At 74.1% G+C, this 228,414-nt stretch carries 202 protein-coding genes and 4 pseudogenes (1 of these 206 only partly in view); 116 read left to right on the plus strand and 90 right to left on the minus strand.

Translation table 11 applies throughout. The features are described 5' to 3' along the window. The 3 genes from IE316_RS09485 to IE316_RS09495 all read left to right on the plus strand — a co-directional run. Nucleotides 1-1,108, plus strand: a 1,108-nt coding sequence (locus IE316_RS09485) for a polymorphic toxin-type HINT domain-containing protein (RefSeq protein WP_229910301.1), incomplete at its 5' end; no start/stop codon positions are given. 62 nt (nt 1,109-1,170) lie between these two features. Continuing rightward, on the plus strand, nt 1,171-1,749 hold the full coding sequence (locus IE316_RS09490) for a hypothetical protein (RefSeq protein ID WP_190203762.1): 579 nt from the start codon (nt 1,171-1,173) through the stop codon (nt 1,747-1,749). Between the two features lie 85 nt (nt 1,750-1,834). After that, nucleotides 1,835-2,812 (plus strand): TIGR03557 family F420-dependent LLM class oxidoreductase, encoded by a 978-nt coding sequence (locus tag IE316_RS09495; protein ID WP_190203763.1) that lies wholly within the window; start codon nt 1,835-1,837, stop codon nt 2,810-2,812. Between the two features lie 10 nt (nt 2,813-2,822). Here IE316_RS09495 and IE316_RS09500 read toward each other — a convergent pair whose 3' ends face one another. After that, complete coding sequence (locus IE316_RS09500) at nt 2,823-4,028, minus strand: YncE family protein (RefSeq protein WP_190203764.1); 1,206 nt, start codon at nt 4,026-4,028, stop codon at nt 2,823-2,825. 129 nt (nt 4,029-4,157) lie between these two features. On the opposite strand from IE316_RS09500, the gene IE316_RS09505 reads away from it, so the two are divergent. The 13 genes from IE316_RS09505 (at nt 4,158) to IE316_RS09560 (ending at nt 20,833) form a co-directional block, all read left to right on the plus strand. Beyond that, nucleotides 4,158-5,132 carry an ABC transporter substrate-binding protein gene (locus IE316_RS09505; protein WP_190203765.1) on the plus strand — a complete coding sequence of 325 codons (975 nt, stop codon included), beginning with the start codon at nt 4,158-4,160 and terminating at the stop codon, nt 5,130-5,132. Nucleotides 5,133-5,215: 83 nt separating this feature from the next. Continuing rightward, complete coding sequence (locus IE316_RS09510) at nt 5,216-6,310, plus strand: FecCD family ABC transporter permease (protein ID WP_190204176.1); 1,095 nt, start codon at nt 5,216-5,218, stop codon at nt 6,308-6,310. Continuing rightward, the gene (locus tag IE316_RS09515; RefSeq protein WP_190203766.1) at nt 6,307-7,314 is read left to right on the plus strand and encodes a FecCD family ABC transporter permease; all 1,008 of its coding nucleotides are present in this window, start codon (nt 6,307-6,309) and stop codon (nt 7,312-7,314) included. Before IE316_RS09510 ends, IE316_RS09515 begins: the two co-directional genes overlap by 4 nt. A gap of 19 nt (nt 7,315-7,333) precedes the next feature. Beyond that, the gene (locus IE316_RS09520) at nt 7,334-8,158 is read left to right on the plus strand and encodes an ABC transporter ATP-binding protein (protein WP_190203767.1); all 825 of its coding nucleotides are present in this window, start codon (nt 7,334-7,336) and stop codon (nt 8,156-8,158) included. Between the two features lie 74 nt (nt 8,159-8,232). Then, nucleotides 8,233-8,346, plus strand: coding sequence for a streptamidine family RiPP (gene amiA, locus IE316_RS35925; RefSeq protein ID WP_268257637.1), 114 nt, complete (start codon nt 8,233-8,235; stop codon nt 8,344-8,346). Between the two features lie 100 nt (nt 8,347-8,446). Then, complete coding sequence (locus IE316_RS09525) at nt 8,447-9,286, plus strand: hypothetical protein (protein WP_190203768.1); 840 nt, start codon at nt 8,447-8,449, stop codon at nt 9,284-9,286. Next, nucleotides 9,283-10,761, plus strand: a complete 1,479-nt coding sequence (locus IE316_RS09530) for a CocE/NonD family hydrolase (RefSeq protein ID WP_190203769.1) — start codon at nt 9,283-9,285, stop codon at nt 10,759-10,761. Before IE316_RS09525 ends, IE316_RS09530 begins: the two co-directional genes overlap by 4 nt. Then, nucleotides 10,758-12,137, plus strand: a complete 1,380-nt coding sequence (locus IE316_RS09535) for a YcaO-like family protein (protein WP_190203770.1) — start codon at nt 10,758-10,760, stop codon at nt 12,135-12,137. The genes IE316_RS09530 and IE316_RS09535 overlap by 4 nt, the downstream gene beginning before the upstream one ends. A 17-nt stretch (nt 12,138-12,154) precedes the next feature. Next, the gene (locus IE316_RS09540) at nt 12,155-13,426 is read left to right on the plus strand and encodes a nitroreductase family protein (RefSeq protein WP_190203771.1); all 1,272 of its coding nucleotides are present in this window, start codon (nt 12,155-12,157) and stop codon (nt 13,424-13,426) included. A 99-nt stretch (nt 13,427-13,525) separates the two neighbouring features. Further along, on the plus strand, nt 13,526-15,265 hold the full coding sequence (locus IE316_RS09545; RefSeq protein ID WP_190203772.1) for an ABC transporter ATP-binding protein/permease: 1,740 nt from the start codon (nt 13,526-13,528) through the stop codon (nt 15,263-15,265). Continuing rightward, nucleotides 15,262-17,004, plus strand: coding sequence for an ABC transporter ATP-binding protein (locus tag IE316_RS09550; RefSeq protein ID WP_229910302.1), 1,743 nt, complete (start codon nt 15,262-15,264; stop codon nt 17,002-17,004). Before IE316_RS09545 ends, IE316_RS09550 begins: the two co-directional genes overlap by 4 nt. A gap of 174 nt (nt 17,005-17,178) precedes the next feature. Continuing rightward, the gene (locus IE316_RS09555; RefSeq protein ID WP_190203773.1) at nt 17,179-18,189 is read left to right on the plus strand and encodes an ion transporter; all 1,011 of its coding nucleotides are present in this window, start codon (nt 17,179-17,181) and stop codon (nt 18,187-18,189) included. 4 nt (nt 18,190-18,193) lie between these two features. Then, nucleotides 18,194-20,833, plus strand: coding sequence for a SpoIIE family protein phosphatase (locus tag IE316_RS09560; protein WP_190203774.1), 2,640 nt, complete (start codon nt 18,194-18,196; stop codon nt 20,831-20,833). A gap of 30 nt (nt 20,834-20,863) precedes the next feature. On the opposite strand, the gene IE316_RS09565 is transcribed toward IE316_RS09560, so the two are convergent. Beyond that, nucleotides 20,864-22,024 (minus strand): FAD-dependent monooxygenase, encoded by a 1,161-nt coding sequence (locus IE316_RS09565; RefSeq protein ID WP_190203775.1) that lies wholly within the window; start codon nt 22,022-22,024, stop codon nt 20,864-20,866. A 72-nt stretch (nt 22,025-22,096) separates the two neighbouring features. On the opposite strand from IE316_RS09565, the gene IE316_RS09570 reads away from it, so the two are divergent. Next, nucleotides 22,097-22,657 (plus strand): TetR/AcrR family transcriptional regulator, encoded by a 561-nt coding sequence (locus IE316_RS09570; protein WP_190203776.1) that lies wholly within the window; start codon nt 22,097-22,099, stop codon nt 22,655-22,657. 92 nt (nt 22,658-22,749) lie between these two features. Here the strand turns inward: IE316_RS09570 and IE316_RS09575 are convergent. Both IE316_RS09575 and IE316_RS09580 read right to left on the minus strand, forming a co-directional pair. After that, nucleotides 22,750-23,178: pseudogene (locus tag IE316_RS09575) on the minus strand (metal-dependent transcriptional regulator); the annotation flags it as partial. Nucleotides 23,179-23,186: 8 nt separating this feature from the next. Beyond that, on the minus strand, nt 23,187-23,720 hold the full coding sequence (locus IE316_RS09580; RefSeq protein ID WP_190203778.1) for a YbhB/YbcL family Raf kinase inhibitor-like protein: 534 nt from the start codon (nt 23,718-23,720) through the stop codon (nt 23,187-23,189). 151 nt (nt 23,721-23,871) lie between these two features. On the opposite strand from IE316_RS09580, the gene IE316_RS09585 reads away from it, so the two are divergent. Beyond that, complete coding sequence (locus IE316_RS09585; RefSeq protein WP_190203779.1) at nt 23,872-24,573, plus strand: GntR family transcriptional regulator; 702 nt, start codon at nt 23,872-23,874, stop codon at nt 24,571-24,573. A gap of 10 nt (nt 24,574-24,583) precedes the next feature. Here IE316_RS09585 and IE316_RS09590 read toward each other — a convergent pair whose 3' ends face one another. Beyond that, nucleotides 24,584-25,039 (minus strand): DUF6194 family protein, encoded by a 456-nt coding sequence (locus IE316_RS09590; protein WP_190204178.1) that lies wholly within the window; start codon nt 25,037-25,039, stop codon nt 24,584-24,586. A 47-nt stretch (nt 25,040-25,086) separates the two neighbouring features. On the opposite strand from IE316_RS09590, the gene IE316_RS09595 reads away from it, so the two are divergent. Beyond that, entirely contained in the window at nt 25,087-25,815 is a 729-nt protein-coding gene (locus IE316_RS09595) for a MerR family transcriptional regulator (protein ID WP_190203780.1), read from the plus strand. Here IE316_RS09595 and metX read toward each other — a convergent pair. The 8 genes from metX to IE316_RS09635 all read right to left on the minus strand — a co-directional run bounded on the left by metX (nt 25,812) and on the right by IE316_RS09635 (nt 36,594). Beyond that, nucleotides 25,812-26,957: a homoserine O-acetyltransferase MetX gene (gene metX / locus IE316_RS09600; RefSeq protein WP_190204179.1), complete on the minus strand. Its 1,146-nt coding sequence runs from the start codon at nt 26,955-26,957 to the stop codon at nt 25,812-25,814. The genes IE316_RS09595 and metX overlap by 4 nt on opposite strands. Next, nucleotides 26,954-28,315 (minus strand): bifunctional o-acetylhomoserine/o-acetylserine sulfhydrylase, encoded by a 1,362-nt coding sequence (locus IE316_RS09605; RefSeq protein WP_190203781.1) that lies wholly within the window; start codon nt 28,313-28,315, stop codon nt 26,954-26,956. Before IE316_RS09605 ends, metX begins: the two co-directional genes overlap by 4 nt. A 347-nt stretch (nt 28,316-28,662) precedes the next feature. Further along, nucleotides 28,663-29,682 carry an LLM class flavin-dependent oxidoreductase gene (locus IE316_RS09610; protein ID WP_190203782.1) on the minus strand — a complete coding sequence of 340 codons (1,020 nt, stop codon included), beginning with the start codon at nt 29,680-29,682 and terminating at the stop codon, nt 28,663-28,665. Between the two features lie 175 nt (nt 29,683-29,857). Continuing rightward, nucleotides 29,858-32,872, minus strand: coding sequence for a 3-keto-alpha-glucoside-1,2-lyase-like domain-containing protein (locus tag IE316_RS09615; RefSeq protein WP_190203783.1), 3,015 nt, complete (start codon nt 32,870-32,872; stop codon nt 29,858-29,860). Between the two features lie 146 nt (nt 32,873-33,018). After that, a complete protein-coding gene (locus IE316_RS09620; protein ID WP_190203784.1) occupies nt 33,019-33,930 on the minus strand; it encodes an NAD-dependent protein deacetylase in 912 nt (303 codons plus the stop codon). 39 nt (nt 33,931-33,969) lie between these two features. Then, nucleotides 33,970-35,133: an oxygenase MpaB family protein gene (locus IE316_RS09625; RefSeq protein WP_190203785.1), complete on the minus strand. Its 1,164-nt coding sequence runs from the start codon at nt 35,131-35,133 to the stop codon at nt 33,970-33,972. 131 nt (nt 35,134-35,264) lie between these two features. Then, on the minus strand, nt 35,265-36,317 hold the full coding sequence (locus IE316_RS09630; RefSeq protein ID WP_190203786.1) for a polyprenyl synthetase family protein: 1,053 nt from the start codon (nt 36,315-36,317) through the stop codon (nt 35,265-35,267). Continuing rightward, nucleotides 36,310-36,594 (minus strand): polyprenyl synthetase, encoded by a 285-nt coding sequence (locus tag IE316_RS09635; protein ID WP_373311128.1) that lies wholly within the window; start codon nt 36,592-36,594, stop codon nt 36,310-36,312. The genes IE316_RS09630 and IE316_RS09635 overlap by 8 nt, the downstream gene beginning before the upstream one ends. 238 nt (nt 36,595-36,832) lie before the next feature. Between IE316_RS09635 and IE316_RS09640 the strand changes: the two genes are divergently transcribed. Together IE316_RS09640 and IE316_RS09645 are read left to right on the plus strand one after the other, a co-directional pair. Then, nucleotides 36,833-37,918, plus strand: a complete 1,086-nt coding sequence (locus tag IE316_RS09640; RefSeq protein WP_190203788.1) for a class I mannose-6-phosphate isomerase — start codon at nt 36,833-36,835, stop codon at nt 37,916-37,918. A gap of 219 nt (nt 37,919-38,137) precedes the next feature. Beyond that, a complete protein-coding gene (locus IE316_RS09645) occupies nt 38,138-38,803 on the plus strand; it encodes a DUF4232 domain-containing protein (protein ID WP_190203789.1) in 666 nt (221 codons plus the stop codon). Here the strand turns inward: IE316_RS09645 and IE316_RS09650 are convergent. Next, nucleotides 38,793-39,998, minus strand: a complete 1,206-nt coding sequence (locus IE316_RS09650; RefSeq protein WP_190203790.1) for an acyltransferase family protein — start codon at nt 39,996-39,998, stop codon at nt 38,793-38,795. The genes IE316_RS09645 and IE316_RS09650 overlap by 11 nt on opposite strands. Nucleotides 39,999-40,102: 104 nt before the next feature. Here IE316_RS09650 and IE316_RS09655 point away from each other — a divergent pair. Both IE316_RS09655 and IE316_RS09660 read left to right on the plus strand, forming a co-directional pair. Further along, nucleotides 40,103-40,237, plus strand: a pseudogene (locus IE316_RS09655) (TerD family protein); the annotation flags it as partial. 87 nt (nt 40,238-40,324) lie between these two features. Then, nucleotides 40,325-40,654 carry a hypothetical protein gene (locus IE316_RS09660; protein ID WP_190204180.1) on the plus strand — a complete coding sequence of 110 codons (330 nt, stop codon included), beginning with the start codon at nt 40,325-40,327 and terminating at the stop codon, nt 40,652-40,654. On the opposite strand, the gene IE316_RS09665 is transcribed toward IE316_RS09660, so the two are convergent. From IE316_RS09665 to IE316_RS09690, 6 genes are all read right to left on the minus strand, one after another. Continuing rightward, nucleotides 40,651-41,181, minus strand: coding sequence for a GNAT family N-acetyltransferase (locus tag IE316_RS09665; protein ID WP_190203791.1), 531 nt, complete (start codon nt 41,179-41,181; stop codon nt 40,651-40,653). The genes IE316_RS09660 and IE316_RS09665 overlap by 4 nt on opposite strands. Nucleotides 41,182-41,243: 62 nt before the next feature. Next, nucleotides 41,244-42,860 carry a dipeptide ABC transporter ATP-binding protein gene (locus tag IE316_RS09670; protein ID WP_190203792.1) on the minus strand — a complete coding sequence of 539 codons (1,617 nt, stop codon included), beginning with the start codon at nt 42,858-42,860 and terminating at the stop codon, nt 41,244-41,246. Beyond that, nucleotides 42,857-43,771 (minus strand): ABC transporter permease, encoded by a 915-nt coding sequence (locus IE316_RS09675; RefSeq protein WP_190203793.1) that lies wholly within the window; start codon nt 43,769-43,771, stop codon nt 42,857-42,859. Before IE316_RS09675 ends, IE316_RS09670 begins: the two co-directional genes overlap by 4 nt. Next, the gene (locus tag IE316_RS09680) at nt 43,768-44,721 is read right to left on the minus strand and encodes an ABC transporter permease (RefSeq protein ID WP_190204181.1); all 954 of its coding nucleotides are present in this window, start codon (nt 44,719-44,721) and stop codon (nt 43,768-43,770) included. The genes IE316_RS09675 and IE316_RS09680 overlap by 4 nt, the downstream gene beginning before the upstream one ends. A gap of 33 nt (nt 44,722-44,754) precedes the next feature. Continuing rightward, nucleotides 44,755-46,380, minus strand: coding sequence for an ABC transporter substrate-binding protein (locus IE316_RS09685; RefSeq protein ID WP_373311130.1), 1,626 nt, complete (start codon nt 46,378-46,380; stop codon nt 44,755-44,757). Between the two features lie 155 nt (nt 46,381-46,535). Then, the gene (locus IE316_RS09690) at nt 46,536-46,679 is read right to left on the minus strand and encodes a putative leader peptide (RefSeq protein WP_190203794.1); all 144 of its coding nucleotides are present in this window, start codon (nt 46,677-46,679) and stop codon (nt 46,536-46,538) included. 161 nt (nt 46,680-46,840) lie between these two features. Between IE316_RS09690 and IE316_RS09695 the strand changes: the two genes are divergently transcribed. From IE316_RS09695 to IE316_RS09795, 21 genes are all read left to right on the plus strand, one after another. Next, nucleotides 46,841-47,326, plus strand: coding sequence for a nuclear transport factor 2 family protein (locus IE316_RS09695; RefSeq protein WP_190203795.1), 486 nt, complete (start codon nt 46,841-46,843; stop codon nt 47,324-47,326). 606 nt (nt 47,327-47,932) lie between these two features. Beyond that, nucleotides 47,933-49,207 (plus strand): helix-turn-helix transcriptional regulator, encoded by a 1,275-nt coding sequence (locus IE316_RS09700; protein WP_190203796.1) that lies wholly within the window; start codon nt 47,933-47,935, stop codon nt 49,205-49,207. A gap of 212 nt (nt 49,208-49,419) precedes the next feature. Continuing rightward, complete coding sequence (locus IE316_RS09705; RefSeq protein ID WP_190203797.1) at nt 49,420-49,932, plus strand: nuclear transport factor 2 family protein; 513 nt, start codon at nt 49,420-49,422, stop codon at nt 49,930-49,932. An 11-nt stretch (nt 49,933-49,943) separates the two neighbouring features. Continuing rightward, on the plus strand, nt 49,944-50,369 hold the full coding sequence (locus IE316_RS09710) for a winged helix DNA-binding protein (protein ID WP_190203798.1): 426 nt from the start codon (nt 49,944-49,946) through the stop codon (nt 50,367-50,369). Nucleotides 50,370-50,419: 50 nt separating this feature from the next. Next, nucleotides 50,420-51,604, plus strand: a complete 1,185-nt coding sequence (locus IE316_RS09715) for an acyl-CoA dehydrogenase family protein (protein WP_190203799.1) — start codon at nt 50,420-50,422, stop codon at nt 51,602-51,604. Between the two features lie 23 nt (nt 51,605-51,627). Beyond that, complete coding sequence (locus IE316_RS09720; protein ID WP_190203800.1) at nt 51,628-53,091, plus strand: FAD-dependent monooxygenase; 1,464 nt, start codon at nt 51,628-51,630, stop codon at nt 53,089-53,091. Between the two features lie 30 nt (nt 53,092-53,121). Then, nucleotides 53,122-53,448 (plus strand): TcmI family type II polyketide cyclase, encoded by a 327-nt coding sequence (locus IE316_RS09725; protein ID WP_190203801.1) that lies wholly within the window; start codon nt 53,122-53,124, stop codon nt 53,446-53,448. Beyond that, nucleotides 53,445-54,725: a beta-ketoacyl-[acyl-carrier-protein] synthase family protein gene (locus IE316_RS09730; protein ID WP_190203802.1), complete on the plus strand. Its 1,281-nt coding sequence runs from the start codon at nt 53,445-53,447 to the stop codon at nt 54,723-54,725. Before IE316_RS09725 ends, IE316_RS09730 begins: the two co-directional genes overlap by 4 nt. Continuing rightward, nucleotides 54,722-55,945, plus strand: coding sequence for a ketosynthase chain-length factor (locus IE316_RS09735; RefSeq protein WP_190203803.1), 1,224 nt, complete (start codon nt 54,722-54,724; stop codon nt 55,943-55,945). Before IE316_RS09730 ends, IE316_RS09735 begins: the two co-directional genes overlap by 4 nt. A gap of 14 nt (nt 55,946-55,959) precedes the next feature. Beyond that, a complete protein-coding gene (locus IE316_RS09740) occupies nt 55,960-56,235 on the plus strand; it encodes an acyl carrier protein (RefSeq protein WP_190203804.1) in 276 nt (91 codons plus the stop codon). Between the two features lie 29 nt (nt 56,236-56,264). Further along, entirely contained in the window at nt 56,265-57,047 is a 783-nt protein-coding gene (gene fabG, locus IE316_RS09745; protein ID WP_190203805.1) for a 3-oxoacyl-ACP reductase FabG, read from the plus strand. A 35-nt stretch (nt 57,048-57,082) separates the two neighbouring features. Further along, on the plus strand, nt 57,083-58,021 hold the full coding sequence (locus tag IE316_RS09750; protein ID WP_190203806.1) for an aromatase/cyclase: 939 nt from the start codon (nt 57,083-57,085) through the stop codon (nt 58,019-58,021). Continuing rightward, on the plus strand, nt 58,018-59,970 hold the full coding sequence (locus IE316_RS09755) for an SDR family oxidoreductase (RefSeq protein ID WP_190203807.1): 1,953 nt from the start codon (nt 58,018-58,020) through the stop codon (nt 59,968-59,970). The genes IE316_RS09750 and IE316_RS09755 overlap by 4 nt, the downstream gene beginning before the upstream one ends. Nucleotides 59,971-60,006: 36 nt before the next feature. Then, nucleotides 60,007-60,168 (plus strand): hypothetical protein, encoded by a 162-nt coding sequence (locus tag IE316_RS09760; RefSeq protein ID WP_190203808.1) that lies wholly within the window; start codon nt 60,007-60,009, stop codon nt 60,166-60,168. Nucleotides 60,169-60,170: 2 nt separating this feature from the next. Continuing rightward, entirely contained in the window at nt 60,171-61,187 is a 1,017-nt protein-coding gene (locus IE316_RS09765) for an LLM class flavin-dependent oxidoreductase (protein WP_190203809.1), read from the plus strand. Then, entirely contained in the window at nt 61,180-62,385 is a 1,206-nt protein-coding gene (locus IE316_RS09770; protein ID WP_229910303.1) for an MFS transporter, read from the plus strand. The genes IE316_RS09765 and IE316_RS09770 overlap by 8 nt, the downstream gene beginning before the upstream one ends. Then, nucleotides 62,385-62,996, plus strand: a complete 612-nt coding sequence (locus tag IE316_RS09775; protein WP_190203810.1) for an NADPH-dependent FMN reductase — start codon at nt 62,385-62,387, stop codon at nt 62,994-62,996. The genes IE316_RS09770 and IE316_RS09775 overlap by 1 nt, the downstream gene beginning before the upstream one ends. Before the next feature lie 35 nt (nt 62,997-63,031). Continuing rightward, on the plus strand, nt 63,032-63,913 hold the full coding sequence (locus IE316_RS09780; protein ID WP_190203811.1) for a TIGR03621 family F420-dependent LLM class oxidoreductase: 882 nt from the start codon (nt 63,032-63,034) through the stop codon (nt 63,911-63,913). Between the two features lie 23 nt (nt 63,914-63,936). Then, entirely contained in the window at nt 63,937-64,140 is a 204-nt protein-coding gene (locus IE316_RS09785) for a ferredoxin (RefSeq protein WP_190204184.1), read from the plus strand. After that, entirely contained in the window at nt 64,137-65,363 is a 1,227-nt protein-coding gene (locus IE316_RS09790; RefSeq protein ID WP_190203812.1) for an NAD(P)/FAD-dependent oxidoreductase, read from the plus strand. Before IE316_RS09785 ends, IE316_RS09790 begins: the two co-directional genes overlap by 4 nt. Beyond that, a complete protein-coding gene (locus IE316_RS09795) occupies nt 65,360-66,556 on the plus strand; it encodes a cytochrome P450 (RefSeq protein WP_190203813.1) in 1,197 nt (398 codons plus the stop codon). The genes IE316_RS09790 and IE316_RS09795 overlap by 4 nt, the downstream gene beginning before the upstream one ends. A 57-nt stretch (nt 66,557-66,613) precedes the next feature. On the opposite strand, the gene IE316_RS09800 is transcribed toward IE316_RS09795, so the two are convergent. Together IE316_RS09800 and IE316_RS09805 are read right to left on the minus strand one after the other, a co-directional pair. After that, entirely contained in the window at nt 66,614-67,009 is a 396-nt protein-coding gene (locus IE316_RS09800) for a helix-turn-helix domain-containing protein (RefSeq protein ID WP_190203814.1), read from the minus strand. Nucleotides 67,010-67,043: 34 nt separating this feature from the next. Continuing rightward, nucleotides 67,044-68,525, minus strand: a complete 1,482-nt coding sequence (locus IE316_RS09805) for a DHA2 family efflux MFS transporter permease subunit (RefSeq protein ID WP_190203815.1) — start codon at nt 68,523-68,525, stop codon at nt 67,044-67,046. Nucleotides 68,526-68,677: 152 nt separating this feature from the next. Between IE316_RS09805 and IE316_RS09810 the strand changes: the two genes are divergently transcribed. Both IE316_RS09810 and IE316_RS09815 read left to right on the plus strand, forming a co-directional pair. Next, entirely contained in the window at nt 68,678-69,325 is a 648-nt protein-coding gene (locus IE316_RS09810; protein ID WP_190203816.1) for a TetR/AcrR family transcriptional regulator, read from the plus strand. Between the two features lie 124 nt (nt 69,326-69,449). Next, nucleotides 69,450-70,778, plus strand: a complete 1,329-nt coding sequence (locus tag IE316_RS09815) for a DEAD/DEAH box helicase (RefSeq protein ID WP_190203817.1) — start codon at nt 69,450-69,452, stop codon at nt 70,776-70,778. 73 nt (nt 70,779-70,851) lie between these two features. Here IE316_RS09815 and IE316_RS09820 read toward each other — a convergent pair whose 3' ends face one another. Next, entirely contained in the window at nt 70,852-72,096 is a 1,245-nt protein-coding gene (locus IE316_RS09820; RefSeq protein WP_190203818.1) for an MFS transporter, read from the minus strand. Nucleotides 72,097-72,221: 125 nt separating this feature from the next. Between IE316_RS09820 and IE316_RS09825 the strand changes: the two genes are divergently transcribed. Beyond that, nucleotides 72,222-73,157: a LysR family transcriptional regulator gene (locus tag IE316_RS09825; RefSeq protein WP_190203819.1), complete on the plus strand. Its 936-nt coding sequence runs from the start codon at nt 72,222-72,224 to the stop codon at nt 73,155-73,157. A gap of 48 nt (nt 73,158-73,205) precedes the next feature. Here IE316_RS09825 and IE316_RS09830 read toward each other — a convergent pair whose 3' ends face one another. The 6 genes from IE316_RS09830 to IE316_RS09855 all read right to left on the minus strand — a co-directional run bounded on the left by IE316_RS09830 (nt 73,206) and on the right by IE316_RS09855 (nt 82,006). Next, on the minus strand, nt 73,206-74,153 hold the full coding sequence (locus IE316_RS09830) for an AraC family transcriptional regulator (RefSeq protein WP_190203820.1): 948 nt from the start codon (nt 74,151-74,153) through the stop codon (nt 73,206-73,208). A 106-nt stretch (nt 74,154-74,259) separates the two neighbouring features. Beyond that, a complete protein-coding gene (locus IE316_RS09835) occupies nt 74,260-76,791 on the minus strand; it encodes a helix-turn-helix transcriptional regulator (RefSeq protein ID WP_190203821.1) in 2,532 nt (843 codons plus the stop codon). Nucleotides 76,792-76,969: 178 nt separating this feature from the next. Then, a complete protein-coding gene (locus tag IE316_RS09840) occupies nt 76,970-78,847 on the minus strand; it encodes an anthranilate synthase family protein (RefSeq protein WP_190203822.1) in 1,878 nt (625 codons plus the stop codon). Next, nucleotides 78,844-79,530, minus strand: a complete 687-nt coding sequence (locus tag IE316_RS09845) for an isochorismatase family protein (protein ID WP_190203823.1) — start codon at nt 79,528-79,530, stop codon at nt 78,844-78,846. Before IE316_RS09845 ends, IE316_RS09840 begins: the two co-directional genes overlap by 4 nt. Nucleotides 79,531-79,568: 38 nt before the next feature. Then, nucleotides 79,569-80,741: a 3-deoxy-7-phosphoheptulonate synthase gene (locus IE316_RS09850; protein WP_190203824.1), complete on the minus strand. Its 1,173-nt coding sequence runs from the start codon at nt 80,739-80,741 to the stop codon at nt 79,569-79,571. 59 nt (nt 80,742-80,800) lie between these two features. Then, nucleotides 80,801-82,006: an NAD(P)-dependent malic enzyme gene (locus tag IE316_RS09855; protein ID WP_190203825.1), complete on the minus strand. Its 1,206-nt coding sequence runs from the start codon at nt 82,004-82,006 to the stop codon at nt 80,801-80,803. Nucleotides 82,007-82,281: 275 nt separating this feature from the next. On the opposite strand from IE316_RS09855, the gene IE316_RS09860 reads away from it, so the two are divergent. The 12 genes from IE316_RS09860 to IE316_RS09915 all read left to right on the plus strand — a co-directional run bounded on the left by IE316_RS09860 (nt 82,282) and on the right by IE316_RS09915 (nt 95,754). Further along, nucleotides 82,282-83,625, plus strand: coding sequence for a preATP grasp domain-containing protein (locus IE316_RS09860; RefSeq protein ID WP_190203826.1), 1,344 nt, complete (start codon nt 82,282-82,284; stop codon nt 83,623-83,625). 38 nt (nt 83,626-83,663) lie between these two features. Beyond that, nucleotides 83,664-84,854, plus strand: coding sequence for an MFS transporter (locus IE316_RS09865; RefSeq protein ID WP_190203827.1), 1,191 nt, complete (start codon nt 83,664-83,666; stop codon nt 84,852-84,854). A gap of 241 nt (nt 84,855-85,095) precedes the next feature. Then, the gene (locus tag IE316_RS09870) at nt 85,096-86,322 is read left to right on the plus strand and encodes a sensor histidine kinase (protein ID WP_190203828.1); all 1,227 of its coding nucleotides are present in this window, start codon (nt 85,096-85,098) and stop codon (nt 86,320-86,322) included. Then, complete coding sequence (locus IE316_RS09875; RefSeq protein WP_190203829.1) at nt 86,319-86,993, plus strand: response regulator; 675 nt, start codon at nt 86,319-86,321, stop codon at nt 86,991-86,993. Before IE316_RS09870 ends, IE316_RS09875 begins: the two co-directional genes overlap by 4 nt. A gap of 123 nt (nt 86,994-87,116) precedes the next feature. Further along, nucleotides 87,117-87,944 (plus strand): ABC transporter ATP-binding protein, encoded by an 828-nt coding sequence (locus tag IE316_RS09880; RefSeq protein WP_190203830.1) that lies wholly within the window; start codon nt 87,117-87,119, stop codon nt 87,942-87,944. Further along, nucleotides 87,941-90,469, plus strand: coding sequence for an ABC transporter permease (locus IE316_RS09885; RefSeq protein ID WP_190203831.1), 2,529 nt, complete (start codon nt 87,941-87,943; stop codon nt 90,467-90,469). Before IE316_RS09880 ends, IE316_RS09885 begins: the two co-directional genes overlap by 4 nt. Before the next feature lie 68 nt (nt 90,470-90,537). After that, on the plus strand, nt 90,538-91,935 hold the full coding sequence (locus tag IE316_RS09890; RefSeq protein WP_190203832.1) for an MFS transporter: 1,398 nt from the start codon (nt 90,538-90,540) through the stop codon (nt 91,933-91,935). Then, a complete protein-coding gene (locus tag IE316_RS09895) occupies nt 91,932-93,119 on the plus strand; it encodes an FAD-dependent monooxygenase (RefSeq protein ID WP_190203833.1) in 1,188 nt (395 codons plus the stop codon). Before IE316_RS09890 ends, IE316_RS09895 begins: the two co-directional genes overlap by 4 nt. 43 nt (nt 93,120-93,162) lie before the next feature. Continuing rightward, nucleotides 93,163-93,651 (plus strand): hypothetical protein, encoded by a 489-nt coding sequence (locus tag IE316_RS09900; protein ID WP_190203834.1) that lies wholly within the window; start codon nt 93,163-93,165, stop codon nt 93,649-93,651. After that, nucleotides 93,648-93,998, plus strand: a complete 351-nt coding sequence (locus IE316_RS09905; protein ID WP_190203835.1) for a transcriptional regulator — start codon at nt 93,648-93,650, stop codon at nt 93,996-93,998. Before IE316_RS09900 ends, IE316_RS09905 begins: the two co-directional genes overlap by 4 nt. Beyond that, nucleotides 93,995-94,885: an ABC transporter ATP-binding protein gene (locus IE316_RS09910; RefSeq protein ID WP_190203836.1), complete on the plus strand. Its 891-nt coding sequence runs from the start codon at nt 93,995-93,997 to the stop codon at nt 94,883-94,885. The genes IE316_RS09905 and IE316_RS09910 overlap by 4 nt, the downstream gene beginning before the upstream one ends. Before the next feature lie 11 nt (nt 94,886-94,896). Continuing rightward, nucleotides 94,897-95,754: an ABC transporter permease gene (locus IE316_RS09915; RefSeq protein ID WP_190203837.1), complete on the plus strand. Its 858-nt coding sequence runs from the start codon at nt 94,897-94,899 to the stop codon at nt 95,752-95,754. A 23-nt stretch (nt 95,755-95,777) separates the two neighbouring features. Here the strand turns inward: IE316_RS09915 and IE316_RS09920 are convergent, their stop codons facing one another. Together IE316_RS09920 and IE316_RS09925 are read right to left on the minus strand one after the other, a co-directional pair. Next, nucleotides 95,778-96,956, minus strand: a complete 1,179-nt coding sequence (locus IE316_RS09920) for a right-handed parallel beta-helix repeat-containing protein (RefSeq protein ID WP_190203838.1) — start codon at nt 96,954-96,956, stop codon at nt 95,778-95,780. Between the two features lie 144 nt (nt 96,957-97,100). Then, complete coding sequence (locus IE316_RS09925) at nt 97,101-97,910, minus strand: LysR family transcriptional regulator (protein ID WP_190203839.1); 810 nt, start codon at nt 97,908-97,910, stop codon at nt 97,101-97,103. A gap of 68 nt (nt 97,911-97,978) precedes the next feature. Here IE316_RS09925 and IE316_RS09930 point away from each other — a divergent pair, with 68 nt between their 5' ends. Beyond that, entirely contained in the window at nt 97,979-98,875 is an 897-nt protein-coding gene (locus IE316_RS09930) for an NAD(P)H-binding protein (RefSeq protein ID WP_190203840.1), read from the plus strand. Nucleotides 98,876-98,957: 82 nt separating this feature from the next. On the opposite strand, the gene IE316_RS09935 is transcribed toward IE316_RS09930, so the two are convergent. After that, nucleotides 98,958-99,683, minus strand: a complete 726-nt coding sequence (locus tag IE316_RS09935) for an SDR family NAD(P)-dependent oxidoreductase (protein ID WP_190203841.1) — start codon at nt 99,681-99,683, stop codon at nt 98,958-98,960. A 250-nt stretch (nt 99,684-99,933) separates the two neighbouring features. Between IE316_RS09935 and IE316_RS09940 the strand changes: the two genes are divergently transcribed. Continuing rightward, a complete protein-coding gene (locus IE316_RS09940; RefSeq protein WP_190203842.1) occupies nt 99,934-100,251 on the plus strand; it encodes a hypothetical protein in 318 nt (105 codons plus the stop codon). A 29-nt stretch (nt 100,252-100,280) separates the two neighbouring features. On the opposite strand, the gene IE316_RS09945 is transcribed toward IE316_RS09940, so the two are convergent. Continuing rightward, nucleotides 100,281-100,616 carry an EthD domain-containing protein gene (locus tag IE316_RS09945; RefSeq protein ID WP_190203843.1) on the minus strand — a complete coding sequence of 112 codons (336 nt, stop codon included), beginning with the start codon at nt 100,614-100,616 and terminating at the stop codon, nt 100,281-100,283. Nucleotides 100,617-100,758: 142 nt separating this feature from the next. Here IE316_RS09945 and IE316_RS09950 point away from each other — a divergent pair, with 142 nt between their 5' ends. Then, nucleotides 100,759-101,130 carry a MerR family transcriptional regulator gene (locus IE316_RS09950; RefSeq protein ID WP_190203844.1) on the plus strand — a complete coding sequence of 124 codons (372 nt, stop codon included), beginning with the start codon at nt 100,759-100,761 and terminating at the stop codon, nt 101,128-101,130. A gap of 191 nt (nt 101,131-101,321) precedes the next feature. On the opposite strand, the gene IE316_RS09955 is transcribed toward IE316_RS09950, so the two are convergent. The 8 genes and pseudogenes from IE316_RS09955 to IE316_RS09990 form a co-directional block, all read right to left on the minus strand. Beyond that, nucleotides 101,322-101,978 carry a histidine phosphatase family protein gene (locus tag IE316_RS09955; protein ID WP_190203845.1) on the minus strand — a complete coding sequence of 219 codons (657 nt, stop codon included), beginning with the start codon at nt 101,976-101,978 and terminating at the stop codon, nt 101,322-101,324. A gap of 65 nt (nt 101,979-102,043) precedes the next feature. Beyond that, nucleotides 102,044-102,841 (minus strand): aminoglycoside adenylyltransferase family protein, encoded by a 798-nt coding sequence (locus IE316_RS09960; protein WP_190204185.1) that lies wholly within the window; start codon nt 102,839-102,841, stop codon nt 102,044-102,046. Between the two features lie 35 nt (nt 102,842-102,876). Beyond that, nucleotides 102,877-103,443: pseudogene (locus IE316_RS09965) on the minus strand (sigma factor-like helix-turn-helix DNA-binding protein); the annotation flags it as partial. A gap of 39 nt (nt 103,444-103,482) precedes the next feature. After that, nucleotides 103,483-103,640, minus strand: a pseudogene (locus IE316_RS09970) (FAD-dependent oxidoreductase); the annotation flags it as partial. 158 nt (nt 103,641-103,798) lie between these two features. Next, complete coding sequence (locus tag IE316_RS09975; protein ID WP_229910304.1) at nt 103,799-104,938, minus strand: FAD-dependent oxidoreductase; 1,140 nt, start codon at nt 104,936-104,938, stop codon at nt 103,799-103,801. Nucleotides 104,939-104,949: 11 nt separating this feature from the next. After that, nucleotides 104,950-108,192 (minus strand): glycosyl hydrolase 115 family protein, encoded by a 3,243-nt coding sequence (locus IE316_RS09980; protein ID WP_190203846.1) that lies wholly within the window; start codon nt 108,190-108,192, stop codon nt 104,950-104,952. Between the two features lie 122 nt (nt 108,193-108,314). Then, entirely contained in the window at nt 108,315-109,553 is a 1,239-nt protein-coding gene (locus IE316_RS09985) for an SGNH/GDSL hydrolase family protein (RefSeq protein ID WP_190204187.1), read from the minus strand. Nucleotides 109,554-110,056: 503 nt separating this feature from the next. Beyond that, nucleotides 110,057-110,935 (minus strand): cyclase family protein, encoded by an 879-nt coding sequence (locus IE316_RS09990; protein ID WP_190203847.1) that lies wholly within the window; start codon nt 110,933-110,935, stop codon nt 110,057-110,059. A 258-nt stretch (nt 110,936-111,193) separates the two neighbouring features. Between IE316_RS09990 and IE316_RS09995 the strand changes: the two genes are divergently transcribed. Continuing rightward, nucleotides 111,194-111,934 (plus strand): formylglycine-generating enzyme family protein, encoded by a 741-nt coding sequence (locus IE316_RS09995; protein ID WP_190203848.1) that lies wholly within the window; start codon nt 111,194-111,196, stop codon nt 111,932-111,934. 27 nt (nt 111,935-111,961) lie between these two features. Here IE316_RS09995 and IE316_RS10000 read toward each other — a convergent pair whose 3' ends face one another. Continuing rightward, on the minus strand, nt 111,962-112,399 hold the full coding sequence (locus IE316_RS10000; protein WP_190203849.1) for a winged helix-turn-helix transcriptional regulator: 438 nt from the start codon (nt 112,397-112,399) through the stop codon (nt 111,962-111,964). Nucleotides 112,400-112,535: 136 nt separating this feature from the next. On the opposite strand from IE316_RS10000, the gene IE316_RS10005 reads away from it, so the two are divergent. Further along, the gene (locus tag IE316_RS10005) at nt 112,536-113,411 is read left to right on the plus strand and encodes an aldo/keto reductase family oxidoreductase (RefSeq protein WP_308438910.1); all 876 of its coding nucleotides are present in this window, start codon (nt 112,536-112,538) and stop codon (nt 113,409-113,411) included. A gap of 28 nt (nt 113,412-113,439) precedes the next feature. Here the strand turns inward: IE316_RS10005 and IE316_RS10010 are convergent, their stop codons facing one another. Then, nucleotides 113,440-114,015 carry a helix-turn-helix domain-containing protein gene (locus tag IE316_RS10010; protein WP_190203850.1) on the minus strand — a complete coding sequence of 192 codons (576 nt, stop codon included), beginning with the start codon at nt 114,013-114,015 and terminating at the stop codon, nt 113,440-113,442. A 166-nt stretch (nt 114,016-114,181) separates the two neighbouring features. Here IE316_RS10010 and IE316_RS10015 point away from each other — a divergent pair, with 166 nt between their 5' ends. Next, nucleotides 114,182-115,018: an EamA family transporter gene (locus tag IE316_RS10015; protein WP_190203851.1), complete on the plus strand. Its 837-nt coding sequence runs from the start codon at nt 114,182-114,184 to the stop codon at nt 115,016-115,018. Nucleotides 115,019-115,144: 126 nt separating this feature from the next. Continuing rightward, the gene (locus IE316_RS10020; RefSeq protein ID WP_229910305.1) at nt 115,145-116,326 is read left to right on the plus strand and encodes a vanadium-dependent haloperoxidase; all 1,182 of its coding nucleotides are present in this window, start codon (nt 115,145-115,147) and stop codon (nt 116,324-116,326) included. Nucleotides 116,327-116,410: 84 nt separating this feature from the next. Here the strand turns inward: IE316_RS10020 and IE316_RS10025 are convergent, their stop codons facing one another. Further along, entirely contained in the window at nt 116,411-117,286 is an 876-nt protein-coding gene (locus tag IE316_RS10025; RefSeq protein ID WP_190203852.1) for a class I SAM-dependent methyltransferase, read from the minus strand. A 113-nt stretch (nt 117,287-117,399) separates the two neighbouring features. Then, nucleotides 117,400-117,993: a helix-turn-helix transcriptional regulator gene (locus tag IE316_RS10030; protein WP_229910306.1), complete on the minus strand. Its 594-nt coding sequence runs from the start codon at nt 117,991-117,993 to the stop codon at nt 117,400-117,402. Nucleotides 117,994-118,161: 168 nt separating this feature from the next. On the opposite strand from IE316_RS10030, the gene IE316_RS10035 reads away from it, so the two are divergent. Further along, nucleotides 118,162-119,748: an MFS transporter gene (locus IE316_RS10035; RefSeq protein ID WP_190203854.1), complete on the plus strand. Its 1,587-nt coding sequence runs from the start codon at nt 118,162-118,164 to the stop codon at nt 119,746-119,748. Here IE316_RS10035 and IE316_RS10040 read toward each other — a convergent pair. Continuing rightward, complete coding sequence (locus IE316_RS10040; RefSeq protein ID WP_190203855.1) at nt 119,745-120,923, minus strand: MFS transporter; 1,179 nt, start codon at nt 120,921-120,923, stop codon at nt 119,745-119,747. The two genes, IE316_RS10035 and IE316_RS10040, sit on opposite strands and share 4 nt — an antisense overlap. Nucleotides 120,924-120,977: 54 nt before the next feature. Between IE316_RS10040 and IE316_RS10045 the strand changes: the two genes are divergently transcribed. After that, nucleotides 120,978-121,742: an AraC family transcriptional regulator gene (locus tag IE316_RS10045; protein WP_190203856.1), complete on the plus strand. Its 765-nt coding sequence runs from the start codon at nt 120,978-120,980 to the stop codon at nt 121,740-121,742. A gap of 74 nt (nt 121,743-121,816) precedes the next feature. Here the strand turns inward: IE316_RS10045 and IE316_RS10050 are convergent, their stop codons facing one another. Both IE316_RS10050 and IE316_RS10055 read right to left on the minus strand, forming a co-directional pair. Continuing rightward, nucleotides 121,817-123,325, minus strand: coding sequence for a carboxylesterase/lipase family protein (locus tag IE316_RS10050; RefSeq protein ID WP_190203857.1), 1,509 nt, complete (start codon nt 123,323-123,325; stop codon nt 121,817-121,819). Between the two features lie 22 nt (nt 123,326-123,347). Next, nucleotides 123,348-124,262, minus strand: a complete 915-nt coding sequence (locus tag IE316_RS10055; RefSeq protein ID WP_190203858.1) for an MBL fold metallo-hydrolase — start codon at nt 124,260-124,262, stop codon at nt 123,348-123,350. 181 nt (nt 124,263-124,443) lie between these two features. Here IE316_RS10055 and IE316_RS35425 point away from each other — a divergent pair, with 181 nt between their 5' ends. After that, complete coding sequence (locus IE316_RS35425) at nt 124,444-127,554, plus strand: helix-turn-helix transcriptional regulator (RefSeq protein WP_229910307.1); 3,111 nt, start codon at nt 124,444-124,446, stop codon at nt 127,552-127,554. Nucleotides 127,555-127,578: 24 nt separating this feature from the next. Here IE316_RS35425 and IE316_RS10070 read toward each other — a convergent pair whose 3' ends face one another. Beyond that, the gene (locus IE316_RS10070; protein ID WP_190203859.1) at nt 127,579-127,956 is read right to left on the minus strand and encodes a nuclear transport factor 2 family protein; all 378 of its coding nucleotides are present in this window, start codon (nt 127,954-127,956) and stop codon (nt 127,579-127,581) included. Between the two features lie 192 nt (nt 127,957-128,148). Between IE316_RS10070 and IE316_RS10075 the strand changes: the two genes are divergently transcribed. Further along, entirely contained in the window at nt 128,149-128,589 is a 441-nt protein-coding gene (locus tag IE316_RS10075; protein ID WP_190203860.1) for a nuclear transport factor 2 family protein, read from the plus strand. Between the two features lie 122 nt (nt 128,590-128,711). On the opposite strand, the gene IE316_RS10080 is transcribed toward IE316_RS10075, so the two are convergent. Next, complete coding sequence (locus tag IE316_RS10080) at nt 128,712-129,290, minus strand: hypothetical protein (RefSeq protein WP_190203861.1); 579 nt, start codon at nt 129,288-129,290, stop codon at nt 128,712-128,714. Nucleotides 129,291-129,540: 250 nt separating this feature from the next. Further along, on the minus strand, nt 129,541-130,554 hold the full coding sequence (locus IE316_RS10085; protein ID WP_190203862.1) for a LacI family DNA-binding transcriptional regulator: 1,014 nt from the start codon (nt 130,552-130,554) through the stop codon (nt 129,541-129,543). A gap of 298 nt (nt 130,555-130,852) precedes the next feature. Here IE316_RS10085 and IE316_RS10090 point away from each other — a divergent pair, with 298 nt between their 5' ends. The 5 genes from IE316_RS10090 (at nt 130,853) to IE316_RS10110 (ending at nt 136,369) form a co-directional block, all read left to right on the plus strand. After that, a complete protein-coding gene (locus tag IE316_RS10090; RefSeq protein ID WP_190203863.1) occupies nt 130,853-132,157 on the plus strand; it encodes an ABC transporter substrate-binding protein in 1,305 nt (434 codons plus the stop codon). A gap of 88 nt (nt 132,158-132,245) precedes the next feature. Beyond that, on the plus strand, nt 132,246-133,244 hold the full coding sequence (locus IE316_RS10095) for a carbohydrate ABC transporter permease (RefSeq protein WP_190203864.1): 999 nt from the start codon (nt 132,246-132,248) through the stop codon (nt 133,242-133,244). Between the two features lie 12 nt (nt 133,245-133,256). After that, complete coding sequence (locus tag IE316_RS10100; RefSeq protein ID WP_190203865.1) at nt 133,257-134,183, plus strand: carbohydrate ABC transporter permease; 927 nt, start codon at nt 133,257-133,259, stop codon at nt 134,181-134,183. A gap of 94 nt (nt 134,184-134,277) precedes the next feature. After that, complete coding sequence (locus IE316_RS10105) at nt 134,278-135,717, plus strand: GH1 family beta-glucosidase (protein ID WP_190203866.1); 1,440 nt, start codon at nt 134,278-134,280, stop codon at nt 135,715-135,717. 163 nt (nt 135,718-135,880) lie between these two features. Continuing rightward, nucleotides 135,881-136,369, plus strand: coding sequence for a GNAT family N-acetyltransferase (locus IE316_RS10110; RefSeq protein WP_190203867.1), 489 nt, complete (start codon nt 135,881-135,883; stop codon nt 136,367-136,369). 78 nt (nt 136,370-136,447) lie between these two features. On the opposite strand, the gene IE316_RS10115 is transcribed toward IE316_RS10110, so the two are convergent. The 4 genes from IE316_RS10115 to IE316_RS10130 are packed head-to-tail and all read right to left on the minus strand — an operon-like array spanning nt 136,448 to nt 140,877. Beyond that, the gene (locus IE316_RS10115) at nt 136,448-137,332 is read right to left on the minus strand and encodes an inositol monophosphatase family protein (protein ID WP_190203868.1); all 885 of its coding nucleotides are present in this window, start codon (nt 137,330-137,332) and stop codon (nt 136,448-136,450) included. Then, nucleotides 137,329-138,660: a hypothetical protein gene (locus IE316_RS35930; protein ID WP_190203869.1), complete on the minus strand. Its 1,332-nt coding sequence runs from the start codon at nt 138,658-138,660 to the stop codon at nt 137,329-137,331. Before IE316_RS35930 ends, IE316_RS10115 begins: the two co-directional genes overlap by 4 nt. Beyond that, nucleotides 138,657-139,406: an HAD family hydrolase gene (locus tag IE316_RS10125; protein ID WP_190203870.1), complete on the minus strand. Its 750-nt coding sequence runs from the start codon at nt 139,404-139,406 to the stop codon at nt 138,657-138,659. The genes IE316_RS35930 and IE316_RS10125 overlap by 4 nt, the downstream gene beginning before the upstream one ends. Further along, nucleotides 139,393-140,877 (minus strand): mannitol dehydrogenase family protein, encoded by a 1,485-nt coding sequence (locus IE316_RS10130; RefSeq protein ID WP_190203871.1) that lies wholly within the window; start codon nt 140,875-140,877, stop codon nt 139,393-139,395. The genes IE316_RS10125 and IE316_RS10130 overlap by 14 nt, the downstream gene beginning before the upstream one ends. A 372-nt stretch (nt 140,878-141,249) precedes the next feature. Between IE316_RS10130 and IE316_RS10135 the strand changes: the two genes are divergently transcribed. After that, nucleotides 141,250-142,710, plus strand: a complete 1,461-nt coding sequence (locus tag IE316_RS10135; RefSeq protein ID WP_190203872.1) for an aminotransferase class I/II-fold pyridoxal phosphate-dependent enzyme — start codon at nt 141,250-141,252, stop codon at nt 142,708-142,710. 52 nt (nt 142,711-142,762) lie between these two features. On the opposite strand, the gene IE316_RS10140 is transcribed toward IE316_RS10135, so the two are convergent. Then, nucleotides 142,763-143,269 carry a fibroblast growth factor gene (locus IE316_RS10140; protein WP_190203873.1) on the minus strand — a complete coding sequence of 169 codons (507 nt, stop codon included), beginning with the start codon at nt 143,267-143,269 and terminating at the stop codon, nt 142,763-142,765. 580 nt (nt 143,270-143,849) lie between these two features. Here IE316_RS10140 and IE316_RS10145 point away from each other — a divergent pair. Next, nucleotides 143,850-145,256 (plus strand): NAD(P)/FAD-dependent oxidoreductase, encoded by a 1,407-nt coding sequence (locus IE316_RS10145; protein WP_190203874.1) that lies wholly within the window; start codon nt 143,850-143,852, stop codon nt 145,254-145,256. Between the two features lie 66 nt (nt 145,257-145,322). Here IE316_RS10145 and IE316_RS10150 read toward each other — a convergent pair whose 3' ends face one another. Continuing rightward, a complete protein-coding gene (locus IE316_RS10150; RefSeq protein ID WP_190203875.1) occupies nt 145,323-145,637 on the minus strand; it encodes a hypothetical protein in 315 nt (104 codons plus the stop codon). Between the two features lie 429 nt (nt 145,638-146,066). Then, the gene (locus IE316_RS10155; protein ID WP_373311156.1) at nt 146,067-147,116 is read right to left on the minus strand and encodes a sensor histidine kinase; all 1,050 of its coding nucleotides are present in this window, start codon (nt 147,114-147,116) and stop codon (nt 146,067-146,069) included. Between the two features lie 158 nt (nt 147,117-147,274). Here IE316_RS10155 and IE316_RS10160 point away from each other — a divergent pair, with 158 nt between their 5' ends. The 3 genes from IE316_RS10160 (at nt 147,275) to IE316_RS10170 (ending at nt 150,441) form a co-directional block, all read left to right on the plus strand. Then, nucleotides 147,275-148,429 carry a lipid II:glycine glycyltransferase FemX gene (locus IE316_RS10160; protein ID WP_190203876.1) on the plus strand — a complete coding sequence of 385 codons (1,155 nt, stop codon included), beginning with the start codon at nt 147,275-147,277 and terminating at the stop codon, nt 148,427-148,429. A 206-nt stretch (nt 148,430-148,635) separates the two neighbouring features. Then, a complete protein-coding gene (locus tag IE316_RS10165) occupies nt 148,636-149,634 on the plus strand; it encodes a dihydroxyacetone kinase subunit DhaK (RefSeq protein WP_190203877.1) in 999 nt (332 codons plus the stop codon). Nucleotides 149,635-149,739: 105 nt separating this feature from the next. After that, on the plus strand, nt 149,740-150,441 hold the full coding sequence (locus tag IE316_RS10170; RefSeq protein WP_190204191.1) for a DAK2 domain-containing protein: 702 nt from the start codon (nt 149,740-149,742) through the stop codon (nt 150,439-150,441). Nucleotides 150,442-150,475: 34 nt separating this feature from the next. Here IE316_RS10170 and IE316_RS10175 read toward each other — a convergent pair whose 3' ends face one another. Next, nucleotides 150,476-151,243, minus strand: coding sequence for an HAD family hydrolase (locus tag IE316_RS10175; protein ID WP_190203878.1), 768 nt, complete (start codon nt 151,241-151,243; stop codon nt 150,476-150,478). A gap of 643 nt (nt 151,244-151,886) precedes the next feature. Between IE316_RS10175 and IE316_RS10180 the strand changes: the two genes are divergently transcribed. The 9 genes from IE316_RS10180 (at nt 151,887) to IE316_RS10220 (ending at nt 162,613) form a co-directional block, all read left to right on the plus strand. After that, a complete protein-coding gene (locus tag IE316_RS10180) occupies nt 151,887-152,876 on the plus strand; it encodes a D-isomer specific 2-hydroxyacid dehydrogenase family protein (protein WP_190203879.1) in 990 nt (329 codons plus the stop codon). Further along, entirely contained in the window at nt 152,869-153,909 is a 1,041-nt protein-coding gene (gene vanA / locus IE316_RS10185; RefSeq protein ID WP_190203880.1) for a D-alanine--(R)-lactate ligase, read from the plus strand. The genes IE316_RS10180 and vanA overlap by 8 nt, the downstream gene beginning before the upstream one ends. Beyond that, on the plus strand, nt 153,906-154,532 hold the full coding sequence (vanX, locus tag IE316_RS10190; protein WP_190203881.1) for a D-Ala-D-Ala dipeptidase VanX: 627 nt from the start codon (nt 153,906-153,908) through the stop codon (nt 154,530-154,532). Before vanA ends, vanX begins: the two co-directional genes overlap by 4 nt. Nucleotides 154,533-154,732: 200 nt before the next feature. Then, on the plus strand, nt 154,733-156,802 hold the full coding sequence (locus IE316_RS10195) for an MMPL family transporter (protein ID WP_190203882.1): 2,070 nt from the start codon (nt 154,733-154,735) through the stop codon (nt 156,800-156,802). A 27-nt stretch (nt 156,803-156,829) separates the two neighbouring features. Then, the gene (locus IE316_RS10200) at nt 156,830-157,276 is read left to right on the plus strand and encodes a DUF4383 domain-containing protein (protein ID WP_190203883.1); all 447 of its coding nucleotides are present in this window, start codon (nt 156,830-156,832) and stop codon (nt 157,274-157,276) included. A 535-nt stretch (nt 157,277-157,811) separates the two neighbouring features. Further along, nucleotides 157,812-158,570 carry a thioesterase II family protein gene (locus tag IE316_RS10205; protein WP_190203884.1) on the plus strand — a complete coding sequence of 253 codons (759 nt, stop codon included), beginning with the start codon at nt 157,812-157,814 and terminating at the stop codon, nt 158,568-158,570. A gap of 221 nt (nt 158,571-158,791) precedes the next feature. Continuing rightward, nucleotides 158,792-159,487, plus strand: a complete 696-nt coding sequence (locus IE316_RS10210; protein WP_190203885.1) for a L,D-transpeptidase family protein — start codon at nt 158,792-158,794, stop codon at nt 159,485-159,487. A gap of 134 nt (nt 159,488-159,621) precedes the next feature. Further along, entirely contained in the window at nt 159,622-161,166 is a 1,545-nt protein-coding gene (locus IE316_RS10215; protein WP_190203886.1) for an NAD(P)-binding domain-containing protein, read from the plus strand. Further along, entirely contained in the window at nt 161,159-162,613 is a 1,455-nt protein-coding gene (locus IE316_RS10220) for a class I adenylate-forming enzyme family protein (RefSeq protein ID WP_190203887.1), read from the plus strand. The genes IE316_RS10215 and IE316_RS10220 overlap by 8 nt, the downstream gene beginning before the upstream one ends. Before the next feature lie 39 nt (nt 162,614-162,652). Here IE316_RS10220 and IE316_RS10225 read toward each other — a convergent pair whose 3' ends face one another. The 4 genes from IE316_RS10225 to IE316_RS10240 are packed head-to-tail and all read right to left on the minus strand — an operon-like array spanning nt 162,653 to nt 167,929. Beyond that, complete coding sequence (locus IE316_RS10225) at nt 162,653-163,930, minus strand: cation:proton antiporter (protein WP_190203888.1); 1,278 nt, start codon at nt 163,928-163,930, stop codon at nt 162,653-162,655. Beyond that, on the minus strand, nt 163,927-165,294 hold the full coding sequence (locus IE316_RS10230) for a cytochrome P450 (RefSeq protein ID WP_190203889.1): 1,368 nt from the start codon (nt 165,292-165,294) through the stop codon (nt 163,927-163,929). The genes IE316_RS10225 and IE316_RS10230 overlap by 4 nt, the downstream gene beginning before the upstream one ends. Next, a complete protein-coding gene (locus IE316_RS10235; protein ID WP_190203890.1) occupies nt 165,288-166,358 on the minus strand; it encodes an alpha-hydroxy acid oxidase in 1,071 nt (356 codons plus the stop codon). Before IE316_RS10235 ends, IE316_RS10230 begins: the two co-directional genes overlap by 7 nt. Then, on the minus strand, nt 166,355-167,929 hold the full coding sequence (locus IE316_RS10240) for an NAD(P)-binding domain-containing protein (RefSeq protein ID WP_190203891.1): 1,575 nt from the start codon (nt 167,927-167,929) through the stop codon (nt 166,355-166,357). The genes IE316_RS10235 and IE316_RS10240 overlap by 4 nt, the downstream gene beginning before the upstream one ends. A gap of 62 nt (nt 167,930-167,991) precedes the next feature. Here IE316_RS10240 and IE316_RS10245 point away from each other — a divergent pair, with 62 nt between their 5' ends. Further along, nucleotides 167,992-169,497 (plus strand): HAL/PAL/TAL family ammonia-lyase, encoded by a 1,506-nt coding sequence (locus tag IE316_RS10245; RefSeq protein ID WP_190203892.1) that lies wholly within the window; start codon nt 167,992-167,994, stop codon nt 169,495-169,497. Here the strand turns inward: IE316_RS10245 and IE316_RS10250 are convergent. After that, a complete protein-coding gene (locus IE316_RS10250; RefSeq protein ID WP_229910309.1) occupies nt 169,478-170,734 on the minus strand; it encodes a sensor histidine kinase in 1,257 nt (418 codons plus the stop codon). The genes IE316_RS10245 and IE316_RS10250 overlap by 20 nt on opposite strands. Continuing rightward, nucleotides 170,731-171,411, minus strand: a complete 681-nt coding sequence (locus IE316_RS10255; protein WP_268257638.1) for a response regulator transcription factor — start codon at nt 171,409-171,411, stop codon at nt 170,731-170,733. Before IE316_RS10255 ends, IE316_RS10250 begins: the two co-directional genes overlap by 4 nt. Nucleotides 171,412-171,712: 301 nt before the next feature. On the opposite strand from IE316_RS10255, the gene IE316_RS10260 reads away from it, so the two are divergent. Next, nucleotides 171,713-172,600, plus strand: a complete 888-nt coding sequence (locus IE316_RS10260) for a septum formation family protein (protein ID WP_190203893.1) — start codon at nt 171,713-171,715, stop codon at nt 172,598-172,600. Nucleotides 172,601-172,646: 46 nt separating this feature from the next. On the opposite strand, the gene IE316_RS10265 is transcribed toward IE316_RS10260, so the two are convergent. Then, nucleotides 172,647-173,381 (minus strand): GAF and ANTAR domain-containing protein, encoded by a 735-nt coding sequence (locus IE316_RS10265; protein WP_190203894.1) that lies wholly within the window; start codon nt 173,379-173,381, stop codon nt 172,647-172,649. A gap of 296 nt (nt 173,382-173,677) precedes the next feature. Here IE316_RS10265 and IE316_RS10270 point away from each other — a divergent pair, with 296 nt between their 5' ends. Further along, a complete protein-coding gene (locus IE316_RS10270; RefSeq protein ID WP_229910310.1) occupies nt 173,678-174,337 on the plus strand; it encodes a DUF4232 domain-containing protein in 660 nt (219 codons plus the stop codon). A 45-nt stretch (nt 174,338-174,382) separates the two neighbouring features. On the opposite strand, the gene rph is transcribed toward IE316_RS10270, so the two are convergent. The 3 genes from rph to IE316_RS10285 all read right to left on the minus strand — a co-directional run bounded on the left by rph (nt 174,383) and on the right by IE316_RS10285 (nt 177,980). Further along, nucleotides 174,383-177,007: a rifamycin-inactivating phosphotransferase gene (gene rph, locus IE316_RS10275; RefSeq protein WP_190203895.1), complete on the minus strand. Its 2,625-nt coding sequence runs from the start codon at nt 177,005-177,007 to the stop codon at nt 174,383-174,385. 323 nt (nt 177,008-177,330) lie between these two features. Further along, the gene (locus IE316_RS10280) at nt 177,331-177,510 is read right to left on the minus strand and encodes a hypothetical protein (RefSeq protein ID WP_190203896.1); all 180 of its coding nucleotides are present in this window, start codon (nt 177,508-177,510) and stop codon (nt 177,331-177,333) included. Nucleotides 177,511-177,566: 56 nt separating this feature from the next. Then, nucleotides 177,567-177,980, minus strand: coding sequence for an Hsp20/alpha crystallin family protein (locus IE316_RS10285; RefSeq protein ID WP_190203897.1), 414 nt, complete (start codon nt 177,978-177,980; stop codon nt 177,567-177,569). A 204-nt stretch (nt 177,981-178,184) separates the two neighbouring features. Between IE316_RS10285 and IE316_RS10290 the strand changes: the two genes are divergently transcribed. Next, nucleotides 178,185-178,613 carry a VOC family protein gene (locus tag IE316_RS10290; protein ID WP_190203898.1) on the plus strand — a complete coding sequence of 143 codons (429 nt, stop codon included), beginning with the start codon at nt 178,185-178,187 and terminating at the stop codon, nt 178,611-178,613. An 82-nt stretch (nt 178,614-178,695) separates the two neighbouring features. Here the strand turns inward: IE316_RS10290 and IE316_RS10295 are convergent, their stop codons facing one another. The 4 genes from IE316_RS10295 to IE316_RS10310 all read right to left on the minus strand — a co-directional run bounded on the left by IE316_RS10295 (nt 178,696) and on the right by IE316_RS10310 (nt 182,861). Beyond that, nucleotides 178,696-179,517, minus strand: coding sequence for a MerR family transcriptional regulator (locus tag IE316_RS10295; RefSeq protein WP_190203899.1), 822 nt, complete (start codon nt 179,515-179,517; stop codon nt 178,696-178,698). A 78-nt stretch (nt 179,518-179,595) separates the two neighbouring features. Next, the gene (locus tag IE316_RS10300) at nt 179,596-180,900 is read right to left on the minus strand and encodes an NHL repeat-containing protein (RefSeq protein ID WP_190203900.1); all 1,305 of its coding nucleotides are present in this window, start codon (nt 180,898-180,900) and stop codon (nt 179,596-179,598) included. 33 nt (nt 180,901-180,933) lie between these two features. Next, complete coding sequence (locus IE316_RS10305; protein WP_229910311.1) at nt 180,934-182,112, minus strand: gluconolaconase; 1,179 nt, start codon at nt 182,110-182,112, stop codon at nt 180,934-180,936. Nucleotides 182,113-182,333: 221 nt separating this feature from the next. Beyond that, nucleotides 182,334-182,861: a DUF3291 domain-containing protein gene (locus tag IE316_RS10310; RefSeq protein WP_190203901.1), complete on the minus strand. Its 528-nt coding sequence runs from the start codon at nt 182,859-182,861 to the stop codon at nt 182,334-182,336. A gap of 291 nt (nt 182,862-183,152) precedes the next feature. Between IE316_RS10310 and IE316_RS10315 the strand changes: the two genes are divergently transcribed. Continuing rightward, complete coding sequence (locus IE316_RS10315) at nt 183,153-183,947, plus strand: nucleotidyltransferase domain-containing protein (protein WP_190203902.1); 795 nt, start codon at nt 183,153-183,155, stop codon at nt 183,945-183,947. A 12-nt stretch (nt 183,948-183,959) separates the two neighbouring features. Here the strand turns inward: IE316_RS10315 and IE316_RS10320 are convergent, their stop codons facing one another. Continuing rightward, nucleotides 183,960-185,492: an alpha/beta hydrolase domain-containing protein gene (locus IE316_RS10320; protein WP_190203903.1), complete on the minus strand. Its 1,533-nt coding sequence runs from the start codon at nt 185,490-185,492 to the stop codon at nt 183,960-183,962. Nucleotides 185,493-185,737: 245 nt separating this feature from the next. Here IE316_RS10320 and IE316_RS10325 point away from each other — a divergent pair, with 245 nt between their 5' ends. Next, on the plus strand, nt 185,738-188,128 hold the full coding sequence (locus IE316_RS10325) for an Orn/Lys/Arg family decarboxylase (protein ID WP_190203904.1): 2,391 nt from the start codon (nt 185,738-185,740) through the stop codon (nt 188,126-188,128). Nucleotides 188,129-188,144: 16 nt separating this feature from the next. Here the strand turns inward: IE316_RS10325 and IE316_RS10330 are convergent, their stop codons facing one another. Next, nucleotides 188,145-188,555 carry an STAS domain-containing protein gene (locus IE316_RS10330; protein WP_229910312.1) on the minus strand — a complete coding sequence of 137 codons (411 nt, stop codon included), beginning with the start codon at nt 188,553-188,555 and terminating at the stop codon, nt 188,145-188,147. Between the two features lie 136 nt (nt 188,556-188,691). On the opposite strand from IE316_RS10330, the gene IE316_RS10335 reads away from it, so the two are divergent. From IE316_RS10335 to IE316_RS10350, 4 genes are all read left to right on the plus strand, one after another. Next, nucleotides 188,692-189,024 (plus strand): helix-turn-helix transcriptional regulator, encoded by a 333-nt coding sequence (locus IE316_RS10335; RefSeq protein WP_190203905.1) that lies wholly within the window; start codon nt 188,692-188,694, stop codon nt 189,022-189,024. Nucleotides 189,025-189,392: 368 nt separating this feature from the next. Beyond that, nucleotides 189,393-190,079: an ANTAR domain-containing protein gene (locus IE316_RS10340; RefSeq protein WP_190203906.1), complete on the plus strand. Its 687-nt coding sequence runs from the start codon at nt 189,393-189,395 to the stop codon at nt 190,077-190,079. A 56-nt stretch (nt 190,080-190,135) separates the two neighbouring features. Continuing rightward, nucleotides 190,136-190,861, plus strand: coding sequence for an ANTAR domain-containing protein (locus IE316_RS10345; protein ID WP_190203907.1), 726 nt, complete (start codon nt 190,136-190,138; stop codon nt 190,859-190,861). Nucleotides 190,862-191,003: 142 nt separating this feature from the next. Continuing rightward, a complete protein-coding gene (locus tag IE316_RS10350) occupies nt 191,004-192,203 on the plus strand; it encodes a phospholipase D-like domain-containing protein (RefSeq protein WP_229910313.1) in 1,200 nt (399 codons plus the stop codon). A 23-nt stretch (nt 192,204-192,226) separates the two neighbouring features. On the opposite strand, the gene IE316_RS10355 is transcribed toward IE316_RS10350, so the two are convergent. The 4 genes from IE316_RS10355 to IE316_RS10370 all read right to left on the minus strand — a co-directional run bounded on the left by IE316_RS10355 (nt 192,227) and on the right by IE316_RS10370 (nt 194,523). Beyond that, nucleotides 192,227-192,649 carry a GvpU-like protein gene (locus IE316_RS10355; RefSeq protein WP_190203908.1) on the minus strand — a complete coding sequence of 141 codons (423 nt, stop codon included), beginning with the start codon at nt 192,647-192,649 and terminating at the stop codon, nt 192,227-192,229. Then, nucleotides 192,646-193,617: a polyphosphate kinase 2 gene (ppk2, locus tag IE316_RS10360; protein ID WP_190203909.1), complete on the minus strand. Its 972-nt coding sequence runs from the start codon at nt 193,615-193,617 to the stop codon at nt 192,646-192,648. Before ppk2 ends, IE316_RS10355 begins: the two co-directional genes overlap by 4 nt. 30 nt (nt 193,618-193,647) lie before the next feature. Next, complete coding sequence (locus tag IE316_RS10365; protein ID WP_373311142.1) at nt 193,648-193,887, minus strand: DUF6411 family protein; 240 nt, start codon at nt 193,885-193,887, stop codon at nt 193,648-193,650. Nucleotides 193,888-194,031: 144 nt separating this feature from the next. Beyond that, nucleotides 194,032-194,523 (minus strand): winged helix-turn-helix transcriptional regulator, encoded by a 492-nt coding sequence (locus tag IE316_RS10370; RefSeq protein ID WP_190203911.1) that lies wholly within the window; start codon nt 194,521-194,523, stop codon nt 194,032-194,034. A gap of 86 nt (nt 194,524-194,609) precedes the next feature. On the opposite strand from IE316_RS10370, the gene IE316_RS10375 reads away from it, so the two are divergent. Next, on the plus strand, nt 194,610-195,770 hold the full coding sequence (locus tag IE316_RS10375; RefSeq protein ID WP_190203912.1) for an MFS transporter: 1,161 nt from the start codon (nt 194,610-194,612) through the stop codon (nt 195,768-195,770). A gap of 67 nt (nt 195,771-195,837) precedes the next feature. On the opposite strand, the gene IE316_RS10380 is transcribed toward IE316_RS10375, so the two are convergent. Beyond that, a complete protein-coding gene (locus tag IE316_RS10380; protein WP_190203913.1) occupies nt 195,838-196,866 on the minus strand; it encodes a LacI family DNA-binding transcriptional regulator in 1,029 nt (342 codons plus the stop codon). A gap of 294 nt (nt 196,867-197,160) precedes the next feature. Here IE316_RS10380 and IE316_RS10385 point away from each other — a divergent pair, with 294 nt between their 5' ends. The 4 genes from IE316_RS10385 to IE316_RS10400 all read left to right on the plus strand — a co-directional run bounded on the left by IE316_RS10385 (nt 197,161) and on the right by IE316_RS10400 (nt 202,723). Continuing rightward, a complete protein-coding gene (locus tag IE316_RS10385; protein WP_190203914.1) occupies nt 197,161-198,471 on the plus strand; it encodes an extracellular solute-binding protein in 1,311 nt (436 codons plus the stop codon). Further along, complete coding sequence (locus IE316_RS10390) at nt 198,468-199,370, plus strand: carbohydrate ABC transporter permease (protein ID WP_190203915.1); 903 nt, start codon at nt 198,468-198,470, stop codon at nt 199,368-199,370. The genes IE316_RS10385 and IE316_RS10390 overlap by 4 nt, the downstream gene beginning before the upstream one ends. A 1-nt stretch (nt 199,371) precedes the next feature. Beyond that, complete coding sequence (locus tag IE316_RS10395) at nt 199,372-200,268, plus strand: carbohydrate ABC transporter permease (RefSeq protein ID WP_190203916.1); 897 nt, start codon at nt 199,372-199,374, stop codon at nt 200,266-200,268. 73 nt (nt 200,269-200,341) lie between these two features. Continuing rightward, on the plus strand, nt 200,342-202,723 hold the full coding sequence (locus tag IE316_RS10400) for a beta-xylosidase/alpha-l-arabinosidase (RefSeq protein WP_190203917.1): 2,382 nt from the start codon (nt 200,342-200,344) through the stop codon (nt 202,721-202,723). A gap of 54 nt (nt 202,724-202,777) precedes the next feature. Here IE316_RS10400 and IE316_RS10405 read toward each other — a convergent pair whose 3' ends face one another. Both IE316_RS10405 and IE316_RS10410 read right to left on the minus strand, forming a co-directional pair. Beyond that, nucleotides 202,778-203,965, minus strand: coding sequence for a fumarylacetoacetate hydrolase family protein (locus tag IE316_RS10405; protein ID WP_190203918.1), 1,188 nt, complete (start codon nt 203,963-203,965; stop codon nt 202,778-202,780). Nucleotides 203,966-204,014: 49 nt separating this feature from the next. Continuing rightward, nucleotides 204,015-205,751, minus strand: a complete 1,737-nt coding sequence (locus IE316_RS10410) for an IlvD/Edd family dehydratase (protein WP_190203919.1) — start codon at nt 205,749-205,751, stop codon at nt 204,015-204,017. Between the two features lie 103 nt (nt 205,752-205,854). Between IE316_RS10410 and IE316_RS10415 the strand changes: the two genes are divergently transcribed. Further along, complete coding sequence (locus IE316_RS10415) at nt 205,855-206,598, plus strand: FadR/GntR family transcriptional regulator (protein ID WP_190203920.1); 744 nt, start codon at nt 205,855-205,857, stop codon at nt 206,596-206,598. Between the two features lie 42 nt (nt 206,599-206,640). On the opposite strand, the gene IE316_RS10420 is transcribed toward IE316_RS10415, so the two are convergent. After that, nucleotides 206,641-207,321, minus strand: coding sequence for an NAD(P)H oxidoreductase (locus IE316_RS10420; RefSeq protein ID WP_190203921.1), 681 nt, complete (start codon nt 207,319-207,321; stop codon nt 206,641-206,643). Between the two features lie 114 nt (nt 207,322-207,435). Here IE316_RS10420 and IE316_RS10425 point away from each other — a divergent pair, with 114 nt between their 5' ends. Further along, complete coding sequence (locus IE316_RS10425; protein WP_190203922.1) at nt 207,436-208,416, plus strand: AraC family transcriptional regulator; 981 nt, start codon at nt 207,436-207,438, stop codon at nt 208,414-208,416. A 199-nt stretch (nt 208,417-208,615) separates the two neighbouring features. Here the strand turns inward: IE316_RS10425 and IE316_RS10430 are convergent, their stop codons facing one another. Continuing rightward, on the minus strand, nt 208,616-209,806 hold the full coding sequence (locus IE316_RS10430) for a cellulose-binding domain-containing protein (RefSeq protein WP_190203923.1): 1,191 nt from the start codon (nt 209,804-209,806) through the stop codon (nt 208,616-208,618). Nucleotides 209,807-210,154: 348 nt separating this feature from the next. On the opposite strand from IE316_RS10430, the gene IE316_RS10435 reads away from it, so the two are divergent. Further along, the gene (locus tag IE316_RS10435; protein ID WP_190203924.1) at nt 210,155-210,400 is read left to right on the plus strand and encodes a DUF5133 domain-containing protein; all 246 of its coding nucleotides are present in this window, start codon (nt 210,155-210,157) and stop codon (nt 210,398-210,400) included. 24 nt (nt 210,401-210,424) lie between these two features. Here IE316_RS10435 and IE316_RS10440 read toward each other — a convergent pair whose 3' ends face one another. Both IE316_RS10440 and IE316_RS10445 read right to left on the minus strand, forming a co-directional pair. Beyond that, entirely contained in the window at nt 210,425-212,155 is a 1,731-nt protein-coding gene (locus IE316_RS10440; protein ID WP_190204198.1) for a SpoIIE family protein phosphatase, read from the minus strand. Between the two features lie 453 nt (nt 212,156-212,608). Further along, nucleotides 212,609-213,868, minus strand: coding sequence for an ROK family protein (locus IE316_RS10445; protein ID WP_229910315.1), 1,260 nt, complete (start codon nt 213,866-213,868; stop codon nt 212,609-212,611). Nucleotides 213,869-214,067: 199 nt separating this feature from the next. On the opposite strand from IE316_RS10445, the gene IE316_RS10450 reads away from it, so the two are divergent. Then, nucleotides 214,068-214,721, plus strand: a complete 654-nt coding sequence (locus tag IE316_RS10450) for a ThuA domain-containing protein (protein WP_373311157.1) — start codon at nt 214,068-214,070, stop codon at nt 214,719-214,721. Further along, nucleotides 214,706-215,866 (plus strand): Gfo/Idh/MocA family protein, encoded by a 1,161-nt coding sequence (locus tag IE316_RS10455; RefSeq protein ID WP_190203926.1) that lies wholly within the window; start codon nt 214,706-214,708, stop codon nt 215,864-215,866. Before IE316_RS10450 ends, IE316_RS10455 begins: the two co-directional genes overlap by 16 nt. Before the next feature lie 30 nt (nt 215,867-215,896). Here the strand turns inward: IE316_RS10455 and IE316_RS10460 are convergent, their stop codons facing one another. The 3 genes from IE316_RS10460 to IE316_RS10470 form a co-directional block, all read right to left on the minus strand. Continuing rightward, complete coding sequence (locus IE316_RS10460) at nt 215,897-216,859, minus strand: YihY/virulence factor BrkB family protein (RefSeq protein WP_190203927.1); 963 nt, start codon at nt 216,857-216,859, stop codon at nt 215,897-215,899. A gap of 226 nt (nt 216,860-217,085) precedes the next feature. After that, nucleotides 217,086-217,364 (minus strand): GlsB/YeaQ/YmgE family stress response membrane protein, encoded by a 279-nt coding sequence (locus tag IE316_RS10465; RefSeq protein WP_190203928.1) that lies wholly within the window; start codon nt 217,362-217,364, stop codon nt 217,086-217,088. A gap of 138 nt (nt 217,365-217,502) precedes the next feature. Beyond that, nucleotides 217,503-218,780: a PP2C family protein-serine/threonine phosphatase gene (locus IE316_RS10470; RefSeq protein WP_190204200.1), complete on the minus strand. Its 1,278-nt coding sequence runs from the start codon at nt 218,778-218,780 to the stop codon at nt 217,503-217,505. Nucleotides 218,781-219,081: 301 nt separating this feature from the next. On the opposite strand from IE316_RS10470, the gene IE316_RS10475 reads away from it, so the two are divergent. Next, on the plus strand, nt 219,082-221,508 hold the full coding sequence (locus IE316_RS10475; RefSeq protein ID WP_190203929.1) for an ATP-binding SpoIIE family protein phosphatase: 2,427 nt from the start codon (nt 219,082-219,084) through the stop codon (nt 221,506-221,508). 82 nt (nt 221,509-221,590) lie between these two features. Beyond that, the gene (locus IE316_RS10480) at nt 221,591-222,019 is read left to right on the plus strand and encodes an STAS domain-containing protein (protein WP_190203930.1); all 429 of its coding nucleotides are present in this window, start codon (nt 221,591-221,593) and stop codon (nt 222,017-222,019) included. Between the two features lie 105 nt (nt 222,020-222,124). Here the strand turns inward: IE316_RS10480 and IE316_RS10485 are convergent, their stop codons facing one another. Beyond that, nucleotides 222,125-222,964 (minus strand): RNA polymerase sigma factor SigF, encoded by an 840-nt coding sequence (locus IE316_RS10485; protein ID WP_190203931.1) that lies wholly within the window; start codon nt 222,962-222,964, stop codon nt 222,125-222,127. Between the two features lie 173 nt (nt 222,965-223,137). On the opposite strand from IE316_RS10485, the gene larE reads away from it, so the two are divergent. The 5 genes from larE to IE316_RS10510 all read left to right on the plus strand — a co-directional run. Continuing rightward, complete coding sequence (larE, locus tag IE316_RS10490; RefSeq protein WP_190203932.1) at nt 223,138-223,986, plus strand: ATP-dependent sacrificial sulfur transferase LarE; 849 nt, start codon at nt 223,138-223,140, stop codon at nt 223,984-223,986. After that, entirely contained in the window at nt 223,983-224,684 is a 702-nt protein-coding gene (larB, locus tag IE316_RS10495) for a nickel pincer cofactor biosynthesis protein LarB (RefSeq protein WP_190203933.1), read from the plus strand. Before larE ends, larB begins: the two co-directional genes overlap by 4 nt. Beyond that, nucleotides 224,681-225,820 (plus strand): nickel pincer cofactor biosynthesis protein LarC, encoded by a 1,140-nt coding sequence (gene larC, locus IE316_RS10500; RefSeq protein ID WP_190203934.1) that lies wholly within the window; start codon nt 224,681-224,683, stop codon nt 225,818-225,820. The genes larB and larC overlap by 4 nt, the downstream gene beginning before the upstream one ends. 228 nt (nt 225,821-226,048) lie before the next feature. Continuing rightward, nucleotides 226,049-227,209: an acyl-CoA dehydrogenase family protein gene (locus tag IE316_RS10505; RefSeq protein ID WP_190203935.1), complete on the plus strand. Its 1,161-nt coding sequence runs from the start codon at nt 226,049-226,051 to the stop codon at nt 227,207-227,209. A gap of 1 nt (nt 227,210) precedes the next feature. After that, nucleotides 227,211-228,414, plus strand: the 5' portion of a protein-coding gene (locus IE316_RS10510; protein WP_190203936.1) for a GAF domain-containing SpoIIE family protein phosphatase. It continues 830 nt past the right edge of the window; the window shows 1,204 of its 2,034 coding nt (coding positions 1-1,204); its start codon is at nt 227,211-227,213; its stop codon lies off the right edge, out of view.

Genomic DNA, 228,414 nt, shown 5'->3' on the forward strand with positions numbered 1-228,414 from the left:
GGGCGTCCAGGTCCCGGTCGGCCAGGTACCGGGCGGCGGCGAGCTGGTTGACGGTCGGGCGCGGGCCCGCGCGGCGCGGGCCGCGGCGAAGAAGGCGGCGGCCCGCCGGGCGGCGGCCCGGAAGGCGGCGGCCCGGCCCAAGCCGCGGGCCAAGCCCCGCTCCCAGCCGAGGCCGCGGCCCAAGCCGCGGCAGGTGCAGCGGGCGGTGAAGAAGGTCGCCAAGGAGGTCCGGGAGGAGGCCAAGGAGAGCGCCAAGGAGGAGGTGCAGACCCAGATCCAGGGCGAGAGCTGCGAGTTCAACAGCTTCCGGCCCGGAACGCTGGTGCTGATGGCCGACGGCTCCACCAAGCCGATCGAGAAGGTCAGGGCCGGCGACAAGGTGGTGGCCACCGACCCGAGGACGGGGAAGACCACCGTCCAGACGGCCGCGGCGACCATCACCGGCAAGGGCCGCAAGGACCTGGTCCGCATCACCCTCAAGGTCCATGACGGCTCCTCCGCCGCCAAGACCTCGACCACCACGGTCACCGCCACGGCCGGCCACCCGTTCTGGGTGCCGACCCTGCGGGAGTGGGTCGACGCGGGTGACCTCGAGCCCGGCCAGTGGGTCCGGACGTCCTCCGGCACCTGGATCCAGATCGCCACGGTCGAGGCGTGGACGGCGCCCGTGGCGACGGTCCACAACCTCACGGTCACCGACGTCCACACGTACTACGTGCTGGCGGGGCCGGTCCCGGTCCTGGTGCACAACGCCAAGTGCAAGACCGTCGCGGAGAACGACGCGGGCCGGTTCGGGGACCTCAACCCCGGTCAGCCCGGTGACGGCCTGGAGGCCCACCACATGCCGCAGGACGGTCTCGGCTTCCTCGCCCGCAACGAGGGCGGCGCCATCGTGATGAAGGCGTCCGACCACGCGCTGACGAGGACGTACAAGAGCCGGGGCCGGCGCACCAAGCGGCTGGAGGCGGGTCTTCCGTTCCGTACGGTGCTGGCGCGCGACATCTGGGACATGCGCCGGATCGGGCAGATCCAGTACGGCGATCCCGGTTACTTCAACACCGGAATCCGGCGGCTGCTCGCCTATTACCGCAGAATAGGCATGATCTAGCCCCGGCGGACGCCCGTGGCACGGAATATTCCGTGCCACGGGCGCTCTGCTATCGTGGCCGCATGTCCCGGTCCGCTGAATTGCTGCGACGTATACGCGAGGACGAGAATCTCACCGAACTCCTCGCCCACCACTTCGAATTCGACATCCGGCGCACCGCATACACGGACGCCCCGCGGCTCGCGTCCGGCGCGCCGCTGGAAATGATTGCCGGGGATTTCGCGGGCGGCGCATTCTATGAGAGCGGCGACGGAGCCGACCGGCCGGTGTGGTATGCCGGAAGTGAAGGCGAGGCGGGCATTATCGCCCCGGATCTCCGCGAAGCGCTCGTCCTTCTGATCGGCCTGCCGTACTGGCGGGACTGCCTGAAATTCTCGGACGACGGCGACCTGGACGCCATGCGGACCGCCGCCTCCTTCCTCCAGCGCGACCTGCTCGCCGGCGACCCGGAGCTGCCGTCCGCGCAGCGGCGGGCCGCCGAGGCGCTCGGGCTGGCCGTCGAGCCCGTACCGGTCCTGGTGGAGCGCCTGCACGCGACCGTGCGCGACACCGGTTCCGCCGACCTCTTCCTCGACGACACCGGGGAGTACGACGGACTGTTCGGCCCGTTCCCGCCGAGCCGCAACCCCCGCTGGCGGTGACCGCGCCCGCCGTTCGGATGGCGGCGGGAGGGCGGCACGGTGCCGTCGGCCCGGGTCCGGCCCCGCCGGGTGCCAGGGTCGGACCATGGACATCGGGTACAAACTGGCCTCCGAGGCGTTCGGACCGGAGGAACTCATCCGCCAGGCGGTGCGCGCCGAGGCGGCCGGCTTCGACTTCGTCGAGATGAGCGACCACTTCCACCCCTGGCTGGACGTGCAGGGACACTCCTCCTTCACCTGGACCGTGCTGGGCGCCATCGCGGCCAGGACCGAACGCATCGGCCTGGTGACCGGCGTGACCTGTCCCACCGTCCGCTACCACCCCGCGGTCGTCGCGCAGGCCGCGGCGACCCTCGCACTGGTCTCCGGCGGCCGGTTCGTCCTCGGCGTCGGCTCCGGCGAACGCCTCAACGAGCACGTCGTCGGCCCCGGCTTCCCCGAGACCGTCCGCGGCCGGCACGAGCTGCTGCGCGAGGCCCTGGAGATCATCCGCCTGCTGTGGCGCGGCGGCTACCACTCCTACGAGGGCAAGCACCTGCGCCTGGCGGACGCCCGGGTCTTCGACCTGCCCGAGCAACTCCCCCTGATCGCCGTGGCGGCCAGCGGCCCGAAGTCGGCGGGCATCGCCGCCGAACTCGGGGACGGCCTGTTCGCCACCGAGGACAAGGCGTCGATCGTCCGGCACTACCGGACCGCCGGCGGCTCCGGACCCGGCTACGCGGAGGTGCCGATGGCCTGGGCCCCGGACGAACGGTCCGCCGCCGAGGAGGCCCTGCGCACCTCCCGGTGGGCGCTGACGGGGTGGAAGGTGATGAGCGAACTGCCCAACCCCGCCAACTTCGAGGCCGCCACCACCACGGTCCGCGTCGAGGACATCCTGGGCAAGTTCGCCTGCGGCCCCGACCCGGACCGCTACCTGGCGGCCGCCCAGCGGTACGTCGACGCGGGCTTCGACCGGCTGGTGCTGCAGAACGCGGGCCCCGACCCCGACGGTTTCATCGACTTCTACCAGCGCGAACTCGCCGAGCCGCTGCGTGCGTTGCGCCCGTCCGGCGCCGCCTAGGCGGGCCGTCTCACCGGCCCACGGGATCGCCCTCGCCGCCGTCGCCCGGGGCGCGCAGGACCGCGTGACCGCCGTGATCGAGCGGCGTCCCCAGATGCAGGCGGGACGCCTCCCGGCCCGTCGCCGCGTCGACCAGGTGGACCTCGCCGTGGCCGCCCCGGGTGACGGCGACCCAGTCGGACCCCGGCGAAGCGGCCACCGCCCGGCGCTGGACGCCCTCCCAGGGGGTGCCGCCGCGCCGGGGGGCACCGGCCATCGCGGGCAGGGGGACGCGGCGGGCGGTGTGAGCGGCGTCCAGGAGGATCAGTTCGTCGCCGTCGGGATGGATACGGGTGAAGGCGGTGTGGTGCCGGGCCAGGGCCAGGCGGAACACCAGGCCGGGGCCGAGTTCGGTGCGTACCGTGCGGCCCGTGCCGAGGTCGTGGCACCACGCCTCGTTGGTCCACTCCGGCCACCGCAGCGGGTCCCCGGGGCCGCCGCGCAGCGTGGACCACAGGGCCCGTCGCCGGGGGTCGAGGCGCAGGTACCAGCCCCGCCCGGACGACCCCCACGGGAGCACCGCCTCCGCAACGAGCGTGTCACCTTCCCGGCGGGCCCGGTGCACCCCCTCGCCCGTCGCCGCGAACACCCGCCCGGCCTCCGGGTCCTGGGCGTCCCCGTGCCCGTCGTCCGGCAGCGGCAGCCGGTGGTGCGGCTCGGCCACGGGGCAGCCGGGCGGGGCCGCCAGCAGATCGGCGAAGCTGTGCGCGGCCAGCGCGCCGGGCTCCCGGTGCCGCAGCACGACCAGCGGATCGCCGCCACCCAGCACCGTGACGCCCGGCTCGCCCGTGCGGGTACGGACCCTCGCCACCTCTCCGGTCGCCCGGTCGACCACCGTCACCAGGTCCGACCAGGGCGTGCCGTTCGCGCCCAGACCGGTGGTGACGGCCAGCCGGCGGCCGGCCGGGTCGCCGGCCAGGTGCTCGGCGGGCACGGCCACCGGGACGGCGGATTCCACCAGCCGCTCGCCGTGGGGATCGAGCACCAGCAGCTCGCCCCTGCGGTCGTCGACACAGGCCACCCGCCCGCCCGGCAGCGCCAGGAACCCGGCGTGCTCGGAGAGGTGACGCCCGGTCAGACGCCCGATCCGCTCCCCGTCCGGCACGGTCAGCACATGGACGGACCCCGCCCGGTGATCGGCGACGAACAGCACGGCGGGCGGGACGGCGGTGGTCATGGGGCCTCCAGGGGCACATAGCGGCGGACAGCGGCGGGCACGAAGCGGCGGACACACGGCGGCTTTGTGAAAACGATTATCATGTATCTTCGTGGCGTTCCGGCTCCCCGAGAAGAAGCGAGGGCTTCGATGCTGCGCTCACCGTCCCGATGTGTCCGAGGCTGGATCGCCGCGGTGGCACTGATCCCGCTCCTGGCCAACTGCGGCACCTCCGCCGGACCCGCGGGCGCGGACGGCACCCCCGCCCCGAGGACCGAGGTCACGGTCGAACCCATCGAGGCGACCACCCGGCTGACCGACACCGCGGGCGTCGACGTCTCCCTGGAGGAGCGGCCCGAGCGGATCGTCTGCCTCTTCGCGCTCTGCGACGACATCCTCACCGAACTGGGCATCGTCCCCGTCGCCACCAACAGCGCGCTGCTCGCCCACCCCGGCTTCCTCGGCGAGCGGAAGGCGAAGGGCGTCGACGTCATACCCGGCGGGTTCATCGCCCCCGAGGTGGAGGCGATCCTCTCCCACAAGCCCGACCTCGTGATCGGCCTGGGCGACACGCACGGCAAGCTGGCCCCGGCGCTCAAGGACGCCACCACGTTCTGGGCGATGCAGCCCGAGTCCTGGCAGGACAGCGTGGGTTACCTGCGCGATGTCGCCGCGCTCACCGGCCGCACCGCCGAGGGCGAGAAGGCGGAGCGGGCCTTCCGCGCCAAGCTCGCCGCGGCCGAGAAGTCCCCGAGCGAGAAGACCGCCCTGGTCATCTACGGCAGCGACGAGAACTTCGGCGTCGCCACCCCCGACACGGACGTGACCGCCAGCCTGTTCCCCAAGCTCGCCGACTACCCCTGGAAGTCCCGTGGCGTGGAGGGCAGTTACAGCCTGGAGGAGATCCTCGCCGCCGACGTCGACGTGCTGTTCGTCGAGACGATGAGCTTCGGCGACACCGACGGCACCCTCTCGGAGAAGCTGGCCGACAACCCCCTGTGGGGCAGGATCCCCGCGGTGCGCGAGGGCCGGGTCCACGAGGTCGACTCCGAGGTGTGGGCCAAGGGCCGCGGCACCCGCTCCCTGGGCATCGTCCTCGACGAGGCCACGGCCGCGCTGCGATGAGGACACCCGAGCCGGACGCGAGCACGCCACCGTCCGCGCGCCGACGCGTCGTCTCCGCTCAACTCCTCCTGCTCGTCGTGCTGTTGGCCGCGTCGTCCATCTGCGCCCTGAGCCTCGGCACCCCCCGGGTCCCGCCGCATCTGCTGCCCGGCGCGCTGCTGGACGGGGACACCACCCTCGCCGGCCTCGTCGTCGGCGAACTGCGCGTCCCCCGGCTGGTGCTCGCCCTGATCGCCGGCACCTGCCTGGGCGCGGCGGGGCTCGTCCTCCAGGAGGCGCTGCGCAACCCCCTGGCCGTACCGGAGATGCTGGGCGTGTCGTCGGGGGCGGCGCTCGGGGTGGCCGCGCCGCTCGTGCTGTCCCTGTCGCTGCCCGCCGTCGTCCAGCCCCTGCTGGCCATCGGCGGGGCCGCGCTCGGCGGCGGGCTCACCCTGCTCGCCGCCGGGCTGGGCCGGGGCCCGTCCGCCGTCCTGCTGACCGGCGCCGCGGTCGCCGCCGCGCTCCAGGCCGCGCTGCTGGTGCTGATGGTCATGGCCGACCAGCTCGACCTCCAGCTCATCTACCGCTACTTGCTCGGCTCCCTCTCCGCCCGCACCTGGGACGACGTCACCGGACTGTGGCCGTGGCTGCTGCTGTCGGTCCCCGCGCTGGTGCTGTGCGCGCCGGTGCTCTCGGTGCTCAGGCTGGGCGACGAGGACGCGCGGGCGCTGGGCGTGCGCGCCCGGCGGGCCCGGCTGGCGGCCCTGGCCATCGCCGTCGTGCTGATCGCGCCGGTGACGGCGGTGTGCGGGCCGGTGGCCTGGGTCGGGTTCCTCGCGCCGCACCTGGCGCGACGGTTCGCCCCGGCGGCGGGTGCCGTGCGCTGGCTGCCCTGGTCCGCGGCCTGGGGCGCCGCCGTGGTGGCCGTCGCCGACGTACCGGCCCGGCTGGCCCTGGCCCCCGTGGAGACCCCGGCCGGCGCCTGGACCGCCCTGCTCGGCGTACCGGCGGGGGTGGCCCTGCTGCGGTCGGGACGACGCGGATCGGGCGGCGGGCGTGCGGGAGGTGGGCCGGCGGTCGGAAGACGTGCGGTCGGTGGGCGTGCGGCTGGTGGACCCGCGGGTGCGCCGTCCGTGTCCGCCGTCCGCCCCGGCGGGACACCGGCGCCCGGCCCCCGGAGCACGGAGGGGGCGCGATGAGCCGCCGTCTCGCGCTGCTCGCGGTGCTGGCCGTGCTCTGCGCCGGAGCCGAGCTGGTGGCCGGGCGCGGTATGGCTCCGGGCGCCGTCTGGGACGTACTGGCCGGGGGCGGTGACGCGACGGAGCGGCACATCCTGCTCCAGCTCCGGGTGCCCCGGCTGCTGGTGTCGCTGGGCGCGGGCGCGTGTCTCGCGGTGGCCGGGCTGGTCCTGCAGTCGGCCCTGCGCAACCCCCTCGCCGGGCCCGAGGTGACGGGCGTGACACCGGGCGCGGTGCTCGGAGCGGTCACCGCGACGGGGCTCGGGCTGGCCGGGTGGGACTCGCCCCTGGCCGTGGTCGTCGCCGCCTGCGCGGGCGGCTGCACCGGGGCGGCGCTGCTCTGGCTGCTGGCCGGGCGCGGCGGCGGCGACCCGGCGAGCACCGCCGTGCACGGGGTGCTGGTGTCGGCGGTGCTCGGCGGGCTCACCGCCATGGTGCTGCTGGTGGCGCCCGGCGAACTCGGCAGCGTCGTCCAGTGGCTGATCGGCACCACCGAGGGCCGGGTGTGGCAGCACTGGCACCTGCTGTGGCCGTGGGCGCTGGCCTGGGGCACCGCCGCCTGGCTGCTGGCCGGCCCGCTGACCCTGCTGCGCTGCGGCGACGACACCGCCCTGGCCGCCGGGCTGTCCGTCCGGCGGGCCCGCACCCTCGCCCTGCTGTGCGCGGTGGCGCTGACGGCGGGCGCGGTGGCCGCCGTCGGCGCCCTGGGCTTCGTCGGGCTGCTCGCCCCGCACCTCGCGGTGGCCGTCCTCGGCGCCGACCTGCGGGTGACCCTGCCCGGCGCGGCCCTGGTGGGCGCGGTCGTGGTGGGCGGGGCGGACGCGGCGGCGCAGCTCTTCTCACGCCTGCCGGTGCCCGCCCTGGACTCCGGGCGGCTCGTCCTGCCGGTCGGGGCGCTCACCGCCTGCCTCGGGGCCGTGCTGCTGCTGATCGTCGTACGCCGCACCCCGGACCGGACGTTCTGATGTCGACGGAGGACAGACCATGACCGAACCCGTGGGGATCCGCCTGGAGGGCATCCACTTCGGCTACCCCGCCCGGCCCGTGCTCCAGGGCGTCGACCTGACGGTCCGGCCGGGCGAACTGACCGCGCTCACCGGCCTGAACGGCTGCGGCAAGTCGACCCTGCTGCGGCTCGCCGCCGGACTGCTGCGGCCGCACCGGGGACGCGTCCTGCTCGGCGGGGAGGACCTCGCCCGGCTCTCCCGGCGCGCCACGGCCCGCCGGGTGGCCCTGCTGCACCAGACCGCCCCCGCCGTGCCGGGCATGACGGTACGTCACCTGGTGCGCCAGGGGCGGTACGCGGCCCGGGGCCCGCTCGGCATGCTGCGCGAGGGCGACGATCCCGTCGTCCTCCGGGCGCTGCGCGACGTCGGGGTGGAGCAGTGGGCCGACCGGGAGGTCGACGCCCTCTCCGGGGGTGAACGGCAGCGGGTGCGGCTGGCGATGGCGCTCGCCCAGGACACCCGGGTGCTGCTGCTGGACGAGCCGACCACGTACCTCGATCTGCACCATCAGCTCGATGTGCTGCGGACGGTGGTCCGGCTGCGCGCGGAACGCGGCCTGACGGTGGTGATGGTGCTGCACGACCTGGGCCACGCCGCCCGGTTCGCCGAGCGGATCGTCGCGCTGCGCGAGGGCCGGGTGGTGGCCGACGGGACACCGGAGGAGGTCGTCACACCGGAGCTGCTGGCCGATGTGCTGCGGGTGGCCGGCCGGGTGGGCCGGGACCCCGAGGGGGGCTGGCCGGTGTGTTACCCGGATCACCCGCTGCCCGATCATCCGGTGCCCCAGAACACTAGAATATGAAAATCATATTCACTAGAGTGTTGTTCGCGGCGCTCGACCGGGTGCCGCAACCGCCTTCCTCACAAGGAGAGTTCATGGACAACGAGCAGGTCTTCACGCCGATCGCCGACCCCGGTCAGCTCGCCCACGACTCCGCCTCCCACTCCAACGCCCTCGTCGAGAACCCCTTCGACGACACCGAGGAGTGAGTGCGAGCTGATTCCTGACCGTGGGCCCGCCCGTCGCCTTGCGGGCGGGCCCACGCCCATTCCGCAGCCAGACCCCCCTTCTCCCAGGAGGACCACCGACGTGTCCCGCAGTCAGCTCGCCCCCGGTGTCGAGGTCGTCGCCGTGCCCGGAAGGGGGCTCGCCGTCCGCACGGCCGACGGGGAGTTCCTCGGCGTCCGGACGGCGGACGCCGACGAGGACGCCCTGCTCGCCCGGCTCTCCGGCGCCGCCCAGGACCCGCCGGACGGGAAACTCGACCGGCTGGTGCGGGCGTTCGACGAGGCCGGGTACCTGGCCGGGGAGGCGCGGAGCCCCGGATGGCCGGCGGCCCGCCGGGACGTCCGGCTGCTGGGCGCCCCGGCGCTGACCGGACCGCTCGCCGCCCACCTGCGCGCCCTGGGCGCCGCCCCGCGCGCGGCGGAACCCGGCCGCTCGCCGGTCACCCTGGACGAGCTGCTCGACGGGGACCCCGCCGCCGTCGTCTGGTGCCTCGACGGACCCGTGCCCGACGGGCTGTGGGCGGCCGCCGACCGGCTGCCCGAGCGGGGCGTGGCCTGGCTGCGCTGCCACCGCGAGGGCTGGCAGGCGTACGTCGAACCGCTCGCCGCCGGCCCCGGGGACGTCACCTCGGCCCAGGTGCGGGCCCGCCGGCTCGCCGCCACCCCCGCGCACCGGGAACTGGCCGCCTACTGGAGCGGCCCGCGCACCCGCGGCCTGCCCGTGCCGCTCGGTGTCCCCGCGGCCGGGCTCCTCGCCGCGCTGCTCGCCGACGACCTCACCCGCTGGGCCACCGCCACCGACCCCGGCGCCCTGCCCGCCCGGCGGCGGCTGCGGCGCGTGGACCTGCGCACCCTGACCGTCACCGAACACCCCGTGCTGCCCGTCCCCGCCGTCGCCCCGACACCGGGGACGGCCGGATGACACCCACCACCGCGGCCGTCGCGGGGCTCGCCACCGACGTGCACCTGCCCGACGGCGACGGCCCCTTCCCGGCGGTCCTGGTCCGCACCCCGTACGACCGGCGCCGGCACCGGGCCGAGCTGCGGGGCTGGGCGCGCCGCGGGTTCGCCGCGCTGGCACAGGACGTACGGGGCCGGCACGCCTCGCCGGGGGAGTGGCACCCGTACCGCGACGAGGCCGCCGACGGGGTGGCGACCGTCCGCTGGATCAGACGGCAGCCGTGGTCCGACGGGCGGGTGGTGGCCGCCGGCGGCTCCTACGCCGCCCACTGCGCCCTCGTCCTCGGCACGGGCGCGGACCCGGAGGCCCGGGCGGACGCCGTGGTCGCCGCGGTGCCCGCGCTGGGCGCCGCCGAGACGGCCCGGGAACCCTCCGGCCCCGAACGGCTGCTGGCGCGCGCCGCCTGGTGGGCCGCCCACGGGGACCGGCCGGACTCCGACGAGGCCGCCCTGGAGCGGGCCCTCGCCGCGGACCCCGCACTCCTCACCCACCTGCCGCTGACCGGCCTGCCCGAGCGGCTCGGACGGGACCTGCCGTCCTGGCCGGGCCTGTGGCGGCGCGGACGCGGACGCCTCCTGGCGGACGCCGAGCGTGCCGGGGTGCCGCTGCTGGCGGTGGGCGGGCACCACGACCACTTCACCGAGGACACCGTCGCCCTGTGGCGGCGCTGGGGCGGCCCCTCGGCACGGCTGCTGCTCGGCCCCTGGGGCCACGCCCTCGGCTCCGCGCCGGGCGCCGACGCCGACCCGGCACACCGGGTGAACCTCGGCGACCTGTACGCGCGCTGGGCCCGCCGCGCCCTCGACGGCGACCTCGCCCCCGGCCGCCACGGCGCGGTCGCGCTCGGCGGCAGTCCCCGGTGGCTGCCGGCGGACACGGAGGGCGTACCGCGTACCCAGGACCTGCAACTGCTGCGCGGCGCCCGCTTCACCGCCGATCCCGCCCGGCCGGTGCGGTCCGGGGACCTGACCGTCCCCGCCGACGGACCCCCCGACCGCTGCCTGCTGGTCACCCCGCCGCTGCCGCGCCCGCTGGACGTGGTCGGACCGGTACGGGTGCGCCTGCGGGCCGCCGCCGACACCCCGTCCGCCGACTGGGCCGCCCGGCTCGTCGCCCTCACCCCCGAGGGCAGGGCCGAGCGGCTCGCCGTCGGGGTCGTCCGCCGGGACCGGCCGGTGGGGGAGCGGGCCGGGTTCACCGTGGAACTCGGGCGGCTCTCCCGCCGACTGGCCGCGGGCGTCCGGCTCCGGCTGGAGATCGCTGGACACCACTTCCCGGCCCACGCCCGCAACCCGCACACCGGCGACGACCCGGTCACCGCCGTCCGGCTGCTCGCCTCCCGCCGGGAGGTCGACCCGGCCGCGGTGGCCCTGCGCCTGCCCGTCCTCACCGCCCTTCCCGCCCCCACCGACCCCGCCAAGGAGATCCTGCGATGACCGCGCTGCCGCCGGAAGCACTCGTCGACCCCGTGTGCGGCATCGTCCGCAAGGTCAAGCCCGTCGAACACCCCGTGGGTGCCCCGCCCCGCTACACCGCGCTCACCGCGGAGATATCGGACGCCCGCAGACTTGGCCTGTGGCCCGCCGACCGGGTGTCCCTCGGCACCACCTTCGGCGACCCCGGAGCCGCGCGGATCGCCGCGATAGCCGAGGGCGTCGAGCGGTACTGCGGCAACCGGGTGCCACCGCCCGGCCACCCCGACGCCCCGCTGCGTGCCACGGCCGCCGAACTCACCGACAAGGGCCTGCGGCTGTACGGGCCCGGCGACCTGCCCGCCTACGCCGACTGGCAGTACGCCCAGGAGGGCTTCCCGTACCGCCCCTTCACCGCCGACACCCCGGCGCTGTGGACCCGGGGCACCGAACCGCTGCCCGGCGGGGGGACCGCCGAGGTGTGGGCGCCCGTCGCGCTCACCCACCTCAACTGGCGCCAGGGCGAGCTGCGCGCGCTGCCCCGCACGCACCACCTCAACTACGCGGGCATAGCCACCGGACAGGGCCTCGACGACGCGGTCGAACGCGCACTGCTGGAGATCGTCGAACGCGACGCCCTGGAACTGTGGTGGCACCTCGACGGACCGGCCCGCGGCATCGACCCGGCCAGCGTCCCCGGTCTCGCCGACGACCTCGCCGGATCGGCCCTCGACGTGCACCTGGTGGAGATGGCCTCCGAGTTCGCGCCCTGCGTGGCGGCACTCGTCCACGACCCCCGGCTCGGCCTGTACGCCGCCGGGTTCGCCTGCCGGTACGACCCCGCCGAGGCCGCCCGCAAGGCGGTCCTGGAAGCCGTCCACACCTGGGTCTTCACCCAGGGCCTCACCGACCCCGACGGGTGGGTCTTCCAGGCCGTGGAGGCCGGACTGCTCGCCCGGGGCCTGTACCTGGACCACCGCGCGGACCGCCGCTACCTCGACGCCTGCGGGGAACGGTTCGAGCGGGTCCGGGACCTGGGCGCACACGTCCAGGTGTGGCTGGACGAGCGGATGGCGGCCGAGGCCCGCCGGTTCACCGACCCGGCGCACGGCACCGTCCCCGTCGACGCGGTGGCACCCGGCGACCGGACCCGGCTCGACCGCGCCCTCGCCCGCGGCGGCCACCGCGTGATGACGTTCGACCTCACCACCGAGGACGTGGCCGAGACGTCCCTGCGGGTCGCCCGCGTCCTCGTCTCCGGGCTGCTGCCCAACGCCCCCGCCGCCTTCGGCTACTTCGGCTGCCCGCGCCTCGCCGACGCCGCCCTCGCCCGGGGCTGGCGCACCCAGGCACCGACCGGCCCGGAGGACTTCACCCTGGCTCCTCCGCCGCACATGTGACGGGCGGTACGGAACCGATGAGCGGCCCACCGCCTCTCCAGGGACCCGACGAGGCCGGCCTCGTCGCCGCCCTCGCCCGCGCCCGTTCCGCGGAACCCCCCGGTCCGGACACCGCCGCCGGGCCCGCCGTACGGGCCTGGCCGGGACCGGCGTACCCGGTGCCCGAGGCCGGACCCGGGGAACTCGACCTGCGGGCGCTGCTGCGGCACTCCCTCGCGGCCGCCGACCGCACCGGACGGCTGCGGCCGGCCCCCTCCGCGGGCGCGCTGCACCCGGTCGACGCCGAACTCGTCACGGGCGGCGGCTGCCCCCTGCCGCCCGGCCGCTACGGCTACGACCCGCTGCGCGACCGCGTCCACCACCTCGGCCCGCCGCCCGACGGCACCCCGCCCGGCGTGACCGTCGAACTCTCCGTCACCCCCCGGCGTACCGTCTCCCACTACGGCCACCGCGCCTGGCCGCTGCTGCTGCTGGACACCGGGCACGCCCTGGCGGCGGTGTGCCTGGCGGCCGGTGCGCTGGGCCCCTGCCGGGCCGTGCCCCGGATGGACGGCCGCGCGGCCGGCCCCCTCGCGGCGGTGCACCTCACCGTCCCCGGCCCGGCCGACCGCGACCGGCCGCCGGAACCGGGCGGGCTGCCAGCACCGGGCGGGCCCCCGGAACAGGGCGGGCCGCCAGCACCGGGCGGGCGCCCGGAACCGGACGGGCCCCCGGAACCGGACGGGCCGCCAGCACCGGGCGGGCCCCCGGAACCGGACGGGCCGCCGGAACCGAGCGGGCCGCCGGCCCGGCGCAGTGCGCCCCCCGAGGCGCTGCGCGGCACCCCGCCGCCGGAGGCGCTCGGCGCGGTCCTCGCCACCGCCGTGCGGGCGTCCGCCGGGGAACTGGGCTGGAGCGCCGCCGTCGGGGAACCCCGGCCCGGACTGGTCCGCCCCCACCCCGACGGCCGGTCACCGCGCCGGTACGCCACCGGCGACGCCAGGCCGACGCTGGCCGTGTGGGCCGCGGGCCAGGCGTGGCTCGCGGGCGCGGGCGCGGTGCTGCTCGCCCACGGCTGCCCGTCCGACGCCGACGCGGCCCGCATCCGCCGCACCCATCTGCGCGCCGGTTACGCCGTCCACCTCGCCGACGCCACCGCCCGCCGGCACGGCCTGGCCACCCGGCCCGTCGGCTCCTGGCAGTGCGCCGACCTCGGCGCCGCGCTCGGCGGCCCACCGGGCCGGGACTGGATCGTCCACGCCCTGGCCCTGGGCACCGGCCGCCGCGCCGGCGAGCGGGGGACGCCGTGATCAGCGCGGGCCTCGCACGTCACGCCGGCGAGGGGGACACCCCGTGACCGTGCGCGCACCGGCCCTCGCCACCCGTCCCGCCGACGAGAAGAGAACCCCGTGATCGTCCACCCCGAACTCCGCCGCGCCGCACGCCGTGCGCGCGGCCCGCTGCGCGCGGCCACCCTGCTCCAGGGCGCCGTCACCCTCACCCACCTGGCCCAGGCCGTCCTGCTGGCCGTCGCCCTGGCGGGCCTCGCCCGCGGGGACACCGACCGGCTGCCGCCGCTGCTCGGCGCGGTCCTCGCCGTCGTCGCGGCCCGTGCCGCGCTCGCCCACGCGCAGCGCCGCACCGCCACCCGCGCCGGAGCCGAGGTCAGGGTCGCGCTGCGGGACGACCTCCTCGCCCACCTCGGCCGGCTCGGCCCCGCCCACCTGACCACCGCCCGCGCCGGAGCCGTACGCACCACCCTCGTCGACGGCGTGGAGGGCGTCGACGCCTACGTCTCCCGCTACCTGCCCCAGCTCCTGGTCACCGTGACCGTGCCGCCCCTGGTGCTCGCCGCCCTCGCGGCCGTCCGGCCCGCCGCGCTCCTCGTCCTCGTCCCCGCGCTGCTGCTCGCCCTGGCCGGGCCGCGCGCCTGGGACCGCCTGCTGGCCGAGCGCGGCAAGGACCACTGGGACACCTACGAGGGACTCGGCGCCGACTACCTCGAAGCGCTCCAGGGCATGCCCGCGCTGCGGGCCGCCGGCGCGGTCGGACGCACCCGGGAGCGCCTGGAGCGGCGTTCGGCGGCGCTGCACCGGGCGACCGTCGCCAAGCTGCGGGTGTCCCTGGTGGACACCGGCATCACCGACCTGGCCGTGCAGGGCGGCACCGCCGCCGCAGCGCTCCTGGCCTGCTGGTCGGCGGTCACCGGCGCCACCGCGGCGACCGGCACCTACCTGATGCTGCTGCTGGCCTCCGAGTGCTTCCGGCCGGTCCGGGACCTGGCCCGCGAGTGGCACGCCGGATACCTGGGCGCCTCCGCCGCGGACGGCATCGCGGCCCTGCGCACCGCCCCGCCCGCCGTCCCCGACGAGGGCACGGCCCCCGCGCGGTGGCCCGGCCCGCCCGACGTACGGTTCGAAGACGTCGACTTCACCTACGACGGCGCCGACGCGCCCGCGCTGCGCGGGGTCACCTTCACCGCCGAGGCGGGACGGACCACCGCGATCGTCGGACCGTCCGGCGCCGGCAAGAGCACCCTGCTCGCCCTGCTGCTGCGCCACCACGACCCGCGGGGCGGCCGGGTCCTCCTCGGCGGGCGGTGCGCGAGCGAGTACCCGCTGGACGCGCTGCGCCGGAACATCGCCGTCGTCTCCCAGGAGACGTACCTCTTCCACGCCACCGTCGCCGAGAACCTGCGGCTGGCCCGGCCGGACGCGACGGACGAGGAGCTGACCCGGGCGGCCCGCGCCGCCGGGGTGCACGACGAGATCGCCGCTTTGCCCGACGGTTACGGGACCGTCCTCGGCGAACGCGGCGCCACCCTGTCCGGCGGCCAGCGCCAGCGGCTCGCCCTCGCCCGGGCGCTGCTGGCCGACGCCCCGGTGCTGGTCCTGGACGAGGCCACCAGCGCCGTCGACGAACGCCGCGAGGCGGACATCGTCCGGGCGCTGCCGGACGCCGCGGGCGGCCGGACCGTCCTGGTCGTCGCCCACCGCCTGGCGGCCGTCCGGCACGCCGACCGCATCGTCGTCCTCGACGGCGGCCGGGTCGACGCGATCGGCGACCACACCGCCCTGGCCGGCGCCGGCGGCGTCTACGCCCACCTCGTCGAGGCCGGGCACGCCCACCGGGAAGGAGTGCCCGCGTGAGCACCGCCGTCCCCGACCCGGGCACGCCCGCGGGCGGCTCCCTGCGCGCCCTGCTGCCCGCCCTCGCCGCGCACCGCGCCATGACGGTCCGCACCTGCCTGGCCGCCCTCCTCGAACAGGGCTCCCTGGTCGCGCTGCTGACCCTCGCCGCGCACACCGTGGGCACCGCCGTCATCGAGCACCGCGCCCCCTCGCCCGGCACCGTCACCGCGCTCGCCGCCCTCGTCCTCGTCCGCGCCCTGGCGACCTGGCGCGAGATGGACCTCTCGCACGACCTGGCCTACCGGGTGCTGGCCGCCCTGCGCGTCCGCGTCTTCGACGGACTGGCCCGCAGCGCCCCCGCCCGGATCGCCGGCCGGCGCAGCGGGGACCTCGCCGCCACCGCCATGGCGGACGTCGAGGCACTGGAGTTCTTCTACGCGCACACCACCGCCCAGCTCCTCGCCGCGGGCGCGGTGTTCACCGGGGGAACCGTTCTGCTGGCGGCGACCGAGCCGTGGCTGGCGGCGGCGGTGCTGCCGGTCGCCGCGCTGCTCGCCGCCGCGCCCTTCGCGGACGCGCGCGGCCTTAGGGCGCGGGGCGACCGCACCCGTACGGCCGCCGCGAGGCTGTCGGCCGACACCGTGGAGACCGTCGACGGGCTGCCCGAACTGCTCGCCGCCGGCCGACTGGCCGACCGCCGCCACCGGCTCGCCGAGCGCGGCCGGCAGCTCGGTGCCGCCCAGCGCGCCGAGGCCACCCGGGAGGCCACCGCCGCCGCCGTCCGCGATCTGCTGACCGTGCTCGCGGTCCTCGGCGTGGTCGCCGCCGCGGCCCGGTCCGTCACCGCCGGCCACCTGCACGGCGCGTGGGCACCGGCGGCCATGGCACTGGCCCTCGCGGTCCTGGGCCCCGTCGCCGAGTCGGCCAGGGCGCTGAGCCGGGCCGTGGCCCTGCGCGCCGCCGCCGCCCGGGTCGACGCCGCGGTACGGGCCCCCGCGCTCGCCCCGCCGCCCGCCGCCCCCCGCCCGCTGCCCGACGGCCCGCTCGGCGTCCGGCTGCACCGGGTGGGCTTCGACTACGGCGCCGGACCCGTCCTGCGCGGCCTGGACCTGACGGTGCCCGCCGGACGGACCCTCGCCCTGGTCGGCGCCTCGGGGGCCGGGAAGTCGACCTGCGCCCATCTGCTGGCCCGGTTCTGGGACCCCACCGAGGGCGCGGTCCATCTGATCCCCGGCGACGGCGACCCCGTCGACCTGCGGGACGTCGACGACGCCGAACTGCGCCGCGCGGTCGCCGTGGTCGGCCAGGACACCCCCCTCTTCCACGGCACCCTCGCCGACAACCTGCGGCTCGCCGCGCCCGACGCGGACGACGACCGCCTCGCCGAGGTGGCCCGGCTCTGCGGCGTCGACCGGATCGCCCCCCTGGACACCCTGGTCGGCGAGCGCGGCGCCACCCTCTCCGGCGGCCAGCGGGCCCGGATCGCGCTGGCCCGCGCCCTGCTCACCGGGCCCCGGGTCCTGGTCCTGGACGAGTCCACCGCCCACCTGGACAACGCCGGGGACGCCGAGCTGTCCGCCGCGCTGCGCTCGGCCGGCCGCACCACCGTGGTCATCGCCCACCGCCGCGCCACCGTCCGCCGGGCCGACCGCGTCGCCGTCCTGGAAGGCGGCCGCATCGCCGAGGAAGGCACCTGGGAGGAGCTCACCGCCCGCCCGGACAGCGCCCTCAACCGGATCCTCGCCGGCACCACGTGACCGGCACACGCGGCGGCACCGGTGGCCAAGTCCGGTCGGGGGCCCGTCACTTCATGATCTACAACGCTGTAGAGTTCACCCGTCCGGCGGTGTCATGGCGCCGGGCCGGGAGCGGAACGGGCGTCGGCGGGCGACGGGGCAGGCGGCGGCCCGGTGAGGGAGTGGGGCACCCCGATGACACAGGAGACGACGGCCGGCGCCCGCCGGAGGCTGGCGGAGCGCTGCCGTGCCGTGACGGAGGCGCGCGGGTTCGCCGTCGCGGTCTTCGCGCTCATCCTCGGCAACGCGCTGCTGCTCGGGGTGGAGACGTACAGCGGAGCCGTCGAGCGCTGGCACGGTGGGCTGAAGCTCGTCGAGCACGGCTTCCTGGCCGCCTTCACCGCCGAAATCCTGCTGCGCCTCGGCGCCCACGCCGACCGCCCGAAGGAGTTCGTCCGCGACCCGTGGAACGTCTTCGACGTCCTGGTGGTGCTGTGCGCCTTCGTCCCGGTCGTCCGCGAGAACGCCACGGTCCTGCGGCTGCTGCGGCTCGCCCGCGTGCTGCGCGCCGCCCGGTTCCTGCCCCAACTGCGCGTCGTCATGGTCGCGATGGCCCGCAGCCTGCCCGGCACGGTGAGCTTCCTGCTGGTCGGCGCCCTGCTGCTGTACGTGTACGCCATGGTCGGCTGGGTCTTCTTCGCCCCCGACGACCCCGAGCACTACGGCTCCCTCGGCCGCGCGGTGCTGACCCTGTTCCTGCTGATGACCCTGGACGGACTCGGGGACGCCGTCCGCACGGGCCTGGAGATCTCCCGCTGGAGCATCCTGTACCACGCCTCCTACGTCCTGCTCGCCTCGTTCGTCCTGGTCAACGTCCTGATCGGGGTCGTGCTCAACTCGCTGGACGAAGCCCGGGACATGGAACGGGACGCGGACGAGCGCACCCCGCCCGCACCGCCCGCCACCACCCCCGTGCCCGGCGATCCGCACCGCCTGGTGCGCGAGCGCATCGCCAGGGCACGCCGCGCCCTGGACGAACTGGAAGAGAGCCTCGGACCGCTCGCCCCGCCCCGCGCGGCGCGGGAGGACCCGAGCGAGCGCCGCACGCCCCCGTGCCGCGGAGCCCGCCCGGTACCCGCCCGTCATCCGTTCGGCCCGCCCGGGGCGGGCGGGGCCGCCGGGGGCGGTGCTCCTGGGGCACACTGAGGACATGGGCGACCTCAGTGCCCCGGGAACCCCGGCGCGGCGGCTGCCCGGGCGCCCGGAGAGTGTGGCGGAGGCCCGGCACTACGTGCGGGCCGCCCTCCACGACCTCGCACCGGACCTCGTGGACACCGCCCAGCTCCTGGTCAGCGAGCTGGTGACCAACGCCGTCCTGCACGCCCGCACGGAGGTCGAGGTCTCGGCCCGGGTCACCGGCGACACCGTCCGGGTGCGGGTGGCCGACCGGCGGCCGGACCGCGTCCTGGTGCCGCACGACTGCCCCTCCTACGCCGGTACCGGGCAGGGGCTCGCCCTGGTCGGGCTGCTGGCGCACCGGCACGGCGTGGTCACGGACGACCGGTCCAAGACCGTCTGGTTCGAACTGCGCCCCGGCACCCCGGCGCCGGCCACCGCCGGATGGGACGTGCCCGTGCCGCCCGCCGGCGCCGAGACGACCGTGACGCTGGTCGACGTGCCCGGCGCGCTCTACGCCGCCTCGCAGCAGCACCGGCACACCCTGCTGCGCGAGGCCGGGCTGGCCCTGGCCGCCGGCGACGACATCGGCGTACCACCGGACGACCTGCGCACCGCGCAGGACATGAACAACGCGGTCACCGCCGGGGTCACCGGGGCGCTGCGCCGGCAGCCCGCCGGGGCGGAGATCCGCTCCCTGCCGCTGGCGCTGCCGCCGGACGCCGCGCCGGCGGTGCGCACCCTGTGCGACGTGCTGGAGGCGGCCGAGGACGCGGCCCGTGAACAGCGGCTCCTGACCCTCCCGGCGCTGCCGCGCAGCCGGGTCTTCCACCACTGGCTGTTCGACCAGATCACCGGGCAGCTCGCCGGCGCTCCGCCCACCGCCTGGACGGTGGTCCCCAGGGAGCCGGGGGCCAGCCCCTCCGAACTGGTGCCGTGGGACCCCGGGCAGGTGCGGGGCAGCCGGGTCCCCACCATCGTCGCCGACGAGCGCAACGTGATCATCGCCGTCAACGGACCCGCGGGCGACCTGCTCGGCCACGGCCCGGACGACCTCGTCGGGCAGCCCCTCACCGTGCTCATGCCGGAACACCTCCGGAAACGCCATGTCACGGCGTTCTCCGCGCTGCTGCTCAGCGGGCAGCCCCGCATCCTCGGCCGGTCGGTGCCGCTGCCCGCGCTGCACCGCGACGGGCATCTGGTGCCCGTCCGGCTGTTCATCCAGACCCAGGAGACCGCCGACGGCCGGACCGTGTTCATCGGCCAGCTCACCCCCCGGGCGACCACCCCCGAGTCCCCGGCGGACCGCTCCGGCCGGGTACGGAACGCCACTCCGCACGCGCCGACCGGGCCGCCGCCCGAGGCCATGCGCGGGACCGGCTCCGGCCCGGGGCACGGCCGGGGCAGCATGACGGCGGTGGAGCGGCTGTCACTGCTGGCCGAGACCGGGGCCGCGCTCAGCAACGCCTCCGACCTGGAGGAGGGCCTGCGGCACGTGGGCCGGATCCTCACCGCGCGGCTGGCCGACTGGTGCGCGGTCGACCTGTTCACCGAGGACGCCGAGCTGGACCGGGTCTGCCTGGTGCGCCGCGGCCCCCGGGGACCGTGGTCGGGGGAGTACGAGGGCCGGCTCCCGCCGGTGACCGAGAGCGCCCGCGGACCGCTGGCCCGGGCCCTGCGCGGCGCGGGCCCCCTGCTGCTCGCCGGGGAGCCGCCGCCGGACCAGGTGGCCGGCCCGCTCGACACCCACTACCGGGAGCTGTTCCGGGCGCTGGGGACGAACAGTGCCGTGGTGGCGCCGCTCAGGGTGCGGCGCGAGGTGATCGGCGCCCTCACCGTCGCCCGGGACGGGCAGGGCCGGCCGCTCACCGAGGAGGACCTGCCGCTCGTCGACGACCTGGTGCGCAGCCTCGCCCTGGGCGTGGACAACGCCCGCCTGTACCAGGCGACCCGGAACATCGCCCAGCGCCTCCAGCACTCCCTGCTGCCCGTCCTGCCCGAGGTCCCGCACCTGGAGCTGGCCGCCCGCTACGCGGCCTCGTCCACCACCGCGCAGGTCGGTGGGGACTGGTACGACAGTTTCGTGGTGCCCAGCGGTGACACGGCGGTGGTCATCGGCGACGTGACCGGGCACAACCTGGACGCCGCCATCGCCATGAGCCAGTTGCGCAGCATGCTGCGCGGCATCGCCGTGGACCGCCAGGAGCCGCCCGGCATGGTGCTGCGCCGCCTGGACCTGGCCAACCACACCCTGCACCGGGAGGCGACGGCCACCTGCGTCTACGGCCTGGTCAAGGGGCCGGAGCAGGGACCCTGGGAGCTGGTGCACTCCTCGGCCGGGCACGTACCGCCGCTGCTGATCACCGCGGAGGGCCGCACCCATTACCTGGAGGACGGCTCCGGGCTGCTGCTCGGCATGGACACCGGCATGCCCCGCCCCCAGGCCCGCGACGCGCTGCCCGCCCACTCCACGCTGCTGCTCTACACCGACGGCCTCATCGAGCGCCGCGGCGAGTCCCTGGACCGGGCCATGGACCGGCTCCGCCGGCACACCTCCGCCCTGGTCCACGAGCCCCTCGACGTCTTCTGCGACGAACTCCTGATCGGGCTGGGCGCCGACAACGACGACGACATCGCCCTCCTGGCCGTCCGCCCCGCCCCGCCGCCGCCCTGACCGCGTGCCTCCACGGGCGGGGGCGGTGTCTCACCCGCCGAGCCGGGGCGGGACCCAGGCGTGGTGGCGCAGGATCATGCGGATCGCGGTGCGGGAGGGCGTCAGCCGCATCGCCGTGTCGCGCAGGGCGCCGGCCAGCGGGTGGGAGAGCTGGTGGCCCATCCGTCCGGCCTGCCGGGCGGCCCGCGCGACGGCCTGGCTGCGGGGGCGGCGCTCGGCGTCGTAGCGGGCGAGCGCGGCCTCGACGGTGGGCGCGGCGGCCAGCGCGGCGGCCAGCGTGACCGCGTCCTCCAGCGCCTGGCAGGCACCCTGGCCCAGGTTGGGGGTCATCGCGTGCGCCGCGTCGCCGAGCAGCGCGATCCGGCCGGCCGTGAACGACGGGAGCGGAGTGCGCAGCTCGGTGACGTCGTGGTGCAGCACGTCGGAAGGGCGGGTGGCGTCCAGCAGGGCCGGGATCGGGTCGTGCCAGTTGCGGAACCGCCGGCGCAGCTCCGCCAGCGGGTCGGCGAACCGGGTCCGGGCGGGCAGGGTCAGCACGGCGTGCCACTCGGCCCGCCCGTCCGTGAAGGCGATGTGCCCGAACTCGGCGCCGCGGCCCCAGGTCAGCTCGAAGTCGGTGCGCGGGTCGACCGGCCGCTCGGTGACCGCGCGCAGCACGGTCGAGCCGCTGTAGACCGGGCCGGGGTGGTCCGGGAAGAGGCGGCCGCGGACCTGGCTGGCGACTCCGTCGGCCGCCACGACCAGATCGGCGTCCAGCACCGTCCCGCCGCAGTCGACCCGCACCGTCCCCGGGCCGGTCTGCCGCACCGCCGCCGCCTCGGCGCCGATCAGGAGCGCCTCGCCGGGCAGGGCCTCGCGCAGCAGCTTGTGCAGGGTGGCGCGGGGGATGCCCATGATCGGCGTACCCACCGCCCGCTCCAGCGCCGCCCCGTCCATCCGGGCCAGCCAGCCTCCCCCCGGCGTGCGGGTGCCGCCGCTGTACTGGCCCCGCGCGGCGTGCCGGACGGCCTCGCCGACGCCCAGTTCGTCCAGTGCCCGCAGCCCGTTGGCGGCCAGCGAGATGCCCGCTCCCGCGTCGCCGAGCACGGGCGCGCGCTCCACGACCGTCACGTCCCAGCCGATGCGGCGCAGACCGATCGCGGCGGCCAGCCCGCCGATGCCCCCTCCGACGACCACTGCTGTGTTGCCCATGGCGCACCCTCATTCTTCTACACCTGTAGAAACGGAGGCTACCCGAGGCTCTACAGGTGTAGAAAGGGGGGTATGGCTTCGGAACGGCGCACCCTCCTCGCGGACGCGGCCCTCGACGTGCTCGCCGACGAGGGCATCCGCGGCCTGACCCACCGGGCGGTCGACCGGCGGGCCGCGCTGCCCCCCGGCACCACCTCGGCCTACTTCCGCACCCGCGCGGCACTGCTGACCGCTCTGGTCACCCGCCTGGTCCGGCTCGACCAGGCGGAACTGCACACGGCCGCCGGGGAACTCGGGCCCCTGCGCACCGCCGCGGACCTGGTGGACGGCCTGGCTCTGCTCACCCGGCGGCGGCTCACCGGCGAGGGCCGCCGCCGCTCGCTGGCCCGCTACGCCTGCGCCGTGGAGAGCGTGCGCGACCCCGAACTGCGCGAGATCCTCGTGCCCCGCGAGAACGCCGGCCGCGAGGCGGTCCGGCAGTTCCTCGCCGGACACGGCGTGCCCGACCCGGACGACCGCACGCACACCTTGCTGACCTGCGTCGACGGCCTGGTCTTCGACCGCCTGGTGAGCGACGGCGGCGAGGTGCCGCGCACCGCCCTGGAGGGCCTGGTCGCCGCCGCCCTGCGTTAACGCCACCGCCCCCCGTGTCCGGGCCGGGCCAGGGCACGGGCGCGACGGCGCGGGTGCGGGTCCCGGGGGCCGGCCGCCGGGTCCCGGGCGGTGCCGTCGGCGCCGCCGAGTTCCGCCAGGCCCGGGATCGGACGGCCGTAGGGGGAGCGGGCCGGGCGGTCCAGCAGCTCGTAGACGCGCCGCTCGGCGGCCTCGCCCAGCACGTGCTCCCAGCGGCACGCCTCGGCGTGCGCCTCCTCCCGCGCCAGCCCGATCACGTCGATCAGGAGGCACTCCGCCAGCCGGTGCTTGCGCAGCACGCGCGTGGCGAGCCGCCGGCCCTCCGGGGTCAGCTCCAGGCGCCGGTCGCCGGCGACCCGCAGCAGGCCGTCGCGGGCCATGCGGGCCACGGTCTGGCTGACCGTGGGCCCGCTCCGGCCCAGGCGCTCGGCGATCCGGGCGCGCAGCGGGACCACGCCCTCCTCCTCCAGCTCCAGGACGGTACGGAGATACCGCTCCGTGGGATCGATGAGGCGGGACATGCCGCTGGTCAGGCGGGCGTCTCGGCGGTGGCGGTGAGCACTGCCCGGCCGAGGGTGTGACCGGACATGGTGAAGCCGAGCAGCGCCGGTGTGGTGTCGGCCGGGACGCCGAGGGAGGCGACGTCCAGGGCGTGCACCACGACGAAGTAGCGGTGCGGGCCGTGCCCGGCCGGCGGGGCGGCGCCGAGGTACCGGGCCGCGCGGGCGTCGTTCGGCAACTGGAAGGCGCCCTCGGGCAGCCCCGAGCCGGTGTCGTCCCCGGCGCCCTCGGGCAGCGCGGTGACGGTGGCGGGGATGTCGGCGACCGCCCAGTGCCAGAACCCGGACCCGGTGGGGGCGTCGGGGTCGTAGACGGTGACGGCGTAGCTCCTGGTGCCCTCGGGCGCGCCGCTCCAGGACAACTGCGGGGAGACGTCCTTGCCGCCGGGGACGCCGGAGGAGAGTTGGGCGGCCGGCCACGGGGCGCCGTCGGTGACGGTGGTGCTGGTGACGGTGAAGGACGCCGCCTCGGGGAGGCGGGCGAAGGGGTCGTTGGCGCGCATCGGCGTCGTTCCTTCCGGATGGGGCGGGCTGGGCTGGGGTGCGGTGGACCGGCGGCGCACGCTCGCGCCGCCGGTCTCGGCTCGGTGCCGACCGCTGAATCGACAGTAACACGGATAATCGATTATCCAAGGGATCGTCTACAGTGGGGGCATGACTAAGACGGCCCCCAGCTCCGCCCCGACCGGGAAGCGGATGCTCTCCGAGCAGGTCTACGCACACCTGCGGGACGCGATCATGCGCGGCGACTACGCCCCGGGCGACGCCCTCAAACCGCAGGACCTCGCCAAGCAGCAGGGGGTGAGCCTGGCCGTCGTACGGGAGGCGCTCGTCCGGGTGGTCGGCGAGGGGCTCGCCGACCGGCTGCCCAACCGCGGGTTCGCCGTACCGGCCTTCTCCGACCGCCGCTGGCAGGAGATCGCGGAGGCCCGCCGGACCATCGAGCCGGTCGTGCTGCGCCTGGCCGTCGAGCGCGGCGACGTCGACTGGGAGGCCCGGGTGCGGGCCGCCCACCACCGCCTGGCCCGCACCCCGCCCTATGTGCCGGGCGAGGGCGAGCACTACAGCGCCGCGTGGGCGGAGGCCCACCGGGTCTTCCACCGCACCCTGCTGGAGGGGTGCGGCAACCCCGTCCTGCTGGAGACGTTCGACCGGCTGTGGACCGCGAGCGAGCTGGCCCGCCGCTGGGCGGCGCAGCGCACCCCCGGCCGGGACGGCGCCGACGAGCACCGCAGGCTGGAGGAGGCGGCGCTGGCCCGCGACGCCGACACCGCGGCCGAGGTGCTCACCCAGCACCTCACCCGGACCGCGGCGGCCCTCGACCCTGCCGGACCCGCCGCACAGCGGACCCCGTAGGCGGGCCGGCCTACCGGGAACGCCGCGCCGCCCGGTCACGGGCGGCGTCGTGGGCCTCCCGCAGCAGCCGCAGCACCGTGTCCCCGGTCCGCTCACCGGGCACGACCACGCAGACCCAGCCGAGCGCCCCGTACACCGGGTGCGGCAGCACGGTGTCGGCCACCGCGTAGTCGGGACGGGACCCGGCGGCGCCGGGGGTCCGCCCGGTGAGCCGCCGGAACCCGGCCCGGCCGACCTGGACGTTCACCCGCCAGCGCCCCGGCGGGTCGAGGTCGGAGGCGGTGTCGTCGGGGTAGTCCTTGGTGACGATGGTGCCGTACGGCTGCCCGTGCCGCGGCACCCGCCCGTCGGGGGCGTAGTAGAAGAAGGCGTCCCCCCACGCCAGTTCCGGGAAGCCGCTCCCCGGCCCGGGGGTCAGGACGAGCGCGCCGTCGAAGCCGCGCACGGCCGCGATGATCTGTTCCATACTCATGGTTCGAGCATGACCTTCAAGTGCTGGTGGGGGGTTGGCCGATGACCGGGCCGGTACCGCTCCGGACGACGGACGTCGCCAGGGCGTCCGGATACTCGCCGCAACAGGTCCGCGACCTGGAGCGGCTCGGCGTCATCCCCCCGGCCGCCCGCTCGGACAACGGCTACCGGGCCTACACCCCCACGCACGTACGGGCCCTGCGCGCCTACCGGGGCCTGGCGGACGCCGTCGGACCGGTCGCCGCCCGGCAGACGCTCGCCCGGCTGCGCACCGCCACCCTCGCGGAGGCCGCCGCGGCCGTCACCGACCTCCATGTACGGCTCGCACGCGAACGCGACGAGGCCCTGCGCGCCCAGCGGGCCCTGGACGCCATCCGCCACGAGACCGGCCCCGCGCCCGAGCCGGCGGGCGACACCATGACCATCACCGAACTCGCCGGCGCGCTCGGCGTGCGCCCCTCCACCCTGCGGTTCTGGGAACAGGAGGGGCTCGTCCGCCCCGAGCGGGTGACCTCCCTGCGGGCCCGCCGGTACGGCCCGTCGGCGATCGGGGCCGCCCGGATCGTCACGGCACTGCGCGCCGCGGGCCACGGCGTCCCCGCGGTGCGCGAGATCATGGACTCCCTGCACCGGCTCGACGGCCCCGGCCGGGCCCGCGACATCCTGCGGCGCCGCCTGGACCGGATCGCCGGACGCACCGTCGCCCTGCTGCGCGCGGGCACCGACCTGGCGGCCGTCATCACCTCCGCCGGCGAACCGCCGGACCCCTAACCGATCAGCTCGCGCACGAGCGCCGCGACCTGTTCCGTCTCGATGAGGAAGCCGTCGTGGCCGTACGGTGACTCGATCAGCCGGAGCCGGTCGGCCGTGCCGATGCCCGCCGCCAGCTCCGCCTGCTGGCCCGGCGGATACAGACGGTCGGAGTCGACCCCGGCGACCAGCGCCGGGGCGGTCACCCGGCGCAGCGCGGACCGCACACCGCCGCGGCCCCGGCCCACGTCATGGCTGTTCATGGCCTCGGTGAGCACCACATAGCTGCCCGCGTCGAAGCGGCGCGCCAGCTTGGCCGCGTGGTGGTCGAGGTACGACTCGACCCGGTACCTGCCCCCGGACCACGGGTCCTCCCCGTCCTGCGCCGCGCGGCCGAAGCGGTCCTGGAGCTCCGGCTCGCTGCGGTACGTGACATGCGCGATCCGCCGGGCCAGCCCCAGCCCGGCCCACGGTCCCCGCCCGGTGCCGTGGTAGTGGCCGCCGTGCCAGTGCGGGTCCGCGCGGATGGCGTGCAGTTGCGCCGACGCCCAGGCGATCTGCTCGGCGCCGGCCGCCGCCGTGGTGGCGAGCAGCAGCAGCGCGCCCGTCCGCTCCGGGTAGGACACCGCCCACTCCAGCGCCCGCATGCCGCCCATCGACCCGCCGACCACCAGGGCCCAGCGGTCGATGCCCAGCGCGTCCGCCCAGCCCGCCTCGGCCGCCACCTGGTCGCGCTGGGTCAGGAACGGGAAGTCCCCGCCCCAGCGGCGCCCGGGCCGCCGCTCGGTGGACGGCCCGGTGCTGCCCTGGCAGCCGCCCAGCACATTGGGGGCGGCGACGAACCAGCGGTCCGTGTCCAGCGCCAGCCCCGGACCGACCAGCCCCTCCCACCAGCCGGCGGTGGGATGGCCCGGCCCGGCCGGCCCGGCGACATGACTGTCCCCGGTGAGGGCGTGCAGCACCAGCACGGCGTTCGACCGGTCCGGCGCCAACCGCCCCCAGGTCTCGAACGCCAGGCGCAGACCCGGCAGTTCACCGCCCGCCTCCAGCGCCAGCGGCCGCTCGCGCACGTACCACCGCCGGTGCCCGGGAGGGTCCCCCTCCTGCCAGCCGCCCGAGGCCGGCGGGAGGGGGACCTGCGAAGGTGTCAGTACGGTGTTCAGGACGCGCCCTTCGCCGCCCGGAACCCGGCCTCCAGGTCCGCCTTGAGGTCGGCCAGGTTCTCGATGCCGACCGACAGCCGCACCAGGCCCGGCGCGGCACCGGTGGCCGCCAACTGCTCCTCGTCGAGCTGGCTGTGGGTGGTGGACGCCGGGTGGATGATCAGGCTGCGCACATCGCCGATGTTGGCGAGGTGGCTGAACAGCTCCACCGCGTCCACGAACCGCTTGCCCGCCTCCACGCCGTCCCGCAGCTCGAAGGAGACCACGGCACCGGCACCGCGCGGCAGATACCGCTGCCCGGCCTCGTACCACTTGCTGGAGGGCAGCCCCGGGTAGTGCACGGCGGCGACCTCGTCGCGCTGCTCCAGCCACTCGGCCAGCGCCAGCGCGTTCGCGGAGTGCCGCTCGATCCGCAGGCTGAGCGTCTCCACGCCCTGGAGCAGCAGGAACGCCGAGTGCGGGGAGAGGGCGGGCCCGAGGTCGCGCAGCAACTGCACGCGCAGCTTGACGGCGAACGCGCCCGGGCCGAGGGCCGGCCAGTACCGCAGGCCGTGGTAACTGGGGTCGGGCTCGGTGAAGTCGGGGAACCGGTCGGGGTGCGCGCCGAAGTCGAAGGTGCCGCCGTCGACCACCACACCGGCGATCGCGGTGCCGTGCCCGCCGAGGAACTTGGTGGCCGAGTGCACCACGATGTCCGCGCCGTGCTCGATCGGCCGCAGCAGATAGGGCGTCGGCACGGTGTTGTCCACGATCAGCGGTACGCCCGCCTCGTGGGCGACGTCCGCGACCGCCCGTACGTCGAGGACGTTGCCGCGCGGATTGCCCAGCGTCTCCGCGAACAGCGCCTTGGTGTTCGGCCGGACGGCCGCCCGCCAGGCCGCGAGGTCGTCCGGGTCCTCGACGAAGGACACCTCGACGCCCAGCCTGGGCAGCGTGTGCCGGAACAGGTTGTAGGTGCCGCCGTACAGCGAGGCGCTGGAGACGACGTGGTCGCCGGCGCGCGCCAGGGTGAGCAGGGCGAGGGTCTCCGCCGCCTGCCCGGAGGAGAGCGCCACCGCCGCGACCCCGCCCTCCAGGGCGGCGATGCGCTGCTCGAACACGTCCTGGGTGGGGTTGTGGATGCGGGTGTAGATGTTGCCGGGCTCGGCGAGCGAGAACAGGTCGGCGGCGTGCTGGGTGTCCCGGAACACGAACGACGTCGTCTGGTAGATGGGGGTGGCGCGGGCGCCGGTCGTGGGATCGGCCACCGCACCGGCGTGGACCTGCTTGGTCTCGAAGGACCAGGCGGAGCCGTCGGGCCCGGCGGGGCCCTCGTCGGGGGTGTGACCGGCGGTGACGGAGTCGATCGGCTGGGACATGGTTCTCCGTAGGGGATCGGGCGGCCACGGAACGGGCCGGGGTGGGGCGCGGGGACCGCTGCCGCCGCCCCGGCCGGGAGGCGGGGCGGGGACGCGGGGAGGCACGGACGGCACCAGGGCCGCCGGGGAGGCGCCGAGGACTCGGCCTCGGGGCGGAGAGGAGCGCGTCAGGAAGCGCGCGTCAACAACACGAACCCGGGCGCCGGCACAGGTCGATGACCAGGCGTCGCACGAGGGGTTCGGACATCATGGGCTCTTTGTACCGCACGGCCCGGCCGCCCACCAAGAGGTGTCCCACTTCCTGGACGCGCCCCGTACCCCCCCGCGCCCCGGCCCGGTGTGCCGGATCAGGCCGCCGGCTTCCAGCCCAGCGCGGGACCGAGCAGGCGGGCCGTGTCGGTGAGGATCTGCTCGTAGTCCTCCTCGTCGAAGGTGAACGGCAGCGCGAAGGCCACCTCGTCCACCTCCCGGAACGCCGCGTGGGCGGCGAGGCGTTCGGCGATCTGTTCGGCCGGGCCGACCAGATCGGGGGCGAACAGCATCCGGGCCGGGCCCTGCGGCCGCCGGGTGCGGGGCAGCCGCTGGGCCGCGTACTCCTCGTACTTGGCCCGCTGGACGGCACTGGCGGAGTCGGTGGGGATCACCACCAGGCCCTGGGAGACCCGGGCGGCGTCCCCGTCGGGGTGGGCCGCCCGGAAGGCCCGGATGTGGGAGAGCTGGACGGTGGCGAAGTCCTCGGACTCCTCGGCCCGGACCACGCTGCTGGTGAGCAGGTTCATGGCGTTCTCCCCGGCCCAGCGGGCCGAGCGCAGGCTGCCGCCGCCGTACCACATACGGGCGCGCAGACCGGGGGAGTGCGGCTGCACACGGTCGGAGTAGCTCTCGATGCCCTCCGTGCCGCGGAAGTCCGTCACCGGCTTGCCGGAGATGTGGTCCAGCAGCCGCCGCACCCGCGCGTACCCGAACTCCTCGCTGCCGGCGGTGTCCGGGTACAGGGCGTCCCTGACCCGCTCGTAGTGCATGGGCGGGCCGCTGCTCACCCCCGGGTTGAGGCGTCCGCCGGACAGGATGTCGACGGTCGCCAGGTCCTCCGCGAGCCGCAGCGGGTTCTCCCAGCCCAGCGGGGTGACCGCGGTGCCCAGCTCGATCCGGCGGGTGCGCTGGGTGGCCGCCGCCAGGACCGCCACCGGCGAGGCGATGCCGTACTGGAGATGGCGGTGGCGCACCCACGCGCTGTCGTAGCCGAGTCGTTCCCCCGCCTCCAGCAGCCGCAGGGTCGACTCGTGGCCCCGGCCGGGGTCGTCCTCGTCGAACAGTCCGATCGTGAGGAACCCCAGCCTCCGCAGCGGTCTGCCACCCATGGTCATCCGAATCCCACCCTCCGCTTTCCGGGACATCGAGGTCATTGTCACCGAGCGGGGAGGGCCGCGCCCGGCCGCGGCGGGCGGGACGGCGGCCGGGCCGTGGTTGTTCATGAGACCGCAACACCCGGTCTCACCCTGCGGAACGCGTCCGCCCCGGCGGACGCGTTCCGCCCACGGGTCAGTCCAGCGGCCGGATCGTGATGTCGCGGAAGCGGACCGTGTTGCCGTGGTCCTGGAGCCGGATCGCCCCGGCGGCCGGGGACTCGGCCCGTCCGGCGGCGGTGGGGCCGTCGAGGGCCACGTCGTCGTGGACCTTCTTGCCGTTCCACACCACGCTCACCCGGGCGTCGGCGGTCTTGCGCCCGGTGTCGTCGAAGCGGGCCGCCCGGAAGACGATGTCGTACGTCTGCCAGGTCCCCGGCGCGGTGGCCGCGTTGAGGTCGGGTGCCTTCTTCTGGTAGAGCGCCCCGGCCTCGTCGGTGGCCGGTGTGGTGTCACCGTAGGAGTCGAGGATCTGGAGTTCGTAGCGGTCCTGGAGGTAGATGCCGCTGTTGCCGCGGTCCTGCCCGGTCACCTCCGGTGGCAGCGCCGGTACCCGGAACTCCACGTGCAGCGCGAAGTCCTGGTACGCCTCCTTGGTGCGCAGGTCGCCGCAGCACACCTCCATCGACCGCTCCGCGGCCAGCGGCCAGGCGGTGGCCCGCCCGTCGGTGTGCTGCCACTGCGCCTGGGAGGCGGCGGTGCCGTCGAAGAGGGCGACCGGGGAGCCGTGCGGGCGCACGGTGATCAGGTCGAGGTTGACGTGCCCGGTGTCCCCGGGGTCGTACCGGTAGGAGAGGGAGTGGTGACCGGCCCGCAGGCGCAGCCGTTCGGTCCGGGTGGACCAGGTGTCCCAGTCGCCGGTGGAGGGCAGCGAGGTCTGCCGCACCTTCTTGCCGTCGGCGTACAGCGAGAGGGACTTGGTGCCCTCGAACGGGTTCGGGCCGTTGGAGTAGCGCAGGCCGATGTCGTACGTGCCGGTCTTCGGGACCGTCACGTCGAAGGTGGTGGCCACCTTGCCCTCGGTGGCGTAGCGGTCGACGAAGCCGCTGCCGGAGTAGCCGGTGTGGTCGGTGTTGATTCCGGCGGTGCCGGTCAGGGCGGCCTCCTCGGCCTCGTACAGGGTCGCGGGGGCGGGCTGCCTGCCGGGCATCTCGTTGAGCGTGTACCAGGCTTCGGTGCTCCACAGCGACTCGCCGGACGCCGAGGTGAAGGGGCGCGGCGAGCGCACGTGCACCACCCGGTCCGGCTTGAGCCCGTCCAGCAGCAGCCGGACGGTGCGGCCGTCCTTCGACAGGGTCGCGGAGCGCACCGGAAGCCGTTCCTCGGCGATCTTCGGGCCGCCGTAGTCGGCGGTCGGGGTGTAGCGCCACTGCTCGGCCCGGTACCGCTCGGCCAGCTCCGCCGCGGTCCCCTCCGACACCGGCTGGGTGTACGTCAGGTCGAAGCCGCCCGGTACCGCGCGCATCGACTTGATGTCGAAGGTGTTGCCGCCGTTGGGGGTCAGCTTCTGCAGCCCGAACTTGAGCTTGCCCTCCTGGCCCCAGTTGCCGTCGGCGCCCAGGCCGCCGGTGTAGATCGCCCCGTCGGGGCCGAGGACGGTCCGGTTGACGCCGGCCTCCAGGCCCTGGGTGTAGCGGAAGACGGCGCCCTGGTACTGGCCCTTGACCTTCTCCAGGTAGGCCCGCTGGAGGCCGCCGTAGGTGACGTCGCCGACCAGCATCTGGCCCGCGAACCGGCCCTTCGTCAGATACAGCGGGGTGGAGGGGGAGTTGCCGATCTCGTTCTGCGGGAACCACAGCACCGGCCGGGTGACCGGGTGGTCGTCGAAGGGGCCGGCGGGCTCGGTGTAGTGGTTGAAGAAGCGGTCCTGCTCGATCTGCACCAGCTTCGACGCGGGCAGCCAGCCGCCCTGGTTGTCGGTGGCGAACAGCTTGCCGCCGGGCCCCCAGCCCAGGCCGTTGGGCGTGCGCAGCCCGCCCGCGACCGGGCTGATCTTCCCGGTCCGCTTGCTCACCTTGTACGTGACCCCGCGGTTCGGCGCGGGCTGCGGGACGGTGGTGGCGCCGCCGTAGTTGATGGCCACCGAGAGGTTCACGTAGAAGTAGCCGTCGCGGTAGAGCAGGCCGAACGCGAACTCGTGGAAGTTCCCGCCGTACGGCCAGGTCGCCACCGTGCGGTACTCGTCGGCGACCTCGTCGCCGTCGTCGTCCACCAGTTGGGTCAGCTCGTGCTTCTGCGAGACGTACAGGGCGCCGTCGACGTACTTGATGCCCATGGGTTCGCGCAGCCCGCTCGCCACCTTCTTCACGGTGACCTGGTCCCGGCTGGTCCTCCCGGTGACGTTGTCCAGCAGGTACACCTCGCCGGCGGTCTGCTCGCTGCCGCCCCAGGTGCTGATGGCCAGGCGTCCGTCGGGCAGCCAGTCCATGCCGCTGACCTGCGGTTCGAAGCCCTCGGGGCGCAGGTCGGTGAGGGTCAGGTCGGGGCGTACGGAGGTCAGGGGCAGGCCGTCGCCGGGGGTGTCGCCGCCGGCCTCGCACTCCTTGCGGCCCGGCGCGGTCACCCGGACCACACCGGCGTCGGTGGTCAGCGCCTCGGTGGGCACGACGCTGAAGCCGTCCGCGCCCGGCGGCCGCCAGGACAGCCGCAGTTCCTGTCCGCCGTCGCGTTCGAAGTGGTCGATGCGCAGCGGGTGCGCCCCGGCGGTGAGCTGGACCGTGCCGTCCTTCGGCTCGGCGCCGTGCAGGCCGTCGTGGTCGACGACCGTGCTGCCGTCGATGGTGAGCCGGGAGCCGTCGTCGCTGGTGAGCCGGAAGACGTAGGTGCCGTCGCTGGGGGCGACCAGGTAACCGGTCGCCTGCGTCACGAAGTGGTCCGCGAAGCCGCCGAAGTCGGCCTCCGTGGACCAGTCGACCGTCGGCATCAGCTTGTCGTGGTTGGGGGTCTGACCGGGCTTGAGGGTGCAGAGCTTGCTCAGCGGGGTCTGCACGTCGAACACGCGCAGGGTGATGCCGGGTTCCTGGGGCGGGATGTCCGAGGGGGCGGCGAGGGCGGCCGGGGCGGCGGACAGGCCGCCGGCCAGGATGCCCGATGTCAGCAGCAGGACGACACGTCTGCGCAGGCGCGGCAGCAGACGGTGGCGTTGGCGCATTGGTCCTCCGTGGGGTGGGGACCGGACCGTGCCGGAAATCGCTCCGGTCATGAGCGGGCGGGCTGCAGTTCCGCCGTCAAGGTAGGAGACTTCTGCTTGACATGTCCATACTTTGTCATCGCCGTGTTGAAAGTCCGGCGCCGCCGCTACCGCCCGGCGGTCGCGTCCGGTGCGCCGTCGACCGCGATGCCCAGTTGGCCGGCCACGCCGGTCAGGGCCGCTCCCAGCGGCAGCGCGACCCGGGTGACGGCGTGCCGGTCGCCGCGGGTCGGGTCCCGGTTGACGATCAGTACCGGCTTCCCGGCGTCGGCGGCCTGCCGGACGAACCGCAGCCCCGACATCACCGTCAGCGAGGACCCCAGGACCAGCAGCGAGGCCGCGGCGCGGACCAGGGCACGGCAGTACTCGACCCGGGCCGGCGGAACGTTCTCGCCGAAGAACACCACGTCCGGCTTGAGGACGCCGCCGCACAGCGCGCAGTCCACCACCCGGAAGTCCCCGACCTGCTCGTCGTCGAGGTCGGCGTCACCGTCCGGGTTGATCCCGGCGGCCACCGGCGCGAAGTCCGGGTTGGCCGCCGTCAGGCGCCGGGCGAGTTCCCGGCGCGGGCTCAGGGTGCCGCAGGAGAGGCAGATCACGCGGTCCAAGCTGCCGTGCAGCTCGACCACGCCCTCGCTGCCGGCCGCCTGGTGCAGCCCGTCGACGTTCTGGGTGATCACCCCCGTGAGCAGGCCGTGCCGCCCGAACGCGGCCACGGCCCGGTGCCCGGCGTTGGGCAGGGCCCGGCCGAAGGTGCGCCAGCCGAGGTGGCTGCGCGCCCAGTACCGGCGCCGCGCCTGGAGACTGCCGGTGAAGTCCTGGAAGGTCATCGGCGTGTGCCGGCTCAGGCTCCCGCCCTCGCCCCGGTAGTCGGGGATGCCCGACTCGGTGGACAGGCCCGCCCCGCTGAGCACCAGCACCCGGCCACCGCTCAGCGCGTCGGCGACCGGCGCCGGGTCGGTGCTGCCCGGCGGCAGGTCGTCGGTGGGGGTCCAGCTCAGAGTGGGGCGCATCCGCATGCCGCCAGGGTACGGAATCCGGACGGACCGGCGCCGGGGTCAGGGGGTGACCGTCGGTGCGGGGGGAGTCCAGCGCCGGGTGCGGGGCACGCCGGCGGACACCCCGAAGTCCTTCTTCAACTGCTCGGGCACGGCGTAGTGCATCACCCGGCCGCGGGTGAGGGAGGACAGCTCCAGGACCGAGGTGAGGTGGCCGAGCCGGTCCAGGGCCCAGGCGCCCAGCGGCGAGCGGTCCTCGATCGTCTCCAGCACCCCGAGCAGGTGCGGGACGACCCTGGCCACGCCGTCCCACGCGGTGCGGGGCACCTCCAGCCAGTCGGCGCAGGTGTCGCCGACCAGGTGGCGGATCAGGGCGGAGACGACCGGGTCGAAGAAGGTGCCGGGGACGACCTCCTCGTAGAGGTCGATGAGCTGCCGGGTCAGACGGGCGCCCTCCTCGGAGGGGCCCATGTGCCGGATCATGTACAGGTCGAGGAATGCGCGGGCCTCCTGCAGCGTCTTCGGTACGGCGTCCTGGTCGACGCCGAGCATGGCGCCGACCACGCGCCAGGCGTAGAAGTACGCCTCGGCGCCCTCCGTGGACATGTGGATGCCCAGCCGGTGCAGGCTGTCCAGGACCAGCAGGGAGAAGAACATCTGCCCGCCGATCATGTCCTCCTGGCAGATCGGCGTCCCGAGGGCCTCCGTGTCCCAGCGGCCCTCGCGCCTGAGGTGGTGGCGGATGGCGGCGTGCAGCAGGCGGACCTTCTGCGCGGCCGGGAGGAAGCGGCTGCCCGCCTCGAAGGCGTCCGGCCGCATCAGGTACACGGTGAACTGGCCGGTCTCCGCCATCCGCTTGGACGGGTAGTTGAGCCCGTGGGTGGTGGCCAGCAACTTCGCCACGTGCGGCACGAGGTAGCAGGCGGGCATGGCGGCGAAGGACAGCGCGGTGGAGATGTGCACGTCGTTGTCGATGAAGAACAGCCGGGCCCGCTCCATCTCCTCCCAGTCCACCCAGTCCGGCGGGACGGCGGTGGCCCGCAGGTACTCGCGGGCGACCTCGGGCAGTCCGTCGGGCAGCGGTGAGCCGGCGGTGGAGACATGGCGCATCAGCGTGTTGAACCGGCCCACCTCCCCCCGCTCGAACAGCGTGGCCACCACGGCGTCGGCGAGTTCGTCGCCGTCGTGGCGCAGGGCGTCCAGCGCGCTCTCGGTGCAGGTCATGGCAGCGGCCCTTCTCGGTGGTCCGCGCGGTTCGGCGGGGGGCCGGGCGCGGGGTGGTCGGTGGTGGGGCGGGTCCGTGAAGACCGGTCCGTGGCTGAGCCGGTCAGTGAAGCGACCGGTAGCGGAGCGGCTCAGTGCACGCGGTCGGTGGCGGAGCGGGCGAGGGTGGTGAGGGCCTGCCGGGCCGGGTGCGGCAGGACGGCCCCGGCCAGGTGGCCGAGGGCGGCCCGGACCCGTGTGTCGATCATGTCCTCGACCCGCTGCGGCGCCTTCAGCGCGGTCATCAGCGCGCGTACGTCCCCGAGGTGCTCGTCGGTGAGGTCCCGGCGGCCCAGCAGCCCGGCGAGGCGCTCGCGCTGGGCGGGCCGGGCGGCCTGCCAGGCGCAGGCCAGCAGGGCGGTCGGCCGGTGGCCGCGCAGGTCGTCCAGGCCGGCCTTGCCCGTGCGCCGGGGGTCGCCGAACAGGCCCAGCAGGTCGTCGCGGAGCTGGAACGCCTCGCCCAGCGGCAGCCCGTACCCGGACAGCGCGTCCCGCAGCCCCGGGCCGGCGCCGGCCAGCAGGGCGCCGATGAGCAGGGGCTGCTCCACGGTGTACTTGGCGGTCTTGTACCGGATCACCTTCACCGACACCTCCGGGTCGGGGTCGGTGCCGGTGCTGAGGATCTCCAGGCACTCGCCCGCGATCAGGTCCCGCGCCAGCTCGGCCCAGAGCGGGCGGGCCCGGGCCAGATAGGCGGCGGGCAGACCGCAGGCCGCGAACATCTGGCCCGCCAGCGCCATCAGGTGGTCCCCGACCAGCATGGCCAGCGACCGGGCGGCGGCCCGCGCCCGGGGCCGCCCGGTGACCGCGGACCGCAGGGCGATGTGCGCGGTGGGCAGGTGGTGGCGGAGCGGGCTGTCGTCGATCAGGTCGTCGTGCACGACCGCCGCGGCGTGGACCAGTTCCAGGGAGGCGGCGGCCCGCACCAGGGCGTCGCTGTCGGGCTGCCCGGCCGCCCGCCAGCCCCAGTAGCAGAAGGCCGCCCGCAGCCGCTTGCCGTGCCGGGCCGCCGCCCGCAGTTGCCCGGCGACCGGTGCCAGGCCCGCGTCGATGGCCAGCAGGTGCCCGGCCTCCTCCGCCAGGAACCCGGCCAGCAGGGCGTCGACGCGGTCCTTGAAGGCGGCGGCGTCCCAGGGCTCAGACATCGTCGCCGGACGCCGCCCGCCGGGCGACGACGTGCTGGGCCAGCACCTCCAGGTGGGCGGGCGGCACGGAGGCGTACCGGTCCAGCGCGATCCGGCCGCGGGCCATCAGGTCGCGCCGCGCCTCCCGGGCCAGCTCCGGCCCGTCGGAGCGGCGCAGCAGCCCGCGCAGCGTGCCCACGGCCGAGCCGACGGTGCTCACCGCGAGATCCGCCAGCCCCGCCACGAGCTGCACGGCCTGCTCGGCCGGGTCACGGTCGCCGGACGGCGTCGATGTCATCCCCATCCCCCTGGTCCCTGGATCGTCGGTCGGGTGCGGCGGCTTCCGGATCACCGGGTCGCCGGTCACAGCATGGCCGCGGGGTCAGCACACGCGACCCGCATTACCCCATCGAGTGACACCCGAGGTTCGTGTTCGTATCGCCTGTTCGGGGTAGGACCGGCAGAGGAAGGGAACCGGCCGGACCCGGCTGCCCGGCCCGCGTCGACACCAGGAGAGCCGAGGGAAGGAGCCGGACGTGGACTGGTACCCCCTGCGGCTGACCACGCCCGTCAAGCAGCACGTCTTCGGCGGCCGGGCCATCGCCGACCGCCTGGGCCGCTCCGGGCTGCCCGGGGGACGGATCGCCGAGACCTGGGAGGTCAGCGACGTCGAGGGGGAGGGCGCGACGGTACGGGAGGGCCCGCTGGCCGGCACCCCGCTGCGGAGACTGACCCTGGACCACCCCGACGACCTGGTCGGACGGGGCTGGCGGGGGCCGCACTTCCCGCTGCTCACCAAGTTCATCGACGCCGCCTCGCCGCTGCCGGTGCACCTGCACGCCGACGACGCCGCCGCCCGTGCCCAGGGCGAACCCAACGGCAAGACCGAGGCGTGGCACATCCTCGACGCCCGGCCCGGCGCCACCGCCCTGGTGGGCGTGCGGCCGGGGGTGCGGCGCGAACGCCTGCGCCGGGCGCTGCTCGAACAGGACTACGACGCCGTACTGCGCCGGCTGCCGGTACGCGCCGGACAGACCCTGTACGTCCCGGCCGGCACCCTGCACAGCTTCGGGCCGGGCACCCTCGTCCACGAGATCGAGCAGACCTCCGACCTCCAGGAACACGCCATGCCGCACCGCATGGAGGACGGCGCCGCCCTCGACGACGACCAGTGGCACGCCAACATCGACGCGCTGCTGGAGCAGTGGAAGCCCGAGCCGCGCCCGCAGTTCGTGCCGGGCCTGAGGCTGCCGGTCCACGAGGACGCCCAGCGGGTGGTCCTCTGCGCCGGCCCCTACTTCGCCCTGGAGCGCTGGCAGGTGGCGGCCGGCGCCGTCCTGGAGCACCCGTTCGGCACCGCCCTGCTGGTGAGCAACGCGGGGGCGCCCGTCTCCCTCACCTGCGACCCGCACACCCTGACCCTGGGCCGGGCGGAGACCCTGCTGCTGCCCGCCGCGCTCGGCGGCGTACGGCTGCGCGGCCCCGCCGACGTCCTGGTGGGCTACCTCCCCGACCTTGAGGAGGACATCCGCCGCCCCTTGCGCGCGGCCGGGTACGGCGAGGCCGCCGTCGCCGCGCTCGGTGAGGGCCTCACGCCGCCGGGGACACCCGGTACAGGCTGACCGGCACGGTCGGCGCGGTCGGCGCCCAGCGGTGCGCGGGCACCCGGCGCGACGGCGGGAGGACGGCGTCGATTTCCTGTGTCACGGCGCTGTGACGGCGGCGTCCGGATCGGGTGACCTCATCGAACCCTCCGGCGTACCCGTCCGTCGTGCAGGTCGAGAACGCGGAGACGACGGCACCCGCCGCGCACCGCTCACCGACCGAGAGGACCACCTGTCATGAACCGCCGCCTGCGCACCGCCCTCACCGTCTCCGCCGCCCTGACCGCCGGAGTGCTCATGAGCGCCTGCGAGATCGGCGGCAGCGACGCCGTGGACGAGCCCGCCACGACCACCGCCGCCGGGACCGCCACCCCCGGGACCACCGGCTCGTCGAGCCCCGCCGCCGCGAACGAGGGCGACACCACGGACGAGTCGAGCGGCGGCACCGGCACCCGGGCGGACAGCGGGTCCGCCTCCGCCGCGGCCGACACCTCCCAAGTCGGCCAGCTCTGCGGCAGCAACGACCTGTCCTGGTCCGCCCAGCCCATGACCCAGGCCGGCGGCTACTACCGGATCAGCGTCCGGGCCAAGTCCGGCATCACCTGCGTCCTGCCCGGCGGGCTGCCCGTCATCGCCTTCGGCTCCGGCGGCATCGAGGCCGGCCCCGCCGAGCAGGCGGCGGGGGAGGAGATCACCCTCAGCGGTGCCAAGACGGCGTACGCGGGCGTCAGCCCGAAGAGCACCGGCGGCGACACCGGCGTGGAGTACACCAGCGTCATCGTCTCCGTCAGCGGGGACGACCCCCACCCCGTCTCCCTGAAGGTCCCGGCCGTCGTGGTCGACAAGCCGATCGTCACCAACTGGCACACCGACCCGGCCGACGCCGTCCCGTTCACTTCCTGAGGACCCCGCCGCCGGCCGGGGCGGTCCGCACGGTGGCCGGAGCGCCCGGCCGGGGGGCGGGCCGGCCGCGGCGCAGCAGAGGAGCCTCGACGACGGCGTACGAGAGCAGGGCCAGGACGGTGGTCAGAACCACCGTGGCGGACAGCCGTCCGTCCGCCACGCCGAGGGAGGCCAGCAGTCGCACGACCGGGTAGTGCCACAGGTACATGCCGTAGCTGAGGTTGCGGCCCACCCAGGCCAGCGGGGACAGGGACAGCAGCCGGGACAGGAGGGCGTCCGGGCGCAGTTCGATCCCGGCGACGAGGGTGGCGGACAGCGCCGCGACCGCCAGGAACCCGACGGTGTACCAGACGCCGGTCCACCCGCCCAGGCCGGCGGTGACCGGTACCTGCCAGGCGGTCAGGACCAGCAGGGCGAGGGCCGGCCAGGCCAGCCGGCCGGCCCACCGGCGCAGCGCCTCCAGTCGGGGATCGCCGGCCCGGAGCCGGGCCAGGACGACGGCCACCAGGGCACCGGCGAGCAACTGGTCGGCGCGGGTGTCCGTGCCGTTGTAGAGGCGGTGCGCCGCGCCGGGGTGCCACAGCGCGTACCGCCACAGCACCGGCAGCGCGCACAGCACCGCCGTGCAGAGCAGCACCGTACGCGCCCGCCACCGCCGCAGGAGGAACAGCAGGACCGGCGGCCACAGCAGGTAGAACTGCTCCTCCACGCCGAGCGACCAACTGTGCGCGAGCGGCGCGGTCAGGTCGGAGTACGGACCGGCCTCCCCGGCGCGTACGACGTTCACCACGAACAGCGCGGCGAGGCCCGCGGCCGCCCAGGCGCCGTCGAAGGCCCACAGCGAGGTGAGGGACAGCGCCGCGCACACCGCGCAGACGGCCAGCAGCGCGGGGACGAGCCGCAGCCAGCGCCGCCGGTAGAAGCCGCGCAGGTGGATGCGGCCGGTGCGCGCGTACTCGGCGAGCAGCAGCCGGGTGATGACGAAGCCGCTGATGGTGAAGAAGACGTCCACCGCGACCGATCCGCCCGGCAGCAGGTCGGGCCGTACGTGGTAGACGAGGACCAGGGCTACCGCCAGGGTGCGCAGTCCGTCAAGGCCGTTCACCCGGCCGGCGCGGGCCGCCGCGGACGGGAAACCCCGGTCGGGGAGCGGCCGTTCACCGGCCGTCGCCGGCGCGCTCTGTGCCCTGTCCATGAAGAGAACCGCTTCCCACCCGCCGATTCCGCCGCTGGAGAGACTTCTGCTACCCGGCAACCGGTAGGTCACACGGGCCCCTTCGGGCCTGGCGGCGTCACTACGACCTCGCCGCCGTGCCCGTGGAGGTGGACCGGATCGTCTTTCCGGTCTCCATCCACGACGCCGAGAACCGCGGGCAGAGCTTCGGCCAGGTCCGCGACGCCTTCGTCCGCGTGGTCGACCAGACCGGCGGCGCCGGCCGGCCCGTTGTGGTGCCGGGATCATGGCCGTAGAGTCCGGGCATGTCCCTACGTGTCCGTCTCCGCCAGGCCCTGCCCGAAGCGATGCGCGCCCGCGACAAGGCCGCGGTCAGCGCCCTGCGGTCCACGCTCGCCGCGCTGGACAACGCGGAGGCGGCACCCGTGACCGAGGCGGACCTGCGGGGCGTGGCCCTGGAGCAGTCACCGGTCGGGGCCGGCGCCACCGAGGCCGCGCGGCAGGAGCTGACCGAGCGCGGCGTGGCGGAGATCGTACGGGCCGAGGCCGGCGAACGGCTGGCGGCCGCGGCCGGTCTGACCTCCCCCGCGCACGCCGACCGCGCCGCCCGGCTCCGGGCGGAGGCCGCGGTCCTGCTCCGCTTCCTCGACGACCAGGACACCCCCGGGAACGCTTAGCCGCGGGCCACGCGGAACAGCACCCCGGCCCGCAGCGGCCCCGGGGGCGCTGCGGGGTCCTCGAAGTCGTCCGCCGGGTCCCGGGTCATGCCGATGCGGCGCATCACCGCCTGGGACCGCAGATTGGCGGCCGTCGTCACCGCGAGGACCTCGGCCAGCCCCAGGGTGCCGAAGCCGTGGTCCAGGACCGCGCGCGCCGCCTCGGTGGCGTAGCCGTGGCCCCAGGCCGGCCGGGCCAGCCGCCAGCCGATCTCGACCCCGGTGAACGGCAGGCCGTCGTCCACCCGGTCCAGCCCCGCGAAGCCGATGAACCCGCCCGTGGACCGCACCTCGACGGCCCACCAGCCGTACCCCCGGCGCGCGATGTCGCGCCGGAACCGCGCCACCGACGCGTCGCTCTCCGCACGGCTGAGCAACGGCCCCAGGTGCTCCCGCACTTCGGGGTCGGCGTTGATCGCCGCCCACGGGGCGAGGTCGGAGTCCCGCCACGCACGCAGTACGAGACGCTCGGTACGCAGTTCGGTCATGGCGCTCAGCCAACGCGAGCCCGCCGGGCGCCGCAAACCCTTTTCGTCCCGGCGGACCGCGGTCAGGCGTCGGCCCCCCGGCCCGGCACCGCCGCCAGCAGTTCGCGTGTGTAGGGGTGGGCCGGGGCGCTGAACAGGGTGTCGGCCGGGGCCTGTTCGACGACCCGGCCCGCGCGCAGCACGACCACGCGGTGGGCGATGCGGCGGACGACGGCCATGTCGTGCGAGACGAACAGGTACGACACGCCGGTGTCGGCCTGCAGGTCGACCAGGAGCCGGAGGATCTGCGCCTGGACGGAGACGTCCAGGGCCGAGACCGGCTCGTCGCAGACGACCAGGTCGGGGGAGAGGGCCAGCGCGCGGGCGATCGCGACGCGCTGCCGCTGGCCGCCGGAGAGTTCGGCGGGCCTGCGGTCCCGTACCGACGCGGGCAGCGCCACCCGGTCCAGCAGCGCGGCGACCCGGGCCGCGCGGCCCGCCCGGTCGGTGACGCGGAAGGCGCGCAGCGGCTCGGCGACGATGTCGCCCACGCTCTGGCGCGGGTCCAGGGAGCTGTACGGGTTCTGGTACACCAGTTGGGCGCGGCGGCGCAGCGCGCGCAACCGGGCGCCGCGGGCGTCGGTGAGGTCCTCGCCGTCGAAGACGATCCGGCCGGCCGTCGGCGCGGTCAGGCGCAGGACCAGGCGGGCCGTGGTGGACTTCCCGGAGCCCGACTCGCCGACCAGGGCGACGGTCTCGCCGCGGTGGACGGTCACGGAGACGTCGTCGACCGCGCGCAGGGTGCGGGGGCCGCCGGCGGTGCGGGGCAGCGGGAAGTTCTTGGTGAGGTGCTCGGCCACCAGCAGCGGGACGGGGGCGGAAGGCTGCGGCGGGGCGATCGGGGCGGCGTCCAGGCGGGGCACGCTGTGCAGGAGCCGCCGGGTGTAGGGGGCGGTGGGGGAGCCGAGGACGCGGGCGGTGGGGCCCTGTTCGACGATCTCGCCGTCGGACATGACGGCGATCCGGTCCGCCCGGTCGGCGGCGACCCCGAGGTCGTGGGTGACGAGCAGGATCGCGGTGCCGGACTCGCGGGCCAGGCCCTGGAGGTGGTCCAGGACGGACTTCTGCACGGTGACGTCCAGCGCGCTGGTCGGCTCGTCGGCGATCACCAGCCGTGGCGCACCGGCCAGCGCGATGGCGATCAGGGCCCGTTGGCGCATGCCGCCGGAGAGTTCGTGCGGGTAGCGGCGGGCCTGGGTGGGCGGGTCGGGCAGCCCGGCGCGGGCCAGGAGGTCCAGGGCCCGCCGGGCCGCCGTACGCCGGTCGGCCAGCCGGTGCACCCGCAGCACCTCGGCGACCTGCGGGCCGATCCGCTGCACGGGGTTGAGGGAGACGGCCGGGTCCTGCGGGACCAGGCCGATCCGGGCGCCGCGCACGGCCCGCAGCGCCTTCTCGGACAGGGCGGTCAGGTCCTGCCCGGCGAACAGGATCCGCCCGGCGTCGACCCGGCCGCCGGGCGGCAGCAGGCCGGTGACCGCGTGCGCGGTGGTGCTCTTGCCGGAGCCGGACTCGCCGACCAGGGCGACGATCTCGCCCGGCGCCACATCGAGGTCGACACCGCGTACGGCCGGGACCGGGCCGCCCCGGGTGGTGTAGGAGACGCGCAGTCCGCGCACGGACAGCAGGGAGGTGGAGGTCATCGCCGGCCGGTCCCTTCCCCGTCGAGCGCGCGGGAGACGCGGTGCACGGCGAGGACCAGCACCGCCACGGTCAGGCCGGTGAGCGTCGACACCCACCAGGCGTCGGCCAGGTAGTCGCGGCCGCCCGCGATCAGCGCGCCCCACTCGGGGGCGGGCGGCGGCGCGCCGAAGCCGAGGAAGCTCAGCGACGACACCGCCAGCACGGCCGTGCCCAGGTCGAGGGTGGCCAGCACGAGGACGGGACCCAGCGCGTTCGGCAGGACGTGCCGGCCGAGGACGGCGTACCAGCGGGCGCCGGACAGCCGGGCGGCCTCCACGTACGCGGTGTGCCGGACCCGCAGCACCTCGGCCCGCATCACCCGGGCGAACCCGGCGACCCCGGCGACGCCCACCGCGAGCGCCACCTGCACCGTGCCCCGGCCGAGCGCCGTGACCACGGCCAGCGACAGGAACAGCCCGGGGACGGCGAGGAGCACGTCGACCAGCCGCATCAGCACGGTCTCCACCCACCCCCCGGCGAACCCCGCCACCAGCCCCAGCCCGCTGCCCATCAGGAACGCCACGGCGACCGCGAGCACGGTGGCCTTCAGGGAGAGCGCGGCGCCGTGCACCACCCGCGCGTACAGGTCGCGGCCGAGTTCGTCGGTGCCGAACCAGTGCCGCGCGCCGGGCGGCCGGAGGATCTCGGCGGGCGCCCCCCGCAGCGGGTCCCGGTCGGTGAACAGACCGGGCCAGAACGCGGCGAGCAGCACCGCGGCCAGCACCAGCAGGGCGAGCACCAGCCCCGGGCGGCGCAGCCAGAAGCGCAGCAGGCGCCGTCCGTCGCGCCGGGGCGCGGCCCGCCCGGCGGGCTCCCCGGGGCGCCGCAGGCCCGCCCCGGCCGAGGGGTCGGTGGTCAGTGCCTCGGTCACGCGGGGCTCCTTCGGACGGAGGTGACGATACGGCGGTCGAGCAGCGGGTACGCCAGGTCGACCAGGAGGTTGATGAGGACGAACACCAGCGCGCCGAACACCACCACGCCCTGCACCACCGGGATGTCCTGCACGGTCACCGCGTCGGTGGTGATCCGGCCGAGGCCGTTGCGGGAGAAGACGTTCTCCACCACCACGGCGTTGGCGGTCAGTTGGCCCGCCAGGACGCCGACCACGGTGAGCGCGGGCAGCGAGGCGTTGCGCAGCGCGTGCCGGAACCACACCCGGGCCCGGCCCGCCCCCTTGGCCCGCGCGGTCCCCACGTACGGCTCGTCCAGCACCTCCAGCAGGCTCCGGGACAGCACCTGCGCCACCAGCACCGCGGCCGGCACCGCCAGGGTCACCGCGGGCAGCACCAGCCCGGCCGCGGTGTCGTTGCCGAACGCCGGGAAGAGCGGCACCCGGAACGAGAGCACCTGGATGAGCATCAGGCCGACCCAGAAGGCGGGCAGGGAGATGCCGACCGAGGGCAGCGACAGCAGCAGGTTGCGCAGTTTGCGGTGCCGGGTGAAGGTCGCCGCCAGGGCCAGCGCCCCGCCCCCCAGGACCGCCAGCGGCAGGGCGACGGCGGTCAGTTGCAAGGTGGGCGGCAGGGCGTCGGCGAGGGTGTCGGCGACCGGCCGGCCGGTGGCGACCGAGGTGCCGAAGTCACCGCGCAGCGCGTCCCCGAGCGAGGCCGCGTACCGCACCGGCAGGGGCCGGTCGAAGCCGTACTCGGCGCGCAGCTCGGCCAGCCGCTCGGGGGTGACCTGGGTGGAGTTCAGCCCCGCCCCGGCCATCGCCGCCACCGGGTCGCCCGGCAGCAGGTCGAGCAGCAGGAAGGCCAGGGTGTACGCGGCCCAGAGCACGCCGGCCGCCTGCGCGAGCCGCCACAGCAGGTAGCGTCGCATGGTCGTCACTCACTCACTTCCGTAGCGGAGCGCTCAGCGCTTCCAGGTGTCGTGCAGCCGTATCCCGCCCGAGGCGCCCGGGGTCAGGCCGTGGACGTGCCGGGAGACACCGATGAGTGCCTCCTGGTCGACGATCGGGACCACGTACGCCTGGCGGACGATCAGCCGCTGGGCGCGGGCGACCAGCTCGTCCCGCTCGGCGGTGTCGGTGGTGGCGGCCTGCCGGTCGAGCAGGGTGTCGAGCTCGCCGCCGGGCAGCCGGTAGGAGTTGACCTGGTGGGTGGAGTACAGGGTGCGCAGCGCGTCGGGGTCGGCGCGGGTCAGGTCGCCGCCCCACAGGGCGTCGTAGTCGCCGGTCTTGATGGTCTCCGGGAACTGGGTGACCTGGAGCTGCTTGATCACCAGCTCGATACCGACGTCCTTGAGCTGCTGCTGGACGAGTTCGAGCGCCGACCCGTAGGCGCCGGCGTTGCTGAAGGACACCACCGTCAGGCTCAGCTTGCGGCCGTCCTTGCGGCGGATGCCGTCGCCGCCCTCGGTCCAGCCGGCCTCGGTGAGCAGGGAGGCGGCCCGGGCGGGGTCGTGGGCGAGGCCGGCGGACAGGTCGGTGTAGCCGGGGGTGGTGCGGGACAGGACGCTGGTCGCGGCCCGGGTGCCGGTCGGGAAGACCGCCGCGGCGATCTCCGCGCGGTCGACCGCGGCCTGCGCCGCCTGCCGCACCCGGGCGTCCCGGGTGAGCGGACGCCCGTTGTTGAAGCCCAGGTTGAACACCACGCCGGGGTTGGCGCGGCGCACGACCCGGGCGTTGCCGCGGCGCAGCACCCCCTCGTCCTGCCGGCGCACCCCGCCGATCGCGTCGACCTGTCCGGAGCCGAGGCTGCCGGCCCGTACGCCGGACTCGGCGACCACGGTGAACTTCACCCCGTCGAGGTAGGCCGCGCCCTTCTTCTTCCAGGCGGCGGAGCCCCAGGAGTACCCGGCGCGCCGCTCGAGCGTGAGGGACTGGTTCTGCCGGTACCCGGAGACGGTGAACGGGCCCGAGCCGTGCACGCCGTCGGCGCACCGCTCCTCGGGGGACTTCGCCACGTCGGCGGGGGAGACCAGGCCCAGCCCCGGGGTGGACGTGGCCTGGAGGAACTGGGCGTTGGGCCGGTCGAAGACGACCTCGGCGGTCAGCTCGTCGACGACCCGGGTGCCGCGGTAGCCGTCGAGGTAGCCCTGCGCGAGGATGGCCAGGCCGCCCAGGTCGGGGATGGCGTCGAAGTTCTTCTTCACCGCCGCGGCGTCGACGGGTGTGCCGTCGCTGAAGGTCGCCCCCGGGCGCAGGTGGAAGGTGAAGGACCGGGCGTCGTCGCCGACCTCCCAACTGCGGGCCAGCCAGGGCACGATGCGGCCGGTGGCGGGGTCCTGGTCGGTGAGCGAGTCGACGGTCTGGCGCAGCGCGTACAGGGTGTCGCTGCTGCCGACCTGCTGCGGGTCGAGGCACCCGGCGTCGGTGGCGACGGCGAAGGACAGTGTGCCGCCGGACACGGGCGGGCCGCTGCCGGCGTCCGCACCGCCGGAGGCGGCGCCCCCACAGGCGCTCGACGTGGTGACGAGGGCGAGCATCAGGGCGAGGGACGAAGCCGAGCGGCCGGGGCTCGGACGATCCTTTGTCACGGGTGGTGTCTCCTGCGGACGAGTGACGTAAAGCCGGGAAGGGCGGGGCGGAGGCACGCGGCGACGGATGCCGGGGGGCCGTGTGGGGGAGCGGCCCGCCGGGAAAGACCGTGGAGCCGGCGCGCCGGAGGATCGCGGCCGGCGGCCGCGGGGGGTCAGGCGGTGCGGCGGGCGGCGGGACACCCCGCGCTGTTCACGCGCCGCAGATCGATGTGGCGGCGCGACGACAACAGGGTGCGGGCCGGTGCGGGCACGGCCTCGAACACGGTACGGCGAACGGGGAAAGGCGCGCTGCGCATGGCTGCTTTCCTTCCCCGTGAACGGCCCGGCCGTGCTGAAACCCGATAACGGGCGTACCGTAACCAGGCGCGGGAGGGGCCGTCAATGGCCTGTTTCAGTGGGTGGGAATTTCCGTGGCATCATGAGCGGAAAGCCGAGCAGCGTCCCGGAAAGGAACGACATGGCCTTGCCCAACGACGATCTCCTGACCACCATCCAGGCGGAGCGAGAGATCTACCGGACCTTCTACAAGTTCTTCCGGGTGGTGGACACGGGACGGTACGAGGAACTCGTGGACTGCTTCACCAAGGACGCGCTCATCGAGTACGACGTCATGCCCGGGCCCACCCAGCGCTTCCACGGGCGCGACGAGTTCACCGCCTTCATGTCCGCCGGCCGGTCCTACCGGCGTGAGCCCACGGTCGCCCATGTGCTGGGCCAGACCCTGATCGAGTGGACCGACGGCCGCCCTCACCTGCAGGCTTACGCCACGGTCTGGCACTGGAGCGCCACCCGCACGGTCGACGGGCGGCACCGTCCCGCGGACTGGACGGTGGTGGGTCTGGTCGAGGACGACTTCGAGCAGGAGGACGGCCGCTGGCTGATCAGCCGCCGCCACGTGGCCCCGGTCGCGGGTCTGGTCGCGGCCGGCCGGGGACCGGTGTGACCGGTTCCCCGCCCTGCGCCGTCCCTTTCCCCGCTCGGCGGGGCGAGGTATTTCGGCCGCGCGACTCCCGGTTATTCGGATACATCGGTGACACTTATTCGGGAAGAGTGGTGACAGATGTACGGGAACACCGGTGACGGTCGTCCATGGACATCGGTGACTTTTGTTCGGATACTTCGGTGACATTCGTTCGGATACTCCGGTGACACCTTTCCGGAGTGGGCGCCCTTTCTCCGTCCGGTGCGGAGGGAGGGCGTCCGCTTTTGTTTCGCCTGTGGCGTCGTTCACGTTTCGCGGGAAAAACCCCCGGTCGGCGCCCGGGGAATCGCCCGCTCCCGCCGGGAGTCGAACAATTATTTGACACGCCAGCAATGTTGACCGTGTACCGTCGATCCGGTTCTGCCGAGAACGTGTCCCGTCCATGCCGTTCCCACCCGTGTCCGCCAGGTGCCCCCGGACGACGATGTCCGGACGAGAGCCCGGCGGTGCGACCACGAGCCGGTGACGCCCGTCCGCCCGCGTCACCCGCCGGGAACACCCGAGCACCACGGCCAGGAACCGGACACGCCCCGGTGGGCACATCACGCCGATGCCGAGGGGGAAACGATGACCGAGACGGTACTGTCGACCGGCCGGCCGGGGAACGGCAGGGGGCCCTTCCGCGAGGGCTCCCCCGTCTACATCCCCGGACGCCTCGACACCGACGAGCCCGTACCACCCGACGAGGTCTGCCTCTCCCTGCACAGCCTCGAACTCGCCAACCTGGGGGTGCGCCGCGCCCTGGTCCACGAACAGGTGCGGACGGTCCTCGGCACCCCCGACAAACGCGGCCACCCGTACAGCATGTGGCTGGCCGTCACCACCCTGCTCTACACCGGGGACCTCGTCCACGCCCACTCCGAGTGCCGCCAACTGGCCCGGGACCCGCGCTGGCTGGGCTCGGCCCGCCACCAGGAGCTGCTCACCCTGCTGCGGGCGCGGATCAGCCTGCTGGCCGGCGACGGCGTCAAGTCGGCGGCGCTGCTCGGCGACGCGCTGGTGCGGGGTCTGCCCACCGCCCTGACCGCCCTCGCCGCGGCCTGGCTGGTGGAGTCCCACGTCCTGGCCGGCGACCCGGAGGCCGCCCACAAGGTACTGCTCGCCCACGACCTGGCGGGCCGGCTCGACCCCGAACTGCCCGACGCGGCCCATGTGCTGGCCGCCCGGGGTGCGCTGCACATGGCGACGGGACGGTTCCAGCACGCGCTGGACGACCTGATCGCCTGCGGCCGGGTGCTGACCGCGCAGAACGTGGCCAACCCCGCCGTGATCCCGTGGCGTTCCCGGGCCGCGTTCGCCGCGCTCGCCACCCGCCGCCGCGACCTGGCGCTCGCCCTCGCCGCCGACGACCTGGCCGCCGCCCGCACCTGGGGCGCACCGCGCGGCATCGGCCTGGCCCTGCACGCCGTGGCCGTCACCGGCCGCGACGAGTGCGCGGTGGCGCTGCTGGAGGAGGCGGTCGAACTCCTCGACCTCGCGCACGCCCGCGCCGAGCTGGTGCACGCCCTGCACGACCTCGCTGAACTGGGGACCGAACGCGGCGACCCCACCGCCGCCCGGGCCCGGCTGGAGACGGCGTCCGCGGTCGCCCGGGAGAGCCGCAACGGCCTGTGGCCGCCCCGTCTGGAGGCCGCGCTCAACCGCCGCGACCACCCCGAGCTGACCGCCCAGGAACTTCGCATCAGCGAACTGGCCCGCGCCGGATACAGCAACCGGCAGATCGCGGAAACCCTCTTCCTGGCCGTACGCACGGTGGAGTTCCATCTGTCGAGCGTCTACCGGAAACTGGGGGTCTCCGGCCGGCGCGGCCTGCAGTCCGCGCTGGGCCCGCCACCGTCCTGACCGCCTTTCCCCGACGCGCCGTCCTCCTTTCCGGAGGGCGGCGCGTTCGCGTTTCCCGCAAACGTTCGCGTTTCCCGCAGGACGGCACCGCAACGGACCCTGTGGTCCGACCGTAGATTCCACGGGCATCTCTTGTACCGGCACCCGTGCGATGCGAAGGTCGATGACATCAGGCCACGCACGAACCCTCCACGGAAAGGGTTTCCCCGCCCATGCCCGAGCAGCCGGAACTCGCGGATCTCGTGAAATCGCTCACCGAACGCGTACGAGAACTCGAAGACGTACGGGAACTCAACCGACTGCGCGCCGAATTGCCGCGCCGCATCAACGACGGGCACTGGGACCGGGTCGGGGAACTCTTCTCCCGCACCGCGCACCTCGACTACGCGCACCTCGGCCAGGCCGCCGGACGGCCCGCGATCACCGAGTACTTCGCCGCGCTGCCCGGCCGCATCCAGCAGGACAAGCCGGGCTCGGCCCTGCTGGTCAAGCAGTTCGTGCACGGCCACGACGTGGAGGTCACCGGCGACCGGGCCACCGGCGTGGCCTTCTTCGAGGAGCGGGTCGTCTTCGACGACGAGAGCGCGATGGTGGCCGGCCGGTTCAGCGACACCTACGTCCGCGAGGACGGCCGCTGGCTCTTCTCCCGCATCGAACTCGACCTGTACTGGGTCCTGCCGCACCACGAAGGACTCGTCCGCAAAGCGCCGCCCGCGAAAGGCTGAGGGACATCACCGTGCTGCAGAAGAACACGACCAAGCGCCTCGGATACTGGCTCCTGCACCTGCACCGCCTTTTCGACGAGGCGACCGGACGCGCCCTCGCCGGCGAACAGCTCGACCGGCGCCAGTGGCAGGTGCTGCACGCCATCAGTATCGGCGTCGACGAAGTCGCCGCCATCGACGCCGCATTCGCGCCCTTTCTCGCGGTCGACCGGGCCGCTTCCTATCAGCCGGTCGTCGAGGAATTCATTTCCCGCGGCTGGGTGGTCGGCGCCGGGGAGAAAATCGCTCTCACCGAGGCCGGGAACGCGGCCCACGAACGCGCCGAGAAACTCGTCAACGCCCACGCCGCCCGCTCCCTCACCGGCATCACCCAGGAGGAGTTCCTCGCCGCCAACGACGTCCTGGCCCGTATCGCGGCGAATCTCGAAAGCGAATAGCGGGGCCCCGCCATGACCCCCACCCCAAGCCGCCACCGCCGGAGGCCCTGATGCCGCACCCCACCGCACCGACCCGCGACGAACTCGTCGCCGCCGCCGCCAAACTGGTGCCCCTGCTGCGCGCCCGGTCCCTGTGGATCGACGAGCACCGGCGACTGCCGCCGGACGTCGTCACCGCCCTGGAGGACTCCGGCCTGCTGCGCATGCAGATCCCCGCCCAGTACGGCGGGTACGAGTCCGACGCCCGGACCTTCGTCGACGTGCTCGCCGAGATCGCCAAGGGCAACGGCTCCGCCGCCTTCTGCCTCTCCGTGTACGCCTCGCTCGGCTGGATGACCGCCCTCTGGCCCGACCAGGCACTCGACGAGGTGTTCGCCGACCCGCACGTCCGGGTCAGCGGCACCACCGCGGCCACCGGCACCGCCCGCCGCACCCGGGGCGGCTACCTCCTCAACGGCACCTGGCGGTTCAACAGCGGTGTCCTGCACAGCCAGTGGAAGATCAGCGTGGCCCTGCCCGAGGACCCGGGCGACGGACCCCCCGTCCCCCTGTTCTGCCTCACCCCGGTCGCCGACCTGCGCATCGAGGACGACTGGCACACCATCGGCCTGCAGGGCTCCGGCAGCGTCACCACCGTCGCCGAGGACGTCTTCGTCCCCGAACACCGCGTGATCACCGGCGCCGACTTCTACCAGAACGTCTCCCGCTCCCGGGTCAACGCCCCCAAGGCGCACTACCGCGTCCCCGTCCTGGTCACCACCAACGCCATCCAGAGCGGCCAGTTCGTCGGCGCCGCCAAGTACGCCCTCGCCAGCTTCCTCGAACGGCTCCCCGGCCGCCCCCTCACCTACACCGACTACGCCTCCCAGCGCGAGGCGCCCCTCACCCACCTCCAGGTCGGCGAGGCCGCCCTGCTCATCGAGGACGCCGAGGCCCGCGCCCACCGCTTCGCCGACCTGATCGCCGGCAAGGTCGCCCGCGGCGAGCCGTGGAGCACCGAGGAACGGGTCCGCGCCCGGGTGCAGATCGGCTGGATCGCCCGGCAGTCCAAGGCCGCCGTCGACATCCTCGCCTCCGCCAGCGGCGGCTCCTCCATCCACCGGGACGTGCCGGTCACCCGTATCCAGCGCGACCTGCACGCCGCCTCCCTGCACGCCATGATCACGCCCGGCGTCAACATCGAGCTGTACGGCAGGTCCCTGACCGGCCTGGAACCCAACACGGCCTACCTGTGAACGAGCAGCGAGGGGAGACCCGTATGGACGCCTCCGTCATCGTCGTCGGCGCCGGACCCGCCGGACTCATGCTGGCCGGGGAACTGCGCCTGGCCGGCGTCGACGTCCTGGTGCTGGAACGCCTCGCGGAACGCACCGGCGAGTCCCGCGGCATCGGCTTCACCGTGCGCACCATGGAGGTCTTCGACCAGCGCGGCCTGCTGCCCCGCTTCGGCGACATCGAGACCAGCACCGCCGGCCACTTCGGCGGACTGCCGCTGGACCTGACCGTTCTCGGCGCCGCGCACGGCGCCGCCCGCACCGTCCCGCAGTCCCGCACCGAGACCGTGCTGGAAGCCTGGGCCCGGGAACTGGGCGCCGACATCCGGCGCGGCCACGAGGTCACCGCCCTCACCGAGGACGCCCACGGGGTCAGCGTCACCGTCGACGGCGCCCCCACCGCGCTGCGCGCCCGGTACGTCGTCGGCTGCGACGGCGGCCGCAGCACCGTCCGCCGCCTGGCCGGCTTCGACTTCCCCGGCACCCCCGCCACCACCGAGCTGTACCTCGCCGACGTCCGGGGCGTCGACCTGCCGCCCAAGATGACCGCCGACCCCTCCGCGGGCGGCCTGGTCATGATCGCCCCGCTGCCCGGCGGCATCACCCGCGTCATCGCCGCCGAACGCGGCACACCCCCCGTCCGGCGCACCGGCCCCCCGGAGTTCGGCGAGGTCGCCGACGTCTTCAAACGGCTCACCGGCACCGACATCTCCGCCGCCGAACCCGTCTGGGTCAGCGCCTTCACCGACGCCGCCCGCCAGGTCACCCAGTACCGGCGCGGCCGGACCCTGATCGCGGGCGACGCCGCACACGTCCACCTCCCGGCCGGCGGCCAGGGCATGAACACCTCCGTCCAGGACTCCGTCAACCTCGGCTGGAAGCTGGCCGCCGTGGTCAAGGGCACCGCCCCCGACAGCCTGCTGGACACCTACCACAGCGAACGCCACCCCGTCGGCCGCACCCTGCTCACCAGCACCCGCGCGCAGAGCCTGCTCATCCTCGGCGGCGACGACGTGGCCCCGCTCCGCGAGGTCCTCACCGAACTCCTCGGCCACACCGAGGTCTCCCGCCACCTCGCCGCCCGGGTCAGCGGCCTCGACATCCGCTACGACGTCGGCGCCGGCCCGCACCCCCTGCTCGGCGCCCGGCTGCCCCGCCTCGCCCTCGACCACGGCACCCGGCGCCGCACCAGCACCGAACTGCTGCGCACCGGCCGCGGCCTGCTGCTCGACCTCACCGACAACCCCACCCTGCGCCGCCGCGCCCACGCCTGGACCGACCGCGTCGACATCGTCACCGCCACCCCGCGCGAGGTCCCCGGCGAGAGCCCCCTGCACCGCACCACGGCCGCCCTGGTACGGCCCGACGGCCACGTCGCCTGGGCCGCCCCCGGCAGCCACCACGACCTGCCGACGGCGCTGGAGCGCTGGTTCGGCCCGGCCCGCTGAGCCGGCCCCACAGGAAGCAGAAGGAGAACCATGCACAGCACCCTGATCGTCGCCCGGATGGCACCGGAGTCGGCCGAGCACGTCGCCGGTCTCTTCGGCGCCTTCGACCGCACCGAGATGCCCGGCCGGATGGGCACCCGGCGCCGGCAGTTGTTCAGCTACCGCGGGCTCTACTTCCACCTCCAGGACTTCGACGGCGACGACGGCGCCGGCCGGATCGAGGAGGCCAAGACCGACCCGCGGTTCATCGCCATCAGCGAGGACCTCAAGCCGTACATCGAGGCGTACGACCCGGCCACCTGGCGCTCGCCCGCGGACGCCATGGCCCACCGCTTCTACGAGTGGAGCGCCCGATGACCGCACCGTCCGCGCGGCGCGTCGTCATCACCGGCATCGGCGTCACCGCCCCCGGCGGACAGGGCGCCAAAGCCTTCTGGAACCTGCTCACCGACGGCCGCACCGCCACCCGGCGCATCTCCCTGTTCGACCCCGCGCCGTTCCGCTCGCAGGTGGCCGCCGAGGTCGACTTCGACCCCGTGCTCTCCGGGCTCTCCCCGCAGGAGGTCCGGCGGATGGACCGGGCCGCGCAGTTCGCCGTGGTCACCGCCCGCGAGGCGGTCGCCGACAGCGGACTGGCCTTCGAGACCGTCGACCCGCGCCGCACCGGCGTCACCATCGGCAGCGCGGTCGGCGCCACCATGGGCCTGGACCAGGAGTACCGCACCGTCTCCGACGGCGGCCGCCTCGAACTGGTCGACCACACCTACGCCGTACCGCACCTGTACCAGTACATGGTGCCCAGCTCCTTCGCCACCGAGGTCGCCTGGGCGGTCGGCGCCGAGGGCCCGGCCACCGTGGTGTCCACCGGCTGCACCTCCGGCCTGGACGCCGTCGGACACGCCGCCGACCTGGTCCGCGAGGGCACCGCCGACGTGATGGTGGCGGGCGCCACCGACGCCCCCATCTCGCCCATCACCGTCGCCTGCTTCGACGCCATCAAGGCGACCACCCCGCGCAACGACGACCCCGAGCACGCCTCCCGGCCCTTCGACGCCAGCCGCAACGGCTTCGTCCTCGGCGAGGGCTCCGCCGTGTTCGTCCTGGAGGAACTCGGCCACGCCCGGGCCCGCGGCGCCCGGATCTACGCCGAGGTCGCCGGGTTCGCCACCCGCTCCAACGCCTTCCACATGACCGGGCTGCGCCCCGACGGCAAGGAGATGGCCGAGGCGATCCGGGTCGCCCTCGACGAGGCCCGGCTCAACCCCGAGGACATCGACTACGTCAACGCCCACGGCTCCGGCACCAAGCAGAACGACCGGCACGAGACCGCCGCGTTCAAGCGCAGCCTCGGCGAGCACGCCTACCGCACCCCGGTCAGCTCCATCAAGTCGATGATCGGGCACTCGCTGGGCGCGATCGGCTCCATCGAGATCGCCGCCTCCGTGCTCGCCATCGCCAACGACGTGGTGCCGCCCACCGCCAACCTGCACACCCCCGACCCCGAGTGCGACCTGGACTACGTGCCGCTGACCGCCCGGGACCAGCTCACCGACGCGGTGCTGTCGGTGGGCAGCGGCTTCGGCGGGTTCCAGAGCGCCATCGTGCTCGCCGACCCCGAGCGGAGGTCCCGATGACCCGGCGCACCCTGGTCACCGGACTCGGTGTGACCGCCCCGACCGGCCTGGGCGTGGACGAGTACTGGGCGGCCACGCTCGCCGGCCGCGGCGCGATCCGCCGGGTCACCCGCTTCGACCCCACCCCCTACCCGTCCCGCCTGGCCGGTGAGATCGACGGCTTCGACGCCGCCGCCCACCTGCCCGGCCGGCTGCTGCCGCAGACCGACCGGATGACCCGGCTGGCGCTGGTCGCCGCCGACTGGGCGTTCGCCGACGCCGGCCTCGACCCCGCCCACCTGCCCGAGTACGACGTCGGGGTCATCACCGCCAGCCACTCCGGCGGCTTCGAGTTCGGACAGAACGAACTGCGCGCCCTGTGGAGCAAGGGCGGCCAGTACGTCAGCGCCTACCAGTCGTTCGCCTGGTTCTACGCCGTCAACAGCGGCCAGATCTCCATCCGCGGCGGGCTGCGCGGACCGAGCAGCGTGGTCGTCAGCGACCAGGCGGGCGGCCTCGACGCCCTGGCCCAGGCCCGCCGGCAGATCCGCAAGGGCACCACCGCGGTGATCGCCGGCGCGGTCGACGCCTCGATCTGCCCGTGGGGCTGGGTGGCCCAGTTGACCAGCGGCCGGCTCAGCACCGCCGACGACCCCGAGCGCGCCTACCTGCCCTTCGACGAACGCGCCGCCGGGCACGTACCCGGCGAGGGCGGGGCGCTGCTGGTCCTGGAGGACGCCGGACACGCCCGCGAGCGCGGCGCCCCCCGGGTGTACGGGGAGATCGCCGGGCACGCCGCCAGCGTGGACCCGCGCCCCGGCAGCGACCGCGCCCCCACCCTCCAGCACGCCGTCGAACTCGCCCTCGCCGACGCCGGACTGGACGCCGGTGACATCGACGTGGTCTTCGCGGACGCCGCCGCCGTCCCGGACCTCGACCGGGCCGAGGCCGAGGCCATCACCAAGGTGTTCGGTGTCCGGGGCGTGCCGGTGACCGCGCCGAAGACCACCACGGGCCGGCTCTACTCCGGCGCCGCCCCGCTCGACACGGCCGCCGCGCTGCTGTCGATCCGGGACGGCGTGATCCCGCCGACCACCAACTCCCTGCCCTCGCCCGCCTACGACATCGACCTGGTGACCGGCGCCCCCCGCCCGGCCCCGGTCCGCGCCGCCCTCGTCCTCGCCCGCGGCCACGGCGGCTTCAACTCCGCCCTGGTCGTGCGGGCCGCCGACACCCCCTGAAGGAAGGGCCGTTCATGGCTGCCACCGCATTCACCCTCACCGACCTCAAGAACGTCCTGCTCCAGGCCGCCGGCACCGACGACGCCGCCGCCCTGGAGGGCGACATCGACGACCTGCGCTTCGAGGACCTCGGCTACGAGTCGCTCGCCCTGCTGGAGACCGCCGGGCACATCGAGCGGACCTACGGCATCAGCCTCGACGAGGACGCCTTCGCCGCCGCCGACACCCCGCGCGCCCTGGTCGACCTCGTCAACACCCATCTGTCGGCCGCCGGCACCGTCCGGCCGTGACACCGGCCGCCGCGAAAGGACACGGACACATGACCGACAACGCCAGGGTGGCCCTGGTCACCGGCGCCACCAGCGGCATCGGCCTGGCCTCCGCCAGGCTGCTGGCCCAGCAGGGCCACCGGGTCTTCCTCTGCGCCCGGGACGCCACCGCGGTCGCCGACACCGTCAAGACCCTGCAGAACGAGGGCCTGGACGCCGACGGCACCACCGGCGACGTCCGCGACCGGCAGCAGATCACCGCCGTGGTGCGGGCGGCCGTCGCCCGGTACGGCCCGATCGACGTGCTGGTCAACAACGCCGGCCGCAGCGGCGGCGGCGTCACCGCCGACCTCCCCGACGACCTGTGGGACGACGTCCTCGCCACCAACCTCACCAGCGTCTTCCTGGTCACCCGCGAGGTCCTCACCACCGGCGGGATGCGCCACAAGGACCGCGGCCGGATCATCAACATCGCCTCCACCGCCGGCAAGCAGGGCGTCGTCCTGGGCGCCCCCTACTCGGCCTCCAAGCACGGCGTGGTCGGCTTCACCAAGGCCCTGGGCAACGAACTCGCCCCCACCGGCATCACCGTCAACGCCGTCTGCCCCGGCTACGTCGAGACCCCCATGGCCCAGCGGGTGCGCGCCGGGTACGCCGCCGCCTACGACACCACCGAGGACGCCATCCTGGAGAAGTTCCAGGCCAAGATCCCCCTCGGCCGCTACTCCACGCCCGAGGAGGTCGCCGGGCTGGTCGGCTACCTCGCCTCCGACACCGCCGCCTCGATCACCGCGCAGGCCCTCAACGTCTGCGGCGGCCTCGGCAACTTCTGACCGCCCGACCCCCCTGCCATGAAGGAGAGTTCACGATGACCGTCCGCGAGGCCGAGCACGCGATCACCGTGCACGCCCCGGCCGCCGAGGTCTACCGGCTGCTCGCCGAGGTGGAGAACTGGCCGCGCCTCTTCCCGCCCTCGGTGTACGTCGAGTACCTGGAACGGGAAGGCACCAAGGAGCGCATCCGGATCTGGGCCACCGCCAACGGCGAGGCCAAGAACTGGACCTCCCGCCGCGACCTGGACCCCGAGGGGCTGCGCATCACCTTCCGCCAGGAGGTCTCCGCCCCGCCGGTGGCCGAGATGAGCGGCACCTGGATCGCCGAACCGCGCGGCGAGCGGGAGACGTACCTGCGGCTGCTGCACACCTACCGGGCGGTGGACGACGACCCCGAGGGCCTGGACTGGATCGACCGGGCCGTCGACCGCAACAGCCGCGAGGAACTGCCCGGCGTCAAGGCCGGCCTGGAGGAGACCTCCCGCACCACCGAACTCACCCTCTCCTTCGAGGACTCCGTCCAGGTCGACGGCTCCGCCAAGGACCTGTACGACTTCGTCAACGAGGCCGACCGCTGGACCGAACGGCTGCCGCACGTCAGCACCGTCACCCTCACCGAGGACACCCCCGGCCTCCAGGTGCTGCGCATGGACACCCGCGCGGTCGACGGCTCCACCCACACCACCGAGTCGGTACGGGTCTGCTTCCCGCACCACCGCATCGTCTACAAGCAGACCACGCTGCCCGCCCTGATGACCCTGCACACCGGCCGGTGGGACTTCCGCACCGGCCCCGACGGCACCGTCACCGCCACCTCCCAGCACACCGTCGTCCTCAACCCCGACACCATCACCACCGTCCTCGGCCCCGACGCCGGGATACCGGAGGCCCGCACCTTCATCCGCGACGCGCTCGGCGCCAACAGCCGCGCCACCCTGGAACACGCCAAGCGCTACGCGGAAGAACGGCGTTGACCCCCACCGTGGCCGTCGTCGGAGCGGGCCCCGCCGGCCTGCTCCTCGCCGGCGACCTGCGGGCCCGGGGCGTGCCCACGGTGGTCCTGGAGCAGCGCACCGAGCCGATGACCGAGTCCCGGGCGTCCACCCTGCACGCCCGCACCATGGAACTGCTGGAGGAACGCGGCGTCCTGGACCGGCTCGGCCCCCTGCCGGACGGCGGCCCCGGCCACTTCGGCGGCCTGCGCCTGGACCTGGCCGCCGCCGACCCGGCGCACCGGCACGCCGGCCAGTGGAAGTGCCCGCAGACCAGGCTGGAGGCGGTCCTGGCGGAACGCGCCGTGGAACTGGGCGCCGACCTCCGGCGCGGCCGGCGCGTGGTCGCCCTGCGCGACCTGGGCACCCGGGTCGAGGTGGACACCGTCGGCCCCGACGGCGACCGTTCCCGGCTGACCTGCGCCTACCTGGCCGGCTGCGACGGCGAGGACAGCACCGTCCGCCGTCTGGCGGGCTTCGGCTTCGCGGGCCGCGCCGCCCGCCGCGAGATGCTCCGCGCCGATGTCGCCGGACTGGACATCCCCGACCGCCGCTTCGAACGCCACCCGCGCGGCCTGGCCACCGCGCACCGCTGGCCGGACGGCAGCACCCGCGTCATGGTGCACGTCTTCGGCGCCGCCCCCGCCGAGCGCACCGCACCCCCGTCCTACGAGGAGATCGCCGCCGCCTGGGCCGAGGTGACCGGCGAGGACATCCGGCACGGCCGGCCGCTGTGGCGCAACGCCTTCGACGACACCCGCCGCCAGGCCACCCGCTACGCCCGGGGCCGGGTGGCCCTGGCCGGCGACGCCGCCCACGCGCAGATGCCGGTCGGCGGCCAGGCGCTCAACCTCGGCCTCCAGGACGCGGCCGCCCTCGGCACCCACCTCACCGCGCCCGTCCCCGACCTCGACGCCTACGACCGGGAGCGCCGCCCGGTCGGCACCCGCACCCTGACCGACATCCAGGCCCAGTCGTACCTGCTGCTGGGCGGGCCGGAGGTGGAACCCGTGCGCCGGCTCTTCGCCGAGCTGCTCGACCTGGGGCCGGTCCGCCGCCACCTGGCCCGCCGTATCAGCGGGCTCGCCCCGCCACCGGACCCGGCACCCGCGGCCGGGACGGCACCGACGAAGAAGACGACGACGAAGAAGAGGAGTTCCCCCATGGGCAGGCTGACCCAGAAGACCGCGCTGGTGACCGGCTCCAGCCGGGGCATCGGCCGCGCCGTCGCCCGGCGGCTCGCCGAGGAGGGCGCGCTCGTCGCCGTCCACTACGCCACCGGCGAGGACGCGGCCCGCGAGACGGTGGAGTCGATCGAGAGCGACGGCGGCCGGGCCTTCGCGGTCCGCGCCGAACTCGGCGTCCCCGGCGACGCCCACGAACTGTTCCTCGGCGTCGAACAGGGGCTGAAGGAACGCACCGGCGAGGCCGCGCTGGACATCGTCGTCAACAACGCGGGCGTCACCACCCCGGCCGGGGTGCAGCCGGAGGACGTCACCCCCGAGGACTTCGACCGGCTCTTCGCCGTCAACGCCAAGGCGCCGTTCTTCGTCGTCCAGCGGGCGCTGCCGCTGCTGCGCGACGGCGGCCGGATCATCAACATCTCCTCCGGGCTCACCCGCTTCGCCAGCCCCGACCAGGTCGCCTACGCCATGACCAAGGGCGCGATCGAACAGCTCTCGCTGCACCTCGCCCGGCACCTCGCGCCGCGCGGCATCACCGTCAACAGCGTCGCCCCCGGCGTCACCAACAACGGCAGCGACCTGTTCGACATCCCCGAAGCGGTCGCGCAGATGGCCCAGTTGTCCGCGTTCAAGCGGGTCGGCGAGGCGAACGACGTCGCCGACGTGGTGACCTTCCTCGCCTCCGACGAGGCCCGCTGGGTCACCGGCGCCTTCATCGACGCCACCGGCGGCACGCTGCTGGGCTGACCGGCGCACCGAGGACCAGGAAGGACCCGACCACCGATGACCACCGTGCCGTACCCCCGCTTCGAGGACCGCCCGGACGACCCGGGCGACCCCGGTGAGCCCGGCGATCTGCGGGCCCTGGTCGCCCGGGTGTTCACCACCCCGCTGCGCCGCCCCGCCCCCGCCCCCCGCCCGCCCCTGCTGCGAACGGAGACCTGACGATGGACGTGGGACTGCTCTTCGACCTGCGCAACCCCGCGGCCTGGCACCGCCCGTGGGCCGACCACTACGCCCGCTCGCTGGAGTACGTCGAGGAGGCCGACCGGCGCGGCGCGGGCGGGGTGTGGTTCACCGAACACCACCTCTTCGAGGACGGCTACCTGCCGCAGCCCCTGACCTTCGCCGCCGCCGCGGCCGCCCGCACCCGCCGGGTCCGGATCGGCACCGCCGTGGTCCTGCCCAACCTGCACCGGCCCGCCCAGTTGGCCGAGGACGCCGCCCTGGTCGACCTGATCAGCGGCGGCCGGCTGGAGATCGGCTTCGGCGCCGGCTACCGGGTGCCCGAGTACCGGCTGTTCGGCGCCGACTTCGACCGGCGCTTCCGCCAGGTCGAGGCCAACATCCGCGAGGTGCGGCGGCTCTGGGAGGAGGGCGGCATCACCCCCGGCCCGCTGCAGTCCCCGGTCCCGCTGTGGGGCGGCTTCTACGGACCGCGCGGCGCCCGCCTGGCCGGCCGGCTCGGCGTCGGACTGCTGCACATCAACCACCGCACGTACGTCCCCTACCGGGAGGGCCTCGCCGAGGGCGGCCACGACCCGGACACCGCCCGGGTGTCGGACCTGCTGCCGGTCATCCTCGCCGACGACCCCGAGGCCGCCTGGCCCCGGGTCGCCCCGCACCTGGCCCACCAGATGAACACCTACCAGCAGGGCTCCGTGGAGGGCACCGACCTGCCCCGGCCGCCGCTGCTGAAGGCCGGGGACTTCCCGCAGCCGCCCGCCGCCGACGGCTCCTGGTCGCTGCTGGAGATCCTCACCCCCGAGGACGCCGCCACCCGCATATACGAGCGCGTCCGGGGGCTGCCGGTGCGGCACCTGATCTTCTGGGCGAGCATCGCGGGCATGCCGGACGACCTGGTCGTCCGCAACATCGAGCTGATCAGCGAACGGCTGCCCGCCCTGCTCGCCGAGCGGGCCGCCGCCGACACCGCGACCGCCCGGGTGCCCACCCGTGGCTGAGGCCCGCCTCGCCCCCGCCCGCACGGCCGCCGGCGACCGGCGCCTGCTGTTCGTGCTCTCCGGCAACATGGTCCTGGACGCCGTCGAGGTGTCCGTGGTGCTCGTCGCCCTGCCGTCGATCGCCGCCGACCTCGGCCGGTCGGTGTGGGCCGTGCAGTGGCTGATGACCGGCTTCGCCCTGGGCTTCGCCGCCGTGCTGCTGCTCGGCCCCCGCCTGACCGCCCGCTGGGGACTGCGCCGCTGCTACCTCGCCGCGCTCCTGGTCTTCGCCGCCGCCTCGGTGGCCGGCGGGGTCAGCGACACCCTCTGGGTGCTGATCGCCGCCCGGCTGGTCAAGGGGGGCTGCGCCGCGCTCACCGCCCCGGCCGGGCTGGCGCTGATCGCCGCCACCTACCCGGACGGGCCCGCGCTGCGCCGGGCGGTCTCCGTGTACTCCCTGTTCGGCGCCGCCGGGTTCACCCTCGGCCTGCTGCTGTCCGGCCTGCTCACCCCGGTGAGCTGGCACTGGACCTTCCTCTTCCCCGCCCCCGTCGCCCTCGCCCTGCTCGCCTGGGGCCTGCGGGTCGTCCCGCGCACCTCCCGCCGCGAACCGCCCCAACTGCGCCCGGCGGTGCTGCGCGACGGCGGCCTGCTCCGCTCCACGCTGGGCGCCGCCACCCTCAACGGCAGCTACGCCGCCCTGCTGCTCCTGGTCACCTTCCACGCGGCGGACCGCTTCGGCTGGCGGCCCTGGCAGCTCGCCCTCGCGCTGCTGCCGGCCTGCGTCCCGCTCGCGGTGTCCGTGCCGTTCGCCGGCCGGCTCACCGGCCGGTTCGGCACCGCGGGGCCGATCGCCGCCGGAGCCGGGGCCGCCCTCGCCGGACTGCTGCTGCTCCTGCTGCGCCCCGAGCCGGCCTCGTACGCCACCGGGCTGCTGCCGACGCTGCTGCTGGTGGGCGTGGCGTTCGTGCTGTCCTTCGCCGCGCTGAACCTCCAGGCCACCCGGGGCCTGCCGGCCGAGGCGCGCGGCGCGGCCGTGCCGGTGTACCAGACCGGTGTGCAGGCGGGCGGCGTGGTGACGCTGCCGCTGGCCGCCGCCCTGCTCACCCACGGCTCCGGCCACCGGCCGGCGCTGCTCGCCCTCGTGCTCGTCCAGGCGGCCGGCCTGGCCGTCTCGCTCACCGGCCTGCGCGGCCGCACCCCCAAGGGAGCCCCCTGATGACCGACCGACCGACCCCCCTCGTCGCACCCCCGCTGCACCTCGCCGTCATCATCGGCAGCATCCGCCCCGGACGGTTCGGGCCGACCGTCGCCCGCTGGTTCGCCGGCCAGGCCCGGCAGCGCGAGGACGTCACCGTGGACCTGGTCGACCTCGTCGACTACCCGCTGCCGCTGGAGAAGGCCACCCCCGGCGACCCGCCCGACCGGGCCACCGCCGACCTGCGAGGACACCTGGCCGAACGCCTCGGCCGCGCCGACGCGTTCGTGGTCGTCACCCCCGAGTACAACAACACCCTCCCCGCGGCGCTGAAGAACGCCATCGACTGGATCTTCGACGAGTGGGCGGCCAAGCCGGTCGGCTTCGTCTCCTACGGCGGGATGAGCGGCGGCCTGTGGGCCGTCTCCCACCTGCGGCACGTCTTCACCGAACTGCACGCCGTACCGCTGCGCGAACAGTTGATCTTCCATCAGGTGTGGAACCGGTTCGACGGCGACGCCCCCCGGGACGCCGAGGACAGCGAGGTGGCGGCCAAGACCCTCCTGGACCGCCTGGTGTGGTGGGGCGAGGCCCTGCGCGCCGCCCGCACCGCCCGTCCCTACCAGCGCTGAGCCCGGCCCGTGGCATCCGACAGAAGGGTTCACCCGTGACCAGCCCCTACGACCGGCCCCTGCGGTTCGGCCTCGTCCTGTTCACCCCCGCCACCCGGGCCGACTGGGTGGCCAAGGCCCGCGAGGCGGAGCGGCTCGGCTACGACGTCGTCTCCGTCTCCGACCACCTCGGCATGCCCGCGCCGCTGGCGACCGCCGCCCTGCTGGCCGAGGCCACCGAGCGGATCCGCATCGGCACCCTCGTCCTCAACACCGTCTTCTACCGGCCCACGGTCCTGGCCCGGGAGATCGCCACCCTGGACCACCACACCGGCGGCCGGCTGGAGATCGGCCTCGGCGCCGGGTACGACAAGGCCCAGTTCGACCGGGCCGGACTGCCCTGGGTGCCGGCCGGGAAACGCGTCGACCACCTCGAACGCACCGTCCGCGCCCTGCGCGAGACCTTCGCCGCCCCGGACACCGTCCCGCCCCCCGTCCGCCCCCAGGGCCCCCCGATCCTGATCGCCGGCCGGGGCCCGCGGGTGCTGAGGCTGGCCGCCGAGCACGCCGACATCGTCGGCTTCACCGGCACCGCCCCCGTCCGCGACGGCGAGGGGCTGAAGCTGGGCGGCCCCGAGGAGATCACCGCCCGTATCGACGAGGTCCACGCCCTGCTCGGCGACCGCGCCCCGCGGGTGGAGCTGAACATCCCCGTGCACCGGGTGCTGCCGTCGCTGCCGTCCGGCACCGTCACCGACGTGTGGCAGAACGACCTGGCCCCCGGGCAACTGGCCGACCTGCCGTCCGTCCTGGTCGGCTCGCCCAAGGAGCGGGCGGACCAACTGCTGCGGCGGCGGGAGAAGTACGGACTGAGCTACTTCAGCGTGCTCGAACCGGAGATGGAGGCGTTCGCCGAGGTCATCGAGGAACTGCGATGAGCGCACCGCAGGAGGGCGCGACGCTGGAGATCGCCGTGGACGAGGACCGGTGCGTGGCCGCCGGGCACTGCGTCGTCGCCGCCCCGGAGATCTTCGACCAGCGCGAGGAGGACGGGGTCGTGGTCCTCCTCGACCCCCGGCCGCCCGCCACCGCCCAGGACACCGTGCGGGAGGCCGCGCTGCTCTGCCCGGCCGCGGTCATCCGCGTCCTGCGGGCACCGTCGTGACCGCCGACGTGCTGGTGGTCGGCGCCTCGGCGGGCGGGCTCGCGGTGGCCGAGGGACTGCGCCGGCACGGCTTCACCGGGACCATCACCCTGCTGGAGCGGGAACGGGAACCGCCCTACGACCGGCCCCCGCTGTCCAAGCAGGTGCTCGACGGCCGCTGGCCGCCCGAGCGCGCCCAGTTGCGCACCGGGGCCGAACTGGACGCCCTCGGCGCCGACCTGCGGCTCGGCGCCGAGGCCGCCGCGCTCGATGTGCCGGGCCACCGCCTCACCCTGCGCGACGGCACGGTCCTGGGCTACCGCACCCTGGTCCTCGCCACCGGCCTGCACGCCCGCCGTCTGCCGGGCCGGCCGCCGGTGGCCGGGGCGTACACCCTGCGGAGCCTCGGCGACAGTGCCCGGCTGCGCGCCGGTCTGCTCGCCGCCCGCCGGGTCGTGGTCGTCGGCGCGGGCGTGCTCGGCTGCGAGATCGCGGCGACCGCCCGCGGCCTGGGCCGCGAGGTCACCGTGGTGGAACCGGCCGCCCACCCCCTGCTCGGGCTGCTCGGCCCCGCGCTCGGCGCCGAACTGGCCGCCCTCCACACCGAGCACGGCGTACGCCTGCTCACCGACACCCCCGCGACCGGACTCACCGGCGAGGCGGGCCGGGTCACCGGGGTGCGCACGGCGTCCGGGGCGGTGCTGCCCGCCGACGCCGTCGTGGTCGCCGTCGGCGGCCGGCCCGCCACCGACTGGCTGGCGGGCAGCGGACTCACCCTGGACGACGGCGTGGTCTGCGACGACCGCTGCCGCGCCGCGCCCGACGTGTACGCGGTCGGTGACGTCGCCCGCTTCGGCGCCGGACCCGGCACGCGCGGGGTGCGCCTGGAGAACCGTACGAACGCCACCGAGCAGGGCCTGTACGTGGCGGCCGAACTCCTCGGCGCGGCCCGGGGCCCCTACCGGCCCGTGCCGTACGTCTGGACCGACCAGTTCGGCACCCGGATCCAGGTGCACGGGACCGTGCCCGCCGGCGCCGCGGTCCGGATCGCCGAAGGCTCGCTGCGGGAGCGGAAGTTCGTCGCCCACGCGGTGACCGGCGGACGCCTGGTGGGCGTCGTCGGATGGAACAGCCCCGGCCGGCTGCGCACCGCGCGGGCCCTGCTCACGGCCGTCGCGCCCGCCCCCGCACCCCCCTCGACGACCGCGACGACCCCGACGACGACGCTGACAGGAGACCCATGACCGCCGCCGTGCCCATGCCGCACAACCGCCGCCCCGACCGCTGCCCGTTCCGCCCCCACCCGGAACTCGAACGCCTCCGCGACCAGGAGCCGGACCTGCCCCGGGTGCGCACGTCCAATCCCCAACTGGGCGAGTTCGACGCCGTCCTGGTCACCCGGTACGAGGAGGTCCGCCAGGCGCTCGCCGACCCCCGCTACGAGGCCGGGTTCGCCTTCGACGGCACCGGCCCGCGCACGGTGATGAACCAGCCCGGCATCCTCCTCAACTACGACGGCGCCGAACACACCCGCTACCGGCGGATGCTCTCCGGCGCCTTCACCGTCAAGCGGGTGCGCTCGCTGGCCCCCGCGATCCGGCGGGTGGTCGACGAGCAACTGGACGCGCTGGAGCAGGCGGGCCCCGGCGCCGACCTGATCGAGACGTTCGCGGGCCCGGTGCCGCTGCTGGTCATCTGCGAACTGCTCGGCATCCCGGCCGAGGACCGCGACGGCATCCAGCGCCGCAGCGCCACCGGCACCGACGCGTCGGGCTCGCTGGAGACCCAGTTGGAGAACTTCGCCGCGATGGCCGCCTACATGGGCGAGCTGGTACGCCGCCGGCGGGCCGAGCCCGGCGACGACATCCTCGGCGACCTGATAGCCCGGCACGGCGACGAGCTGAGCGACGACGAACTGATCGGGATGGGCAACAGCATCCTGGTGGCCGGCCACGAGACCGTCACCGCCATGATCGGGCTGAGCACCCTGGCGCTGCTGCGCGAACCCGACCAGCTCGCGATCGTCCGGGACGACGAGGAGGCCGCGCCCTCGGCGGTCGAGGAACTGCTGCGGCTGCTGGCGGTCGCCCCGCCGCTGGTCCGGCAGGCCGCCACCGACCTCGACCTGGGCGGCCGGCCGGTCAAGGCGGGGGAGCGGGTGCTGCTCTCCACGCTCGCCGCCCACCACGGCACCGCCCTGGTGCCCGAGGCGCCGGACCGGCTCGACGTACGGCGTGCCCCGGTGCCCCATCTGGCCTTCGGCTACGGCCCCCACCAGTGCATCGGGCAGCAACTGGCCCGGCTGGAGCTGCGGATCGCGCTGCCCGCCCTGCTGCGCCGCCTGCCCGGACTGCGCCTGGCCGGTGACGGCGACGCGGTGCGGTACCGGAACGACGCGCTGGTCTTCGGGGTGGCCCGGCTTCCGGTGGCCTGGTAGCGCACGGCGGCGCCGGGCGGGGTGTCCATGGGGGCACCCCGCCCGGCTGTTCGCCGCTCACGCCTCGGTCAGCCGCCCGGTGCGGCGCAGGATGGCGTGCACGGTGGACACGGCCGGCACCCCGGCCACCCCGCGCCGCACCAGCTCGTTGTGGATGCGGCGGGCGCCCCACCGCGGCCGCTCGTCGCGGATCCGCACCACCAGCGCCTCGATCTCGCCGGCGGTGCGGGCCGGGGAGTTCCGGGGCCGGCGCGAGCGCGGGGCGAGACCGGCCGGGCCCTCGGTGCGGTAGCGGGCGAGGTAGACGTAGAACGTCTTGCGGGAGATGCCGTGGCGGCGGCAGACCTCGGCCACGGTCAGCCGTTCCCGGTCGGGCGCCAGCAGGATGTCGAGCCACTGCTCGGACGGGGCCGCCTGCGCGCGCCCGGCGGTCCGCTCGGTCGAGGTCGTCACCTCTTCTCCCTCACCTTCTGCCTCTGCCCGGCGGTCACTCGCCGGTGCGGTGCGAACCCACGGGCGGGGCGGCCGGCTCGGCGTCCCCGGCCGGCCCGTCTCCGGCCGGCGGCACCGCGTCCGCGCGTCCCGGGATGAACAGGCTGGCGACGACCATGACGCCCAGCGCCGCCACCACGGCCAGGTACGCGTGCCGGAAACCGGAGCGCGGATCGTCGGCGCCCGCGTTCTGCATCAGCAGCGCCACCACCGCGATACCGATGGACGCGCCCAACTGGTTGAGCATGTACAGCACCGAACTGCCCTGCGGCACCAGCCGCGGCGGCAGGGTCCGGTAGACCGACCCGATCACCGGCGCCCCCGCCGAGCCGGTGCCGATCCCCAGGGTGAACGCGGCCAGCAGCGGCCACAGCGGGGCGGTCCCCGCGTCGAACCGGCTGAAGGCCAGCGAGCTGAGCAGCGCCACTCCCGCCCCGGCCAGGGCCAGGTTGCGCGAGCCCCACCGGTCGGAGAGCCGCCCGGCCAGCGGCATCACCAGGGCCGAGCCCACTCCGAACGGGGCCAGCCGCAGCCCGGACTCGAACACGCCGTAGCCGCGCACCTGCTGGTAGTACAGCGGGATCACGAAGATGCTGGCGAAGGTGGCCAGGCCCAGCACGGCCGCCGCGACGACGCTCGCGGTGAAGCTGCGCCGAGTGAACAGCCTGAGGTCGATCAGCGGCGGCTGCCCGCTCTCCCGCAGGGCGTGCGCGGCGTACCCGGCGAGCAGGACCACGGCGGCGGCCAGCGGCAGCAGCACCTGCCAGGTGGTGAACGAGCCGCGCTGCGCCACCTCCGACAGGGCGAGCACGCCGGACGCCACACCGGGGCCGATCAGCGCGACGCCCAGCACGTCCAGCCTCCCGGCCGCCGTGCCCGTGCCGGGCGGGTCGACGGGCAGGGTCCGCCGGGCCAGGACGAAGGCGACCACGACGATGGGCACGTTGACGAAGAACATCCAGCGCCAGTCCAGGCCCTGGAGGATCAGACCGCCGACGATCGGGCCGAGCACCGGGCCGGTGGAGCCGACGATGCCCATGATCCCCATCACCCGGCCGACCTGCGTGGGACCGGCCGCGCGGGCCAGCAGGGTGAGCATCAGCGGATCGAGGATGCCCGCGCCGACGCCCTGGACCACGCGGAACACGATGAGGCTGCCGATGTTCCAGGACAGTCCCGAGGCGACCGATCCGGCCAGGAACAGCACCAGTCCGAACAGCCACAGCCGCCGGCCGCCCACCCGCTCCACCGCCCACGCGGTGACCGGGATGGTCACGGTCAGCGCCAGCAGATAGCCGGTCGAGACCCAGCCGGTGGTGCTCAGCGTGGCGTCGAAGCGCTCGGACAGGGTGTCCACGGCCACGGCGGTCATGGACCCGTCGAGGATGCCCATGATCCCGCCGACCAGGATCACCCCGATCATGCGCCGTAAGGCCGGGTCGAGCCGTTGGTCCAAGGGGGTGGAAGGGGTGGTCATCATCGTCTCCCGGACAGTCGCACTAACTGAACCCGCCGGTTCAATATGAACCAGCGGGTTCAATTTAGCAATCCTACGAGGATAGAAACAGTCCGGTTCGGAAGACTGAATCCGTCGGTTCAGTTCGAGCGGTCGGCGGCTACCCTGGGGGCATGGCATCGGCAGCGGCAGTACGGACGGCCCCGCGCGGGCGCATCGACAAACGGCAGGCGATCCTCGACGCGGCCTTCGACGTCTTCGCCGAACACGGCTACGCGCAGGCGCTGGTACAGGAGATCGCCGAGCGGGCGGGCGTCGCCAAGCCGACGGTCTACAACCACTTCACCGACAAGGAGACCCTGTTCCGGGCCACCCTCACCGCCGCCGCGCACGCGGTGATGGACGGCAACATCGCCACCCTGGACCGGATGCGCTCACCCGGCGAGGACCTGCGCGCCACGATGAACGAGGTGGCGTACCAGTTGGCGCGCTCCTGCTGCGACCGCCGCTCGCGCTCCCTGCGCTGGCTCACCTACGCGCAGGTGGCCCGCTTCCCCGACCTCATCGAGATCGTCCAGGGCTGTACGTCGGTCCGCATCGCCGAGGCGATGGCGGACCGGCTCGCCCGGCTCACCCTGGCCGGCCGACTGCGCCCCTGCGACCCGGCCGTGGCCGCCGAGCAGTTGCTCGCCCTGGTCACCGGCCCGCTGGAGACCCGCTCCCGGCTCGGCACCCGCAAACTGACCGCCGCGGAGCTGCGCGCCCTGGCCGAGTCGGCCGTCGACACCTTCCTGCGCGCCTACGCCGCCGATCCGCGGTGACCGCGTCCCGGCCCGCCGCGCGGACTCGCTGGTAAACTGGGGGCACGCTTCGACACCGCCGGGGTCCGTGCCAGCAGGCACGGACCCCGGCGCGTTCCGGGCGCCCCCTCAGGAAGGTCTGCCCATGAACGCGAAGCCGCCGCCCACGACCGGTTCTTTCGCCGCGCTCGGACTCCCCGCGGCCCTGCTGACGACGATGACCGGCCTGGGCATCACCGAGCCGTTCCCCGTCCAGGCGGCGGCCCTGCCCGCCGCGCTGGCCGGCCGGGACGTCCTCGCCCGGGCCCGGACCGGCTCCGGCAAGACCCTCGCCTTCGGGCTCGCCCTGCTCACCCGGACCGCGGGAGTGCGCGCGGAGCCGAAGCGCCCGCTCGCCCTGGTCCTGGTCCCCACCCGGGAACTCGCCCAGCAGGTCACCGACGCGCTGGAACCGTACGCCCGGGCGCTGGAGCTGCGCCTGGCCACCGTGGTCGGCGGCCTGTCCGCCAACCGGCAGACGGCGGCGCTGCGGGCCGGTGCCGAGGTCGTCGTCGCCACCCCGGGACGGCTGGCCGACCTGGTCTCCCGCCGGGACTGCCATCTGGACCGGGTCCGCGTCACGGTGCTCGACGAGGCGGACCGGATGTGCGACCTCGGCTTCCTGCCGCAGGTGGCCGACCTCCTCGGCCGGGTCCGCCCCGACGGGCAGCGGCTGCTCTTCTCGGCCACCCTCGACGGCGACGTCGACCAGTTGGTGCGCGACCACCTGCACGACCCGGTCCTGGCCGCCGTCGACCCGGGGGAGAGTGCGGTCACCACCCTGGAGCACCACGTCCTGGTCGTGCACCCCGCCGACAAGTACGCGACGGCGACCGAGATCGCCGCGCGGGACGGCCGGGTGCTGATGTTCCTGGACACCAAGGCCGGCGTCGACCGGTTCACCCGTCATCTGCGGGCCGCGGGGATCTCCGCCGGCGCGCTGCACAGCGGCAAGTCGCAGCCGCAGCGCACCCACACCCTCGCCCGGTTCCGGGAGGGCGCGACCACCGTGCTGGTCGCCACCGACGTGGCGGCCCGCGGCATCCACGTCGACGACCTCGACCTCGTCGTCAACGTCGACCCGCCCGCCGACGCCAAGGACTACCTCCACCGCGGCGGACGCACCGCCCGCGCCGGGGCGTCCGGCAAGGTGGTCACCCTGGTCACTCCCGACCAGCGGCGCGACGCCAACCGGACGATGTCCGAGGCCGGAGTCCGCCCGGCGGTGACCCAGGTGCGCTCCGGCGAGCAGCGGCTGACCGACCTCACCGGGGCGAGGCGCCCGCCGGCCGGCGGGCGGGGCAGCGGGGGCGACGCGCCCTTCCGGGGCCTGGGCACCCGCCCCGGCCGCCCGGCGAAGGAGTCCCGCCGGACCGCCGAGGCCCGCCGGACGGCGGAGGCGCGGGCGGCGGCACGGGTACGCAAGGGCCGCTGAGCGCGCCACCGTGCCCCGGGGCGCGACCTCACCTGCGGGTCGGGGCCGCGCCACCGTGCCCGGGGGCGCGACGTCACCTGCGGGTCGGGGCCGGCTCCGGCCCGGCGGGCAGCGGTGCCGGGCGGCGGGGGAGCAGCAGTGGGGTCGCCAGCAGCAGGACGCCGGCCAGGCCGATGGCCGTGCGCGGGCCGAGCACTCCGCCCAGTACGCCCCACAGGGCGGTCAGCAGCGCGGTCGACGCCTTGGCCGTCACCGACCAGGCGGACAGGGCGCGTACGACCCGGTCGGCCGGGAGGCGCTCCAGGCGGCAGGTGGCGCAGACCGGGTTGAAGACCCCGCAGCAGAGGATCAGCGCGAGTTCCACGCCGATCACCAGCAGCAGCCCGCCGGTACCCGGCCCCAGGAAGGCCAGGCCGACCGGCCACAGGGCGCGCAGCGCCCCGGAGCCCACCAGGACCCGGTGCGATCCGAACCGGGTGACCAGCGGCCGGGCCAGCCGTGACCCGAGCAGCCCGCCGACCGAGGGCGCGGCGAAGGCGAGCCCGTACTGCCACGGCGCGAACCCCAGCGGGCCGAGCATCAGCACCGCCAGCAGCGGCTGGGTGGCCATCACCAGGCCGTTGAAGACGGCGGTGCTGAGGAACAGCGGGCGCAGCACCGGGTCGGCGAGGAGGTACCGCCAGCCGTCCAGCAGTTCCCCGGCCCGCATCCGCGCGGCCGGCCGGGGCCGTGGGCGCGGTTCCCGTCCGTCCGTCGCGCGGATGCCCAGGGCGGAGAGCAGATAGCTGACCGCGTCGGCCACCACCGTCGCCACCGGCCCGAGCAGCCCGATCAGCGCACCGCCCAGCGGCGGCCCGACGATCGTCGCCGTCCAGGCCGTCGACTCGAACCGGGCGTTGGCCAGGAGCAGGTCCTCGGCGGGCAGCAGGGTCTTCAGATACGCCCCAAAGGCCGCGCGGAACGTGATGTCGGCCGCCGCGACCAGCACCGACACCAGCAGGAGCTGGACGAAGGTGAGCACCCCGAGCGCGTACGCGGCGGGGACCGTCAGCAGCGCCGCGCACCGCACCAGGTCCGTCGCGATCAGCACCGGCCGCTTGCGGCGGAACTCCACCCACGGCCCGAGCGGCACCGCCACGGCCGCGCCCACCGCCGACCCCGCGGCGGAGAGCGCCGCGACCTGCGCCGGCCCGGCGTGCAGCACCCGGATCGCGATCAGCGGGAAGGCCCCGAAGGCCAGCCAGGTGCCGAGCGCGCTGGTCCCGTACGCCGCCCGGAGCCACCCCAGCGACCGCCCCGGCTGCTTCCCGCTCCCCATCCCGGCACCCTCCATCCGTACAACCGACCCGCGACCGGGAGCATCGAACCGGGCACCGGAGCCGCAGATCAAACAACCGCGGACCCGGCGGCCACAACCACCGGTTGTGCCCCTAGGGTGCCGGGATGGACCTCGACACCGTGCGGACCTTCGTCGCCGCCGCCGACGCGGGACAGTTCCAGGAGGCCGCCGCCGAGCTGGCCGTCACCCAGCAGGCCGTCTCCAAGCGCGTCGCCGCGCTCGAACGCGAGCTGGGGGTGCGGCTGTTCACCCGCACCCCGCGCGGCGTCCGGCCGACCATCGACGGGCAGGCGTTCCTGCCGCACGCGCGGGAACTGCTCCGGGTCGCCGACCGCGCGGTCGCCTCCGTGCGCACCGGCCGCCGCCCGCTGCGCGTCGACGTGATCGCCTCCCGCAGCGCGCAGGCGGGACTGCTGCGCGACTTCCACCGCGCGCACCCCGGGATCGACCTCGACGTGGTGATGCTCTGGGACATCGACACGGCCGTCGGCGCGATCCGCTCCGGCACCATCGACGCGTCCTTCCGGGCCGTCGCCGCCCCCGGCCGGCCCCTGCCCGAGGACATCGCCGCCGTCCGGGTGCTGGACGAGCCGCTCGACCTGCTCACCGGCCCCGGGCACGCGCTGGCCGGCGCCCGCTCGGTGCCCCTCGCCGAGCTGGCCGGGCACCGGATCTGGATGCCCGGTGCCGTCCCCGGCACCGAGTGGGCCGCCTACTACGACGACCTGGTCGCCGAGTTCGGCCTGACCATCGAGGCGACCGGGCCCAACTTCGGCTCCGACGCGCTGCTGGACACCATCGCCGACACCCCCGCCCTGGCCACCTTCATGGGCGGCCGGACCCGCCTCGTCTGGCCCGCCGGGCACGGCCTGCGCCGCGTCCCGGTGACCGACCCGACGCCCGTCTACCCGCACTGCCTGCTGTGGCACCGCGACAACCCGCACCCCGCCCTGGCCACCCTCCGCGCCCACCTCGCCACCGCCACGGCCGGCCGGGCCACCGGGGAAACCTGGACCCCGGACTGGGCCCTCCGGCGCTGAATCCCCCGCCACCGGGCGCGCTCGTCCCCCGCGGCGAGGTCCCGCGGCTCACCCCCGCTCCCGGCCCCCGGCCAGGACCGCGGCACGCCGGAACTCGCTCGGGCTGGTGCCCCGGACCCGTTTGAACGCCGCGCTGAACCCGAACGGGTCCGAGTAGCCCACCGCGCGGGCGACGTTGGCGACGGTCGCGGACTCCCGCTCCGCCAGCAGGTCCGCCGCGAGCGTCATGCGCCAGCGGGTGAGGTAGGTCAGCGGCGGCTCGCCCACCTGCTCGGCGAACCGCTTCGCCAGCGTCGAACGCGACACCCCGACCCGCTCCGCCAGCGCCGCGACCGTCCACGGTGCCGCCGGCTCGGCGTGCAGCAGCCGCAGCGCCTCCCCGGCCACCGGGTCCCGCTGGGCCGCCCACCACGCCGGGGGCTGGCCGCCGGGCCGGTCGAACCACTCGCGCAGCGTGCACACCAGCATCCAGTCCAGCAGCCGGTCGAGCACCACCTGCTGCCCCGGCGCGTCGACGGCGACCTCGGCGGCGAGGTGGTCCAGCACGGGGTCGGCCGTGCCCCCGCCGCCCACCCGCAGGACGACGGGCAGCGCGTCCAGCAGCCGGTGACTGATCGCGCCCCGCACCGGATACGCCCCGACGATCAGGGTCGTCGCCCCCTCGCCGTGGCCGTCGTGCCAGCCGAGCCGGTGCCGGGTCCCGCCCTGCTCGGGCGTCGCACAGTGCTCCCCGCACGCCACCGGTTCGGCCCGGGTGCCCGGCTCGTCGACGAACATGAACGTCGTCGGACCGCGCACGACGACCGTCTCCCGGGCCCGCAGCGGCTCGGGCGGCCCGCCCTCCGGCACGATCCAGCCGTCCCCGCCCAGCACGGTGCACAGCGTCAGCGGCGCCCCGTCCACGAAGTGCAGCGCCCACGGCGGGCGCAGCGCCGAACTGCCGAACAACGACCCGTGCGCCCGCACCCCGCGGATCAGATCACTGAACACGTCCACCCCGCCCAAGGTAGACGACTGCCCAGCGGATCCGGCTCCCGCCTACGAGAACGTCCGGGACGGCCGGGTGCGCGCGGGGCCGTGAGCGCCCCGCCCGCCGCCCGGCTCAGTGGGTCCTGAGGGCCGCTCCCCCCGGTTCGAGGCCGTGGTCGTGGACGTAGCGGGCCAGGGCGACGCGGGAGCGGATGTCGAGCTTTCCGTAGATGCGCCGCAGGTGGTAGTTGACCGTGTGCGGGGAGAGGTGGACGCGCTGGGCGACCTGGCGGTTGGTCAGGCCCCGGGCGACCAGGCCGGCGATGGTGTGCTCCATGTCGGTCAGGGGCTCCGCGGGGCGCGGCGGGGCGGGCTGCCGCTGGTGGGCGGTGGCGTCGACCAGGGTCATCCGGCCCACGTGGTCGCGGGTGGTCCAGGTACCGGTGGGCCGGGACGGGGCCAACTGCGGCCGGGCGTCCGGCGGCACCTGGCGTTCGTTCAGCAGCTCCGTCAGGTCCTGTGCCGCGCACGCCCGGGTCCAGGCGTCCGGATGCTCCGCCGCGACCCGCGCGATCCCGTCCGGGTCGCACTCGTACAGCGACCGCGCGTGCAGGGCGGCCAGTCGGACGGCGGGCGCGTCGGGGTTGTCCGCCGCCAGCCTCTCCACGGTCCGCAGGGCGGTGTCGGCGAGCGCGGGGTCGCCGGCCCGGCGGGAGAAGCGGACGAACCAGGCCGCCGCGCCCGGCTCCGCCAGCAGCAGCGGCCGCGAGGACGGCAGCGGCACGGGGGCGGCGGCGAGCAGCCCGGCCGCCTCGCGGACCTCGTTGCGCGCGGCGTGCAGCAGCACGTCCAGCCAGTGGCAGCGCAGCGCCAGGTGCGGCACCGCCTCCAGGGCGGCCCGGTGCTCCCGGCAGCGGGCGAGGTGCCCGGCGGCCGACCCGGTGTCGCCCGCGAGCAGGTCGGCGCGGCACAGCGTGGCCGACGCCCACGCGGCGAGGCCCGGCAGCCCGCCGTCCGCCGCGGCCGACCGCACGCCCCGCGCCCGCCGCCGGGCGGCGTCGGGCTCCCCGGCCCGCAGCGCCGCCGCCGCCCGCACCAGCTCCGCGGCGAGCCCGAACACGGCGTCGTCCTTCTCCGCCGGCACCCGGCCGAGGAGGTCGCGCGCCTCGTCGAGGTCGCCCAGCGCGACCAGCTTGGCCGCGAGCGCCAATCGGGGGTACGCGCCGCCGGCCGGCGGCACGGGCGGCAGGGGCTGGTCGACGGCGAGGCGGCCCCAGCGGACGGCCTCCGCCGTACGGCCCTCGGCCCACTCCAGACCGGACAGGACCACCGCGGCCGTCCGCGCGGCCTCCGGCCCGGCCCCGGCCAACTGGTCGATCACGGCGTCGGCCCAGGCGTCGGCGAGCGGCACGGAACCGGCCGCCGGACCGGTCCGGTCCGCCGCGAAGGCCGCGCCCGCGTGTCCGCCCGCCAGCACGAAGTCGGCCATCAGGCCCCGCAGGACCAGCTCCTCCGGGGCCGGGAGCCGCCGGTTGAGGGCGCTGCGGACCAGCAGCACCACCGACTCGGTGTGCCCGGTCCGCAGCAGCGTCCGGATCGCGCCCGTGGTGCCCGCACCGCCCGGCAGCACCGCGCCGTGCCGCTCCCGCGCGCCCTCCCGGCGGCCCAGCTCGGCCAGGCCCAGCTCCGCCGGACCCGGGTCCGCCGGGCCCAGGCCGGACGGATCGTGGGCGGCGGCGCCCGGCCGGGCCGCGCAGCGCCGCGCCTCCTGGTGCAGGGCGTCCCGCACGGCCGCCGGGATCGACTCGTACACCGACCGCCAGACCAGCGGCTGCTGGAAGCTCACCCCGTCGTCGGCGAAGGTGAGCAGCCCGGCGGCCACGGTCTCGTCGAGGGCGGGCAGCAGCGCGGCGGTCCCGGTCCCCAGCATCGCCGCGGCCTGCGACAGCGGGAACGTACGGCCCAGGATCGTACCCACCCGCAGCAGTTGCACCGACTCCTTGGACAACTGCCGCAGATGCTCGTCGACCGCCGCCCGCACCCGCGCCGGAAGCTGCCGCGGGGTGAGCCGGATCAGCTCGCCCCCGGGACCGATGCGGCCCTCCTCGGCCAGCCCCTCGACCAGCTCCACGATCAGCCGGGGATTGCCGTGCGCGCAGTTCACCACGTCCAGCAGCCCGGCCGTCGGCGGGACGCCGATCAGGTCACGGACCAGGCCCCGGACCGCCCCGCCGGTCAGCGGCGACAGCTCCAGCACGTCCACCCGGGCCCCGGCCGCCGCGCACGGAACGGCCTGGGCGGTGGCGGCGCGGGCCAGCAGCAGCGTCGGCGACGGCGCGGGCTCCTGCCGTACCGTGCGCAGCAGGGTGTGCAGCTCACCGGCGGTCAGTGCCGCCACGTCGTCCAGCACCAGCAGCGCCCGGTCGCCGGGGGAGTGCGGGCGGTGGCCCGGCAGCAGCGCCCTGAGGTCGCCCGTGCGCGGGTGGTGGACGGTCAGACCGCGCTGCCGCGCGTGCCGGGCCGCCTCGCTCAGCAGTCTGGTCTTGCCGATGCCGGTCTGGCCGCTGACGACCAGGACCCGGGGCGCGTCGTGTTCCGCCCGGTCGAGGAGGCCGGCGATGCGCCGCTGCTCCTCCTCGCGCCCGTGCAGCCTGACTTCGGGCATGTGTACCCCCGTGACGACGTCCAGGACCAGGGACCGCCGGACCGGGGATCGCCCGGACCGCCGTACCGGGAATCAACCATTCCCCATACGGCGGCCCGATGCGGTGACGCCCCTCACAATCACGCCCGATTGTCTTGTTTCGCTACGGTCCCCGGGGTAGCGGGACCGCGCCGCGCGGTCAGCCCACGGCCGCGCCCAGCACCTCCGTCAGCAGTCCGCCCACGATGCGCGGCCCGTCCTCGGTCAGCACCGACTCGGGGTGGAACTGCAGGGAGGCGAAGCCCTGGCCGCGCAGCGCGTGGATCTCGCCGGTCGCCGCGTCCCGGCTGGCCTGCACCACGCCGACCCCGGGGCGGTCGAACTTGTCGTCGTCGCCGCGGGCCGCGAACGTGTTGTAGAAGCCGACGCGTTCCCGGCGCCCGAACAGGTCGATCTCCTGCTGCACGCCCTGGTTCGGCACCGGGCGGCGGACGATCTCCAGGCCCAGCAGGGTGCTCAGCACCTGGTGGCTGAGGCAGATGGCGAGGAATGGCCGCCGCTCCCGCAGCAGCGTGCCGACGGCCGACCGCAGATGCGCGATCTTCGGATCGTCCGCGTCGCGCGGATCGCCGGGGCCGGGGCCCATGACGACCAGGTCGTACCCGTCGAAGCGGTACGGCTCGTCGAAGCGCCGCACGGTCACCGCGGGCCCCATCGCCCGCAGTTGGTGGTCGATCATCGAGGTGAAGGTGTCCTCGGCGTCGACGACCAGCACCCGGCGCCCGGCCAGCGACGGCACCGCGCGCCCCGGTCCCTCGCCGGTGCCCAGCCAGAACCCGGCGATGGTCTCGTTGCGCCGGGCCAGCGCCTCGCGCACCCGCGGATGGTCGGCGAAGCGGTCCGGCCCCCGGAACTTCAGCGCGGAGAGCAGACCGGCCGCCTTCGCCCGGGTCTCGGCGACCTCCGCGCCGGGGTCGGAGTGCCGCACCAGGGTGGCGCCCACCCCGATCCGGACCCGCCCGCCGGCGTCGATGTCGGCGGTGCGGATGAGGATGGTGGAGTCCAGGGTGCGGCCACCGTGCTCGTCCCGGCCGATCAGGGCCAGCACACCGCTGTAGTAGCCCCGCCCCTCCGGCTCGTACCGGGAGATCACCTTGGTGGCGCTCTCCAGCGGGCTGCCGGTCACCGTCGGCGCCAGCAGCGTCTCGCGCAGGATCTCGCGGACATCGCGGCCGGTGCGGCCCTCGATGAAGTACTCGGTGTGCGCCAGTCGGGCCATCTCCTTCAGGTACGGCCCCACCACCCGTACGCCCGGCTCGCAGATCCGGGCCATCATCTTCAGTTCCTCGTCCACCACCATGTACAGCTCGTCCGACTCCTTGGGGTCGGCGAGGAACGCCATCACCCCGGGCAGCGCCGGGCCGGAGGCGGGATAGCGGTACGTGCCGCTGATCGGGTTCATCACGGCGGTGCCGTCCGCCAGGCTGATGTGCCGCTCCGGGCTGGCCCCGACGAACGTCCGGCCGCCGGTGTGCACCAGATACGTCCAGTACGCCCCGGACTCGCGCTCCAGCAACCGCCGGAAGAACGACAGCGCGCTGTGCGGCCCGTACCCGGTGATGTCGGCGACGAAGGACCGCTTGAGAACGAAGTTGGCGCCCTCGCCCCGGCCGATCTCCTCGTCGATGACCGTGCGCACCAGACCGGCGTAGCGCGCGTCGTCCGGCTCGAAGCGCTCACCGGCGAGCGCGACGGGCCGGTCGGGGAGCCGGCCCAGCGCCTCGGCGAGCGGCAGGCGCTGCTGGGCGGCGACGGTCATGGTGAGCAGCGGCGCGCCGTCGTCGGGGGCGGCGAACCCGCGCTCGCGGACCTGCCGGTAGGGCACGATCGCCAGCACCTCGTGCCCGGCCCCGGCCCCGGCCGCCGGTTCCGGCAGCGGGATCGCCGCGAGCGTGTCCACCTCGGACATCTCGCCGAGCAGGACCTCCAGGGTGTCACCGGCCCGCTCGGGGCGGTGCAGCAGCGCGTACGCGGGCGGCCGCTCCCGCAGCACCCGGGTCAGCAGATCACCGGTCATCGCAGCCCGCCTCCGTCCGGCCCTTCCGCTCCGTCCGCCGCGGCCGTGTCCAGCCCGGACAGCAGGGACTTGGCCGTGACGACCTGGGCGCAGCGCCCGGCCGCGTACTCCAGCGCCATCCGGTGGTGCGCCTCGGAGAAGTCGGCGACCGCGTCGGCCACCAGGAACGTCCGGATGTCGTGGGTGAACGCCTCCACGGCGGTCATCAGCACCCCGACATGGGCGTACACCCCGCAAAGGACGAGCTGGTCGCGGCCGTGCCGGCGCATCCGTTCCAGCAGGTCGGTCCGGAAGAAGGCGCTGTAGCGCCACTTGGTCAGCAGCCAGTCGTCCGCCGCCGGCGCCAGCTCCGGGACGACCTCCCGGTCCTCGGGCGCGGGGGTCATGCCCGGACCCCAGAAGTCCAGGAGCAGACCGCGCTGTTCGGGGGTCATCCCGCCGGGCTGGGCGGTGTAGGCGACCGGTATGCCCAGGGCGGCACAGCGGTCACGGAGCAGGGCCGCGTTGCGCACCAGGTCGTCGCCGGGGGCCTGGCCCGCCGGGAACGACCGCAGGAAGAAGCGCTGCATGTCGTGGATCAGCAGGACCGCGCGATCGGGGTCCACCGCCCAGTCGGCGGTGTTCGGGGGCAGTTCGCCCTGCGTGGGCATCGGGTACGGCACGGTGGGGGGAATCCCTGCCATCGGTTCTCTCGTGTTCCTTCCGTTTCCGGTCCGCCGGGTCAGCCGCGCCACGCGGAGGCGACGGCGATCGCCTGGCGCGGGTTGAGTCGGGGGTCGCACAGGCTCGTGTACTTGATGGCGGTGTCCTGGAGGTCGTCCTGACCGGCCACGCACTCGGTGACCTCGTCCGGGGTGGTCTCCAGGTGCAGGCCGCCCGGGACGCCGCCCGCGCCGGTCACCGCGGCGTGGAACTCCTCGACCTCCTTCACGACGGTCCGCACCAGCCGGGTCTTGAGGCCGCCGGGGCCGGTCACCGTGTTGCCGTGCATCGGATCGGTCAGCCACACCACCGGGTGGCCCGCGGCGCGCACCGCGCCGACCAGCGGCGGCAGCCGGTCGCCCACGACCTCGGCGCCCATCCGCGCGATCAGGGTGAGGCGCCCCGGCTCGCGTCCGGGGTCCAGCCGTTCGCAGAGCGCGAGCAGCTCGTCCGGGGTCATGCCAGGGCCGACCTTGCAGGCCACCGGGTTGGCCACCGAGGCGAGCAGGGCGACATGGGCGCCGTCGAGCTGCCGGGTGCGCTCGCCGATCCACGGCCAGTGGGTGGAGGTGAGCAGCGACCGGCCGTCCGGCTGGCGCCGTACCAGCGGCAGTTCGTAGTCGAGCAGCAGGGCCTCGTGGCTGGTCCACACCGGGGCGCCGGGCCGGGTCCGGCCGCGCCCGGCCGGCCAGCCGAGCAGTTCCATGACGGTCCCGGCGGCCAGGTACCCGGTCAGCAGCCGGGCGGGGTCGGGGCGGCGCAGCTCCGCGTCGGGCTCGGGGGAGTTGACCATGTGGCCGCGGTAGACGGGCAGTTCGACGCCGCCCACGATCTCGGTGGGCCGGGAGCGCGGCTTGGCGAACTGGCCGGCCAGCCGTCCCACGCGCAGCACCGGGCGGTGCGCGGTCATGGCCATGGTGCCCGCCAGGACGTCCAGCAGGCCCGCCTTGCGGGCGACGTCCTCCGGGGTGCACTCGTCCCAGTCCTCCGCGCAGTCGCCGCACTGGACGATCTGCAAGGTGCCCGCGGCGGCCTCCGCGAGATGGGCGCGCAGCTCCGTCACGTCCTCGTAGGTGACCAGGGGAGGCGCGGAGCGAAGTCTCTTCCGTACGTGTTCGACGCCCTCGGGGTCGTCCCAGTCGGGCTGTTGCAGGGCGGGGAGTGAAGCGATGGATTCCGTTGATACGGCCATGCCGTGACGGCTCCGTCCGGGTGTGTGGGGGGTTCGGCTTGTCGTCGGGGTCCGCCCGGTCAGGCGCGGCCGGGACAGTCCCCGGTGCCGTCGAGCGCGCCGTCCTCCAGGGCCGCCCGGGCCACGGCGGAGGCGACCGCGGGCATCACCCTCGGGTCCAGCGAGTGCGGCACGATCCGGTCCGCGGCCAGGTCGGCGGCGGCGACCTCCGCGATCGCCTCGGCGGCGGCGAGCTTCATGCCGTCGGTGATCCGCCGGGCGCCCGCGTCCAGCGCGCCCCGGTAGATCCCGGGCGAGGCCAGCGTGTTGATCACCTGGTTGGGGAAGTCGCTGCCCCCGGTGCCCACCACCGCGGCGTACCGCGCGGCGATGCGGGGGTGGATCTCCGGTACGGGATTGGACAGGGCCAGGACGATCGCGTCCGGGGCCATCGAGGCGATCAGCTCCTCCGGCACGGTCGCGCTGGACACCCCGACGAACACGTCGGCGCCCCGCAGCGCCTCGGCGAGCCCGCCGCGCAGCCCGCGCGGATTGGTCCGTCCGGCCAGCGCGGCCTTCGCCGGGTTCAGACCGGCCCGGCCCGGCACGAGGATGCCCCGCGAGTCCAGCACGGTGACATCGGTGAGGCCCGCCGCCAGCAGGATCCGGGCGCAGGCGACCCCGGCCGCGCCGGCCCCGGAGACGACGACCCGCTGCCGGGTCAGCGGCCGGCCGACCACCGCGCACGCGCCGCGCAGTGCCGCCAGCACCGCGATGGCCGTGCCGTGCTGGTCGTCGTGCATCACCGGGCAGTCCAGCGCCTCGGTCAGCCGCTCCTCCAACGTGAAGCAGCGGGGCGCGGCGACGTCCTCCAGGCTCACCGCGCCGAACGACGGGCGCAGCCGCACCAGCGTGTCGACGATCTCGTCCACGTCCGTGGTGTCCAGCACCAGCGGGATCGCGTCCAGCCCGCCGAACTGCTTGAGCAGGGCGGCCTTGCCCTCCATCACCGGCAGTGCCGCGGCCGGTCCGACATCGCCCAGGCCGAGCACCGCGGTGCCGTCGGTGACCACGGCCACCAGCCGGCCGGCCCAGGTATAACGCTCCGCGAGTTCCGGCTCCCGCGCTATCGCCTTGCTGACGGCGGCCACGCCGGGGGTGTACGCGATGGACAGCGCCCGGGAATCGTGGAACGCGGTGGTGACCCCCACGCTCAGTTTTCCGCCTTCATGAGCAGCGAACACCTCGGCGTCCGTCACCGGGTTGTTCACCCCGACTGCGGTCATGGTGAAACCCCTTCTCTTGGGCAGGTCACCAGGACGCTAGTCGAACGTGATGTTCGGCCGCACTACTCGACCGGGTAATCCACGGGCTCCGGGCGTTCTACCCACATGAGTAGTGGCCCCTGGAAGAACGAGGAAACACAATGGTCGAACACTTCGGGTACCTGCTGGCGGTACCTCCTTCCGGAACACCTCCCCGGAACTCATTTCCGTACGACGAGAGCCGCGAAGAAGCCGCACCGAAGCCGCGAAGAAGCCGCACAGAAAGCGAGCGCCGAATGCCGACACTCATCATCAGTAATCAGCGCACCGAGGAAATGGTGGGTGACCTGGAACTGCTGGACCCGGAATACCGGCTGTACGTGGGCAACCAGGCCCAGCGCATGGCCTGGTGCCTGCGGGACGGCGACGTCCTGGTCCTGCCCATGGCCGTGAGCGAGGAATTCCTGCGCTATGTCACCGCCGCCCTGGGCATCGCCCGCGACTCGGTGCGGGTGCTGGTGCCGCCGCCCGGGCGGCTGGGGGAGGGCGTGCTCTCCCAGGACCGGCTCACCGACGAGGGGTTCCTCACCGCGCTGCGGGAGGCCGTGCAGGCCCACGGCGTCGACCGGGTGCTGCCCTTCCACTTCGACAGCTCCGTCGCCGAACTGACCCGTACCCTCGGCCTGGACAAGGCCACCCCCGGCTTCGGCTTCCTCGACCAGGGCGGCGGCAGGCTGCTGAACAGCAAGGCCACCTTCCGCGCCCTGGCCGGCGGCACCGGCGCCCCGGTCCCGCCGGGCGGGGTGTTCTCCTCCCGGGAGGAAGCGGGCGCGTACCTGTGGGAGCGGCTGCTCTCCCAGGGCCAGCCCGCCATCCTCAAGCAGGACTTCCACGTGGCCGGCTTCGGCAACGAGATCGTCAGCCCGGTCCCCGGCGTCGACCCGCTCGGCGCCCAGCGCGCGGTGGTGACCGCGAGCCGCGCCGACCTCGACACGTATCTGACTGAGCGCTGGCCCTGGCTCACCGACGGCGGACGCAACCGGGTGGTGATCGAGCAGTACGTGCCGGAGTCCGCCCCGATCTACGCCGAGGTCCGGATCGAGGAGCACGGCGTGGAGTTCACCGGACACGGCGAGATGCGGATGAAGCCCGTGCTCAACGGCCTCATCGTGCCCGCCCCGTCGGCGGAACTGCCCGCCTTCCCCGGCTTCCTGGACGCGGTGCGGAAGCTGTGCCGGCCGATCCACGCGATGGGCTACCGGGGCATCGTCAGCATCGACGCGATCGTCACGCCCGACCGGAACATCCTCATCAACGAGTTCAACTGCCGTACCGGCGGCTCCACCCACATCCACCGGATCGGCGAACGCGTCGTCGGTGACGACTACTTCGAGGAGCGCGTCCTGGTCGAGCTGCGCCGCTGCACCTTCCCGCCGTTCGCCACCGCCGTGCGCGCGCTGGCCGAGCACGGGCTGGCCTACGACCCGGAGGCCCGCACCGGCGTGCTGATCACCGTCGACGACAACAGCCCGTCGGGCGGCTTCGGCGAGTACTGCGTGGTGGCCCGGGACGCCGGGCAGGCGCGGGAACTGGAGCGGGCCGTCGCCGACGTGCTGACCCCGCTGTGCGCGAAGGGCTGATCGCATTGTCCTCCGCACGACCCCGCTACCGGGAGCTGATGACCCGTGACCTCCTGCTGTGGGCCCTGATCTCCCTCGCCAGCAAGGCCCCGGTGGCCATGGCCCCGCTGGCCCTGGTCTTCCTCAGCCGGGAGAGCCCGGGCGGCTACACCCTGGGCGCCAGCCTGGCCTCCGCGTACGTGCTCGGCGAGGTGGTCGGCGCCCCCCTGCTGGGGACCCGGCTGGGCCGCGGCCGGATGCGCCGGGAGCTGTCCGCCGGGCTGCTGGCGGGCGCGCTGGCCTTCGGCGCCCTGCCGTTCGCGCACTCCGCGCCGGCGCCGGTCCTGCTGGCCCTGGCCTTCCTGGCCGGCGGGGCACCGGCCGCCTGCCCCGGCGGGCTGCGGGCCTCGCTGACCAAGCTGGTGGGCGAGGACCTGGTGCCCCGCGCGCTGAGCGCCGAGGCCACCCTCACCCAGTGCATCTGGGCCGCGGCCCCCGGCCTGGTGGTCTTCCTGGCCCTCCAGGTCCACCCCGGCGCCCCGCTGCTGCTGGGCGCGGTGCTCGCCGCCACCGCCTCGCTGCTGCTGCTCCGCCTCCCGGAGCCGCGGGCGGCCGAGCCCGCCGGGCGCGCGGCCGCGCCGATGACCCGGACCCTGCTGTCCGGCTGGCCCGTCTACCTCACCAGCGCGGCCGCCATGGCGATGCTGGCCACCGCCGAACTGGTGCTGCCCGCGCTGCTGGAGGACCGGCACATCGCCGTCGGCTGGTCGGGCCCGCTGCTCGCCGGTTTCGCCCTGGCCAGCGCGGCCGGCGCGCTCTGCTACGGCCTGCGCACCTGGCCCGGCTCGGTACGGGTGCAGAGCCTGGTCCTGCTCGCCGTCACGGCGGCCTGCGTCTGCCTGATCACGCTGCTGCCGGGCCTCGGGGGCATCGCCGCCGCGCTGCTCCTGGCGGGTGTCTTCCAGTCCGGGGTGATGGTCACCCGCAACCTCAGCCTCCGGGAACGGCTGCCGGAACACGCGCACGCCGCCGCGTACTCGGTGATGTACGCCGTCCAGGGCGTGGGGTACAGCGCCACCGCGTCCCTCTCCGCGGTGGCCCTGGACCTGGCGACCCCCTCGGTGGCGATCCTCGGCGGCGTGGCCATCACCCTGGTCATCACCGCCGTCAGCGCCTTCGCCGAACGCGGGCCGAAACCGCGCACCGCGGCGGAACCCCCCACGTTCGCCGACGCCGACCACTGCGCCTGACGGTCCCGGGCCGGCCGACGCGGGTGTGCCGGCCGGCCCGGGCCGGCACCCGGCGCCGAGCCGGAGCACCCCCCTACCGCCGTACCACCCCCTACCGCCGTATCACCCCCGGCCGGCCCCCCGGTATGACGCCCCGCCGCCCGTCGCCCCCGTAGCCTCCTGCCATGTGCCACGCGCAGCCCCCGGTCACCACCGCCGACGCCCCCCGTCCCGGCCCTCCGCCGCGCATAGGCTGGGGCACATGATCTCGGCGGAGGAGAAGCCCTCGGGCGCGGTGCTCGCGGGGGCGTCGCGGCGGTGGGTGCGGCTGCTGCCCTGGGCCCTGGCGTTCGTGCTGTGCTGCGCCCTGCTGCCCACCACCATCCAGGTGCTCAGCGCCGACTACGGCCTGAACGCCGGGGCGGCCGGCGCGCTGGCCGTACCGCAGGCGGCACCGCTGCTGCTCGCCGTCGTCCGCCCGCTGCGCGCCTGGTACGTCGTCTTCGTCGCGGACGTGGCCGGGGCGCTGGTCCTGCTCACCCTCGACTTCCCGGAACGGCTGCTGTGGCCGTTCCCGCCCATGCAGATCGTCGGCTACATCGGCCTCTGCCTCGCCCTCGGCCTGCGCGAGTCACGCCGGACGCTGATCCTGGTGTGGCTGGCGACGGCGGCCGCCAACGCCGGGCTGATGGCCGTAGCCCCCCACGGCGCCAACGGCATGACCGCGCTGCTGACCATCCTCAGCGGCGTCACCCTGCTGCTCACCGGCGCCCTGCGCGAGCGGCACGAGGCGCAGCGCGGGCTGGCCGAGCAGAAGACCATCAGCGAGGCCGAGCGCGGCCGGCGGACCCTGCTGGAGGAACGCGCCCGGATCGCCCGGGAGCTGCACGACGTGGTGGCGCACCACATGTCCGTCATCACGGTGCAGGCGGACACCGCCGCCTACCGCCTCGACCGGCTGACGCCCGAGACACGGGAGGAGTTCACGTCCATCGCCTCCGCCGCCCGCGAGTCGCTCGGCGAGATGCGCCGGCTCCTCGGCGTCCTGCGCAACGAGGACGCGCACGGCGAACTGGTGCCCCAGCCGGGCCTGGCCCGGATCGGGCAACTGGTGGAGGCGACGGTCCGGGCGGGCGTCCCGGCGCAGTTCACCCCCTGCGACGCCGATGTGCCCGAGGCGGTGGGCCTCTCCGCGTACCGCATCGTGCAGGAGGCCCTCGCCAACGTCGTACGGCACGCGCCGGGCGCCCCGACCCGGGTGTCGGTGTCCGTCGCCCGGGACGGCACCCGGCTCACCGTCCTCGTCGTCAACGGCCCGCCGCCCGAACCGCCCGCCGCGCCCCTGGAGTCCAGCGGCACCGGGCACGGCCTGGTCGGCATGCGGGAACGGGTGCGGCTCGCGGGCGGCACCCTCGACACCGGCCCCCTGTCGGACGGCGGCTTCCGGGTCGCCGCACAACTACCCCTGACCGAAGAGGACCTCACGTGACGACGCGCGTCATCATCGTCGACGACCAGGCCATGGTGCGGGCGGGCTTCGCCGCGCTGCTGGCCGCCCAGAGCGACATCGACGTGGTGGGGGAGGCCCCCGACGGCGCGCGGGGCGTCGAGCTGAGCCGGCACGTCCACCCCGATGTCGTGCTGATGGACGTGCGGATGCCCGAGATGGACGGCCTGGAGGCCGCCCGCCGCATCCTCACGCCCCCGCCGGGCGTCACCCACCGCCCGCGCGTGCTGATGCTCACCACCTTCGACGTCGACGACTACGTCTACGAGGCACTGCGCGCGGGCGCCAGTGGCTTCCTGCTGAAGGACGCCCCGCCGGCCGACCTGATCGCGGCGGTACGGGTGGTGGCCGCCGGGGACGCGCTGCTCGCCCCCTCCGTGACCCGCCGCCTGATCGCCGACTTCGCCCGGCAGCGCCCCGCCGCCCGGGGCAGGCCCGCGCTGCGGCTCAAGGCCCTGACCCAGCGCGAGACCGAGGTCCTCACCCTGGTGGCCCGGGGCCGCTCCAACACCGAGATCGCCCAGGACCTGGTGCTGGCCGAGCAGACCGTGAAGACGCACGTGAGCCGCGTCCTGACCAAGCTCGACCTGCGCGACCGCGCCCAGGCGGTGGTCTTCGCCTACGAGTCGGGACTGGTGACCCCGGGGGAGTAGGCCCCGCCGTCACCCACCCCTACCGGGGTAGCACCCGCGGATCGGCTCCCCGGTACGACGCCCGGCGCACGACCGCCCTCGCACACTCCTCCCCGTCACCAGGAGATCGCGAAAGGGCGGAACATGAGGCTACGCAGCGGCAGGCGGCAGCGGACGGCGAACGCACCGGAGGGGCCGGCCGGCACCCCCGGTGCCGCCGTCGAACTGCGCGGTGTCCGGCGGCAGTACGGCCGGGGCACGGGCGCGGTGCACGCCCTGGCCGGTGTCGACCTGGCCCTCCCGCGCGGCACCTTCACCGCGGTGATGGGTCCGTCGGGGTCCGGCAAGTCCACCTTCCTGCAGTGCGCCGCCGGACTCGACCGGCCCACGGCGGGCTCCGTGCGCCTGGGCGGTACGGAGATCACCGGCATGACCGAGAACGAGCTGACCGAGCTGCGCCGCAGTTGCGTCGGCTTCGTCTTCCAGGCGTTCAACCTGCTGCCGTCGCTGACCGTGGAGCAGAACGTGCTGCTGCCGATGCGCCTGGCCGGCGAGCGCCAGGACCCGCGCCGGGCGGCCGAGGTGCTCGCCCGGGTCGGGCTGGCCGGCAAGGAGCGGCGCCGGCCCGCCGAGCTCTCCGGCGGCCAGCAGCAGCGCGTGGCCGTCGCCCGCGCGCTGGTCACCCGCCCGGACGTGGTGTTCGCCGACGAACCCACCGGCGCCCTGGACACCGGCACCGCCGCCGAGGTCCTCGGCCTGCTGCGGCAGGCGGTGGACACCCTCGGCGCCACCGTCGTCATGGTCACCCACGACCCGGTCGCCGCCGCCTGGGCCGACCGTGTGCTGTTCCTCGCCGACGGCGCCCTGGCCGGCGGCCTGGAGGGCGGTTCGGCGGAGCGGATCGCCGCACGGATGACGGCGCTCACCGCCCGTACCCCCGGCACGGACGCGATGGCGGGGGCGGTGGCATGAGGCGCCCCAACGGGCTGGCCCGCGAGGCCGTCCGATTCAGGCCCGCGTCCTTCGCGGGGACCTTCCTGGCGCTGCTGATGTCCGCGCTGATCGTGTCGGCCTGCGGCATCCTGCTGGAGACCGGCCTGCGCGCGTCGGTGCCGCCGCAGCGGTACGCGGACGCACCGGTCGTCGCGGCGGCGGACCAGTACCTGCCCCTGGTCACCGGCAGCGGCGAGGACCGCGAGGAGGAGCACGTCCCGCTGCCGGACCGGGCCCGGGTGGACGCCGCGCTGGCCGCGCGGGCCGCCCGCGCGCCGGGCGCGGCCACGGCCGTCCCCGACTTCACCTTCCCGGTCCGCGGTACGGACACCGAACCGCCCGTCCCGGGCGGCGTGCTGACCGGTCACGGCTGGGGCTCGCACGTCTTCACCGGCACCGCGCTGAGCGCCGGCGCCGCGCCCCGCGAGGGCGAGGTCGTGCTCGACACCGGTACGGCCCGCGCCGCGCGGGTCACCCCCGGCGACACGGTCGCGCTGCGCACCGCCGCCGGGCAGCGGGACTTCCGGGTCTCCGGCGTCGCCCGGGCCGGCGCCGGGGACACCGCACCCGACACCGGGGCCGCCGGTGCTGGTGCCGTCGCCTGGTTCGCGGACACCCAGGCCCCCGCGCTCGCCGGCCACCCCGGCAAGGCGGACGCCATCGCCGTACTGCCGCGGCCCGGCACCGACACCGAGGACCTGGCCGGCTCGGTACGCGCGGCCCTGGCCGGCTCCGAGGCCCGGGTGAGCGTCGGCGACGACCGGGGCGCCGTCGAGGACCCCGGTCTCGGCCACGCCAAGGAGACCCTGTTCGGCATCGGCGGCTCCTTCGGCGGCATCGCCACCCTCGTCGCGATCCTCACCGCGTCCGGGACCGTGGCCCTGTCGGTGGCCCAGCGGGCCCGCGAGTTCGCGCTGCTGCGCGCCGTCGGCGCCACCCCCCGGCAGGTCCGCCGGGCGGTCGCCGGGGAGGCGCTGCTGGTCGCGCCGCTCGCCGGGATCGCCGGCTGCCTGCCCGGCATCGGGCTCGCGCACTGGTGGTTCGGGCAGTTGCGGGAGCGCGGCGCCATCCCGGAGGGGGTACGGGCGCACGTCTCCGTCCTGCCGCTGCTGGCCGCCGTCGCCGTCGGACTGCTCACCGCGCTCGTCGCGGGCTGGACGGCCGGGCGCCGGCCCGCGCGGACCAAGCCGGGGCAGGCGCTCACCGACGCCTCGGTGGAGAAGCTGCGGCCCGGGGTGATCCGTACCGGGCTGGGCGTCGCCGCCCTGGTCGGGGGCGGGTTCCTCACCGGCCTGTCCGCCTCCTCCACCGGAGGGGACGCGGCGGGCGCCGCCCTCGGTGTGGTGATGCTCTTCATGCTCGCCGTGGCGCTGCTCGGCCCGCTGGTGGCGCGGCTGTGCGCGGGCCTGTTCGGGCTCCCGCTGCGCGGCGCGGGCCCGGCCGCCGGACTGGCGGTCGCCAACTCCCGTACCAACGCCCGCCGTCTCGCCTCCGCGATCACGCCGATCGTGCTGGCCATGGCGTTCGCCTCGACCCTGGTCTTCATGCACACCAGCGAGGCCCGGGTCGCCGACGGCCAACTGCGGGCGGGCATCACCGCGGACCACGTGGTCACCGACCCGGCCGGGCTGCCGGCCGGCGCGGCGGCCCGCGCGGCCCGCGCCCCGGGTGTGACGGCGGCCGTCGGCCTGCTCAACACCGAGGTGCTGATCCCGACCGGCTCCGGCGAGTTCAAGGCACTGGAGGCAGCGGCGGTCCAGGGCGTCACCGGCTCCGCCGCGGACCTGGCGAAGGTGCAGGACCTGGACGTGCGCGAGGGCAGCCTGCGGCGGCTCGGCACCGGCCGCATCGCCATCGACCGGACCCTGGCGGCCTCCACGGGCGCCGGGGTCGGCGACCGGCTCCGGCTCCACCTGCCCGACGGCACCGAGGCCCGCCCCGAGGTCGTCGCGGTCTACGGCCGGGGCATCGGCCTGGCCCGGGTGACCATGGACCGGGCGTCCCTGGCCGGGCACGTCACCTCGGAGTTCGACAGCACCCTGCTGGTCCGGGGCGGCTCGCGGCAGTCGCTCGGCGCGCTCGGCCAGGTCACCACCGCCTCCGGCTACGCCACCGGGCGGAGCCTGGACGCGAAGCTGGGCGCCTGGTCCAACAACACCATGGCCGCGGTCCTCGGCGGCTTCGCGGCCGTCGCCGCCGTCAACACCCTGGTGATGACGGTCCTCGACCGCCGCCGCGAACTGGGCACGCTGCGCCTGGTCGGCTCCACCCGGCGCCAGGTGCTGACCATGCTCCAGTGGGAGGCCCTGCTGGTCGCCGTGGTCGGCCTGGTCCTCGGCTCCGCGATCGCCGCGGCCACCCTGATCCCGATGATGCGCGGCATCACCGGCGAGAACCCCTACGTACCCCCGCTGCTGTACGGCTCCTTCGCGGCCGCCGCCGTCGGCCTGGCCCTGCTCGCGGTCACCCTCCCGGCCCGGGCGGCACTGCGCCGCCGGCCGTGACCCCCGCACATCGCACGGGAGCCGGCCCGCGGCCGGCTCCCGCCCCTCCCACCTGCCGAAAGGACCTCATGACCATGACCTCGGCTCCCCCGGCGCGCCTGGGGAAGTCCGCCGTACGGGCCCTCGGGCTGCTGGCGGTCGCCACCGGTGCCCTGGAGTCGGTGGTGTCACCGACCCTCCCGCTCCTCCAGCGCGAGCTGGACATGAGTCCGGCCGAGGGCGCGCTGCTCAGCATCGTGCTGCTGATCACCGGCGCGCTCGTCACCCCCATCGCGGGCAAGCTCGGCGACCGCTACGGCGGAAAGCGCGTCATGATCCGGCTGATGGCGGTGGTCTCGGCCGGTGGCCTGGTCTCCGCCCTGGCGCCCAGCCTGCCCGTGCTGCTGGCCGGTCAGATCCTGCAAGGGGCGATGGTGGGCGCGCTGCCCCTGTCGTTCGTCCTGGTGCGCGCCCATCTGCCCGCGGGGGAGGCGAAGGTGGCCATCGGGGTGGTCAGCGGGCTGTTCGTCGGCGGCGGCATGGCGGGCACGCTGGCCGCCGGTCCGGTGGCCGAGCACCTGTCCCGGCACTGGATGTTCGCGCTGCCGACCCTGGCGGTCATCGGCGCCACCGTCCTGGTGCACCGGCTGCTGCCGGGCGATCCGCCGGGCCGGCCGGGCGCCGGCGGCCTCGACCTCCCCGGCCTGCTGCTGCTCAGCGGGACGCTGGTCACGCTGATGCTCGTCCTAGCGCTGGCGCCCGACGTCGCCGCGCACCCCCTGCCGCTCGCCGCCCTCGTCGTCCTGCTGGCCGCCTTCACCACCGGGTGGGTGGCCGTCGAACGCCGGGCCGCCGCGCCGATGGTCGACCTGCGGATGCTGGCCCGGCCGGTGATCTGGAAGTCGTGCGTGCTGACCTTCGTGATCTGCCTGGGCACCTCGATGGCCGTCTACCTCGTCCCGCAGCTCCTCGCCGTGTCCGGCGACACCTACGGCTTCGGCGCCGGCGCCACCGCGATCGGCTTCTACCTGCTGCCCGGCACGGTGGCCGCGACCCTGGCCGGGCCGGTCAGCGGCATGGCCGCGCGGCGCTTCGGCTCCCGTGCCGTGATCCTGGCCGGCATCGCCCTGATGGCCGCCGGGCTGCTCGCCCTGGCGGCCGTGCACAGCCAGATCTGGCACCTTGTGGCCGGCAAGGCGCTGATCGCCCTGGCCAACGGCCTGTGCGTCACGGCCCTGGTGACCGGCGCCGCCACCGCCGTCGACCGGGGGGACACCGGCATCGCCACCAGCCTGGTCCTGGTGACCCGGGTGCTCGGCTACGCCGTGGGCGCGCAGATCGGCGGCGCCCTGCTCACCGCCGCGACCCCCGCCGGATCCGACGTCCCGGCCGAATCGGCCTACGTCACCGGCTTCCTCATCGCCGGCGCCGTCACGGCGCTGGCCCTGCCCGTCGTCCGCACCCTCCGCAAAGGAGCCGGGGAATGACCCGTACCGATCAGCCCAGCCGCCCGCGCGGCCCCCGACAGCGCCGGGTTCTGGTGTCCGGGGCCGGGATCGCGGGCACCGCGCTCGCCTACTGGCTCACCCGCCACGGCTGCGCCGTCACGGTGGTGGAGAAGGCGGCCACCGTGCGCAGCGGCGGCTACCCCGTCGATGTGCGGGGCGCCGCACTGGAGGTGGTCCGGTCGATGGGCCTCCTGCCCGGACTGCGGGAGGCCCATGTCGACCTGCGCAGGCTGACCTTCCTGGACCGGGATGGCGGCGAGGTGGCCTCGCTCCACCCGCACGCCGTCACCGGCGGCGTCACCGGGGAGGACCTGGAGGTGCGCCGCGGCGACCTGACCGACGCGCTGCACTCGGCGGTCCGCGACGACGTGGAGTTCCTGTTCCGCGACTCCATCGACACCCTCGACCGGTCCGGTCCCGGCGTCGACGTCACCTTCCACGGGGGCGGCCAGCGCACGTACGACCTGGTGCTCGGCGCGGACGGCCTGCACTCGCGCACCCGGGAGCTGGTGTTCGGCCCCGAGGATCGGTTCCACCGCTACCTCGGCTACTGCTTCGCCGTGTTCACCGTGCGCAACACCCTCGGGCTCTCCCACGAGACGGTGATGTGGAACACCCCGGGCCGGGCCGCGGCGCTCTACGCCGTGGGGGACAGCGACGAGGTGCACGCCTTCCTGACCTTCGCCCACCCCGAACCGCCGGTGGACTCGCTCCGGGACCCCGAGTCCCAACGGGCCCTGGTGGAGCGGGTGTTCGCCGGCGCCGGATGGGAGGTGCCGGGCCTGCTGGCCGCCCTGCGCGAGGCGGACGACCTGTTCTTCGACCGGGCCGGCCAGATCCGGATGCCCCGCTGGTCGCACGGCCGGGTCGCGCTGGTGGGCGATGCCGCGTACGCGCCCTCGTTCCTCACCGGGCAGGGCACCAGCCTCGCGCTGACCGGCGCGCACCGGCTCGCCGCCGCCCTGGCCGGCCGGGACCACGGCACCGCCTTCGCCGCCTACGAGCACGACGTCCGGGAGTCGGTGACCGGCACCCAGGACCTGGCCGGGCGGGGCGGCGCCACCCTCTTCCCGGTCACCGCCGAGGCGCTCCGGCGGCGCGACGACCGGCTGCGCGGGCTCGCCGCCGCCCCGCTACTTGCCCACCAGGAAAGCCAGGAGTAACTTTCCTGGTGGGAAAGTGAACCGATCAGGGGAGGCGGCGGCCGTGAGCGCACCGGTGGATGCCGAACAGGCGTGGCGGGACCTGCAGCGCATCCGGGTACCGCAGGAGCGGGTCTACGACGAGCTGGAGCGCTCCGGTTCCGGCGGCCCCGGCGCCACCTGGGCGACGGCGGCGCTGATGTGGGTCTTCCTGGCCGGGCTGGGCCTGGACCCGCCCCGCTGGGCGGTGGTGACGGCCACCGCCGGCTACGTCGCGCTGCTGGCCTGGCTGGCCGTGCTGGCCAACCGGCGGCGCCCGATGCGGCTGCACCGTTCCCGCTACGACTGGCGGTCGTCCGTCACGTTCTTCGCGGGGGCGCTGGTGACGGGCGGCACGGTCCTGGGGACCGGCCGTCTGGTCGAGCCGATGGAGCCGCTGCCCGGCAGCCTGGTCCGGGCGACCGTGTCGGCGGCCGTGTTCGTGCTGTTCCTGATACCGGCGAACCGCTGGGCGACCGGCTCGCTGCGCACCCGGGCGGAGGCGGGCCGGTGAGCATCCCCACCGGCTTCGACGAGCTGATCCACCCCGCCACCCGCCTGTCCGTGGTCGCCCTGCTCGCCGCCACCGAGTGGGCCGAGTTCGCGTTCGTCCGCGACAGCCTCTCGCTCAGCGACTCCGCCCTCTCCAAGCAACTGCACACCCTGGAGGAGGCCGGATACGTGGAGATCCACAAGGAGGGCGGCGGTCGCAAGCGGCGTACCCGGGTCCGCCTGACGGACCGCGGCCGCACCGCCTTCGAGGGGCATGTGGCGGCGCTCCGGGCCATCGTCGAGGGCGCGGCCTCGGCGCCGCCCGGCCCGGCACGGTCCGAGGCGCGGCCCGGGGCGGCGGCCCGATGACGGCGCGGCTCCCGGCCGAGCCCGTGATCCGCGCCCGCGGCCTGACCATGACCTACGGCGCCCTCGACGTCCTGCACGGCGTCGACCTGGACCTGCACCGCGGCGAGGTCCTCGCCCTGCTCGGCCCCAACGGCGCCGGCAAGACCACCACCGTCGAGATCCTGGAGGGCTTCCGGCGCCGCACCGCCGGTGACGTCCGCGTCCTCGGCACCGACCCGGAGCGCGGCGGTGACGCCTGGCGCGCCCGGATCGGCCTGGTCCTGCAGTCCTGGCGCGACCACCGCCGCTGGCGGGTCGCCGAACTGCTGACGCACTTCGCCACGTACTACGCCGACGCCCGCGACCCCGCCGAACTGCTGGACCTGGTCGGCCTCACCGAGCAGGCCGGCCGGCAGGTGGACCGGCTCTCCGGCGGCCAGCGCCGGCGACTGGACGTGGCGCTCGGCATCGTCGGCCGCCCCGAGCTGCTCTTCCTGGACGAGCCGACCACCGGCTTCGACCCCGAGGCCCGGCACGAGTTCCACCTCCTGATCGAACACCTGGCCACCGAGGAGGGCGTCACCGTCCTGCTCACCACGCACGACCTGGCGGAGGCCGAGCGGCTCGCGGACCGCATCGCGATCCTGGTCGGCGGACGGGTCCGGGCCCACGGCACCCCCGCCGAACTGGCCCGGCGGGCCGCAGCCCGGGCCGAGGTCCGCTGGACCGCCGACGACGGCACGCCCCACCGCCGGCGCACCGAGGACCCCTCCCGGCTGGTGTGGGAACTCCACCGGGACGCCACCGGCCCGATCGCCGGCCTGGAGGTCCGCCGCCCGACGCTGGAGGACACCTACCTGCACATGCTGCACCGGCAGGACGAGGACGCGGAGGTACCGGCCGGATGAAGGGACCACACATGACGGGCCACCCGCGGGCCGGGCTCCGGCGCGGCCTCATCGAGCTGGGACATCTGCTGCACAACCCCAAGGAACTGGCCGGCCACCTCTCCAACGTGGTCATCGCCCTGGTGATCGCCGGGTACATCGGCGACGAGGTGCCCGGCACCCGGACCCCGATGTCCCACCTGGTGCTCGCGGGCTTCGCCGCCTACCTGCTGTTCCAGACCGGCCTGGTCAACCTCCCGCAGATGCTCGTGACCGAACGCGAGGAAGGCGCCCTGCTGCGGCTGCGCGCGACACCCGGCGGGATACCGGCCTACCTCATCGCCAAGTGCCTGCTGATCGTGGCCACCGCGACCGGCACCCTGGTCCTGCTGCTGGCGGCCGGGGCGCTGCTGGTGGACGGGCCGCTGCCGCACGGGCCGGGCGACTGGCTGACGCTGCTGTGGGTCACCGCGCTCGGCCTCCTCGCCGTCGTCCCGCTGGGCGCGGCCATCGGCGCGGTGCTGCCCAACCCGCGCGAGGCCCTGGCGCTGATCATGCTGCCCACGATGGGGCTGCTGGTCACCTCCGGGATCATGTTCCCGATCACCTCGCTGCCGGGCCCGGTCCAGCAGGTGTCCGCGCTCTTCCCGCTCAAGTGGACGGCCCAGGGCCTGCGTGCGGCGCTGCTCCCGGACGGCGCCCGCGCCGCCGAGGCGGCCGGCTCCTGGGAACTGCCCCTGGTCGCCGGGGTGCTGGCCGCCTGGGCCGTCGCCGGGTTCCTGCTCGCGGTGCCCCTGCTGCGCCGCGCGGCCCGCCGCGAGTCCGGCTCCCGTCTGTCCGCGCGCCGGCGCCGGGCGGCGGCGAACGGGGCGGTGCCCGCGGAGGGCTGAGCGGCCGGCGGACGGCAACCGGGTCAGGGGGTGACCCGGTTGCCGCCGAAGGTCACCACCAGGCGGCCGTCCGAGCCGAAGGACCAGCCGAGCGCGCCCGCGTACGCGGAGCAGCGGGAGCCGTTGGTGCCGGTCCAGAACTGGTTGGAGCCGTCCGCGTTGCCCACCGTCTTGTCGTTCGACCCGTCGCCGTCGCTGCGGCACGAGACGTTGTCGCGGAACACCGACGTCCCGGCGTCGAAGGAGAAGTTGCGCTGGGCGTTGTCGATGCTGACGTTGGCGGTGACCGTCATGGTGCCCGGGTTCCGGTTGTAGGTGAACCCGTGCTTGCCGTTGTCGTAGGCGATGTTGCGGCGCACGACGTGGTCGACCTTGATGTCCTCGCCGCCGAGCTTGTAGCCGTTGCGGTCCCCGCTGGAGTTCTGGGTGCCGTCGGAGAGGGTGCCGTTCTCGTAGGCGAGGGAGTCCTCGATGGTGACCGGGCCGATGGGGCCGGTGTCGGTCTTGGTGTAGAGGTCCCAGCCGTCGTCGATGTTGTGGTGGGACACGGCGTACCGGAAGACGTTGCCGGAGCCGACGGTGAGCTTGGCGGCGAAGCCGTCGGCGTCCTCACCGTCGGAGTCGGCGTTGTCGTGCGACTCCGCGCTGAGGATCAGGTTGTTGGCCGGCCACTGGTCGCGGGGTGTGTCGGAGGTGGCCCGGGAGAGCTGCAGCCCGGTGTCGCGGTTGTAGCGGGTCACCGTGCGCTCGATGACGTTGTTGCTGCCGCCGACGAAGATGCCGTTGTCCCCGGCGCGTTGGACGACGAGCCCCTTGACGTGCCAGTAGGACCCGTTCACCGCGAGCCCGCGGTTGGCCGAACTCTCCGACTGCGCCGAGAAGTCGAGCACCGGTGTCTCGCCCGGGTAGGCGGTCAGTTCGGTGCGGTCGCCCGAGGTGCCGCCGGAGCCCTTGGGGAGGGTGACGGTCTGCGCGTAGCGGTAGGTGCCGCCGCGTACGTAGATGGTGCCGCCGGGAGCGATCCGGGAGATCGCCGAGGTGAGGGTGGTGGGGCTGGACTGCGTGCCGGACGCGCTGTCGCTGCCGTTCGGTGCCACGTACAGCACGGTGTCGGCGGCGGTCTGCGCGGTGGCGCCGCCGGTCAGACCGACGAACGCGCCGCTGAGCAGTCCGACGCAGGCCAGGACGGGCCGTGTTCGCATCGTGTCTCCAGGTGTGAGTGGGGGAAGAACTGGAGAAAGCGCTTTCTCGACGGACCCTAGAAGTCTGCCGTGAGCACGTCAATAACCGTGTATATGATTTCCGTTCACCATCATGAACGTCGGGGGTGATCCGCCGACGACCGTTCACGCCTGCCGCAGCGTCGCGGTGGCGATCTCCAGGAAGTCGCGCAGCAGTTCGTCCCGCCGGTCCGCGAGGACGGCCAGGCAGGTCTCGGCGCCGGGGGCGTCCGTGACGGGCAGATGGACCAGGTCGGGCCGGGAGTAGGAGCGCGCGACGCTCAGCGGGAGCAGTGCGATGCCGTGCCCGGTGGCGATGAGCTCGAACTTCTCCTCCAGGGTGGACGTCCGCCGGTTCGGCACGTCGAGCATCCGCTCGCCCTCCAGGTCGGCCGACCCGATCCGGCCCCGACCGGCCAGCGGGTGCGCCGCGGGCAGGCAGGCGACCCGGGGCTCCCGGCCGACGGGCACGGTGCGCAGCCCCGAGTCGTCGAACGGCCGCCACAGGTACGCCACTTGGGCCCGGCCGTCGCGCAGCGGCGCGTCCTGCTCCCACCAGGTGGCCGGCACCACGTCGGTCTCGACGTCCGGGTGGCGGGAGGTGAACGCCCGGATCGCGTCCGACACCCGCAGCCCGGGGGAGAAGGCCACCGCCAGCCGCCGCACGCCCCGGTCGGCGGCGCGCACCCGCCGCACCGCCGCGTCGACGGCCGCGAGGATCCGCCCCGCCTCCTCCTGGAGCTGTCTCCCGGCGGCGGTCAGCTCCACGCTGCGGGTGGTCCGCACCAGCAGGGCGCACCCCAACTCCCGCTCCAGCGCCCGGATCTGGCGGCTGAGGACCGGCTGGGTGATGTAGAGCCGCTGCGCCGCCCGGCCGAAGTGCCGGTGCTCGGCCACCGCGGCGAAGTAGCGGAGCTTGCGCAGATCGAGATCCATGCCTCCAGGGTATGGATCGCCGGAAAGGGCATTGGACGCGGCGGACGGCACCGCCGGAGACTCGACACATGATCGTCATCACCACTCCCACCGGCCGGATCGGCAGCCGGCTCCTGGACCTCCTGCTCGACCGGGCCCCCGCCCGCGGCGAGGAACTCCGGGTCGTCCTGCGCGACCCCGGGAAACTCCCCGAGGCGGTCCGCGCCCGCGTCGACGTCGTCACCGGCTCGCACGGCGACCCCGGGACCCTGGACCGGGCCCTCGCCGGCGCGGACGCCGTCTTCTGGGTGGCCCCGCCGGACCCGCGGGCCCCGAGCCTGGACGCCATGTACTCCGGATTCACCCGCCCCGCCGCCACCGCGTTCACCGCCCACGGCGTCGGCCATGTCGTCGGCGTCTCGGCGCTCGGCCGCGGCACCCCCGTCGCCGGCCGCGCCGGACATGTGACGGCGTCGCTGGCCATGGACGACCTCATCGCCGGTACGGGCGTGGCCTACCGGGCGCTCGCCAACCCGGCGTTCATGGACAACCTGCTGCGGCAGACCGCCGCCCTGCGCGACCGGGGCGTGTTCACCGACACCGTCGCCGCCGACCGCAAGGCGCCGCTGGCCGCCGCCCGGGACATCGCCGGGGCCGCCGCCCGCCTGCTGCTCGACCGCTCCTGGACGGGCACCGGCGAGGTCCCCGTCCTCGGCCCCGAGGACCTCTCGCCGAACGACATGGCGCACATCATGTCCGAGGTCCTGGGCCGCCCGGTCCGCTACGAACGGCAGTCCCTCGACGACCTCCGCGCCTCCCTCACCGGGTACGGCTTCGGCGCCGCGATCGTGGACGGGTACGTCGACATGATGCGCGCCGTGGACGAGGGGCTGAACGACGGCGTGCCGCGCACGGAACGCACCGCGAGCCCGACCACCTTCCGCCAGTGGTGCGAGGAGGTCCTCGCACCCGCGGTCCGGGCCTGACCGCCTCCCCACCCGCCCGCACCGGCCCCGCTGCCGGATCGGGACGCGCGGCCGGGCCAGGGTCAGGGCGTCCCGCCGGGTCTCACAGCGCCGCGCCGGTCTCCTCCGCGAGCCGCTCCACCAGGCGGTCCTGGAACGCCGTGTCGTGGACCGCGGGGTGCGGCTGCCGGAGCCGGCGGTGGTACCAGTATCCGCCGGTCGTCAGGGCCTCGGGGTCGTCGCCGGTGGCGAGCCACACCTGGGTGCGGTGGCCGAGTTCGAGGTCGTCCGGCGCGTGCGGTCCGCCCATCTTCGTCGGCACCCAGCCCGGGTCCACCGCGTTGCTCGGCACCCCGGGCCGCAGCCGGGCCACCGCGGCCGCGAGGGCGGTGACGTACAGCTTGCTGTCGGCGTACGAACCCGGGCCGGCGCCCCGCCAGTCGGTGCCGTCGAGGGCGGGGCGCCCGTCGAGGTGCGAGCCGCTGCTCACGTACACCAGGCGGCGCGGCCCGCGCAGCAGCGCCGTGAGCAGGTACGGGGCGACGATGTTGACCGGCATGACCGCCGGTCCGCGCCACACGCCGGCGTTGTGGACGACCGCGTCGAGCGGCTCGGCGTCGTTCAGCTCGTCGGCGATGCGCCGTACGGCGTCGCGGTCGGTGAAGTCGCCGACCACCAGCCGTGCGCCCCGGCGGACCAGCGGGCCGAGGGCCGCCGCCCGCTCCTCGTTCCGGGCGTGCGCCACCACCTCGTGCCCGGCGGCCAGCAGGGCGTCGGCCGCGGCCCGTCCCAGACCGTCCGCGGACCCGGTGACCAGGACCCGGCTCACCTCCGCACCGCCCCTCGCCCGGGGCCGGACGTGTCGGCTCGTCGCATGGGGTGTCCTCCTCGTGTACGTGGCCGCCCGCTCGGGCCGCGGAACCGCCCCGCGACCGTGATCGCCGCCGTGCCTGGGGCCAGCCTACGGAGAAGGCGGGGCACGGCGAGCGCGGACCGACGCACCTGCCCACGGAACCCCGCCCGCCGTTCCGGCGTCCCCTCACACGAGGGACGGCCGCCGATCATCCGGGAGAGAGCACGTGGCGAAGAAGGACCGCACGACGGACGCGGCGGAGCGGGACCGCGAGAAGTGGATGGCCCGCTTCCAGGTACGGCTGGCCATGCGACCGGGCGTGGACCGGGCCATCGTCCTCCAGGCGGTCAAGGAGGTCACGGCCCACTGCGCGGAGACCGGAGAGCACCCGCGCACCGCCTTCGGCGACCCGGACCGCTACGCCGAGCAGACCGCCGCACGCCTGGTACCGGCGGACCGCGCGGCCCGCGAGGAACGGCAGAACGCGGTGCTGAACGCCCTCGCCTCCGTACGCAGGAAGGCCGAGGACATCGCCGGACTGTGACCGGCCGGGGGGCGACCGCCCGCATCGGGTCAGAGGACGGCTCTCTCCTCGGTGACCATGACCGCCACGGAGTCCAGGTCGATGAAGGCCGCCTCGTCCGGGTGCACCAGTTTCCGGTAGTTCTCCGAGGCGAAGAACGCGTCGTGGTCGGCCCAGTTCTCGAACCAGATCTCCGTCAGGCCGTCGTAGGCGGGCCGCGGGTAATTCTCCGCGGGCACCGGATGGGACACGGTGTACTTGCGCACATAGCGCCGCGCCTCCGGGATGGAGCTGAACAGCGGGGCGTGGTGCTCGCGGTGGTACGCGACGAACCGCTCGAACGACATCCCCTCGACGCGGTTGATCAGGAACACGAACTTGATCACTGGCTTCGGCTCTCCTTCTCGGGACGGCGGCGCCGGCGACCGGATGCGCGGGGCGCCGGGCCGCGTGGCTGGCGTTAACCTAAACCCTCACATCGATGTGAGAGGCAAGCCGCTGTGACCCGGCACACCGTCAGGAGGCGACATGAGGATCGGTGAACTGTCCGCCCGGACCGGAGTCAGCCGGCGGTTGCTGCGCTACTACGAGGAGCAGGGCCTCCTGGTCAGTACGCGGTCGCCCAGCGGGCAGCGCCACTACGGCGAGGAGCACGTGGAGCGGGTGCGGCTGGTGCGGGAGTTCCTGGCGGCGGGCCTGTCCAGCGGCACCATCGCCGAGATGGTGCCCTGCATGGCCGAGCCCAGCGTGGCCGGAGCGCGGCGAGCACTGAAGATCATGAACCGGGAGCGGGCCCGGCTGGCGGCCGCGAGGGACGCGCTCGCCGCCGCCGGTTCCGCGCTGGACCGGCTCATCGAGACCAATGAGAAGTACCTGGCGGAGCGAGGCTCCCGGCCCTGACCGTCGTCTCCGCGGTCCGCCGTCAGCGGGTGGGCTCCCCGGGCCCGGCCGTGACCCCGGGCCCGCGTGCCGTGCGGTAGCAGCCGTCGAGCGGGACGCTCCTCGCACAGGTCACGCCGCGCATCGAGCGGCCCTCCTCGGGAACGGGCTTCGGCAGTACGGCACCCGGCCACCCGGGGACAGCCGGTGGCTCAGCCGACGGGCTCGCCCGCGGGGCCGCTCGCGCCGGTGACGCCGCTGTCGGGGCCCAGCGAGTGCTCCTCCCAGGTGAGCACCCGCCAGCCCGTGTCGGGTGTGCCCGACAGGACGACGATGCCGGTGTTGCGCAGTTCGTGCGCGGTGGCGAACTCGACGTCGACGTTGGCCGCGCGGGCTGCCACCCAGGTACGGATCGCGGCGCCGTGGCTGACCATGGCGACCGTCTCCACGCCGGTGCCCGCGGCCTCGGCGACGACGGCGTCGAACCGCGACAGGAACTCCGTCCCGTTCTCCCCGCCCGGCATCCGGCGCTCCGGCTCGCCCGCCGCCCAGGCGAAGGAGGTGGTGAGGTAGATGCCGATCGCCTCGTCGTCGCCCCGCATCTCCAGCTCACCGGCCGAGATCTCGCGCAGCCCGTCCCGTACGAGCGGCTGGTGCCCGGTGCGGGCGGCCAGCGGCGCGGCGGTGCGGTGGGTGCGCAGCAGGGTCGAGACGTACAGCGCGCCGATGTCCTCCCGCGCCAGCGCCTCCGGCAGTGCCTGCGCCTGTTCCTCCCCCAGCGGGGTCAGTCCGGGGCCCGGCACGGCGGTGTCCAGGAGGTGCTTGACGTTGGAAGGCGTCTGGCCGTGGCGAATGAGCAGCAAGCGCATGTGTGCGTCGGTCTCCAGATACGTCGGTGCGGGACCTCCCCACTCTGCCACGGCCCCGGTCCCGCCTACCGCCGGGCCGTCCCTCGGCTCCGTCCGCGCAGGTCGTCGATGCGGGCGAGCACCGCGTCGACGTGCGGGCCCACCCGGTCCCTCAACTCGGGGCTCCAGGTCTCCTCCTCGTAGCGGCGGCCGAGGTACAGGGACTTCGCGTGCTCTAGGACGGGACGGTGTTCCGGGGCGAGGCGGGCGAGCGCCCAGTCCGCGGCGGCGTCCTTGGGGCGGATCTCGCCGGTGGCGAGGGTCGTCCACACCCGGGCGAGGGTCAGCAGGACGTTGCGGGTGTCACCGGCCAGGTCGGCGAGGAGAGCGGGGACGCCCAGGAGGCTCGCGCGGACCAGGTCGGTGTGGGGTACGGGGTCGAGGAGCCGGGCGGGCGGCGGGCCGGTGAGGGGGTGGTCGCCCGCCAGCACCGCGCCGATGGCGAGGGCCAGGTCGGGCATCGGGCCGGGCCGCGGGGGACCGGTCGCCAGGAACTCCTCGCGCAGCCACTCGCCGTACAGGAAGTCGCCGGTCGGCGGGAACCGCCAGGGCCGGACCTCGGCCTGGACGACGACGGTGAGTTCGACCGGCCGGAGCGCGGCCGTGCTGCCGGAGACCTCCAGCAGGCCGTCGAGGAGCGCCCGCCGCCGGCCGTCGTCCAGGCCGCGCCGAGTGACGGCCAGCAGGTCCAGGTCGCTCGCCGGGCGCAGCCCCCCGAGCACGGCCGAACCGTGCAGGTACAGGCCGAGCAGGTCGGCCGCCAGGACGCCGCGCACCAGTGCGGCGGTCCGCCGGAGTTGGTCCACGGCATCGGTGCCGGCCATCACCCGCCGGGCCGGGGCGGCGCCCGCCCGGCGGGTCACCGGGTCCCCACGGGGCGGGCGGTGCCGTCGGCGACGGCCCGGAGCTTGTCCGGGGTGGCCACGGTGTGCAGGGCGGTGATGCGGTGGTCGGCGTCGAAGTCGAAGGTGACGGTGGCGAGCACCCGGTCCGGTCCGCGGAGGACGATGCCCGGGCCGCCGTTGACCTCGACGAGTTCGGCGGTGATGCCGGCGGGCTCGATGCCCTGGTGGGCGACGGTGCCGATGGCGGCGAACCAGGCCGTCACCGTGGCCGCGCCCACGACCGGGCGCAGGGCCTGGCGGACCTTGCCGCCGCCGTCGGTCCACAGGGTGACGTCCGGGGACAGCGACTCCAGCAGGGCGTTGACATCGCCCCCGGTCGAGGCGGCGAAGAACCGCTCGGTGACCTCGCGCTGCCGCGAGCGGTCCGCCGTGAAGCGCGGCCGGCGGGCCCGTACGTGCTCCCGGGCGCGGTGCGCGGCCTGCCGCACCGCGGCCTCGGAACGCTCCACCGCCTCCGCGATCTCGGCATGGCTGAAGCCGAAGACGTCCTTCGGCACGAACACCGCGCGCTGAAGCGGGCTACGGTCGGCGGACGACCACGTGATCCGGGCGTCCGCCTCCCGGACCCGGGTGAAGCGGCCGGCGCGCGGCCAGAACGCGCCCGAGGCGGGCAGCTTCTTCATACGGCCGCAGGCGGCCGGGGGGAGGCGGTCACCGCTTCCTTATACCGTGCCGCCGTGCGGCCGGTGAGGAATATTCTCCGGGAGCCCTCGTCGGGGTGGCCGGCCCGGCGGCGGCCGCCTGCGGCGACACCCGCGTACCGCTCGCCCATCGTTCCGCCTTCCGCCGCTCGGTGCTGACGACCACGTGAGGGAAGGAGGCGGCCCGTTCGTGACATCGGGGCGGTGTGACGCGTGACACAACGGCGTACGGCGGTCAGGACGGCTGGACCTCGTCCCAGAGCGCGAGGGCCTGGGCGGGGTCCGGGCTCACCAGGCGGTCCAGGCCGGCCAGCGTCATCGTGGCCCACCGGCCGGCCCGCGCCCCCGTCCGTTCCTCGAAGGCGCGGACCGCCGCGTCCAGGTCACCGGGGCCGGAGGCGGCCAGGGACTCGGCGAGTTCGGCGCCCTCCAGCATCGCGAGGTTGGCGCCCACGCCCAGCGGGGGCATCAGGTGGGCGGCGTCGCCCAGCAGGGTCACCCCGGGGACGTGCGGCCAGGTGTGCGGCGCGGGAAGGACGTACAGGGGCCGGTGGGCGAAGGCGGTGCCGTGGCGCAGGAGGTCCAGGAGGGGAGCGGCCCAGCCGTCGAACAGGGCGAGCAGGCGGGCCCGTACGGCCTCGGTGCCGGCCGTGCCGAGGTCCGTGGGCCGGTCCGGTTCCGTGCGGAACTGGGCGTAGACCTTGACGTGTCCGCCGCTGTTGCGCTGGGCGACCAGCGCGCGGTTGACGCCGTACGCCGCCAGGGAGCCGTCGCCGACCAGCCGGGCCAGGTCGGGGTGGCGGGTGTCGATGTCGTCCAGGGCGGTCTCCACCAGGGTGACGCCGGTGTACCGGGGCGTCGCGGACGAGACCGCCGGGCGGACCCGGGACCAGGCACCGTCCGCGCCGATCACCAGGTCGAACGTCTCCCGCCGGCCGTCGGCGCAGCGCACCGCCACACCGTCCCGGCCGCCCGGCACCACCTCGGTCACGGCCCGCCCCCACTGGACCTCCAGCGGCCCGAGCAGCAGGTCACGGAGGTGCCCGCGGTCGATCTCGGGGTTGGCCCGGTCCTCCGGGCGGGGCCGCCAGTCCCGCAGGACGGTCCCGTCCGGGTCCAGGACGCGCATGGCCTGCCCCTCCGGCCGGGACCGCGCCGTGAACTCCTCCAGCAACCCCGCCTTCTCCAGGGCCAGTTGGCCCATGCCCTCCTGGAGGTCCAGCGTGCCGCCCGGGGGCCGGGCGTCGGGGGCGGGATCGCGTTCCAGGACGGTGACGGGGTGACCGTGACGGTGCATCACGCGGGCGAAGGTGAGACCGGCGGGGCCACTGCCGACCACGGCGATACGGGGACTCACGGCGACACGGGGACTCATGGCGCCCCAACCTATCGTCCCGCCGTCGTCCGGCCGGCGCGGTGGCTCTCCGGTGGGCCCAGGTAGCTCGGTTCCAGGCCGCCCGTGTCGATCACGATCCGCTGGACGATCACCGTCGGGTCGACCATCCACAGTTTCAGGGTGTGGGTGCCGGGGCCGGACAGGGCGTGCTCGGTGACGGTCAGGTTGGTGTTGTCCGAGGTGTTCCGCTCCCACTGCTTGTTCATCGACGTGTCGTCCGCGCCCGTCGCCCGGGTGACGTTGACCGTGCGGGGCGTCGCGCCGTCGAACGACACCGCGTACCGCAGGCCCTCCGTCGGCAGCACGTTGTTGCGCGGCGACAGGTACACCAGCACCCGTACCGTTCCCGGGTCCGTGGTCAGCGTCACCTCGTACTCCAGGCGCGGGCCGTTGCCGCCCGGGGTGCGGCTCGGCGCCGTCACCGGCCACGGCGTCATGCCGGACCCGGTCCGCCCGATGTCCGGCAGTTCCCGCCAGGTGACCCCGCCGGTCTCCACCGCGCGGGTGGCGTGGGCCGCCTCCATCGCCACGTATCCCGACGCCTCCACGAACCCCCGGCGGCCTTCGCGCACACCGAGCCGCGGGTGCTCGACGCGCGCGGTCACCCGTACCGTGGCGCCGCCCGGCCCGCGCACCGTCAGCGGCACCTCCGTGGTCCCGCGCGGCGCGCGGCGCCAGTCCACCCGTACCGTGGCGCGCACCTGGTCCGTCACCCGGCCCCGGGCGGGCTCGACCGTCAGCCAGGGCACCGGTGACTCGATCCGGTAGGCGAACGCCTCCCGGCCCCGGTTGAACACCTCGACGTACGGGTCCGGCGCGGTGCGGTACGGGCTCAGCGCGGGCAGCACCGCGGGGGCGTCCGAGGCCGGCCACCACGCGTCGGAACCGTCGATGCCGACGCCCATCTCCGCCCCGGCCGGCACCTCGACGCGCTTGACCGCCGGGAACACCTCGTCGGGCAGTGCCACATGGTTCGGTGTCTGCGGCTGCTGCCAGGGCGCGTCCGGGCCGTACCGCGCGACATCCCCGTAACCGATCTTCGGCTGGGTCTGGAAGCCCTTCCACTTCCCCCCGGCCAGCTCGTTGTTGTAGTGGTCCGACAGTGCCTGGTCGTCGGCGAAGCGCGCGTCGGTGGCGTCGGCCAGGGCGTTCGTCCCCGCCCGGCCCTGCGCCGCGTAGTGCAGGTTGGTGAACTCCGCCTCGCGCAGCGCGTACAGGTTCGCCGTCGCCTCGACCTGGTAGCGCACGAGCTGGAAGTAGGCGTCCTGGTGCTCGGCGGGCAGCTTCGCCCCGATCCGCTCGGCGCGGGCCGCGAGCCGCCGCCACTCGGCGGTGACGCGCTCCAGCTCCCGGTAGTGGTTGAGGTGGTACGGGCTCTGCCGGTCGTCGTAGACCACCGCGGTGGAGTCGGTGGCCGGGTCCTTCGCCGGGTCCAGGGTGATCCGGCGGTTCAGCAGCTCGGGCTTGCGGCGGGCCTGGAGCACCCCGTACGTGTGCAGCACCTCGGCGATGGCGGCGGCGTACCGGGGGCCGAAGTTCTGCTCCGCGTAGGCCCGTTGCCACTCGTCGAGGCGGTCCAGCGGCCAGCGGTCGGGGGCCCAGGCGTAGTCGAGGAAGAACTGCAGGGGCAGCTCGTGGTTCTTCATGTCGCCGACGTTGACCACCCACAGCCGGTCCACGCCGTAGGTGTACGCGAGGTGGAGCTGTTCCCAGGTGGAGACGAGGTTGACGGTGTCCACCCACTTGTAGTTGCGGCCGCCGCCGACGTAGTCGAAGTGGTAGTAGATGCCGTAGCCGCCCGCGCGCGGCTCGGCCGACCGGTCCGGGAGCTTGCGCAGGTTGCCCCAGTTGTCGTCGCAGAAGATCACCGTGACGTCCTCGGGCGGGCGCAGGCCCTCGGCCCAGTACCGCTGGACCTCCTTGTAGAGGGTCTGCACCTGCGGGATCCCGGTGAGCCGGTCGGCCCCGGCCTCCTCGGCGAGGATGCGGCGCTGGGCGGCGAGGATGGTCTCCATCAGCTCGATGCCGTCGCCGTCGGGCAGGCTGACGTCCCCGTTGCCGCGCATGCCGAGGGTGACGACGCCCTCGAAGTCCTGCTCCAGCATGCGGCGGATGCCGTCGCGCCAGTACGCCTCGATGGCGGCGCGGTTGCGGCGGTAGCTCCACTCGCCGGTGCCGCCGTACGGGTCGTGGCCCGGCACGGTGATGTTGCCGGCGGCGTCGCGCTGCGCGGCGACGGCGTGGCGGTTCCACTCCTCGATGCCCCGCATCATCGGCGCCTCGTGTGAGGTGCCCATGACCACGCCGTAGCGCTTGGCGGTGGCGTGGTTCTCCGGGTCGTCCTCGGCGAACGCCCGGCCCCACACGGCGGGCCACAGGTAGTTGGCCTTCAGCCGCAGCATGACCTCGAAGACCTTTTCCCAGAACTTGCGGTTGAAGCCGTTGGGGTAGCCGGGCGCGAGTCCGGGCCCGAAGTACGCTGGCGCCCAGGTGCCCAGTGCCGGGTTCTCGTCGTTGACGAAGAACCCGCGGTACTTCACCGCCGGGGTGCCCTGGGTGTGCCGGCCGGGCAGCACGTACAGCTCGTCGTGGCGGTGCGGCGGTACGTCGTCCCAGAAGTGCCAGGGCGACACCCCGATCTGCCGGGACACCTCGTACGCCCCGTAGATCGTCCCGCGCTGGTCGCTGCCCGCGACGACCAGGGCGCGCCGCACACCCGGCAGCGGATCGCGCACGACCTGCTGCACCGAGGTCTCCCACTTCCCCGCGATCCCGGACACGTCGAGTTTGCCGGCCTCGGCCAGAGCGTCGATCAGCGGGCTGCGGCCCAGCGTGCCGACCAGCACCACGTCCCGCGCCCCCGTCTCGCGCGGGTGGTGCGCGACGGCGGGTTCGGTGCCGGTCACCCGGCCGATGTCGGTGCGCAGGTCCCCGACGACCCGCAGCACACCCGGGTGGTCGCCCTCGTCGACCACGAGCGGCGCCGCCCGTCCGCCCGCCACCAGCGGAAAGCCGCCCTCGACGGGAACGAAGGACACGAACCGGCGGTACGGACCGGACCCGGCCCCCGCTCTCCCGGCGGCGGCGCCCGGCCCGAACGGCGAGGCCGGGGCGGCGGCCGCGGGGGAGGGGACGGCACCGGCGGCCACCGCGGTGGCCACGGCCGCCGCCAGCACCGTACGCCGGCGGGGGGACGGGGAAGCGGGGGCGCCGTCTGCGGCAGACGTGCTCATGAACTGACCTCCGGGAGGGACGGAGCGGAACGGCCGGACGGAACGGCCGGGCGGGTCGGGCGGGTGGGTCGGGCGGGCAGGCAGACCGCATGGGCCGATCGGACGGGGAAGTGCGCGTGGCGCTACCGGAACAGCCGGACGGGCACCGCCTCGGCCAGCAGCCGGTAGCCGTACGGGTTCAGGTGCAGGTGGTCGCCCACGTCGGCGGCGGGCAGCAGGCGCCGCGGGGCGTCCGGCGCCCGCACCGCCGCGTCGAAGTCGATCACCGCGTCGAAGCGGTCGCTGTCCCGGATCCACGCGTTCACCGTCCGCCGGGACTCCTCGCGCAGACCGGCCGGGTCGTCGTACATCTCGTTGCCGCCGAACGGCAGCAGGGTCGCCCCGTACACCTTGATGCCCTGGGCGTGGGCGCGGACGACGATCTGCTCGTAGGCGGCGATCAGCCGGGCCGCGACGTCCTGTTGCGCGGCGGGCGTGGCCGGTGCCGTGCCGATGTCGTTGACCCCTTCCAGGATCACGAGCCACGCGACACCGCTCTGCGCCAGTACGTCCCGGTCGAGCCGGGCGAGCAGGTTCGGACCGAGTCCGTCGTTCAGTACGCGGTTGCCGCCGGCCGCCTGGTTGAGCACGGCGGTGTCCACCGCGCCGCCGGGCCGGGACCGCAGGCGGTCGAAGAACTGGTCGGGCCACCGGTCGTTGCCGTTGGTGGTCGAGCCCCGCCCGTCGGTCAGCGAGTCACCGACGACCGCGATCGCGTCGGTACGCGCCGGAGCCCAGGTCTCCACCCCGCTGAGGAAGTACCAGTGGTCGGTGGGTGTCGCCCCGGGCAGGTCCACGGCGTCGACGTGCCGGCCGGCCAGCAGGTGGGACGTGGTCCGCGACCCGGGATGCGAGGTGATGTCCAGCGACGCCTGGCCCTCGGCCAGATACGTCGTCACCGTCAGGTTGCCGCCCGCCGCCACGCGGAACGGCAGGGGGTCGGACACCGCCTGCGCGCCCACCGGCACGACCGTGGACCGGGCGCCCTGGAAGGTGACCGGGCGGGCCGAACCGGGCTCGATCCCGGCGGCCCCGGCCCGTCCGCCGGCCGGGCGCGCCACCGACACCGAGGTGAGCGGCAGCGGAGCGCCGCCGAAGGCGTTGGAGAAGCGCAGCCGGAGCCGGTCCCCGCCGACCGTGACCCGCACGGTCTGGCGCAGGGTGCTGTCGACGAGGACGGCCTTCTCCTGGGTGAAGGGCGCCGGCGGCATGTTGCCGGGCTCCGTCAACTGGGGCATCGTGGCCCAGGTGTTGACCCAGTGCCGTGCCCCCGGAGCCGCGCCCGGCAGACTCGACGCGCCGCCGGTCGAGGCCGCGGTCATCAGCGCGACCACGAGCAGTGCCAGAGCGGCGAGGGTGCTGATCCATGACGTGGCGGTCCATGACGTGCTGGTCCATGACGTTCTTCGCACGGTGGTGCCGTCCCTTCCTGGCGCCGACCGTCAGCGGGGGCAGCTCCGCGAACCGCACAGCCGGGCACGACGACGAAGCCTTCCGAACAGGCGCGTTGACGCGGGGTTCGCAGGCGCTTTCAGTGGCTCTCAGGAAACGACGACGACGTTAGGCAGCGGACTTTCGACACGTCAAGGCGTGCGACGTCGAAACATTCCGAAAGGCCGAATGCGCTTTCCTCCGCTGCGGCTAAGGGTATTGACCGCGTGTCGACGGGCCGTTAGGTTCCGGCGCGGATGCGTGTTTCGGGTCGACACACGAAACTTTCGAAGGGGGTGTGAACGGGAGAGCCACGCCTCCCGCGTCGGGCTCGTCGGCAGGCGTGGGTCTTTCCCGGGGACGGCGCACGGACCGGTGGCCCGGCCGGGACAGGTCAGAACATCGCGATGGGGTTGACCGGTACGCCGGTCAAGCCGTGGATGCGGGGCGGGGCGACGGTGAGCAGGAAGCTGTAGCGCTTCAACCGCGCGCACAGCTCCGCGAGGTCGTCGAGCCGGGGCACGTCGATCAGCGGCATCGCCATCCGGCCGAGCGCCACCGCGTGCAGCGGGGAGGGTTCGTCCGGGTTCAGGGGAGGAATCGCGTCACCCCTGTCGGGGGCGACGACGGCGACCCCGCGGCGGTGCATCCAGCGGATCGCGTCCATGCCGATGCCCGGGCTCGGTGTGCCGTGCGGCCCGCTGCCCGTCCAGCCGAGCCGGACCACCAGCGCGTCACCGGAACACACCTCGACCCCCTGCCGCTCCTCGGCCTGTTCGAAGTCCCGCGAGGTCACCTCGTAGGCGGGCGGAAGGGGGCCCTCGACGGCCAGATCGAGCAGGACCCCGCGGGTCACTATCCCGGCGGCGAACGCGGTCGTCGACGCGTGCGTGATGCCGAAGGGGGTGACGACCTGCTCCCTCGGGCGGCCCGGGTAGACCTGGTCGTCGGTCGACCAGTGGGCGAGCGCGTCGAGGTGCGTCGAGTGCCAGTGGTGGTTGTAGACCAGCGACAGGTCGGCCGCCACCGGTCCATCGCTGTGGGACACCATCTGCTGCACCGGCGACGCCTTGGCCGTCTCGGGCGCGAACGGGCTGAAGAACATCGCGTCCGGTGCGATCGGCTGGGCCAGCGACACCCACTGGCCGGTCCGGGCCTCCGCGGCGGCCCGGGCGCGCACCTCGTCGGTGATCAGATTGAGGGTGCCGAGCTGGTCGTCCGCTCCCCAGCGGCCCCAGTTGTCGGGCAGATCCGTCTTGTTCGCATCGGTCATGGTGGGGTTGGTCCTTTCGTCGTGGTGGGCAAGTCCTCCCCGCCGTCTCCCTGCCGTACAGGGGCTCACAAAAAGAATGTCTGTTCTCCTTGTTGGGGATGCTAACAGAATGGGCGTTCCTTTTGGGAGGGGTCGCGGTCTTCGGGTGACGGCATGTCCTGGTCCCAAGGTCGGTGCGGGGACGGGGCCTTGGGCCGATGCGCGGCCCGGCCCCCGGGGCCGATCCTTCAGGTCGTCCGTACGCACCGAGGAGGAGTCATGCGGGTGGAGCAGGTGGACTGGGTGGAGATCCCGGCCGGGACGCTGCGTCGGGGGACGCCGGTCGAGGAGGTGGCGGAGGTGGCCCGCCGGTACGCCGACACCGGCGTACCGGTGGAGTGGTACATGAAGGAAGCGCCACGTACGGAGGTGCACGTCCCGGCGTTCCGGATCGCCCGCACTCCGGTCACGGTCGGCCAGTGGGCGCCGTTCGCCGCCGCCACCGGCCGGGTGGTCCCCCGGGCTCCGGCCGACCATCCGGTCACCGGCGTCACCTGGGAGGCGGCCACCGCCTACTGCCGGTGGCTCGGGGAGCGGCTCGGCGGACTCGGAGTGCGGCTGCCCACGGAGGACGAGTGGGAGCGCGCCGCACGGGGCGACGACGACCGGGAGTTCCTGTGGGGCGAGGAGTACCGCACCGGCCTGGCCAACCTCGTCGACCTCGGCATCGGCACCACCACGCCGGTCGGCTCCTTCCCGGAGGGCGCCGGCCCGTTCGGGGTGCTCGACATGGCGGGCAACGCCGACGAGTGGACCTCCACCCGGTACGCGCCCTACCCGGGCGCGCCCGCCGAGGTGCCGGCCACCGAGGACTGGGCCTTCGACCCGCACATCACCCGGGGCGGCGCGTTCCGCCACGACCGGGACCTGGCCCGGTGCGCCCGCCGGCACGGCGCGTACGAACGGGACCTGGCGGCGATCGGCGTCGGCTTCCGCCTGGCGGCACCGGCCGCCCGGTGACATCCCCTCAGCGGCGCGCTGCCCTCCTCAGGAGGCGGCTCGCGCGTCGTGGGTCTCGCGGGCGGCGAGGACCTGGTCCATGTGGGTCTGGGCCCACTCCCTGAGTCCGCGGGTCAGGTGGTGGAGCGAGAGGCCCAGGTCGGTCAGCTCGTAGGTGACGGTGACGGGGACCGTGGGGGTCACGGTGCGGGTGAGCAGGCCGTCGCGTTCCAGGGCCCGCAGGGTCTGGGTCAGCATCTTCTGGCTGACGCCGGCCAGCAGCCGGGCGAGTTCGGAGTACCGCATCGCCCTCGGGGCGGGGGAGGTGCCGGGCGGTGCGGACGCGTCCTCGCCCAGCGCGCACAGGATCAGGACGACCCACTTGTTCGAGATGCGGTCGAGGAGTTGGCGGCTGGGGCACATCGCCAGGAACGCGTCGTACTCCGTCCGGGCCCGCGCCCGCTCGTCGGCCTTCGTCGTCGCCATCGGTCCCGTCCCCGTTCGCTCGGTTCGTTACGCACTTCAAGGTGCCTACTTCCCCATGGAGAGTAACCCGCCAACACTGGTGCGCAGGGGGTCGGAGACACCGCCCCCGGCGAAAGAAGAAGTGAAAGGCACGCAGATGAACACGTCCTCCACGGCTCTGCCCGGTGGCACCTGGACGCTGGGCGACGCGACGGTCACCCGGTTCGGCTACGGCGCGATGCAGCTCGCCGGCCCCTGGGTCATGGGGCCGCCCGCCGACCGCGACGGCGCTCTGGCCGTCCTGCGCGAGGCGGTCGGCCTGGGGATCACGCACATCGACACCAGCGACGCCTACGGGCCGCGCGTCACGAACGAGCTGATCCGCGAGGCGCTGCACCCGTACCCGGAGTCGCTGTTCATCGCCACCAAGGTCGGCGCGACCCGCGACGCGCAGGGCAACTGGCCCACGGCCCGGCGCCCCGAGGACCTGCGCAAGCAGGTGCGCGACAACCTCGACTCCCTCGGCGTCGAGACCCTCGACCTGGTCAACCTGCGCATGGGAGACGCCCAGGGCACCCGGCCCGGCCCGATCGCCGAGGCGTTCGAGACCCTCGCCGAGCTCCAGCGCGAGGGCCTGATCCGCCACCTGGGCGTCAGCAACGTCACCGAGGAGCAGGTCGCCGAGGCGCGCGGCATCGCCCCGATCGTGTGCGTGCAGAACATGTACAACCTGGCCCACCGGCACGACGACGACCTCGTGGACCGGCTCGCCGCCGACGGCATCGCCTACGTGCCGTACTTCCCCCTGGGCGGCTTCACACCGCTGCAGTCCGAGACCCTCTCGCGGGTCGCGAGCCGACTGGCGGCGACGCCGATGTCGGTCGCGCTGGCCTGGCTGCTGCGGCGTTCGCCGAACATCCTGCTCATCCCCGGTACGTCGTCCGTCGCCCACCTGCGGGAGAACGCCGCGGGCGCCGGACTCGCTCTCTCCCCGCAGGACATGGCCGAACTGGACGGCATCGGCCGCCCCTGAGCCGCCGCGCCGGGCTCCCGCGCGGCGGCTACGCGGGGCCCGGCGGCAGGTGGACGGTCATGACGAGGTGGCAGGTCCCGGTGCCCGCGCCGCGGTAGGTGTGGGAGGTGTCGCCGTCGAAGGCGGCCGTCTGCCCGGCCTGCAGCGGGTACTCGGTGCCGTCGACGACGAGCACCATCTGCCCGGCGGTGACGCTGACGGTCTCGGTGACACCGGCCTGGTGGGGGTGGCTGGGGTACTCCTCGCCGGGCTCCAGCGTCCAGCGCCAGACCTCGGTGGGGGCGGGGCCGCTGGTGGTCAGCATCAGCCGGGCCTCGCTGCCGCGCGGTCCCCGCCACAGCGGCGTCACGGCATCGGCGCCGACCACCCGGACGCGTCCCTCGGGGCGGCCTTCCAGCAGCGCGGAGACGGAGACGCCGAGGGTGTCGGCGAGTCGGACCAGGGTGGCGAAGTTCGGGTTGCCCTGGGCCTTCTCCAGTCCGACGAGGGCGCCCTTGCTGACCCCGGCGCGGCGGCCGAGTTCGTCCAGGGACAGGCCGGCCCGGGTCCGGGCCGAGCGGACGTTGTGGGCGAGCGTCCGCAGCGCCGCCTCGGTCTCGGTCATCGCTGTCACCTCTTTCGCGTCTCCGCGTCTCCGCGTCTCCGCGTCTCCGCGTCTTCGCGTCTTCGCACAATGGTCACCACACTGCACCGCGCGGTCGTTCGGTTGACGTCTTCCGGTCGATGCGTTGTACGGTGTGGTCGTTCCGTTGATAGTAAGGGATGTCCCCGTGATCGCTCTGCTGCTGGCCCTGGGCAGCTCCCTGGCCTACGGCTGCGCCGACTTCCTCGGCGGTCTGGGTGCCCGCAGGGCCCATGTCCTGCGGACCGTCATGGTCGCCGCCCCGGCCTCGCTCACCGTGGAGCTGCTGCTGTGGCCCTTCCTCGGCGCCTCCTTCGCCCCCGCCACGCTCGGCTGGGGCGCGGCCTCGGGAGTCGCGTCGGCCGCCGCGTTCGCCCTGCTCTACCGCACGCTCGCGATCGGCCCGATGAACGTCCTCTCCCCGGTCACCGCGCTCGTCTCGGCGATGCTGCCGGTCGCCGTCGGGCTGCTGCAGGGCGAGCACCTGGGCCCGGCCGGGACGATCGGCCTGCCGCTGGCGCTGGCCGCCGTGGTGCTGGTCAGCGCCGGACACGGCAGCGGCGGCGCCCGTCCGTCGCGCACGGCGCTGCTGCTGGCCCTCGGCGCCGGGGCCGCCATCGCCCTGCAACTGGTCTGCCTGCACCAGGCGCCCGCCGACAGCGGCGTCGGCCCGCTGATCACAGGTCGTGCCGTCTCCTCGGCGGTCACGCTGGCCGCGGCCGGCCTGCTGTACCGCAGGCTGGGGGCGGAGCGGCCCGCGTACGCGATGTCGGCGGCGGCCGGTGTGCTGGACTCGGTGGCCAACCTGCTGTTCCTGCTCGCCGCCCGCGGCGGTGACCTGGCGGTCGTCGCCGTGATCACCGCCCTGTACCCGGCGGGCACCGTCCTGCTCGCCCGCGGTGTCCTCGCCGAACGGATCCACCGCGGCCAGCTCCTCGGCCTGGGCACGGCCGCGGTGGCGGTGAGCCTCCTGGCCCTGGCCTGATGTGCGCCGACCGCCACCGGCCCCCTCGCCCCGTCCGAATCCCGCCCCCCGCTCCCCGTCCCGGCCGGGCACCCGTCGTCGTCCCCACGCACTTCACCGCTGTACGGGCGACGTTTCAAGCGGCAGGTGAAGGTGGGCCCGGGCCCGCTCGCCCGGGCGGCCGCGATGATGAACGCCGCGATCTACGACGCGGAGAGCGCCTACCAGCGGACCTGGCACACCCTGAAGTACGAGCCCTACCTGGAGGCGCCGAAGTACTCGGGAGCGCCGCTGCTGGAGGGACCCCAGGAGGAGGAGCGGGTCATCGGGCACACCGCCCGCACCATCCTGGTGCGGCTCTTCCCGGGCCAGCAGACGCTCATCAACACGCGCTTCAAGGAGCGGTTCGGCCACGAGTGGACCGACTTCGACATCCTGAAGCCGCTGGTGGCCGAGCCGGTCGCCGAGCGGATGTGGAACGCCCGCTACACCGACGGCTCGGGCGCGGGCGGCTCGTACTCCCCGGAGAACAAGCCCGGTGCCTGGCGGCCCACCGGCAACGCCGGATGCACCTCCGACGGTGACGCCGTCGACCCGAAGTGGGGACTGGTGACCCCCTTCGCCCTCACCTCCGCCACGCAGTTCCGGCCCGCCACACCGGAGACCTACGGCACGTACGAAGCCCTGGTGGCGAGCCCCGCCTACCGGGCCCAGGTGGACGAGGTGCGCAGGCTCGGCTCGGTGAACTCCACCGAACGCACCACCGACCAGACCGCGGCGGCCTGGTTCTGGGCCAATGACGCGGACGGCACCTACAAGCCTCCGGGACAGATCCTCGACATGACCCGGATCATCGCCAACCAGCGCAACCTCGACGTGTACCCGACCGCGCGGCTGTTCGCGCTCGTCTCCCTGGCGATGGCGGACGGGGCGATCGCCGAGTGGGACGTGAAGTACCAGACGCCGATCGACCTGTGGCGCCCGGTCTCCGCGGTCCAGGTGGGCCTGAACGACCCGACCTGGCAGCCGCTGGGCAACACCCCCTGCTTCCCCGCCTGGGCCTCCGGCCACGCCACCTTCGCCGGAGCCTGGGAAGCGGTGCTGACGGACGTCTTCGAGACCGGCCAGATCCCGTTCACCGCCTCCACCGACGACCCCAAGTCACCGGTGAAGAACCGCACGTTCAGCAGCTTCAAGCAGGCCGCCGAGGAGGACGCCAACAGCCGCCTCTGGCTCGGGGTGCACTACCGCTGGGACGCCGTGGACGGCCTCCAGCTCGGCCGCAACGTCGGAACGTACGTCGTCCAGCACGAACTTCAGCCCCTCTGAGCGCACCCGGCAGACCGGTCCGGGTCGGGCCCCGGTCCGGGCGCGAGCCCGTCGGGGCCCTCTCCCGTCGGCGTCGGGGCGGGGTCAGGTGCGGCGGGCGGCCCAGACGGTGCGTTCGGTGCGGACCGTCAGGTCGTCGCGGCGCAGGATGCCGTGCGGGCCGTCGGGGTCCAGGAGCCGGTCGAGCGCGGTGAGGTCCTCGGGGGAGAGCGCGTCGGCGACGGCACCGCCAAGGCGCCCCAGGACACCGAGGGCGTAACGGCCGATCACCGCGTCGCGGGAGCCCTCGACGCGTACGGCGACGGTGCGTTCGCCCTCGACCGTGAAACCGGCGGCGGTCAGCATCGGGCCCCAGTCGGCGCCCCGGTGCGGCAGATGCCCGGCCTGCAGGCGGTCGGCCGCGGAGTGCAGGCGCTCCTCCAGACCCGGCCGGTCCTCGGGGGCGTCCTCGGGCAGGAAGCGGGGGTGGCCGGCCAGCTCGACGACGGCGAACAGGCCACCGGGCGCCAGCGCGTCGTGGACGGCGCGCAGGGCGAGGTCGGGGCGGGCCATGTGGTGCATGGACGCCGACGCCCACACCAGGTCCGGTGAGCCGAGGTCGGGCCAGGCGGTGTCGTCGAGGTCGGCCTGCACGGTGCGTACGCGCTCCGCCAGACCGCGGGCACATGCCTTGGCGCGCAGGTGCTGGAGGTGTCCGGCGGAGGCGTCGACGGCGGTGACATGCGCGTCGGGGAACCGGTCCAGCAGGGCGAAGGTGCCGGTGCCCGTGCCGCAGCCCAGGTCCGTGATCCGGCGCGGGGCGGTCCGCAGCGGCAGCCACGCGGTGATGGAGGCGATGTGCTCGGCGAGGACCTCGGCGTCCAGGTCGAGGATCTCGGCCAGGCCGTCCGGGTCGTGGCTGTGGCCGTGGTGGGTGTGGTCCGGGCTGGCGTGCTGGGGGTGCGGCTGGCTTTCAGGCATGCCTCCACCGTAAGCGCGTCATGCGGCAGGGGCATGATGGCTCCCGGAACGCGCAAGGAGATCGGCCTCGGTGTTGCGCGGCGCGCAAGGTCCGCCGTCGCGCCGCCCCGCTGTCAGGCGTCGGCGCCCCGCGTGTCGGCGGCGTCGGCCTCGCGCTGGTGGCCGCGCCGGGCGTCGCGGTCGAAGATGCCGAGGATCTCGCACGGCCCGCCCTCGGCCCCGATCGCGTGCGGCGTCATCGTGGGGAACTCGGCGGCCTGGTTGGTCTCGACGCGGAAGCGGCGGTGGCCCAGCATGAGGACCGCGGTGCCGGACAGGACGACGAGCCATTCGCGGCCCGGGTGGGCGCGCATACGGGCCAGGTTCTCCGGCGGCGGCTCGGTCAAGCGCCGGCGCACCACGCTCATGCCGGGGTCGCCCTTCACCGGCCAGCGCATCGCGCCGTGGGTGCCGTCGATCATCGGGCTGATGATCACGTCGTCGTCGGCGGTCTCCACGAGCTGATCGAGCGTGGTGTCCAGGGCGCGGGCGAGCGTGACCAGTTGATCGAGGGCGAGGCGGCGCTGCCCGTTCTCGATCCGGCTCAGTGAGGACTGGCTGAGGTGGGCCCGGGTGGCCAGTTCCTCGAGGGACCAGCCCTGGGCCACGCGCAGGGCGCGGATCCGCTTGCGTACGAGGCTGTCCAGACCGCCATCTTCTTGCGTCATACGCAACATCGTATGCCCGGCGTGCAATCGCCGATTAGCGTCGCCACGCGGACGGGCGGTGCCGGCCGGGTTCCGGGTTCCCGGTCCCCGCTCGTTCGGCGAACCGTTCTCCTCACTCCCGCACCTCGACATATCCCTATGTCCACACATCCGTATGGAGAGACATCCATGAGCACGAACCAGCGCGCTCGAGCCGCCGAAGCCGAAGGCGGCGGGGACGCACCGGACGCGCGCCGGCTCCGCACCATTCTGATCGCCGTCTCCCTCGCGCTGATGGCCGTCGTCGCCTCGGTGAGCGGGCTGAACGTCGCGCAGACCCACATGGCCGTGGAGTTCGGCGCCTCGCAGGGCACGGTCCTGTGGATCATCAACGTCTACACCCTGGCCCTGGCCGCGCTGCTGCTGCCGCTCGGTGCCGTCGGTGACCGCCTGGGCCGCAAGCCCGTGCTCGTCGCCGGGCTGGGTGTCTTCGGTGCCGCCAACGTGGCCGCGGGGGTGGCCCCGACCGCGGAGGTGATGCTCGCCGCGCGGGTGGCCGGTGGTGTCGGCGCCGCGATGATCATGCCCATCACCCTCGCCGTCATCACCTCCACCTTCCCCGAGGAGCGACGCGGCAAGGCGATCGGCGTGTGGACCGGGGTCGCCGGAGGCGGCGGCATCCTGGGGATGTTCCTCTCCGCGCTGCTCGTCGACGCCGCCGACTGGCGCGGGCTGTTCGTGCTGCCGGTGGTGCTGGTCGCGGTGGCCCTGGCCCTGACGCTGAAGTCCGTCCCCGACTCCCGCGAGATACCGGCCCATCGCTTCGACGCCGTCGGGGCGCTGGTCTCCGCCGTCGCCGTGGTCGGCCTGATCTTCGTCTTGCAAGAGGGCCCCGAGCGCGGCTGGACGGCCCCCGGGACGCTGACCGGTCTCGCCGTCGGTGTCGTCGCCGCCGTCGGCTTCGCCGCCTGGGAACTGCGCCGCCGGGACGCCGCCCTGCTGGACGTGCGGCTGTTCCGGGAACGCGGTCTGGCGGGCGGCTCGGTGACGCTGCTGGTGGTCTTCGGGGTCCAGGCCGGCTTCGGTGTCGTCCTCTTCCCGTTCTTCCAGGCCGTCCTCGGCTGGTCCGGCCTGCGGTCCACGGCGGCGCTGATGCCCATGGCCGTCATGATGATGGCGGCCTCCGGTGCGGCCCTCAGGCTCGCCGGGCGCACCGGTCCCCGCGCGGCCATGGCGGCGGGCGTCGCGCTGGCCGGCGTCGGCATGACGCTCATGGCCCTGTTCGTCTCCCTCGACGGCGGCTACCTGTCCATCCTGCCCGGCATGCTCGCCACGGGCATCGGCATGGGCCTGTCGATGACCCCGTCCACCGAGGCCATCACCGGTTCCCTGCCGCGGGCGAAGCAGGGCGTGGCCTCCGCCCTCAACGACGTGACCCGCGAGCTGGGCACCGCGCTCGGCGTCGCCCTGCTCGGCGCGCTGGTGGCCGGCGGCTACCGCGACGCCGTCGACGACCGGCTGCGCGGCATCCCCGAGGGGCCCGCGGACACCGCCCGGGAGGGGGTCGCCAACGCCGTCGAGGCGGCGGGCGGCGCCGGACCGTACGCGGGGGACCTGCTCCACGCCGCCCGGCAGTCCTTCGTCGACGGATGGCGGCAGGGCATGTGGGCGGGCGTCGCCGTCATGGCCGCCCTGCTGGTCTACGTGGTCTTCCGCGGGCCCGGCGGCGGGCTCCGGGCGGGTGCGGACGGGGCACCGGACGGCACCCCCGGCTAGGGAGTGACGCCCGGCCGCCTTCCCCGGCGAAGCGCGGACGGAGGCGGAACGGCGGGCTCGGGCAGCGTCCGGAAGAGCAGGCCGGCCAGTACGGGCAGCAGGATCAGCGGGGTCAGGGCCGTCTGCAGTGACGTGCGGTCGGCCAGCACGCCGATGGCCGGGGCGAGCAGGCCGCCGACGCTCACGGTGAGGCCGAGCGTGATACCGCCGGCGGTGCCCGGTCGGGAGGGCAAGTAGTCCTGGCCCAGGGTGACTTGGAGGGAGAAGGGGACGTACAGCCCGATCGAGGTCAGGGCGGTGAACAGGTAGCAGGCGGGGCCCGGGACGAGGACCAGACCGGCGAGCGATCCGGCCGTCAGCAGGTACGACCAGGAGCAGACCCGCACCCGGTCCCACCGGTCGGCCAGCACACCGCCCAGCACGCTGCCCACCGCACCTCCCAGGTAGAGCAGGAACAGCACGGCGGTGCCGGCCCCGCCGGAGCCCGTGCGCTCGGTGGCGTACAGCGCGAGGAAGGTACCCAGGCCGGTGAAGACGACCGAGCGGCACACCACGGCCAGGGAGAGCCGTACGAACGACGCGGTGTCGTCCCGGGCCGGCCCGGGGGGCGCGGCCGTGCCGGACGGCCGGGTCTGCCGTGCGCGCAGCACGGGCAGGCAGAGCGCGGCGCCCACCACGGCCGGCAGCAGGAGCAGTGGTGAGCGGCGCAGCCCGCCGGCGGCGGCCAGGGCGGCGACCGCGAGCGGGGCCAGCGCGAACCCCAGGTTGCCGCCGAGCGCGAACCACCCCATCGCGCGGTGGCCGCCGCCGGCGGCGAGCCGGGCCACCCGCGCGGACTCCGGGTGGTACGCCGCCACCCCGAGCCCGGAGACGGCGACCACCGCGAGTGTGACGGCGTAGGAGTCGCTCACCCCGCTCAGCGCGACGCCCAGGCCCGCGAGCAGGGTGCTGACCGGGAGCAGCCAGGGTCTGGCCCGGCGGTCGCCGAGCACGCCGAACAGCGGCTGGGCCAGCGAGGACAGCGACGAGGCCGCGAGCACGACCCCCGAGGCGGCCGCGTAACCGTAGGCGCGCTCGGTGACGAGCAGGGGCACGAGCGCGGCGACGGACCCCTGGTAGAGGTCGACACAGCCGTGCCCGACGGACAGCAAGGTGATGGGGTGGGTTCTGCGCACCCCGTCATCCTGGGCGGCCCCGGGCGTGTCGCGCTTCCGATAAGCTGCCACGCGATGACGGAAGTCCGCCACGCTCCCGTGGCCCCTACTCGTACCCGGCACTTGCCCCCCGGTGGGGAGATCGACGCGCACCGGCACGACGACCATCAGATCGTCTACGCGGGCCGGGGGGTGCTGACCGTCACCACCAGTGCCGGTTCCTGGGTCGCCCCGGCGACGCGCGCCCTCTGGATCCCGGCCGGCACCGTCCACGCCCACCAGGCGCACGGCGACCTCGACCTGCACCTGGTGGGGCTGCCCGCGACGGAGAACCCGCTGGGCCTGGAGAGCCCCGCCGTGCTGGCGGTCGGCCCGCTGCTGCGCGAGCTGATCATCGCTCGCGCCCGCGCCGGGGACGGCGACACCCCGGAGGGAACGCGGCTGCGCGGGGTCCTCCTCGACCAACTGCGGATCTCCGCCCGGCAACAGCCCCTGCACCTGCCGATGCCGTCCGATCCGCTGCTGCGTGCGGTCTGCGACCTGCTGCGCGCCGACCCCTCGGACAACCGGACCCTCGCCGAGTGGGGCAGGCTGGTGGGAGCCAGCGACCGCACGCTCTCCCGGCTGTTCGCCAGGGAGCTGGGGATGACCTTTCCCCAGTGGCGCACCCAGATGCGCCTGCACCGCGCGCTGGTGCTGCTGGCCGAGCGGACACCGGTGACCCAGGTCGCGAACCGGTGCGGATGGTCCTCCACCAGCGCCTTCATCGACGTGTTCCGCCGCGCCTTCGGCCACACACCGGGCACGCACGCGCGGCGACCGGGGCCCCGGCGGCTTTAGCCCGCCCGTCCTGGGCCCCCGGTGGTCTTGCCCCGCCCGACCGGGTGCCCCGCCCGACCGGGGCCCCGGCGGCTTCAGCTCACCGCTGCGAGCACGTCCCAGACCCGCCGTTCCCGGCCGTGCGGGTCGTCGACCTGGCGCCACTCGGCGTCGATGCGCATCGTGGTCCTGCGCCCGGTGTCGTACGGGTCCCAGCCCGGGTCGCCGGTCCTCGCGAACCGCACCCAGGCCGCGTGCGCACGGGCGGCGAGGTCCGCGGGGGGCCGGTCCGGGCCGAGCAGGGCGGCGGGGCCGTGCAGTTGGGGCAGGTGCGCGAGGTCGAAGACGAAGGGCAGCTCGATCGCGTGGGCGGCGCCCAGCGCGCCGTCCAGCGCCCGGGAGCGCCAGGCGAACTCGTAGGCGTACGTGGCGGACCGGGCCCGCGCGGCGTGTGCGTCGGCCAGGGCCCGGCTGCCCGCGCCGAACAGCGCGTCGCCCATGATGGCGGAGCGCAGCTCGCCGAAGGACGCCCCGGGACGGGCCCGCCGGTAGGTCTCGACGAGCCGGTCCGGGTCCGGGTGCGCACGCGCCGCCGCGTCGGCCACGTCCTCGGCGGTCGAGCCGGCGTACCGGTCCACCGGGACCAGATAGAGGTTGCCCTCCTCGGCGTTGGTCCCGATCAGCAGGTCCACGTCGGCGCCCGGGCCGGCGGCGACGGACGCGGCGGGCTGGGTGTCCAGGACCAGGCTGAAGGGGCTGAGCCCGATCAGCGGGTCGCGGCGGGACACGGTCCCCAGGTCGATGCCCGCGAGCCCGGAGGCGGCCGCCACCAGGCGCTCGTCGGAGAGGTCCGCGAAGGCGTCGGCGTGGGGTGCGACCCCCAGGGCGCGGGCCGCCGCCCGGGTGACACGGGCGGCCTGCTCGGTGCTGAACGCGCCCAGACCGCTGCCGCTCTGGAGGATCGCCCGGCGCAGCAGCCCCGCGGCCCCGGGGGTGGCCAGGACGCCGCCGACGACGGTCGCCCCGGCCGACTGGCCGAAGAGGGTGACGTTGCGCGGGTCACCGCCGAAGGCGGCGATGTTCTCCTCGACCCAGCGCAGCGCGGCGACGACGTCGAGCAGGCCGCGGTTGGCGGGCGCGCCCGGCAGGTCGAGGAATCCGGCGATGCCGAGCCGGTAGTTGAGGGTGACGAGGACCACGCCGTCACGGGCGAAGGCGGACCCGTCGTAGAGCGGGGACCGCGTGGAGCCGGCGACGAATCCGCCGCCGTGGACGAACACCATGACCGGCAGGCCACCGCCGCCGTCGGCGGGTGCGAAGACACTGACGGTGAGGTAGTCCTCGCCGCGGTGCCAACCGGTGCCGAAGTAGGGGGACATGTCGACACGGCCGAGCCGGCGCTCGGACTGCGGGGCGGTGGGCCCCGGCGCGGTGGCGTCCCGTACGCCGTCCCACGGCTCGTGCGGCCGGGGCGGCGCGAACCGGCCGGCGCCGCGGGGCGGAGCGGCGTAGGGGATGTTCAGGAAGGCGGCGGTGTCGCCCCGGCGCAGGCCGCGGACGGCTCCTGACGCCGTGGTCACGACGGGGTCGGGATGGCGGTTCACGGTGGTGCCTCTCCGCGGGCCCTCAGGCCCGCTCGGTGTACGGGGCGAACGGCGCCCAGCCCTTGATGGCGAACTTGCTTCCCTCGCGCACCACTTCGGCGGCGCCGTGGCCGCCCAGGTGCGCGGGGACGACCAGCGCGTTGTGGTCGGCCGCCCAGCCGAGCACCTTGCGGCGGGTGGCGCGGGCGCCCGCGGGGTCCTCGCAGAAGCAACTGTTGGCGTCCGGTTCGAGGATCTGCACCGGGCTGTGCAGCAGGTCGCCGACGAACACCGCGCGGTCCGTCCCGGAGGTGAGGGTCAGCACCGAGGAGCCGGGGGTGTGTCCGGGAGCCGCGTCCAGGCGCAGCGCGGCGTCGATCCGGTGGCTGCCCTCCCACAGCAGCGTCCGGCCGGCCCGGTGCACCGGCGACACACTGTCCTCGAAGACGTTCTGGTTGCCGCGGCCGAGCACCGGCTCATGGCCGTTCTCGGGGTTCCAGAAGTCGAAGTCGTCCTTCGGCATCAGGTAGGTGGCGTTGGGGAACGTGGGCACCCACTGCCGGTCGTCCAGGTAGGTGTTCCAGCCGACGTGGTCGACGTGGAGATGGGTGTTGATCACGATGTCCACGTCCTCGGGCTCGACGCCCGCCCGGGAGAGGTTGGCCAGGAAGTCCGTCCGCAGACGGCTCCAGACCGGCGCGTACGGGCGCTCCTTGTGGTTGCCCACACCGGTGTCGACGAGGATCGTCCGGCCCTCGCTGCGCAGCAGCCAGGTTTGGATCGCGGAACGCACGATGTGCGTGTCCGGGTCCAGGAAGTGCGGGCTCAGCCAGGACTCGCCGTCCTCCCACACCTCCTTCGGGCTGTCCGGGAAGAAGGTGCCGGGCGTCAGGTCGACGGAGCCGAAGTACTCCCACACCCGGGTGACGGTGACATCGCCGAGAGTGATCTGGTCCATGAAGGGTCCTCGGGAACGCGAAGGATTTCCTGGACCGTACGAGCCGCCCCGGCAGCCGGGGTATCCGTCACGTGACTGCACCCGCCCGCCCGCGCCCCGGGCCGGGGGAGCGGCCGCTTGTACCCTGGCCGGGGCAGGGCGAGACGGCTCCCGTGCGTGAGCCAGGATGCGTGGAGACCCCGTGGACGAGCACACAGGCGGCCCCGGTGCGGCGCCGGAGGCGGACGAGCCGTTCGTCGGCCGCGACGCCGAACTGGCACACCTGCTCCGCGCGGTGCGACCGGCGTCCACCGACCGCGTGGTGACGCTCGTCGGCGCGGCGGGCCTGGGCAAGAGCGCCCTGCTGGACCGGGTGGTGCGCCGGGCCGAGGCCGGCGGTGTGCGCGTACTGCGGGCCGAGGGCAGCGAGTCGGAGGCCCGCCTGCCGTACTCCGCGCTGCACCAACTGCTGCGTCCGCTGCGGGCGGAGCTGGACCGGCTCCCGCACCGGCAGCGCACCGCCGTCGAGGACGCCTTCGGTACCGGACCGGCGGCGCGGGCGGGCCACCCCGATCCGCTGCTGATCGGGGTCGCCGTGCTGGGCCTGCTGTCGGCCCTGGGCGACCGGCGGCCCGTCCTGCTGGTGCTGGACGACGCCCAGTGGTGCGACCGCGCCTCCCTGGAGGCACTGTCCTTCGCCGCCAGACGGCTGGACGGCGAACCGGTCACCCTGCTGATCGCGGCCCGCGACGGCGACCGCGTCGCCGGATTCGACCGGCACCGGCCCACGCTGGTGCTCCAACCGCTCGACGACGCCGCGGCGAACCGGCTGCTGGACCAGCAGCCACGGCGGCCCACCGGCCGCACCAGGGCACGCGTCCTGGACCAGGCGGGCGGCAACCCCCTGGCACTGGTGGAACTCGCACGGGCGGCCACCGAAGTGCCGGCCGCGGGCCCGCTGCCCCTGTCCGAGCACCTGGAACGGCTCTTCGCCGCCCGGCTCGACGGCCTCCCCGCCGACACGACACGGGCCCTGCTGCTCCTGGCCGCGATGGACAGCGCCGACGCGCCGATCGCTGTCGCCGTGGACGGCGCCGACGGGTCGCTCGCCGTGCCGGCTGCCGTGGGGAACGCCGACGGGCCGCTCGCCGTCCCGGCCGCCGTGGAGTGCGGCGACGGGCCGCGCGCCGTGCCGGCCGCTGTGGAGAGCGGCGACGGGCCGCGCGCCGTGCCGGCCGCTGTGGAGAGCGGCGACGGGCCGCTCACCGTCCCGGCCGCCGTGGAGAGCGCCGACGGGCCGCTCACCGTCCCGGCCGCCGTGGAGAGCGCCGACGGGCCGATTGTCCTCCCGGCCGCCATGGACAGCGCCGACGGGCCGATTGCCCTCCCGGCCGCCATGGACGCCGCCGATGCGCCGCTCGCCGTCCCGGCCGGACCGCCGCCCACCGAGGACGACGTCTGGGCCCCGGCCGAGCGGGCCGGGCTGGTCCGGCGCACCGGCCGCGACCTCCGCTTCCGCCACCCGCTGGTCCGGTCCGCCGTGTACCACGCCGCGCCCCCGGACGCCCGGCGCGCGGCCCACCGCACGCTCGCCGAGCTGCTGCGGGACGAACCGGACCGACGCGCCTGGCACCTGGCGGCCGCCTGCCCGGGACCCGACGCGGAGGTCTCGGCGGAGCTGGCGCGGACCGCCGCCCGGGCCCGCCGCCGCGGCGGCCACGCGGCGGCGGCCACGGCCCTCCAGCGCGCCGCGGACCTCGCACCGCACCGCGCGGACAGCGCCCGGCTGCTGGTCGAGGCCGCCTCGGCGGCCGTGTTCACCGGTGACCTGCCCTGGGTCGAGGAACTGACCGCCGCGGTCCGCGCCCGCACCGACGACCCCGCTCTGCTGGCCTCCGCCACCGTGCAGGCCGGCCGGCTGGCGGTCCTGACCCAGCGCCACACCACGGTCTTCGCCCGGCTGACCGACGCGGCCGAGGCACTGGCGGCCTCCCGCCCCGCCACCGCGCTCGACCTGCTCGCCGACGCCGCCGTGATCCGCTTCTACTCCGGAGCCGACACCCAGCGCCGCCGCATCCACGACATCCTGGCCCGCCTTCCCGACGACGCCTCGACCACGGTCCCGCGCACCTGGGTGAGGGCCGTGTCGGATCCCCTCGCGGTCCGGGCCGAACTCATCGCCGTACTCCCGGGGTTGGCCGCCGAGGCGGCGGACCGGCCGGAACGGCTCACCGCCGTCGGCATCATGGCGTGGCTGCTGGACGAGACCCCGGAGGCCGTGCGCCTCTTCGACCGGGCCACCGACCGCTGGGCGGCCCAGGGAGCGCTGCCGGAGGGACTGGGCGGCGCGATCGCCTGGGCCTACGCGGAACGGGGACGCTGGGACCGGGCCCGGGACGCCTGCGCCCGCACCCTCGCCGTCGGCCGGGCGGCCGGCCTCGACCACGCCGTCGCCTGCGCGAGCGCGGTGGACGCCTTCCTGCTGGCCCACCAGGGCGACCCGGCGGCGGCCCGGGATCGCGCCGACGAGGCGCTCACCCTGATCGACCCGCTGGAGAGCCGCTCGGTCGCGGTCTACGCCCGCCGCGCACTGGCCGCCGCGGCGGCGGTGGACGGCGCGTACGAGACCGCCTACGACCAGCTCCGCAGGGTCTTCACGGCGGACGGCACGCCCGTGCACTACCACGCCTCCGCCCCGGCCCTCGCCGACCTGGCCGCCGCGGCCGTGCGCACCGGACACCACGAGGACGCCGCCATGGTCGTCGAGCGCTGCGCGCGCACGCTCACCGGCCGGGCCTCGCCCCGCCTGCGCGCGCTGCTCGGCCGGGCCCGTGGCCTGCTGGCCGCCCCCGAGGACGCCGAACCGCACTTCCGGGCCGCCCTGGCCGACCCGGTCCTCGCCCACTGGCCCCTCGAACGCGCCCAGACCCTGCTCGACCACGCCGCGTGGCTGCGCCGCCGTCGCCGTATCGCGGAGGCGCGGGCGCCGCTCACCGACGCCCTGGAGATCTTCCGCCGCCTGGGGGCCCACCCGTGGCTGGAACGGACCCGGGCCGAGGCCCGCGCCGCCGGACTCGACGTCACGGACACGGTCCCCGACGCGCTCGCCCGGCTCTCCCCGCAACAGCAGCAGATCATCAGGCTCGCCGCCCGCGGGCTGACCAACCGCGAGATCGGCGAGCGGCTCTTCCTCTCCCCCCGCACGGTCGGCTCGCACCTCTACCGCAGCTTCCCCAAACTGGGCATCACCACCCGCACCCAGCTCCGCGACCTCGTCGAGGGCACCCTGGCGACGGCCGGACGCGGGGAGTGAGACGGGCGGTGAGGCTCCCGCCGACTAGGAGCCGGACGGCCCGATCTCTCCCGCGAAGACGATGATCTGGTCGATGAGGCTGCGCCGCAGATGGACGACGTCCGTTCCGGCCAGGCGGGGGCCGCCGTCCGGCGTGGTGAAGACCCACTGGTACCTGGCCCACTCGTCCGGCATGTCCACCGCCGAGCAGCGCACCATCGTGCCGGTACCCGCCGGGTGGTGCCGGATGTCCAGCACGAACCGTTCGACCGCCTCGATCCCGTCACTGCGGCCCAGCGGTCCCCAGAGCACCACGTCCGACGTGAGGGCCTGGGAGAGCAGGCCGGTCACATAGGCGTCGTCCGGGGCGTTGAACGCGGAGATGAAGGTGTCGATCGCGGACCGAGCGGCTGCTTCCTGCATGCACCAGTAATACCAGGCCGCTCGCGGCTCGTTCGTCCCACCGGGGACCGTGTGCACCGTGCGGCTCATGGGTCCTGCCGGTCCCGTGGGGCTCATTACCCCCGGGGTAATCGACCGCCGCGCAGATCACCGGCAGGATCGACCACATCGACGGAACCCCGTCAGGACCCCGCCGCAGTCACGAGGAGCGCCATGACCGCCAAGTCCACCGCCCAGGCCGCGAGTTCCCCGTCCGAGGAGACCCGGGCCGTGGTGCGGGAGTTCCTCGCCGCGCGGCTGGCCGGGGACACGGAACGGCTCACGGCGCTCTTCGCGGACGTGGTCGACTGGCAGCTCGCCGAGAACCCCGCCGTGCCGTGGATACGTCCCCGGTCCACCGCCGCCGAGTGCGCCGCCCAGTTCACGGAGCTGATGGAGCACACCGTGCCGGAGGACGCCCGCGCCTCCGTGGACGCCTTTCTCGTCGACGGCACCGACGCCGTGCTGACGGGGCATGTGTCGGGGACCGTGCGCGCCACGGGCAAGTCCTTCGAGGGCCCGTTCGCGCTGCGGCTCACCGTCGAGAACGGCCGGATCACCCGGCACCACCTCTACGAGAACAGCCTGTCGATCGCCGCGGCCTGCACACCGTGAGCAAAGGCGGGGGCGGGGCGGGGCGGGGGAGGGCCGTACCCGGTGTGCGCGGGCGGCCCGCTCCGGACAGCCATCCGCGCTGTCCGGGGCCGGCCGCCGCCCATGTGCCCGGTGGGCCCGGCTCACCCGATGTTCATGTCCACGTCGGTCACGTACCAGCGGTCACCCGTCTGGGTGGCTTCGAACGCGATGTCCAGGTCCCCCGACCCCAGACCCGTGGAGTTGGCCAGCACGACCTCCTCCAGGGTCTGCCCGTCGACGGTGATCCGGTCGGCCGGGATCTTGGCCTTGCCGCCCTCCGCCGTGACCTCGTTCACCTCGACGGCCGGGTGTCCGCCGGCCTGCTGGGGCTTGAAGGTCGTACGCAGCCGGTCGGTGACGGTCTTCACCTGCTCCGACGCGGGGGAGCCGCTCGCGCACGCCGCCCCGGGATCGCCGGTCGCGGGCGCCGACCCGGTGACCGAGGGGCCCATCACCAAGCACGCCTGTTCGGTGTCGCCCTCGATGACCGCGGTGATCAGGGTGCCGACCGCCTCTTCGGGGCTGGACTGCGCGCCGGCCGACGACCCGGAGACGGTCGCTCCGGTCTCCTCCGCCTTCGGTGGCTCGACCGTGGCGGACACGCGCGCGGCCGGCTTGCCGGTGGAGGACCCCCCGTCGTCGTCCGAGCATCCCGCGAGCGCTGTCAGCACTGCTGCCAACGCGACTCCCGCGCCCCACCTGGCGGTCCCTGTACGGCTTCTGTATGGCACTGTTCTCCGCGGCCTTCCCGTGGACGTCCTGACTTGCGAGGCACCACTCCGGGGCCCGCCGCCGTCCCGTCGGCCCGTGGCTCCACCGGAGCACCACCGGGCCGGCCGCGACACGGCGGCAGGGCAGGGGTGATTGCCGTCGTCGGACGTGAAACGGGGCGCGGCGGCAAATGGTTCACCCGAGGCCGGACCGGCCCGGTCAGGACGACTCGCGCACCACCAGTTCCGTCGGCAGTGTCACCTGCTGCCGGGCCGCGCCGTGCTGGGTGATGCCGGTGAGGATGCGGACCATCGTGCGGCCGATCTCCTCCACCGGCTGACGCACCGTCGTCAGGGGCGGATTGGTGTGCCGGGCGAGGATGGAGTCCTCGAATCCCACCACCGCGACGTCGCGGGGTGTCCGGCGCTTGCGGCGGCGCAGTTCGGCCAGCGCGCCGACCGCCATGAGGTCGGAGGCGGCGAACACGGCGTCCAGGTCCGGGGCCCGTTCGAGAAGTGAACGCATCGCCCGACCAGCGCCTTCCTCCGTGAAGTCGCCGACCTCCACCAGGAGTTCGTCCGCGCGCACCCCGGCCGCCTCGTGCGCGGCGCGCCAGCCGGCCAGCCGGCTGCGGCCGACGTCCATGTCCAGCGGCCCGGTGATGGTGGCGATCCTGGTCCGGCCGCGCTCCAGCAGATGCCGCACCGCCGCGGCGGCGCCCCCCGCGTTGTCGGCGTTCACATAGCTCAGCCGCTCGCCCGCGTCCCGGCGGCCGGCCAGCACGGTGGGCAGGCCCATCTCCTCCAGCATGCCGGGCAGGCGGTCCTCGGCGTGCACCGAGACCAGCAGCACCCCGTCGACCCGGCGCGTCGCCACCGACTCGGTGAGATGGTCGCGTTCGGCCTGGTCACGGACGAGCATGAGCTGCAACTGGGTCTGGGTCTCGGCGAGCGCGCCGCTGACCCCGCGGATCAGCGCGGCGAAGAAGGGCTCCGAGCCGAGCTTGCTCTCCGACTCCGGGATGACCAGGGCGACGGCGTTGGTGCGGTTGGTCACCAGGCCGCGGGCGACCGAGTTGGGGACGTAGTTCAGTTCCTTGATCGCCGCCAGCACCCTCGCGCGGGCGTCGTCGCTGACCAGGCCGGAGCCGTTGACGACGCGGGAGACCGTGGTGCGGCCCACGCCGGCCCGGGCGGCGACCGTTTTGATCGTGGGACGTCGGTTGCCGCTCATGTGCTCCCTTCCCGGCGGCCGCGGCAGCGCGGCGGCGAGGGTGACCGGTAACAACTGTTGCAGACGAAATTTTCGGCAGGAGGCCGCTTAGCTGCGGAGACGAGCCCGGCGGCGATTGATCCGACCAAATATTGCGTTCACGTCATTGACATGACACCCCGCTGCCGTGAGTCTTCCATGCATCGGTGGGCACGTTCCCACTCCGTTGTGGGCACGTTACCACTCGCTGTCAGAGCCGCTGTAGTCATCGCAGATCTGATCACTCCGATGCGTCAGCGACGCCGCTGGGAGGAGATTCGTGGGCACTTTTGGTTCGTTGCGTACGAAGGTGGTGGTGGCGGGCGCTACCGCCGCCGCCCTGTCACTCGTTGTTGGCTGCAGCAGCAACGACTCGGTCACCGACGGTGGGAAGAAGAACGGCAAGACCGTCATCACCATGGGCCTGTTCGGCGTGATGGGGATGAAGGAGACGGGACTGCTGGAGCGGTACGAGAAGGAACACCCCGACATCGACATCGAGGCCGAGGTGGCCGGTGACGAGCAGACCTACTACACCGCCCTGCAGACCCACCTCGCCGCGGGCAAGGGCCTGAAGGACATCCAGGGCATCGAGATCGGCCGGGCCAAGGAGATCACCGAGACCCAGGCGGACAAGTTCGCCGACTTCTCCGGCATGGCGGGCACCGACCACTTCCTGCCCTGGAAGCAGTCCCAGATCACCACCAAGGACGGCAAGGTCCTCGGCCTGGGCACCGACAGCGGTCCCATGGCCGTCTGCTACCGCAGGGACTACTTCGAGAAGGCCGGCCTGCCCACCGACCGCGACGAGGTCGGCAAGCTGTGGCAGGGCGACTGGAAGAAGTACGTCGAGGTCGGCCGCACCTTCAAGGAGGGCTACAAGGGCGGCGAGGTCGCCTACATGGACTCGGCCAGCGGCCTGTTCAACGCCATGGTCTACGGCTACCCGCAGCAGTACTACAACGAAGACGGCGATCTCATCTACGACAAGAACCCGGCCGTCAAGGACGCGTGGAACCTCGCCTCCGACGCCGCCGAGCAGGGGCTGACCGCCAAGCTCCGCCAGTTCCAGCCGGGTTGGGACCCGGGACTGGCCAACGGCACCTTCGCCACCGCCGTCTGCCCGGCCTGGATGCTCAGCAACATCAGCGAGTCGGCCGGCCCGAAGAACAAGGGCAAGTGGGACGTGGCCCGGGCCCCCAAGGGCGCCAACTGGGGCGGCTCCTTCCTCGGCGTGATCGACAAGAGCCCGGTGAAGGAGGAGGCGAAGAAGCTGGTCGCCTGGCTGACCGCACCGGAGCAGCAGGCGTACATCTTCGAGAAGATCGGCAACTTCCCGTCCTCGCGCGAGGCGCTGGAGACCAAGGAGGCCAAGCGGGTCACCTCGGAGTACTTCAGCGACGCGCCGATCGGTGAGATCTTCGGTGCCGCCGCGCAGGAGATCCCGGACGAGCAGGTCCTCGGCCGCAAGGACGGCACGATCAAGGACACCTTCTCCCAGGGGCTGGCGCTGGTCGCCGAGGGCACCGCGCGCGACAAGGCATGGGACACCACGATGCAGCGGATCGAGAAGGCCGTCGGCTGACCGCCGGAACCTCGGTCGCCCCGGGCGCGTCCGTACCGGCCCGCCCGGGGCCCGGCACCGACCATCGCTGTCAGGAAGGGAAGTACCGGTGGCCACCTCCACCTCGAACGCCTTGGCCGGCGGGGAGCGTCCAGGCCCGTCCCCGGCCCCCGACGGCGGGGGCACCGGCCGACGGCGGCGAAGCGCACTGCTGCACCGGCTGGACCTCAAGGGCGCGCCGTACGCGTTCGTCGCGCCGTTCTTCATCGTCTTCGCCGCCTTCAGCTTCTACCCCCTCGTCTACACCTCGTGGATCTCCCTGCACCGCGTCGAACTCGCCACCCTCGACGTCATGGAGTGGGTGGCATTCGACAACTACGTCGAACTCTGGGGCGACTCACGCTTCTGGAACGCGCTGTCGAACACCATCACCATCGGCGTCATCTCCACGGTGCCGCAGTTGCTGATGGCCCTCGGCCTGGCGCACCTGCTCAACTACCGCATGCGGGCCTCGCTGTTCTTCCGCGTGGCCTCGCTGGTTCCGTACGCCACCTCGGTCGCCGCCGCCGCGCTGGTCTTCACCATGATCTTCGAGCGTGACTTCGGCATGATCAACTGGGCGCTGGGCTCGGTCGGCATCGACCCGGTGGACTGGGAGGCCGACAAGTGGCCCGCGCAGGTGGCGATCTCCACCATCGTCATCTGGCGCTGGACCGGCTACAACGCGCTGCTCTACCTGGCCGCCATGCAGGCCGTCCCGGCCGAACGGTACGAGGCCGCCGCCATCGACGGCGCCTCCCGGTGGAAGCAGTTCACCCATGTCACCGTGCCCGGGATCCGCTCCACCATCGTCTTCACCATCGTGCTCTCCACGATCGGCGCCACCCAGCTCTTCGGCGAACCGCTGATCTTCGGCCAGGGACCCAACGGAGTCACCGGCGGCGCGGACAACCAGTACCAGACGCTGGGCCTGCTGCTGTACGAGGAGGGCTGGAAGAACTACCAGATGGGCCGCTCGGCGACCGTCGCCTGGGCGATGTTCCTGCTGCTCGTCCTCGCCTTCGCCGCGCAGCGCCTGATCAAGTGGCTGCGTTCCCGTACGTCCTGACCTGGAGCCGACATGACCACCAACAGCCTCCCGGTCCGGACGGACACCCCGGTCCGGACCCCCGCGGCCGGGCCGGCCGGCCGGGCCGGACGCCGCAAGCTGCTGCACCCGCGCGCCGGCCGCCAGCACCACGCCGGCCCGCTCGCCTACGTCCTGCTCGTCGTCATGGCGGTGCTGTCGATCTTCCCGCTGTACTGGACGATGGTGGCCGCCTCCACCGACAACAGCCGCATCAGCCAGACCCCGCCGCCGTTCGTGCCGGGCCCGAACCTGTTCAGCAACCTCGCCCGCGCGTGGGACGAGGCGGCCATGGGCAAGGCCATGGTCAACAGCCTGATCGTGGCCGGGGTGATCGCCCTGTCCACGGTGATGTTCGCGACGCTGGCCGGGTTCGCCTTCGCCAAACTGCGGTTCAAGGGGCGCAACGTCCTGCTCATGCTGGTGATCGGCACCATGATGGTGCCGCCGCAGTTGGGTGTCGTCCCGCTGTTCATGCTGATGTCGGAGCTGGGCCTGGCGCAGCAACTGCCCGCCGTCATCTTCCCCACGCTGGTGAGCGCGGTCGGGGTGTTCTTCATGCGGCAGTACCTGGCCGAGGCGCTGCCGGACGAACTGGTCGAGGCCGGACGCGTGGACGGCGCGCACTCGTTGCGGATCTTCTGGAGCATCGTGCTGCCCATCGCCCGGCCTGCGATGGCGGTCCTGTTCATGATCACGTTCGTGCATGCGTGGAACGACTTCTTCTGGCCGTTCGTGGTCCTCGACATGACCAACCCGACCGTTCCCGTCGCCCTCACCCAGCTCAGCGCAGGCTATGTCCGGGACCAGTCGCTGATCATGGCGGGCGCGCTGCTCGGCACGCTGCCGCTGCTGGCGATGTTCGTCGTCTTCGGCCGCCAGATCGTCAGCGGCATCATGGCCGGCGCCGTCAAGGGCTGACCGGCTCCACCGGCCCGGGCGCCCCCGTCCGGGCCCGCAGGGCACCGGAGCCGTTCACCGTACGGCCCGCCGCCGTCTCTCCGAAAGGACTCATGTGGTCACCGCAGCACAGCACAGCGGGCCCGGCCCTGACGGGACCCGGGTCTTCCCCGAGGGCTTCCTCTGGGGCTCCGCGACCGCCTCGTACCAGATCGAGGGGGCCGTCGCCGAGGACGGCCGGACGCCGTCCATCTGGGACACCTACGCCCGCACCCCGGGCCGGGTCCGCAACGGCGACACCGGTGACATCGCCACCGACCACTACCACCGCTGGCGCGAGGACGTCGCCCTGATGGCCGAACTCGGCCTGGGCGCCTACCGGTTCTCCCTCGCCTGGCCCCGCATCCAGCCCACCGGCCGGGGCCCCGCCGCGCAGCGCGGCCTGGACTTCTACCGGCGGCTCGCCGACGAGCTGCTGGACCGGGGCATCCAGCCGGTCGCCACCCTCTACCACTGGGACCTCCCGCAGGAGCTGGAGGACGCCGGCGGCTGGCCCGAGCGCGCCACGGCCGAGCGGCTCGCCGAGTACGCGGCCCTCGCCGCCGACGCCCTCGGCGACCGGGTGACGACCTGGACCACCCTCAACGAGCCCTGGTGCAGCGCCTTCCTCGGCTACGGCTCCGGGGTGCACGCCCCCGGCCGCACCGACCCGGTCGCGGCACTGCGCGCCGGACACCACCTCAACCTGGGCCACGGCCTCGCGGTCCAGGCGCTGCGCGACCGCCTTCCGGCCACCGCCCAGGTCTCGGTGACGCTCAACTTCCACCACGTCCGCCCGCTCACCGGAAGCGACGCCGACGCCGAGGCGGTCCGCCGGATCGACGCGCTCGCCAACCGGTTCTTCACCGGCCCGATGCTCACGGGCGCCTACCCGGAGGACCTGATCAAGGACACCGCCGCGCTGACCGACTGGTCCTTCGTCCGCGACGGCGACCTCGGGCAGATCCACCAGCCGCTGGACTTCCTCGGCGTCAACTACTACTCGCCCACCCTCGTCTCCGCGGCCGACGGCAGCGGCGTCCACACCTCGGACGGCCACGGCAACAGCGACCACAGCCCCTGGCCGGGCGCCGACACCGTCGCCTTCCACCAGCCGCCCGGCGACACCACCGCCATGGGCTGGGCCGTCGACCCGGCCGGCCTGTACGAGCTGCTGCGCCGACTGTCGGCCGACTTCCCGGACACACCGCTGGTCATCACCGAGAACGGCGCGGCCTTCGACGACTACGCCGACCCCTCCGGCAACGTCAACGACCCCGCCCGGATCGCCTACGTACGCGGCCACCTGGCCGCCGTCCACCAGGCGATCACGGACGGCGCGGACGTACGCGGCTACTTCCTGTGGTCCCTGCTGGACAACTTCGAGTGGGCCCACGGCTACAGCAAGCGCTTCGGCGCCGTCTACGTGGACTACCCGACCGGCACCCGCATCCCGAAGGCCAGCGCCCGCTGGTACGCCGAGGTGGCCCGCTCGGGGGTCCTGCCCGGCGCCTGACCGAGCCCGGTGCGGCACCGCCTCGTCACGCCTCTCCGCGCGGTGCCGCACCGCCGAGTCCGCCCCCGGCCCGGCCCGGGCCGGGGGCGGGCGCAGGTCAGCGAGGTGCCCGGCGGCACACCCGCCGCACGAGGGCCCCTTTCCGGTGCGGCATACTCACCGGATGAGCGCACGCACGTCCCCGGCCGCCCTGCCGATCACGATACGGAGGGCCGTGGCGCGGGACGCCAAGCGTCTCACGCGGCTCGTGCGCGGCTCCGGCGCGTACGCGGGCAGGTACGCCGCCGCCGTCGCGGGCTACCGGGTCGGGCCGGACTACCTCGAGGCCCACCGCGCCTTCGTGGCCGTCGGCACCGGGGAGTACGACGGCCGGGTCCTCGGGTTCTACTCGCTGGTCCTGGCGCCACCGGAGCTCGACCTGCTGTTCGTGGCCGACGACGCGCAGCGGCGGGGCATCGGGCGCCGGCTCGTCGCCCATATGCGGTCCGAGGCCCGTGCCGCCGGGGTGGACCGGGTCAAGGTCGTGTCGCACGTGCCCGCCGAGGACTTCTACCACCGCGCGGGTGCGGTGCGCACGGGTACGGTGCTCGCGGACCCGCCCGCCGTGCCGTGGGACCGTCCCGCGTTCGAGTTCCGCATACCGTCCCGCTGACGCGTGCGGAGCCGGGCCGGACCGGCACGGGGACGCCGGCCGCCGGGCGGCATCGCGGCGCACCGGCGCGGCGCGCCCTCACCCCGGGCCGGTCACGTGCGCCTCCTCGCTGTCCGAGCCGGGGTTCCCGTCCCCCTCGCCCGCCGCCGGGTAGACCCGCGCCAGCAGCTCCCGCAGTTGCGTCCAGAGGGCCGGTGACGCCGCCAGGACGTCGCCGCCGGGAGGCCAGGTGCCGGGGGTGGGGCCGGTCAGCGCCCCGACCGTGCCGCCGGCCTGGTGCACCAGGAGGGCTCCCGCGGCGCAGTCCCACGCGTGCAGCCCGGGGGCCCACAGGGCGTCCGCGCGGCCGGTGGCGACCTGGGCGAGCGCGGCCGCCGCGCTGCCCCCGCGCCGCAGATCCCGTACCCGGGGCAGCAGGACACCGACCGCGGGGCCGGCCAGGGGGCGCTGCGCGGGCCGGCCGAAGTTGAGTTCCACCAGAGCGCGGGAGAGGTCCCGCTTGCGCAGCGGGGCGACCGGTGTGCCGTCGGCGACCGTGCGGGCACCCGCCCGGGCCTCGGTCAGCGCACCGACGGCGGGCTCGACGACCACGCCGGCCAGCAGCCGGCCGCTGTCCGCGTCGGCGGCGGCCACGCTGACCGCCCAGTCGGGACGCCCGTACAGGTAGTTGGTGGTGCCGTCGATCGGGTCGACGATCCACCGCACCCCGCCATGCCCGGCGGTGGTCCCCTCCTCCTCGCCCAGCACCGTGTCGTCCGGCCGGTGCTCGCTCAGCACCGCGCGTACCGCCCGCTCGGTGTCCCGGTCGGCCTGGCTCACCAGGTCGTCGGGGCCCGCCTTCTCCTCGATCAGCAGTTCATGGGCGGCGGCGCGCCAGGCGGCGGCGGTACGGGCGCCCGCCCGGGCGGCGGCGCGGGCGACGGCCAGCAGGGCGTCCAGGTCCTCCGGACCGGCGGGGCTCACCGGCGTTCCTTCCGCAGGGCCTCCCAGGTGGCCGGCCCGACCACCGCCCGGGCCAGCGCCGCGCCCGGAACCGCCACCAGGGGACGCAGCCGCCCGGACGGCAGCCCGATCGTGCTGAGCGAGCGGCTGCTGTAGACGAGGTGGGCGGCCATGACGGCCAGCCAGGGCAGCAGGGCGGCCAGCGGGCGCGGCTGCCCGGTGAGGGCCAGGACCAGGAGTTGCGGGGCGGCCCCCGCGAGCAGCACCAGGGGACGCCGTGCCGGGAGGAGGACCACCGCCGCCGTCGCGGCCGCCCCCAGCAGCGCGGCCACCAGGCAGTGCTCCGGTGACGCGGGCGCGCCGAGCAGGACGCCGGTCACCGCGGAGGCCGTGCCCGCGACCAGCAGCGCCAGGTTCCACGGGGCGGTCCACGGGGTACGGCGGCGCAGCGGCGCCCAGTCGGCCGGTGCCGCGTCGGTGCGCGACGGCAGCCAGCGCACCAGCGCCAGCAGGTGCTCACGGGCGTGCTCGGCCCGCGCCGTCCAGATCAGCCTGCCGTGGTCCGCGGCGGCGAACGCCAGGCTCTCCAGGACCCATCTGCTGGTGACGAACGCGACCCCGAACGCCCACAGCGCCACCGCCGCGGCCACCGCGAGCGCCGGGCGGCGGCCCAGGTCGACCGCGAGCGCCAGACCGGTCATGCCGCGCACCACGTAGCCCGCGCCGACCACGATCCACAGGGCGACGACGGCCGGCCGGGCGGGCGGCGGGACCGTCGCGGTCCGGCCCGTGCCCCTGGCGCGCAGGACCTCGTAGACGACGGCCACGCCGAACACCGCCGCGGTCACCGCCCAGACCACCCCGGCCAGCGGCGCCAGTACCAGGGCCAGGACCGCCACGGCGGCCAGCCGCGCCACCGCGACCGCGCAGCTCGCGCCGACGCGGGCCCGGACCCGTTCGAGCGGCCCCGGCAGGCGCCCGCGGTCGTGCCCGGCGGGATGGCTCTGGTCGGCGACGAACCCCCGGACGTCGTTCCACTGGTAGCGGGCGGGATAGACGAGCAGTTCCAGCACCCCCCAGACGATCAGGGCCCGCACCACCGTCCGCCCCGTCACGTCCGCGCCCGCCGCCACGGCCAGCAGGAACGTGAACGGCATCAGCAGCCCCTTCACCGCGTCCTTGGGCCGGGGCATCACCAGGTACCCCAGCATCGAGCGCGGCCGGGACCCGGCCGGCCGCCCGCCGTCCAGCCGGTCTCCGTCCCGCTGCCCGCCGGCGGCCGGTCCGGGCGCCGCCGGCCGGGCGGAGGCGGGCACCGGGAAGCCGTCCGCCTGCTCCACGCCGGTCACGGGGCCACCCGCACCGTGTCACCGACGAGGTCCGCGGCGAGCCGCCCCCAGTCGGACCGCACCCAGGCGGCCCCGGCCCCGGACAGCCGCGCGCTCCGTTCGGCCCGCTCCTCCTCCGGTACGAACTGCACCAGGCCGGCGGTGGCGATGCCCGCCGCCACGGCGGACGCCGCTCCGGTGGCCGAGTCCTCGACGGCGAGCGCCTCCCGCGGGGCGACACCGAGTTCGGCGAGAGCGTGCCGGTAGACGGCCGGGTCCGGTTTGCTGGTCGGCACCGGCAGGCTGTCCTCGGCGCTGAACCGGCTGCCCGCCGGCAGCAGCCCGTCCAGGCCGCTGGCGGCGAAGCACGCGGCGAGCCGCGTGAGCGCGCTGGAACTCACCACGGCCAGCCGGTAGCGGCGGCCCAGCGCGGTCACGGCCGCCACCACGTCCGGCCGGGGCGTCAGCACCCGCCCCAGGTACGCCGTCACCTCCCGTTTCTCCCGCTCCACCCACGCCTCCAGCTCGGCGGGGTCCAGGCGGACGCCCTGGCGTGCGGCGAGGTCCTGGGCGGTGGTGCGGAAGTTCTTGCCGGTGGAGGTGAGCCGCAGATGCTCGGGGGAGAAGTCACCGGTGAGCCCGAAGCGGCGGGCGAAGTCCTGGGTGACGACCGCCGAGGCGACGTACGCGGGCTCCTCGGAGGGGAACAGGGTGCCGTCCGCGTCGAGCAGCAGCGTGGAGACGCCGGTCAGGTCAGGGGTGCTCATGGGGCTCCAAGGGTCGGGGGAGGGCGAGCCGGTCCGGCGCGGCCAGCGCGGCGCGCAGTGTGCTGCCGTCGGCGAACGCGCCGGCCAGGGCTCCGCGCAGCACGGCCACGCTGCCGGCGTCGTCGGCGAGGCCGCCGAACACGTCCCGCAGGGCCAGCAGCGGCCCGGGATCGTCACCGCCGCGCCGGGCGGCTTCCCGCAGTTCGCCGGCCCGGGCGTCCTGTACGTCGATGGGGGCGCCGTCGAGGTCCGTGCCGCGCAGGTAGCGCAGCCACGCGGCGACGGCGAGGGCGAGCCGGGCGCGCGGCCGCTCCTGGGCGTACGCGGCGTGCAGGGAGGGCAGCAGGTAGTCGGGCACCTTGGTGGAGCCGCGGCGGCACAGCCGGGCCAGCCGGTCCCCGATGCTGGGGTTGCGCAGCCGCTCCAGCACCGTGTCGCAGTAGGCGTACGGGTCCATGCCCGGGACGTCCGGCGGCAGCAGCGGGGCGATCTCCGCGCGCATCAGACGCTCCACGAAGCCGGCCACGGCCGGGTCGCTCATGGCCTGGTCGGTGGTGCGGTGCCCGGCCAGGTATCCGACGTAGCCCAGGGCGCAGTGGACCCCGTTGAGGAGCCGGCTCTTGATGAGTTTGTACGGGGCGACGTCGTGCACGAAGAGGGCTCCGACGCGGTCCAGCGGGGGCCGGTCGTTGCAGAAGTCGTCCTCGATGACCCACTGGGTGAACGGTTCGGTGATCACCGGCCAGCGGTCGCCGACGTGGAAGTCCTCCTCGACCTCGTCGCGGTCGCCGGGTGAGGTCGCCGGGGTGATGCGGTCGACCATGCTGCCGGGGAAGGAGACCCGCTCCTGGATCCACCGGGCCAGTGCGGGATCGCGGCGTCCGGCCAGGGTCGCGGTCGCGGCGCGGGCGGCGGCGGCGCTGTCGGGCAGGTTGTCGCAGGACAGCACGGTGAACGGGGCCTGGTGGGCGCGCCGGCGCCGGTCCAGGGCGTCGACGATCACGCCGAACACCGAGTCGGCGCCCGCGCAGGGACCGTCGGGCAGGACGTAGCCGTCGGCGGTGATCGTCAGGGTCACCAGGCGGATGCGCGGGTCGGCCAGGCGCCGTTCCACCGCCGTCCGGTCCTCGGCGAGCAGGAGGTATTCGACCATGCTGCCGATGACCTTGGCCGTACTGTCCTCGCCGTCGCGCTCGACGACCGTGAAGAGGTTGTCCTGCGCGTCCAGCACCTCGCCCATCTCGGGCCGTCGCATGCCGACCCCGATCACTCCCCACCGGGTGAAACCGAGCTCCGCGAGGTGGTCGAAGTAGACCTCCTGATGGGCCCGGTGGAAGCCGCCGACACCGAAGTGCACGACGGCCGGTTCGATCCGTGCCCGGTCGTAACCGGGTGTCTCCAACTGGCCGCCGGACGTCGCGTCCAGGGTGCGGTTGTTCAGCGCCGGAACAGAGGGGGGTGATTCTGACATCGCGTACCTCGGTGGGATGCGGGGTGTTCCGTCGCCGCTGCGACGTCACCCGCCGGCCGCCGGGGGCGCGGTCAGGGTCCCGGAAGGCCGCGGACCGGCGGCCGCGCGGTAAGACCTGATGCGGCCGGCTGATCCGGCCGTCGGTGTCGGAGTACCGCCGCACATGCATCCGAAACGGTAATTTCATCCCGAATTGTTCTGTCGAGGGGGCCGGCTCGGCCCCCGCGCCGGAAGGAGCCGGGCGCCGTTTCGGCCCGCCTGCCCGTGCTACTCGGGCCTGGCACGGATCCGCACCTCGCGGACCGGTTCCAACGGGACGCCGGACCGGCCACCGCCAGGACACGCAGGGAGACATGTACGAGGAGGACAGTGATGGACCACGCCCGAGTCCCTGTACTGGAGGCACTCCAGGAGTTCCGTCGCCGCGGCGACGTGGTGTACGGACCTCCCGGCCACAAACAGGGCCTGGGCGCCGATCCCCGTGTCGTCGACATCGTCGGCGAGGGCGTCTTCGCCTCCGACGTGCTCTCCCTCAACGGCCTCGACGACCGCCGCGAGTCACAGGGGGTGCTGGCCCAGGCCCAGGAGCTGATGGCCGACGCCGTCGGCGCGGAGCAGGCGTTCTTCTCCACCTGCGGCAGCTCCCTGTCGGTGAAGACGGCGATGCTGGCCGTGGCCGGACCGGGCGAGAAACTCCTCGTCTCCCGCAACGCCCACAAGTCCGTGATCGCCGGCGTCATCGTCAACGGTGTCCACCCCGTGTGGGTGCACCCGAAGCTCGACGCCGAGCGGCACCTGGTCCACCCGCCGGAGCCGGACGACGTACGCCGGGCGCTGCGGGAGCACCCCGACGCCAAGGGCATGCTGCTGATCACACCCACGGACTGGGGTTCGTGCGCCGACATCCGGGGCATCGCCGCCGTCTGCCACGACCACGACGTCCCCCTGATCGTCGACGAAGCCTGGGGCGCTCATCTGCCCTTCCACCCCGACCTGCCGGCCTGGGGCATGAACGCCGGTGCGGACCTCGTCGTCACCAGCGTCCACAAGATGGGCGGTGCCATCGAGCAGAGCTCCGTCTTCCACCTCCAGGGGGACCGTGTCTCGGCCGAGGTGCTGAAGCAGCGTGAGGACCTGCTGGGCACCACCAGCTCCTCCTCCTTGGTGTACGCCACCCTCGACGGATGGCGCCGCCAGATGGCCGAGCACGGACCCGATCTGCTCGACACCGCGCTGCGTCGCACGGCACGCGTCCGCGAGGCCGTCACCGGGATGCCCGGCCTGCGCCTGATGGGCCAGGAGGTCGTCGACCAGGGGCTGACCACGGAGCTGGATCTGCTGAAGATCACCATCGATGTCCGGGAACTCGGCATCAGCGGCATGCAGGCCACCGAGTGGCTGCGCGCCCACTGCCAGGTCGACATCGGCTCCTCCGACACCTGCCGGATCAGCGCGCAGATCACGCACGCCGACGACGACCGCACGGAGAACCTCCTCGTCGACTCCCTGCGCCGCCTCGTGAAGCACGCCGGCACTCTGGAGGACCGGCCCCCGGTCCAACTGCCCGAGCCCCGCGCGCTCCAGCTCGAACAGGCCATGCTGCCGCGCGACGCCTTCTTCGGCACCGCCGAGCACGTTCCGGCCCGGCAGGCGGTCGGACGCGTCGCGGCGGAGATGATCAGCCCCTATCCGCCCGGTGTCCCCGTCGTCGCTCCGGGCGAGGTCATCACCCGGGAGGTCGTCGACTACCTGACCAGCGGGGTGGCCGCCGGCATGCTCGTCCCCGACGCCGCCGACCCCACCGCCGAGACCCTGCGGGTGGTGGCCCGCTAGGAACGGCCGCGGGCCCCGGGGACGGCTCCGGGGCCCGCGGCGGGTGCGGTGGTCAGGCGCGTTCGACGAAGAACTTCTCGTGCTCACCGCCGTTGGCCTTGATCTGGCAGTTCACCGTGCCCCCGGGCCCCGTGGCGGCGGTGACCCCGCTGTCGGTGACCAGGCGCAGATAGATGTCCGGGAAGGCCGCCGACTCGAAGGAGAAGGAGCCGTCGGACTGGGGGCGGGCACGGAACTTCTCGTAGGGACCGACACCGACCTGGCAGTTGACCTTTCCGCCGCCGGCCATGGTGGTGGGAACGCCCCTGCCGTCCATGCGCAGGAACACGTTCGGGAAGGCCGCCGACTCGAAGGCGTACGTGCCGTCGGACTGGGGACGGCTCTTGAACGTCGTCCAGGCGCCGGTGCCGTACTGGCAGTTGACCTTTCCGGACCCGTCATCGGCGGGAGCGGTCACTCCGGTGCCGTCCAGTCGCAGGAAGATGTTCTCGAAGAATGTCGAACGAATCGTCACCGGCGTGTCGCCGGTCTTCGCGAGATCAGTTGCCGATAACGGCATGAGACCTTCCCCTCTATTAGTTTCGGAATTAACGTCCGAGACCTCATCGGGCGGCATGAAAAACCTGCGCCACAGCGGCACGGTGTTTCCGCGCCGCAGGGTGCGCCGACGAGATCTCTCCTGTGCGGGGCGACGGGACCTACCGGCTCAGTGCCTGGTCAGGACCGTACGGTGGCTGCGGTGGGACGCTCGGCCGCCCGTCACGAGGAGGCCGGCATTCCGTAAGGCGTGGCAACGACGACGTAATCGCCTTTCATGTTTCCGCCCCCTTGTCGGTCCCTGCTCCTGCGGGTCCTGAACGAAATGTATGCGGCTCTCCACGGACTGTCCATACACGGGACGGTGCATTTGCGGGCCATATCCGGGCTCCTCTGACACCCCGTCACCCGCTCGGGACGACTCGTGTCGCAATGGGTAGGTCCGCGGGTCACGCGCGGCTGTCCGCGCCCCCGGGGCATCTGGCGCGCGGAAGTGCCCAACAGGCACCATGGCAGGCGGTGTTCGGCACGCACCGGCCCCGCCCTGGACCGTCACCGGCGGCGTCCGGCAGTGACGACCAGGACAGGAAAGGGGCGTACCCATGCCTGAACGCGTCGGCGCTCACCGGCCCGCCGCCGTCGTCATCGGCGCGAGTACGGCGGGTCTGCTCGCCGCCGCCGCGCTCACCGAGTCCGCCGATGTCACGATCGTCGAACGCGACACCCTCCCCGCCGGTCCCCGGCCCCGGCGCGGCGTCCCGCAGGCCCGCCACGCCCACCTGGTGTGGAGCGGTGGTGTGCGTGCCTTCGAGGAACTGCTCCCCGCCGTGGTGGACGAGGTCGTGGCCAGGGGCGGCCGCCTCATCCACGTCATGGGCGACATGGTCTCCCGCGCCCCCAACGGGATCTGGTTCCGCCGCTTCACGGCCACCCGGCACCGCAACCTCGTCTGCTCGCGCGACCTGCTCGACTCCGTACTGCGCGCCCGGGTCCTCGCCGACGACCATGTCACGGTCCGGCAGGCCCACACCGCCGTCCGGTTGACGGGCGACGCCGGACGGGTCACCGGCGTACGGATGCGCGGCGGCCAGGGGGAGGTCACCTTGGCCGCCGACCTCGTCGTCGACGCCTCCGGCCGGGGGTCCCGCGCCCCGCGCTGGCTGACCGGCCTGGGCCTGCCCGGGGTCACCGAGCGGGTGGTCGACGCGGGCGTGGTGTACGCCACCCGTCTGTACCGCGCCCCGGACGGCACCGCGACGGCCGGTTTCCCCCTGGTCAACGTCCAGGCCGATCCGACCGGAGCGCCGGGCCGGGGCGGCATCGTCCTGCCCATCGAGGGCGGGCGTTGGATCGTCACGCTCGCCGGCACCCGGGGCGGGGAGCCGAGCGGTGATCCGGCGGCCTTCGTGGACTTCGCCCTCCGGCTCGGCCATCCCGTCATCGGGGAACTGCTGCGCGACGCCGAACCGCTCGGCGGGGTCGCCACCACGCGCGGCACCCGGAACCACCGCCGCTACTACGAGAAGATGAGGAACTGGCCGGAGGGCTTCGCCGTGCTCGGCGACGCGACGGCCGGGTACAACCCCGTCTACGGGCACGGCCTGACGGTCGCCGCCCAGTGCGCCCTCGCGGTGCGCGACGTCCTGCGCTCGTCCGCGCTCACCACTCCCGGCACGGCTCGCCGCCTTCAGCGTGCCGTGGCCCGTCCGGTCGGGGTGGCCTGGGACCTCGCCGTCGGCCAGGACGCCCACTACCCCGGCGCCACGGACACGCCGCCCACCGTGCCGGAGCGCCTCCTCGCCCGGTTCCTCGACCACGCGGTGGCCACCGGGGCCCGCAACCCCCGCGCGCTCGGGGCCCTGCTGGACGTCATGAGCCTGGAGAAGCCGGTCAGGCGGCTGTTCTCGCCCGACCTGCTCGTCCCGATGCTGCTGGGCCCGAAACGCCCGCCCTTACCGGGCCCGCCGTTCACCGAAAGGGAACGGGAGATCGCCTGGCGGGGGCGGTGACCCTTCCACGCCCGGCGTCCGCGGCGAACCCGACGGCACCTCCGACGCACTGGTCGGTCAGGTGGTTCACGCCGCCCGGTCCCAGTGGTCCGGGCGGGTGTCGTCGTCCGGCGGGTGCTGCGCGGCCTTCTCGCGCGCCCGGAGGACGGCCCAGGTGAGCGCGGCGGCGCAGGTGAGGTACCAGGGCAGCAGCCACACGGCGTGCCACCAGGCGGCCCGTGGGGCGAGGAGGAGGTGTGTGGCGGCAGTGGCCATACCGGCGGCCAGGCTCCAGCACAGCAGGCGGCCGGCCCACCGGACGGCGCGGGTGAGCCGGCCCGGGGTGCGGTCGCGGCCTGGAGCGGTGCAGGAGGCGCACGTGCCTCTGCCGGGCGTGCTCATCGCAGCGGTGTCCTTCACAGCAGGAGTAGGTGCCGCGGGCTGGGGGACCACGCATGCGGGACGGCGTAAGTGTGCCTGCTGTGTGTCCGGGCGGACAGCGACGACCGTGCCCTGGCTGTCTGTCCAGGACAGTTTTCCGGCCGACCGGTGAGGCGTCGTGACCAGCAGGTACGCGTGAGGGCCGCTGTCCGGGGGCCATTCGGGCACCTGTGAAAGTGGCTGAAAGAGGCCGCTGGCTGACCTGGGGTTACCGGATGAAAGCCGAGGTCGAGGCTTCCGGCCACCCTGAACCGCGGGCTCGCCAGCAGAATCGTCAATTCCGCCGAATTGCCGGGGTGGTCGGGGTGCTTTCGCCCCTGATGGGCCGCTGAAGCGGCGGGGCTGATTCCGGCCCGTATGCGGACGGGAATCGGGGGGACGCCGGGGTGCTCAGCGGGGGAGTGTCACGGTGATGCGGAGCCCGCCGGCCGGGCGCGGGGTGAGGGTGAGGTCCTCGTCGTGGGCCTCGGTGATGGTCTTGACGATGGCCAGACCGAGGCCGACCCCCGCCTGCCCGGTGTGGACGCGCTCGGTGCCGCGCTGGAAGGGCTCGGTGAGTGTCGAGACCAGTTCGGGGGTGAGCTGCTCGCCGGTGTTCTCCACGGTGAGCACCGCGGAATCGTCCTGGACACCGGTACGGACCCACACGGTGCCCTGGTCCGGCAGGTTGTGCACGATCGCGTTGTGGACGAGATTCATGGTGAGTTGCCGCAGCAGCGCGGGTGAACCGCCCGTGGGCGCGATGTCGCCGCTGGTCTCCAGGGTGATGCCGTGCTTCTCCGCGAGCGGGTGGAGCGTCTCGGCCGCCTCCTCCGCGACCAGGGACAGGTCGACCTGCTCGCGGGTGAAGGACCGCTGGTTGGCGCGGCTGAGCAGGAGCAGTGCCTCGGTGAGGTCGATGGCCCGGGCGTTGACGGTGTGCAGGCGGTCGACGAGTGCGCGGGTGTCGTGGTGCGGGTCGGCGCGGGCCACGTCGAGGAGCGTCTTGGAGATCGCCAGCGGGGTGCGCAGCTCGTGCGAGGCGTTGGCGGCGAACCGCCGCTGTTCCGTGACGTGCGCTTCGAGCCGCGCGAGCATCATGTCGAAGGCGTCGGCGAGCTCGCGGAACTCGTCCCTGCGGCCCGGCAACCGGATCCGGTGGGACAGCGACCCGGCCGACACCATACGGGTGGCATGGGTGATGCGATCCAGCGGAGCGAGCATACGACCGGCGAGGACCCACCCTCCCAGGAGGCCGAAGACCAGCAGGAACACCATCACCGCCGCCGCCGTCGGGGCGAAACTGCGCAGGAAGAGGGTGCCCGGAGTCAGTCTCACCGCCCCTGACTCATTGGTCTGCCACCACCCCTGCCGCAGCAGGAACACCCCCACGGCGACGAGCAGCAAGGCACCCGTGAGCATGAGGAAACCGGCGTAACTCAGGGTGAGCTTGAGGCGCACGCTCAGGCCGGACCGTCGCACCACGGCCCCTGTCCCCGGATGACGGCCGTCCTCGGTCCTCAGCACACCCATGCGCCCAGACTAGGAGCCGGCACCTATCGCCGGCGTATCGAGAACCGCATACGCCCAGGCAACCCCCCGCCGCGTTGACTGCCGCCATGTCCTCCAGCGCACCAGTGACAGCGACGGCCGGGAAGATGGCCGTCAGGCCGATCGGCACCGCCGAGCATATGGCGTTCGTACGCGCCCAGCGGTCGGTCAGCTTTCTGCAGGCCCCCGCGTGGGCCCGGGTGAAGACCGAGTGGCGGGGCGAGTCCCTCGGCTGGTTCGACGGCCGGCGCCTGGTCGGCGCGGGGCTCGTCCTGCACCGGCCGGTGCCGCGGATCGACCGCCGCACGCTGGCGTACCTGCCCGAGGGCCCGGTCATCGACTGGAGCGGCGAGCTGGGCGCCTGGCTCGATCCGCTGGCCGCGTATCTCAAGGAGCGCGGCGCGTTCGCGATCCGGCTCGGCCCGCCGGTGGTCACGCACACCTGGAGCGCCGCCCAGGTCAAGGAGGGCCTCGCCGATCCGGGCCGCGGGCGGCTGACCGACCTGCCCTGCCACCGGGAGGAACCGGTCGGCGCCCAGGTGAGCCGCACCCTCCGGGAGGCGGGCTGGCTGCCCCGGAGCCCACGGGACGGATTCGGGGTCGGGCACCCGCAGTTCAAGTACGAACTCCCGCTGGCCGGCAGGACCGAGGACGACCTGCTCAGGGGCATGAACCAGCAGTGGCGCCGCAACATCAGGAAGGCGGCCGGGGCGGGCGTCGAGGTCCGGATCGGCACGGGTGCGCACGACCTCAAGGCGTTCCACGACCTCTACGTCCACACCGCCGAGCGGGACCGCTTCACACCCCGGCCGCTGCGCTACTTCGAGACCATGTTCGCGGCACTGGGCGCCGAGGACCCCGACCGGATCAGGCTCTACCTCGCCCACCACCGGGGCGAGTTGGCCGCCTGTGCCGTCCTGGTCCGGGTCGGCGCGCACGCGGTGTACGCCTATGGCGCCTCCGCCACCGGCAAACGCGAGGTGCGCGGCTCCCACGCCTGCCAGTGGGCGATGATCCGCGACGCGCTCACGGCCGACTGCGACGTGTACGACCTGCGCGGCATCACCCCCACCCTCAGCGCCGACGACCCGCACGTGGGCCTCGTCCGGTTCAAGGCCGGCATCGGCGGCCGGGCGGTGCGGTACGTCGGCGAGTGGGACCTGCCGCTGCGGCCGGTGCTCTACCGGGCCTTCGACCTCTACCTGAAACGCCGCGGACGCTGACGACCGCGCGGGCGCGGGAGGGGGCGGCGCCGGGGAAGCCGGACGCCGGCCGGACGCGTTGCGACCCACTACCGCGCCCCGCGCCCGTCCGGGCCCGTTCCGGGCAGCAGCACCCGATGAGACGAGTGAAGCGGCGTGCGGCTTGCCCGGGGCGGAACCGGAGCCCAGCATGGAGGAATCCGGACGGGAGGCGACGGAGGACTCTCATGGCTCCGTACTTCGTCAACAGCACCGACACCCTGGTGTCCGACGCGCTCGCGGGCTTCGCGCGGGCCCATGCGGACCTGCTCAGCCTCGATCCCGACCACGGGTTCGTGACGGCCCGCGCCGCGTCCCCGCACCGGCGGGTCGCCCTGCTCTCCGGTGGCGGTGCCGGGCACGAGCCGATGCACGCCGGGTACGTGGGCCGGGGCATGCTCGACGCCGCCTGTCCCGGCCGGGTCTTCGCCTCACCGCACAACCGCCAGGTCTACGAGGGCTCGCTCGCCGTCGCCCGCGCCGAAGGCGTCCTGCACATCGTCAAGAACTACACCGGCGACCGCATCAACTTCGGCATCGCCGCCGAGCGCCTGGCCCACCGGGGAATACCGTGCGCACGCGTCCTCGTCGACGACGACCTCGCCTCCGACTGCGAGCAGATAGCCGCCGGCCGCCGGGGGACCGGTGGCACCGTCCTCATCGAGCGGATCCTCGGCGGCGCCGCCGACACCGGCCTCGGTCTCGCGGAACTCCAGCAGCTCGGCGTCCGCTTGGCCGCCCGCTGCCGCACCCTCGCCGTCGCCTCCGCCGCCCACACCGCCCCCACCCTGGGCAAGCCCGCCTTCCGTGTCGCCGCCGGCGAACTCGAGTACGGCGTGGGCATCCACGGCGAGCGGGCCAGGTCGACCATCCGTCATGCCCCGCTCGCCCGCCTGGTGGAGCGGATGACCGGCGAGCTTCTCGGGGCCCTCGCCCCGAGGCCGGGCACCGCGGCCATCACCCTGGTCAACGGGCTCGGCGCGGTGACCCCTCTGGAGCTGTACGCCGTCCACGGCGAACTGGCCCGGGTCCTCGACGCCCAGGGGATCGTCCTCGCCCGGAGCCTGGTCGGCGACTATGTCACGGCCCTCGACATGCGTGGTTTCTCTCTCACCGTCCTCTTTGCCGAACCGGCCGACCTCGCCTACTACGACGCGCCCGTGCACACCGCCGCCCTCCGCTGGTGAGCCGGCCCGACCCGGTGACCCCGACCATCCGCCCGGCACATCCGGGCACGACCACGGGAGCAGTCCTTGACCACCACTGACCAGGCACTCTCCACCGGCACCTGGATGCGCCGCTTCGCCGACACCGTCCGCAGCACACAGGCCCAGCTCACGGCCCTCGACCAGCAGGTCGGCGACGGCGACTTCGGCACCAACCTGTCCGCGGGCACGGTCGCCGCCCTGACGCGCCTCGATGCCCTCGACGCCCTCACGCCCCTGGACGCCTGCGGTGCCACGGGGGCCGCCGCGGCCCTGGAGGCGGCGGCCACCGCCTTCCTCGACGAGGTCGGCGGCACCAGCGGCCCCCTGTTCGGCCTGCTGCTCCAGTCGCTCGCCGCGTCCGTCGCCGAACTCGGCCTCACCACCCCCGCCCTGACCCGGGGGGTCGTGAAGGGCCTGGCCGCCATCCGCCGCGTCGGCGGAGCCGCGCCCGGTGACAAGACCCTGGTCGACGCCCTCGCCCCCGCCGCCGCGGCACTGGAGGCGCTCCCCGCCCGGACCGTGCCCGCCGCCGCCCTGGATGCCGCCGCCGAGGCCGCCTGGCAGGGTGTGCGCGACACCGCCCGGCTCCGCGCCCGGATGGGCCGTTCCAGCTACGTCGGCGCACGCGCGGCCGGTGTCCCCGACCCGGGAGCCGTCGCGGTCGCCCTCTTCTTCGCCTCGGCCGCCGGGTCGGTCGAGGACGTCACCCCGTACCTGAGCGCCACCTGGGGCACCGCGGCCGGTCCCGGTGTCGGGCACACCCCGTCGGGTTCGGCGACGCCGTGACGAGACGCCCCGTGCCCGGAGCCTCGGCCGGGGTTCACGTCGTCGGGGTGTCCGCCTGCCGCGGCCCCTGCTGCCGCGCCCAGGCCAGTAGCTCCGGCGAGTGCAGTGCGCTGACCCACAGGTCGGCGCGGGAGGCGTCCTCCTGACTCGGCCGAGGCCCCACCCCGAGCACCCGCAGCCCCGCCCGGCGGGCCGCCTCGATCCCGGTCAGCGAGTCCTCCACCGCCAGCGCCCGCTCCGGCTCGGTGCCGCAGAGCCGGGCGGCCGTCGCGTAGACGTCCGGCCAGGGCTTGGGGCGTACGGCCCCCGGGACGGCGGGGTCCGAGCCGTCCGGTGCGGCCCGCAGCACGGAGGAGCCGGGCACCTGCGTGGGGACGACCACGTGGGCGAAGTGGCGCAGCAGGCCGGCGCGGCTGAGGCTCTCCTCCACGACCTCCCGCGGGCAGTTGCTGGCCACCGCCAACGGCAGCCGCCCCGCGAGGAGCCGGACGAACTCGACCGCCCCGGGCATGGTCGCGGGGTCGTCGGCGACCAGCGAGAGGAAGTGCTCCAGCAGGCACCGGGCGAGGTCGTCGGCGAGTTCCGGTTTGTGCGTCTCCTCGGCCATCAGCCGCCCGCAGTCGGCGTAGTACACGCCCTTGGCGCGGTCGGCGAATCCGGGCGGTGGTGTCAGCCCGAACTCGCGGAAGGCACGGTTGCGGGCGACCTGCCAGTGCCGTTCGCTGTCCATCAGAGTGCCGTCGCAGTCGAGGACGACGGCTTCGGACGACCAGCCGAGAAGCGGATGAGCATGGGTGGCCATGAGTCCTCCAGGAGAGAAGCGGTTCGCGCTCGTGACGTGATCGGTGCGGACGAAGCGGGGGACTCCCGGCCGACGGGCGGCACGACGGGATCCGGCACCGTCCCACGAAGCACAGACATCGCGGCTATACCGGCACGAACGGGAAACCTGATCGCAGCCACGTTATTTTTGCGCCCTTCACCGGGGCAATCACCGAGGCGAGCGATCGACAGCGGAACCGGAAAGGGATAACCGCGCGCAGAAATTCCCGGGCGGTCGTACGGAATTCCGTCAAGTCCGCTTCACCGCAACGTCGTTGATACGTGCGCAGGGAAATCGGCACGCGTCGACCGGAGAGCGGTGCGTTCACCCAGGTGGCCGACCGTCATGCGGGAAAGTGAGTGATGATTACCCGCAGGCATGGGCGCCCGAACAAAGAAGCCAGGAGGACACGGGGAACGAGGAATTATCACCGGCGTGCGCGGGCGCATTTATTTCCCGGTCGCCACGGGAACGCCGAGTGAAAACGAGCAGCGCTTTGCGGCGGCACGCCAAAGCGGCTCACCGGCCGGCGTCGCAGGAGCCGTCGAGCGGAGGCGACGTATCGCGGGCGTATCGGGAAACCCATACGCTCCGGCAACGGCACCCCGTCTTGACTGGCGCCATGACCCACAGCGAAAAGACCCGCATCACGCTGTACGGGTGCGGTCCGGACGAAGCGGCCCTGTTCCGCGAGTTGGCGCCCGCCCTCGATGTGCGGCCGGTCATCACCGACGCACCGGTCTGCGCGGCCAATGCCGAACTCGCCTCCGGCAGCCGGTGCATCAGCGTCGACCACAGAACGCCCCTCACCCACGAAACCCTGCGCGCACTCGCCCGAATCGGCGTGCGCTACATCTCCACGCGGAGCATCGGATACGACCACATCGACGTGGCGTACGCACGGCGCGCCGGAATGCTCGTCGAGAACGTCTCCTACTCCCCGGACAGCGTGGCCGACTACACGCTGATGCTCATGCTGATGACGCTACGGGACGCGAAAGCCATGGTCCGGCGCACCGACGCGCACGATTACCGGCTGAGCGGCACACGCGGAAAAGAGCTGCGCGACCTGACCGTCGGGGTGGTCGGAACGGGCCGTATCGGCACGGCGGTCATGAACCGGCTGAAAGGCTTCGGCTGCCGCATCATGGCCTGCGACGAACGCCCCGCAGCGAATCCCGGCACCGCGGTCGAGCACGTCCCCCTCGACGAACTGCTGCTCCACAGCGACCTGGTCACCCTGCACACACCACTCACCCCGCACACCCGCCATCTGCTCGACAGGCGGCGCCTGGCGCTGATGAGGAACGGCGCACTGATCGTCAACACCGGGCGCGGTGCGCTCATCGACACCGAGGCCCTGGTACGGGAATTGGAGAGCGGCAGGCTGGGCGGCGCGGCCCTGGATGTCATCGAGGGCGAGGAAGGCATCTTCTCCACCGACTGCCGGGACAGACCCCCGGGGAGCACATCGCTGCTGCGGCTGCAGCAGTTGCCGAACGCGCTCATCAGCCCGCACACCGCCTACTACACGGACCGCGCCCTGCGCGACACCGTGCGGAACTCCCTCACCAACTGCCTGACGTACGAAAGCGGGAACCAGCATGGCTAGGCTGAAGGTCGGCATCCTCTTCGGCGGCCGCTCCGAGGAGCACTCCGTCTCCGTCAAGTCGGCGCGTGAGGTGGCCCGCAGCCTCGATCCCGACACGTACGAACCCTTCTACATCGGCATCACGACAGACGGAGCCTGGAAACTGTGCGCCGGTCCCGAGGCGGGCTGGGAGAGCGGCGACGGCCGCCCCGCCGTCCTCTCCCCGGCCGGCGACACGCACGGACTGCTCGTCCTGGGGGAGGGGCGCTACGAGACGATCCGCCTGGACGTCGTGCTGCCCGTGCTGCACGGCACCCACGGCGAGGACGGCGCGATCCAGGGCCTGCTGGAACTCTCCGGCATCCCCTACGTGGGCTGCGGCATCCAGAGTTCCGCCCTGTGCATGGACAAGTCCCTCACCTACCTGGTCGCCCGGAACGCGGGAATCACCACACCGGACTTCCGGATCGTCACCGCGGACGACACCGTCGACCCCGCCCAGCTCACCTGCCCGGTGTTCGTGAAGCCGGCCCGGTCGGGATCGTCGTTCGGTGTCACCAAGGTGTCCCGGCCGGAGGAACTGCCGGGTGCGGTCGCGACGGCACGACGGTACGACGCGAAAGTGCTGATCGAGGAGGCGGTCATCGGCCGCGAGGTCGGCTGCGCCATCCTCGGCGACGGCCCGGAGCCGTGCACGGGCGAAGTGGACCGTATCGCCCTGTCGCACGGATTCTTCCGGATCCACCAGGAGGACGCCCCGGAGACCGGCTCCGAGAACTCCGCGGCGATCGTTCCCGCCGACATACCGGAGGAGTCACGGCTCCTCGTACGGCACACGGCCATGGCCGTGTACCGCGCCCTGGGCTGCACCGGCCTCGCGCGGGTCGACCTGTTCCTCAAGGACGACGGGGAGATCGTCCTCAACGAGGTCAACACCTTCCCCGGCATGACCTCCTACAGCCGCTACCCGAGGATGATGGCGGCCGCGGGCCTGCCCCTGTCCGAAGTGCTCGACCGGGCGGTGTCCCTCGCCCTGACGGGACAGAACCGATGAGGCCGGCGCAGGCACCGGGGGACGACTTCGCCTTCGTGGACGAACTGGTGCCCGGCATCCGCTGGGACGCCAAGTACGCCACCTGGGACAACTTCACCGGCAAACCGGTGGACGGATACCTGGTCAACCGGGTCGTCGGCACCAGGGCTCTGTGCACGGCGCTGGAACGGGCCCGCGAGCGGGCGGAGGAACTCGGGTTCGGACTGCTGCTCTGGGACGGTTACCGCCCGCAGCACGCCGTCGACTGCTTCCTGCGCTGGTCACGGCAGCCGGAGGACGGCCGGACCAAGTCCCGGCACTATCCGCGGATCGGCCGGGCCGACATGTTCGCCCAGGGATATGTGGCCGCGAGATCGGGCCACAGCCGGGGCAGCACGGTCGACCTCACCCTGTACGACGCGGCCACCGGCGAACTCGTCCCCATGGGCGGCGGCCACGACCTGATGGACCCCCTCTCGCACCACGACGCACCCGGCATCACCCCCACCGAGGCGCGGAACCGGCAGCGCCTGCGTTCCCTGATGGAGACCTGCGGTTTCCGTGCGTACGCCTACGAGTGGTGGCACTACACCCTCGCCGACGAGCCGTACCCGGACACCTACTTCGACTTTCCCGTCCGGTAGCTCACGGTGCGGGGCGGTGCCGCTACGCGCGGGTGCCGTCGGCGGGGCCGTCGAGGAGGGTGACCAGGGGCCCGCACATCGGCGGGGTGCGGTCCGTGCCCGAAGAGCCGTCCACGACCGAAGTATCTCGATGGCGAAGGTTGTGGTGGGCGGGGAGGGGTACGCGGTGCTGGCCAGTCACAGGGACGGAGGATTCCGGGATGTCGAGACCTGGCCGGTGGCGCTGGCTGCTTCCCGCCGTGGCCGTGGTGGTGTGGCTGCTGGCCGGCGGGGCGCTGGGCCCGTTCGCGGGCAAGCTGGGCCAGGTGGCTGGCAACGACCAGGCCGCCTTCCTCCCGGAGACGGCCGAGTCCACCCGCGTCAACGAGCTGCGGCGCGGCTTCCAGAAGGACGAGACCGTGCCCGCGATCGTCGTGTGGGTCGCCGACTCCGGGAAGATCACCGCCGGGCAGCGCGAGCAGGCGGCCGAGGCGGTGCGGGCGGCCGGACGGGTGACCGGGGTGGCCGGACCCGGCAGCCCGCCCCTCGGCTCCGAGGACGGCCGGGCCCTGCAGTCCGTGCTGCCCCTGCGGGCCGACCTGGACGATCAGGTGGGCCCGGCGGTCGACGCCATCCGCGCGGCCGCCGGACAGGTGCCCGGCACCCGCGCCCACGTCACCGGCCCGGCGGCGACGCAGGCGGATCTGTCGGAGGCGTTCGCGGGGATCGACGGGGTCCTGCTCGGCGTGGCGCTGAGCGTGGTGCTCGTGATTCTGCTGGTGGTCTACCGCAGCGTGCTGCTGCCGCTGGTGGTGATCGTGACGGCCGTCTTCGCGCTGGCGCTGGCCTCCGGCGTCGTCTACGCGCTGGCCGACCGGGACGCCGTCCGGGTCGACGGCCAGGTGCAGGGCATCCTGTTCATCCTGGTCATCGGCGCGGCCACCGACTACGCGCTGCTGCTGACCGCCCGGTTCCGCGAGGAACTCGGCGCGGGCCGGGACCGGTGGGCGGCGATGAGGGTGGCGTGGCGGCGTTCGGTCGGGGCGGTCACCGCCAGCGCCGCCACCGTGGCGCTCGGGCTGCTCGCCCTGCTGGTCAGCGACCTGACCAACAACCGGGCCCTCGGCCCGGTCGGCGCCATCGGGGTCGTGTGCGCCGTGGCCGCCGCGCTGACCTTCCTGCCCGCGGTGCTGGTCCTGCTGGGCCGCGCCGCCTACTGGCCCGCCCGTCCGGCTCCGGCCGCCGCACACGGCCGGCGGGGGCTGTGGCGGCGCGTCGCCACCCTGGTCGACCGCCGCCCCCGCCGTGTCTGGGCCGGCAGCCTGATCGCCCTGGCGGCGTGCGCCGCGTTCTCCCCGCTGCTCAAGGCGGAGGGCGTGCCGCTCGACGAGATCTTCCTGCACGACGCCCGGTCCGTCACCGGGCAGCGGGCGGTGGCCGCGCACTTCCCCGGCGGCGCCGGGAACCCGGCGGTCGTCATCGCCCGCGCCGACCGCGCACGGCAGGTGATCGACGCCGCCGGCGGCACGAGCGGCGTGGCCCAGGCACTGCCGGTCGGCGCGGACGGCCGGCCCGGCGCGGGCGAACCGCTCGTCGTCGACGGCCGGGTGCGGATCGACGCCACGCTCAGCGCCGCCGCCGACAGCGACGCGGCCAAACGGACGATCCCGCGGCTGCGCGAGGCCGTCCACGCCGTGCCCGGCGCCGACGCCCTGGTGGGCGGCTACACCGCCGAGCAGTACGACACCCAGCGGACCTCCGCCCACGACCGCACCCTGATCATCCCGATCGTCCTGGCCATCGTCCTGCTCATCCTGATCGCCCTGCTGCGCAGTCTGCTGCTGCCGGTGCTGCTGGTCGCCACCGTCGCCCTGAACTACCTCGCCACCCTCGGGGTGACCGCCCTGGTCTTCACCCACGGCTTCGGCTTCTCCGGCACCGACGCCTCCGTGCCGCTGTACGGGTTCGTGTTCCTCGTCGCGCTCGGCGTGGACTACAACATCTTCCTGATGACCCGGGTCCGCGAGGAGGCCCGCCGGGACGGCAACCGCACCGGCGTGCTGACCGGGCTCACCGCGACCGGCGGTGTCATCACCTCGGCCGGCGTCGTGCTGGCCGCCACCTTCGCCGCCCTGGTCGTCATCCCGCTGGCGTTCATGGCGCAGATCGCCTTCATCGTCGCCTTCGGCGTCCTGCTCGACACCCTCGTGGTGCGCTCCCTGCTCGTCCCCGCACTCGTCCGCCACATCGGCCCCACCGTGTGGTGGCCCCACCGCGGCATCCGACCCTGAAGCCCCCGAAGAAGAGGACCGACGACCATGACCACCCCCGCCCGTACCGCTCGCAGCCACGTCCAGCAGGCCGCCCTCGCCGTCGGCGCCGTGTTCCTGCTGGTGGGCATCCTCGGGTTCATCCCCGGCGTCACCACCCACTACAGCGCCATGGAGTTCGCCGCCCACCACTCCCACGCCAAGCTCCTGGGCGTCTTCCAGGTGTCGATCCTGCACAACATCGTCCACCTGCTGTTCGGCATCGCCGGCCTGCTGATGGCCCGCAGCGCCCCCGCCGCCCGCAACTACCTCATCGGCGGCGGTGTCATCTACCTGGTCCTGTGGCTGTACGGCCTGATCATCGACCACGACAGCGCCGCCAACTTCGTACCCGTCAACACCGCCGACAACTGGCTGCACTTCCTGCTCGGCGTCGGCATGATCGCCCTCGGCGTCCTCCTCACCCGGCGCACCGCGCCCGCCGCCACGCGCTGAAGCACGGCGGATCCGCCCCCGCGCGCCGCCGGTCGACGGCCGACGCACGGGTACGGACCGCCAGGGGCCGCCCGCCCGGTCAGTCTCGGCTGACGGTCGGGCGGCCCCTCGTGTGCGGGGCCCCGGTCAGCCCGTGACGGACCGGTTCGCCCCGGCATGTGAGACGAATCACATGCGTCGCGAAGGGGTCGAAACGGGCGGGAGACGGGGGCGCCGACCGGAGGCGAGGGAGCGGGCGGGGTCCGGCCGCAGGTCGTCGGGGGGGAGCGCGACCGCAGTGTCCGCGGGGGTGATGTGCGACGAGCAGGCGTCGCGGTCGCGGCGGGCTGCGCAGGGTTTGAGGGGCAGTTGGGGTGTGGTAGTTCGGGGGGTGTGGCGTCGGGTCGGGTGTCGTAGGTGCTGGTCTCCAGGGTCCGGCGATGACGGGGGGTACGGCGTGTTCGTCGCCGGCGATGCGTCTCGCGGCAGCACACCGATACACGGACCGCGCACGGACGGCCACCGACCGGAAACCACAGCAGAACGGACGACGAACATGACAGTTGCCGACGGCGGCAACCTCTGGCTCCGCCGGTTCCACCCCGCCCCCGACGCCCCGGCCCGGCTGGTGTGCTTCCCGCACGCGGGAGGATCGGCGAGCTTCTACTTCCCCGTCTCAGCCGCGCTCGCCGACGACTGTGATGTGACGGCCCTCCAGTACCCGGGCCGCCAGGACCGGCGCACCGAACCGAACGTGGACGACATCGGCGTGCTGGCCGACCGGATAGCGCCCGAGCTGGTGCCGCTGTTCGACCGGCCGGTGGTGTTCTTCGGGCACAGCATGGGCGCGATCGTCGCCTTCGAGGTCGCGCGCCGCCTCCAGAGCGGCGGCCGCACCCCCGCGCTGCTGTTCGCCTCCGGCCGGCGCGCCCCGTCGACGCGCCGCGTGGAGAACGTGCACCAGCGCGACGACGACGGGCTGGTGGCCGAACTGAAGGCGATGAGCGGCACGGACGCCCAGGTGCTCGGCGACGAGGAACTGCTGCGCATGGTGCTGCCCGCCATCCGCAGCGACTACCGGGCCATCGAGACGTACGCTCCCGTGGAGGCGACCGTCGACTGCCCGATCACCGCCCTGATCGGCGACGCGGACCCGAAGGCGACGGTCGAGGAGGCGGAGGCGTGGCGAGCCCACACCACAGCCGGGTTCCACCTCCAGGTCTTCGACGGCGGCCACTTCTACCTCAGTTCACGGGCGGCCGAGGTGATCGCGGTGGTCCGGGAGGCACTGCGCGACGCCGTGGCCGTCGCATAGACGCGAATCCCCAGGGCGAGCGAGCGACGGCGGACGGGGGCGGACGGTCTTTCTGTCCGCCTCCGCACTGGTGGGCTGCCCGGCGCTTCTGTCACTGTTTCGTCGTGATGTGGAGACCGTGCGCAACCGAAGCCGCCGGGCGAGGGTCTGACAGGCGGGAAGTCCACCACGGGCGGTCTGCCGTCCGCTTCGACAGTTTCACAGGGAGGGGTCGACCGGCCATGGGAGACACAAGCAGACGCGGTGCCGTCGTACTCGGGGTCACCGCACTGATGGCACCGCTCACGCTCGCGCTCGGCGCCGCACCGGCCCAGGCGGCGAGCTGCACCACGCAGACCGGGCCGTACCAGAAGAAGGTCGAGAAGTTCCTCGGCCGTCCGGTCGACGGCAAGCAGTCCGCCGCCGACTGCAAGGCGATCAGCGCCTTCCAGACCAAGCACGGCATCCAGCCCAACTACGGCTACGCGGGCCCCGTCACCTGGGGCGTGATGGACCTGATGCAGAAGCAGAAGGCCGTCGGCAAGAAGCCGAACAAGTCGGGCAAGTGCCCGACCAACAAGGGCCGCATAGCCTGTGTGAACCTGACCCTCCAGTTGAGCTGGATCCAGGACGGCAAGGACCTCGTGTACGGCCCGGTGCCGGTGCGCACCGGCCGCGACGGCTACGAGACCCGTACCGGCCTGAAGAAGATCTACTGGCGGCACATCGACCACCACTCGACCATCTACGACGTGCCGATGCCCTACAGCCAGTTCTTCGACGGCGGACAGGCGTTCCACTCGGTCGGCGTCAGCATGTGGAACCCGCCGGGCTCGCACGGCTGCGTCAACATGACCAAGACCGCCGCGAAGAAGTACTGGTCGCTGCTGAAGACGGGCGACGACGTGTACGTGTACGGCCGCAAGCCGGGCACCTGACCGAGCACGCGGACAGCGGAGGGCGGGCGGGCCGCACGGAACCCGCCCGCCCTCCGCTCGTCCGGCCCGGTACCGGCCGCCCGCCCCGCCTCAATCTCAGAGCCTTCTGAACTGGCGCGGCTAGCGTCCCGTGCATGGTGCGCGATTACCTGATCATCGGGGCCGGACCGGCCGGACTGCAGCTCGCCGCGGCACTCGAACGCGACGGACGTGACTACGTCGTCCTGGAACGGGGCGACGGCCCGGGGACCTTCTTCACCCGCTTCCCCCGGCATCGCCGGCTCATCTCCATCAACAAGGTGCACACCGGGTACAGCGACCCGGAGCTGCGCCTGCGCATGGACTGGAACTCGCTGCTCGGCGACGACCCGGAGCTGCTGTTCACCCGGTACAGCGAGGACTACTTCCCGCGCGCCGACGACCTGGTGCGCTATCTCACCGACTACGCCGAACGCACCGGCGTCCGCGCCGAGTACGGCACCGAGGTGGTCCGCGTCTCCCGCCCGGACGGCGACTTCACGGTCGAGGCCGCCGACGGCCGGAGCTGGCGGGCCCGGCGGCTGATCGTGGCCACCGGCGTCTCCCGGCTCAACGTCCCCCCGATCCCCGGCATCGACCTGGCCGAGCGCTACGACGACTTCGACACCGACCCGGCCTCCTTCACCGGCCTGCGGGTGCTGGTCATCGGCAAGGGCAACTCGGCGTTCGAGACCGCCGAGTCCCTGATGGCGAAGGCCGCCGTCATCCACGTGGCCGGCCCGCACTCGGTGAAGATGGCCTGGCAGACCCACTTCGTCGGCCATCTGCGGGCGGTCAACAACAACTTCCTCGACAGCTACCAGCTCAAGTCGCAGAACGCGGTCCTGGACGGCACCGTGGAGAGCGTCGAGAAGGCCCCCGACGGCGGGTACCGGGTGGTGTTCCGCTATGCCCGTACCGTCGAGAAGCTGCGCGAACTGCGCTACGACCGGATCGTCCTGGCCGCCGGCTTCCGCTTCGACGCGAGCGTCTTCGACGACACCTGCCGCCCCGCGCTCGTCATCGACGACCGGTTCCCCGAACAGACCGCCGCCTACGAGTCGGTGAACGTACCGGACCTGTACTTCGCGGGCACCCTCACCCAGCAGCGGGACTTCAAGAAGTCCACCAACGGCTTCATCCACGGCTTCCGCTACGGCGCCCGGGCCCTGCACCGCATCCTCGGCACCCGCTACCACGACCTCCCCTGGCCCGCCCGGACGCTGCCCGCCGCGCCGGAGGCGATCGCGGACGCCGTGATCGAGCGGGTGAACCGCTCCTCCGGGCTGTGGCAGCAGTTCGGGTTCCTCGGCGACGTGGTCGGCGTGCACGGAGACCTGGCCGTGTACCAGGAGGAGGTCCCGCTCGACCTGGTCACCGGCGGCGGACTCGGCCCCGCCGGGCACCGGTTCGTCGTGGACCTGGAGTACGGGCCCGGACACGCCGACGTCGACCCGTTCGACGTCACTGTCCCCCGGGTCGCGGAGAACGACGCCGAGCACGCCGGTGACTCCGTCTACCTGCACCCCGTGGTCCGCCACTACCGCGACGGCGTCCTGGACGCCACCCACCACCTGGCGGAGAACCTGGAGAACGACTGGGACCTCCCGGCCGTCCACCGGCAGCCGCTCACCGCGTTCGTGAAGGAGTGCCTTGACTGAGCCGTTCCCCGGGGCGGTCCTGGACCTGCTCGACGCGGCGGGCGACCGCGTGGTCTTCGAGCACCTGGGCAGGAAGGTCACCGGCGCGGCGCTCCTCGCGGACGTACGGCGGATCACGCGCGGCCTGCGGCGGCACGGCGTCCGCCCCGGAGACGGGGTCGCCCTGCTGCTGGGGGTGAGTCCCGAGGCGTTCGCCGCCGTCGTCGCGGCCCACACCGTGGGCGCCCGCGTCGTCGGCGTCCGGCCGGGGCTGACCGAGCGGCAGCGCGCCCACCTGCTGACCGACGTCGCCCACCGGGTCACCGACCGTCCGGACGGCGGTGCGGACACCCCGGCGCCCGGGTCCGTGCTGCGCCTCGCCGACCTGCTGTCGGCCGCGGACGACGGCGTACGGCCCCGGGTCACCGCCCGGCCCGGGGACGTGGCCCGGCTCATCCACACCAGCGGCAGCACCGGTCTGCCCAAGGCGTGCGCCCAGACCTACGCGGCGATGACCGCGGCCTGGGCGCTGCGCCCGGACGCCTGGCCGCCCGCCGTCCGCGAACTGGCCGCCCGCCTGGACCGGTTCCTGGTCTTCGGCACCCTGGCCAGCCAGGTCATGCTGGAGTACGGGCTGCTCACGCTCGCCGCCGGCGGCACCCTGGTCACCGCCGACCCGCCCGCCTTCCCCGACGCCTTCGTGCGGCTCCGGGCGACGGCCAGCGTGATCACCGTCGCCCGGCTGAACCGGCTGGTCGCGGCCCAGCGGGAGGCACCCGTGGACCTGGGTTCGCTGCGCGCCCTGATGGTCTCCGGGTCCCCGCTCGGACCGGCCCGGCTGCGGGAGGCCGCCGAGGTGCTGGGGCCGGTGGTCTTCCACGGCTACGGCCAGACCGAGACCGGCATGATCTCCATGGCCACCCCCGCCGACGAACCCGGCTCCCTGGGCGTCCCGCCCGTCGAACTGGAGGTGCGGGACGCCGAGGGCCGGCCCGTGCCGCCGGGTACCGACGGTGAACTGTACGTCCGCACACCGTCGCAGAGCAGCGGCTACTGGCGCGAACCCGAGCGCACCGCCGAGGTGTTCACCCCGGACGGCTGGGTCCGCACCCGCGACCTCGGACACCTCGACGGCGCGGGCCGGCTCTGGCTCACCGGACGCACCCGCGACGTGGTCATCGTCAACGCCAACGTGTACTACACCGGCCCGGTGGAACGGCTGCTCGGCACCCACCCGGCGGTGGCGGAGGCGTATGTCACCGCCGTCCCCGACGACAGCACCGGGGAGGCCGTGCACGCCTTCGTGGTGCCCGCCGCCGGCCGGACCCCCGCCCTTGCCGAGCTGCGCGCCCTGGTGAGCGAGCGGCTCGGCGAGGCGTGCGCGCCGGCCCGGCTCACCCTGATCGACGAGGTACCGCTCACCCCCGCCGGGAAACCCGACAAACGGCGCCTGGTCCAGGGGAGTTGAGCGGACGAACGGCCCGGCCCCCCGCGCCGGGCCGTTCTCTCAGTGGCTCTCGGCCGCCACGACCGGCGCCGGGTCCGGGCGGCCGTCCCGCTCGCCGCGGGGCCGCTCCCGCCGGTCGATCCACGTCAGCAGCGGCGTCGCCATCACGGTGGTGACGATGGCGACCACGACCAGCGCGCTGAACATCGCCTGCGTCACGATGCCCGCCGCCAGACCCAGGTTCAGCGCGATGAGCTGCATCAGGCCCCGCGCGTTCATCAGCGCCCCCACCCGCAGCGCCACCCGGTTCGGCTCGCCCGCCACCCGGGCCGCCAGCCAGCAGGCGCCGAACTTCCCGGCGATCGCCACCAGCACGCAGCCCGCGGTGAACAGCAGCACCGGCCCGGTGCCCAGCAGCGTGAAGTCGGTGTTCAGCCCGGAGTAGGTGAAGAACAGCGGCAGGAACAGCCGCCCCACCGGCTCCAGCGTCTGCACGCTGCGGTCCAGTTGCGGTGAGCGCGGGAAGACCAGACCGAGGCTGAACGCGCCGAACACCGCGTACAGGCCGATCTCGTCCGCGTACCAGGCGACCAGGAACAGCACGCCCACCAGCACCAGCAGCAGGTTCTCCGGGGTGGCCCGTTCGGCCAGCGGCACCGTGCGCCCGTGCAGCCGGGCCACCACCGCCAGCACCACCAGCAGCCCGAAGCCGCCGCCGACCGCCAGCGACACCAGCCCGGCGCTGCCGCCCGCGATGCTGAACACCCCGGCGAGCAGGATCCAGGCCACCGCGTCGTCCACCGCCCCGGCCCCCAGCGACAGCGAGCCGTGCCGGGTGCCCGCCAGGTTCCGCTCGGCGATGATCCGGGCCAGCATCGGGAACGCGGTCACCGCCAGCGCCACGCCGACGAACAGCGCCGAGACGGCCAGCGACACATCCGGTGCCATCACACCGGTCCGGTCGCCGACGGCCACGATCAGCAGGACGCCGAGCGCCACCGGCACCAGGACCCCGGCGGCCGAGACCAGCCCGGCCGGGCGGGCCACCCCGCGCAGCCGGTCGACCCGGAAGTCCCAGCCGACGTGGAACATGAACGCGACGAGGCCGATTTGCCCCACCACGTACAGCACGGGCCGCAGGTCCTGCGGGAAGAGCCCGGACTCCACACCGGGCAGCAGCGCGCCCAGCACGGAGGGGCCCAGGACCACCCCGGCCAGCATCTCGCCGACCACGGGCGGCTGCCCGACCAGACCCAGCAGGCGGCTCACCGCCCGGCACACGATCAGGATGACCACGACGGCGAGGAAGAACGCGGGGGCCAGATCCGTGGCGCTCATCTGCCTTTTCCTTCCGGGTGGGGGACCGGGCAGCGCCCGGCCGGGGGATGCTCCTCGAAATAGCGGGTCGCCAGGCGCAGATGCCGGGCGTGCAGCACCATCACCGTGCCGAGCACCAGTTGCCGTACTCCGCGGGTGACGTCCTCCACCGCGTCGCGCAGCCGGACGAACCGGCGCAGCAGCGTCAGCCGCGGCCCGGGGGCCAGGCCGAGCGGGATCAGCAGGCAGGGGGCGCGGTGCGGGTTGGACCGGGTGTGCGAGGCGGTGGAGTCCAGCCGGTAGCGGCGCAGCACCTCCCGGACCGCGGCCCGCAGCACCAGCGGCGACAGCCGCCACGCGGGACAGGGCCGGTTGGCGGCCACACCGAACGGGATGTGGTGGGCGTCCCGGACGGACAGCGTCTCCCAGCGGTCCGGGTCGAACACCTCGGGCCGGTCGTAGCCGGTGGCGTGGTAGTCGGGATAGCTGAAGCACACCACCGTCCCGGCCGGCAGCACCGTCTGGGCGTCCAGCGGGATCTCCCCGCTGGTGATGCGGTGCGCGATGCCGAACAGCGGGTACAGCCGCATCGTCTCGTCCAGGACGCGGGTGAGGTACCGGTCGTCGCCGGGGTCCGCCCGCAGTTGCTCCTGCACGCCGGGGTGGCGGGCCAGCGCCAGCAGGACGTGCGCGGTCGCCTCGGAGAGCTGCACCACGGCCGTGTTGAAGAAGGTGCCCTGGAGGTAGTGCACCTGCTCGGGCAGGGACAGCGAGGCCGGCAGCGCGTGCGGCACCTCCCCGGCCGCCACCCGCTCGCGCAGGTACGCGGTCAGCTTCGCCCGGCGCCGCGGGTGCCGCAGCCCCGTGCACTTCAGCGCGTCGATCACATCCCCGGCGTGCGCGGTGATCAGGTCCCGGGCGTGCGCCGGACAGGGCTCCTGGAAGACCAGCTCGTAGGCGAACTCGGCCCACGCCGGCATCACCAGGTCCCGCAGCCGCACCAGAGCGATCCGGGAGTCCGGTACGCCGTCCAGGGCACGGGCGACGGCACCGGTGGCCGCCGCGGTGAGCGCCGCCGACCCGCCGGCCAGGATACGGCGGGTCGTCGCGGCCACCTCCTCGTACCGTTCGCCCGGCTCCAGGTGCTCCTGGTGCACCTCCGGGCCGGGCGCGAGCCAGTACCAGAACAGGTCGGACAGGCCCGCCCCGGCGCTGCGGCCGTCCGCCGCCGGATGGGCGTAGACCCGCTCGAACACCTCCGGCCCGTGGCCGGCGTCCGGCAGGGTCACCGCGCGGTCGCCGTTGACCTTCTCGAAGATGCGCCCGCGCAGTGCCACCACCCCGCGCGGCAGCCACCAGCCCCGCGTCGCCGAGCCGTTCACCACGTACCGCCCTTCCGGACCACCATGTCCCGGGTCAGATCGGTGTTGCGGCGCCCGCCGCACAGCGCGAGGGTGTGGTCGTACTCCTCGCGCAGCGCCGCCAGGACGCGGCGCACGCCCGGCTCGCCCTCGGCGGCCAGCCCCCACACCACCGGTCGCCCCACGCCGACCGCGCTCGCGCCGAGCGCCAGGGCCACGGCGATGTCGCTGCCCCGGCGCACCCCGCCGTCCAGCAGCACCGGCACCCGGCCCGCGACGGCGGCGGCGACCGCGGGCAGGCAGTCCAGGGCCGCCGGTACGGCGTCGCACTGGCGGCCCCCGTGGTTGGAGACGAACACCCCGGCCGCGCCGTGCTCCACGGCGAGCCGGGCGTCCGCCGGGTGCAGGACGCCCTTGAGCAGCACGGGCAGCGCGGTCCGCCGGACCAGGTCGTCGAGGTCCGCCCAGGACACCGCCGGGGACATCGGGATGTCGGTGAGCGCGCCGGGCGGGGCGCCGGGCAGGTCCCGCATGTTCTCCGCGGCGTGGCCCGGCGGCAGGTCGGTGAAGCCGTTGCGCAGGTCCCGGGTGTGCCGGCCGAAGGCGGGGGAGTCGACGGTGACCACCAGCGCCGTGCAGCCCGCCTCCTCGGCGCGCCGCACCAGGGCGTGGGTGACCTCCCGGCGGGGGTGCGGGTAGAGCTGGAACCAGACGGCCGCCGCCCGGTCCCGGCCCCGGGCCGCCGCGACGACCCGCGCGACGGCGGTGGTCGAGGCGGTCCCGGTCACCAGCACCGCGCCCTCCGCGGCGGCGGCCCGCGCCGTGGCCTCCTCCCCGTCCGGGTGCAGCAGCCGGTGGAACGCGGTCGGCGCCACCAGCACCGGGGAGGCGCCGGGCGCGCCCGGCAGGTCCACGGCGGTGTCCCGCCGCTCGCCGCCGCGCAGCACCCGCGGCAGCAGCAGGTAGCGGTCGAAGGCCCGCTCGTTGTCGGCGAGGACGCGTTCGTCACCGGCCCCGCCCGCCACGTAGTCGTAGTGGACGGGGTCCAGTGCCTGCCGCGCCTTCGCGTGCAGGTCGCGCAGGATCACGGGGTCACCGGTGCGGCGGGGGAGCGGTGCGCGGCCAGGAACGCGCGCAGCGGGGCGCGGTGGAAGGACTCGCTGTCCCACTCGTTCTCCAGGTTCTCCGCCAGGTGGTACTCCGCCACGAACGCGCCGTCCCGGTACCAGCGCACGACCGGATGCAGATAGCGGCCGTCCAGACCCGCCGTGTCCTGCTGGGACTTGCGGCCGGCGGTGACGTCGAACGGGTCGACGCGGTCATGGCCCTCCCCGTACTCCAGGGTGATCACCGCGTGCCCCGCCACCTGGCCGAACTCCCCGGCGGCCACCGCGTCCGGCACATGACCGACCGGGACCTCCTCGGCGTAGCGCCAGGTGCCGTCCGGGGCGAGCAGCAGCAGGTCGCCGAGGACGCCGAACTGCTGCCACAGCGCGGAGGACCGGTTGACCCGGGTGATGACCGCGTCGACCGCCCGCTCCGGATCGGTGCCCAGCCCGGTCACCGGCCACGGTTCGCCGTCGTAGCGCCGGCGCAGGGTGCGGTGCAGGGCGCGCACGGTGTAGCGGAAGCCGTGGATGAAGCCGGTGGTGGCCTTCTTGAAGTCCCGGCCCTGCATCAGCGTCCCGGCGAAGTACAGGCCGGGCACGTTGACCGACTCGCCGACGGCGGTCAGCGCCGGGAAGCGGCCGTTCACCGTCAGCTCCGGCGCGCAACTGCCGTCGAAGACGGAGGTGTCGGCGCGGAAGCCGGTGGCGACGATCACCCGGTCGTAGCGGATCTCCTTGACGACGTCGTCGGCCCGTTCGAAGGCGACCGGCACCCGGAAGCCGTCCTCGGCCTTGCGGATCTCCAGCACCCGGCCGTCCAGCAGCGCGTTCTGCGACTTCAGTTGGTAGCTGTCGAGGAAGTTGTTGTTGACCGCCCGCAGATGGCCGACGTAGTGCGTGCGCCACGCCATCGGCAGCGACCCGGAGCCGACGACGTGGATGACCGCCGCGTGCTCCATCAGGCTGTCGGCCGTCTCGAAGGCGGAGTTGCCCCGGCCGATGATCAGCACCCGCTGGTCGGTGAAGGACTCCGGGTCGGGGTCGAACGCGTCGTAGCGCTCGGCCAGTTCGACGCCGGGGATGTCCGGTACGTTGGGCAGCGGCACCCCGGTGGCGGCCACCACGCGCCGCGCCCGCCAGGTCCGGCCGTCGCGGGCGGTGACGGTGAAGCCGTCGGCGTCGCGGGAGACCCGCTCCACGGCCGTGTCGTAGTGGACGCGCACCCCGGTCCGGGCGGCGAAGTCCGACAGGTAGCGCAGCATGTCGTCGGCCGGCGGGAAGTAGCGCCGGCTGTACCGGGTGAACAGCAGCTCCGGGTCGTCGCTGAGCAGCGAGTTCCAGTCCATCCGCAGCCGCAGCTCCGGATCGTCGTATCCGGTGTGCACCTTGTTGGTCGAGATGAGGGTGCGGTGCCGGGGGAACCGCTGGAAGAACGCGCCGGGAACGCTGCCGCGCTCCAGGACCACGTAGTCGGCACCGTCACGTTCCAGGGCGGCGGCGAGTTGCAGTCCCGCGGGCCCCGCTCCGATGATCAGGTAGTCGTGCGCCATGGCCCGGAAGCTATCCACCGCAACTCAGAGGGCTCTGAGATTCCCCGCCTACGGTGACGACCGTGCCCACCCTCACCGACTCCGTCACCCTGACCGGCCCCCTGGACCCCGGCGCCCTGCGCCGCGCGACCGCACCGCTCACCGTCACCGTCGACGCCGCGGCCCGGGCCCGGGTGGAGCGCGGCCGGCGCCTGTTCCGCGCCCTGCGCGAGGACGGCCCGGTGTACGGCGCCACCACCGGCTTCGGCGCCCTGGCCGGCTACCCGGGGCGCGCCGACGAGGCCGACCAGTGCGACAACACCCTCGCCCACCTCGGCGCCGGGCAGGGCCCGGACCTGCCGCGGGAGGTGGTCCGCGGCGCCCTGCTGCTGCGCACCTGGTCCCTGGCCCAGGGGCACTCCGGTGTCTCGGCCGAGGTGGTGGACCGGCTCGCCGCGATGTTCGCCACCTCCTTCGCCCCCGCCGTCCCCCGCTACGGCTCGGTCGGCGCCAGCGGCGACCTCATCCCGCTCGCCTACGCCACCCAGGCCCTGCGCGGCCGGGGCCACGCCTACCTGGACGGGCGCCGGACGCCCGCCGCCGAGGCGCTCACCGCCGCCGGGCTGACCCCGCTCACCCTGGACGGCCGGGACGCGCTCGCCCTGGTCAACGGCACCTCCGTCACCACCGCCGCCCTCGCCCTGGCCCGCGACACCGTCCGCGCCGCCCACCGCGCCCTCACCGACCTCACCTGCCTGCTCGCCGACCTGCTCGGCTGCGACCCCGGCTTCCTCGACGCGGACCTGCTGCGCGCCTACGGCCACCCCGGCGTCGGCACCGTCGGCACCCGGATGCGGCACGCCCTCAGCGGCGTCCGCCCCTCGGGCACCCGGCCGCTGCAGGAGCCGTACAGCATCCGCTGCGCCCCGCAGCTCCTGGGCGCCGCCGAGGACGCCCTGGCGTACGTGGACGGGGTGGTCGCGGCCGACCTGCGCGGGATCAGCGACAACCCGATGTTCTTCGCCGGGGACGCCGGGGACGCGGTGCCGGGCAAGGTGGTGCACGGCGGGAACTTCTTCGGCCAGCCCGCCGCGTTCGCCGCCGACCTGCTCGCCACCGTCACCGCCCAGCTCGGCAACCTCGCCGAACGCCAACTGGACCTGCTGGTGGACCCGGCGCGCAACGGCGGACTGCCGCCCATGCTCACCACCGCCCCCGGCGTCCAGCACGGCCTGCAGGGCGTGCAGCTCGCCACCACCGCCTTCGTCGCCGAGATCCGGCGCAACGCCGTGCCGGCCGCCGCCCAGAGCCTGCCGACCAATCTGCACAACCAGGACGTCGTCCCCTTCGGCACCCAGGCCGCGCTGCGCTCCTACGACCTGGCCGACCTGCTCGGCCTCCTCGTCGGCTCGCTCGGCCTCGGTCTGCGCCAGGCCGCGCACGCCGGGGCCCGCCGGCCCACCGCGCCGGGCCCCGCCGCCCTCCTGGACGCCCTGGAGACGGCGATCGCCCCGGTGGAACCGGACCGTCCGCTGGACGCCGACGTACGCGCCGCCGCCCGGCTGCTGCTCACCCGCGACCTGCCGTGACCGGCGTCGACCCGGTGGCCACGGGCGGGGCGGCGCAGGAGGGCAGCCGGATGGTGAACCGGGCGCCGCGGCCGGGCCGGCCCACCGCGGTGACCGTGCCGCCGTGGCTCGTCACCACCTCGCGCAGCAGCGCCAGCCCCAGCCCGTACCGGCCGCCGTCCCCGGCCCGGTGGAACCGCTCGAACAGCCGCTCCGCCTCGGCCGGCGCGAAACCCGGCCCGGTGTCCGACACCGTCAGCTCCACCGCCGTACCCGAGCGGGCCAGCGCCACCTCGATCCGCCCGCCCGCCGGGGTGTGGCTGATCGCGTTGGACAGCAGCTCGCCCACCGCCCGGCGCAGCGCCGACTCGATCCCGCCGACGTACAGCGCGCGGTGCGCGCCGTCCACCGTGACGGCCAGCCCGCGGTCCCCGGCCCGCTCCGCCTCCTCCGCCACCACCGACCCGGCCAGCGCCGCCAGGTCCACCGGCGCCCGCTCCGCCGGCCGCGCCGGGTCCGCGGTCAGGGTCGCGGAGAGCAGCAGGTCGTCCAGGACCGCGCCGAGCCGCCCCACCGAACCGACCAGCCGGTCCAGCCCCGCGCGGTGCTCCGCCGGCAGCTCCGCGGCCCGCGCCTGCCGGGCCAGCACCTGTGCGCGGGTGTACACCCGGGTCACCGGGGTGCGCAGCTCATGACTGGCGTCCGCGACGAACCGGCGCTGCCGGGCCAGCGCTTCGGCCAGCGGCGCCACCGACAGCCTGCCGAGGACCGTGCCCGTGACGGCCGCGGCGACCAGCCCCACCAGTTCCGCGACGCCCAGCGCGTACCAGAGGTGCCGGCGGTCGGCGAGCTGGAACCGCATGTCGAACACCGCCTGCACCACGTTCCCGTCCGCGCGGACCTGACTGCGCACCCGGTAGACCGTGCCGGCCCGGTGCACCACCCGCTCCACCGCCCGGCCGGTCCGGCGCGCCCGGTCCAGGTCGGCCCGGACCGGGAACCCGTCCGGCGCGTTGGCGAGCGGGGCGACGCCGTCCGCGTACAGCCAGGTGCACACCGGCGGGCTCGACAGGTCGCCGCGCGAGGCTCCGTAGCGCAGTTCCCGCCACACCTGGTCGCTCTGCGCGCGTGTCATCACGGCGTCCGCGACGAGGCCGACCATCACCATCAGCAGCGTGATGATCGCCGCGGTGATCACGGCGATCCGCAGCCGGGCCAGCCGCACCTCCGTCCGCTCCGCGAACTGCGAGAACCTCACAGCGCCCCCAGTTTGTAGCCCAGGCCGCGGACCGTGCGCACCACCTGCCGGCCCAGCTTGCGGCGCAGGTAGTAGACGTAGGTGTCGACGATGGACGAGGCGGGCGCCTCCTGGAAGACCATCCGGCGCAGCTCCGTGCGCGAGTAGACGGTGCCGGGCCGGGAGGCCAGCGCCCACAGCAGCGCGAACTCCCGGGCGGCCAGGGCGATCCGCTGCCCGTCGGGCAGTTCGACCTCGCGCGGGCCGACGTACAGCCGGCCGGCGCCGATCCGCAGCACGTCGGTGACGTCGAGGGAGCGCCGGCACAGGGCGCGCACCCGGGCGGACAGCTCGTCGAGTTCGAACGGTTTGACCAGGTAGTCGTCGGCGCCCGCGTCCAGGCCGTCGACCCGGTCGTTGACGGTGCCCATCGCGGTCAGCAGCAGCACCGGGGTGCGTACCGCGCGGGAGCGCAGCCTGGCCAGCAGGTCCAGGCCGTCCAGCACCGGCAGCCGCCGGTCCAGTACCAGTACGTCGTACTGCCGGGTGAGCCCCAGGTGCAGGCCCCGCTGCCCGTCGGTCGCGGTGTCGACCCGGTAGCCGTCGTCGCGCAGTACCTCGGAGAGCATGTCGGACATCTCCCGGTCGTCCTCGACCAGCAGCAGCCGTCCCGGCTCCCGTCCCTGTCCGTGTGTCACCGTGCGGCTCCTCTCAGCCCCGCCTCGTCCTCAACTCCCGCGCGGCTCACGGAAGTTCCGCTTCCGCGGCAGATGGCCGAACGAGGATTCGACCGGCGGGGTCAAGCTAGCGCGTACCGGCCGCATCCGGACCGGCCGCGTCCGCCGGTGGCCGGAAAGAGACGCCCGTACAACCCTTCCGGTCCTTCGCGGGTCCAGGAGGCACGACGAGGTGGGAGACGCCCGCGCACACCAGGTCACAGGGATGGCCTAAGATCCGTAGGCCCCTCACCTAAAGATCAAGTAAGAGGATGTACACGTCATGACCGTCCGCGCCCCCCGCCGTTCCCTCCGGGGCATATCCGCCGTTGCCGCCCTGCTCGCGATCGGCGCGGCCGGCTGCTCGGACGTGTCCGACGCCGTCGACAGCGCCAAGGACGGCGCCAAGAAGGTGGCGCGCCAGCGCTCGGTCTTCTCGCTGGACACCGGCGACTGCTACAACCCGGGCGGCAAGGCCGAGGGGACCGCGTACACCGTGGAGATCGTGCCGTGCACGGAGCCGCACGTGGGCCAGGTGGTCGGCGAGTTCACGATCGACGGGGGCGGCAAGTACCCCGGCGACGGCAAGGTCTCGGCCGCCGCCGACACCCGCTGCCCGGTCGAGGCGCAGAAGTACGCCCCGGACACCTGGGCGCTGCCCAAGGGCGCCGAACTCTTCTACTACACCCCGACCAAGGAGAGCTGGGCCACCGGCGACCGCGCGGTCAGTTGCACCTACACCGCCCAGAAGGGCACGCTCAGCGGCACGCTGGACACCGTGAAGTCCCTCAGGCCCGAGCAGCTCACCTACCTCAAGGGCTCGAACGCCGTGTACGAGGCGCTGTGGGCGAACCAGCCCGAGGCCGACACCGTCGAGGCGGACCTGGCCGGATACAAGGCGCAGGCCAAGGCCGTCGCGTCCGCCCTCGACGCGCATGTCGAGGGCCTGGACGGCATCGAGGGCGCCGAGGTCGGCAGGCTCCGCTCGACCCTGGCGAAGGCGGCCGGCGACTGGGAGAAGGCCGCGAACGCCGCCGACGCCGACGCGTTCTACCTCGCCTACGACCCGGCGTTCACCGGCATCGACCCGGCCGAGTCGGTCGCCGCCCGCAAGGAACTGGGCCTGGCCACCACCGTCCCGGCCGACGAGGCCGAGGTCTGGGCGGGCTGACCCGCCGGCGGGGCGGGGCGACGGCCCCGCCCCCGTGCCGCGGGATTCACCCGGCGGACGTCCACGGCTGCGGATCGTGCGGCGGGTCGCGCAGGATGCCGGCCGTGATGTCGGCCAGTGACCGGCCGGTGCCGAAGGCTTCGGCGCGCATCCGGGCCAGGGCGTCCTCCGGCGCCAGACCCTGCCGGGAGGCCAGCGCCCCGACGGCGCGGGCGGTGTCGAACCAGTGGGACCGGACGATCTCCTCCGGTTCCCAGGCGGGCGGCCGCCCGCCGCTCAGCAGCATGTCGCGGGTGGACATGAGGGCGGCCGACACCGCCTCGGCCACCTCCTCCGCCTGCTCCAGGTCGTGCGCGTCCAAGGCGTGGGCGCGACGCGCCAGCAGGTCCACCGACCCCAGGACGTAGTCGCCGAAGAACAGGGGCAGCGCGTAGACCGACACCACCCGCGGCAGCTTCTCGCGCACCGAGGCGCCGAACAGCGGCCAGGGCGTCACCTCGTGGCGCAGGTCGTCCACCGCGACGGTCTCACCGCTGTACGCGGCGCTGAGACAGGGGCCCTCCAGCACCGTGAACTGGATCTCCTCCAGCACCAGGGCGTCGTCGTCGGAGGCGGCCAGCAGTTGCCGGGCGGGGGTGTCGGTCAGGAGCGAGAGGGTCGCGCCGTCCACACCGAGCCCCTCGCACACCGCCGCGCAGATCCGCCGGGGGATCTCCTCGGCGCGCGTGCCGGCGGCGACCTCGGCGACCAGCCGTGCCGTCTCCATCGCTCTCGAGGTCATCCGGCACTCCGCTCCCGCTGTACGCCCGGTACGGATCGGTGTGCGTGCCCGGGGCGCCGTGACGCCCCTGTGTGCTGAAGAGTGGCCATGTGAGCGAAGTACCCGGAGCCGCACGGAGAACGCCCGTGTCCCGCGGCCCACCCGCCGGAGCCCGGCGCTCCTGTTACCGAATGCGGACAGATACGAGTGAACGACCCCCCATCACGGGGCCATCTTCTGGGGCAGCACGAAACAGCCGACGCGGCCGGCCACCCCGCGAGAACCGGGGAAGGCGCCGCGTCCCTACTCTGCCGACCATGGGGGCTTCCATCATGACCACGCACCGTCTCCTCCGTACCGTCCGTTCCGCCGCCCTGGCCGCCGGCACCGCCGCGCTGGCGCTGGGCCTGACCGCCTGCGCCGGTGCCGACGGCGGCCCGAAGGCGGCGGGCGGGGACCGCACCGCTGCCACCGCCCAGGGCCGGTCCACGTCCGTCGTGGACGGCGACGGCGGTGCGCAGCAGATCACCAGCCGGACCACGGCGGCCGGCGCCCGGCAATGCCACGGCGACGAACTGCTGGTCACCGCCGTCCACCGGTTCGCCGGCCGGCAGGGCGACCACCTGCTGGTCACCGCGTCGAACGAGGGCACCGAGCCCTGCTGGGTCACCTCGTACCCGGCCGTGGTGCTCGACTGGAACACCGACAACGTCGCCCTGCCGCACGCGAAGCAGGACGCACCGGGCGGCGACCGGCACCTCACGCTCCGCCCCGGAGGCAAGGTCTACACCGCGGTGAACCTCTTCGACCACGGCACGCGGAGCCGCACGGCACGGTCCTTCGCCCTCGCGCTGCGCGGCCCGGACGGCCACGCCGGCCCCTACTACTCCGTCGACGTCAAGGGCCGTGACGCGCGGTTCCGCTGGACCGAGGCCGACGTACTGAACTGGAACACCGAGAAGCCGTACGACTTCTGACGCCTCCCCGGCCTCCGCCGGCACCCCGTGGCCCCGGGCCGCCCGTCAGCTCGGGGCGGAGTCGTCCGGCGGCAGGATCTCGACGTACCCGTCGGTTCCGTGGACGCGGACGCGCTGTCCGTCGCGGATGAGCCGGGTCGCCTGTGCCACGCCCACGACGGCGGGCAGGCCGTACTCGCGGGCGATCACCGCGCCATGGGTCATCAGCCCGCCGACCTCCGTCACCAGCCCCGAGACGGCGACGAAGAGCGGCGACCAACTGGGGTCGGTGAACGTCGTCACCAGGATGTCACCGGGCCGCAGGTCGGCCCGCGCCACGTCGTGGACGACACGGGCCCGCCCCTCGACGGTGCCGGCGGAGACCGGCAGACCGGTCAGCGCACCGGCCGGCACGTCGTCGCGCCGGTACGTGCCGTCGAGGGCCTCGCCGTCGGAGGTGAGCACCCGCGGTGGGGTGAGCGCCCGGTAGGACCGGTAGGCGTCCTTGCGCCGCTCGATCAGGCCGGGCTCGACCCGGTGCGAGCGCACGGCGTCGCGGAGTTCGTGGAAGGTGAGGTAGAAGGCGTCCTCCCGCTCGGCGAGCACCCCCGCCCGCACGAGTCGCCCGGCCTCCCGCAGCAGCGCCTGCTTGTAGAGGTAGGTGCGGCTGACGATGTCGTACTTGGGGTACTCCCGGTACCCGATGAAGGTCCGCACCCGGTCGATCATCCGCTTGGTCTCGGCGGCCTTCCGGTCCCCGTCCGGCAGCGACCGCAGGCGGGACAGCACCTCGTGCTCCTTCTCGCGCGCCTTCCGGCGCCCTTGTGCGAAGCGCCGCTCGGCGGCGCCCGGTGCGAAGGCCCGCACATTGTCGAGGATCAACGGCACCAGCGCGGCGGGCTGTTCGGCCCACCGCGGCCTGGTGATGTCGATCTCGCCGACGCAGCGCATGCCGTACCGGCCGAGGTAGGTCTCGATGGCCTCGCGGGCCGCGCCGCCGCCGGGGAGCCGGGCCAGCTCGTCCAGGAAGCCGTCGTCCTCGACGCCTTCCAGGAACGCCACCACCTCCGGGTGCGGGCGCACGGCGTCCGCGACATCGAGCAGTTCCAGGCCCATCCGCGAGGTGATGTTGCCGGGGGCCGACAGGGTGAGGGTGTCGGCCGCGTTCTTCTCGCCCAGCCACTGGAGCAGGTGGTCGTTGAGCCACCAGGTGGCCTCCATCCCCGCCATGATCACCTGGATGCTCAGCGGATCGCTGAGGACGCGCTTGTGCTCCGCGAAGGCGTCGAGCAGGAAGTCGAACAGCTCCGGTCCGGTCCGGGTCCGGATGTCGCGTTCCAGGGCGGCGAGGGACGCCCGGCTGCGTGCGATCAGTTCGGTGACGACGGCCGGATCGGTGTCGAGGGGAGCGGGCGGTGCCCCGGCCGGCGCCCCGCCGCGGCCGGCGCCCGGGTCGGGGAGGGCGGCGAGGAGATCCTCGCGGTCGAGGAGGGTCTCCAGGGCGTTCCTGGTCAGCGGATCGCCCTTGCCGATGACGTCCAGCAGCCCGGCCCGGGCGGCGGGCGCGGCCAGGCGCGGGGTGACGTCGACGAACAGCCTGCCGCCGGCCTCGTGCATCGGCACCATGGCCGTCATCCGCCACATGGACAGCCCCAGGGGCTTCATGGCGTCGGTCATCATCTGCTGATGGCCGACGGAGAGATAGACGCGCGGGCCCGCGTCGGTGGTCTCGGGCACCGGGAACAGCGTGGTGATCGGCCGGCTCTGCACGATCTGGAACTCGTCACCGGTCAGGCACCACTCGATGTCCTGCGGGCGGCCGAAGTGCTCCTCGATCCGCCGCCCGAGCCGGACCAGCCGGACCACCTGCTCGTCCGTCAGCGCCGGCTGCCGCTGCCGCCGCTCGTCGATCCGTACCTCGTGCGTACCGCCGTCGGGCAGTGCCTGCACGGCACGTTCCTTGACGGAGATCGTCCGGGTGACGATCTCGCCGTCGCGGACGGTGAAGACGTCCGGGTTCACCAGCCCGGACACCAGGGCCTCGCCGAGGCCGAAACCGGCGTCGACGGTGGCGACCTTGCGGTTGCCGGTGACGGGGTCGGCGGTGAACAGGATGCCGGACGCGTCCGGGAAGACCATCCGTTGCACCACCACGGCCATCCGGACCGCACGGTGGTCGATGCCGTTGCGCGCGCGGTACACCACGGCCCGCTCGGTGAACAACGAGGCCCAGCACCGGCCGATGTGCCGCAGCACCTCCGCCGGTCCCACGACGTTCAGATAGGTGTCCTGCTGGCCCGCGAAGGAGGCCGTCGGCAGGTCCTCCGCCGTCGCACTGGACCGGACGGCCCAGGCGGTACGCTCGCCGAGCCGGCCGAGCGCCCGGGTGACCGCCTCCGCGATGTCGCCGGGCACCGCGACGCCCTCCACGGTCCGGCGGAGCTCGGCGCTGAGGGCACGGATTCCGTCCCGGTCGTCCGGGTCCAGGGCGGACAGCTCGTCGAGGCGGTCGCCGATCCCGGGTTCCGCGGCCAGGACGCGCCGGAAGGCGTCCGTCGTCACGCAGAAGCCGTCCGGCACCCGGATGCCCTCGATCCGGGACAGCGCCCCCAGGTGCGCGCCCTTGCCGCCGACGACCGCGGCCCGCGGCTCGGCGGCCGCCCGCAGGTCCAGCACGTACTGCTCGGTCATGATGATGCGATACCTCCATGGCAGCCGTGCCCCGCCGCACTGCGCTGGTCGGTGGAACTCCCGGCGCCCGAGATCCGGGGAACCTCTGCCCGGCGCCGTTCCCGTCCGTGGCCGCACCGCTCGTCCCGGCGATCACCGGGTCCGTCGTTCGCGCAGGTGGCGGCCACGGCCGACGATTCTGCGGCACCGCCCGGGCCTTGTGGCAAGCCCCCATGCCTGCTATACGTTAGGAGAGGCAGGGAGCGGAACTCCCTGCCTTTGTCATGGGTACGTGCCTGGCGCGGACGCTGCCGGGGCTGCCCCGGCCCGGAGGCACTCGGCGGTCAGGCCGCCTTGCAGTGGTCGTCGGCGCTCAGCGCGGTCCGCATGTGCTGGAAGCGATCGAGGTCCGCCCAGGTGTCGCGGTCGGGCGGAGCGGGCCGGCGACGCCCCACGGCGCAGGCCCAGACGCCGGCCACGACACCGGCGAGAAGCGGGACGAGCAGCCACAGCACGGCGCTCACGGTTCTTGCCTCCTTAGAGGTCAGGGGACGGACGGCTGGCCGGGCGGTGCGCCGGGTCAGGTCGTGAGCTGCCGGGGCGCTCCGCCGGACACGGCGATCCTGCGGGGCTTGGCGTGCGCGGCCAGCGGGATGCGCAAGGTGAGTACGCCGTTGTCGTAGACCGCCTCGGCCGCCGCCGTGTCCAGGGCGTCGGACAAGGTGAGATGACGGGTGAACCGTCCGACGGGGCGCTCGGTGAGCACCGGCCGCGCGCCGGCCGGGATGGGGGAGGGGCGCTCGGCGCTCAGCGTGAGGGTGTCGCCCTCCGTGGTGAGGTCGATGCTGGAGCGGTCCATGCCGGGCAGGTCGAACTGGAGGTAGAACGCGTCGTCGTCGCGCCAGGCGTCCACCGGGATGACCGAACTGCCCGTACGCGTCAGTTCCCGCGCGAGCCGATCCAGATCACCCAGAGCGCCGGTACGCGCAAGCATGCCTGTGTCTCCCTTCACTGTGACGCGGTGCTTCCGGGCCGCCCGCAGGGACTGCGACGGGCCTCGCGGACGCCCCTCATCCATATAGCGCACATCACCTTCCCTGCCAAGTCCACGCTAGAAGAAGTTGACACCATGGCACTCAACTTCTGTCCGCGCGGAAAGGAGCGGCGGAGCCTCACGAGCCCTTGGTACGGTGCGCCGATGGCAGAGATCAAGAAGTTCCAGGTCACCTTCGACTGCGCGGAACCCGAACGTCTCGCGCGCTTCTGGTGCGAGGTGCTGGGCTACGTCGTCCCCCCGCCGCCGAAGGGGTTCGACACCTGGGACGACTACACGCGCGCGCAGCCCCCCGAGCAGCGGGGTGCGTGGTTCGCCTGCGTCGACCCCTCGGGAGTGGGCCCGCGGCTGTACTTCCAGCGCGTCCCCGAAGGAAAGGCCGTCAAGAACCGCGTCCACCTCGATGTGCGGGTCGGCACGGGACTGGTGGGCGAGGAACGCCTCGCCGTGCTGGAGGCCGAGTGCGCGCGTCTGGTCGCGCTCGGCGCGGTCCACGTACGGACGCTGTACGACGGCAACGACGCGTGCATTCCGATGCTGGACATCGAAGGCAACGAGTTCTGCGTCGACTGACGGCTCCGCCCGTTCGGCGCGGACCGGCTTCGGGGCAGCGGGACACCCCTGCGGTCCCCCGCTGCCTCCCGCCGTCCGCCGGTCAGGCCCGGACCACCGGTGCTTGCAGTTCCGTCACCCAGTCGTCGCGGTTCTCCGGGCACTCCAGGTTGATCTCACGGGGGTACCCGGTCGACCGGTAGCCGTTGGCGTCGATCCAGCGGGCCAGGGTCTGGGCCGTGGGGAGCACGGTGTCCATCGAGCCGCGGTGCACGATGGTCGCCGCCCGGTCGAGCGGCGGCAGATCGACGATGCGGAAGTCGCCGTCCTGGACAGGGGCGGCCACCTGGACGGCGGCGTGCACGGTGATCCGGCCGCCGCCCTCCGGGGCGTCCTCGTAGCAGGCCACACCGGGGCCCGTGGGCGCGACACCCGCCGCCTCCAGGCGCCGGAACAGCTCGTCGTAGAGCGGCCCGATGACCGGGCCGATGTCCTCCGGCGCGTAGCTCGCGGCCGTCGCGGTCAGCTCCGCCACCCGTACGGCGGGGACGTTCTTGAGGACGACGTCGTCGGTGGGCATGTGCCCCTCGCTCTCGATCGCTCGGAGCCTCGCCTCGACCTGGACCAGCCGGGTCCGGGCGACCGCCATCGCGGCCTCCAGTTCGGCCCGCCGCAGCCGCAGCATGCCGCGCAGCTCCTCCGTGCCGACCTGCTCGTCCACGATGTCCCGGACCTGCTGGAGGGTGAACCCCAGATTCTTGAGCGCGATGATCCGGTTGAGGCGGGCGAGCTGGGCCGCGGTGTAGTAGCGGTAGCCGCTGGCGGGGTCGACGTGGGCCGGGCGCAGCAGTCCGGTCGCGTCGTAGTGACGCAGCATGCGGACCGAGACGCGGCCGTGCCGGGCGAAGTCTCCGATGGTGAACATGATGTCTCCGAGCCGACCGCCTGACACGGTGTGAGGGTCAAGAGGCTACCCGGCTGCCGCCCCCGGACGACCGCGCCCCTACACCCCCGTCCTGATCTCGATCAGCTCGGGGCTCTCGAGGACGCGCAGGGAGAACCGCCACAACTGGCCCTCGTGGGTGCTCACGTAGACGACGCGGTGGACGCTGTCCAGCGCGACGCCGAGCGGGGAGAAGGCGCCGCTGCTCTTGACGACCACTTCCCGTTCCTGGCCGCTGGCCAGGTCGACCCGGTAGAGGACGTCGTTCCAATGGTCACCGACGTAAGCCGCGCCCGCGCCGTCCAGGGCGAGGCCGCCGCTTCGCTGCGTGGAGGACGGGGCCACCGGGCGCGGCGTGCCGGATGTGCCGGCCTCGATGTCGATCTCCCGCAGGGACTTGGTCTCGTCGAGGTTGCCGGTGTACGCCTTTCCGCTCCCGTCCAGATCCACTGCCGAGGTGAGGTTCCCGAGGCCCTCGGCGAGTACTTTCGGCCGGCTGTCCTTGCTCCGCACGTCGACCTCGTAGAGAAGTCCGTTCGAGGTGGTGACGTAAGCCTTCTCGCCCGCCTTGTCCAGCCGGATGCCGTACGCGTTGCCGACGTCCGCGATCTTCTCGGGGTGGCCGCTGGAGAGCCGCACCCGGAGCAGGTGACCCAGGTTCCGCACGGTGATGTACGCGTTGCCCTTGCCGTCCAAGGCCACACCGCCGAGTTGGCCCAGGCGGGCGCCGGCGGTGCCGCCGGTCATGACCTGGCGCTTGATGTGGGTGGTCAGATCCACCGAGTACAGCTTGCCGTCGTCGGTGACCACGTACGCCTTGTCGTGCGCCACGTCCACCGCGACGTCCGGACAGGATCCCATTCCGTCGGCCAGCAGGACGGCGCCCTCGGTCTGGTGGTAGGTGTCCTTCAGCGCCTTCTCGGTCTCCTCGCTGATCTGCGGCTGGTTCTCTTCGCCGATCTTCGCCGAATCCGTGAAGACCTTCTGACCGGCCGACGTTTTCACGCTCGACGCTGCCGTGCCGGACGTCGACTTGGGGTCCTCGCTGACCTTCCGCTGGCCGTCGGCCGCCGACTGGAAGTTCTTGAAGTGCGGTTGGAGGAAACCCTTCATGACATCCAGTGCCCCGTGCGCGGTCTGCCGCGGCTGCCACGGATCACGGCCGCTCTCGATGCTGCGCACATACGCCGATACGTCCCCCGAGACGCTCTCCTCGTCCTCGTCCCAGTGGCCGTCTCCGGTGCCAGGAATGCCTTTCCTGACCTCTTCGGCGGACTTCTCGGCATCACCGGCCCGGGCTTTTCCGCTGCTGAAGGCATGGCCGAAACCGCTGTTACCGCTGTCGGAGCCGTTGTCATCAGACATGAGCTCTCTCCCTGCTTCCTCGCCGGATGTGGGTCAACCCTTGTAGAACGGTGCTTCCTGCTTCTCGTAGCCGTCGCTGAGTTCCAGGTTCTCGAGTTCGAAGACCTCGGCCTCCCCGGCGAGGACGGAGACGATCTCGGCCTCTCCCTTCTGTGTGAGGTACTTCTTGCCGTCCTCGATCAGTTCGAGGAGGTCGACCGCCCGCGCGACGACTTGGCAGTACTCCTCGGGAGGGGTCTTGCCGCTGCGGTCCTGGGTCTGGGCGCGACAGCGTGTCCGGGAATCCTCCACTCCCGACACGGCTTGGATGCTGGAGTACTCCACCGGCTTGTCGTAATAGAGCGCGACGAAGCCCCCGAAGGTGATGGGAAGCTCATAGTCGAACTTGCTCACCTTGCGTCGCTGCGTGGCCCGTACGACCGCCCGGCTCCCCACTTCCCCGCTGAGCGAGAACGATCCCTTGAACTGGGTCGTGAACGAGCCGCTGACCGACGCGCTGATGCCGAGCATCAGTTGGGCCGACAGCTCACCGGTTCCGGTGGCGGTTCCCGTGGCGGCCGACGTGCTGGTCGCCTGCGACTGCGACTCCACGTCGACGCCCTGGTTGTCCCGGCTGTTCTTCAGCGTGACCTTGTGCGACTTGTTCATCGCCATGCTCTGCTGGAGTTGCTGTTGCAGGGACGCGGTCGTCTTCGCCCCGAAGGTGAGCTGCACCTGCCCCTGGAGCGACCAACTGATCGTGTTCGACACCGAGAACTCGAATCCGGCGGTCCAGGTGATCGGGCGAGGGTCGGTCCGGTTGACGAACGTGTTCTGGTAGATCACATCAGGTGGAGGCTGCTGGATGTCACTGCGTTCCTCGATCAGCGGTACGCCGATGTTCATGTAGGTGGTCCAGCCGCGCTGGTGCGCGGAATCCCCTTCGGGGAAGGCGCCGTACCGCACCTTGTTGATGGAGAATCCGGTAGGGGCGATCCACTCATCGGGATCGCTGGGTGAGTTCTTCTTGAGCCGCCCCCGTACCGCGTTCCATTTCTCCTGAACCTGGCTCCACTCCGCGGGCTTGTCCTTCTCCCGGCTCATGTCCTCCCACTTCTTCCACTTCCTCAGGATGGAGGGGGGTTCGCCGGTGAGGATGTTGAGTTCCCTCTGGTTCTTCTTGGTCAGCGGGTGGCGCATGAACCTGGTGGGCTTGTAGGTCTTGCCCACCACGTGGTCACTGGCAGTGCCGGTTGCCTTTGACGTAGGGGTGTCCATGTCTGCGTGCCTCCTGCGGGTAGCCCTCGTTCCGTGCTACCCGGCGGTGCGGAGCGGCAGCCTCCCGGGCACCCTTGTCGAGGGGCGCGTAGAAGCGGGCGGGGTACAGGGGAGCACGCGGATATTTGTCAGACAATCGGAATTAATGCACTCCGACCCGCTGCCGATGCCGTCCCTCACGAAGCCCGAACGGGCGTCCCGTCCGGGGCGAACGAGCGGGAGAAGGTGAAGGCGCGCGGCGCAGGGCCGTGATCGTGCAGGTGTTCCAGCCTGGAGACCCCGTCCTGCCAGGTGGGTGTCACCTCGTCACCGACCCACCAGCACGTGTGATTCGGCTGGCCCGCCCTCTCGAACCAGTCGTAGCGCCTGGTCAGCGCCGTACGGTGCGGGCCGGTGTAGACGGCGTCGAAGGCGGAGCGCGGGTCGGTCCAGAGCGAGAGGGTCGCGGCCAGGGCGGCGGTCTCCGCCGTACGCCCTTTGCCGTACCAGGCCGGTACGGCGAACTCCCCCCACGCGCCCCAGTCCGCCTCGAAGAGCACGCCCCGGTCACCGTCCGCCGCTTCGGCGTGCGCGAGGTACCCGGGGTGCTGACTGATCCGCCGGTAGACGGCCTCACCGATGGCGTAGAACTCGTCCGTGCGGGGCGAGGGATCGGCGAGAGGTGAGGTCAGGACGCCGAAGGTGTACAGCGCGAGGTGGGGCATGGGTCTCTCCCTGACTGGGGTGCCTGATGCGCACTCGATCCGGTGGCTGCCGCGGGTGGCCCGGCTCAGCCCGGTGAGAACCCCTGTGCGACCGCCGACGGCCGGGTGAAGGTAGCCGCCCCCGCGGCTGCTTGTCGAAGTTGCGCTTTCGCGGTCCAGGTGGCCTGCCGACCACCGCCGCCTCCGGCTCCCTCGGATCCCGTTCCGGCCCCTCCCCTGCGGTAAATCACGGGCCCGCCGGCCCCGCGGCGTGCTACCTTGCCGGACTTTGCTCCGGCCGGAAGGAGAAGCATGGCCGTCCCCTCCCCGCACAGCGGGTTCCTCAGCGAGGTACTGCCCCGGATCAGGCAGGACGCACGGGTGGCCGGGGTCGCCGTCGCGGGGTCGATCGCGGGGGGACACCCCGACGAGTACTCCGACGTGGACCTGATCGTGGTCGTCGAGGACGAGGCGTTCGACCCGGTCATGAGGGAACGGCTCGCGCTGATCGGCTCCTGGACCGACCTGGTGGCCGGGTTCACCGGGGAGCACGTCGGCGAACCCCGCCTGATCATCACCCTGGTCGGGCCGCCCCTGCTGCACGTCGACTTCACGTTCGTCCGGGTCCGCGACGTCGCCGAGCGCGACGCGGACCCGGACATCCTGTGGGACCGGGACGGCCGCCTGGCCGCCGCCCTCGCGGACCGGCCGCCGGCCGCCCCGCCGCTCGACCTCCAGTGGATCGAGGACCGGTTCTGGATCTGGGTGCACTACGGTGCGACGAAACTCGGCCGTGGAGAACTGTTCGAGGTCATCGGCTTCCTCGCCTATCTGCGCGAGACCGTCCTGGGGCCGCTGGCCGCCCGCCGGGCGGGCGCGGCCCCCCGCGGCGTGCGGCACCTGGAGACCCTCGCACCGGCCGAGGCGCGCGACCTCCGGTCGACCGTGTGCGGTCACGACCGGACCGACGCCGGACGGGCGCTCCTCGCCTGCGTCGGGCTCTACCGCCGGTGGCTCGACGACACCGGGGCGGCGGTCGAACGCCGCCGCCACGCCGAGGAACTCGCCGTGCGCTACCTCCACGACATCCTGGCCCGGCAGAGCTGACGCGGCGGGGGATCAGCCGCCGATGTCCGACTCCTGCGCGGCGGCGACGATCGCCGTGGCGTCCTCGGGCAGCAGGTATCCGGCGTCGACGGAGCCCTGCGCGGCCGTGCGCACCTTGTTCACGTAGTCGGCGTGGGTGGGGTAGAGGCGGCTGAGGTCAGGCTCCGCGGTGGGCGGGAAGTTCGGGTCGGACGGGTCGCCGTCGTCGTGCCGGTCCCACGGGTCGCTGTCGCCGTTCCACGCGTCCCGGGCGCCGTACAGACCGCAGAAGACGCCGCTGCCGGTGGTGTCCCGCGAGCCGGTGAGCGTCCGGGTGGGCACGGTCACGTCGGGCAGCCGCACGCCGCCGCCGGCCAGCCCGGTGGCGGGGTCACGCAGTACGGTGCTCAGGGGCTGCCCGCTGGGCGGCCGGTTCCCGCCCCGCGCCCAGGCGGCCAGGTGGCGCAGCGCGGCGTTCATCGCCCAGTGGCCGGGCCCGTCGTTGAAGGGCGCGGAACCAGCGGCGCAGTCGGCCGACGGCGCGGCCGCACCCGCCGACTTCTCCACGGTGGGCTGACCGAGGTCGTAGGCCCACTGGTCGCCGTGGGCGGTGCCGGCCAGTTCCCAGTGCACCACGCTGCCGGTGTCCGGCTGCCGGGCGATCGCGGCGGCGGGCACGTCGGTCTCGGTGAGGACGACGAACGTCGGCACCGTCAGGTCGGTCCGGATCCGGGACGGATTGGGCATCAGCAGGGTGTCGGCGAGCGCGCCGCTGATCGGGGCGGCGACCGCGCTGTTGCTGTGCACCATGAAGCCGTCGTAGACCTTGGAGACCGGCTGCACGGCGTTGACGTACGTCGTCATGAAGCCCGCCGACTGCGACTCGCCGTCGGCGAGCAGGGTGCGGACGGGCAGCCCGCCGAGCGGGTCGGGTCCGTTCGGGCTGCGCAGCGCCTGGCCGGCCTGGGAGAAGATGTCGTAGGCGAAGGCGTCGCCGGGGTGGACCAGGCTGCCGTACCGGGCGGGGTCCCAGCCCTTGAGGCCCTTGATGTCGCCGAGCCCGCCGTTGACGCCGACGGCCTGGGCGGAGACGCCGACCCAGGCGTACCCCTGGCGCAGCAGCTCCTCGCGCTGGAACCAGTAGTCCGGGGAGAGTTCGATCTGGCCGCTGACGTTGAGCCACTCCACGACCACCGTGCCGTTGAACTCCGCCGGGTCGGCCGGGCGGCGCACCAGCATGCGGCTCTTGTACGCGGCGGTCCCGGACGCGCGGACGTTCCAGCGCCCGTCCGAGGTCCACAGGCCGGACTTGCCGTACGAGGTGGCGGTGCCCGAGAACAGGTACTCGCTCTCGGTGTAGCCGAACGAGCCGAGGTCCTCGGCCGCGGCGAGGAAGGGGAAGCCGTGGCTGCCGGCGGGCGGGACCGTGATCACGGGGCTCGCGGTCACGGCGGGGGACGCGCCGGCCGGGGCGGTCAGCGGGGTGCTCAGCAGGGCGCCGCAGAGCAGCGCTCCCAGTGCGGTGGCGGTGACGGACCGCCGGGTTAACCGGGCGAGTAGGTGCACGGGTGCCTCCGGGAGGGGTTACCAGTGGGCCGACCGCAGTCTCGGCGTACCGCCGCGGGCTGCCATCGGCGAAACCACCGGCCCTCGTCCGGCCGCCGGTGGCACGTCCGTGCGTCGGCGCGTCAAGGGACGGGACGGGGCATGCCTTCCTTGGGGTGGTTTCAGCGGGCCGGAGCCGCCGTCGGCGAAAGGAGGCGCCAACACTGGCCAGGGGTGGCACGGGCCACCGGGGAAGGGGGCGCGGCATGGCCGGCGGCACGGTTCTGATGGCGGTGGCGGAGCGTCCGGAGGACGGGGGAGCGGCGGCCGGGCAGTGGGCGCGGATCGCGGAGGAGATCCGGGCGGGCGGGCTGCGGGTGCGGTGGGCGGTGAGCGCCGCCGACGCCGAGGCGGTCCTGCGCACGGAGGCCGGACTGGCCGCCGCGGTGGTCGCCTGGGACCTGCGGTCCGGGACCGGGGAGGACGAGCCGGGAGGCGCGGCGGTACTGCGCCGGATCGGACACCGGTTCCGTGAGCTGCCGGTGTTCCTGGTCATGACGGGGGAGGGGGTGTGCGAGCTGCCGCTGTGGGTGTCGCAGACGGTGGTGGGCTATGTGTGGCCGCTGGAGGACACCCCGGTGTTCCTCGCCGGACGGATCGCCTCCGCCGCGCGGGCCTACCAGGACGCGCTGCTGCCGCCCTTCTTCAAGGCGCTGCGGCGCTTCGACGACGCGCACGAGTACTCGTGGCACACCCCGGCGCACTCCGGTGGCGTCGCCTTCCTCAAGTCCCCCGTGGGCCGGGCGTTCCACGACTACTTCGGTGAGCGGTTGCTCCGCAGCGACCTGTCGGTCTCGGTGGAAGAACTCGGCTCGCTGTTCGAGCACACCGGCCCGATCGGGGAGGCGGAGCGCAACGCCGCGCGGATCTTCGGCTCCGAGCACACCTACTTCGTCCTGCACGGCGACTCCACCTGCAACCGGCTGGTCGGGCACTTCAGCGTGGCCCGCGACGAGATCGCCCTGGTGGACCGCAACTGCCACAAGTCGATCCTGCACGGCCTGGTCGTCTCCGGCGCCCGCCCGGTGTACCTGGTCCCGGCCCGCAACGGCTACGGCCTGGCCGGGCCGCTGCCACCGGCCGAGGTCGCCGCCGGATCGGTGGCGGCGAGGATCGCGGCGAGCCCGCTGGCGGACGGCGCGGTGTCGTCGCGCGCCCAGTACGCGGTGTTCACCAACTCCACGTACGACGGGCTGTGTTACGACGCGGTGGCGGTGGCCCGCGCCTTCGCGGCCGGCACGCCCCGGCTGCACTTCGACGAGGCGTGGTTCGCGTACGCCCGCTTCCATCCGCTGTACGCGGGCCGCTACGGCATGTCGGTGGACGAGGGGAGCTTCCCGGGCCCCGACCGGCCGACGGTCTTCGCGACCCAGTCCACCCACAAGCTGCTGGCGGCGCTGTCCCAGGGTGCGATGGTGCACGTCCGGCCCGCCGAGCGGGCACCGGTGGAGCCGCACCGGTTCAACGAGACGCTGATGATGCACGGCACCACGTCACCGCTGTACCCGATGATCGCCTCGCTGGACGTGGCCGCGGCCATGATGGACGGTCCCCAGGGCCGGTGGCTGATCGACGAGGCGATCACCGAGGCGGTCCGGTTCCGCCAGGAGATGGTCCGCATCGGGCGGCGGATCGAGACCGCCGGGGACCGGCCGCCCTGGTTCTTCGGGGTGTGGCAGCCGACGGAGGTGACCGACCCCGCGGACGGGTCACGGATGGCGTTCGACGAGGCCCCGGCGGAACTGCTGGGGACCGAGCCGGCCTGCTGGCACCTCGCACCCGACGCCGACTGGCACGGCTTCGCCGGCCTGACCGACGGCTACTGCATGCTCGACCCGGTCAAGGTCACCCTGACCTGCCCGGGGCTCGACGCGGCCGGCGCGATGGACGACTGGGGCATCCCGGCCCGCGTCCTCACCGCCTACCTCGCCACGCGCGGCATCGTCGTGGAGAAGACCGACAGCTACACCGCGCTGGTGCTGTTCTCCATGGGCATCACCAAGGGCAAGTGGGGCACGCTGCTGGACGCCCTGATGGACTTCAAGGACCTCTACGACGCCGACGCCCCGCTGGACCGGACGCTGCCCGGCCTGGTCGCCGCGCACCCGCGGCGCTACTCGGGAGCGGGTCTGCGCGGCCTGTGCCAGGAGATGCACGACCACCTGCGCGGCGCCCGCCTGACCGAACTGCTCGAAGGGGCCTTCACGGACCTGCCCGAACCGGTCGCGGTGCCCCAGAGCTGCTACCAGCGCCTGATCCGCGGCGGCACGGAGCGGATCTCCCTGGCGGACGCGCCGGGCCGCGTCGCCGCGGCGATGGTCACGGTGACCCCACCGGGCATCCCGGTCCTCATGCCGGGCGAGAGCATCGGGGAGGCGGACGGCCCGCTGCTGCGCTACCTCGGTGCCCTGGAGGCATTCGACCGCCGCTTCCCCGGCTTCGGCAGCGAGACCCACGGGGTGACCCGCGCCCCCGACACGGGCGACTACCTGATCGAGTGCCTGCGCCCCGACGGACAGGAAGGGCCGGCCGGCGCCGCGACGCCCGCGCAGCGGCAGGGCGAGGGCAGCGAGCACCGCTCCCCTGAACCCCGGTGACCGCCCGGCACGCCGGTCAGGCGAGGGCCTCGTCGAGGGTGTCGTGGATGTCGAGGTGGGGGGTGACTCCAGTGATGTCGCAGACGCGGCGGACCTGGGGGGAGGGAGCGGCCAGCCGCAGGGTGCCGGTGTGGTGGGTGAGGATCAGCAGGTTGAGGAAGGAGGAGTCGGCGAAGGTGACCCCGGAGGCGTCCAGGATCACGGCGGAGTGGTGGGCGGCCGCGGCGGTCAGGGCGTCGGTGAGGGGCTTGATGGACTGCGTGTCGAAGCTGCCGCGGGCGGTGATGACGCACCGGCCGTGCAGTTCGCGCTGGTGCACCTCGGCCGGGCGCAGGGCGCGCAGGGCGCTCGGAGCGGCCGGTGCTCCCCGGCCGGAGCTGATCGTGGGGGCCGGCACCGCGGCCTCGTCCCAAGGCACCTTCGCCACTCCTTCTCCTGGCTGCTCTCGAGTGAGAGCACGCGGCTCTCCGGTCTCTCCAACGAGAGAGCACTAGTCATTCATTGCATGAAATCTATGTCCTGTAAATGGTTTCTAGCAAGCCAGGTCCTCTAAGATGCTGGTCATGGTTGGAGTGCCCGAATCACACAGCGGATGGACGTTCATCACCAGCCACGCGCGCGTCCTGGCGGCCATCGCGAACAATCCGAACACGCGTATACGGGAGATCGCTGCGCACTGCCGGCTGACCGAGCGGGCCGTGGCGCGGATCATCTCCGACCTCGAGCAGGACGGCTACCTCTCGCACACGCGTGAGGGACGGACCAACACGTACCGGATCCAGCCCGACAAGGTGCTGCGGCACCCGGCCGAGGCCGGGCTGACCGTCGCCTCCCTGCTGTCGCTGCTGGTGCAGGACGAGTCCGACCGCAGCAGGCCCCCGGCCGTGCAGCACTGACGGCCGCGCACGGCGTCCGGTCGGTGCGGCGGTCGTGGGAGGGCAGGGTGCCGTGGCACCGCGAGCGGACGCTCACCCCGGCGATACGGGCGCCCCGGTGGGCCGGGCGATCTCCGCGCTGACGGACCGTAAGAGCGTGTGCGGCAGGGGAGTCCGGCGGCGGCGGTCGAAGGACGGGGACAGGGCCAGGGGCGACGTGGCGGAGCGCGCCCGCTCGGTCGTCCGACGGCGGCCGGCTCCGGTGGCGCACCCGTACATCGCGGGCCGGCCTCCGCCCGCGCCGGACCTCCGCCGGACCGGCGGCATGGCACTCCGACACTCGCCTGACCCGGACACGCCAACGGGGTGCGGTGCGGGAGACTGGTCCCATGGGACAGCCGATGACGGTCCGCGAACTGCTGGCACGGCTGAGCGAGGCCGTCGGCGCGCGCGGGCTGAGCCACTGGGCGGCGCAGTGCGCCCGGGTGTGCGGGCTCGACGGGCTCTTCGTCTCCCTGCGGCCCGGCGGGGAGCTGGTGTGGTTCAGCGACGACACCAGCGCGCGACTGGCGGACCTCCAGTTCACCCTGGGCCAGGGGCCGGAGGTCGGCGACACGGCCGACGCCCCGCTCCAGGTGACGGACCTGGCCGCGGACGACGCCGGCCGGTGGGGGAGGTTCGCCGCCGAGGCCGCCGCGCTGGACGTACGGGCGGTGTTCGTCTGGCCGGTCCGCTCCGGCCAGGTCCAACTGGGAGAGCTGACCGGATACCGCCGTACGCCGGGACCGCTGAGCGCCGGGCAGAGCGCCGCCGCGCTGCGCATCGCCGACTCCCTGGCCGACCGGCTGCTGGCCTGGCGGCCGGACACCGACGACCCGCGCGACGGACCCGGCACCGCGGGCGCGATCGAACTGCACCGGGCCGAGGTCCACCAGGCCACCGGCATGCTCGCCGCACGGTACGGCATCTCGCTCGACGAGGCGCTGCTGCGGCTGCGCGCGCACGCGTTCGCCGGCGGCCGGTCCCTCACCGACACCGCCCGAGCCCTGCTGCACGGACCGCCCCCCGACACCTGACCACCCGGCACGAGCCCCCCCGCTCACACCGGTGACCCTTTTCCGGAGCCAACGCCATGAGCAGGGAAGAGAAGATCGCGCGGACGTTCGTCCACCTCGCCGACAGCCTCGTGGACGACTACGACGTCATCGACCTGTTGCAGCACCTCACCCTCAGTTGCCGCGACCTCCTCGACGCCACCGACGTCGCGGTCCTGCTGGCCTACCCGGGTCCCGACCTCTACAGCCCGGTGCCCTGCGATCCGAGCCCCGCCCTGGCCGCCGTGCTGGACCCGGCCGCCCGCCAGGGACCCGCCGTCGACGCCTGCCGCACGGCCGCCGCCGTCGCCCCCGGCCCCCTCGCCACCGCGCCCGCCGCGTGGCGGGACTTCACCGAGGCGGCCCGCCGCACCGGCTACACCCACGCCGCCGCCGTCCCCGTACGCCTGCGCCGGGACACCCTCGGCAGCCTGCTCCTGCTGAGCACCGGTGACGGCCCGCTGCCTCCCGCGGACCTCCGGCTCGCCCAGGCGTTCGCCGACGCCACCGCCCTCGGCCTGCTCAACGCCCGCCCCGCCGGGCGGCCGCACACCATCAGCGAGCAGCTCCACGACGCCCTGCACAGCCGCATCGTCATCGAACAGGCCAAGGGCTTCCTCGCCGAACGCGATTCCCTCAGCGCCGACGACGCCTTCGCCGCCCTGCGCGACCACGCTCGCCGGCACGGCGTGCCCCTCACCGAGGTGGCCCGCACCGTCGTCACCACCGGCCGCCTGCGGCCCCCGACCGCCACCGGGAACTGACCGGCTCATCGCCGGAACACACCGCGCCGCCGACTCCCCGACGGGCTGCCGTCACCGGACGGGAGCGGCCCGTCCCCCGGTCGTCGTAAGGTGTGGGGTCGCCGCGTGCGCGGCGGAACAGTGACGAAGGAGTGGAGGACCGGTGCCGGAACAGGCCGTGGCGCGCCCCGTGGCGCGGACCGAGGTCGAGCAGCGCAAGCAGCGGCTGCGACGCCGGATGGAGCGGTTGATCGGCATCGCCGCCACCGAGGGCAACCTGCTGACCCCGCTGCGCAACGGCGACGAGATCTTCCCCGCGATGCTCGGTGCCGTGCGGACGGCCCGGCACACCATCGACATGATGACCTTCGTCTACTGGCGCGGCGACATCGCCCGCCAGTTCGCCGAGGCGCTCGCCGAGCGGGCCCGGGCCGGCGTACGGGTACGGCTGCTGCTGGACGGCTTCGGCGCCCGCCAGATAGAGCGGCACCTCCTGGACGAGATGGACGCGGCGGGGGTGCAGGTCGCCTGGTTCCGCAAGCCGGCCTGGGTCTCGCCGTTCAAGCAGAACCACCGCTGCCACCGCAAGGCCCTCATCGTCGACGAGCACACCGCGTTCACCGGCGGCGTCGGCATCGCCGAGGAGTGGTGCGGCGACGCCCGCGACCCCGGCGAGTGGCGCGACACCCACGTCGAGGTGCGCGGCCCCGCCGTGGACGGCATAGCCGCCGCCTTCGCGCAGAACTGGGCCGAGTGCCACGACGAGCTGTACGACGACCGGGACCGCTTCACCGGCCACGACCGGCACGGCGACGCCACCGTCCAGGTGGTGCGGGGCTCGGCCAGCATCGGCTGGCAGGACATGCAGACGCTGATCCGCCTCATGCTGACCTCCGCCGAGGAACGCTTCCGGCTGGCCACCGCCTACTTCGCGCCCGACCGGTACTTCATCGACCTGCTGTGCGCCACCGCCCGCCGGGGCGTCGAGGTGGAGATCCTGCTGCCCGGCCCGCACACCGACCAGCGCGCCTGCCGGCTCGCCGGACAGGCCCACTACACCGACCTGCTCGACGCGGGGGTGAAGGTCCGGCAGTTCCAGCCGACCATGATGCACGCCAAGATCATCACCGTGGACGGGGTGGCGTCCCTGATCGGCTCGACCAACTTCAACCGCCGCTCCATGGACCACGACGAGGAGGTCATGCTCGCGGTGCTCGACGAGAACTTCACCGCCACCCTGGACGGCCACTACGACGAGGACGTCGCCCGCAGCGTCACCATCGACCTCGACCGCTGGAAGCGGCGGGCGGTCCTCCAGCGGGCGGCGGAGCTGGCCGTGACGCCCATCCGCCGCTTCCTCTGACCCGTCCGCCGCCCGGCGGCCTCCTACGCCGGGGCGGCCGGGGCGCCCAGGGACCAGCCGGAGACGTCGCTCACCCGCCCGCGCCACAGCGGGCAGGTCGGCGTCCCCGGCGCGGACAGGAACGTGACGTCGACCAGGTGGGCGAAGTCGTGCAGCCCGCCCGGGCCGGCGTCGTCGAGGGTGTTCTGCACGGTGCGGGGCAGCAGCACGACCTGCTCGGCGTCGTCCTGGTCGCCGACGGCCCGCGCCACCACCCCCTCCCAGCGCTCGGCCCAGACCCGGCCCGCGACCAGGCTGCCGCTGACGATGCCGCCCACCGTCGTCAGGGTCACCGCGACGGCGGCCCCGGGCTGGGCCTCCACCAGCCGCAGCAGCATCTCCAGGTGCGCGTCGGGCACCGGCAGGCCGGGCTCCGGCTCCCCGTTGCCGCGGTCCTGCGTGCTCATACGGTTCCTCCGGGTCGTGCGTTCTCCTGGCCGGGGTGGATCCCCGGACCGTCGTGGTCACCGGCCAGCGGCGTGGGGGAGAGGACGGCCGGTTCCTCCCCGGGCTCCAGCAGGGTGTCGGCGGCGCCGACGATCAGCGGGTCCGGCTTGCCCACCGCGGTGTGGTCCTTGGCCGGGTAGTCGCAGCGGTCCAGCAGACTGCGCATCGCCTCCAGTCGGCCGCGCCGCTTGTCGTTGTTCTTCACCACCGTCCAGGGGGCGTACGGGGTGTCCGTGGCGCGGAACATCTCGACCTTGGCGGTCGTGTACTCGTCCCAGCGGTCCAGCGAGGCCAGGTCCGTCGGCGACAGCTTCCAGCGGCGCACCGGGTCGACCTGGCGGATGGCGAAACGGGTGCGCTGCTCGGCCCGGGAGACGGAGAACCAGAACTTCACCAGCAGGATGCCGTCGTCGGTCAGCATCTGCTCGAACATCGGCGCCTGCCGCAGGAACCGCTGGTACTCCTCCTCCGTGCAGAAGCCCATCACCCGCTCCACGCCCGCCCGGTTGTACCAGGAGCGGTCGAAGAAGACGATCTCGCCCCGGGCGGGCAGATGCGACACATAACGCTGGAAGTACCACTGGCCGGCCTCCCGTTCGGTGGGCTTCTCCAGGGCCACCACGCGGGCACCGCGCGGGTTCAGCCGCTCGGTGAACCGCTGGATGGTGCCGCCCTTGCCGGCCGCGTCCCGGCCCTCGCAGACCACGACGATCCGCTGGCCGGTGTCCTTCACCCAGCGCTGCATCTTCAGCAACTCGATCTGCAGGACCCGCTTCTGCCGCTCGTACTCGGCCCTGCGCACCTTGCGGTCATAGGGGTGGTTCTCCCGCCAGGTCTCGATGGGGGTGCCGTCGGCGTTGAGCAGGACCGGCCGCTCCGGCCGCCGCTCGTTCACCGTCAGGCCGTCGAGAAGCTCGTCCTCGGCCACGTGCTGCTCTCCTTGCTCTCCCGCCGCCGATCAGAACCGCATGTGCCGGCGGGCCCGGCGCCCGGCGGAGCCGCTGCGGCCCACGGCGCGCGAGCTGGAACTGAAGGGCTTGCTCAGCAGGCGGCCCAGCGGACCGGGGGCCTTGGACCCGGTGCGCGAACCGGCACCGAGCGCGCGCTGGGCACCGTTCTGCGGGTGCCGGGACAGCCGGGGGAGCAGGAAGGCGAGCACGGCCAGGACGACACAGGCGCCTATCACGCCGACGATCATCACGGGGGACTCCAGGGGTCTCGACGGTGAAGCCGGACACGGACGCGCACCGCGCGCGCCCGCTGTCCACCGCGTGCCCCCTCGCGCCGGGAACAGTCGCCCGTCCTGCCCGGGCACCCGAGCCCGCGGGCGATCAGCGTTCCCTCAGGACGAGTTGGCTTGGCCGCTCGGCGACCGGACGGGCTTCTTCGACACGCGGGTGGTGCCGGCGTCCAGGCGGGCGCCGTCGGTGCCGGCCGGCGCGAGCTCCGGTACGGGGACGCCGTGCAGGTCGACGAGGACGGAGTGGGGCTCGCCGGGGGCGAAGGCGTGGCGTTCCCCCCACTGCCGCAGGGTGAGAACGACGGGGAACAGATCGCGGCCGGCCTCGGTGAGCACGTACTCCGGACGGCGGCCGGACGGCGCGGGGCGCCGCGCGAGGAGCCCATGGGCGGTGAGCTTGCGGAGGCGGTCGGTGAGGATGTTGCGCGCGATACCGGTGCGCCGCTGGAACTCGGTGAACGACCGTGCCCCGTCCATCGCGTCGCGCACGACGAGCAGGCTCCACTTGTCGCCGACCAGGTCGAGCGTGCGGGCGACGGGGCAGCCGGGATCGGTCCAGTCGGGGTCCGGGACACCCGCGGTGGTGCGTGCCATGCCATCTCCCTATGAGTTGCGGATTGAAACCATCATGCCGTACGGTCCGAACAGTTGCGATCTGCTACCGATCGGATCGGGGTGCGATGAACGTATGGCGGCGGTTGCTGCTGTCCGCGGTGGGGGGTGTCGCCGTCTCGGGCGTCTACGCCGCGCAGCCGGTTCTGGAGCCGATGGGACGGAGTCTGGGGGTGCCGGCCGGACTGACGGGGTGGCTCGTCGCGGCCGGCCAGTTCGGTTATCTGGCGGGGCTGTTGCTGCTGGTGCCGCTCGGTGACGTGGTGGACCGGCGCCGGCTCATCGCCGGGCACCTGGCGGTCACCGCGGCGGGCGCGGCGCTGACCGCCTCGGCGACGGCCGGGTGGGCGGCGTTCGCGGGACTCGGGGCGGCCGGGGCGTTCGCGGTGGTGGTGCAGACCACGGTGGCCTATGCCGCGTCGGTCTCGCCGCCCGCCGAACGCGGACGCGCCATCGGCGTGGTGACCTCCGGCGTGGTGGTCGGCATCCTGGGCGCTCGGGTGGTCACCGGCGCGCTCGCGGAGAACTGGGGCTGGCGGAGCGTCTACGCCGTGCTCGCGGTGCTGTCCCTGCTCCTCGCGGCCCTGGTCCTCGCCGTCCTGCCGCCGGAGGAGCGCGCAGGCCCGCCGGTGCGGTATCGGCAGGCCGTCGGCTCCCTCGGCGGACTGTTCGGGCAGCGCGTCTTCCTGACCCGGGGGCTGACCGCGTTCTTCCTGTTCGCCTCGTTCGGGACCCTGTGGAGCGGACTGTCCCTGCCGCTGGCCGGGCCGCCCTGGGAGCTGAGCGAAGGCCGGATCGGCCTGTTCGGGCTCGCCGGGCTGGCGGGCGCGCTCGGCGCGGTACGCGCGGGCCGGTGGGCGGACGCCGGACGGGCCGCTCCGGTCAGCGGGGGCGCGCTGGTCCTGCTCCTCCTGTCCTGGGCGGCGATCGCGCAGTTGCCGCGGTCGCTCTGGCTGCTCGCCGTGGGGATCGTGGTCCTCGACTTCGCGGTCCAGGCCGTGCACGTCAGCAGCCAGCACCTGCTGACCACCGTGCGTCCGGACCGCCCCAGCGGCGTCATCGGGGGCTACATGGTCTTCTACTCGCTCGGCTCGGCCCTCGGCGCGGCCGCGACCACCGCCCTCTTCACCGCCCATGGCTGGACGGGCTCCAGCCTCCTCGGGGCCGGGTTCGCGGCCTGCGCGCTGGCCGTGTGGGCGGCGGACCGGTGGCTGCCGAGCCGCCCGTGAGCACCCGGCCTCTTTTCGCCGGCGCCCGGGTGACACGGACCCCGGCGTCTCCTCGCCGGGGCCCGTGTCACCCGGGCGCCGGCGGCACCTCGCGGGGCGGTGCCGTCGAGGCGCGTACCACCAGTTCGGTGGCGAGTTCGAGGTGGTGGGACTCGGCCTTCTCGCCGTCGGCCAGCCGCAGGGCGATGCGCAGCGCGGTGGCGCCCATCTCCCGCAGCGGCTGGCGCACGGTGGTCAGCGGCGGCGACGCCATCCGCGCGACGCTGGTGTCGTCGAAGCCGACCACGCTCAGGTCCTCGGGGACGCGCAGGCCCCGGGCGCGCGCGGACTCCACGACCCCGACGGCGATCTCGTCGTTGCCCGCGAAGACCGCCGTCGGCGGCTCGCGCAGGTCCAGCAGCGCGCCCGCGCCGAGCAGCCCGCTCTCGTAGGTGAAGTCCCCAGTGCGGACATAGGCGTCGGGCACTCGTGCCCCTTCGGCCTCCAGGGCGGCGCGGTAGCCGTGCATGCGGGCCTGGTTGCACACGGCCATGGCCGGTCCGCCGAGGTAGGCGACGCGGCGGTGGCCCAGCGAGAGCAGGTGCCGGGTCGCGGCCAGGCCGCCCGCGAAGTTGGTCGCCCCGACGCTGTGCACCCGGTTGTCCGGCAGGTGCAGCGGGTCCAGTACCACCAACGGCAGCCCGGACCGGGCCAGTTCGTTCAGATGGGCGGTGGTGTAGACGCTGGTGACCGCGATGACGGCACGGCGTCCGGCCGTGGCCAGGTTCCGCGCCCAGTGCGGGGCGAGGGACGCCTTGCTGACCACCACCGAGGCCCCCAGCTCGGCGGCGGAGTCGACGATGCCTTCCAGGGTCTCGGCCACATAGGACGTGAGGCCGCCCTTGAACTGGACCTCGATGGTGGGGCTCTCGACCGCCCCGGTGTGGCGGAACACGGGCGCGAGGTAGGCGTGCTGGTGCAGCAGCTCCTGCACCCGGGTGCGGGTGTGCGGGGCCACGTCACCGCGACCGTTGACCACTTTGGACACGGTCGCGACGGAGACCCCCGCCGCCTGGGCGATGTCCGCCAAAGTGGTGCGCCTGGCGTTCGGTGGCATCGGTTCCTCTCCGTCATCACCTGCTCCGACAGTGTGTCAGCCGCTATCGTCGCAGCACACCCGTTTTGTCGGCCACCCTTTTTCGAAATGTTTCGACGTTTGCCGACGCACCCGAATGTCGTTTTCGTCCTGAAAAGGGCAGTAGAATACAAGGGGATAACGGCCCTGCACACGCCTTGACGGGGATTCAGCCGGAGCCCTAACTTGCACGGACAGAGCCCGAACGAATCATTTTCGAAAACCTTTCACCCTGACTCACGAGAAGCCGGTGGCTCTCGAGTGCGGAGAAAAGACATGGCGCTCTCCCGACGTACCCTTCTCGGCCTGGCCGCCGGCGTGCCGGTCTCCGTGGCGCTGGCGGGCTGCGGCTCCTCCGGCCCCGGCAAGAGCGGCGGCGCGGCCACCTACTGGTACCTGAACGGCCAGCCGCAGGAAGGTGTCCGGGCCGGCGCGGTGGACGCGTACAACAAGGCCCACCCCGACGGACGGATCAACGACACCACCTTCCAGAACGACGCCTACAAGACGAAGATCAAGACCGCCATCGGTGCCGGGCAGGCGCCCACCATCATCTGGGGCTGGGGCGGCGGCACCCTGCGCACCTACGCGCAGGCCGGCCAGGTCGAGGACCTCACCTCGTGGTTCGACGAGCACTCCGAGGTCAAGAAGAGCCTGTTCCCGTCCTCGTTCGGCGCGGCGACCGTCGACGGCAAGATCTACGCGATGCCGTGCGAGACCGTGCAGCCGATCATCCTCTACTACAACAAGAAGGTGTTCGACCGGGTCGGCGCGGAACCGCCGAAGTCCTGGGACGACATCATGGCGCTGGTGCCCCGGTTCAACGCGAAGGGCATCGCGCCGTTCGCCCTCGGGGGCCAGTCCCGGTGGACGAACATGATGTGGCTGGAGTTCCTCTTCGACCGCATCGGCGGCCCCGAACTGTTCCAGGCCGTCATCGAGGGCGAGAAGAACGCCTGGTCGCACCCGGACGCCCTCACCGCCCTGGCCAAGGTGCAGGACCTGGTCAAGGCCGACGGGTTCATCAAGGGCTTCTCCTCGATCACCGCCGACTCCAACGCCGACCAGGCGCTGCTGTACACCGGCAAGGCCGCGATGATGCTGCACGGCGCCTGGTCGTACGGCATCCAGCAGGCCGACGGCGGGGACTTCGTCTCCAGCGGCGGCCTCGGCTACATGAACTTCCCGCCCGTCGAGGGCGGCAAGGGCGATCCGAGCGACACCGTCGGCAACCCCGCCCAGTACCTGTCCATCTCCTCGAAGGCGAGCGCCGAACAGAAGAAGATCGCCAAGGACTTCTTCGCCACCGGTGTCCTCCAGGACCAGGAGGTGAAGAAGTGGATCGACAACGGGTCGGTCCCGATCAAGCTGGGCACGGAGAAACTGCTGGCCGCCTCCAAGAGCGCCGACTTCCTCCAGTTCACCTACGACGTCGCCAGCAAGGCCAAGGTGTTCGGCCAGTCCTGGGACCAGGCGCTCAGCCCGACGGCCGCCGAGACCCTGCTGGACAACATCGTCAAACTCTTCCAACTGTCCATATCGCCCAAGCAGTTCGCCGCCAACCTCAACGCGGTCATCGGAAAATGAGCGCGCTCACCGGCCGCCCGCCGCGCCGCGAACCGCGCAGCGTCCTGCCGTGGCTGGCGGCACCCGCCCTGGTGGTCTTCGTCGGCTTCGCCGTGATCCCGCTGATCGGCGTCTTCGCGCTCAGCTTCACCACCTGGGACGGCATCGGCGCCATCCACCCGTCCGGGCTGACCAGTTGGCGCGCGGTGCTCACCGACCCCGGGCTGCCGCACGCCCTGTGGGTGACGTTCCTGGTGATGGCCGTGTCCTGGGCCGTGCAGACGCCGCTGAGCGTGCTGCTCGGCGTGTTCCTGGCCGGCCGCCAGCGCTACCGCGCGGTGCTGGGCGTGGTGTACTTCGTGCCGCTGATGCTCAGCTCCGCGGCGATCGCCATCGCGTACAAGGCCCTGCTGGACCCCAACTTCGGGCTCGGCGCCGGACTGAAGATCGACGCGCTCAGCAAGGACTGGCTGGGGCGCCCCGGGCTCGCCTTCGCCGTCGTCGTCTTCGTCGTCTCCTGGCAGTTCGTCCCGTTCCACACCCTGATCTACCAGGGAGGCGTCCAGCAGATCCCGGCCTCCCTGTACGAGGCGGCGCAGATCGACGGGGCCGGACGCGTCCGGCAGTTCTTCAGCATCACCCTGCCCCAGCTCAAGTACACCGTCATCACCTCGTCCACGCTGATGGTGGTCGGGTCGCTCACCTTCTTCGACCTCATCTTCATCCTGACCGAGGGCGGCCCCGGCGACGCCACCCGGGTCCTCGCGCTGGACATGTACAAGCGGGGGTTCCAGGCCAGCCTGATGGGACCGGCCAGCGCCATCGCCGTCATCCTGGTCCTGGTGGGCCTGGCCCTCGCCCTGCTGCTGCGCCGGCTCGGCGGCCGGGACGCCGGTGCGAGCCAACTCGAGGGGGCCTGACGTGACCACCACACTGACCGAGCCGCGACGGCCGCAGCAGACCGGCCACGGCGAGCGGCGGCACACCCCGGGCCGTCCGGCCCGGCGGCGCAACTGGGTGGGCGGCCTGGCCGGATGGCTCTGGCTGGTCGTCGTCGCCGTCCCCCTGTACTGGACCCTCATCACCAGCCTCAAGGCCCAGAGCCGCTACTACGCCAGCAACCCGCTGGTGCCCTCGGCCGACCCGACCCTGGACAACTACCGGCTGGTCATCGAGTCCGACTTCCTGCGCTACTTCCTCAACAGCGTCGTGGTCACCGCCGGCGCCGTGATCCCGGCGGTGGTGTTCTCCTTCATGGCCGCCTACGCGATCGTCCGCGGCTGGCGCATGCGACTGCTGCGCGCGGTGAACGGCCTGTTCCTGATGGGCCTGGCCATCCCGCTGCAGGCGACCGTGATCCCGGTCTACCTGATCATCATCAGACTCAACCTGTACGACAGCCTGCTGGCCCTGATCCTGCCGTCGATCGCCTTCGCCATCCCGCTGTCGGTGCTGGTGCTCGCCAACTTCATCCGCGACGTGCCCAAGGAACTGTTCGACTCCATGCGGGTCGACGGCGCCACCGAGTGGACGACCCTGTGGAAGCTGGCGGCACCGCTCACCCGCCCGGCCATCCTCACCGTGACCATCTTCAACGCGCTGACCATCTGGAACGGCTTCCTGCTGCCGCTGGTCCTCACCCAGAGCCCCGACCGGCGCACCCTGCCGCTGGCGCTGTGGACCTTCCAGGGCCAGTACGGGGTCAACGTCCCCGCCGTGCTCGCCGCCGTCGTCCTCACCACCCTGCCCGTCCTGGTGCTGTACGCGTTCGGCCGCCGCCAGTTGCTCAGCGGTCTGACCGCCGGATTCAGCCGTTGACCGCCGTGATCCCCGCTCGTCTACCTGTTCGCCCGGCACGCCCCGGCAAGGGCCTGACGGGCGTGGGAGGAAAGTGAACGCCGAAGTGGCTGTAGAGAGCACCCCCGAGACGCCCCTGTGGAACGACCCCGCCCGGCCGGTCGCCGACCGGATCGACGCCCTGATCGGCGCGATGACCCTCCAGGAGAAGACCGCCCAGTTGTACGGGGTCTGGGTGGGCGCCTCCGACCAGGGCGGCGAGGTGGCCCCCCACCAGCACGACATGGAGGAGGCCGTCGACCTCGACGCCCTGCTGCCCACCGGACTGGGCCAACTGACCCGGCCGTTCGGCACGGTGCCGGTCGACCCCGCGCTGGGGGCGCTGTCCCTGGCCCGCACCCAGGCCCGGATCGCCGCCACCAACCGGTTCGGCATCCCCGCCCTCGCGCACGACGAGTGCCTGTCCGGCTTCGCCGCCTGGACCGCCACCGCCTACCCCGTGCCGCTGTCCTGGGGCGCCACCTTCGACCCGGACACGGTGCGGCGCATGGCCGCCGCCATCGGACGCGACATGCGCGCGGTCGGCCTCCACCAGGGACTCGCGCCCGTCCTGGACGTGGTGCGCGACGCCCGCTGGGGCCGGGTCGAGGAGACCATCGGCGAGGACCCGTACCTCGTCGGCACCATCGGGACGGCGTACGTCCAGGGCCTGGAGTCCGCCGGGATCGTCGCCACCCTCAAGCACTTCGCCGGCTACTCGGCCTCCCGGGCCGGCCGCAACCTCGCGCCCGCCTCGGTGGGCCCCCGGGAGCGCGCCGACGTGCTGCTGCCCCCGTTCGAGATGGCGATCCGCGAAGGCGCCGCCCGGTCGGTGATGAACGCCTACACCGACACCGACGGCGTGCCCTCGGCGGCCGACGAGGAACTCCTCACCGGGCTGCTGCGCGACACCTGGGGCTTCGACGGCACGGTGGTCGCCGACTACTTCGCCATCGCCTTCCTGAAGACCCTGCACGGCGTCGCGGCCGACTGGGCCGGCGCGGCCGGCGCGGCGCTGCGGGCGGGCATCGACGTCGAACTGCCCAACGTCAAGACCTACGGGGCGCCGCTGGCCGAGGCCGTGGCCGACGGCCGGATACCGGAGGCGCTGGTCGACCGCGCCGTGCGCCGGGTCCTCACCCAGAAGGCGGCGCTCGGGCTGCTCGACGCCGACTGGGACCCGCTGCCGGCCGGCCTGGCCGGGGCGGACCTGGACGACCCCGACGCCCTGCGCGGCCGGATCGACCTGGACGGCCCGGAGAACCGCGCGCTGGCCCGCACGGTCGCCGAGAAGGCGGTGGTGCTGCTGAGCAACGACGGCACCCTGCCGCTGGCCGGGCCCCGCCGCATCGCCCTGGTCGGACCCAACGCCGACGAACCCACCGCCGTCCTGGGCTGCTACTCCTTCCCCCAGCACATCGGCGTCCGCCACCCCGGCACCGCGGTCGGCATCGAACTGCCCACGCTGCGCGAGACGCTCGCCGCCGAGTTCCCCGACGCCGAGATCACCGTCGCGCGCGGCACCGGCGTCGACGACGGGGACCTCTCCGGGCTCGCCGAGGCCGCCCGGGTGGCCCGCGAGGCCGATGTCGCCGTGGTGGTGCTCGGCGACCGGGCCGGCCTGTTCGGGCGGGGCACCAGCGGCGAGGGCTGCGACGTGGGCACGCTGGCGCTGCCCGGCGCGCAGCAGCGGCTCCTCGACACCCTGCTGGACCTGGACACACCCGTGATCACCGTGCTGATCGCGGGACGCCCGTACGCGCTGGGCCGGGCCGTGGCGGAGTCCGCCGCGATCGTGCAGTCCTTCTTCCCCGGCGAGGAGGGCACGCACGCGATCGCCGGGGTGCTCAGCGGCCGTACCGAGCCCTCCGGGCGCCTCCCGGTCAGCGTGCCGCGCGAGCCGGGCTCCCAGCCGGCCACCTATCTCGGGCCGCGGCTCGCGCACGCCGGTGAGGTGTCCAGCGTCGACCCGACCCCGGCGTTCGCCTTCGGGCACGGCCTGTCCTACACGCGGTTCGACTGGACGGACCTGACCGTGGACGCCGAGCGGGCCCCGACGGACGGCGAGTTCACCCTCGCCTTCACCGTCCGCAACACCGGCGCGCGGGCCGGGACCGAGGTCGTCCAGCTCTATCTGCACGACCCGGTCGCCTCCGTCGTGCAGCCGGTGCAGCGCCTCATCGGCTACCACCGGCTCGACCTGCGGCCGGGCGAGGCCCGGCGGCTGCGGGTCACCGTCCCCGCCGACCTCGCCTCCTTCACCGGGCGCGACGGCCGGCGCGTCGTCGAACCCGGCGAGCTGGAGCTGCGACTGGCCGCCTCCAGCGCCGCGCCCCGACTGACGGCCAGGGTCACGCTGACCGGAGCCGAACGGCACGTGGACCACACCCGGCGTCTGCACGCCACCATCGTGCCGGAGCCGCCCGCCCGGAGCTGAACCGGGCGCGGGACCGACCGCCCCGGCGCCCGCCGAGGCGGTCGGCCGCCGGGCTCACAGCACCCCGCGCCGGGCCAGGCCGCGCATCAGCTCCCGTACCCCGTACGTCCACGGCGGGGCCTGCTCGCTGGGGACGACGGTGTTGACCAGGGCGCCGAGCCGGGGACTGGAGATCCGTACGACATCGCCGTACTCGTGGGTGAAGCCGCCGCCGGGGGTGTGCCGGTCCTCGGTGGGGGCGAACAGCGTCCCGGTGAACAGCACGAAGCCGTCCGGGTACTGGTGGTGCGGACCGTGGGTGGCGGCCACCAGGTCCAGTACGTCACGGCTGATCTCGCGCAGCGAACTGCTGCCCCGCAGCACATAGCCGTCCGGGCCGTCCACCCGCAGCTCGATGTCGAGGGTACGGACGGCGTCCAGGCCGAAGCCGTCGTCGAGCAGGCGGACGAACGGGCCGATCGCGCAGGAGGCGTTGTTGTCCTTGGCGCGGGAGAGCAGCAGGGCGCTGCGGCCCTCGATGTCGCGGAGGTTGACGTCGTTGCCGAGGGTGGCGCCGCGCACCCGGCCGCGCGAGTCCACCACGAGGACGGCCTCGGGCTCGGGGTTGTTCCACACCGAGGCGCCGAGCACACCGATGTCGGCGCCGGTGCCCACCGCGGACAGCACCGGTGCCTTGGTGAACACCTCCGGGTCCGGGCCGATGCCGACCTCCAGGTACTGCGACCACAGTCCTTCGGCGACGAGCAGTTCCCTGGCCCGTTCCGCTTCCGGGGAGCCGGGGCGGACGCCGTCGAGCGCGCCGCCGATCACCTCCCCGACGCGGGCCCGCACTCGTGCCGCCCGCGCCGGGTCGCCGCCCGTGCGCTCCTCGATGACGCGTTCCAGCAGGCTCCGGGCGAAGGTGACGCCCGCGGCCTTGATGACCTGGAGGTCGACGGGGGCGAGCAGGTGCGGCACGTCGCGGCGCCCGGCCGGTGCCCGGAGCAGTTCCTCCAGACGCCAGGTGCGGCCGCCGTCGGCCTCGCGGACGACGGCCGCCGCGTCGTCGCGTTCCATGAGGTCGGAGACGGTGGGGGCGACGGCGGTCAGGTCGACGAGGTGCTCGCCGCGGACCGCGGCCACGCACGGCCCGTCCGCTTCCGGGTCGTGGACCCGGGCGACGAGGGCGGCCCGGCCGGCGTCCTCGGGCAGGACGGAGCCGGGGGTGAGGAGCGGACGGGGGCGCGCTGCTGCCGGTTCCACGGTCGGGTGCTCTCCTGGGGGCGGGGGGCGTGGGCGCTCGGGGGCGGGTTCAGTGGGAGTCGCGGGGGACCTCGTGGCCCCGGCTGCCGCGCAGGAAGCCGAAGTCGGCGCCCCGGTCGGCCTGTTCCACGTGCTGCGTGTAGAGCCAGGTGTAGCCGCCGGTGTGCCGTTCGGCGGGCGCCTTCCACTCCTGGCGGCGCCGGGCGAGCTCGGCGTCGTCCACGTCCAGGCGCAGGGTGCGGCGGGGGACGTCGAGGACGACCGGGTCGCCGTCGCGCACCAGGGCGAGCGGTCCGCCGACGGCGGCCTCGGGCGCCACGTGCAGCACCACGGTGCCGTAGCCGGTGCCGCTCATCCGGCCGTCGCAGATCCGCACCATGTCGGTGACGCCGGCCTTCAGCAGCTTGGCGGGCAGCGGGACGTTGGAGACCTCGGGCATGCCCGGGTAGCCCTTGGGGCCGGCGTTGCGGATGACGATGACGGTGTTCTCGTCGACGTCGAGGTCCGGGTCGTCGGCCACCTCGTGGTAGGACTCGGGGGAGTCGAAGACCCGCGCGGGGCCGCGGTGGGTGAGCAGGTGCGGTGAGGCGGCCGACTGCTTGATCACGGCACCGTCGGGGCACAGGTTGCCGCGCAGCACGGCGATGCCGGTGCCGGCGGGCTGGAAGGGGGCGTCGAGGCCGGTGATGACGTCGGTGCCGACGCGTTCGGCGTGCTCGGTGTTCTCGGCGACGGTGCGTCCGGTGACCGTGACCGGGTCGCCGTGCAGCAGCCCGCCGCGGAGCAGCTCGGCCATGACGGCGGGCAGTCCGCCCGCGTAGCAGAAGTCCTCCATCAGGTACTTGCCGCTGGGCATCAGATTGACCAGGGTCGGCACCGCGCGGACCAGGTCGTCGAAGTCCCGCAGGTCCAGGTCCACGCCGACCCGGCCGGCGATGGCGGTCAGGTGGATCACGGCGTTGGTGGAGCCGCCGATGGCCGCGTTGACCCGGACGGCGTTCTCGAACGCCTCCCGGGTCAGGATGTGCGAGGGCCGCAGGTCCTCCTCCACCATCCGGACGATGCGCTGCCCCGCCGCCTGCGCGGTCTCCATCCGCCGGGAGTCCACCGCGGGCCAGGCCGCCGAGCCCGGCAACTGCATGCCGAGCGCCTCGGCCAGGCAGGCCATCGTCGAGGCGGTGCCCATGGTCATGCAGTGCCCGTTGGAGCGGGCCATGCAGCCCTCGGCGAAGAAGCACTCCTCCTCGGTCATCCGGCCGGTCTTCAGGTCCTCCTCGAACTTCCACACATGGGTGCCGGACCCCACGTCCTGCCCCCGGTACTTGCCGTTGAGCATCGGGCCGCCGGTGACCATGACGGCGGGCAGGTCGACGCTGGCGGCGCCCATGAGCATGGCGGGCGTCGTCTTGTCGCAGCCGGACAGCAGCACCACGCCGTCCAGCGGATTGGCCCGGATCAGCTCCTCGACCTCCATGGCCATCAGGTTGCGGTACAGCATGGCGGTGGGGCGCATCAACGTCTCGCCGGTGGCCATGGTGGGGAACTGCAGCGGGAAGCCGCCGGCCTGCCACACACCGCGTTTGACGGCCTCGGCGACGCGGGTCAAGTGGGCGTTGCACGGGGCGAGTTCGGAGGCGCTGGTCGCGATGCCGATGACCGGGCGCCCGTCGAACACCTCGTGCCCGAACCCCTGGTTGCGCATCCACGAGCGGTACACCATCCCGCCGCGGCCCCGTGCGCCGAACCATGCCTGGCTGCGTCGGTTCCTCTGCTGACCTTCGGTCATACGGCACTCCCGTGGCTCTGGCGTCGTCCGCTCCGCGAGGGGCGCTGTCGGGCACGGACCCGGGGGCCGTACCCTGTCACGCAATCATTAAATGATTCGATGAATGGCGTCCAGGGGGCGGGCAGAGATCGTGGTGCACTTCCGGACCATGCACCAGCGCGTGGTCGACGAACTCGGGCGGCGGATCGCGGCCGGCGCCTGGCGGCCGGGGGAGGCGCTGCCGGTCGAGGACGCCCTCGCCGCCGAACTCGGCGTCAGCAGGGGAGCGCTGCGGGAGGCGGTCAAGGCGCTGGAGGCCAAGGGGATGCTGCGGGTGCGCCCGCGCACCGGCACGCGCGTGCTGCCCGCCGGGCAGTGGAACCACCTCGACCGTGACGTGCTGCGGTGGCAGCAGGCCGGGGACGCCGCGGCCCTGCTGCGCGACACCGGTGAACTGCGCCGGATCGTCGAGCCCGAGGCGGCCCGGCTCGCCGCCGGCCGGGCCGGCCCCGACGACGTACGGGTCCTGGACGAGTACCTGGCGGCCATGGAGGCCGCTGCCGCCGAACCCGGTCGCCGCGGGTACGTCGAGGCCGACACCGCCTTCCACCGCGCGCTGCTCGACGCCAGCGGCAACCGCCTCCTCGGCTCACTGGGCCGCGCCCTCGACATCGCCCTGGAGCACAGCTTTCTGGTCAGCACCCGCACCCCCGGCGCGGTGGAAGCCTCGCTGCCGCGCCACCGTGCCGTGGTCCGCGCCATAGCGGCCCGCGATCCGGGGGCCGCGGCGGCCGCGATGCTGACCATCGTCGAGGCCGCCGCACAGGAGATCGCCCGCTCGCCCGCGCGACCGGGCGAGGCCGACTGACCGCCGGGCCCGGTCCGGCCGGCCCGCGGTGGGCGCCGGCGGTCAGGCCGGCACGGACTCCTCGGCCAGGAACTTCTCCACGTACTCCAGCGCGAGCTGGTCGAAGGCCGCGTACTGCGCCTCTCGCTCGGCGCCCGCCACCGCGTCGCCGATCCGCAGATTGCCCTCGGCGTCGACCCGCTGCGGACGCTCCTCGGCATCGGTGAGCAGGCCGACGGCGGAGTGGGCGAAACCGCAGTAGTAGGCGATGCCCTCGCTCAGATTGGTCTCCAGGATCTTCCGCATCCCCTCCGTGACGAGGTCGTCGGCGGTGGCGCCGGCCAGGCCCAGCCACAGGATGCGCTTGCCGGCCAGGCGGGGCTTGCTGCGGCCGTAGGCGAACCCGTAGTTCCACACCCGGTCGATCCAGCCCTTGAGGAGGGCGGGCACGCTCTGCCAGTACACCGGGAAGACGGCGACGACGACATCGGCGTCCAGCACGCGCCGCATATGGGCGTGCACTTCGTCCGAGTACCGCTTGTCCCGGTCGCCCCAGTCCGGCTGGTCCGCCACCGTCATGCGCGGGTCGAACCCCTCGGCGCGCAGATCGAGCAGGTCGATGCGGTAGCCGGCGGCTTCGAGCCGGGCGGCGGCACGGCGGGCGGTGTGCGCGGTGAGGGAATCGGCGCGGTGGTGCGCGACGACGACGAGGGCGGTTCTGGCACGGCTGTCCTGCTGCGGCACGGTGTCTCCCGGATGGCCCGTTCGATCGGTTGATGAACTCAGTACAGCCCGGGCGGCATGGATGATCCATGGGAGAAGCCCTCCAGAACATAGGAGAACGTCTACGGTGGGTCCGTGGATCTGCTGAGTTCGCTGCTGAGCGGCATCCGGGCCGAGGGCTCGGTCCTCACCCGCGCCGTGCTGACGGTGCCCTGGACCATCCGCTTCACCGACGCCGTGCCGCTCACCATGGTCAGCGTGCTGCGCGGCGGCGGCACCCTGCTGCTGCCCGACGGCACCGAGCGCGCGGTCGGCGCGGGCGACACCGCCATCGTGCGCGGCCCCGGACCCTTCCACCTCGCCGACCGGCCCGCCACCGCGCGCGGCCCGCACACCGCGTACGAGATCGCCTGCTTCACCGAGCCCAAGGAGCCCACCGCCCAGGCACTGACCGGCATCCGCTGGGGCACCGACTCGGCGGCGGCCACCGCGCTGATCGTCGGCGCCTACCGCGCCTCGGACCACCGCCACGAGCGGCTCCTGCGGGCGCTGCCGCCCGTCCTGGTGGTCGAGGAGGACGCCGAGGTCTGCGCCTGGCTGGAGACGGCCGCCGCCGACGCCGCGGCGCACACCCCCGGGTCGCAGGCGCTGATGGACCGGCTGCTCGACTGGGCCCTGGTGTGCACGCTGCGCACCTGGTTCGACCGGGCGGGCGCCGACGCGCCCGTCTGGTACCGGGGCCTGGCCGACCCGGTCCTGGGCCCGGCCCTGCGGGCCTTCCACGACCGGCCCGCCGAGCCGTGGACGGTGGCCTCGCTGGCCGCCCGGTCCGGTGTCTCCCGGGCGCTGTTCGCCAAGCGCTTCACGCAGTTGATGGGCTGTCCGCCCCTCGCCTACCTCACCGAGTGCCGCCTGGACGAGGCCACCGCACTGCTGACCGGCACCGACCTGAGCATCGGCCGGATCGCCCGGTCCGTCGGCTACGCGGACGCCTTCGGGTTCAGCGCCGCGTTCAAACGCCACAAGGGGATGAGCCCCAGCGCGTTCCGCGCCACGGCGGCTCCGGCGGACCCCGGCCCGCCCGCCCGGGGCGAGCCGGCGCCGTGCGGGCGATGACGCCCCCTCCGTCACCGCCCTCGGCAACGGCCCGCCGGGCACGGGGACGCGCCTCGACCTGCGGTCGGCGACCGGCACGGGGCGCTCGTCCTGCGGTCAGCAGCCGGTACGGCAACGCGCTCGCCCCCGGTCAGCAGCCGGTACGGGAACGCGCTCGCCCCCGGTCAGCAGCCGGTACGGGAACGCGCTCGGCCCCCGGTCAGCAGCCGATGGGCGAGGAGTCGACGGCCACGTCGTCGAACCACAGGGTGTCGTCTCCCGATCCGTAGCTCTCCCAGCCCAGCTTCAGCGCGGTCGGCCGGGGCGGCGTGGTGCGGGCGAGCCACTGCTGGTCGATGTCCTGGGTGGGGACGCCGTCGGCGTGCAGACCCGGGACCTGTTCGGTGCCGAGCCAGGTGTCCAGGCCGGGAGCGGTGGTGTCGATGGCGAACCGCAGGCACTGCCAGCTCCCGGTCGGCAGCGGCCGGCTCAGCGCCACCCCGGCCGGGCTCTGCGCGGGCAGCGTGGCGTCGTCGCTCTCCCGGTTCCACTGCAGGGCGCCGTTCTGGCCGCCCACGCGCAGGCTGCGCCCGCCCTGGGAGGAGTCGGGCAGCGAGACGAAGGTGACGTGCGCGGAGGGCAGCGCGGTGGTGTGCCGCACCCACATCCGTACGTACATCACCGGACCGACCGCGGACAGGTCCGCCATGGAGCTGACGAAGGCGTGGTTGCAGTAGCCCGCCTTGCCGTCGACGCGCACCGACCTGCTGCCGCTGTGCGCGACCGCGGTGTCCACGGCGGCCGTGCCCGTGCCCTGGCAGTCGGGTGCGGTGAAGCGCCAGGTGCCGGACGGCGCGGAGCCGGTCTGGTCCTCGAAGTCCGTGCAGATCACGGCCGATCCGTCGCAGTCCGAGGCGGGCGGCGGCGTGGTCGGCGGCGGGGTGGTGGGCGGTGGCGTGGTGGGGGGAGGGGTGCCGTTGACGGCGCAGGGCACGCCGTTGAGGGCGAAGTCGCTGGGCGTGGGGGCGGACGTGCGCCAGGTTCCCTGGAGGCCGAAGTCGGCGGTGCCGCCCGTGGCCAGCGCGCCGTTCCAGTTGGTGTTCACGGCGACGACGGAGCTGCCGGTCTGGGTGACGGTGGCGTTCCACGCCGAGGTCACCTGCTGGTCACCGGCGTGCGTCCAGGTCAGACGCCAGCCGGTGAGGGCCGGGCCGAGGTTGGTGATCTTGAGCTGCGCGGTGTAGCCGCCCGTCCACTGGTTCACGGTGTAGTCGACCCGGCAGCCGGACTCCGCGCCGCTGGCCGTCAGGGCGGTCAGGCCGGACGCGAGCAGGGCGACGGCCGCGAGCAGCGCCGCGACCGTCCAGGAGCGGCGTGGGCGGCGCGGTAAGCGCCGGAGAAGGGCGCGCATGGGATACCTCCGGTGAGGAGAAGGGCCGGGGGAGCGGTCCCGTCCCGGGGTGGAGAGCCAGGGGCGGAGGACCGGGGTGGGAGCGCTCCCACGAAATCCGTCGGTCCGAGAACGTACACCGGTGCGTCCACCGCGGCCAGGGATAGGACCGCCGAACTGTTTCGGCGTACGCCGGCCGCCGCCCCCGGCCCCGGCGGTTAGGGACGGCGGGTCCCGGACTCCGGGGGCATGGATTCCCCCGCACGGGGCATTCGAGCGCTGATCGACGTGCCCGGTGGTGAGCCGTGGTGCCGGTTCCGCACGGCGCGGTCGGCCGCCTGCGGAGGGAAGTGGAGGAGAGGGGTCACCGTGATCATTCCGGCGGAGAAGGAACTGCGTGCCGTACTGGCCCGATTCGCTCAGGCGCGGATCGAGCACGACGTGTGCCCCACCGGCCGCACCAGCCGGGCCCTGGAGGACGCGACGTACACCCTGTGCGTGCTCACCGGAGCCCGCACCGCCGAGCAGGCCCTGCTCGCTGCCGACGCGCTGCTGGAGCGGTACCGCGCGAACCGGCCGAGCGGCGTCCAGGAGGAGGAGACGCTGGCCGCCTAGCCGCCCCTCGACGCGGGCCCCTGCCTAGGTCGTGGCGGGGGCCCGCAGGGTGAACAGGACCACGTCGTCGTCGTTGCCCGCGGGCCGGACCCGGTGCAGGAGCTGGTCGGTGAAGGCCGGCAGGGGACGGTGGACGAGGGCCGCGGCGTGCCGGCGCAGCCGGTACAGGCCCTCGTCGAGGGAGTGGCCCGGGGCCTCGATCAGGCCGTCGGTGTAGAGCAGCAGGGTGGACCCCGGCGGGAGCGCGGCGGTCGCGTCGGGCCGTGGCTGGTGGGTGCCGGTGCCCAGCAGGATGCCGTGCCCGTCCGTCAGGTAGTGGGCCAGGCCGTCGTGGGTGACCAGCAGCGGCGGCGGATGACCGGCGTTGGTCCAGGACAGGAACCACTGGCCGTCGTCCGTCTTGTCGACCCGGCCGAAGATCATGGTGGCCATGGGGACGTCGGCGATGTGCATGACCGCCTGGTCGAGCCGTTCGACGATGCGGCTGGCAGGCTCCTGCTGGATCCAGGCGTAGGCGCGGACGATGTTGCGCAGTTGCGCCATCCCGGCCGCGGCGTCCAGGTCGTGCCCGACGACGTCCCCGACCGCGAGGGCGGTGGCACCGTCGGAGAGCGGAAAGGCGTCGTACCAGTCCCCGCCCACCTGGGAGGCGTCCGGCGCGGGCAGATAGCGGGCGGCCATCTCCAGGCCGGGCACCTGCGGCAGTTGCGGCAGCAGATGGCGCTGCATGGTCTCGGCGACCTTGCGCTGGCGCTGGTAGAGGCGGGCGTTGTCCAGGGCGAGACCGGCGCGGCGGGCGATGTCCTCCAGCAGGGCGAGGTCGGCCGGGGTGAAGGGCTGCGGTGTCTCGGAGCGGCCCAGGGTCACCGCGCCCAGCACCTCGCGGGCGCTGCGCAGCGGCACGATGGCCGCGGAGTGCATGCCGGTCGCCTTGAACAGACGGCGCTGTTCGGCCGTGATCCCGGAATCCGGCGGCTGCTGGTACGTCCCCGGGCCGGCCAGGGTGGAGGCGACCCCGCGCAGCGCCCGGGACAGGGGCATCGTGGAGTGCTGCGGGACCGGCGGCATCGGGCCCTGGAGTTCCTCGTGGTACGTGACGGCACCGTTCTCGGCGTGGGCCACGACGGCCCGCCACACCTCGTCGCGTTCCCTGATCAGGTCGACGATCACCCAGTCCGCCAGCCGTGGCACCACCAGCGACACGAGCCGGTGCACCGTCTCGTCGGCGTCCAGGGTGGAGGTCAGCCGCGTGGTCGTCTCGGCCAGCAGCGCCAGCCGCTCCAGCTCCGACAGCGGCCGCGCCACCCGCTCCGCCGACCCGCTCGGCGGTTCGACGATCTCGGGGCTGTGGAACAGCACCAGGGTCACCCGCTCGTGGTCGACGAGGCCCCGCGGGTCCAGGGGAGTGGTCATCCAGGAGACGGGCAGTGTGCTGCCGTCCCCGCGGGCGAACCACTCCCGCTCCGCCTGGGCCGGCCGGCCCGCGAGGAAGGTCGGCCGCATCGCGCACCGCGCCCTGGACATCGGCTGGCCGTGCGCGTCGCGGTGCAGCAGGTCGTGCGCGTCGTGGCCGACGAGTTCCGTGGCGGACCGGGCCAGCACGTGTTCGGCGAGGGCGTTGACGGCGATGATGCGGCCCTGCTCGTCGACGGCGTAGGCCGCCGTGCCCAGGGCGCCCAGGACCGCGACGAGCTTCGGGTCCGTCCCCCCGGACGGGGGCCCGGACACAGTGCCCGCGGAATCCGGTACGGTCATCCGCTTCGCCTCCTCGTACGCCGGCCGGTCACCGTCTGCCCTCATTCTGCGTCCTGTCCCGGGTGCCCACTGCCCGTAGGGAGGCAGCCACACGCGCGTGCCGACTCGCCGTGACCTTACCGGTGCGGCCGGTGACGGCGGCCGCCCGCCCCGGTCGTCGAGCGGCTCGCCCCTGCCAGGGGGTCCGTGCCTGGTCGGCGTGGGGTGCGTCGGCGTCGCTCTGGTCCGCGCCACCCAGGCCCGCGCCACCCTCGCCCGCGCCTGCGGAACGCGTCCGCGCCACCCTCGTCCGCGCCGCGCACGCCCACACCGTACGCTCCCGCGCGGCACGCATCCGTGCCGCCCGCGTCCGCGCCGCGCACGCCGCGCGTTCCCCGCGCCGCCCCGCTCGCACGGCGCGCACTACACGGCCGCGAGCCCCCGCCCCTGTGGGACACCGCCGAGCCGGGCCGATCAGACCGCGGGCGGCGTGGTGGTGGCGATCGCCGCCGTGTGGCGGGCGGGGTCGCGGGAGGTGGAGACGCCGAGGCCGGCCAGGAAGCCCTCCAGGGCGAAGATGCCGGCGCCGAGACTGATCGGGTTGCCGGTGAGGGCGGACGTCTCGAAGCGGACGCTGTGGAAGGCGGGGGCGAAGGTGTGCCGGGCGGCCAGCGCGGTCGCCGCGGGGACCAGCCAGCGGCCGAGCAGGGCGGTCACCCAGCCGCCCAGTACGACGACGGCCGGGTCGAGCATGTTGACAAGCGTGCCGATCCCGACGCCGAGGTAGCGGGCGGTCTGCCGCAGCACCGCCTCCGCGACCGGGTCCCCGGCCGCCAGCGCTTCGGCCAGGGCGGTGATGGTGGCCGTCTGGCTGTCCGGCCGCAGCAGGGGACTGCCGGGCACCCGCTCGCGCAGTTGCCGCATGATGCCGGGCGCCCCGACGTACGCCTCCAGGCAGCCGCGGTTGCCGCACCGGCACGGCCGGCCGTCGATGACGACGGTGGAGTGGCCCCACTCGCCGGCGGCGTTGCCGGTGCCGCGCACCAGGGTGCCGCCGACCGCGAACCCGGCCCCCACGCCGGTGCCGAGGGTGACGACCGCGAGGTCGCGGGCGTCGCGGCCGGCGCCGAACCACAGCTCGGCCATGGTGCTCGCCTTCAGCGGGTTGTCCAGGTAGAGCGGCAGCGGCAGGCGCGGGGACAGCAGCTCGATGAAGGGCACCTGCCGCCAGGCGAAGTTGGGCGCGAACACCGACACCCCGCCGGCCCGGTCGATCCGGCCGGGCACGCTGACGCCGATGCCGACCACGTCGGCGCGCGGGACGCCGGCCGTGCCGAGCACGGCGCCGACCCCCCGTTCGATGCGGTCGATGACGTCGCCGGGGTGGTTGTGCCCGGTGTCCAGGGCCTGCCGGTCGGAGGCACGCGGCTGCAGGGCCAGGTCGAACACGTCGGTCTGGACGTACGTCTCGGACACGTCGACGCCGACCACGAAGCCGCGGGCGGGGTTCACGGCGAGCCGGGCGCGGGGGCGTCCGCCGCCGGAGTCCTCGGTGCAGACCTCGCCGATCACTCCCCAGTCCAGGAGTTCGCTGACGACCGTGGCCACGGTCGGGGTGCTCAGACCGGAGGCCGAGGCGAGGGAGGACCGGCTGGCGGAGCCGAGCGCGTAGATCTGGTGCAGCACCTCGAACCGGCTGGCCCGGCGCACATCACGGGAGGAACGTATGCCCACGGCGATCAGTCTTCCAGGCGCGGACCGCGATCGGGCACCCGTCGGGCGAGGCGGCCGCGAACCGTCATCGGCGCTCGCGGTCTTGACGCTGTCCCGGGGGCTGGTTAGCGTCGCCAGCACTTCGTCTGACGGTTGAACGATGGGTCAGGCGAAGCCCTGGACCCGGCAGCGATGGGAGCGTGCGACGCCCGTGACCGGTATACCGAACCGCCGTGCGCTGGTGGTCCGTGGCGGCTGGGAGGGCCACGACCCCGTCACCATCACCGACCTCTTCCTGCCGTTCCTCAAGGACCGGGGTTACGCGGTGGAGACCGCGGACGACCTCGCGGTCTACGAGGACGCCGAACGGCTGGCCGCCACCGACCTGGTGGTGCAGTGCTGGAGCATGGGGGAGATCACCGCCGAGCAGAGCCGGAACCTGTCGGCGGCCGTACGGGCCGGCACCGGCTTCGCCGGCTGGCACGGCGGCATCGTCGACGCGTTCCGCGGCGACCTGGACTACTTCCTGCTGACCGGCGGCCAGTTCCTCATGCACCCGCCCGGCTTCGTCGACCACGTGGTGAACCCGGTGCCCGAGCGGTCCGGCCACCCGGTGCTGAGCGGCATCGGCGACTTCCGGGTGCACACCGAGCAGTACTGGGTCGCCACCGACCCGTCCATCGACGTCCTCGCCACCACCACCTTCACCGAGGACGCGGACCACGACACCCCCGTCGTCATGCCCGCGGTGTGGACCCGCCGGCACGGCACCGGACGCGTCTTCGTGTCGACCATCGGCCACAAGGCGGACGACTTCGACGTCCCCGAGGTGCGCGCGCTCACCGAGCGGGGACTGCTGTGGGCGAGCCGGTGAGCACGCTGCGCATCGGCATGGTGGGCGCCGGCAACATCAGCGGCCAGTACCTCGCCACCCTGGCCCGGACACCGAACCTGCGGCTGACCGCGGTGACCGACCTCGACCCGGCGCGCGCCGCGCGGGCGGCGGCGGGCACCGGCGCCGTAGTGGCCGAGGACCTGCCCGGACTCCTCGCGCACGACGACGTGGACGCCGTGCTCAACCTGACCGTGCCGGCCGCGCACGCCGAGGTCGCGCTGGCCGCGATCGCCGCGGGCAAGCACGTCTACGGCGAGAAACCGCTGGCCGCCGACCGTGCGGAGGCGTCCGCCGTGCTCGCCGCGGCGCGCGCGGCCGGGGTCCGCGTCGGCTGCGCGCCGGACACCGTGCTCGGCACCGGCGTCCAGACCGCCCGCCGGGCCGTCGACGACGGACTGATCGGCACTCCCGTGGCGGCGACGGCGTTCATGACCGTCCCCGGACACGAGAGCTGGCACCCCGACCCGGAGTTCTACTACCGGCCGGGCGGCGGGCCGCTGCTCGACATGGGCCCGTACTACCTGTCCGCGCTGGTCCACCTGCTGGGCCCGGTCACCGCGGTCACCGGGGCCGGCTCCGCGCCGCGCGCCGAGCGGGAGATAGGCAGCGGCCCGCGCGCCGGGCAGCGCTTCCCCGTCCAGGTCGACACCCATGTCACCGGCATCCTGCGGCACGCGGGCGGCGCCCTGTCCACCCTGGTGATGAGCTTCGACGTGCACGCCTCCCGGCTGCCCCGGATCGAGGTGTACGGCACCGAGGGCTCGCTGTCCGTCCCCGACCCCAACCACTTCGACGGGCAGGTCGAGCGGTACGCCGCCGACCAGCGGGAGTGGCAACCCCTGCCGGTGTCCGCCGGGTACCGGGATGCCGGACGCGGGACGGGACTGGCCGATCTGGCGGACGCCCTCGCCGCCGGAACACCGCACCGCGCCTCCGCGGAACTGGCCGCGCACGTACTGGAGGTGATGCTCGGCCTGCTGGACTCGGCCGACCAGGGCCGCACCCTGCCGGTCACCGCCTGCCCGCGACCCGCCCCGGTCGACCTGACACCCACCGGCGCGGACACCGACCTGGACAGCGGCGCGGACACCGTGCCGGGCCCGCGCACCGCCGCCCCCCGGTAGGCCCGTCACCCTCGGCCCGGTCCTGGGGTGTCAGGGGCCCGAGCCGGGGTCGGGGTGGACGGGGTCGCTCAGACCGGCCCGCGCCGCCTCCAGTTGGGCGGCGAACGCGATGCCCAGGAACAGCGCGACCCCGGTGAGGTTGGCCCACAGCAGCAGAGCCACGAACGCCGTGAGCGGGCCGTACACCGCGCCGAAGGAACCGCTCTTGGCGACGTACAGGGTCAGCAGCCAGGTGGCGCCGACCCACAGCACCAGGTGCACGGCCGAACCGAACGCCAGCCAGGTGTACCCCGGCTGGTCGCGCCGCGGTGACCAGCGGAAGATGACCGCGGAGGCGATCCAGGCGAGCACCGCGCCGAGCGGGAACCGCAGGGCCGACCACCAGACCGGCATCCGCGACCAGCCGAACGCCTCGGCCGTCGACCGGCCCACCGCCTCGCCCGCCACCAGGACGAGGAACCCCAGCACCATGGGGACACCCGCGGCGAAGGCGAGCAGCAGGGCCCTGCCGTACTTCGCCGGGAAGGGCCGGTCGCGTTCGATGCCGTAGATGCGGTTGGCACCGCGCTCCACCTGGCCCATGGCGGAGGCCAGGTTGAGCACCGAGAAGGCGAGGCCGAGCCAGAGCGCGACCGTGCTCCACACATCGGAGTGGGCACTGCGCCGGGTCCCGGCCAGCACCTCCTCGACCACCTCCGCACTGGCGCCGGGCACGATCCGTCCGGCGGTCAGCTCGATGATCCTGCCGACGCTCTCGGTGTGCGCGGCGGTGGCGACCCCCACCAGGGCGATGGTGAAGGGCACCATGCCGAGCACGATCTGGAAGCCGAGGCCGCGCGCGTTGGTGAAGCCGTCGGCGTACCGGAACCGCGCGAACGCGTCGGCGAGCAACTGCGCCCGTCCGTAGCGGCGCAGTGCGGTGAGGGCCTCGTCGCCGGAGAGCTCCTCCCCGATCATGTCCCGGGTCTGCGGAACGTGTGTGACCGTCCCCATCGTCTGCGTCTCCCTCGTCCCCCGGCCCGGGGACACCGTGTGCCCGGCCCGTCCAGGGATACCGTGTGCCCGGCCGCGCCGGTTGCAGGCGTACCCCTGGGCGGCGGGCCGCCCGTTGCGGTCACCGGGTGACGCACACGAACACCCCCGTACACGCTGAAGGCTCCCGTCCTGCGTACAGGGAGGGAGCCGTCAGCGGATACGGGGGAGTCGTGCCGTCAGCGGGTCACGCGTGACGGTGCGAGTGGCGGTTGCCGGTGACCAGGCGGTAGAGGAAGAGCAGGATGACGGAACCGACGATCGCGGCGATCCAGGTGGAGAGGTCGAAGAACCCGTCGATGGAGTCCACGCCGAAGATGACCTTGCCGAGCCAGCCGCCGAGCAGACCACCGGCGATGCCGATGAGCATGGTGATGATGATGCCGCCCGGGTCCTTGCCCGGCATCAGGGCCTTGGCGATCGCGCCGGCGAGCAGGCCGATGATGATCCAAGCGATGACGCCCATGGTGCCTCTCCGTTTCGTATAAAGAATCTGTCAGTTCATCGTCTGCACCGAACGCGCCCGGACAAACCTCTGGTTGTGCCAAGTGTTTTTCCGGCCCGTGGGTGTGGCCCGTGACACCGGCACCGACTGCCGTCCGTGTCACGGCTCATGGGGCACAGGGCTGGTCCGGCCGGCCGGCCGGGGAGTGCGCACACCGGCGAGTTCCGCCGCCCGGGCCGTGGACTCCGGGGTGGGGCCGAGCCACTCGCACACCAGAATGGTGGCGTCGTCGTAGAGGTGTCCGTCGTGGTGGTCCAGGACCGCGCGGGTCAGCCGCCGTAGTGTCTCCGGAACGGGCAGGCCGTCCGCGTGGTGGCGCAGGATGAAGTCCGTGAACCGCTCCAGGCCGAACTCGGTGCCACCGGCCGTACGGGCCTCGGTGATCCCGTCGGTGTACAGCACGATCCGGTCCCCGGGCTCCAGTTGCTCCTGGCACACGGTCACCTTCAGCCCCAGGCCGGTGCCCATGGGATGGGCGGGCCGGCAGGACAGCACGGTGTGCCCGCGGTTGCCGCGGATCAGAATCGGCGGGTGGTGGCCGCGGTTGACCCAGGACAGCACTCCGGTGGAGGTGTCCAGATCCGCCTGCACGCCCGTGACATAGCGCTGGTAGCGGTACTGGTCGATGAGCGCCTCCTCGATCCGTTCGGTGATCTCCACCAGACCGGCGCCCTGGCGGCGTGAGTTGCGGCAGGTGGCCATCGCCAGGTTGGCGCTCAGCCCGGCCGCCATGTCATGCCCCATGGCGTCGAAGATCGCCAGGTGCACCACGTCACCGGAGGTCGAGTAGTCGAAGGCGTCCCCGCTGGTCTGGTAGGCCGGTTCCATCGAGGCGGAGATCACCACGCGCCCGTCCGCGTACGCGTGCGGCTGCATCAGGTGCCACTGCATCTCGGCGGCGATGTTCATCGGCTTGCTGCGGGTCAGGCGGGCGAAGGCGTCACTGCTGCTGCGCTTGCTGTGCACGATCAGCGCCACCAGCGAGGCCAGACGGCTCATGTCCGCCGCGGCCCGCTCGTCGTCCAGCGCGGTGGTGACCCCCAGCACACCCAGGCGCTCGGCACCGTTCAGCAGCGGCACCCACCACTGCCACGCCGTCCGTCCGCCGTCCGCCGGCTCCACCGGGCCGTCCCGCACGACATGCCCCAACTGGTACGCCCGCCCGGCGAGCGTCCCCTCCATCGACAGTTCGTGCGCGCACGGCCCCTGCCCGGCGTCCAGGCCCTCGCCGGTCAGCAGCCGCAGCGCCCTGCGCTGCAGGTCTCCCAGGTAGATCAGCACCTGGGAGAAACCCGCGGCCCGCGCGTGCTCGGTCGTCCTCGCCGGCAGCAGCTCCAACGGCATGAGATGGCTGTCGGCCAACAGCCCGGCCAGCATCCGCCGCCCGCCGACGTCACGATCCACGTCACGCATGCCGGCACCCCCGTCCGCCTCGGTCGTCACCCATGTCCTCCTCTGCACGGTTTTCGTCTGCCCGCTGCCCCGCCCCCCACCCGAAGACCATTTTTTCCTTCCGCCCACCGCCGGTCCCCGCCCGGCCCCGGGGCCGGCACGTACGCCTCGGACCGGCCGGACCGGCTCGCGGCCGCTGGGGCGGGTCCGGGTCTACTCTGTGAGGGCCATGGTGCTGCTGTTCGCCCGTGGTTCTCCCTCCTTCATCACCGAGGTGCGACGCAGAGTGCAGGAAGTTCGATTCGACCTCTCAGCCTTCGGTCTCAGTGAGACCGCCCGGTGCGGGGCCCGCCTGCGGGAAGCCGTCAGGACCACCGACTCACCGGCCACGGCGGCGCAACGGATCGCCGACTTCCTCTACGACAGCCTGCGCGACGGACACGACGGCCCCGCCTGCGGCGCGGTGGGCGTCTTCGTCATCGACGCGCCCGACGCCTCGGGAGACCCCACCGGGAACGGCCCGCGTTACGCCCTGGAGGGATACCGCGGCCCGCACCCGGCCCGGCCCGGCGGCCCGGCCGGGTCCGACGCGCTGGACCCACCCGCACTGGCATCCGGCACCGCCCACGAGACACCCGCCCTGCACCGGCTGCTCGAACGCCTCGCGGTCACCGCCCAGGACGCCCAGGACACGGACGGCAGCGCGCCGCCCGACGGAACCGGCCCGGCCGTGCGGGTGTCCGACCTCCAGCCGGACGAACTGGAGGATGCCCTCCCCGAACGGGACGTCCGCCGCGCACTGGCCTACGGGGGAACCCTGTCACCGGGCCGGCGCTACGCGGTGGTGCTGCTGTGCCGGGTCCCGCTGCCCGACGGGACCGCGGCGCTGTTCCGCACCATCGCCGGCAGCACGCGCCTGGCGCTGCTGTCCGGCCACCCGGCGGCCCCGGCCGTGCGGGCGGACGCCGTGCGCGCCCTCCTGGCGGACCTGGAGCACCTGACGGGAGAACGGGCCGCGGAACTGCAGACGGTGGTGACCGAGCTGCGCTCCGCCGCCACGGAGCTGCGCCGGTCCCAGCGGGAGCTGCAGCAGCGGGAGCGGGAACTGAGCGAGGAGGCCGCGATCGTCGAACTGCTCCAGGAGGTCGGCAGCGGACTGGCGGCCGAACTGGACCTCGACGCGCTGGTCCAGCACGCGGTCGACGCCGCCACCCGCCTGGCCGGGGCGGCGTTCGGCGCGTTCTTCTACAACGTGCTCGGCGAGACCGGGGAGTCGTACCTGCTCTATGTGATCTCCGGCGTGGACCGGTCCGCCTTCGACAAGTTCCCCATGCCGCGCAACACCCAGGTCTTCGAGCCCACCTTCCGGGGCCTGGGCGTGGTCAGGTCCGAGGACATCACCGCGGACCCGCGCTACGGCCACAACGCGCCCCACCACGGGATGCCGGAGGGGCACCTGCCGGTGCGCAGCTATCTGGCCGTACCGGTGATGGCCCGGGGGACGGTGCTCGGCGGGTTCTTCTTCGGCCATCCGGACCCGGGGGTCTTCACCGAGCGGCACGAACGCCTGATCACCGGGGTCGCCGCGCAGACCGCCGTGGCACTGCAGAACGCGCAGACCTACCGCCAGGAACGGGAGGCGGCCATGGAACTGCAGCGCCACCTGCTGCCGCGGCTTCCCCGCGTCGACGGCATCGCCAGCACGTCCCGGTACCTGCCCGCCGCACGGGACCGCGGCGCCGGCGGTGACTGGGTCGACCTGATACCCCTGGCGGACGGCGCGCTGGCACTGGTCGTCGGCGACGCGATGGGCAAGGGCGTCCGGGCGGCGGCGGTCATGGGCCAGATTCGCACGGCCTGCCGTGCCTACGCGCAGCTCGGTCTCGCCCCCGCCGAGGTGCTGGAACAACTGAGCGTCCTGCTGGACGACATCGCTCCCGGTTCCATCGCCACCTGCGTCTACGCGGTGCTCGACACCCGCCGGGACCGGCTGCGGCTGGCCGTCGCCGGGCACCTGCCGCCGGTCCGGCGCGACCCGGGCGGCAGCGCCCGGTTCCTCGACGAGAGGGTCGGGCCGCCGTTGGGCGTGGGCCGGCGCCCTTACCAGGAGCAGGATGTCGCCCTGCCGCCCGGATCGCGGCTGCTGCTCTACACCGACGGCCTGGTCGAACGCCGCGGGCGCCCCATCGACGAGGGACTGCGGCTGCTGCGGGAGCTGGTGGCCGGGCCGGTGGGCGAGATCGAGGCCGACTGCGACTCCTGGCTGAACGCCCTGGCCGACGGCGAGCACGACGACGACATCGCCATGCTCTACCTGCACCGGCCCGAGGACGCGGCCCAGCAGGCGGCGGTGGCGCGGGAGTACGCCCCCGTCTCCGGCGCGGTCCCCGACGCCCGCGACCTGGTCTCCCGGACCATGCGCGAGTGGGGCCTGCGGCACCTGGTGAACGACATGATGCTGATCGCGGACGAGATGGTCGCCAACGCGGTACGGCACGCCCGGACACCGCTGCGGGTGGAGCTGAGGCGGTCGGGGGAACGCGTCGTCCTGGAAGTCACCGACAGCAGCACCGAGGAACCCCGGCTGATCGTGTCCCAGCCCGGCGAGTTCGGACACCGGGGCATATTCCTGGTCGACGCCATCGCGACCCGCTGGGGCACCCGCCCGATCGACGGCGGGAAAGTGGTGTGGGCGGAGGTGAAGGCGTCGTGACCGCGCTCCCCGGCCCCTTCCCCGACCCGCTCCGACGGACCCGTCCGCCCCGTCTTCAGCAGACTTCAGGAGAGCTGCCCCGATGACCACCCCGCCCGCTCCCGACGGCCCCCGGCCCGCCGCCGGCCCACCCCTGGCCGGGCCCGGCGGCCTCCTCCCCGCCGGGCCCACCCTCTCCCTCGCCTCGCACCGCGGCCCGCACCACGCGATCGTCACCGTGGACGGTGCCATCGACTACCACACCGCGCCCCAGTTGCTGGGACATCTGTCCACCCCGGAGACGCAGGGCGTCCCCCTGCTGATCCTGGACCTGGCCCGGGTGGACTTCTGCGACTCCAGCGCGCTGGGGGCGTTCGTCGAGATCCAGCGCCGCCGCTCGGCCGCGGGACACCGGTTCGCGTTGACCGGCGTCCAGTTGGAGGTCAGGCGGATACTCGAACTCACCCAGCTCACCTCGGTGCTGCCGCTGCACGCGACGGTCGAGGAGGCCCTCGCCGCGAACCGTCCCTGACCCGGAACGGGCCACGGCACACAGAGCGGTCCGGGCATGCGGAACGGGCCGCCGTGTCCTGCCCTGCGAGGACACCGCGGCCCGTACGTTCCGGGCGCCGGCCGGTCAGACGGTGCTGAGCAGGCCCGTGCGCAGACGGCTCAGCAGCCGCGACAGCAGCCGGGAGACGTGCATCTGGGAGACCCCGAGACGCTCACCGATCTCCTTCTGGGTGAGTTCCTCCACGAACCGCCAGTGGATGATCTGCCGGTCGCGCTCGTCCAGCTCGGCGATCATCGGGGCCAGGGCGTGGAAGTCCTCGACCAGTTCGAGGGCGGCGTCGTCGGTGCCGATGAAGTCCGCCAGCGCGGCCTCGCCGTCCTCGCTGCCGTTGATGGCGGCGTCGAGGGAGGCGGAGTTGTAGCCGTTGGACGCCAGCCGCGCCTCGGCGACCTCGCTCTCCGGCAGGCTCATCAGCTCGGCCAGTTCCTTGGTGGTGGGGTTGCGTCCCAGTCGGCTGCGCAGCTCCTCGGTGGCGCGGGCCAACTGCACGCGGGCCTCCTGCAGGCGGCGCGGCACGTGCACGGCCCAGGAGGTGTCACGGAAGAACCGCTTGATCTCACCGACGATGTACGGCACCGCGAAGGAGGTGAACTCCACCTCCCGGGAGATCTCGAACCGGTCGATGGCCTTGATCAGACCGATCATGCCGACCTGGACGATGTCCTCCATCTCCTCCGGGCCCCGGCTGCGGAACCGGCCGGCCGCGAAGCGGACCAGGGACATGTTCATCTCGATCAGCGTGTTGCGCGCGTACTGGTACTCGGGGGTGCCCTCCTCCAGCGTCGCCAGCCGGTCGAAGAACAGCTTCGACAGCTCCCGCGCGTCCTTCGGCGCGACCTTGGAGGGGTCCGTGACCTCCGGAGCACCCACCGTCTGCCTCGCAGTCTGCACGGTCGTCGCCATGTTCCGCCCCTACCAGTAGTCCGTTCTCATCACCGGTCCGTTGTCCGGCGAACCGGCGTCTACCCCGGTGGCGAACAGGCATGCCTGCCGAATCCCCACCAATTTCGGATCCGCCTCAGCGACCGGATCCGCGTCGGCTTCCCGGTCCGCCGGTGACCTACAGTGGCGGGGATATGGACGAGGCACTGCGGATACATGGGGCGCTGGAGCGGCTCCGGGGGCGTCTGGCGCGCGAGGAGCGGCTGATCGTCGGGCTCTCCGGCGGGGTGGACTCCTGCTTGCTGGCGGCCGTGGCGGGGGAGGTGCTCGGCGAGCGGGCGGTGGCCGTCACGGCGGTGTCGCCGAGCCTGCCGGCGGCGGAGCGGGAGTTCGCCCGCTCCTTCGCCCGGGCCCGTGGTCTGCGGCACATCGAGGTGTGCACCGACGAGCAGGACCGCCCGGAGTACCGGGCCAACGGCGGCGACCGCTGCTACCACTGCAAGAGCGCGCTGTTCGACGCCCTGGCGCCGCTCGCGGAGCTGTCCGGGGCCGCCGTCGCGCTGGGCACCAACCTCGACGACCTGGGGGACCACCGGCCCGGTCTGCGGGCGGCCGCCGAGCGCGGTTCGGTCGCGCCGCTGGTGGACGCCGGCCTGGACAAGGCGACGGTCCGCGCCGTGGCCCGTCTGCTGGAACTGGACCTCGGCGTGGCGGACAAACCGGCGGCCGCCTGCCTGGCCTCCCGGGTGGCCTACGGGGACCCGGTGACCCCCGAGGTGCTGGCCCGCGTCGAACGGGCCGAGGCGTCGGTGAAGGCGCTCGGTTTCGCCGACTGCCGGGTGCGGGCCCACGCGGAGGGCACCGTGGCCCGGCTGGAGCTGCCCGCGCGGGACATCGACCGGGCGGTGACGGTACGGGCCGAGCTGGACGCGGCGGTGCGCCGGGCGGGCTTCGTGTTCTGCGCCCTGGACCTGGCCGGCTTCAGCAGCGGCCGGATGAACGTCCTGCTCGGCATGCCGGCGGTGCGCGGAGCGCGGGCATGAGCGCGGGTCAGGGACCGCAGGACGGGCCGGGCTTCGCCGACCTGGGGTTCGCCCGGGTCGACACCGCGCGGGAGGCCCGGCAGGGGTTGCCCGAGGTGGTGTACGGGCCCGGCAAGACCGCCGCCGAGGTCACCGCGATCGTCCAGCGCCTGCTGACGGCCAACACCGGGCCGGTGCTGGTCACCCGCGTCGACGCCGGTACGGCCGGTGAGGTGCTGGGCGAGGTGCCCGGCGGACGGTGGGACGAGGCGGCCCGCCTGCTGGTGTGGCGGCCCGCGCCCGCCGGGGAGTTCCGCCTCTGCGTGGTCAGCGCCGGCACCTCCGACGGCCCGGTGGCCGCCGAGGCCGCGGCGGTGGCCTCGGCCGTCGGCCTGCGGGTCGAGGTGATCCGCGACGTGGGCGTGGCCGGGCTGCACCGGCTGCTGGCGGTCGCCGGCGAGCTGCGCCGGGCCGACGCGGTGATCGTCGTGGCCGGCATGGAGGGCGCCCTGGCCAGCGCGGTGGGCGGGCTGGTCGCCGCCCCGGTCGTCGCGGTCCCCACCTCCACCGGGTACGGCGCCTCACTGGAAGGCGTGACCGCGCTGCTGGCCATGCTGTCCTCCTGCGCGGCCGGGCTGACGGTGGTCAACATCGACTCCGGGTTCTCCGCCGCCATGGCGGCCTTCCGGCTCGCCCGCGCCACCCGGCGGCCCCTGTGATCCTCTGGCTCAACCCCGCCACCGGCCTCTCCGGTGACATGCTGCTGGGCGCCCTGCTGGACCTCGGCGCCCCGCTGGACGAGGTGCGCGCCGCGGTCTCCGCCACGGGGCTGACCCACTGGAAGCTGGACGCGGAGCGGGTCGACGTGGACGGCATCCGCGCCACCCGGGCCCGGGTGGACGTGGCCGACGAGGCCACCGAACGGCGAGCGGCGGAACTCGTCCAGCGGGTCCGGGCCGCTTCACCGCCCGCCGTCGCCGCCCTGGCCGCGCGGGCCGTCACGGCCGTCGCGGAGGTGGAGGCCGCCCTGCACGGCGCCGACCCGGCCGAGGTGCACCTGCACGAACTGGGCGGCCTGGACACCGTGGTGGACACCGTCGGCGTGGCGGCGGCGCTGCGCGCGCTGGACGTCACCGAGGTGCACAGCGCACCGGTCGGCGTGGGCAGCGGTGAGGTACGTACCCGCCACGGCGTCCTGCCGGTGCCCGCGCCCGCCACCATGGCCCTGCTGACCGGGGCCCGGGTGCGCGGCATCGACGTGACCGGCGAGACGGTGACCCCGACCGGCGCCGCGCTGCTGAAGGCCGCCGGCGCCGAGTACGGGCCGATGCCCGCGATGCGCCCGCGGCGGACCGGATACGGGGCCGGGACGAAGCGGTTCCCGGGCCGCCCGAACGTACTGCAGGCCGTGCTCGGCGAGGCGGACGCCGCCCCGGACGGTGACGAGCTGGTGCAGTTGGAGACCAACCTCGACGACGTGACCGGCGAGCTGCTCGGGCACCTGGTGGCCAGGCTGCTGGACGAGGGCGCCCTGGACGCCTGGGTGGTGCCCGCGGTGATGAAGAAGGGCCGGCCCGCCCACGTCGCCCATGTGCTGTGCCGCCCCGCCGACACCGGCCGGCTGCGTGAGCTGCTGTTCGCCGAGACCGGCACGCTCGGCGTACGGGACCGGCGCGTGCACCGCACCGCGCTGCCCCGCACCGCGACCACGGTCGACGTCGGCGGCCACCCGGTGCGCGTCAAACGCGGACCGCACGGCGCCAAAGCCGAGTACGAGGACCTCAAGGCGGCGGCGCGGGCGCTCGGCCTGCCCCTGCGCGAGGTCGCGGCACGGGCCCTGCGCCCCGGCCCGTGAGGGACGCGGGCGGCCCCGTCGAGCCACCTGGTGACGACCTCGCGGCGCGGCGCCGGCGGGCCGTGTAGCAGCACCGTCGGACCGGGGCGACGCTGGCCTCGGTCGGTCCGGGTGAACGGGACGTGACAAGGTGGGCCGTTGGCTTTTCCGTCGCGTGCGGTGCGATGCTGCACGCGAAGGGTGCCCCGGTCCCGCGGGACCGCGGCACCGTGGGGCGAGGAAGGATGAGTGGCGAAGGTGGAGGAGCTGGGTGCGGCCGTGGCGACCGCCCGACGGCTGGCCGAGGACGTTCTGGCCCCACGTGCGGCAGCCGTGGACGCCGAGCGCCGCTGGCCGGCCGAAGGGGTGGCCGCGCTGCGTGCCGAGCTCGGGGGCCTGGTCGTCCCGGAGAGCTGCGGCGGCATGGGACACGGGCTGCTGGCCGTGGCCCAGGTCGGGGAGGCCACCGGACGGTCCTGCGCGTCGACCTCCCTCTGCTTCGGCATGCACCTGGTCGCCTCCGCGGTCATCGCCGCCAAGGCCACCGGCGACCAGCGGTCCCGCTACCTGAAGTCGATCGCGGCGGGCGAGCACCTGACCACGCTGGCGCTGTCGGAGCCCGGCACCGGGGGAGAGTTCTGGATCTCCCGGACCGAGATGACCACGCACGACGACGACCTCCGGCTGACGGGTGCCAAGAGCTTCGTCACCAACGGCGGGCACGCCGACTCCTACGTGGTCTCCACGGTCGCCGCGGACACCGAGGCGCTGCCCGGCCAGTTCTCCTGTGTCGTGGTGGACCGCGACACGCCCGGCCTGGTCTGGGGCGCGCCCTGGCAGGGCATGGGAATGCGCGGCAACGCCTCCGGCGGTCTGACCCTGGACGCCGCCGTCGTCCCCCGCAGCCGGCTGCTCGGCGAGGAGGGCGACGAGATCTGGTACGTCTTCAATGTGGTCGCCCCGTTCTTCCTGATGGCCATGGCCGGCACCTATCTCGGCGTGTCCGCGGCCGCGCTGGAGGAGGCCCGTCGGCATGTGCTGGGACGGCAGTACGCCCACAGCGGCGCCGACCTGGCGGCCAACCCCCTCGTCCAGCACCGGCTGGGCACCATGTGGGCCCGCGTGGAACGCACCCGCCGGCTCGTCTACCAGGCGGCCCTGGAAGCGGAGGCGGGAGGCCCCGAGGCGCTGCTCGGCCTGTGCTCGGCCAAGGCCGAGGTCGCCGAGACCGCCGAGCGCGTCATCAACGACGCGCTCACCCTGACCGGCGGCATCGGTTACGCCCAGGACGGTCCGCTGCACCGGCACCTGCGCGACGCGCGGGCCGCCCATGTGATGGCCCCGCTCACCGACACGCTGCGGACATGGACGGGCCGGGCCTTGCTGGGACGTCCGCTGCTGGGGGACTGAGGTGTCCGCCCTGCGCTGCCGCGTCCTGCTGGCGGGACTGGACGACGCCGCGGAAGCCGCCCTGCGTACGGAGCTGGCCGCGGACGCCGAGATCGTCCGGATGGCGCACCCCGCGGCCCCGGGCCCCGACGGCGCGGGACGGCCGACGCTGCTGGTCGTGGGCCCGGCCGTGACCGCGCCCAACGGCCTCGTCGCCACGCTCAAGTCCCGTATCCCGCAACTGGGCATCGTCATGCTCGTGGACGACACGGACCGGCAGCAGACCCAGATGCTCTCCCTGCTCGCCACCGAGGACCGCCGGGTCGGCGTCGAGGACCTGCACCTGCTGCCCGGCACCGTCCGCGCGGCGCTGGAGCAGCTCGTACGCGCCCACAGCTACCGCGCCACCCAAGCCGCCCTCCAGCGCACCCTGGAAGCGACCAGCGCACCCGTCCGCCAGCCGGGCGAGCAGTTGTTCGGCCCGCTGTTCCACCAGAGCCTCATCGGCGCGCTCGCGGTGGACGACGAAGGCCGCATCACCGCCTGGAACCGCAAAGCGGCCAGGACGCTCGCCCTGAGCAGCGCCTCCATCGGCTGCCCCCTGCCCGACCTCTTCCCCGGACACGTCCGCCCCCAACTGGCCGGCCACCTCGCGGCGGCCGACGAAAGCTCGCAGCAGTCCTCGCTGTTCTCCCGGATCGTCGACGGCAGACCGCAGCTCCTGCGGATCGGCACCCAGCGGACCACGGCGGCCGACGGCACGCTGTACACGCTCGTCGTCCTGGAGGACATCACCGCCGCCACCGACATGCGGCGGGAACTGGCGGAGCGGACCAGCCACGCCCTGCTCGCCGGTGATGTGGCGGACGCCATGACCAGCAACGCCCCGCTCCCGGAGCGCCTCCAGCGCTGCGCGCAGGCCGTCGTCGACCGCCTGCACGCCGCCTTCGCCCGGGTCTGGGTGCTCAAGCCCGACGAGGACGTGCTGCACCTGATGGCCAGCGCCGGCCTGTACACCCACCTCGACGGCGGGCATTCCCGGATCAAGGTCGGACAGCTCAAGATCGGCCTCATCGCCGCCGAACGCCGCCCCCACCTCACCAATTCCGTCATCGGCGACCCCCGCGTCAACGACCAGGAGTGGGCCGAGCGCGAGGGAATGACGGCCTTCGCCGGATACCCGCTGATCACCAACGGTGAACTCATCGGCGTGATGGCCCTCTTCT

This window comes from Streptomyces fumanus, from assembly GCF_014655295.1.
In the GTDB taxonomy this organism is placed as follows: Bacteria; Actinomycetota; Actinomycetes; order Streptomycetales; family Streptomycetaceae; genus Streptomyces; species Streptomyces fumanus.

Excerpts from the sequence above, each read along its gene's own strand:
- IE316_RS09490 (WP_190203762.1), top strand. The coding sequence starts at position 1,171 with ATGTCCCGGTCCGCTGAATTGCTGCGACGTATACGCGAGGACGAGAAT.
- IE316_RS09495 (WP_190203763.1), top strand. The coding sequence starts at position 1,835 with ATGGACATCGGGTACAAACTGGCCTCCGAGGCGTTCGGACCGGAGGAA.
- IE316_RS09500 (WP_190203764.1), bottom strand. The coding sequence starts at position 4,028 with ATGACCACCGCCGTCCCGCCCGCCGTGCTGTTCGTCGCCGATCACCGG.
- IE316_RS09505 (WP_190203765.1), top strand. The coding sequence starts at position 4,158 with ATGCTGCGCTCACCGTCCCGATGTGTCCGAGGCTGGATCGCCGCGGTG.
- IE316_RS09515 (WP_190203766.1), top strand. The coding sequence starts at position 6,307 with ATGAGCCGCCGTCTCGCGCTGCTCGCGGTGCTGGCCGTGCTCTGCGCC.
- IE316_RS09520 (WP_190203767.1), top strand. The coding sequence starts at position 7,334 with ATGACCGAACCCGTGGGGATCCGCCTGGAGGGCATCCACTTCGGCTAC.
- amiA (WP_268257637.1), top strand. The coding sequence starts at position 8,233 with ATGGACAACGAGCAGGTCTTCACGCCGATCGCCGACCCCGGTCAGCTC.
- IE316_RS09530 (WP_190203769.1), top strand. The coding sequence starts at position 9,283 with ATGACACCCACCACCGCGGCCGTCGCGGGGCTCGCCACCGACGTGCAC.
- IE316_RS09535 (WP_190203770.1), top strand. The coding sequence starts at position 10,758 with ATGACCGCGCTGCCGCCGGAAGCACTCGTCGACCCCGTGTGCGGCATC.
- IE316_RS09540 (WP_190203771.1), top strand. The coding sequence starts at position 12,155 with ATGAGCGGCCCACCGCCTCTCCAGGGACCCGACGAGGCCGGCCTCGTC.
- IE316_RS09555 (WP_190203773.1), top strand. The coding sequence starts at position 17,179 with ATGACACAGGAGACGACGGCCGGCGCCCGCCGGAGGCTGGCGGAGCGC.
- IE316_RS09560 (WP_190203774.1), top strand. The coding sequence starts at position 18,194 with ATGGGCGACCTCAGTGCCCCGGGAACCCCGGCGCGGCGGCTGCCCGGG.
- IE316_RS09565 (WP_190203775.1), bottom strand. The coding sequence starts at position 22,024 with ATGGGCAACACAGCAGTGGTCGTCGGAGGGGGCATCGGCGGGCTGGCC.
- IE316_RS09570 (WP_190203776.1), top strand. The coding sequence starts at position 22,097 with ATGGCTTCGGAACGGCGCACCCTCCTCGCGGACGCGGCCCTCGACGTG.
- IE316_RS09580 (WP_190203778.1), bottom strand. The coding sequence starts at position 23,720 with ATGCGCGCCAACGACCCCTTCGCCCGCCTCCCCGAGGCGGCGTCCTTC.
- IE316_RS09585 (WP_190203779.1), top strand. The coding sequence starts at position 23,872 with ATGACTAAGACGGCCCCCAGCTCCGCCCCGACCGGGAAGCGGATGCTC.
- IE316_RS09590 (WP_190204178.1), bottom strand. The coding sequence starts at position 25,039 with ATGGAACAGATCATCGCGGCCGTGCGCGGCTTCGACGGCGCGCTCGTC.
- IE316_RS09595 (WP_190203780.1), top strand. The coding sequence starts at position 25,087 with ATGACCGGGCCGGTACCGCTCCGGACGACGGACGTCGCCAGGGCGTCC.
- IE316_RS09605 (WP_190203781.1), bottom strand. The coding sequence starts at position 28,315 with ATGTCCCAGCCGATCGACTCCGTCACCGCCGGTCACACCCCCGACGAG.
- IE316_RS09610 (WP_190203782.1), bottom strand. The coding sequence starts at position 29,682 with ATGACCATGGGTGGCAGACCGCTGCGGAGGCTGGGGTTCCTCACGATC.
- IE316_RS09615 (WP_190203783.1), bottom strand. The coding sequence starts at position 32,872 with ATGCGCCAACGCCACCGTCTGCTGCCGCGCCTGCGCAGACGTGTCGTC.
- IE316_RS09620 (WP_190203784.1), bottom strand. The coding sequence starts at position 33,930 with ATGCGGATGCGCCCCACTCTGAGCTGGACCCCCACCGACGACCTGCCG.
- IE316_RS09625 (WP_190203785.1), bottom strand. The coding sequence starts at position 35,133 with ATGACCTGCACCGAGAGCGCGCTGGACGCCCTGCGCCACGACGGCGAC.
- IE316_RS09630 (WP_190203786.1), bottom strand. The coding sequence starts at position 36,317 with ATGTCTGAGCCCTGGGACGCCGCCGCCTTCAAGGACCGCGTCGACGCC.
- IE316_RS09635 (WP_373311128.1), bottom strand. The coding sequence starts at position 36,594 with ATGACATCGACGCCGTCCGGCGACCGTGACCCGGCCGAGCAGGCCGTG.
- IE316_RS09645 (WP_190203789.1), top strand. The coding sequence starts at position 38,138 with ATGAACCGCCGCCTGCGCACCGCCCTCACCGTCTCCGCCGCCCTGACC.
- IE316_RS09650 (WP_190203790.1), bottom strand. The coding sequence starts at position 39,998 with ATGGACAGGGCACAGAGCGCGCCGGCGACGGCCGGTGAACGGCCGCTC.
- IE316_RS09660 (WP_190204180.1), top strand. The coding sequence starts at position 40,325 with ATGCGCGCCCGCGACAAGGCCGCGGTCAGCGCCCTGCGGTCCACGCTC.
- IE316_RS09665 (WP_190203791.1), bottom strand. The coding sequence starts at position 41,181 with ATGACCGAACTGCGTACCGAGCGTCTCGTACTGCGTGCGTGGCGGGAC.
- IE316_RS09670 (WP_190203792.1), bottom strand. The coding sequence starts at position 42,860 with ATGACCTCCACCTCCCTGCTGTCCGTGCGCGGACTGCGCGTCTCCTAC.
- IE316_RS09680 (WP_190204181.1), bottom strand. The coding sequence starts at position 44,721 with ATGCGACGCTACCTGCTGTGGCGGCTCGCGCAGGCGGCCGGCGTGCTC.
- IE316_RS09690 (WP_190203794.1), bottom strand. The coding sequence starts at position 46,679 with ATGCGCAGCGCGCCTTTCCCCGTTCGCCGTACCGTGTTCGAGGCCGTG.
- IE316_RS09695 (WP_190203795.1), top strand. The coding sequence starts at position 46,841 with ATGGCCTTGCCCAACGACGATCTCCTGACCACCATCCAGGCGGAGCGA.
- IE316_RS09700 (WP_190203796.1), top strand. The coding sequence starts at position 47,933 with ATGACCGAGACGGTACTGTCGACCGGCCGGCCGGGGAACGGCAGGGGG.
- IE316_RS09705 (WP_190203797.1), top strand. The coding sequence starts at position 49,420 with ATGCCCGAGCAGCCGGAACTCGCGGATCTCGTGAAATCGCTCACCGAA.
- IE316_RS09715 (WP_190203799.1), top strand. The coding sequence starts at position 50,420 with ATGCCGCACCCCACCGCACCGACCCGCGACGAACTCGTCGCCGCCGCC.
- IE316_RS09720 (WP_190203800.1), top strand. The coding sequence starts at position 51,628 with ATGGACGCCTCCGTCATCGTCGTCGGCGCCGGACCCGCCGGACTCATG.
- IE316_RS09725 (WP_190203801.1), top strand. The coding sequence starts at position 53,122 with ATGCACAGCACCCTGATCGTCGCCCGGATGGCACCGGAGTCGGCCGAG.
- IE316_RS09730 (WP_190203802.1), top strand. The coding sequence starts at position 53,445 with ATGACCGCACCGTCCGCGCGGCGCGTCGTCATCACCGGCATCGGCGTC.
- IE316_RS09735 (WP_190203803.1), top strand. The coding sequence starts at position 54,722 with ATGACCCGGCGCACCCTGGTCACCGGACTCGGTGTGACCGCCCCGACC.
- IE316_RS09740 (WP_190203804.1), top strand. The coding sequence starts at position 55,960 with ATGGCTGCCACCGCATTCACCCTCACCGACCTCAAGAACGTCCTGCTC.
- fabG (WP_190203805.1), top strand. The coding sequence starts at position 56,265 with ATGACCGACAACGCCAGGGTGGCCCTGGTCACCGGCGCCACCAGCGGC.
- IE316_RS09750 (WP_190203806.1), top strand. The coding sequence starts at position 57,083 with ATGACCGTCCGCGAGGCCGAGCACGCGATCACCGTGCACGCCCCGGCC.
- IE316_RS09760 (WP_190203808.1), top strand. The coding sequence starts at position 60,007 with ATGACCACCGTGCCGTACCCCCGCTTCGAGGACCGCCCGGACGACCCG.
- IE316_RS09765 (WP_190203809.1), top strand. The coding sequence starts at position 60,171 with ATGGACGTGGGACTGCTCTTCGACCTGCGCAACCCCGCGGCCTGGCAC.
- IE316_RS09775 (WP_190203810.1), top strand. The coding sequence starts at position 62,385 with ATGACCGACCGACCGACCCCCCTCGTCGCACCCCCGCTGCACCTCGCC.
- IE316_RS09795 (WP_190203813.1), top strand. The coding sequence starts at position 65,360 with ATGACCGCCGCCGTGCCCATGCCGCACAACCGCCGCCCCGACCGCTGC.
- IE316_RS09805 (WP_190203815.1), bottom strand. The coding sequence starts at position 68,525 with ATGACCACCCCTTCCACCCCCTTGGACCAACGGCTCGACCCGGCCTTA.
- IE316_RS09810 (WP_190203816.1), top strand. The coding sequence starts at position 68,678 with ATGGCATCGGCAGCGGCAGTACGGACGGCCCCGCGCGGGCGCATCGAC.
- IE316_RS09815 (WP_190203817.1), top strand. The coding sequence starts at position 69,450 with ATGAACGCGAAGCCGCCGCCCACGACCGGTTCTTTCGCCGCGCTCGGA.
- IE316_RS09820 (WP_190203818.1), bottom strand. The coding sequence starts at position 72,096 with ATGGGGAGCGGGAAGCAGCCGGGGCGGTCGCTGGGGTGGCTCCGGGCG.
- IE316_RS09825 (WP_190203819.1), top strand. The coding sequence starts at position 72,222 with ATGGACCTCGACACCGTGCGGACCTTCGTCGCCGCCGCCGACGCGGGA.
- IE316_RS09835 (WP_190203821.1), bottom strand. The coding sequence starts at position 76,791 with ATGCCCGAAGTCAGGCTGCACGGGCGCGAGGAGGAGCAGCGGCGCATC.
- IE316_RS09840 (WP_190203822.1), bottom strand. The coding sequence starts at position 78,847 with ATGACCGGTGATCTGCTGACCCGGGTGCTGCGGGAGCGGCCGCCCGCG.
- IE316_RS09845 (WP_190203823.1), bottom strand. The coding sequence starts at position 79,530 with ATGGCAGGGATTCCCCCCACCGTGCCGTACCCGATGCCCACGCAGGGC.
- IE316_RS09850 (WP_190203824.1), bottom strand. The coding sequence starts at position 80,741 with ATGGCCGTATCAACGGAATCCATCGCTTCACTCCCCGCCCTGCAACAG.
- IE316_RS09855 (WP_190203825.1), bottom strand. The coding sequence starts at position 82,006 with ATGACCGCAGTCGGGGTGAACAACCCGGTGACGGACGCCGAGGTGTTC.
- IE316_RS09860 (WP_190203826.1), top strand. The coding sequence starts at position 82,282 with ATGCCGACACTCATCATCAGTAATCAGCGCACCGAGGAAATGGTGGGT.
- IE316_RS09865 (WP_190203827.1), top strand. The coding sequence starts at position 83,664 with ATGACCCGTGACCTCCTGCTGTGGGCCCTGATCTCCCTCGCCAGCAAG.
- IE316_RS09870 (WP_190203828.1), top strand. The coding sequence starts at position 85,096 with ATGATCTCGGCGGAGGAGAAGCCCTCGGGCGCGGTGCTCGCGGGGGCG.
- IE316_RS09880 (WP_190203830.1), top strand. The coding sequence starts at position 87,117 with ATGAGGCTACGCAGCGGCAGGCGGCAGCGGACGGCGAACGCACCGGAG.
- IE316_RS09885 (WP_190203831.1), top strand. The coding sequence starts at position 87,941 with ATGAGGCGCCCCAACGGGCTGGCCCGCGAGGCCGTCCGATTCAGGCCC.
- IE316_RS09890 (WP_190203832.1), top strand. The coding sequence starts at position 90,538 with ATGACCATGACCTCGGCTCCCCCGGCGCGCCTGGGGAAGTCCGCCGTA.
- IE316_RS09895 (WP_190203833.1), top strand. The coding sequence starts at position 91,932 with ATGACCCGTACCGATCAGCCCAGCCGCCCGCGCGGCCCCCGACAGCGC.
- IE316_RS09910 (WP_190203836.1), top strand. The coding sequence starts at position 93,995 with ATGACGGCGCGGCTCCCGGCCGAGCCCGTGATCCGCGCCCGCGGCCTG.
- IE316_RS09915 (WP_190203837.1), top strand. The coding sequence starts at position 94,897 with ATGACGGGCCACCCGCGGGCCGGGCTCCGGCGCGGCCTCATCGAGCTG.
- IE316_RS09920 (WP_190203838.1), bottom strand. The coding sequence starts at position 96,956 with ATGCGAACACGGCCCGTCCTGGCCTGCGTCGGACTGCTCAGCGGCGCG.
- IE316_RS09925 (WP_190203839.1), bottom strand. The coding sequence starts at position 97,910 with ATGGATCTCGATCTGCGCAAGCTCCGCTACTTCGCCGCGGTGGCCGAG.
- IE316_RS09930 (WP_190203840.1), top strand. The coding sequence starts at position 97,979 with ATGATCGTCATCACCACTCCCACCGGCCGGATCGGCAGCCGGCTCCTG.
- IE316_RS09950 (WP_190203844.1), top strand. The coding sequence starts at position 100,759 with ATGAGGATCGGTGAACTGTCCGCCCGGACCGGAGTCAGCCGGCGGTTG.
- IE316_RS09955 (WP_190203845.1), bottom strand. The coding sequence starts at position 101,978 with ATGCGCTTGCTGCTCATTCGCCACGGCCAGACGCCTTCCAACGTCAAG.
- IE316_RS09960 (WP_190204185.1), bottom strand. The coding sequence starts at position 102,841 with ATGGCCGGCACCGATGCCGTGGACCAACTCCGGCGGACCGCCGCACTG.
- IE316_RS09975 (WP_229910304.1), bottom strand. The coding sequence starts at position 104,938 with ATGAGTCCCCGTGTCGCCGTGAGTCCCCGTATCGCCGTGGTCGGCAGT.
- IE316_RS09980 (WP_190203846.1), bottom strand. The coding sequence starts at position 108,192 with ATGAGCACGTCTGCCGCAGACGGCGCCCCCGCTTCCCCGTCCCCCCGC.
- IE316_RS09985 (WP_190204187.1), bottom strand. The coding sequence starts at position 109,553 with ATGACCGCGGCCTCGACCGGCGGCGCGTCGAGTCTGCCGGGCGCGGCT.
- IE316_RS09990 (WP_190203847.1), bottom strand. The coding sequence starts at position 110,935 with ATGACCGATGCGAACAAGACGGATCTGCCCGACAACTGGGGCCGCTGG.
- IE316_RS09995 (WP_190203848.1), top strand. The coding sequence starts at position 111,194 with ATGCGGGTGGAGCAGGTGGACTGGGTGGAGATCCCGGCCGGGACGCTG.
- IE316_RS10000 (WP_190203849.1), bottom strand. The coding sequence starts at position 112,399 with ATGGCGACGACGAAGGCCGACGAGCGGGCGCGGGCCCGGACGGAGTAC.
- IE316_RS10005 (WP_308438910.1), top strand. The coding sequence starts at position 112,536 with ATGAACACGTCCTCCACGGCTCTGCCCGGTGGCACCTGGACGCTGGGC.
- IE316_RS10010 (WP_190203850.1), bottom strand. The coding sequence starts at position 114,015 with ATGACCGAGACCGAGGCGGCGCTGCGGACGCTCGCCCACAACGTCCGC.
- IE316_RS10025 (WP_190203852.1), bottom strand. The coding sequence starts at position 117,286 with ATGCCTGAAAGCCAGCCGCACCCCCAGCACGCCAGCCCGGACCACACC.
- IE316_RS10030 (WP_229910306.1), bottom strand. The coding sequence starts at position 117,993 with ATGACGCAAGAAGATGGCGGTCTGGACAGCCTCGTACGCAAGCGGATC.
- IE316_RS10035 (WP_190203854.1), top strand. The coding sequence starts at position 118,162 with ATGAGCACGAACCAGCGCGCTCGAGCCGCCGAAGCCGAAGGCGGCGGG.
- IE316_RS10045 (WP_190203856.1), top strand. The coding sequence starts at position 120,978 with ATGACGGAAGTCCGCCACGCTCCCGTGGCCCCTACTCGTACCCGGCAC.
- IE316_RS10055 (WP_190203858.1), bottom strand. The coding sequence starts at position 124,262 with ATGGACCAGATCACTCTCGGCGATGTCACCGTCACCCGGGTGTGGGAG.
- IE316_RS10070 (WP_190203859.1), bottom strand. The coding sequence starts at position 127,956 with ATGCAGGAAGCAGCCGCTCGGTCCGCGATCGACACCTTCATCTCCGCG.
- IE316_RS10075 (WP_190203860.1), top strand. The coding sequence starts at position 128,149 with ATGACCGCCAAGTCCACCGCCCAGGCCGCGAGTTCCCCGTCCGAGGAG.
- IE316_RS10085 (WP_190203862.1), bottom strand. The coding sequence starts at position 130,554 with ATGAGCGGCAACCGACGTCCCACGATCAAAACGGTCGCCGCCCGGGCC.
- IE316_RS10100 (WP_190203865.1), top strand. The coding sequence starts at position 133,257 with ATGACCACCAACAGCCTCCCGGTCCGGACGGACACCCCGGTCCGGACC.
- IE316_RS10110 (WP_190203867.1), top strand. The coding sequence starts at position 135,881 with ATGAGCGCACGCACGTCCCCGGCCGCCCTGCCGATCACGATACGGAGG.
- IE316_RS10125 (WP_190203870.1), bottom strand. The coding sequence starts at position 139,406 with ATGAGCACCCCTGACCTGACCGGCGTCTCCACGCTGCTGCTCGACGCG.
- IE316_RS10130 (WP_190203871.1), bottom strand. The coding sequence starts at position 140,877 with ATGTCAGAATCACCCCCCTCTGTTCCGGCGCTGAACAACCGCACCCTG.
- IE316_RS10135 (WP_190203872.1), top strand. The coding sequence starts at position 141,250 with ATGGACCACGCCCGAGTCCCTGTACTGGAGGCACTCCAGGAGTTCCGT.
- IE316_RS10140 (WP_190203873.1), bottom strand. The coding sequence starts at position 143,269 with ATGCCGTTATCGGCAACTGATCTCGCGAAGACCGGCGACACGCCGGTG.
- IE316_RS10145 (WP_190203874.1), top strand. The coding sequence starts at position 143,850 with ATGCCTGAACGCGTCGGCGCTCACCGGCCCGCCGCCGTCGTCATCGGC.
- IE316_RS10150 (WP_190203875.1), bottom strand. The coding sequence starts at position 145,637 with ATGAGCACGCCCGGCAGAGGCACGTGCGCCTCCTGCACCGCTCCAGGC.
- IE316_RS10160 (WP_190203876.1), top strand. The coding sequence starts at position 147,275 with ATGTCCTCCAGCGCACCAGTGACAGCGACGGCCGGGAAGATGGCCGTC.
- IE316_RS10165 (WP_190203877.1), top strand. The coding sequence starts at position 148,636 with ATGGCTCCGTACTTCGTCAACAGCACCGACACCCTGGTGTCCGACGCG.
- IE316_RS10170 (WP_190204191.1), top strand. The coding sequence starts at position 149,740 with ATGCGCCGCTTCGCCGACACCGTCCGCAGCACACAGGCCCAGCTCACG.
- IE316_RS10175 (WP_190203878.1), bottom strand. The coding sequence starts at position 151,243 with ATGGCCACCCATGCTCATCCGCTTCTCGGCTGGTCGTCCGAAGCCGTC.
- IE316_RS10180 (WP_190203879.1), top strand. The coding sequence starts at position 151,887 with ATGACCCACAGCGAAAAGACCCGCATCACGCTGTACGGGTGCGGTCCG.
- vanA (WP_190203880.1), top strand. The coding sequence starts at position 152,869 with ATGGCTAGGCTGAAGGTCGGCATCCTCTTCGGCGGCCGCTCCGAGGAG.
- vanX (WP_190203881.1), top strand. The coding sequence starts at position 153,906 with ATGAGGCCGGCGCAGGCACCGGGGGACGACTTCGCCTTCGTGGACGAA.
- IE316_RS10195 (WP_190203882.1), top strand. The coding sequence starts at position 154,733 with ATGTCGAGACCTGGCCGGTGGCGCTGGCTGCTTCCCGCCGTGGCCGTG.
- IE316_RS10200 (WP_190203883.1), top strand. The coding sequence starts at position 156,830 with ATGACCACCCCCGCCCGTACCGCTCGCAGCCACGTCCAGCAGGCCGCC.
- IE316_RS10205 (WP_190203884.1), top strand. The coding sequence starts at position 157,812 with ATGACAGTTGCCGACGGCGGCAACCTCTGGCTCCGCCGGTTCCACCCC.
- IE316_RS10210 (WP_190203885.1), top strand. The coding sequence starts at position 158,792 with ATGGGAGACACAAGCAGACGCGGTGCCGTCGTACTCGGGGTCACCGCA.
- IE316_RS10215 (WP_190203886.1), top strand. The coding sequence starts at position 159,622 with ATGGTGCGCGATTACCTGATCATCGGGGCCGGACCGGCCGGACTGCAG.
- IE316_RS10225 (WP_190203888.1), bottom strand. The coding sequence starts at position 163,930 with ATGAGCGCCACGGATCTGGCCCCCGCGTTCTTCCTCGCCGTCGTGGTC.
- IE316_RS10240 (WP_190203891.1), bottom strand. The coding sequence starts at position 167,929 with ATGGCGCACGACTACCTGATCATCGGAGCGGGGCCCGCGGGACTGCAA.
- IE316_RS10260 (WP_190203893.1), top strand. The coding sequence starts at position 171,713 with ATGACCGTCCGCGCCCCCCGCCGTTCCCTCCGGGGCATATCCGCCGTT.
- IE316_RS10265 (WP_190203894.1), bottom strand. The coding sequence starts at position 173,381 with ATGACCTCGAGAGCGATGGAGACGGCACGGCTGGTCGCCGAGGTCGCC.
- IE316_RS10270 (WP_229910310.1), top strand. The coding sequence starts at position 173,678 with ATGGGGGCTTCCATCATGACCACGCACCGTCTCCTCCGTACCGTCCGT.
- rph (WP_190203895.1), bottom strand. The coding sequence starts at position 177,007 with ATGACCGAGCAGTACGTGCTGGACCTGCGGGCGGCCGCCGAGCCGCGG.
- IE316_RS10285 (WP_190203897.1), bottom strand. The coding sequence starts at position 177,980 with ATGCTTGCGCGTACCGGCGCTCTGGGTGATCTGGATCGGCTCGCGCGG.
- IE316_RS10290 (WP_190203898.1), top strand. The coding sequence starts at position 178,185 with ATGGCAGAGATCAAGAAGTTCCAGGTCACCTTCGACTGCGCGGAACCC.
- IE316_RS10295 (WP_190203899.1), bottom strand. The coding sequence starts at position 179,517 with ATGTTCACCATCGGAGACTTCGCCCGGCACGGCCGCGTCTCGGTCCGC.
- IE316_RS10300 (WP_190203900.1), bottom strand. The coding sequence starts at position 180,900 with ATGTCTGATGACAACGGCTCCGACAGCGGTAACAGCGGTTTCGGCCAT.
- IE316_RS10310 (WP_190203901.1), bottom strand. The coding sequence starts at position 182,861 with ATGCCCCACCTCGCGCTGTACACCTTCGGCGTCCTGACCTCACCTCTC.
- IE316_RS10315 (WP_190203902.1), top strand. The coding sequence starts at position 183,153 with ATGGCCGTCCCCTCCCCGCACAGCGGGTTCCTCAGCGAGGTACTGCCC.
- IE316_RS10325 (WP_190203904.1), top strand. The coding sequence starts at position 185,738 with ATGGCCGGCGGCACGGTTCTGATGGCGGTGGCGGAGCGTCCGGAGGAC.
- IE316_RS10335 (WP_190203905.1), top strand. The coding sequence starts at position 188,692 with ATGGTTGGAGTGCCCGAATCACACAGCGGATGGACGTTCATCACCAGC.
- IE316_RS10340 (WP_190203906.1), top strand. The coding sequence starts at position 189,393 with ATGGGACAGCCGATGACGGTCCGCGAACTGCTGGCACGGCTGAGCGAG.
- IE316_RS10345 (WP_190203907.1), top strand. The coding sequence starts at position 190,136 with ATGAGCAGGGAAGAGAAGATCGCGCGGACGTTCGTCCACCTCGCCGAC.
- IE316_RS10355 (WP_190203908.1), bottom strand. The coding sequence starts at position 192,649 with ATGAGCACGCAGGACCGCGGCAACGGGGAGCCGGAGCCCGGCCTGCCG.
- IE316_RS10365 (WP_373311142.1), bottom strand. The coding sequence starts at position 193,887 with ATGATCGTCGGCGTGATAGGCGCCTGTGTCGTCCTGGCCGTGCTCGCC.
- IE316_RS10370 (WP_190203911.1), bottom strand. The coding sequence starts at position 194,523 with ATGGCACGCACCACCGCGGGTGTCCCGGACCCCGACTGGACCGATCCC.
- IE316_RS10375 (WP_190203912.1), top strand. The coding sequence starts at position 194,610 with ATGAACGTATGGCGGCGGTTGCTGCTGTCCGCGGTGGGGGGTGTCGCC.
- IE316_RS10380 (WP_190203913.1), bottom strand. The coding sequence starts at position 196,866 with ATGCCACCGAACGCCAGGCGCACCACTTTGGCGGACATCGCCCAGGCG.
- IE316_RS10385 (WP_190203914.1), top strand. The coding sequence starts at position 197,161 with ATGGCGCTCTCCCGACGTACCCTTCTCGGCCTGGCCGCCGGCGTGCCG.
- IE316_RS10390 (WP_190203915.1), top strand. The coding sequence starts at position 198,468 with ATGAGCGCGCTCACCGGCCGCCCGCCGCGCCGCGAACCGCGCAGCGTC.
- IE316_RS10410 (WP_190203919.1), bottom strand. The coding sequence starts at position 205,751 with ATGACCGAAGGTCAGCAGAGGAACCGACGCAGCCAGGCATGGTTCGGC.
- IE316_RS10415 (WP_190203920.1), top strand. The coding sequence starts at position 205,855 with ATGGCGTCCAGGGGGCGGGCAGAGATCGTGGTGCACTTCCGGACCATG.
- IE316_RS10430 (WP_190203923.1), bottom strand. The coding sequence starts at position 209,806 with ATGCGCGCCCTTCTCCGGCGCTTACCGCGCCGCCCACGCCGCTCCTGG.
- IE316_RS10440 (WP_190204198.1), bottom strand. The coding sequence starts at position 212,155 with ATGACCGTACCGGATTCCGCGGGCACTGTGTCCGGGCCCCCGTCCGGG.
- IE316_RS10460 (WP_190203927.1), bottom strand. The coding sequence starts at position 216,859 with ATGGGGACGGTCACACACGTTCCGCAGACCCGGGACATGATCGGGGAG.
- IE316_RS10465 (WP_190203928.1), bottom strand. The coding sequence starts at position 217,364 with ATGGGCGTCATCGCTTGGATCATCATCGGCCTGCTCGCCGGCGCGATC.
- IE316_RS10470 (WP_190204200.1), bottom strand. The coding sequence starts at position 218,780 with ATGCTGGCCGGGCTGTTGGCCGACAGCCATCTCATGCCGTTGGAGCTG.
- IE316_RS10480 (WP_190203930.1), top strand. The coding sequence starts at position 221,591 with ATGACCACCCCGCCCGCTCCCGACGGCCCCCGGCCCGCCGCCGGCCCA.
- IE316_RS10485 (WP_190203931.1), bottom strand. The coding sequence starts at position 222,964 with ATGGCGACGACCGTGCAGACTGCGAGGCAGACGGTGGGTGCTCCGGAG.
- larE (WP_190203932.1), top strand. The coding sequence starts at position 223,138 with ATGGACGAGGCACTGCGGATACATGGGGCGCTGGAGCGGCTCCGGGGG.
- larB (WP_190203933.1), top strand. The coding sequence starts at position 223,983 with ATGAGCGCGGGTCAGGGACCGCAGGACGGGCCGGGCTTCGCCGACCTG.